Here is a 185,245-nt window from a genome sequence, read left to right as displayed (position 1 = left end):
CGTACACGCTCATTCTGATTAACGTCGTGGTGTACGGCCTGCAGCTGATCATTCCGTTCCGCTGGGTACACAATCTCGGCATGATGTCTGGTCCCCGTGTCCACCACGGCGAGTACTACCGCCTCATCACGCACGGGTTTGTGCACTCGCAAACTGACCCGATGCACCTGGTGTGGAACATGATTTACCTCTTCATCTTCGGTGTGTCCCTCGAGCGCATGATGGGGCGGTGGAAATTCCTCTTTGTATATATGGCGGCTACCGTAGGTGCCGGCTGCAGTGTGTACCTCTTCACCTACTACCGTGGTGCCGTGGGCGCATCAGGCGGTGTGTACGGCCTCTACGGCGCGTTCTTCGTCCTTCTGCTTCTTCGGAAGCAGAAGGATACTGCACGCCTCTTTATTCTGCTCATGGGTATTGACGTTGTGCAGAGCCTCTTCCACCCGAATATTTCTCACGCGGGACACTTTGGCGGCTTTGTCGGTGGCGCGCTCGCGACCCTACTGATTATCCCGTTCGTGAAGAAGCCGGATCCTTCGGAACCGCCGCAACAGGGTCTGCAGCGGTGGTTCAAGGGCCGCTTTTGAGCCTGAAAATCCGCGGAAAACCGCCGCGGAGGCTGGTTATCCACAGGGGTTTTCCACACTGTGCATAACTACATTCGTGTAATTCCAAGAGTGTGAGTACATGTTTAAAACCTGTGGATACAGGCTAAAACAACCGAATTACACGGGGTGAATTACACGGGTGTAAGAGTTTTCCCCAGATTTCTCCACAGATGTGGAAAACCTTAAGTACCAGGCTGTGTGTAATTACAAAAAATTTCGGCGCAAAGCGCCGGATAGAACAAAAAGTGCCCGGAAGGATAAACCTTCCGGGCACTTTTGCGTATCGCGCCCCTTACGGGGCGAAGAAGCAGCGGGTGCGAACCTAGTTCGCCTGGGCCTCCGCCTCCTCAACCTCCTCGGGAGTGAGCTCCACGCCGGTGTACAGGCGGAACTGCTCAGCAGCCTGCAGAGCAATCACCTCACCACCGTGAATAACTTCCTTACCCGCCGCACGAGCCGCACGAACCAGCGGAGTCTCAACAGGCATCGCCACCACGTCAAAGACCACCTGTGCCTCAGCAATAGCCTCCTGCGGGTAGGACAGCTCCTCGCTCTCCTCACCGCCCGCCATGCCAATCGGGGTCACGTTCACCAGAATCGGCGCTCGCAGGTTGCCCACCTCCGGCGCCCAGGCGTACTCGTAACGCTCAGCCAGCGCGCGACCGGTCTCCTCGTTGCGGGCAATAATCATGCCCTGCGAGAAGCCCGCATCAAAGAATGCACCAGCCACAGCCGCAGCCATACCGCCCGAACCGCGCAGCAGGAACGGCAGAGACGGATCCACATTATGCGAACGCAGCAGGGAAGCCACCGCAATCACATCCGTGTTGTACGCCTTCAAGAAGCCGTCAGTGTTCACAATCGTGTTCACCGCACCAATAACCGCAGCTGAGTGGTCCATATCGTCCATCAGCGGGATAACAGCCTGCTTAAACGGCATAGACACCGAGCAGCCACGAATACCCAGAGCACGTACGCCGGCGATAGCACCCTCAATATCGGTGGTGGTCATCGCCTTGTACAGGTAATCCAGACCGTGCTTCTCGTACAGGTAATTGTGGAACTTAATGCCGTGATTCGACGGGCGACCAGACAAGGAAATGCAGACCGTCGTATCGCGATTCAGCGCCGGGCGAGCCATCTTAAGCCTCGCCGCCAGCGTCGAGAGTGTTCTGGATCAGCTTCTTCACCTTGTTGCGGCTCACCAAGTCAGCGACCACAAAGTGAGTGTCGCCGGTATCCACGGTGGGGACGGTCGCGTTGCCGTCGTTGAGGGACTTCACGTGCGCTTCAGCCTGCGGATCCTCCCAAATGTTCACCCAGGTAGCGTGGTCGCCCAGCTCGCCCAACTTAGAATCCAGAGCCTCGCAGTAGGGGCAGCCGGGGCGCCAATAAATGACGACGCCGCCATCCTTCATGACCTCGCGTGCCTTCTGCTGATCGGACTGCTGACGTTCAAACATAGTTCCTCCATAGACGGGGTGCTCCGCGGTCTTCAGGAAGCACTGAAACCTTCCTGAGGGCGCAGCTCAATAAGTTGACATATCAAGCATAGCCTGAGGTTACAGGGGCAGGGGAGAGGTCCTCATAGGGCGAACGCCTGCGCCGCACTCCCACAGCCCGTGCTGCACTCCCGCAGAAGCCTTCACCCTGCGCTCCAGAAGCCTCCGCCCCGCCTCAGAAGCCTTCATCCAGTGCATTAACGGCATACGCCCCACACCAAGGTTGCCGGACCAATGATGCGGGGCGTACACAGTTCGCGAGAAAGCGCGAGTACTTGTGCTGAGTAAGAGTAAAAGAAGAGTGAAAACAGGCTACCAGGCGGTAACCGAAGCTGAGCAATATGCCGAGTGAGTCGGTGAGTGAAAGAACCCAGGCGGGGCAGAACGCCCCATTATTTGAGAGAGATGTTGAGTGAAAGCCGTTGAGTGAAAGCCTGTAATGCAAAACCCAGGGAAAGGCGCCCTACCCCACGAGGAAGCGAGGCAGGACGCCAATCCAAAGGAGGCTGTCGCCTTACTTGCCGAACTTCTCGGTCAGCTTGGAGACGTTCTCGGTCACGACCTCTTCAACCTTGGCAACGTGCTCGTCGGTGACGATCTCCTTGCCAGCCTTTTCGTTGATGACTTCCTGAGCCTTGTCGAGGCCCTGCTCAACGGTACCCTTGATATCGAAGCCCACGGGGGCCTCCTTTCTGCGCTTTCGCGCTCTAAAGCCTCACTCTTGGTGAGGTACCTGCCCGGGGCGGGCAGAAAACTGGAGTGTGATGCTTTGGCGGACGAAACCTGCAAGCTGGGCTTGTATGTGACGGTCGAACCCAGTGTAGATGCTATCCATATGCCGGACTATGCGCATCGAAACTTTACAGCTCACGGATTGCGTCCGTCGATAAGTGTACATACCCGCGAAGGCAAGAAAAACCACCCTCAGAAAACGTGGCGCCACTTTTGGCCAACGACCAAAAAATTATGGCTTATCAGCGCGTTATTACGGGGGATAGCCGGAGGAAAATTGCAGAAACTCGCAGGAAACTTCCAGCTATGAATATTGTTCAAAACCCCAAAAAACGCCCCTATGACACCCCGCCGATTTATGACAGACCTCAGCGCCCAACCCTACAACACCGGAATATCCGTAGGAGCAGCGCCCGCAGCCCAATCATGAGACGCCGCAAAACCAGCAACCATCGGCAAAAAACGAGGCGCCGCATAGCCGCGCACAGCATACGCAGTCGCCACCGCATCCGCGGCAGCCTCCAGCTGAGAGGTCGGAATCAGCGCCATCACCGCGCCACCAAAACCACCACCCACAATACGGGCACCCAACGCGCCCCGATCCAGGCACACCTGCACCGCATCATCAATCTCAGGGCGAGAAACACGCAACTCATCACGCATCGATACAAACGACTCCGTGAAAATGCGGCCCGCCTCCTCAAACGCCGCAAAGCCCAGCTCATCAGCATGTTGCAGCAAATAGCTCGCACGACCCACCAGAGTCATATCGTGGAACGCATGACGCACCCAACCACGCGGGAACGAACACGGACGACCCGCATCCTCCAGAGCATCCAAGGCACGATTCACCGAAGAATCCACCAAGTCAGCACGCCACGCCTTTGCCGCACGCGCATCCATACCCGCACACGACAAATCCTCCGGTAGGGCATCACGCAAAAAACGCAGACCCAAAGCGTCAGCGCACGTCTCAGACGCCGCACGACGAGCCGCAAAACCGCCATCCGTCAGCTCATGCGGAGTGTTCGTATCGATCACCAAAAAACTCAGGCCATGCTGGGCAATATCCACCGCAACCGGCTCAATCGAAAAATCACGGAAATCAATCACCAGAGCCTGCTCCGGATACGAACGCAACGACGCCGTCTGATCCAGGCCACCCGTATGCGCGCCAGCCACCTTATTCTCAGCCGTAATACACACCTGAGCCAGACGCGCACGCAAAGCATCACTATCAGCCGGGGTAGCATCCGCCTGCGGGCACTCCTCACGCACCGGACACGAGAGCTCCAACAACGCCAACGCCGTCGAACACTCCAAAGCCGCCGAAGACGACAAACCGCCACCCACCGGAACACGAGAATTAATCAGCAGGTCAGCACCAAACTCATCGGGCAGCATAATATCCCTGCCGCCCTCCTGATTCATCGCCCACGCAACACCCGCCACATAGGTGAACCAGCCCTTTAAATGACCCGGCTGGATATCGCGAATCACGACCGTGCGCTCGTCGCCGGGCATCTGCAAAGAAGCCGCGCGCAACACACCATCACGACGCAACGCACCCGCCACATAGGTGCGGTACGGCAGCGGCATCGGCAGGCACGAGCCACCCAAAAAATCAATGTACTCGCCCAAAAGATTCAGACGCCCAGGCGCAGACCACACACCATCCGGCTCATAACCATACGCAGTAATAAACTCCTCACGCACACGCGCAATCTCCGCGCTATGGTCCGGAAGAGCCGCCCACTGGGCGGTAGCGGTCATCGACATGGAACACCTCTGATCAAGCCCCGAAAGGGGCGCTAGGACGTAAACGACACCCCACCTGCACCCGACACCCAACGGGCATCAGCGCAAGCACGTGTCACCTCTAGACTAAAGCAGAAAACCAGCGAACATCGACTCAGCCGCCAAACCGCACCGGTATCAGCGTGCGGCAGGGCAGCCAAAAGCCAACGCACGCAAAAGCCCCGCACCCTACAAGGGGGCACGGGGCACCATACATAACTAATAAACCAACAGAAGGGCTAAGCGATTACGCATCCTGCGTGTAGGGCTCCTGCACCACCATCATCGTGTCAATGGCAGAAAGCAAATCCTGGCGGTAACGGTTAAACGCATTCTCAATCAGAGGAACATCGCCACTCGCCACAGCCTCCTGCGGAGAAATCAGCGGCAGAGTCTGATACTCCTCCACCAGGCTCAACGCAATATGGGTCAACAAACGAGCACGACGCAGCGCCTCCGCATGACCCAAACCAAGAGCCTGGAACTCATGAGCCATAGCCACCACAGGCTTCAACTCACGAGGATGCAGAGCCAAGCTCAAACGCACCACCTCAGGGCACTCACGAATCGGGTACAGCAGAGAGAACAGAAGATCACCGCGGCGAATCATCGAAGCACGAATAGCCTCCGGATTCGGCTCAGCCTCCTCAGACATCGACTTCGGGGCACGAGCCAGAATGTAATCCGCCAGCAGAATGAGAAGCTGCTGCTTATTCTTCACGTGGTAGTACAGAGCGCCGGGAGCCACGTGAAGCTCCTGAGCAAGTCGGCGCATGGAAAGGTCCGCCAAACCGTAGGTCGCCAAGACCTCGTAGGCGGTATCTAGAATCTTTTCACGGGAAAGTACCACCCTTTCATTTTAGGGTGTTCAACTCTATATCTTGAGCAAGATGCACCCCGCGGCAAACAAAAACCCCACAAATACGCGGTACAAGCCCAAAAATGAATGTCGATTCTCACTCATCCGGAGCGAACGTTTCGCGTTTCACGAGAACTTTTGCCACCAAAACCGCTCCAGCACACACAGAATAGGTAGCCGCCCACGCTCTTGGCATAAAAACACGTCTTAAACCGCCCAAAACCGCCAAGACAGGTAAACCTCGCGGGCGCACGCCCCAAAATCAGGTGTTTAATATTCGGTATGAGCAATGCATTTTCTGAACTAATCGAGCGCGCCACCGCAGGCGAAGGCCTCAACCGCGAAGAAATCCACACCCTCCTCGTGGATGGTGAAGGCCAGGACTTCGCCCTCATCGAGGCAGCCTCCGTCGTGCGCCGCAACGAATTCCGCAACATGATTGCGATCCACACCGAAGATGAAGCACTCGCCGACGCCCTGGGCACCCGCTCCATCGCCGTGGACTCCTACGAAGTACTGGATATCTCCCGCGATATCGACTCCGAAGAACTCGCGGCAACCATCGAACGTATTGCTGAATCCGCCGCAATCGGCGTGACCGTACTGCTGCCCGAAAATGCAGTACCCATGATGCTCATGCGCGTGCTGTCCATCCTGCGTCTGGCAGCACCCGCCAAGGTCATCCACCTGCCCGAAGGCTACGAACAGTCCCTGCGCTCGCTGACCTCCCTCGCAATGCACGTGGTCAGCGCCATCACCATTACCGATGATATTGAGCAGTGGCCCATGGTCAACGAGGTACTCAAAGCACTGCGTCACGGCGGCATCGTCATCTCCGGCACCGGTGGACGCGACGCCCTCGCAGGCTACCTGCGTTACCTCTCCGACCTCGGCGTGGACCTCATGGGTCACCGCGACGCACGCGGCTCCGCCTGCGGTTCGGTTGACGGTGGCGGTTGTGGCTGTGGCTCGGGTGGCTGCGGTAGCCACGAGGAGCCGGCACCTTCCGCCGGTGGTTGCGGTTGCGGCTCGGGCGGATGCGGTTCCTCCGCTGAAGCTCCGGCTGAGGCTCACGGTCACTCCCACGGTGGTGGCGGTTGCTGCGGCGGCCACGACGAACCAAAGGAAGAAAAGGGTGGCTGCTGTGGTGGCCACGACGAGCCTGAACCGGTCGTGGAGGAAGCTCCCGCTGGCGGTTGTGGCTGCGGTGCTGGTGGATGCGGCTCTAAGTAATCTGCTAGAGGTAGCTACCCCAATCGATATATTCCAAATATAGAATTTTCCCCTGAATAACCTGCTGAAAAGCAGAGATATTCAGGGGAAAACTCTATATTCCGTAAAGAGCATTAGGCTTAGAGGTAAACAACACCACAATAAACGCTGCAGAACCCCCATATCCGAAAAGCGGAATGAGCCCCTCCGGTAGAGTAGAAAGACGTAGCCGACTAACCCTAGCCGCGCGAAAGGAACAACACCGGACCAATGCTTTACCTCTCCGTTATTGTCATCATCCTGATTGCGACCGTGTTTATGGTCAGCGTCGGTGATCGACTCAACCTCCCCTGGCCGGTCATGATGACCCTGCTCGGCACCGCCGCGCTCTTCATCCCCAACCGACCGGATCTTACTATCGACAGCGACATCATCCTGCCGATCTTCCTTCCGCCGCTACTGTGGGCCATCGGCGTTAAATTCTCCTGGGGCACCCTGCGCCGCCGCTGGAGATCCGTACTGCTCTACTCGGTCCTTCTCACCACCGTCTCCGCCCTGGCAATTGCCAGCGCAGCCATGTGGTGGGTCCCCGGTATGACCATCGCCGTCGCCCTTGCCGTCGGTGCCGCCGTCTCCCCGCCCGACCCCGTCGCCGTGGAAGCAGTCGCTGAGCCCGTCGGCATCCCCCGCCGCCTCATCGGTACTCTGCAGACCGAAGGTAGCTTCAACGACGCTATCGCAATCGTTCTCTTCCACGCCGCAATCCACTCCATGACCAGCGGCCACCACATCGAGCCGCTCTCGGTCGCCAAGGACTTCGTGCTCGGCTCGATCCTCGCGGTCATTATTGGTTATATCTTCGGCTGGCTTGGCGGCTACGTTCGCCAGCGTGCCCACGACGTGGTCACCAGCAACGCCGTGACCCTCATGATCCCCTTCGGCGCCTACCTCGCTGCTGAAAGCGTGCACGCCTCCGGCGTTATTGCCGTGGTCATCGGCGCTATCCAGTTCACCAGCACCAAATACATGGCGGCACTCGAAGCGGAAGAACGCCTCTCCTCCACCTCCTTCTGGCAGATTATTGAGCTGCTCATGACCGGTGTCGCTTTCGGCCTCATCGGCCTGCAGGCAAGTAGTATCATCGCCACCGCCGACCCCTCCCGTATCGCAAGCCTCTTCGCTGACGGTGCCCTGGTCGCACTGGTCGCCATCCTGGTGCGCCTCATCTGGTTCACCATCGTCTGGCTGGCAGGACGCAAGAACCCCATCCACGAGGGTGCACCCGAAAGCTTTGCTGAAGTTATCGTTATGACCTGGTCCGGCATGCGAGGCCTCGTGACCCTGATTCTTGCCCTGTCCATCCCCGTGGTCAACGGCACCGAACAGGTACGCCAGGACGCCATCGTCATGATGCTCTCCGTACTCTTCTTCACCCTCGTGCTGCCCGGCCTGACCCTGCCCCTGCTCGTGAAGGTCCTTGGCGTGCAGGCTAACCATGAAGAAGAAACCGCCGTACCTGAACTGCTCAAGATTGCGCAGGTCGCAGCCCTCGAGGCGCTGCAGGCTGAAGCGAAGGCAACCACCGACCCTGAGACCTATGCCCGCGTGAAGGAAATGTGCTCCGCCATTACCCGCCGCGACGAAATCAGCGAGGCACTGCCCGAAGAATACAAGCAGCACATGGAGAAGCTTAAGGACAAGAGGAACGACTTCGTGCGCCTGCGCGATGCCGCCCTCGTCGCCGCGCAGAACGAGGTTATTTCTGCTCAGGACCGCTACGACTCCCACGACGTGACCCGCGTGGTGCGTAAGCTGGACATCCTGGCGCAGGCAGAAAGCATCCGCTCCTCCGGCATGTTCATTCTTCCTGCCATGACCGCCGGCGCGGTCGCCATGGAACGCTACAACCTCTGGAAGAAGCACCAGGGCACCCTGAGCACCCGCGCAATCCCCGTGGTGGAAAACGCGCCCGCCTCGCCCCTGGTCACTAACGAGGTAACCCCCAAGTCCTAGCCGGTACGCCCGTGCGCGAACACTACGTTTCTGCCCCTGCCTACGCCACCGAGATAAGCCATCTGGTCTTTAGCTCACAGGCGATAGACAGGGGCAGAAGCAGATTAAGCCTCAAGTATCACCTAAAATGAGACAGGAAACGTAGTGAACGTACGTTAGCTCTCTCAAACTCACGAACACATTGAAAGTAGACATGGATTTCAAGACTCTCTCGCCTGCGTACCTGACCTCCCTCGGCGTAATTTTTTGCGGCGCGCTCATGGTCGGATCCTCTAGTCCCTGGCTCATCTGGCTGGGCTGGATCCTTCTCATCCTCGCGCTGGGTCTGAATGTCCTCGCCTTTGTGCTGTCCGTGGGTAAGGCGAAGGGTGACCCGACCCCCGCACTGGTGACCAACCTGGACGGTCTCGAATCCTCCGTTGAGAACCGCATCCGCGAGCGCTCGGAGCACCGCCGTGAAGAGCGTGAAGCTGCTGAGCACGAAGCTGCTGAGCAGTCAGCGGAAGCAACCGCAGAGGCTGAGCATGAAGTGGCTCCCGTTGAAGCCGCTGAGGCTGTTGAGGCGACCGAGCACGCTGAAACTGCAGAGGCTACCGAGGTTCGTGAGGAAGAGCCCACCGAATCCCAGCCGATTGTTGAGCGTGCATCCGGCCGCATGAGCGTTCTGCCCTCGCGCCCCCGTTCGGGTCGCGCCACCAAGCCCCGCTCCAATGCGCGCTAGGTAGGTCGGTAGTGAATACGAAGTTTTTGCTCTCCCCGGCGTACCTCGCCTCTATCGCCCTGATGCTTTCCGGTGCGGTGCTTTCCGGTGGTCGGTTCATGCTGATCGGCTGGATTCTGTGCATTGTGGGTGTCTGCCTGAATGCCATGACCCTGGTGGTGCTGACGAACCGCGAGCAGCTGTACACCATGGAGGCGAAGGCTGCCCGAGGCACCCGCCGCGGCTTTGATGACCGCCCCGCTGTGGTGCAGCGATTGGACGAGGCTCCGGCTACTGACAGCGCAGACGAAGGATCTGCGGAGTCCGTCGAGGAAGCCGCAGAAGAGCCTGCTGAAGCACCCGCACAGAAGACCAACTAGGGTGTAACCCCTAAGACGTAAAAGACCCCCGCAGAGGGTATCTGACGTAAATAAAAGACCGTAACCGCCCCCCGTACAGGGGAGTGGTTACGGTCTTTTGGGTGCCTGAACACTCACCTCGACTAACGCTCGTCGAATACTTTTTGGGAGGGGCGAGCGAGCGCAGCGGGGTCTTTAGCGCTGAGTGCCCAGCTTCTGTGCCGCGAAATCCGCGTACTCTTGCACGTGCGCGCGAGCCTGCTTGGTCAGCGCCTTATTCTCATCCAGGATGCGCGTCGACTGCGCCGCCATCAGCTCCAGGTACTGGCGGTTGCGGGTCTTTTTCCATGCGGTGCGTGCCGCCTCCAGCTCGGCGAAATCGTTGAGAGCCTGACGCTGCATCGTGTACCGCACCCACATGAGCACCAGAATCAGCACCAGCGGAATGAGGCACGCCCAGCTCTGCCACAGCCCGTACAGTGCCGCCGCAATGGCGCCCAAAACAATCAGCACCGGGGAAATCGAGACGATGGGGGAGTCCGGGCGGTTCTTCTGGTTCTTCACGAGTGATTCACGCGCCATAGCGCGGAAGGTGTCAGAGAAGCTGGACGGGTCGTAAGACTGGGCAGGCTCCGGTTGCTGGCTCTTCTGGGACTGGCTCTTGGGAAACTGATCCTTGCCGGGCTGGTTCTTACGGGGCTGAGAAGCGGAAGGGCACATAGAAACCTCACGGGGGTACACGGGGAGTAACGGGAAAGCGGGTGTTTCACGTGAAACGGGGGAGTAGACGGCGAGTACGCGGAAGCGGGTGGCAGGATTAGCGCTCGCCGCACCTAAACGCCACCTCGGCAGCTTCTACAGGGAAGCCTCAATAAACTCGTACGCCTTATCCACACAATCGGTGGTGACAGCCTTAACCTCATCGGGGGAGTAGCAGAACGACGCCGAACGGTCAGCGTAGCGGTGCATGTCGATATCGTTCCACGAATCTCCAATCGTATGCACCTCATAGGAGCTACCCGGATGCTCCGACTGCAGGTACTCCACCAGATGCTGCAGACCGGTGCCCTTTGTGCAGGCGGGCGGCACAATATCCAGGAAATCCTGGTTCTTGTGGCAGTCCACCGAATCACCAAAACGCTCCAGAATCCAGGTGTACGCCGCCTCGCGAACCTGAGCATCCGGAATCCACAGGGGCACACCCACGTACTCGTGGTTCTGCAGGTCGTCAGCCGGCAGGGGAGTGAACTCCGGCAGGATATTCGTCGAGGAGCCCACCCGGTCGCAGAGGCTGTAATCGTTATCCAGAGTCGTCGCGAACAGAGCCACGCCGTCCACGGTGCTGAAATGCTCGTAGCACGCTTGCACAACACTCACCGGAAGAGGCTGATGGTAAATCACCCGGTACTGCCGGTCAGTAATCACCGCACCCGTGTACAGCACGTGGTAATCAAAACGGATGGCGGTCGGGTTCAACGCCAGTTGCGTGGCAAAAATGCTCTTGCCCGTGCACGAGACCGCCAGGTTACCCTCCGCCTGCCAGCGGGCAATCGCCTGCTCAGTGGCAGGCTCCACGGCACGGTTAAACAGGATCGTGCCGTCAAGATCGAAAGCCATCAATTTGGTCATAGAAACTCCTTCGCGGGAGGGCTGCATTGCCGCGAATTGTGCGCCGCAACCCATAAAAAACGGGGGTGCCGCCGGTACTTTTAAGTGTACCGACCGCACCCCCACCACTTGAGATATAGCCCCTGAATCTCACGCCTTCACTGAAGGGTGAAAGGGCTCATTCCTCATATTTTTAGAGAGCCAGGAATCCCAGGTAGGAACCGAGGATGCCCACGCCAAAGAGGGCGAAAATCAACCAGATGGCGTTAATCTTCTTCTTCAGAAGCCACATGCACAGGAAGCACAGACCCAGCGAGGCCAGGCCCGGCAGCAGATCGTTCAGCACGGACTGGACGGTCACATTTACCGTCTCGCCCGCCTGGTTTGTGTAGCTAGTCAGTGGCAACGGAATGTTCACGCTCGTCCAGCGGTACACCAGAGCACCCATCACGAACAGGCCCATCACGGAGGCGCCCTGAGTAATCTTCTGCAGGGTGTTGCCGCCCGCCTCGGTCACAATCTGGGTGCCCTTCTCGTAGCCGTACTTGAAGCCGTACCAGCGGGTTGCCCAACGAATTGCGGTCATGCCGAAGAAGAACAGCAGCGGGCCCAGAATATTGCCGGTCACCGCCAGGGATGCGCCCAGAGCCGCCAGCACGATACGTGCGGTACCCCAGAAAATCGGGTCGCCCACGCCGGCCAGTGGGCCCATCAGGCCCACCTTAACGTTGGTGATGGCGGCTTCGTCAATGTCCTTACCGGCTGCCTTCTCACGCTCCATCGCAGCGGTCACGCCCATAATCGAGGATGCAACCCACGGCTGGGTGTTGAAGAACTCCAGGTGGCGGGTCAGCGCCTCCGCCTGGTCTTCTTTCTTGGTGTAGAAGCGCTTAATAGCCGGAATCATGGAAACCGCGAAACCGATGGACTGCATGCGTTCGAAGTTGAACGAACCGAGCAGGAAGGTGGAGCGGATGTAGGTGTCGACCTTATCGCGCTGGGTGAGCTCGGGAACTTCAACGAGCTCGACGTTCTTGTTTTCAGTCATGGTGATGCTCCTTATTCGAGCTCGTTGTCGAGGTCATTGGCGGCGGCCGGTGCTACGGCGGGTGCCTCACTCTTATGGAAGAGCGGGTTCAGCTGCGTGTACAGCAGGCCCAGGCAGGCGCCGACCAGGCCGATAGCAACCAGGTTGAACTGTGCCGGGGTGGACAGTGCCACGAGGACGTCCTTTGAGCTTCCGCCGGGTAGCGGCACAATCGACTGGGTTGCCGGGATAGCGGCGGCGGCGATGAAGCCGAGGAAGAAGAAGGGCATGAGGGCCTTCGAACGCATCATGTTGATGACCATTGCGAAACCGACCACGGTAATCATGCCACCGGCAATACGCAGACCGATGGTCACCTGTTCCGGAATCATGCCCAGCAGGCGGGTCAGCTCGTCGGAGCTAATCAGCGCCACAATAGCGGTCGGGATAGCCACGCGCAGACCCTGCAGAGCCATACCGCTAATGTGCATCAACTCAATACCGCGGAAGTTCGCGGTCTTCGCGAAATTATCAGCCTGATGCTGGAAGAACACCGTAATGGTACGAACGAAAATGGTCAGAACCTGACCTGCTGCCGCCAGCGGCACAGCAATAGCAATACCGGTGGTGATGTCCTGGTGACCCTGAATCACAACAACAGCGGAGATGGTGGACGCCAGAGCTGAGTCGGGAGCCATCGCCGCACCGACGTTCATCCAGCCCAGGGCGATGAGCTCCAGTGCGCCACCGAGCATAATGCCGGTAGTCGGGTCACCCAGCGCAAAACCCATCAGGGTGCAAGCGACCAGGGGGCGGTGGAACTGACGCTCGTCCACCACGGATGCGACGCCCGCAATGAACGCCACGAGAACAACGAGAATAAACGTCAGGGCGCTCATGCGTCCAGGCCTTTCTGCTTGAGGATCTTTTCCAAATCAACCGGGGAGTGGTTGGGCAGCTGCTGCACCGTCAGCTTCACACCGCGCTTAATGAGTTCGCGGTAGGCTTCCAGGTGTTCCTCGGAGGCGTACACTGCGTCCGAAAGCTGAACCATGCCGGTCTTGAAGGTGACGCCACCAACGTTCACTTCGTTGATCTTGACGCCTTCGTCGAGCAGTCGCACCACGTCAACGGGGGATTCCACGACGAACATGGTCTTCATGCCGGTGTACTTGGGGTTGTTGTACACGCGGCCAGCCTTAGCGATGTCCAGGACGTTGGTCTTCACGCTGGTCGGCGCGACCTGCAGCAGCAGGGACTTGCGCAGCTGATCGTGTGCCGCATTATCGGATGCCGCGATGAAGGTCTGCGGTGCGATATGCGGAACCCAGGTGCCTGCCACCTGACCGTGAATCAGACGGGAGTCGATGCGGGTGAAGATAGCGTCCATGGTGCCGCCGGGAACCTGCTGAGCAGCCGGAACCTCGACCGCCTTGGTCTCTGCGGGCTTCGCCTCGGCGGGCTTGGCGGCCGCGGGCTGGTTCGCCTCCTGGAAGGAGCGAATACCCTTAGTGCCAGCCTTGTGCGCCTTAGCGACCAGGGACTTGAGGGTTGCGTTCTTACGGCCTGCGCCGGAGATGACCTCAATAAGCATCGGTACGTTGACACCGGAGACGACGTCGACGCCCTCGCGGGTGGCTGCGAACTGCGCACCGGCGTTGTAGGGGCTACCGCCGAAGAGATCGACCAGCAGCAGGGTTTCTTCTGCTTCAGACGCCTCAACGATGCGGGTGTACTCTTCGACGAGATCTTCGGGGCCCTGACCCGGCAGGAACGTGACCGGGTGGACGTTTTCGAAGTTACCGAGGATCATGCCGGCGGTCTTCAGCAGAGCCGGAGCCGACTCGCCGTGTGCCGCCACAATGATAGTGACCATAGTGGTCCTCTCGTGTTCGTGACATGGTGTGTAGTGGCCCCGTGAGGAGCCTCATAATTCTCAGATAGTAACACGTTGTTTTTGTGTTTTGTGGGTTTTTTCTGAGCATGCACACTTTAGGTTCTTGTGACATTTTTTCAAGTGTTGGAATATGGGTTTTTGATGTCAAAACACGTATTTATTGCCAGGGTGTAAAAAATTTAAACAGAACACCGAAAAATGCTTGTCTGCGCGAAGGGGTTAGCGTTACTCTCGCGAAAATTCGGGAGTATTGGCGTCTTGCTGATGGACTGGCGAGGTGTTTGACGTGGAATATGTGGAGCGCACGAGTGCGAGAAAATGATTTACAAAGAAAATACCGAGCAAAAAATGAGTGTGCGAATCAAAAGATGTGGGATTAATAAAAAACCCACATTTTCCTGCGGTCTGTCCACAGAATGGTATTTCTGGAATACGCCGCTATAAACCGTCATTTCAAAATTTAAATCGACGCGCTAACGCGCGAAGGAAAACCCGGGAAAACGACAATTTAGTGACAGGTTGTATATATAAATAGCAACCCACCTTTAACGGCCACGTTCCGCCCGGCGCGCCCCCAAACCTGGATACAGAAAAGCGGCGGATACAGAAAAGCGGCCGGAGTACCCTCCAACCGCTTTCGCCCCTGCATTTTTTGGAAGCACCAACGCTAGGCGTTAATGCCCCACATATCCCGCGCCAGGCGCGCAATATGAATCGTCAAATACGTCAACTCATCACGAGTCAGGGTCTGCTTCAACTGCATCTGCAGCACCAACAAAACCTTCTGTGCACACGCGTAGGCGCGCGGTGCATCCGCACGAAGAGCAGCCAACAAACTCGGCTGCGACACCTCATCAACATCCTCCGCACGATTTGCGGAGGCGCGGCTCGCCCGCACAAACAGGTACCGCAGGTGCGTCACAAAACGTGCCGCACTCATCGAATCCGGGTCGATCTTCCGCTCGTAGCTTGCCTCAATAATTTCAAAAACCTGCGCGAAAACCTCGGTCATGCGGAATGCCTGAGACATATCCGCCGTCGCAAATTGCGCGTTGACCAGGTGCAACGCCAGGGGGATAGCCTCGTTCGGGTCCAGTTCAACCTGCAGGCGCTCGCGAACCATTTCCAAAACCGTGCGGCCGTACTCCACCTCGCGCGGGTAGAGGACAGTCACCTCCGGGGCGAGCGGATACTGCACCCGCACCCCGTCACGCGCACGAACCACCGCATAGTGCAGGTGATCAGCCAGCGGAAGAATAAACGAGTTCGACAGCTCCAATGCACCCTCGGCGCGCACCTTCGACTCCAAAAGTGTGGCAATCGACAGAATCTCCGCCGGAATCTCAGACAGAGTCATGCTCAAGCGCTCACCCGACATGCCCTGCTCCGGCACAAACGTCTGCTCCACCGCAGACGGGTCAATCAGCTGACCCTTACGCTTACCAAAAGCAATGCCGCGACCAATCATCACGGACTCCTTGCCGTAATGATCCACCGTGAGGACAACATTATTGTTATAAATACGGCTAATGCGCATGCGTCGTCCTCCTTCACGGGTGTTGGTCGCCGGAACAGAAACGGCAAATTCAAAAGATACGCAAAGGTGATTGAGCGTTACCTAAGCTAGTACAAATTCTACCGAAAGTTTGAAGCTGTCATGAAGGGTTGACGCGCAAATGCGGGGTAAAGCTGTGCCCCAGCTGTGACGCGGGCAAGCATTCCATAAGTTTGCGGCTGAAAACTGGCTCCCGACCCACCGTGAACCCTAAATCGCGATACTCTTAACCACATGAGCAGCAAAGCAACCGAAATCGCAAAGAACCTTCCCGCGCTAGAGCACCCGGACGGTAGTCCCATCCGCGCCCTCGTCGTTGACGATGAGGAGATGCTCAAAGAACTCGTCAGCATGGGTCTGAAAATGATCGGCTGGGATGTGCAGTCCGCAGGTGACGGTCCCTCCGCACTCGCGATTGCCCGCGATTGGCGCCCCGATGTGCTCGTGCTGGATATTATGATGCCCGGCTTCGACGGACTGGAGCTGCTCTCCCGTATCCGTAAGTTCTACCCCGAGGTTCCCTGCCTCTTCCTGACCGCTAAGGACTCGGTGGATAACCGTATTGAGGGCCTTGCCGCAGGTGCGGATGACTACGTGACTAAGCCCTTCTCCATGGAAGAGGTCATGATTCGCCTGCACCGCCTGGTGCAGCGTTCCGGTGTTGCCGCCATTGACGATGCTGAGTTGGTCGTTGGCGACCTGGTGTTGAACCAGGATACCCGTGAGGTCACCCGCGGTGGCGAGCAGATTAACCTCACCGCGACTCAGTTCGACCTGCTGCGCTACCTCATGGAGAACGCGAAGCGCGTGGTCTCCAAGAGTCAGATTCTTGATAATGTCTGGAACTACGATTTCGGTGGTCAGGCAAATATTGTGGAGCTGTACATCTCCTATCTGCGTAAGAAGATTGACGTGGGTCGCGAACCGATGATTCACACCGTGCGCGGTGCCGGTTACGTGCTGCGTCCCGCTGTCTAAGTTTATTCTCTGCTCTTCATATGGCGCGGTATAACACCCGGTTATACCGCGCCATATCAGTTATATTCCGTATTTCGAATATAGAAAGAAAGGATGCTCGTGGGCTCCTACTCACCCGGTGACCCCGCCTCCCTGGATAACGAAGCAACCCGCCCCCTGCGCGCGGGTACCCCCGCACGAGACGGCGCCACGCGCTCGCCGGGGAACTTCTTCGTGCGCCTACGCGCCGCCTGGAAGAGCATGAGGAATCCCGAAGCATCCCCGGAAGAACTCGGGTACGTACCCCACCTTCGTTCACGTCTTATCGCAATCCTCGTGGCAGCCCTCGGCATCGCCTGCCTCATTATTGGCCTGTCCACCTACGTGACCCTGCAGAACTCCCTCTACCAGCAGGCACAAAGCGACCTCAAAGAAACCAGCCACCGTGTAGTGCAGCCAACTTCTCGAGACGGCAAGCGAGAAGAAGTGGACTGCAGCGACCTGCAGAAGAGTAGCTCCCTTTTCGCACCCGGTCAGGCGTCCGGAACCATCATTACCTGTGTCGAGTCCGAAGGTGCTGTGGAAGTCGCCAGCAAGCTCGGTAAGGACGGCACCGTACAAACCCTCTCCGCCAACGACCAGGTAACCCTCGGAACCATGGCGCTGAACGCCACCAAAGAAGAAGTCCGAGAGGTCAAACTGGAATCCGGCCTGTACCTCATCAAAATCACCCCGAAGGCTAATAGCAGCGCTGACGCCCAGGTGGTTGGTATTCCGCTCGCCAATGTACAGCAGACCCTCACCATCTTCGTGATTGTGGTAGCCCTCGGTTCCATTGCCGTGATGGTCGGCGCCGGCGTGGCGGGCTCCTACATTATTCGTGGCACCATGAAGCCCCTGGAGCGAGTCTCCGCGGTGGCAACCGATGTGGCGCACCTGGATCTGGAAGAACACACCATCTCCTCGGCGGTGCGCGTGGAACCGAGAGACTCCGACCCGCGTACCGAAGTGGGTGCGGTGGGCTACGCCCTCAACCAGCTGCTCGATAACGTAAATTCCGCCCTTGAAGTGCGCGAACGCACCGAGCACCAGATTCGCGCCTTCATTGCGGACGCATCCCACGAGCTGCGCACGCCCCTTGCCGCCATTAAGGGCTACTCCGATATGCTCCGCTGGACCGAACCACTCAGTGAGTCCGGCCAGTCCTCCCTGGCGCGCATCGACTCGCAGACTGAGCGTATGTCCCGCCTCGTGGAAGACCTGCTGACCCTCGCCCGCCTCGATGAAGGCCGCGAACCCAAGCTAGAGCAGGTTGACCTGACCGAGCTGGTACTCGAATGCACCTCGGATATGCAGGCGGCAGCCCGCACCCACGAGTGGCACCTGAACCTGCCCGATGAGCCCGTCGAAGTGGTGGCGGATCGCTCCCAGATTCAGCGCGTGATTCTGAACCTGCTCTCGAACGCCCGCAAGCATACCGATGAGGGTACGCGCGTGACCGCGGGTCTGTCGGTGGATGCGGCACGTCGCGAGACCGTAGTTACCGTGACCGATAACGGTCCGGGTATTGCGCCCGAGTTCCTGCCGAAGATTTTTGACCGCTTCACTCGTGCCGATAAGGCGCGCTCCGGCTCGGATGGAACCACCGGCCTGGGCTTGGCGATTGTGCAGGCAATCGTGCAGGCGCACGGCGGTTCGATTCAGGTGCAGAGCCAGCCGGGCCATACGGTCTTTACAGTGCGTCTGCCGCTGGATGCGCGTCTTCAGTCGGTTGCCTAGTCCGGTGTCTAATTAGCCGTCTGGCCTGCTAGCTGGTCTGTGTGTCCACTCTGTGAATGGCTGCTTGAGGGGGAGCGGGGTGTGTTGTGTGTGCACTCTGCTCCCCTTTTGTTGTGCTTTTGCGGTTTTATATTGGTTTGACATGCCAAAACGCTAAATTGCTTGTTGAGTAAACATTAAATCTGCACTTCAAGTTTATTACCTGGAGTGCAAATATGTGGTCAATCTAACCCCAAAATAGTTACCCTCGGTGAAACAATGCGCGTATTGTAAAAAACATGGCTAATCTTGTTGAATCCCCCGCAAACATCACGGACAAGCGTTCCGCCCGCAAGGCAGAGAACCGCATCGCAATCGTTGAGGCAGCAGAATCCCTCATCCTCGAGGGCGGCTACGGCGCCCTCAACGCAGAAGCACTCGCAGAACGCGCCGGCGTCTCCCGCCGCACCATCTTCAACCACTTCGCCTCCGTAGACGACGTGCTGGTCACCCGCATGAACCAGTACTTCAACCGCATCTTCGAAGAATGCGACTTCAGCATCTCCGGCGAAAACGCAAGCATGGAAGCCGAAATGCTCTCCATCGCCCGCAACGTCTTCATGAGCAACACCCTCGAAGAGTACATCGCACCCTTCGCACACCTGCTCTACGCCCTCGAAATGGACAGCCCCGCAAAGTTCGAGGAATACTCGCATGTCATCCTCGAGCGCACCTACGACATCTTCCTCGAGCGGTACCTCGCGGCATACCCCGACCTGCCCTACCTGCGCGTGGCAGTCTTCGCCTCTAACCTCGCCGAAACCATCGGTGAAGGCGTCTACTACTACCTCACCCGCGCCGAAGAAATGACGGTCAAGGTTGCAGCAGAAGCCCCCGAGGGCACCCACCCCGAAGCACTCGCCATCGAAGCGATGCGCCAGTGCGTCCTCGAAGCACTCGACTACCTGGGTCGTCTGGTCCAGGGCGAATTCGCAAGCTAAGCCCCATAGCGTCAACGCTCAAACACTCTCGCTTCGGGCACCTCATCTGCAGGTGCCCGGGGCGGGGTGTTTTTTGTCTAAAAACAGGACACAGCGTTCGCCGTATAGGGCCAAACCACACGCCGCATTCACACGCACCCAACACCCCAAACTCTTCACTCGCTCAACTTCAAAGGACTGAATCATGGCTACATGGCTCTACCGCATCGGTGAAGCCGCCGCCCGCCGCGCATGGGCTGTCATCCTCACCTGGGTACTCATCGTCGCCGGTGTAGCGGGTGCCTACACCGCGTTCCACGGCAAGCTCAGCAACACCTTCACCATGCCCGGAACGCAGACCCAGCAGCTCTCCGACGAGCTCGCCCAACGCTTCCCCAGTGCCAACCGCGGCTCCGGCCAGATTATTCTCACGACCGGTGACGGCACCGCCCTCACCGAAGAGCAGAAGCAGGCATTCTCCGCCGCACTGAGCGCACTGCCCAGCGAGGTGCCCTCCGTGGATGCGGTCACCGACCCGTTCACCACCACCTCCAAGCTTGCAGAAGCGAAAACCCAGCTCGACGAGGCGCACGCCAAGATTGACGCCGCCCCCTCCCAGATCGAGGACGGCAAAAAGCAGCTGAATGCCGCCACCTCGCAGCTTGAGGGCGGCATGAAGCAGATTGCCGACAACGAGAAGAAGCTCGACGACTCGCAGGAGCAGATTACCGCAGGTCGAAAGCAGCTGGACGACGCGCAGAAGCAGTTGGACGATGCGCAGGCACAGCTGAAGGACGGCTACGCCCAGGCGGAGGCGGCAGGCTCACCCGCCGCCATGATGGAGCAGCTCAACACCCAGCAGGCGCAGCTGACCGAGCAGCAGAACGCGCTCAATCAGCAGCGCGACACTCTCGCCGAGAGTCAGAAGCAGGTTGACGCGGGTCGCGCAGAAATCGCCTCCAAGAAGGACGAGCTGGCTGAGGGCAAGAAGAAGCTGAACGAGCAGCGCAACCAGCTTCAGAAGACCGAGAGTGACCTGCCTGCACAGCGTGAGCAGCTGGAGCGTCAGCAGAAGCTCTACGACTTCACCTCCGGCTACCGTATGGTCTCTGAGGATCAGTCCACGGCGATTGCGACTGTCTCGTTTAAGAAGAAGATTTACGAGGTGCCGTCCGCCGAATTGCAGAAGGTCATGTCCGACATTGAGTCGGCGAACCTGCACGGGGCGACCGTCCAGTTCGACGCGAACCTGAGTGAATCCGCGCTTGGCGGCGGCTCGCACACCGGTGAGGTTGCGGGTATGGTCATCGCCTTCATCGTGCTGATGGTTATGCTCGGCACCCTCGTGGCTGCCGGCCTGCCGATTCTGATGTCTCTGGTGGGAGTAGTGGTGGGTGTGCTCGGCACGCTCTCCCTGTCCTCCGTTGTTCAGATGAGCTCCACTGCCTACACCCTGGGTCTGATGCTTGGTCTGGCGGTCGGTATCGATTATTCGCTGTTCATTCTGAACCGTTATCGCACGAACCTGCTGGATGGCATGCCGAAGGTCCAGGCGATTGCCCTGGCGAACGGCACGAGCGGTAACGCCGTGATTTTTGCGGCGAGCACCGTGATTATTGCGCTCGTGGCGCTGAATGTGACCGGTATTCCCTTCCTGGGCGTGATGGGTAATGCCGCCGCGTTCTGCGTGGTTGTTGCCGCCCTGATCGCGGTGACGCTCACCCCGGCGGTGCTGTCCCTGGCAGGTACCAAAATCATGTCGAAGAAGCTGTGGGCTTCCATCGATACCCCGCAGAAGATTGCGGAGCGCCGCGCGCAGGATGCCGCCCGCACCGAGAAGCCGAACGGTTGGTTGCGCCTCGTGCTGGCGCGTCCGCTACTGACCCTGGTGGCCGGTACGCTGGCGCTGCTGGCGGTTGCCGCCCCTATGTCTCAGATGCGCCTGGGTCTGCCGGACGCCTCAAATTACCCCTCCGATAGCGCCGCGTACAAGTCGTACGCGCTGGTCAAGGACAAGTTCGGTGAGGGCATGAGCGCCCCGCTGGTTGCGGTCGCGCACACGCCCGCGAATATAAGTGAGGAGCAGGCTCAGCAGGCGCAGATTGATATCGCCTCTGCGGTCAAGGAACGCGGCGGCGCGAACGTGCAGGCTGTGGTTCCCGGCGGTATGACCGATGATCGTACCCTCATGATTTTCCAGGTGATTCCTGCCCACAGTGCAAGCTCCGTGGAGACTGAAGAGCTCGTCCACGAGCTGCGAGCCGTGACCGTTCCGGTTCAGGGCTCTGAGGTGTCTCTCGGCATTGCGGGTCAGACCAGCGGCAATATTGACGTCTCCGAGGTGCTCGCGCAGAAGCTACCCCTGTACCTGAGCGTGGTGATGGGCCTGTCCTTCCTGGTACTGATCCTGGTGTTCCGTTCGATTATGGTTCCGCTGGTTGCCTCGGTGGGCTTCCTCTTCTCGGTGCTGGCGAGCTTCGGCGCCGTGGTGTCGATTTACCAGTTGGGCTTCATGAGCTCCCTCTTCGGCGTGGACCACCCGGGTCCGGTGTTGTCCTTCCTGCCGACCCTGCTCATTGGTATTCTTTTCGGTCTTGCGATGGATTACCAGATGTTCTTGGTGACCGGCATGCGTGAAGCGTACGTGCACGGCAAGGATGCGGCGACTGCCATTGTGAGCGGTTACAACCATGCGGTGCGTGTGGTGGTGGCTGCCGCGATCATTATGATTTCGGTGTTTGGTGGCTTCATCTTTGCTGATTCGACGATGATCCGCCCGATGGGCTTTGGTTTGGCGTTCGGTGTGCTTGTGGATGCGTTCATTGTGCGTATGACGCTGACCCCGGCGATTATGGCTCTGCTGGGCGATAAGGCGTGGTGGATGCCGAAGTGGCTGGATCGCCTCACTCCGAATATGGATGTTGAGGGTGCTGCACTGAGTGAGAATATTCAGCACGAGCGTGAGTCTGCTGCCGCCGAATCGGGTAGCAAGCTCGGGTCAGAGTAAAGTATTAGTGTGCGTTTGTGCGCTGTAGCGCACTCTGAAGACTAATACGAGATGAAAGGGTAGGTGCACGGCGATGAGGAACCGCGCGAGTATCCGACAGTGGATAGGAGGCGTCCTGAGCCGTGTGCCTGCCCCTTTTCTTGTCTTTTTGGGAGGCGGTACGGGTGCGCTGTGCCGCGTGCACACTCCCGGCGGCGTGCTGGTGGCGAACCTGCTGGGTTCGTTCACGCTGGGCCTGCTGACGATGGTGTGGAACGCCTACGCGCGCCGTGACGGTGAGGAGCGGATTCATTCGTTCCGTCTGCTTTTTGGTGCCGGCATGATGGGCGGCTATACGACGTATTCGTCGATTGCGGCGGTTTTGGCGCAGACGATTTTTCTGCCGTACACGGTGCATGCTCAATATATGGTGCTGGCTGTGGCGGTGCTGCTGGTGGGTGGTTTGGTTGCCGCCGCGGCGGGCATGCTGACGGGTCGTTTTGTGGCGTCCCGCTTGGTGCCCGCCCGTGATGTTGAGGAGGGCCGCTAATGTTTTTCGCTTTGATGGTTTTCCTGTGCGGCGGTTTGGGTGCGATGACCCGCTTCTTCCTGGATAAGGCGATGTCGCCTCGCCTGCGTACGGAGTCGTCGATTATTAGCCCGGTGTTCGTGATTAACCTGGTGGGCTCGTTCCTGTACGGCCTGCTGATTATGCCGGTGTCCAATCCTCGCGCGCTGGGCGTTCACTATAACGCCACGGATCAGGTGGCGTTCTGGTGCACGGTGATTACGACCGGTCTGCTGGGTGGTTTTACGACCTTCTCGACCGCCATGGTGGAGGCGCTGACCGCCCGCTCTGAGGGCAAGATGGTGAAGTTCCTGATGCTGTGGCTGGTGCAGGTTGTGGGTGCGATGGTGGCAGCGATTGCGGGTGCGCTCTTGTTTGTGCTGCTGTTTGGTCGGTATATTGCGCCGGTGTTCCCGCCAGATGTTCTGTACTGACGGCGCCGGCTGTGGTGGTTCTCATGGTGTGTTTGGGTGCATGTACAGCTTTTTCACAGTTTCGCCTAGGGTGAGCCATAGAGCGGTCTTTTACACTGGTGGTGAACGATATGCGGCGGGTATGAACGGTAACCCGCTATATACCACCAAGAATATATGTTAGAACAGGCATATATGCAGGTGGAGTTCATATAACTCACTCTCACGACCTAAGGAACACACGGCATGCAGGAACTGCTCAGTAAACACATGATTGGCACCTTCGCCATCGAGATTGCGGCGCTTACTGTCGCACTCTCTATCATCGGGTTCATTGGTATGCGCCTGCGCGCCAAGAAGACCGGTCGAGCGCACAGCATCCGCCAGTACTTGTTGACTGCGTCCTTTGCACTGTTCCTTGCTTCTATTCTTTCTCTGACGCTGACCCCGATTGGCTCTTCCAATAGCGTCACGAACCCCGAGCTGTACTACCCGCGTTTCTACGTGGGCTGGAGCTGGCAGCAGGCATGGGATTTGACTGCCGGTATGGGTCTGCGCCGCTTCGCAACGACCGTGTATGCGCAGCTTTTCTTCAATGTCGCCATGTTCATCCCCTTGGGCTTCTTTACTGCGGGCTGCCTGCGCTGGGGTCTGCGCGCCACGGCGCTGAGTGGCTTCGCGCTGTCGAGCTTCATTGAGTTGAGCCAGCTGACCGGCAACTGGGGTCTGGCGGGCTTCACCTACCGCACCTTTGATGTGGATGACATTGTGAATAATACTGCTGGCGCGGTCCTGGGTGCGGTCTGCATCTGGGTGGTGCGCGCGATTCAGAAGCGCCGCGCGGCTAAGCATGACCGGGCGCTGGCAATGGCTACCGCCGCTGCATAGGAGCTTCTGAAAGTCCCCATGTCCCTGCCGTGAGGTAGACGCAGTGAACCCCTCATTTTCATAACCTGACTCATGTTGTGCAGGTTATGAAAATGAGGGGTTCGCTGTTTTTAGATGAAACCTCGCCGGATAAATCTATTCAGATAAACCCGGCTCGATGAAACCCTAGACAGGGAAGCTCTCGGGCGGGAAGATTACTCGTCCTCGGTCAGCCGGTTCACGACGCGGGTGCTGCGGTTGCCCTTCACCTCTTCGGGGAGCAGAATCGGCATGGAACCGGTCGGCGTGTAGGTTGCCGCACGTGCCGCCGCGGTAGCGTGGGTGTCCTCAAACTCGGGGATAACCTCGGAGCTGGGGGCACGGTACAGGTGGCTATTAGCCCACCACGCGAAGAGCAGAACCGCAATCGCCAGAGCGCTGGAAACGAACAGAAACGGGCTGACCTGACCCTCGTAGTAGAGCTTGAAGAACGCGCCACCCATGAAACCGCCGGCAATCGGGCCGCAGATCGGAACCCACGCGTAGAACCAGCGCGAGGAGCCCTTATCGTGGATGGGCAGCAGGGCGTGCATGAGGCGCGGACCGAAGTCACGGGCGGGGTTCAGAGCGTAGCCGGTCTGACCACCCAGACCGATCACGAGCACTGTGACCATGAAGCCGAAGGCGAGGGGCTTGAGCACATCGTTGAGGTTGAGAGAGAGTTCCACACCGCCGCTGATGGACGGCTTGAAGTTTACGCCGGTGTACAGTGCCGAGAAGACCAGCATGAACGTGCCGATCATTTCGGAGAGGGCGTTGGTGAAATAGTTGTGAATAGCGGGGACGGTGCCGAAAACGCCGAGCTTAATCTTCTTGTCGGCGGTTGCTTTCCAGTGCGGCAGGTAGTTGAGGTAGACCAGTCCGGCGCCGACCATTGCGCCGAGTACCTGGGCGATGATGTAGCCGGGGACCTTCTCCCAGGAGAACTCGCCGAACGCTGCCAGGCCGATAGACACAGCGGGGTTGAGGTGGCCGCCGGAGTAGGCGTGGGAGGCGTAGACGCCGAAGGTGACGGCGAAACCCCAGCCGAAGGCGATGGTGAAGAAGTTGTCGCCGTGGCCTTTGGATCGGCGAAGTTCGACGTTGGCGATGACGCCGCAGCCGATGGTGCACATGATGAGCGTGCCGAGGAATTCGGCGAGGTAGGGGCTGATGGTGTACACGGGGTGTCCTTCAGGTAGTGAACTGCGGGTGGTAAACCGGGATTCGGTCGGGTGCGCAGTGCCGAGCGTGAGGGAGGTGTGGTTTTGTGTGGGGTTATGCCGCCCGAGTGGCGTGTTTAAACCTTTGGCATCTATGGAACCCTGAATGCCCTAGAAGGGCAATACTTTTGTGTTATTTCACCCTTAGACATAAGCGGTTTTTCGGGTTTTTCGTTTAAAAATAAATGTGGCGAATGAGGGGAAAATCGGTCATAGTCCACAACTTGGACTCATTCCATAAACTCGCGGTTGAACCCATGGAGAAACTCACGAATAAACCCGCGATCAAACCAACACTCACCCCCGCCATCAGCACCCGCCCACACCACTTGCCATCAGCATAAAAATGCCCGGGCACCTCACGGGGTACCCGGGCAGTTTCTGTAATTTTTATGCGGCTCTAACTGCGGCTCTTGCGAACCGCGGTGGACTGGCTGTTACGCCGCTACACGGTTGCTATGTGGCCGCTACTTGGCGCTCGCCCAGTCGAGAATCGCCTCGAAGAAGCGCTCGCATTCACTCAGCTGCTCCAGCTCAATCCACTCGTTCGGGGAGTGCGCCTGGGCAATATCGCCAGGACCGCAAATGATGCTCTGCACGCCGGCGCGCTGGAACTGGCCCGCCTCGGTGCCGTAGGTGACCTTCTGCGGTGCGTCATTGGTGCCCAGCCACTCGTGGGCGAGGTGCACGATGGGTGCGTCGTCCTCGGTACCCAGGCCCGGCACGGCTGCGAGCAGTTCGTGCTTCACACCCACGCGGGAGGTGAGGCTACCGGGCTCTGCACCGGTCAGCTTTTCGGCGCGTGCGGCGCGCGCCTGCAGGTCGGGCAGTATGACCTCCGAAAGTTCGCGGTCAATGCGCTCCACGAAGGATTCGGTGGTCACCTGCGGCAGAGTGCGCACATCGTACTCCACCACAGCCTGCTCGGCGACGATGTTGTACTGCAGGCCGCCGGTTGCCAGGTTCACGCTACCGGTGGAGTGGGGAATGATGAACGACTCGTCGAACGGGCCTTCTTCTTCCCACTGGTCCGCCATGTCGGTGAAGAAGGTGATGAACTCGCCTGCTGCGGCAACCGCGTTCACGCCATGGGTGGCGAGGGAGCCGTGCTTGGGCACGCCGGTGAAGGTGACGCGGCCGCGGTGTGCGCCCTTGTGCGCGTCGATAATGCGCATGCTGGAGGGCTCACCAACAATCGCGTAGTCGGGGGCGAGGTCGCGCGCCACGAACTCCTCGATAAGGGAGGGTGCACCAATGCAACCGATTTCCTCATCGTAGGAGAACGCGAAGTGCAGGGGAGTGCGCAGCTTCGCCTCCGCAACGCGCGGCAACAGCCAAAGCGCCACGGCGAGGAAGCCCTTCATGTCGCACACGCCGCGACCGTAGGCGCGGGTACCCTCCACACGCAGGGTGAAGGGGTCGGCGTCCCACGCCTGACCGGCGACGGGTACGACGTCCGTGTGGCCGGAGAGAATGAGGCCGCCGCGGGTGGTGCCGTCAGCGGCAGGGACGGTGACCAGCAGGTTGGCGCGGGTGCCGTCCTCGTTGTAGGTGCGCACGCCGCTGTAGCCGTAGCGGGAAAATTCGGCTTCGATGAGCTCAATAAGTTCCAGGTTGGAGGTTCCGGAGATAGTGGGGAACGCGATGAGCTTTTCGAGCCAGGGGAGGGATGCGGGCTGGGTGGTCTGAGCCGTCATGACTGTTCCTTCTGTGCTGTGTTGGGTGCGCTGTGTTGCTGTGCGCTGTCATGTGCTGCGTGCGCTGTTATGTTCAGGGTACGCCGCGGGGCGGTATTCGTCGCCTCATGGTCGTCGAATACCGCCCCGTGACCCCTGCGCGGGGTTAGATGCTGTAGTTGTTCACGTTCGAGTGGTCACCCAGCGCGTGGAAGTTGCGCGAGTGGTAGACCAGCGGGGTGCCTTCGCAGTCGTTGCGGATAAACTCTTCAACCTGTGCGGTGAAGACGAGTGCGGGGCCTGCCTCAACGCGGCTGAGCGGGGTTGCGCGCAGTACGCGGCGTACGCCGTGGACGAGGGGCTCGCCGGTGTGGACGAATTCCCAGGTGCTGGGGTCGTCGAAGCGGGGGTAGTCGTGGGTTGCGAAGTTCTTCGCGAGGGTCACATTCTCAGCGTCGAGCATGTGCACGAGGAAGGAGGACGCAGCCGCGATCTTTGCTGCGGAGCCGCTGTTTGCCTTGAGGGAGAAGGCGATGATGGGCGGTTCTGCGGCGACGGAGGTCAGCGAGGAGGCGGTGAAGCCTGCGGGTTCGCCGTTTTCGTCGGTGGCGGTGATGATGGCGACGCCGGCGGGCTGGTGGCCGAAGGCGAGCTTGAACTGCTCGGAGGTGTCGGCGATGGGTGCCTGTGCTGCAATGGTTTCGGTCATGATCGACCCTTTCTTCTGCGGCTGCGTTTAGGGTTCGTCCAGATGTGTATGCGTTGGGCGACCCTTTGTTAAGGGGAGATATGTTTCAGGGTAAAGCTAAAGGGTGGTGAACACCTTATTTATTGCCCTATGTTTCTTAGGTGACCCTTTCGTGACATTGAGCGTGAAATATTACGTCATAATCTTCGTCTTTTGGGAGCTTCGAAGATGCGCTCTGCCGATTGTCCCGCTTCGGGGTCTGAGTAGCGGGTTGTGGGTGCTGTCCCTCTCTCTTCAGCGGGGTTTCGCCGGGTTAAAGAAGCCTCTGGGGTATCCTTGCTAGGTACTCGAAAGCGCGCCGCGCCCCGTATTTGAGGGGTTTTTCGGTGCGTGAACTGTGGGGAGAAGAGGGTTAATGAGCTGGTTGGCAACTATTCCGCTACTACTTTTTGCGGTTGTGTTGGCTTTTGGGCCCGGCTATGCGATGGGCTGGGCGTTGCGTGTTCCCGCACGTCTGCGCGTTTTTTATGCGCCGCTGCTGACTTTTGCCCTGGTGGCTGTCTCCGCGATTGTGCTGGGTAAGACCGGTATTCCGTGGAGCCTGATTTCTTTTGTGCCGGTCGCTGCCGTGATGGTGGCTGCCGCCGCGGGTGTGATGCACCTGGTGGGTCGCCGCTGGCCCTCCGCCGTACCCGATGCCTCCAGCGAGTCTGCAGAGAACTGGGCGGGTAACACCGTGCCCCTCGCATGGCCCGTTATTGGTGCGGTGCTGGGTGGTTTCTTGACCCTGCACGCAACCCAGCATATGGTCTTTGGGCCCGAGGCGTTCTCGCAGACCCTCGATAACTCATTCCATATGAACGCGATCCGCTGGATTCAGGAGCACGGTGACGCCTCCAGCCTGACTCTGGGCGCAGTTGCCGCCGCGAATCAAGAACCTACTTTTTATCCTGCCGGCTGGCACGATTTCGTGTACCTGATTTACAGCACGACCGGCACGAGCATCGCTACGGCAACTATCGTCATGATTCTGCTGGCGGCAGGCATTATCTGGCCCTGCTCCCTGGTGGCAATGTGCTTGAGCATTCCGCACCTGCGCCCCCTGCAGGCGCTCGCCATCCCGGCTCTGACCTGCGGTTTCTTTGCGTTCCCCGGCCTGCTGCTGTTCTGGGGTGTGCTGTTCCCGAACCTTCTGGGTTACGCCCTGCTGCCTGCGTTCGTGGCGCTACTGCTACACATGATTCAGCTCATGGCGCGCCGCGAGTACTCCTTCGTGCTGTCCCTGTCGCTGACGATTCTGGTGGGCCTGGGCGGTTTGGCTCTGGTGCATCCGAACGCGGTGGTTTCTGCCGCAGTGTTTGCGGTGCCCATGCTCCTGGGTGGTGTGGTGCAGGTGCTGCGTACCCGCGGCGCGTCCACGCGTGAGCGTCTGGTGGGTACCGGCGTGCTGGTGGCGCTCATCGCCGGATGTGTCACTATCTGGTTGTCGTTGCGCCCGAGCGAGGAAGCCAGCGACCTGTGGACCGCCATCATGAGCGAAGGCGAGGCGGTCTACCAGTTCCTGTTCCTGGGCCTGGAGAACGCAAACCCGCTGGGTGGTAATTTTGCTCCCGCATATCTGCTGGGTTTCTTGGCGCTGTGGGGTGTTGGCTACCTGCTGTACAAGCGCCGTAACCTGTGGCTGATTGGTAGCTGGATGCTGGTCGGCTACATGTGGATTATTGCGGCTTCGGTGCCGCGCGGTGACTTCCGCCTGCTGATGGTTGCTCCCTGGTACACCGACCACTTCCGCCTGGCGGCTCTGGTGGTGTTCCCTGCAGTGCTTCTTGCCGGTATTGGCCTGGGTGGCGCCGTGGAGGGCATCTTCGTGCGCATCATGCACGCTATTCCGCGTGAGAAGCACGCGAAGGTCGCCCCGGCAATGATGGGCGCCTCCATGGTGCTGGTGCTTGCGGTTGCGGGCCTGTCCTCCCGTACTCCCGCGATGCATGACGCAACCTTGCAGGTGGCGGAGAGGTACAAGGTGACCCCGACCTCCGACATCCTAAATCAGGATGAGATGAACGTCATTAACGAGATCCCGAAGATTGTGCCCAAGGACGACGTCATTGTGAACAACCCCTGGGACGGTAGCGCCTACATTTATGCGCTGGCTGACCGTCACCTGACCAGCTACCACTTCGAATTCCAGACTTCCCCGAAGTACGCGGCGATCCTGAACGATTTGAAGGATGCCCGCACGAACCCGGAAGTTTGCCGCGAGGTGAACCAGTACAAGGCTCACTGGTATGTTCACCTGGAGAACCAGGGTAATTTCGGCCCTGCTCAGCAGAAGAACTATGACGGCATGGTGGCTGCTATTGATACGGACGTTCTGACCCCGGTCTATTCCTCGGGTCCGATGACTCTGTACCGCATTAGTGCCTGCGATAACTAACGGTGTGCCAGCACACCTGCGAGGGTGTATGCATCTCAGAGAATAAGTGGTGCAGTCTACAATCTGTCGCCGAATCTGAGATGGTGCGGAACCACTGATATGATGAAAGCCGGTATGTCCACTAGGGCATACCGGCTTTCACACGCACGGTAAGACACATTCGTTAGGAGGGGTAGCTGCCCTATGGGTTCTCCCACATCGCCTCTTACCCCCCGCACGTATCCTCGTACGCTGGTGATTATGCCCGCCTGGAACGAGGAAGAGGCACTACCCGCCACCATCGCAGAGCTGCAGGAGACGGTGCCCTACGTGGATCTGGTGGTGGTCAATGACGGTTCCACCGACAACACCTCCGCTGTAGCTCGTGAGGCAGGCGCTTTTGTGATTGACCTGCCCTACAACATGGGCGTGGGTGCCGCTATGCGCACCGGCTACAAGTACGCGCAGCGCATGGGCTACGACTACGCCATGCAGGTGGATTCAGACGGCCAGCACCACCCCGAGAGCATCCCCTCGCTCATTAAGGCGGTGGAGGATTACGACATCGTAATCGGTTCCCGCTTTGCCGATGGTGCGGCGGACTATGAGGTGTCCGGTCCGCGCAAGTGGGCGATGGGCCTGCTGTCGTTCCTGTTTACCCGCGCGGCGGGTACCCCATTCACGGATGTGACGAGTGGTTTTAAGATTGCTAACCGCCGCGGTATCGACTTCTACTGCCGTAACCTGCCCGCCGAATACCTGGGTGACACGATCGACATCACCGCCATGGCCATTAACAATGGCTTGAAGGTGCGTCAGGTGCCGGTGCATATGCGTGAACGTCAGGGAGGTACCCCCTCCTCCGGTCCGCTGAAGTCTGCTGTCTATCTGGTTCGTTCACTGTTTGCCTACGGCATTTCGGTGAGCCGCCGCCCTGAGGAGAAGTAGCCGTGAGCGCCAGTGTTTTCTTCTTGATTCTTGCCATCCTGGTCTGCACTTTTGTGATTATTCAGGTGCGTCACCAGCGCATGAAGGAACGGTACGCCGCCCTGTGGCTGATTATTGGTGCCATCATCATTGTGCTGGGTGCTTTCCCGAATCTTCTCAATGGTGTGGCGGACTTTGTGGGCGTCGCCTTGCCGGTGAACCTGCTGTTCCTCCTGTCGATTCTGCTGCTGATGGGTGTGAGTATTCACCTGACGCTGGAGCTGTCGCGCCTGTCGGAGAAGACCCGCATCCTGGCTGAGGAAGTCGCCATTTTGAAGGCACTTCAGGAGCAGCCGGGAGGCGCCGCCGGTGCGAAGAAGCAAACCCAGCAGGATTCTTAAAGCTTTACTGTCGAGACTTTCCATTTTGTGAGTTGGAGTAATACCTTATGACCGTTGATATTCTGTTCCCCTACTACGGCGACGTCGCCATGATGAAGCAGGCTGTACTGTCTGTGGTCGGTCAGACCAACCCGGACTGGCGCCTGATTGTTGTCGATGACGGCTACCCGGACGACTCGATTCCTGGCTGGTTCGAGTCGCTGAAGGACGAGCGCATCACCTACATGCGTAATGAAACCAACCTGGGTGCGAACGCGAACTACCGCAAGTGCCTGACTTTCGTGGAGAACGAACTGGTCACCGTCATGGGTGCTGACGACGTCATGCTCCCCAACTACGTGCAGTGGCTTGTGGATGCGGCAGCTAAGCACCCTGAGGCGTCCATCTTCCAGCCCGGCGTGGTCGTGATTGATGAGAACAACGGCCTGTCGAACACTCTGGTGGAGCAGACTAAGGCGTTCTACCGTCCCAAGGGTGAGGCTGTTCTGCAGGGTGAGGAGCTGGCTACCTCCCTGCTGCGCGGCGCGTGGTTCTACTTCCCGTCCCTGGGTTGGCGTAAGGACGCTATCGTGGGCACCGGCTTCCGTGAGGGCCTGAACGTTATCCAGGACATGGCGCTGATTCTCGACATTACGATGCGCGGCGGCTCCCTGTACTACGACCCGCAGATTGCGTTCATGTACCGCCGTCACGGTGGTTCTGACTCGTCTTGGCGCGCCCTTGAGGGTACCCGCTTTGAGGAGGAGCGCCGCTACTACAACACCATGGTTGAAGAGATGACTGCCCTGGGTTGGACGAAGGCTGCCCGCGTGGCTCGTATTCGCTTCTCTTCGCGTGCTCACGCGCTGACTCTGCTACCGAAGGCGGCTCTGGCGAAGAAGTGGCAGGGTGTTAAGAACCTTGCCGAGCACGTCGTAAAGTAAAGACTTCAATTCTATAGGTGCGACCAGTAGAGAACGGAGATAGCGTGGAATCATCGGCAGAGTCCCAGCCGAAGAAAATGACTCGTGGTCATTCGATGGCAATTTTGGGATCGTCCGGTTTAGCTGCACTATCTTCTCTAGGAATTACCGTTGTGGTGAAACGGTTTCTGGAGGGCGAAAGCCTGACGGAGTTCCTTCTCTTCTGGTCGCTTCTTTTTGCCCTCTACGGTGTGGTGGTAGGTATCCAGCAGGAAGCTACCCGCGCTGTGGGTACTGCACGCCGCGACGGTAAAACTGGTGCACGTATTGCACCCGTGGGTGCTCTGGTGGGTCTTGTTGTGGGCGGGTTGACCTTAGTGACGAGCCCTCTGTGGGCTCCTGCCCAGATTCCTTTGAGTGGGTTTAGCGGTGTGCTGCTCCTGAGTGCCGGTGTGGCCCTCTACGCCATGCACATGACTCTCTATGGTGCGTCTGCTGGCCAGGAAAGCTGGTACCTCTTCGCGAGTGTGTCGGGGTTCGACGCTATTTGGCGTATCGTAGCTATCTGTGCGGTCGGTCTGGTCTCTGCACATCTCATCGGTCTTGAAGCCGCAGCGGTTTCTCCGGTACTTCTGTGGCTGCTGATGGTGCTTCTGCTTCCAGAAGCTCGGCGAGTTTTTAGCTCTCGTGCGGATGTTTCCTCGGGCCGTCTGCTGTATAACTACACGCTGTCGATGGGGTCGTCGACTGCTAATGCGGTTCTTATGATGGGCTTGCCGCTTCTGCTGAACGTTAGCATCGATTCAAACGACCCGCTACAACAGGTTATTTTGGCGGTTCTGATTCTGGCGATTTCGATTACGCGCTCGCCGATTATGATTCCTTTGCAGGCTTTTCAGGGCGTGGCGGTGTCTGCTTTCTTGAAGCAACAGAATCATCCGTTGCGTGCTTTTGCGAAGCCTGCTGGTGCACTGTTGGGTGTGGGTCTTGTGGGCGCTGCGGCGGCTTACGTGCTGGGGCCGTGGCTGTTTGGTCTGCTTTATCCGCCGAAGCCTTCAGAGGTTGAAGCATACGCTCAGGTGGTGACTTCTCCGGTGCTTGCACTTCTGGTGTTTGCTTCTGCTTTCCTGGCGCTTCTGGTGCTGTCAGGGTCGCTGGTGATTGCATTGAATATGCACCGTTCGTATGTGGCTGGTTGGGTGCTGGCGGCTGCGGTTGCTTGTGTGGTGGCGGTGTCGCCGTTGCCTCTTCTGACTCGCACTCTTCTTGCCCTGTATGCGGGGCCGACGCTTGGCCTGCTAGTACATTTGGGTGCGATGGTGTGGCAGGCGCGTTCTGTGTCGAATAGCGGCAACGCTGAGCTGGAGAATATTTAATAAATAAATGATGAGGGGTTGAGCAAACGAATAGTTATGCCCAACCCCTCATTTTTTATTGCTCATGAACTGACGGGGGCTGGAGGTGTCCACCCGCTATTACTACTTCAAACCCTGGGAACTTAGGTAACCCTATGGAAAACAGGCGGGGTGCTCCCTACACTGGAAGGACACAATGACAAACCGCGCGGGCCACCCACACCGCGGCCCCGCCCCTCCCAACGGGTATAGCACCGAAGGAGCCACCCATGAGCCGACGCACCGACGCGCCCGCCCGATCACCACGACGAGCCGCCCTCGCCAGCTGGATAGGCTCCGCCCTCGAATACTACGACTTCGCCGTCTACGGCACCGCCGCCGCAATCGTGCTCAACCGCATCTTCTTCCCCGAAGACACCGCCGCCATCGGCATCCTCAAGTCCATGGTGGTTGTGGGCGTCGCCTACGTTGTGCGTCCCTTCGGCGCCATGATTGTTGGACCCCTCGGTGACCGCTACGGCCGCCGATTCGTCCTGATGCTCACGCTCTTCCTGATGGGCTTTGCCACCTTCGCAATCGGTTGCCTGCCGACCTACAGCGAGGCGGGTATCCTCGCCCCCACCCTGCTGGTCATCTGCCGCATGATTCAGGGCCTCTCCGCCGCCGGTGAGCAGGCAAGCTCCATCTCTATCTCTCTGGAGCACGCCAACGAGCATCAGCGCGCCTTCACGACCAGCTGGACCCTGCAAGGCACCCAGTTCGGCTCGCTACTGGCAACCGCCGTGTTCATTCCCTTCGCCGCCCTGCCGGATGAGCACCTGCTCAGCTGGGGCTGGCGCGTACCCTTCTGGCTCTCCGCCTTCGTGGTGGTGACCGCCTGGCTGATTCGCCGCACGCTCTCCGAGCCGCCCGCCTACCTGCAGCGCGAAAAGCTCACCGAATCCCCGCTCATGCTGGTCTTCAAGCACCACAAGCGCGCCGTGCTCACCATCGCCGTGTGCGCCATGGTCAACACTGTGAACATGGTCTTCACGACCTTCGCGCTTTCCTTCGCCACCAAGGGTTACGGTCTTGACCGCAGCACGATGCTGTTGGTGCCGGTCGCCTCCAACACCCTCGGCCTGATTGCGATTCCGCTCGCTGCCATGCTTGCCGACCGGATCGGTCGTAAGCCCGTGTTTATTACCGGTGCGGTTGCTTCTTCCCTGGTGATGTTCCCGTACCTCGGCGCGATTACCGAGGGTAACTGGGTGGGTATCTTTGCCTACGGCGTGCTCATGCACGGTGCGCTCTACTCCATGGCGAACGGCGTGTGGCCCGCCTTCTACGCTGAGATGTTCCCGACCAGCGTGCGCGTGACCGGCCTGGCGCTGGGCACCCAGATTGGCTTCGCAATTTCTGGAGGCGTGGCGCCCGCCGTGGCGACGAGCCTCGCCGGTGCCGACCTGCATAATGCGGTGCTGCCCGCCGTGTTCACGGTCGCCATGTGCGCGCTCGTGGCGTTGGGTGCGCTGACGGCTCGTGAAGGGTACAAGAAGTCCCTCGCTGAGCTGGATGCATAACCCGAACAATATATTCTGTATATAGAATAAATACAGGTGGGGTTGGATAGATATCTATCCAACCCCACCTGTATGTTTAACCTTCTAAGCCCCCTGCTGAGCCGCAATCAGCACCTCAAAATGCGCCGCCATACGCTCAGCGTTCGGTTCCAGCCCAGTGAAGAGGCGGAACGCATCCACCGCCTGACCCACCGCCATGTAGCCACCCGTCAGCACCTCGCACCCGGCGGCACGCGCCGCGCGCACCAGCTGTGTCTGTTGCGGCAGATAGATGACATCTGCAACCCACAGGCCCTCACGCAACACCCCGGCGCTCAATGCCGACTCGCTCAACGGCATACCCGGATGCACGTGCATACCCACCGGGGTCGCGTTCACCAAACCCTGAGCTTCCAGTAGAGCTTCAATGAGGCGCTCGTCATCGCTCAGCACCTCGATCCGGGTCTGCGGGAAGAGCCCACCCAGCTGCTCCGCAAGCCCCTGCGCCTTCGCCGCGTCACGCTCAAAGAGACTCAGGTGGCGCACCCCCAGGCGGCACAGGGCGTATGCCGTGGCGCTACCGGCACCGCCAGCGCCCAGCTGCACCACGTGCTCCAGGCGCGCCGGATTCTCCGCCACCTGCGGCAGGCCGCGCTTCAATCCCGCAATGAACCCGGAGTAGTCCGTGTTATCGCCGTAGAAGCTGCCGTCCTCACCAATCACCACGCAATTGACCGCACCCAGGGCGCGTGCCGCATCCGAAAGCTCGTGCAGGTGCTCCATGACCGACTGCTTGCACGGGTGCGTGATATTGAAAGCGTTAAAGCCGAGCAGTGCCGCAGCATCCAGAAGCGCCGGTGCGGAGGCGCCATCCAGGTTCAGGGCGTCCAGGTCGACAGGGCGGTACAGGTAGCGCACCCCGTGCGCGTCCGCCTCCGCCTCATGCATGGGAGGGGTCAGGGAGGAGGTGATGCCGTCACCAATGAGACCCACCAGGAAAGATTCAGTACGCAAACTCATAGTTTCACTGTACGTGTCCATCCCTCAAGATGCACCTACTTTCTTGAACCCGTACCAAATGCGTGCTGGATTTGGGAAGAAGATAAAAATAATTTCTACGCTCACAAGAGCGATATGTCTGACAGAAACACCTCGAAGGTATAAGCTTGGTATAAGTGCTCGCGCGCCACGGCGCGCACATGAGACCACACAGACACCGTCACAGTGAAGTGATACCGATATTCGGAGGATAGATTGTCAATGACTGACAAGGCTATGGCACACTTCGCTGGCGCCGATGCATGGGTCGAGCAGTATTTCCTGAACAGCCCCGAAGATGAGCGTGAAGAGTTCACCCCGGCAGAGTTAGAGGATTTGGCTCGCACCCACCGTGCGCTGGCTCAAATCCGCCTGCCCAAGACCCCTGTCGTTGCCGCACGCAACGACGAGTACAACACCACCCTGTACGTCGCGACCGACGACATGCCGCACATCGTCAGCTCCCTGACCGCATGCCTTGCCGCGCACTTTGGTGGTTTCGTCACCATTCTTCACCCCACCTTCCTCGCTGAACGCGGCCCGGACGGTACCCTCCTGAGCCTGCGCGGCACCGGCATGCGCGGCAACCTCGCCAGTGGCGATACCGCCACTCTTGGCGTGCCCTCCCTCAAGCTCAGCGAGAACGCCCCGGCGGGTACCACTGTCGCTATTGAAGCCTGGATTGCGGTTCGCCTGACCCGCTACCTCACTGAGGAAGAGCAGCGCCGCTGCGAGAAGGAAGTTGAGCGCGTCCTCGCTGATGTTCGCGCCTGCCACACCGACCTGGATGCCATGGTCGCCCGCGTTTTCGACCTGGCGCAGTCCATGTACGACCTGCGCGGCGCAACCCTGGGTCACGGCGAGGAATCCTACGCCGCTAACCCGCGCGGTGTGGAGCCTGCCTCCCGTGTGGAGGTGGCACAGGACTTCCTGCGCTGGCTGACCCGCGGCAACTTCGTGTTTATGGGCGTTAAGGAGCGCGTGCTGGACGGCACCTCCGGCGCTATTTCTCTGGTGGACCGCCCCGGTTCGGCGCTCGGTATTCTGCGCACCACGGAGGGTAAGAGCCGCATCCCCCTTTCGGGCGAGACCCTGGAGCGTGCCCTGTTCCCGCGCCCCCTGTACATCACGAAGGCGAATTCCCGCTCCACCGTAGCACGGAACGACTACCTGGACTACATTGGTGTGCGCCGCTTCGACCTGAACGGCCGCGTGATTGGTGAGTACGTCATTCTGGGTCTGTTCACCCGTCAGTCGTACGCACTGCCCGCTATTGAGACTCCGCTGGTGCGTGAGCGTATCGCGATGGTGCGCCGCCGCCTCGGCTACCACCCCGGTTCTTACTCTGACAAGGCGCTTCTGGGTGCCTTGGAAGATTACCCGCGCCTGGAGCTGTTGCACGCTTCCGCTAATGACCTGACCGATACGTTCGGCGGCATCATGGGCCTGGAGGAGCGCCGCAAGACCCGCCTGTTCCTGCGCGCCGACCAGTTCAACCGGTTTATTTCCGCCGTGGTGTACCTGCCTCGGGATCGTTACAACACGAACGTGTGCTCCCGTATTCAGCGGGTGTTCCAACAGGAATTTGATTTTAGTGCCATCGACCATGAGGTGTACCTGTCCTCCTCATCGCTGGCGCGTCTATTTTTCCGCATTCGGCTCACCAACCCCAATGATGTGCCGAAGACGGATCATCAAGCTCTCGAAAAGCGACTGCAAGAAGCCGCCCGCTCCTGGGTGGAAGCAACCGCAGCTGCTATTGAGGCATGGAAACCCGGAGCGGCAGGCCGCCGACTCGCATCAGCCTGGGCAGATGCGACTAGTGCAGCCTACCGAGCCGATTACACAGTAGAACAAGCAATCGAGGATATCGTGATTCTTGAATCTCTCTCGGGCCAGAAGCCCGCCGCAATCAAGGTTGAAGCCGGCGAAGCCAACACCACCCGACTGAAGACCTACCTGTCCGCACCTCACACCCTCACCGAGCTGCTGCCGGTTATGCAGAATATGGGTCTGGTCGTTGTTGATCAGAAGCCTTACGAGTTCAAGCCTGAGGATGGCGAAGACTACGGCTACCTCTACGACTTTGGGGTTCAGTTCCCCGAGGGCGTGGATGCAAACGCTGTGGCTTCCCTTTACGAGGATGCCCTGAACGCCTACCTGCTCGGTGAGCGCGAGTCCGATACCCTGGACCGCCTGATCCTGGCTGAGGGCCTGACCTGGCAGGAAGTACGTCTGTTCCGTGCCCTGAACCACTACCTGATTCAGCTGGGCCTGGGCTACACCCCGTCCTTCATGTCGAACACCCTGCTCGCAAACCCGGCCATCACCAAGCACCTGGTCGAGTTCTTCGAGGTCAGCTTCGACCCGAACAACGGTCTCAACGATGAGCAGCGCAACGCACGCCGCGAAGAGATTGAGGTGGCCCTGGCTGAGGAACTGAACAAGATTCCCACCCTGGATGCCGACCGCTACCTGCGCTCCCTCGGCAAGGTTGTTCGCGCAATCCTGCGCACCAACGCATACCTGGCTGACCGTCCCGCATTCGCTATCAAGGTTGCACCGCAGCAGATTGATTTCGCACCCCTGCCCCGCCCCAAGTTCGAGATTTTCGTATACTCCCCGCGCGTCGAGGGTGTTCACCTGCGCTTCGGCGACGTCGCACGAGGCGGCCTGCGCTGGTCCGACCGCCGTGACGACTTCCGCACCGAGGTCCTGGGCCTGGTCAAGGCGCAGATGGTGAAGAACGCTGTCATCATCCCCACCGGCGCAAAGGGCGGCTTCTACCCCAAGCACCTGCCCGACCCCGCAGTGGATCGCGACGCATGGATCACCGAGGGCCGCGAGTCCTACAAGGTCTTCATCGGCTCCCTGCTCGACGTCACCGACAACCTTGAGGTTGGCACCGATGGCTCCGAGACCGTCGTTCGCCCCGAGGGCGTCATCGCACGCGACGAGAACGACTACTACCTGGTGGTCGCAGCGGACAAGGGCACCGCAGCATTCTCCGACACCGCAAACGCTATCAGCCTGGAGCGCGGCTTCTGGCTGGGCGACGCCTTCGCATCCGGCGGCTCCGTCGGTTACGACCACAAGGCAATGGGCATTACCGCACGCGGTGCCTGGGAGTCCGTCAAGCGTCACTTCGCCGAGCTCGGCCATGACGCTCAGACCGAAGAGTTCACCGCCGTCGGTATCGGCGACATGTCCGGTGACGTGTTCGGTAACGGTCTGCTCCGCTCCAAGGCAACCCGCCTGGTCGCAGCGTTCGACCACCGTGACATCTTCCTGGACCCGAACCCGGACGCAGCCGTCTCCTTCGAGGAGCGTCAGCGCCTGTACAACCTGCCCCGTTCCTCCTGGCAGGACTACAACCGCGAGCTGATTTCCGCTGGTGGTGGCGTGTACTCCCGCGGCCTGAAGTCCATCGAGATCACCCCCGAGGTGCGCGAGGTTCTGGACCTGGACGAGTCCGTCACCGAGCTCGCACCGACCGAGCTGATTTCCGCCATCCTCAAGGCACCGGTCGACTTGATTTACAACGGTGGTATCGGTACCTACGTGAAGGCCTCCACCGAGACCAACGCACAGGTCGGCGACAAGGCTAACGACGCCCTGCGCGTCAACGGCAAGGATCTGCGCGCCAAGATCGTGGGCGAGGGTGGTAACCTCGGCTTCACCCAGCTGGGCCGCATCGAGGCCGCACGTAACGGCGTCATCCTCAACACCGACGCTATCGACAACTCTGCAGGTGTGGAGACCAGTGACCGCGAGGTTAACATCAAGATTCTGGTGGACCGCCTCGTTGCTCGCGGCGAGCTCTCCAGCGAGGAGCGCGCCTCCTTCATCGAGTCTCTGCAGGATGAGGTTGGCGGCAAGGTTCTCGAGACCAACGTCAACCAGAACGTGCTGCTGCAGGGCGAGTTCCACGGTTCCTTCCTGGGCACCAACCTGTACAAGCGCCTCATGCACGACCTGGAGGAGCACGCCGGCCTGAACCGCGCCGTCGAGTTCCTGCCCACCGACGAGGAGCTGGACGAGCGCCTGGAGACCACCGGTGACCGCCTGACCCGTCCCGAGCTGGCTGTCCTGGCTGCGTACGTGAAGATTTACCTCACCCACGCCCTGGAGCAGACCGACTTTGCCGACGACCCCTACCTGGAAGGCGTGCTGCGCAGCTACTTCCCGGCAGCACTCGTCGAGCGCTTCGGCCAGCACCTGGACTCGCACCCGCTGCGTAAGGAAATCATCTGCACCCGCGTGGCAAACGAGCTGGTCAACATTGGTGGCATCACCTTCGCGTACCGCATCATGGAGGAGTTCAACGTCGGTATCGACTCCGTCGCCCGCGCCTTCATCGTGGCCCGCGAGCTCTTCGAGCTCGGCACCGCCGCTAAGCTGCACAGCGAGCTGTCCCCGAAGACCCCGCTGGACGCATGGTTCACCGTGCTGCGCGACAACCAGCGCGTGCTGGACCGCGCCGTCCGCTGGTTTATCACCGAGCGCGGTGTGGTGGCCGGTACCACCATCTCCGAGCTGCTCGAGAACTTCGGTTCCGTTGTCGAGATGCGTCGCAACCTGCCCGAGTACCTCTCCGGCACCTCTCGCGCTCGCGTCCGTGCAAAGCGTGACGCAGGCGAGGCATGGGGCCTGCCCGAGGAGCTCATCGTCATCTGGATTCGCGGTTTCGAGGGCTACGCCCTGCTGGACGTGATTCGTTCGGCTGCCGATCACGATTTCGAGGCAGCCTCGCTGGCACCGGTCTATTTCGCCACCTACGACCGCTTCAAGGTGGACGAGCTGCTCGGCCTCATCACCGAGCTGCCCCGTAGCGACCGCTGGGAGATTCTGGCACGCCAGGCAATGCGCGGTGCCCTCTACGAGACCGCCGCAGAGCTGGCACTGTCCGTGGCTGAGGGTGCGAAGGGCGACTTCTCAACCGTGGATGGTGCACAGCAGGCACTGGCAACCTGGATTGAGGAGCACCCGACCCGCGTGGGTAACATCGACCGCATCCTCGACGAGATTGCTGAGGCAGCTCCGGATGCAACCGGTCACCCGCGACTGGCTGTGGTCTCCGTGGCCCTGCGCACCCTCGCTAGCGCATCCTAAACGGCGAGGCGGTAGCCGCGCCGTACCGTCGCACAGCGGTGAATGCGGTACGGTAACCGTACATTGAGCATCCCGGCTTCCTCCTGCTGGAGGGGCCGGGATGCCTTGCATATGCACCTAACGGCATATAAACATGAGAGCAAAATGTGTTCCAAATCGCCTAAAATTCAAGTTAGGGTTGAATAAAAGTTCAACATTTTGCTTGACGCGTACAGTATATTGATGACGGCGGCATCGTTGCGTGCGCAAGCCCCGCGCTAAATTAGGCGTAGGGGAGGGGCTCCACACGCGATGTCTTGGATGCTTGCCCGGCCAAATAACCCCCTCGGGTGGATGAGGCTGATCCGGCATGCATTGACGGTACGAATCCGATGGCCCACCTGGCCGCCGCGAGGGGTGCCATCTCTGTACGACATAACGCACGACACCATCACTCACTCAACGTTAATCTCCGGCCCGTTTGCGGGCCGGGCCCGCATACTCTCTATTTCGACTGAAAGTCTTCAACGTTGTCCACCAACCACGGTAGCGAGGAACAGCGCGCTAGCGCGTGGCGCCTCCTCATTAACTTTCTGCTATACGTTTCCCCGGTCGCGCTGCTGACCACTGTCTTCCCCATCGTCACGCCCACCATCAACAGGTACAACTTGGGTGGCGTGCCCCTGATTCAGGTGATTCTGGCTGCATCCATCACCGTGCCCTGGCTTAGCCAGGCCGCCTGCCTGCCGCTCTATCGAGCCATTCAGATGGAGCATAAGAAGATTGCGGATGCCCGCGAAACCCTGCGCATCCAGGCTGAGACGCTCGAGAATCAGCTCAAGCGTGCCGAGGCGAAGGCTACCCGCGAGCGTCTGAACGAACCCCAGTTCCAGGACATTACCGACCTGGCCGCGTTCAGCCGCAACTGGATTTACCTCTTCTTCGTGACCATGCCGCTGGTGTTGCTTTTCGCAATTCCGGTTGCCCTCGTACTGAAGTGGAACGCGACTGCCATCGGTGCCTTCTTCGTACTCGGCGTGCTCAACATTGCCTTCGCGCAGCTGCTGGTCATCCCCAACCTCGCGAAGAATCGAGTCATCTGGTTTATCGCCTGGCTCGGCTACACCCTGGCCCTGTACTTCTTCCCCATCATCTGGTTCCTGCCGCCGCTCGTTGGCTCGCTCATCCTGTTGATTGGCCTGGGTAAGAACTTTGTGCACCTCTTCCATTTTGCGCATATTCCGCTCAAGGACGTCGCAAAGGATGCTCTGCGTGGCTTCCTGACCGGCTCCATCATCTGGGCTGATAAGTACATGCTCTTCCTGGCCACCTCCGGTGAGATTAACGTCGTGGCCATTTACATGAGCCTGATTCCCGCCGTGATCGCTTACAACTACTTCTTCGTGGTAGAGGCTGATCGCGTCAACGACGCAATTCAGTACCTGTGGACCGTGTTCGAGCGCCTGCCCTACAACCGCGTTCGCGAAGAGGCGCATAAGGCCACCCGTGCCTCCGACCGTTCGATTCGCAACTCGCTACTCGTCTACATCGGTAGCGGCATCATTACCGGCATCCTGATGTTCATCTTCATGCCGGATTCCTTCCCGCTGGCGCTGATGGGTCTGGTCGTCGCGTTCCTCTTCGTGGCCGTCGCCCTGCTCATCTACCAGATTGAGTACATGACCATGTTCAAGACCGTGCAGGTGCTCTCCGCGGCGCACCTCATTCTGCTCATGATCTGCTTCGCAATCCTGCCGAACGAGACCGGATACCTGCCCATCATCGTGGGCGAGGCAGTCCTTGCGTACGCCTGCTACCGGGTGTACCGTCAGGCTTGGCAATCACCCGAATACTCTCTCTTCTGGCGCCGCGCACTCGCCTGGTAACGCCTGCCCGCACGCCGGGTCCGCAGACATCGTTCTGCGGGCCCGGCCAAGAACACACCACGTAGCACGGCCCGTGAAAGACACAACCAATGACTGAACAGATGTACCGAAACCACTATGCTCCCCTGCAGCTTCCGGAGCCCGGAGAGCACTACACCGATCCCGAGTACCCGGATGTCGATGTCGCCATCATCATGGAGTCCACCTACCCCTACCTCAAGGGTGGTGTCTCCGCGGTGGTGCACGATATCGTCTCTGAGAACCCCGACCTCTCCTTCGGCATTATCCACATCGCGTGGGATAAGAACTCGCCGCACGAGGATCTCTACGGCATGCCCAAGAACGTCAAGTGGGTTAAGGTGATCTACCTGAGCCTCGACGTCAACCGTGCTGCCTTCGCCGCCGAGTGCGATCCCGACAGCCTGCACATGAAGATGCCGCAGCGTCGAGAGCTGGCTGATCGACTCATCCGGGGCTTCAACGCGCTCATCGCCGGCGACGTCAACCCCCTCTGGAAGCTCTACGACGAGGGCATCAACCCCGCCACCCGCACCTACAACCTCTTTGGGCTCTTCGGTACCCGCGAGTTCATGCAGGTTATCGCCAACCTCGGGTTCTTCAGCGAGGTTCCCTTCGGCGAGCTCTTCTGGAAGGTGCGCGACTTCGTTTCCATCCTCTTCGCGCTGCTGCACGAGCGGATGCCCCATGCCCGCGTGTACCACGCCCACACCACCGGCTACGCGGCTCTCATCGCCGCCGCTGCGGCCCGTGACCACGGCACCAGCTTCCTGCTGACCGAGCACAACCTGTACATTCGCGACACCATCAACACCAAGCTCGAGCGCAACATGGCGAAGCCGATTACCACCGACTACGCTTTCCTCGCTGAGGAGCGTGAGCACCCGGGCCTGGGCCCCATCACCCTTGACGAGCGAGCCTGGTCCGTCTGGTTCCTGGAGATGGGTCGCTTCTGCTACCCGAGCGCCGATATGGCCACCTACCTGTACCCCAAGGCACTGGAGGAGGCGCGCGGCATCGGTGCGCCCATCGACCAGATGAACGAGGGCGAAAAGGACCGCGCCATCATCCTGCCCAACGGCATGCTCATCGAGTCCGTTGCCGAGGCCTACTACGCCCGCCAGGCGGCCCGTGCACGCATCCTCGCCGAGGGGCGCGGCCACGTGTGGCGCTTCGTGTTTATCGCCCGCGTGGTGCCCATTAAGGGCCTGACCGACCTGATTCGCTCCCTCGCGGTGCTGCGCGACCAGGGCCTCGTGAACTTCCACCTGGATGTGCTCGGCCCCAAGGACCACCTGCCCGAGTACTACGAGCTGTGCCTGCGCACCATCGAAGAGCTCAACATGGGCGAGTACATCACCTTCCACGGCACCGTGAACGTGCGTGCGATGCTCGACCGCTTCGACCTGCTGCTCATGCCCAGCTACAATGAGGGTCAGCCGATTGTGGCGCTTGAGGCGATGGCTGCGTCCATCCCGCTGGTCAGCACCGACGTGGGCGGTATGTCCCAGCTCATCGACGATGTGCTGGTCGCCCCCGACGGCCACGAAATCGGTAACTGCGGTATCTTGACCATCCCCGGCGATATTCACGGCTTCGCGGCGGCGCTGCGCACCCTCATGGAGGAGCCCAGCATCTACGAACGCTACTGCGTGAACGCCTACGACCGTATCGTCAGCTTCTTCCAGCTGCGACTGGTCATGGACCGCTACAACACGATCTACCGCGAGCTGGGCAAGCTGCCCCCTCGCGCCCCCGAATTCGACCCGGAGTACGATGGCGAATAAACTCACCCGCTTGGGCGGACCCGGCAAATTTGGTGCCTGGGTCCGCTACGGCGGTAAGCCCATTACCCAGCAGCAGCTCGATTTTGCGGTCAAGAACTACTCTGTCGCAATCCTGCAGCCCTGGGAACTGGACGCGGCACGCTACCTGAAGAAGCGTGCACCTCAAATGGTGGTGCTGGCGTACAAGTGCCTGTCCTCCACCCGCTCTTATGAGCCCGGCCCGATCTATTCTTCGGGTGTCTCTTACCCGCTGGCGCAATCGATGGCGAACTCCGGTAAGGATTTCTTCGCCCACCGCCTCAACGGTGACCGTATCGAATGGAAGGGCTACCCCAAGCACTTCCAGATGCAGGTGTGGAACGCCGACTACCGTTGGCAGTGGGTGGACGCTGTGGTGCGCGAAATGCGCGACTCACCCTTCGACGGGGTCATGGCGGATAACGATATCGAGAACGACTACTACGACCTGAACCTGCCCATCCAGGGTGTGGAGTCCATGACGAAGATCCGTGAGCACCTGGATTTTCTGGTCGCGTACGCCGGTATTGAGCTGAATAAAATCGGCAAGATTCTGGTGCCCAATATTGCTGAGTCTCGTCTGCGTTACGGCAAGTGGGAGCGTCACAGCGCCTACGGTGGCGGCTTTGAGGAGGTGTGGCTCGGCTGGGGTCCGAACGACTACCTGTCTTCGCCGTATGCCGTGATGCAGGGTCGTGAGATTGCGAACGGCTCGGCGGGCGACGTGAACCTGGGTGCTACTTTTGCGGGTCTGGGTGGCCGTAGCGCCGCCTCGCAGAAGAAGGTGACGATTCTGCGTACCCCGCTCAGCAACCGCAAGGCTGCTATTACCGGTACGGATGAGAACTTCCTGTACGGCTTGGCGGGCTTCTGGGTGTTTGGTGGAGGCGCCTTCACCGGCATCAGCGCAACCCACCACGACGCCTACGACGAGATCCCGCACGCCCCGGAGCTTTCCTATGACCTGGGGGATCCGGTCGGCGGCATTATTGCTCAGAAGACCGCTCAGACTCGTGCCTTTACGCGCGGCTGGGCTGCCCTGAACACCGGCTCGAAGGATGTGATCGTGAAGGTCCCGTCCGGCTTGGTGGATGCGGCAAACCGCCCGGTGCCCTCGAGCTTCACGCTACGGGCGCATCAGGGTGTGGTGTACCGCCGTAAGGCGTAATTTGTCGCTCGCGTAGCTCTTCTGAGCTTCTGCGTGGCACCTCTTATTTGCGCATATAACCTCATAAACAAACCCACCGGCAATATAGCCAAATGGCTATATGTACCGGTGGGTTTGTTATATGTGTGCTAGATGAGCTGGGGTAGCTTACTTAGCGGGGTAGGAGGGCACGTCGTAGCCGCCCATGCGCTCCAGAACGCGAATCACCTGGCAGGAGTAACCAAACTCGTTGTCGTACCAGACGTAGACAATTGCGGAGTCATCGGTCACCACGGTAGCCAGCGAGTCCACAACACCTGCGGTGCGGGAACCCACGAAGTCGGTGGAAACAGCCTCGGGGGAATCCGAGTAGCCCACCTGGCGGCGCAGCTCGCCGTCGATGGACTCGCGGCGGAACAGCTCGTTCAGTTCCTCAGCGGAACCTGCGGGCTTGGTCAGCTTCACGTTCAGGATTGCCATGGAGACGTCCGGGGTGGGAACGCGGATAGCGTTACCGGTCAGTTTGCCTTCCAGCTGCGGCAGAGCCTTAGAAACAGCCTTTGCTGCACCGGTCTCGGTGATGACCATGTTCAGCACAGCGGAGCGACCGCGGCGGTCACCCTTGTGGAAGTTGTCGATCAGGTTCTGATCGTTGGTGAATGCGTGAACGGTCTCAACGTGGCCGCGCTCAACACCGTATGCGTCATCCAGAACCTTCAGTGCCGGAGTAATCGCGTTGGTGGTGCAGGACGCTGCGGAAACAATCTTGTCCTCATCGGTGATGACGTTGTCGTTCACGCCGAACACGATGTTCTTCATGTCGCCCTTACCGGGAGCGGTCAGCAGAACACGAGAAATGCCGGGGCAGTTCAGGTGCTGCTCAAGGCCCGGAACGTCGCGCCAGCGGCCGGTGTTGTCCACCAGCAGAGCGTCATTGATGCCGTACTCGGTGTAGTCGACAGTGGTCGGGTCAGAGGAGTAAATGAAGCGAACCGGAACACCGTTAGCGATGATGGTGCTGTTCTCCTCGTCCACCTCAATAACGCCCTTGAACGGGCCGTGAACAGAGTCGCGCTCCAGCAGGGATGCGCGCTTGACCAGGTCCTTATCGCCGTTCTTACGCACCACAACAGCGCGCAGGTTCAGGCCAGAACCCAGCGGCGAGGAGGAGCGCTCCAGCAGAATACGAGCCAGCAGGCGACCAATACGACCAAAGCCGTACAGCACAACGTCCTGCTCCTTCGGCTGGTCACCCTGGTGGTTCACGGAGGAACCCAGCTGCTCGGGCAGCCACATGGACAGCTCGGGGGAGCCCGCCTCGTGGTGTGCCTTGTGCAGAGCAGCAATGTTAATCGAGCACGCGCCCAGGTTCAGCTCAACCAGGGCGCGAACCAGCTCGAGGGAGTGCGCGGGGTTCAGGGGTGCACCGTCGATGTGGGATACGAAATCGTGCAGCTTCAGCAGCTCAATGACAGACTTGTTGACCAGGCTGCGGCCGTGAATGCTCAGCACCACGCCGTTCTCGCGGTGCAGCTTACCGATGAGGGGGATCAGCTCCTCTGCGGTAGCTTCACGGTTAACCCAGGTAGCGGTTGCAGTCGTCACGTATGACCTTCTTCCTAACTTCGTCGTTGGAGGGTAGGCGCGACGATGCTGTCGCGTCAATACCGTGCCGGGCGTTAAGACCCGGCGTCGGTTTAAGTCTAACCCGTGCGGACCCCTTCAGAGCCTCAAAATTAGCGATATTGAGGCTAAAAGTCAGAAGAGACAGAAGGCAGTTTGTGAACCCACACGGCAAGCCAACATAAGCCCTCAAAAGGGAAAGCAAAACCACTTTAAATACCCACAAAAACACACTCCACGGCCCGGAAAACATGAGTAGAATTGAAACCATGTTGACTGTAATCGGTGAAGCACTCGTAGACGTCGTCCACCAGCACGACGGAGAAACCCGCGCCTACCCCGGCGGGTCGCCCATGAACGTAGCCGTCGGCGCACGCCGCCTCGGCCACCCCACCAACTTCGTCGGCCACTACGGCCCCGACGCCTACGGCAAGAGCATTGACGCGCACCTGGAAGCATCCCAGGTGGCCCTGCCCTTCGAGCACAGTGCTGAACGTACCTCCGTCGCCCAGGCAACCATCGGTGCCGATGGCGCGGCAGAGTACGAATTCGACATCACATGGTCCCTCGAATCCGTCGCCGAGAAGCTCACCGAACTGGCACGCACCTCCGACGCAGTGCACACCGGCTCCATCGCCGCCATGCTCGAACCCGGCGCGCACGTGGTCGCCGCAGCCTTCGAAGCAGCCCGCGACAGCGCCCTGCTCAGCTACGACCCGAACTGCCGCCCCACCCTCATCCACAACGTTGACGAGGGCCGCGCTTGGGCTGAAAAGTTCGTGTCCCTCTCCACCGTCGTGAAGGCATCTGACGAGGACCTGCAGTGGCTCTACCCCGACCGCTCCCTCGACGACACCGCACGCGCTTGGCTTGACCTCGGCGCTGAGCTGATGGTCATCACTCGCGGCGAGGACGGCCCCATCGCCTTCACCAAGAAGTACCCCGAGGGCATCAGCCAGCCCGCACACCGTGTTGAGGTTGCGGACACCGTCGGCGCCGGTGACTCCCTCATGGCGGCGCTCATCGCGGGCCTGCTCGACCGCGGTATCGCCGGTGCTGAGGCGCGCGCCAAGGTCGCCGCACTGACCGCCGAAGACATCGCCGACCTGCTGCGTTTCTCCGCAACCGCAGCCGGCATCACCGTCTCCCGCGCGGGCGCTAACCCGCCCACCCGCGAAGAACTGACCGCCGTACTCAACGGCTAAATAATCTACGCCTCGCCGGCGGATAGCTCACTCTGTCCGCCGGCGTCGCCATATCCACCCGCACCCCAACGCTGAGGAGCACCATGACCAACATCGGCACCGCACCCCTGCCCCGCGAACCCTACGCGGGCCTGCCCGAACTGCCCGAATTCACCCTGACCTCCACCGACATTCAGGACGGCGGCACCGCCCCCGAATGGATGCGCTCCGCCCTCTTCGGCGTGGCGGGCGGTCAGGACCGCTCCCCGCAGCTGTCCTGGAGCGGATTCCCCGAGGGTACCAAGTCCTTCGTGCTGACCTGCTTCGACCCGGATGCGCCGGTCCCCAGCGGTTTCTGGCACTGGACTGTCTCCAATATTCCCGCCAACGTGACCAGCATTGACACTGGCGCGGATGCACCCGCCGGCGCCCTGACGCACCGCAACGACGCCGGTGTGGCGGGCTTCCTGGGTGCTGCCCCTCCGGCTGGTCACGGCCCGCACCGCTACATCTTCTGCGTCACCGCCGTGGATGTGGAGAAGCTCGACATTGACGAGAACGCCAGCCCCGCCGTCGTGAACTTTAACCTGCTCGGCCACGGCCTGGGTCGCGCGTTCCTGACCGTCACCTACGCGGAACCGGCGGCATAGCGGCATAGCGGCACGCCGGCACAGTCTCACCAGCCCCGCCCACCAACCAGCCCTGCACCCTAACCAGCACCGATACACCCCACCACTGAAGGCATATCTGCATGATTAAACTCATCGCCAGCGACCTGGACGGCACCCTCATCGGGCACGACTTCCGGTTCCGTCCGCGTACCTTGCGCGCCCTTGAGGCCGCCCGCGCCGCCGGGATTGACATCGTCTTCGTCACCGGCCGCCCGAGCCGCTGGCTCACGCCCCTGCGCGAGCAGACCGACTTCGACTCCTACGCCATCTGCTCTAACGGTGCCGTGGTGTACCACCTGGGCGCGAACGAGGTGGAAGAAGTTAACGGCGCTGATCCCGTGGTGATTGCCCGTACTCACGAGCTGCTGGAGCCCATGTTCCCCGACGCCACCTACACCCTCGAAACCGTGGATACCGTCTACATTCAGGGCCCGCACGAGGGCGGTGAGGTGCTTGAGGGCGCCCGCGTGGTGGAGGCGAAAATCGCCGAGGCGCTCGAACGTATTGGTTCAACCCCGGTCATTAAGTACCTGATTCGTGTGCCCGGCATGGACCCGGATATTCTGCAGGCACGCGTGCATCAGGCGGTGGGTTCGCTGGTGTCGGTGACCCGCGGCGTGGTCGGTGAGCCGCTCGTCGAGATGGGCTCTAAGACCGTGAATAAGGGGCGGATTCTGGAGAAGTTCGCGGCACGCCACGGCATTGAGGCGCACGAGGTGATGGCGTTTGGTGACATGCCGAATGACGCGGAGATGCTTTGCTGGGCGGGGGAGGGCTTCGCCATGGCGTCGGGTCAGCCGGCGCTCATTGCGAAGGTGGGGCGTACTTGTCCGCCCTTCCATGAGGACGGTGTGGCGCAGACGATTGAGGCGATGCTCGCCGAACGGTCCTAGCCGCCTAGCACTAGCTATCCAGCACGAGCCATCCAGCGCTAGCGGCTAGGTGAGCCTCTGCAGACATAACGTAGACATAACTTAGACATAAACTTTTATGTCTACACATAAAAAATTTGAGTCTAGACATAAAAATTTATGTCTAGACTCAAATTTTTGTGTCTGATTTGTGTCTAGACTAAAATTTTTTGTATGAACAACGTGGAATGGACCCCCGAATGGCTTACTGAAACCATCAAACTACTGCGTACTCACGGTAGCGATACGCAGTTTATTGAGGTTAAAAAAGCCCACGGAGGCTACCCGAAAAGCCTAGACGCAACCCTGAGTAGCTTCTCCAACAGTTCCACGGGCGGCATCATTATCTGCGGCCTCGATGAGAATAATGACTTTGCACCTGTAGGCGTATACAACCCGGCGGCCTTAGAGCAGTCCCTGGGCAACAAGCTCCGTAATGGCCTCAAGCCGCCGAACACCATGGAATCCGGCACTATCCTTTACGAAGGCGCCAAAATCTTTGTTGCCACAATCCCTCCTCTACCTCTCCATGAACGCCCCGCCTACATTCGGGGTAAAGCGTACGTGCGTTCCGGTGACGGTGACCACGAAATGAGCCGCCACGAAACTGACCTGATGATGGCTCAGCGGACACGCACCGGATTCGATGAGGAACCGGTGGCATATACCTCTGTTGCCAATCTCGATAAAGACCTCAAGAAGGCATACCTGAAGGAAGTACGATTTCGCTCACGGCGTCTGGCCAATTGTACGGATGAAGAGGTGCTCCGACGTAAGGGAATTATTGCCCTCGGAACCGACAACCTTTCCCTTGCGGGCTTGTATGCTTTGGGTTATTACCCCCAAGAGTTCAGGGCCTCGCTCAAAGTTACCGGAGTCGTCCCCGACCCAAGCGATAAAGCCCGCAACCTCGACAAATTCGAGGCGGACGGCCCCATCCCCGCCATGCTCGAAGAGACTCTGGCATGGGTCAAGCGGAACCTGGCTCACCCGGTTGTCGAGCTACCCAATGGACACCTCGTCAACGGGCAGGAAGTACCCGATATTGCCCTTCGTGAGATCCTGTCGAATGCACTCGTACACCGCAGCCTCAACCCCAAAGCAGATACCGAAGAGGTGCGTGTCAGGATTTACCCCGACCGAATCTTAGTAGAAAACCCCGGCGGTCTATACGGAATCACCATTCAACGCTTGCAAGAGTATGGGGAACGTTCCCGCGTGAATGACCGCCTGTATGACGTCTGCACGCACGTAACAACCCCAGACGCCGGATACCGAGTCATCGAGGGCGAGGGTAGCGGCATCTACATGGCACAGGAGGCGGTGCGTCGGGCAGGGCTGAAACCCATCCAATTCATTGATAAGGTTATTCAGTTTATCGTAATCATCAGCAGGGAGCCTCTGGCTGGTGCTCGTACCGCCGACATCGGTTCACCGCAGCAGAAGTCGGACGTAGACCCGCGTCAATCGTCACCTACGATTCCCAGTAGCCGTCAGGAGGCGGTGCTCCTCGCTCTGCGCTCGCTACGCCGCCCCGCAGGTATCGATGACATCATGGACGCTCTTCCCGGGCCTTTTGCTGAGCTGCAGAAATCGCAGGTTCGGTACGTTCTGACAAAGCTTCTTCAAGAAGGAGTTATTACCCGTGATGGCGGTCGAGGCATCCGCAACACCTCGTACCAGCTGGTATAAGGAACATAGCTACGGCATCTGGAACTTGAGCCGCAATAGAACAAAAACGGCCCGGATGGAAACCAATCCATCCGGGCCGCTTTTCTGCAGCCTACGCATCAGGAGCATTACTCCAACGGGCGGTGAAGAACTTAGTGTCCCTCAGTGCTCTTCTCAGGGTCGAAGGGCTCTAGCGGGTCGCCAGCAGCCTTCGTGTACTTCGCAATGAAAGTCATCAGGTGGAAGATAATCAGGGTCGCAGCGGTACCCAGAGCAATACCGGCGAAGGTCATCCCATCGAAGGTCCAGGTGTAGTCCGCAATACCCACAATCAGCGCCACAGCGGCGGTGGTCAGGTTAATCTGGTTCGAGAAGTTCACGCGGTTCTCGCTCCAAATACGAACACCGAGCATACCGATCATGCCGTACAGCACGGTTGCGGCACCGCCCAGAACACCCGCAGGAACAGACGCAATAGCCGCGCCGAAGCCCGGGAAGAGCGACAGAACAATCGCGAAGATAGCAGCCACCCAGTACGCCGCGGTGGAGTACACCTTGGTTGCAGCCATAACACCGATGTTCTCAGCGTAGGTGGTGGTACCCGAACCGCCACCCATGCCTGCGATGGTGGTTGCCAGGCCGTCCGCCATGAGGGCGCGGCCGGAGTAGTCGTCCAGGTTTTCGCCGCTCATCTGAGCCACCGACTTCACGTGACCGATGTTCTCAGCCACGAGCACCAGAATCACGGGGATGAACAGGCCTGCGAGCTCCCAGTGGAACTCGGGGGTCTGGAACTGCGGTAGGCCAATGAAGCCCTGAGCCTGAACGGTCTTCTCGATCTCTTCGAATTTCACCTCGCCGCGAATCACGGCGGTAATGTAGCCGATACCCACACCCAGCAGGATGGACAGGCGACCAATAATGCCCTTGAAGAGCACCGAAATCAGGATGATGGAGCACAGGGTCACCAGTGCGGTCACCGGTGCCACCATGAAGTTGTCCTTAGCGCTCTTTGCCAGGTTGAAACCAATCAGCGCCACAATCGAACCGGTGACGACCGGGGGCATGAGCTTGGTGAGCCAGCCGGTGCCAGCGAACTGAACAATCAGACCGACCAGGAACAGTGCGATACCCGCCATGACGATACCGCCGAGGGCACCAGCGGGGCCGTGTGAGTTCATGGCAGCCGCCAGGGGCGCAATGAACGCGAAGGAGGAGCCCAGGTAGGAGGGGACGCGTCCGCGGGTAATCAGCAGGAACAGAACCGTGCCGAGACCCGAGAAGAACAGGGTGGTTGCCGGGGGGAAGCCGGTAATAATCGGCACGAGGAAGGTCGCGCCGAACATTGCGACCACGTGCTGCGCGCCGATGCCGATGGTAATCGGCCATGCGAGGCGCTCGTTCGGGGCAACAAAGGAACCGGGCTTGATACTGCGGCCGTCGCCGTGGATCGACCAGTCAAAGCCGAGAAGCTTAGAGATGCTCAAAGGGAGCTCCTGAGGTGAATGTGGTGGTGTATAAAATTCCACATAATTCTACGCGTATGCGGGTGTGGGTCACAGCTAAACGGCTATAAATATGAGCAGGGATACGTTGAGCAGGGCATATATTCTCTTATGATGAGCCCCAAACCCCTAATATATAGCCCAGAATGCATCAATACCCCGTATATGCAGTTCAAGGCATATACGGGGTATTGATGCAAAGAGCGAATAAAAACCTCGCTACACACAGCTCAACGGCTTAGAGAGCGTCACGCAGGTTCTCCAGGTGATCGTAACGCGCCAGCTCATAACGCAGGTGACCCTCAGTCGGGGACTGAACCGGCAGGAACGACGCCTCACGCAGGCGACGAGCAGTCGGGGAATCGGCCACGTAACCGGCGCCTCCAACAACCTGCAGCTCAAAGTGAGTAGCAGGAGTGCTAGGAGGGTCGTGAATTGTGCTGGGGTCAGGCCGGTGGTACGGCGAGAAGGCAACGGTTCCTACCTGTGCGTGTATGGTTGGTGGTTGGTTTTTGTATTTCACCATCATACGTGGACAAGAGGTGAGGGGCCGTTGTTTTTCGGTGTGGTGAAGAGTGGTTAGGCGGTTGGGGGGGTATACCCCTAATGAATAACCCTCCTTAATCCTCCTTTGACCTATTGGCGTTACGTATAGTCTCGTGCGTTCGTGAGCTATCTGAGTTTTTATTGAAGAGAGCCCAGATAAGAGAAATGAGGCCGATTACTGCGAATACGAAACCGACTTTCGCGGGGTCTACTACACCCCATGAAATATTCTGCATGGTTAGCCAGGCTACTCCGCCTACGAGAATTGAGATGATGCTCCAGAAAATTTCTTTCGATTTTTCGGTTTTCATGATGCCTACCTTCCATATGAAAAAGCTTTCATTCTTAAATATATATAGGGGTAAAAGTATGCGAGTTTCAAATTAAATAGGCGGGGAGAATCAGCTAGAAGAATTTACTGCCTTCGGCACTGGCGTAGCAGGCGGGAGGCAAGCGCATCCAGAATAATGTCGAGCAGTCCGATCACCAGGGTCGCTGTGAGCATTTCAGCGGGCGTTGAGAATCTCGTAGCCCAGGCCGGAGGAAATACCGAGCATTTCCACCCGGACAATAATAACCCAGCCGATACCCAGCGCTAGACTCGCCGGGTTCAAGGGTCAGGTTTACCCCGTGCCGAACCCGGGATGCTCCTACTGGATATGTCTTCACAGCATTGCGAATAGGTAAAGCAAAGAATTCATGATGTATACACGTGTGTAAAAAATGGATAAATAGGCTCTTGGTGTGAATAAACGGATTTTCACCGCTTTATTCACACCAAGAGCCTATTTAGCAAAGGGGAGCCGCTACAGCGCTGCCTGCAAATCCTCTAAGTGGTCGTACTTTGAGAGCTCGTAACGCAGGTGACCCTCGGTCGGGGACTGAACCGGCAGGAACGACGCCTCACGCAGGCGACGAGCAGTCGGGGAATCGGCCACGTAACCGGCGCCTCCAACAACCTGCAGCTCAAAGTGAGTAGCAATGGTTGCAAAATGAGACACACCCAGACGCAGGCTCAGCAGGTCACGACGCTCAGCACGCTCCGGCTCAGAAGCCAGGCGAACCAGTTCCTCACGCAGGCTCTGGTACTCCGCCAGAATCAGCGGGAACTCAGGGCGGAACACGCCCTGCGAGACGTCCAGGTGCTTAGCAGCCTCCTGCAGAGCACCAGCGGCAAGACCCAGGCAGAACGACGACTGAACCAGCAGGAACGGTGCGGTCACATCGTGCAGGAACGCCTCAATGTTGTCGCTGAGAACATCCTCGCTCGGAACGAACACGTCCTTGAACTTCAGGGTGCCAGACTCGGTGCCGTTCAGCGCCAGCAGGTTGCGGTGGTAGTCAACGCTCAGACCCTCGACGTCCTGGCGGACGGTCACGATGTAGCGGTTCGGGTGGCTTTCCGGGGCGTTCTGCACAGCCACCGGAAGCACAATCACGCCGCCCGGGTACAGGTTCGACGCCCACGACACGGAACCGTTCAGCTTCAGACCGCCCTCAACGAGGGTACCCTCCACCTTGATCGGTGCCAGACCCGAAGCCTCCTTGTACGCCGCCGCCATGGCGGTGGTGCCGCTGACGGTTGCATCCGCCAGACCGGCGGGCAGCTCGCGGCCCACAGCGTCAAAGAACGCAATGGTCGAGCGGTGAGCCCACAGGGAGAACGCCGTGGAGGCGTCCTCGGTAGCAAGGTCGAAAGCCACCGAAACCTGGGGGACCAGGGAGCCGCCGTCGCGGCCCAGGGTAATCAGACCGTCCTTAGCGATTTCGCGCAGGTTTTCGAAGGGGGAACGCTCGCCGCGGTCAACAGCATCTGCGTGGGTTCGGGCGAGTGCGAGCACCTGCTCGCGCTGGGGGTAATCGTAGAGGGGTTCGAGAGTGAACTCGGACATGGGGTTTCTCCTAAGCGGGGAGCATCGCGTCTATGCGTGCAGCTTGAACAGTCGGTCAATGGGGGTGCTGACGGCCTTACGGGCGCGAACAACAGCTTCTTCGTCGGGTGCGTCGTAGAAGCAGAGGCACTTTGCGGTGTCTTCGCGAACGTAGGTGCGCAGGAAGGAAACCTCGGGTACTTCAGCGTACTTGGGGGCGTTTGCCTTCTTGCGGGTCAGGTACTGTTCCATAGTAATCTCTGCGGGGATGTCCCACTCAACCAGGTAGTCTGCGTCCTTCTTGAGCTTCTTGATGTCTTCGAGCTCTGCGCCGACCAGGCGGACTGCGTCGGGGCCTGCGACGGATGCGCGCTCACCGATTGCTGCGGCGAGGTCGGGGCCGAATGCGGTGTTCTCGGATTCGACGATGACGAAGACGATCTTGTGGTCTGCGGAGACCTGGGTTTCGATGAGCTCGGCGCCGTTGGTCAGGGACGAGTTGACGGTCTCGATGAGTGCGGTTGCTTCGTCCTTGGACGGCTGTGCGGGGGTCAGTTCTACCAGGTAAAGTGCCATGATTTTCTCCTCGGCTAAGGGTTGAAGGGTCGTGCCGGAAGGGGTTTTCCGACTCGTTCTGGATTCACCTTAGACCTGTGCTTGAGGGCTGTCTAGTAGATTTCTGTTCGTGGCTTAATGCGTCCTTTTGTGACCCTGTTTTCCGTCACGCGCGTTCACGCGGAGACATAAATCGTCACAGTTCCGCGCGCGGCAACCCGCCTACGGCCGCAGAATTTTCGCGCGGGTTATCGAACCCGATGGCGCATCTATCCGCGTCGTCCTGCTCGTGTCGCAAAGTCGTCGAGGGCGCGGTTGAGAGCGGGGACAGTCCACACTTTTTGCCCCTGAATTTTGACGCGCTCTCCACGCAGAATCTGCAACTCCACCATGCGGTTGAGGAGGCGATACACACTAGCTCGGGACCCCTGCGTGTGCTCCTCCACCATGTGCGCGGTGAAGGCGGGCTCAGTGCAGCATAGGTCGGTGAGGGAACGCAGGAGAGGGGTTTTACGCTGGGCAATGGACAGCACCTCATCGCGCAGGGTTTCAATGTCTTGCGCCAGGAGTTCTGCGTTGGTGATTGCCTTCTGCGCGGCGTCGATGAAGAGCTCGATGATGGGCTCAGCATCGCCTGCACGGTAGTCGGTGAGCGCCTGAATGTACCCGTCAGTATCGTGCAGCAGCCCGGAGGAGATGGGCAGAATCACGTGGCGAGTGACGCCGCAGGCGAGCAGGAGCGCGGAGATGAGGGCTCGTCCGGTTCTGCCGTTGCCGTCGGTGAAAGGGTGGATCGTTTCAAATTGGGCGTGCGCGATAGCCGCCTGTGCGAGGGGGTCAATATCGCGGCGGTTCATGAAGGCTACAAGGTCTTCGAGGGCGGCAGGAACCCGCTCGTGATGCGGTGCCACATAGTCGGCGGCGACGGGTGAATCACCCTTAATCCACACCCACTGGGTGCGGAGTACGCCGGAGTCCTGCTGCAGGCCGCGGGTCAGTTCGCGGTGCATCGCGAGGATATTATCGACGCTAATGTTCTCTGCGGTGTTCAAGGCTGCACGCATGGCGTGAACATTGCGCGCCACCAGCTCGGCGTTAACGCCGACCTTCGACCCGCTTGCACCCAGGACAGCTAGCGAGAGCCTGCGTGCGCTAACGGTAAGGTTTTCAATCTGTGAGCTGGAGGCGGATTCGCCGCGCAGAAGAACTGCCGAGAAGGGGATGCCGCCGATGTGGTGGAGTCGCTCATCGAAGCGGGTCATTGCGGTGGCGTTCTCTTGGAGGCGCACTCGCAGTGCGGGGCTGAGTTCGACGTTGAGTGCGGCAATGGAGGCGGGTACGGCGCTGGAGAAGGGGCCGGAGTTGCGGCGCGTTGCGCGTCGGGAGGCGAGGGCGTCGCGGTGAACCCAGGGGGTTTGCGGCTCCCATGTGAGGGCGGGCCAGGTGATGGCTGAGGGCATGGTTCCTCCTCCCTCCTCCTCTTCATCGGTGTCGTCTTGCTGGTCGTATGGGGGGTCTTAATAAGACAATACACTTCGATTTTCTTATTAAGGCGCTTAATAAGAAAATCCGCGCGGATTGTCTCATTAAGGAAAAGGCCCCGAACGCCCCTAAAGCCGCCCCTCCTGAACCTCCTCAACTTGCTGGCACTTCCGGATACCAGGGCGTGCAGCAAAGGCCCCGAACCCTTGGTAATTCAAGGATTCGGGGCCCCTAGCCTAATATACGCTCGCCTATACACGCTCACGCCGCCTGAAAACAGCGAGTCAGCAGTGCAGACAAGCAACTTTGCGGTTACTTCACGCCGCGCATCATCTTCTGAACCGGCTTGTGCACCAGGAACAGCAGAATACCGGTCGCGATGGTGATAATACCCATCCAGGTGAAGTAGGGAACCTCAGTCTCCATGCTGTAGAACGGAGCCAGCCAACCGGACAGCACGGTGCCCATTGCCACGGAGGTGAAGTACAGCGCCATCATGTTCACGCGGTGCGCCTTCGGTGCGAGCTTGGTCGCCAGCGAAATACCCACCGGCGAAATAATCAGCTCAGCGATGGTGCAGACGAACAGAATCAGCACGATCCAGCCGACGTTCACGCTCTGAACGCCTGCTTGAGCGAGGAAGATCCAGAACGCCAGGCCGATGATAATCAGCGCTGCGGAGAACTTCAGGGTGGTGACCGGCTGGCGGTCACCCCACTTGGTCCACAGGGCGGAGAACATCATGCCGAAGACGATGATGAAGATCGGGTTGATGGAGTTGACCAGGTTCGGGCTCAGCTCCATGCCCAGGATGTTCCAGTTGAGGCGCTCATCCGAGTACACCGCCATGACGGTGAACTGCTGCTGGTACAGTGCCCAGAACACGGCGTTTGCAATCCACAGGGGGATGAACGCGGTGACGCGGGAACGCTCATCGGAGGTTACGTCCTTGGCGCTCAGCAGCTGAGCGAACAGGGCGATAGCGCCGATGAAGATGAAGCCCATGACCCAGTTCTTGAGGTTGTCTGCGGTCATCAGACCGGTCGCCAGCAGGATGCCGAGAACGACGACGATACCGACCAGTGCCAGGAAGAAGTTACGCTTCTGGGCGCCGGTGAAGGGGGTACCCACGTGGTGCACAGAGGCGGGCAGGTTCTTGCGGGTCAGCGAGTACTGAATCAGGCCGGCAGCCATACCGATTGCGGCAAGGCCGAAGCCGAGGTGGAAGCCGCCGGTCTGCCAGCCCCAACCGGTCAGGATCGGGCCGAGCAGTGCACCGGTGTTCACACCGATGTAGAAGATGGTGAAGCCTGCGTCGCGGCGGGAGTCGTTGTCACTGTAGAGCGAACCGACCAGCACGGATGCGTTACTCTTCAGACCGCCGGAGCCGATAGCGACCAGCAGCAGACCAATCACCACGCCGGGGACGCCGGGGATGAGGGAGAGGGAGACGTGACCCGCCATGATGCCTATGGCGGAGTAGAATAGGGTACGCTCGGGGCCGAGGATGCGGTCACCGAGGATACCGCCGAGGATTGCCATGAGGTACACGACTGCACCGTACGCGCCGATAACGCCGGTGGCGAGGTCCTTGTCGAGGCCCAGGCCGCCCTTGTCGGCGGTGTAGTACAGGTAGTAGATCATGATGCCCTGCATGCCGTAGAAGGAGAAGCGCTCCCACATTTCTACGGTGAACAGGTTCGCGAGCATGCTCGGGTGGCCGAAGAAGGTCTTGGTGTCCTTGGGTTCGGCACCTGTGATGGTGTTGGACATGGTGGTAATTCTTTTCTGTGCAAGCCCGGGGTTCTGTGTGACCCGGGCAATATGTGTATAAGTGTATACCCTTGCCCATGCATATGTATACATGGCACGCACCTATATTTCACAGAATAAACTCTTATTCAGTGCATGAAAAACCATTTCGATTTTTTCGTATGCACTGCTTCCGAATCTCGCAAACCCCCAAATACCGGGCTAGATGCGCCACGCACCCCCAAAGCGCTAGAGTGGAACCATAACTATGCCCACCCGGCACCCCGCCGTGCCGACCGGCTCATTTTTAACCATTTCAAAGGAGAACCCCATGACCGCTGTACCCCAGGTTGACCCCCGCGACGTTCCCGCAGGCGCAACTATCATCGACGTGCGTGAAGACTACGAGTGGGAGGGCGGCCACGCCACCGGCGCCAAGCACATCACCCTCGGCACCATCGCTGAGCGTCTGGAAGAACTGCCCGCACCCGGCGAAGACTTCTACGTCATCTGCCACGGTGGCGGCCGTTCGAACCGCGCGGCAACCTTCCTGCGCGAACACGGCTACGCCGCACACAACATTGCGGGCGGCACCAGCGCATGGTTCGCTGCCGGCCTGCCGATGACCAGCGAAAACGGCGAAGCACCCGCAGTTGTTCACTAAACCGCCAGTTCGCCTGCACGCCATACAATGGAGTCCGTGACTGAAACTTCCGCGGACCGTATTTTTTCTACCTCGAACGCTCCCGCTTCTGCGTCCCCTCATGCCCTGCCGAGTATTCTGCAGGGCATCCAGTGGGATGCGCAGACGCGGGAGCTTGTCGTGCGCCCGCTTCCTTTCGCGGTGAACTGCGAGGAGGCGTACCCGCTGCTGACCGGTGGTGCCGAGTATTCCTTCTGGCTGGATTCGGCGCGTGAGGAGTCGCCCATGTCGGTCGCCTCGTATGTGGGTGTGGTTCCGGCGCAGCTGTCGCCTTTGCGCGTGGATTCGGCGCGTGCGGCGGCTGAGTCTGGCGGGGAAGACCCCTTCGCCCAGCTGGAGGCGGCGCTCGCCTGCGCACCGCGCGTGCACCCGGATACCGCGGCGGCAACCGGTCTGCCTGTGGGTTTGCGTGGCGGTTACGTGGGCTATTTCGGCTATGAGGCGCGTGCCGCCATGGGCATGGAGCACGGCCACCCGGTGCCGGGCTACCTGCCGGCGCATGAGGCGCCGACCCCGGATTCTCTGTGGTTGCCGGCGGTCCGCTACCTGGTGCATGAGCATACCCGCCCGGGTGCTGCGGCGCGTAGCTGGCTGGTGGGGGATGAGCCGTGGTGTGAGGCGGCGGAGCGGCTGCTGAGCACGGTGCTGGCTCCGGCGCTGAGCGCTGCGGGGGAGTGCGCCTCCGAAAATACCCCCGTAAATGCCCCTGAGCTTACCGAGCCTCTGCTCTTTCCTGCACCCGCCGCGGAAGCCTACATGGACGCTGTTCGCGCTAGTCAGCACGAAATCTACGAGGGTAACAGCTACGAGGTGTGCCTGACCGCGCAGACGGTCGCGCGCATCCAGAATCCGAGCCCGGAGCTTTTCTTTGAGCTGTACCGCCGCCAGCGCGCCCACAATGCGGCACCCTATGCGGCGTATCTGCGGTGCGGCGATTTTTCGGTGCTCTCTTCCTCGCCGGAGCGTTTTTTGAGTGTGGATGAGCAGCGTAATGCCCAGACAAAGCCGATTAAGGGCACGGTACCGCGTGGCGCCACCCCGGAAGAAGATGAGGCTGCCGCAGCCTGGTTGCGTACCGATGAGAAGACCCGCGCCGAGAACCTCATGATCGTGGATCTGTTGCGTAATGACCTGTCCACGGTGTCTGACCCGGCGTCCGTGCGCGTGCCGGTGCTCATGGGTGTGGAGAGCTACTCGACGGTGCATCAGCTGGTGTCTACGGTCAGTTCGCGTCTGCGTGAGGGCGTGAGCGCGGTGGCTGCCGCGCGGGCGTGCTTCCCGGGTGGTTCGATGACGGGTGCGCCGAAGCCTTCGACCATGCAGATTATTGAGGGCCTGGAGGGTCGCGCTCGCGGCGTGTATTCGGGTGCTTTGGGTTTTGTGTCGGCGGATGGTTCGGCGAACCTGTCGATTGTGATTCGCACGCTCGTGGCGCACGATGAGGGCACGGTGACTCTTGCCGCCGGTGGCGCTATCGTGGCTGATTCCGACCCGACCGCCGAGTATGAGGAGATGCTGACGAAGTTGCGTGCTGCGTTGCCGCCGTCGGTGGGTCGCGTGGTGGAATAGCCTAGGGCTGGAATAGTGCAGGGAATAGCCTGCGCCGCCTGTACGTGAGCCGCTACACTTGAACTATGACTAAGCTTTCTGAAAATCTCCCCATTGAAGAAGCCCGTGAACGCCTGCGCCAGCTGATTTCTGAGCTGGCTGTGGTGCGCGGGCACGTGGTCCTCGCCTCCGGCAAGGAAGCCGACTACTACGTTGACCTGCGCCGCATCACCCTGCACCACGAGGCTTCTCGCCTGGTTGGTCAGGTCATGCTGGACCTGCTGGATAAGAACGGCATCGAGTTTGAGGCTGCTGGCGGCCTGACCATGGGCGCTGACCCGGTGGGTACCGCGATTATGCGTGCCGCTGGTGATCAGGACCGTGCGATTGACGCGTTTGTGGTGCGTAAGGCTCAGAAGTCTTACGGCATGGGCCGTCAGGTGGAGGGCCCGAGCGTTGAGGGTCGCCGCGTGGTTGCTGTTGAGGACACTTCCACTACCGGTGGTTCTGCGCTGACTGCTGTTGAGGCGCTGCGTAAGGCTGGCGCTGAGGTTGTGGCGGTTGCTGTGATTGTTGACCGTGCGACCGGCGCTAAGGAGCATGTGGAAGAGGTTGCGGGCGTTCCGTGCCTGTACGCGTACTCGAAGGATGAGCTGGGCCTGGACTAGTCTCTACTAGCTTGGACTAGGACCTCGTGAATTTTTAAGACGTTCCGCTGCGGCGGGTGAACCCGTGCCGCTGGCTACTGTGTGTGGCTGGTGGTGCGGGTTTTTGTCTGTAAGATGGCTCTGTGGGCGCCGGAGTGGCGCTGGTTGTTGGCGTGAAGGTGGTTGTGATGGTTGAGAATCGTGAGGCGGCTGAGGCTGTACCTGCTGAGGCTGTACCTGCTGAGGCTGTGCCTGCTGAGGCGGCTGTAGCTGAGGCTGTTGAGGGTACTGAGCAGGGTACTGCCCGTTTTGAGGTGGGTGTGGGCCCGTGGGAGGGTCCGTGGCCTGAGGGCGACCATTGGGATGAGGAGCTGCTGCGTGAGGGCGACCGCCGTAACGTGGTGGATAAGTACCGTTACTGGTCGATGGACGCGATTATTGCTGACCTGGATACGCGCCGCCATGATTTTCATGTGGCGATTGAGAATTGGCAGCATGATTTGAATATTGGCACGGTGGTGCGTACTGCGAATGCGATGTTGGCGAAGGAGGTCCATATTATTGGGCGTCGCCGTTGGAATCGTCGTGGTGCGATGGTGACGGATCGTTATCAGCATGTGCGTCATCATCCGACGATTGAGGATTTTGTGGCGTGGGCGCAGGCTGAGGGTCTGGAAATTATTGGTATTGATATTTTTCCGGATTCGGTGCCCCTGGAGACGTATGATCTGCCGAAGAGGTGTGTGCTGGTTTTTGGTCAGGAGGGCCCGGGTTTGTCGGAGGAGTTGCATGCGGCGGCTAGGGATACTCTGTCGATTGAGCAGTTTGGGTCAACGCGTTCGATGAATGCGGCGACGGCTGCGGGTATTGCGATGCATGCGTGGGTTCGCCGCCATGTGTTTGGCCAGATTCCGTCGTAGCCTGGCGGCTGTTTGGTGTTTAAAGGTTCCGATGCGTTGTGTGCGCGTCGGAACCTTTTTTGTTGGGGGTTTTTATTGGGGGTTTGGGTGATTTTTTTGTTAGAGTGGGGTGTTGAGTTTTTCACATGAATGTGGGTACCCACGGGGTTTGATGCGTTGTTTGTGGTGGGGGTTGTGTGATGTTATCTGGATTTTTTGTCTTGTAAATGTAGTAAATAATATTTAAATATATCTAAATCGGGTAAATCACATATTATCACATAAGTGATTTAGGTCACTAAATAAATAGTCTAGGTGTGCTAGTGTTAATTCAAGTCACAGGGAATATGAGAATCGCACTCTCAAATTCGGTTTGGGACATGCGATGGATTTCCTGACTTCGGCTCGCTAATGATTGCGGGTTGTGGATATGAATGACCACGGCGTCATTCTTTTGAAAGGAGATTCTGATGAGGATCTTTAATAAGTCTCTTGCTGTTGCGGCCTGTGTGGCTGCGGTGACTTTCGGTGCGGTAGCACCTCCGGCACATGCGGGTGTTACTTTCTATTCGGATGCCAATTTCCTTGGGTCCCGTATGTACACCTGGGATAACCCTCATCTGGGTTGGATGAATGACCGTGCATCTTCATTGCATTCTGATGGGTGCCGGTGGCGCTATTACGAAGACAGCCACTATAGGGGTCGCAGGTTTGATTCTTCTTCCGACCTCAACTATCTGCGGGGTCTAAGCCATGAGGGTCTCCATTGGGGCGAGACTTGGGATGACCGGATTAGCTCAGTTAGGTATGTGTATTGCTAGGTGAATGGTGGTAGAGGGACAGGATGCTTTCCTGCTTTAAGTTTTTCTTCCACTCTGAAAGGAGGGTGTGCTCTTGCATAAAAGTAGTGCATTCACAATCACTGCCCTAGCAGGCGCGCTTTTGCTGTCTTCATGCGCTCAGGGAGGTGCCTCAAATTCTGAGTATAAAGCCAAGCTCGATTACGCGAATAATTTGATTACTCTTCCCCTGGATGAGTATGACTATGACGATGCGTCAAGGGCTGTAATTAATGAGGCGGTCGCCCGTATCATGCAAGTATGTTATGTAGCTAAGGGATACTCTGATGCTGTCCCTGTGTTCTCTGATGATCAGCACAGTAATATATATGGTGCCTGGAATGTTGAATATGCCAAGAAGTATGGATATTTCAATGAAGAAAAGTCTCGAGAGCGCACGCAGGCGGCAGAGAAAATACCGGCAGAGATTAGGAAGGAATGTCGCAAGGAAAGTGCCAATCAGTTGAAAGAAATTGAATACGAGAATGACAATGACTCTTTCGCTTACCGGCTTAGACAGGAAGCCTATGCGAGTGCGAAAAGTGATCCGGAATGGAATAAAGTTCGCTCTGAATGGTGGAGCTGCCTAGAGAGCAATGGGTTAACACCACGCAAGGATGACCAGGCGTGGGGTAGTCAAGAGACGTCCAATATTGACGTAAGTTCTAAGAGTGAGGAGGAAAAAACTCAAGAAGTGATTCGCCTCGCAACTATCGAAGCGGAATGTAATCAGAAGGTTGGTATGGCTCAGCGTCTGGGTGATATTGAGGCATCCTACCAGGGGCCTCTCATTGAGAAGAACCAGGCGAAGCTTAACCAGTTGAAAGAAGAGAAAGAAAAGCATGTGGCGAGGGCGCGTGAAATTATCGCCACTAGTCAATAACACATTCTGTTTGAACTGAATAGTACAACTAATAATTGTGATGGAGGAGCCCAGTGTTTGTGGGCTCCTCCTGACTTTCCTGGTTGAAAGGAATCGGTAACAATGAAGGAATTTGCTGCTCTGTTCGCCTGCTTTGCTCTTAAAGAGTGCTACGCGAAAAAAGGATGCGATTTTGAAATCCTAGAAAATGGCTGGGTTTCTGGTGATGCCTCCGGTATGGCTCCTGGAATGTGAAGCATGTGTGCGCGTCGGAACCTTTTTTATTGGGGTTTTTATTGGGGTATTGGGTGATTCTTTGTTTGGGTGGGGTGTTGAGTTTTTCACATGAATGTGGGTACCCACGGGGTTTGATGCGTTGTTTGTGGTGGGGGTTGTGTGATGTTATCTGGATTTTTTGTCTTGTAAATGTAGTAAATAATATTTAAATATATCTAAAGCGGGTAAATCCCATATTATCATATAAGTGATTTAAATCACTAAATAAATTGCCTAGGTGTGTTAGTATTAATTCAAGTCACAGGGAATACGAGAGTCGCACTCTCAATTTCGGTTTGGGGCATGCGATGGATTTCCTGACTTCGGCTCGCCAATGGTTGCGGGTTGTGGATATGAATGACCGCGGCGTCATTCTTTTGAAAGGAGATTCTGATGAGGATCTTTAATAAGTCTCTTGCTGTTGCGGCCTGTGTGGCTGCGGTGACTTTCGGTGCGGTAGCACCTCCGGCACATGCGGGTGTTACTTTCTATTCGGATGCCAATTTCCTTGGGCCCCGTATGGAAACTGAGGGGACGACCCATTTGGATTGGATGAGTGACCGTGCATCTTCATTGCATTCTGGTGGGTGTCGGTGGCACTATTACGAAGACATTAATCACAGGGGTCGAAATTTTGAATCTTCTTCCGACCTCAACTATCTTCGCGGTCTAAGCCATGCGGGTCTCCATTGGGGCGAGACTTGGGATGATCGTATTAGTTCTGTTTACAAGGTAAACTGCCGCTGGTAATTGTGATGGAGGAGCCCAATGTTTGTGGGCTCCTCCTGACTTTCTTGATTGAAAGGAGTTGGTAACAATGAAGAAATCTTCTGCCCTACTCGCCTGCTTTGCTTTAGCTTTAAGTTCCTGTGCCGCTGCGCCTAAGGATACTAGCCTCAAAGCCCAGCTGGATTTTGAAAATAACTATATTACTCTTCCCCTCGACGAATACGATATGAGTGACCAGGCCGAAGATATAACATATAGGGCGTATTTGTTGATTCTTAAAGAGTGCTATGCGAAAAAAGGATACGATTTTGAAATTCTAGAAAACGGCTTGGTTTCTGGCAACGCCTCCCAGTACGGCTCCTGGAACGTGAAGCATGCGGCGAATCATTTTACGTCCATCCAAGTCAGAGATGAGCAGGAAAGGATTTATAAGAGCATCCCTGAAGACGTCAGGGCCAGCTGCCGCGAAGAGCATCGGGAAGAACTGGATATGCTCTATTTTGATGAGGATGATGAGAAAAAGTACCGCCCCGTCGAGCGTATCCGTAGTGAAGCGTACATGCGTGCGCAGGCTGACCCTGAATGGAAGAAAGCCCGCTCAGATTGGTGGGACTGTCAGCGTCAGGAAGGGTTGACGCCTCGCACCGGGGACGGTGAATGGACGAGCAAAGAAACGGCCAGTCTGAATGCTGATGATCCCAAAGTGTTGGAGGAGGTTATCCGCCTGGCAACCATTGAAGCTCAATGTAGCGAGAAGGTGAGGTTGGCCCAGCGTCTGGGTGATCTTGAGGCGTCTTATCAGGGGCCTTTGATTGAGAAGAATCAGGCGCTGCTGAATGAATTGAAGGCTGAACGTGATGCGAAGATAGCGAAGGCGCGCGAAATTATTGCCACCCACCAGTAGATATCAGCAACAAGCAGATAGCATCCCTTGGGATAATTGGGGTAACTCCGTTTGAATGCTACAACGAGGTATGGAGGAGGAAAGCCTATGCGTAAGGCTCTCTCTGCGGTAACAGTATTCTGCCTGCTGGGGGCGTGCGTATCCTGCTCCAACAGTGCCGAGCGGGACACCTCACGAAAAGCTGTTCTCGATTATTCAAAGAACTACATACACCTTCCACTGGACGAGTATGCCTTCGATGAACTAACAATCCGTACGGTGAGCACGGCGTGGCACACGCTCATGTCCGAATGCTACGCGCACCACGGGCAGTCCTACGCTGTGCCCTCAATAGACACCCCGCAACCCGGGGGGCTATACGGCAACTGGAACGTCGAGTACGCCAAAAAGTACGGGTACTCCCAGAAGGAATCCCGAGGCCCAGACGATTCAGCATCAGACGACATCAACGCCCGGTGCCAAGAAGAGGTGAAAACCGCATTCTCTGACGTCGAACTGGACGAAAAAGAATACCGGTTTGTAGGAGAGCTAAACTCACAGGCATACACCTACGCCTCCCAAACCGATGAGTGGAAAAATATTCGCTCAGAATGGTGGACCTGCCTGCGTGAACGCAGACTAACCCCCAGGGAAGGAGAGAGCGACTGGATGTCCGAAGAAAGCGCACATCTCATGACCTCCTCCCAAGGCAACGAAGAAGCTAAGCCGGAGGAAATCCGCCTCGCAACCATCGAAGCGGAATGTAACCAGAAGGTGGGTATGGCTCAGCGTCTGGGTGATATTGAAGCGTCCTATCAGGGGCCTTTGATTGAGAAGAACCAGGCGAAGCTCAACCAGCTGAAAGAGGAGAAAGAAAAGCGTGTAGCGAAGGCGCGTGAAATCATCGCCACCCACCAGTAGCCACACCCGCTGAAGGGTAGAACGGGTGAACCAGCCGCAGAATGCTCACAAGTTGCCCATAAGAAAATCCGCGCACAAGAATCCGTGCATACGAAAATTTCATAAGAAGGAGCCGGGGAGTGTCACCACTCCCCGGCCCTCACTTTATTCACTCTCAACCTCGCAGCCTCCGCTGGCGCACCTTACAGGCCCACCAGCTCAAGGCTACTCAGCGTCAGGTTACTTAGCCCTTTAGCCCACCGGAACGTTAACGTTCACCAGCGAGTACAGATCCTTCGGATCATCCGGGCTAGCAACCAGGTCAATGAACTGCTGCAGGTCGGTGTCCTGCGTAGCCGCACGGGCATAACGCAGACCCGAGAAGTCAGCAATCGCGAAGCCCACCGAATCAAACAGGGTAATCTGCTCATCCGACACGCGGCCCGGCTCCTCACCGGTCAGAACCTTCCAGAACTCCACCACCGGGAAGTCCGGGTCCTTCTGCTGAATCTCGCCCTCAATGCGGGTCTGCGGCGGGAACTCAACAAACACAGTGGAGCGGTCCAGAATTTCGCTTTCCAGCTCAGTCTTGCCGGGGCAGTCGCCACCAATAGCGTTCAGGTGCACGCCGGGCTTTACCTGGCGGTCCAGCAGAACCTTCGCCTGCTGCTTATCGGCGGTGCAGGTGGTAATAATGTCGGCACCCTCAACAGCCTCATCCACGTCCTTAGCCAGGTGGATGCGGAAGCCCAGCGGCTCCAGGTTACGGCGGAACTTCTCCATCGCGTGCGGGTCAACGTCGTAGACGGACAGGTCCTCAATGCCGAGCACAGCGCGCATACCCAGCGCCTGGAACTCAGACTGCGAGCCGGTACCAATCATTGCCATCTTCTTCGAATCCTTGCGTGCCAGGTGCTTAGCAACCATGGCGGACACGCCAGCGGTACGCAGCGCGGTCAGCAGGGTCATCTCAGCCAGGAACACCGGGTAGCCGTTGTCCACGTCAGCGAGCAGACCGAACGCGGTCACAGTCTGGAAACCGCGTGCCGGGTTCGACGGGTGGCCGTTCACGTACTTGAAGGAGTAGGTGATGTTGTCGGAGGTGGGCATCAGCTCAATCACACCGAAGGGGGTGTGGGAGGCGACGCGCGGGATCTTGTCGAAGCTCTGCCACTTCTTGAAGTCTTCTTCGAGGAAGTCGACCATGCCGGCAATGATGTTGCCTACGCCGTCCTTCTGAATCCACTTCGCCATCGAGGCGACGTCAACAAATTCCACCGCGTGTGCGCTAGGACGTTCAGTCATGATTTTCTCCTTTGAATATCTGCACAAAACTTCTTTGTGCATCTGGTGGTCACTGCGGATATCTATTATCTCAAAATATATTGCAGGACACACCGTATTAGAAATGCTGTAGATATGTACTTTGCTTTATGTATTACACGGATGTAATACGGAACGAACACGAAAAGACGTACAGGGAGGGGGTTCTAGAACTCCTGGAACCTACGGGCTAGGGTCTAAAACCCCCTCATCGCCTTCACCGGGATTTCACTGGGATATCACGGGATCGGAGGCTGCCGTCGGGTTAGTTGCCCATCGGCTTGTCCTCGTCCTCAGCGTCCAGTTCACCCAGGTCAATGTGGGTGCGAGGCTCCGAAACGAGTTTCTTCACCACGGGGCGGGCAGCAATCACAGGCACGGAACCGGTGTAGCCTTCACGGACGCGAGCAATCTCGTTGACGCGGTCACGAACCGTGTACCAGCCGATAATCAGCAGCGGGATAACCAGCAGTAGCGATGCCAGGGTGTAGGTGCCGACCGGGTAATCCAGTGCCATCAGCACCAGCACAACAGCGAGGAAGACCATCACAGCCCAGTCGCTGAAGCGACCGCCGGGTGCGCGGTAGTTGGGGCGCTTGTACTTGCCCTCGCCGACCAGCTTCAGGTACTTCTGGTGCGACATTGCGATAGCCGCCCAGCTAGCCATGGTGCCCACGGATGCGATGTTCAGCACGACCTCGAACGCCTGCTCGGGAACGAAGAAGTTCAGCACAACGCCGAAGAGGCCAATCACACCGGTCAGCAGAATACCTGCCACCGGAACGCCGGAGCGGGACACCTTGGTGGTGAACTTCGGTGCCGAACCTGCAACACCCATCGAGTGGAGGATACGGCCGGTGGAGTACAGGCCAGCGTTCAGCGAGGAAGCAGCCGCGGTAATAACGACCAGCTGCATAATCGGTGCGGTACCGTCAATGCCGATAGCGTCGAAGAAGGTCACGAACGGCGACTCTGCGTCCTTGTATGCGGTGTAGGGCATGAGCAGGCAGAGCAGAACCACGGAACCAACGTAGAAGATCGCAATACGCCAAATCACGGTGTTGATAGCGCGGGGGATAACCTTCTCAACGTTCTTGGTTTCACCACTGGTGGTGCCGACCAGCTCAATACCGGCGTAGGCGAACACAACGCCCTGAACCACGATAAGAGCGGGAAGAATACCGTTGGGGAAGAAGCCGTCATTGGCTGCAATAAGGCTCAGGCCGGGGGTGACGCCGTTGATGGGTTCACCGAAGACCAGGTACCAGATACCTACCGCCATGAAGGACAGCAGGGCAAGAATCTTAATGAGCGCGAACCAGAATTCCAGCTCACCGAAGAGCTTCACGGAGATGAGGTTCAGAGCCACAGTGACGATAACGACGATGAATGCGCTGAGCCACTGGGGAATATCTGCGAAGAACTGGTTGTATCGACCGAACCAGCTGATGTAGATAGCGATAGCGGTGGCGTCTGCAACGGCGGTCATTGCCCAGTTCAGCCAGTACAGCCATCCGGATACGAATGCGGCCTTTTCGCCGTAGAATTCGCGGGTGTAAGAGACGAAGGAGCCCGAGGAAGGGCGGTGAAGGATCAGCTCGCCGAGGGCTCGAAGAATCAGGTAGCCGAAGAAGCCGATGACGGCGTAGATAACGGCGAGCATGGGGCCTGCGTCCTGCAGGCGGCTACCGGTGCCCAGGAACAGGCCGGTACCAATTGCGGAACCGATGGCGATCATCTGGAGCTGACGTGCGCCAAGCCCCTTGTGGAAGCCTTCCTGTTCGTGTGCGAACGGGTCATCTGTGGGGGGCTTAGTGTACTGATCCGCTGCAGAAGTCTGCGGGTTCTTGTTCGGTGAGGTGCTCACGCTATACCTCCTTGGATAGTTACGTCTGAAGCACGTGTTACACGAAATGTGGTTGGGAACACGTCTGCGGGTTGTAATGACTATAGCACGGTAATTTAGGTAGTATAACTCGCATCACGTAACAATTTATATACATATAATGCATATCTTATAAATATATTTGGTTCATGTTGTATTGTGTGGTTTTCATTGTTTTGTGAAATAGATTAATTGAACCCTGAGTCCAAAAAATCAATTATCCCACCACCGCACAGCACAAGAGCACCCACAACGGGGTGCTCTCACAACCTATTCAAAACGGGGACTTAGCCCTCCATCAGGCGGTCAATCTTCGCCCGCAACGCGCGCTCACGACGATTCAACCACCACCAGCTCGGCCAACGCATCAACGACTTACGGCCCACCTGCACGACCGAGGGTAGCTTCGCCTCCGCAAGCGCCACATCAATCTCGTGGTCACTCGCGCCCTCATCACGCATTTTCTCCATCAACTCAAGGGATTTCGCCATATCGCCATGCCCCAAAACATGCCGACTCTTACGCTCCAGAACCTCATCCAACTGGGCGCGCACCGGGGCAATAGCCGCCGCATTCGGATGCTCACGCTCAGCACGACGCTGCGCCTGGCGGGCACGCTTCTCACGTTTCGCGTCGAGCTGTTTCGGATTATTTTTAGCGCTCGCCTTGCTCATGGGAGGTTCCTTTCGTCGCGTCTGGGTGATGTGTACGCTGGCCTGCACACACAGAAGACATCAAGTCATTAACACCTCTACTTTACCGCGGTAATTCGCGGAAATTTCGCTGCAGTAAACCCAAAAAAACCCACAAAAAATTAACGATAAATAAGTCGTATCTTGGTAAAATAGTGCGAGTAGGAGGCGTCTCGCGCGCCAACAAAATATGGTGAACCGGCCCAGCATCGGTAACCGGTCGCATCTATCCAAGGAGTCAGCATATGGCTATTGCAACCCCCGAAGTTTACGCAGAAATGCTGCAGACCGCGAAGGAAAAGGGCTTCGCGTACCCCGCAGTGAACGTGACCTCCTCCCAGACCCTGAACGCTGCAATCCGCGGCTTCGCAGAGGCTGGCTCGGACGGCATCATCCAGGCATCCACCGGTGGTGCAGCATACTGGTCCGGCGCTTCCAAGAAGGACATGGTCGTTGGCTCCCTGGCCTTCGCAGCATACGCACGCGAAGTTGCTAAGCAGTACGACGTGAACATTGCACTGCACACCGACCACTGCCCCAAGGACAAGCTGGAAGGCTTCGTCCTGCCCCTGCTGGCAGAGTCCGAGAAGGCTGTTGCTCGCGGTGAAGACCCCATCTTCAACTCCCACATGTGGGACGGCTCCGCAATCGACCTGGACGAGAACCTGAAGATCGCTGCTGAGCTGATCGAGCGTACCTCCAAGGCAAAGCTCGTTCTCGAGGTTGAGATTGGTGCCGTTGGTGGCGAGGAAGACGGCGTTGAAGGCGCTATCGACGACTCCCTGTACACCACCGTTGCAGACGCAATCAAGACCGTTGAGGCAATCGGCCTGGGCGAGAAGGGCACCTACATGGCTGCTCTGACCTTCGGTAACGTTCACGGCGTGTACAAGCCCGGTAATGTTCACCTGCGCCCCGAGCTGCTCAAGGAAATCCAGACCGAGGTCGGCGCTAAGTACGGCAAGGGCGACAAGCCCTTCTACCTGGTCTTCCACGGTGGCTCCGGCTCCACCGAGCAGGAGATTGCAGACGCAGTGTCCTACGGTGTTATCAAGATGAACATCGACACCGACACCCAGTACGCATTCACCCGCCCCGTTGCTGGCCACATGTTCAGCAACTACGACGGTGTGCTGAAGGTTGACGGCGAGGTCGGCAACAAGAAGACCTACGACCCCCGCGTTTGGGGTGCAGCTGCAGAGGCAGGCATGGCCGCACGCGTGGTCGAGGCTTGCCAGCAGCTCGGTTCCGTCGGTACCTCCATCAAGTAAGGTGCTGTTCGCCCGCCGCAGCTCCCGTAGGTGCTGCCGGGTGTGAACCTAAGCTTCGTTAAGCGAAAGCGGTGCCCGCTTCCTCATCACGAGGAGACGGGCACCGCTCTTTGCTATGTAGTTTAGAACCGGGTGAGCCAGGCGCTCGTTGCCGGCAGGGGTGGGTTTACTTGCCGCCGCAGCCGCAACCACCGCATCCGCAGCCGCCGGACTTCACAGCCACCGAACCGGAGGTGGGGATACCGTCGCCGGTGTCGCCACCCATGAGGTTCACGCGGTTACCAATCTCGGGGCCGCCGACCGGCTGAGGTGCCTTACCCGCCAGGGTCGCCGCGAAACCGGCGGGCTCCGCCAGAGGGCTCAGGTTCGGGATCATCGACGCCGCCGGGGAGCCGGAGGGGCCGCACGCAGCCGCTGCCGCGTTCGCCTTCGGCTGGGCGACCAGGTGGGCACGGGAGAAGCGCTTAATCTGCTCGGCGGTCGGGTACGCGAAGGACACCTTCACCTCACCGTTGACGAGCATGAGCGGCAGAACCTCAATGCCGTTCATCTCAATCTGCTCGGCGACCGGTGCGCACTCTTCAAATGCGGAAGGGTAGGAGTCGGTGGAGTACACCTCAATGTCCACGCCCGAATCCAGCGCCTCCTGCGCGGCACCCAGGAAGATGGAACGCTCCATATCCTGCGGATCCTCCGGGTTCTCGCCGGGGCCCGGAATAAATACTTCAAGAACGGTTTCAGCCGCTTCAGTCATCAGTTTCAGCCTTTTCTCTCTTATGGGCACCGGCTCGGGGGAGGGGTGCCAGTCCTTCACTAAGTGTACTCGCGACCTCAAGAGTGCAGAAGTGTGAGTTGAAGTTCCAGATTTGCGGAATATTTGCAGAATTCGAGTCGAATGACCCTCAGCTCGTGAGCTACGGGTTCAGGTGTTGTATTCTGAGTGCATATGCACCGGAGTGTGCGAACCCTGCAATTCAGGCAGACGCCGCCCGGTGTGAAACCAAGAAGGCAACGACGCCCGCATCCGACGCGGACGCATCAGCGCTACAAATACACGCTATTCATAGCGCCACACGACCAGAAGGAGCATATATGTTCGGTTTCGGCAAGAAGAAGAAGGAAGCTGCCGCACAGGAAGCATCGTCCGCAGACGTCTACGTCGCACCTGTTACCGGCGAGTACCTGCCGCTGAGCGAAGTCTCCGACCCCGTTTTCTCTCAGGGCGTTATGGGCGACGGCTACGCAGTGAACCCCACCGCAGGCACCATCGTCGCACCCGTTGCAGGCACCATCGCACTGATTCAGGACACCCTGCACGCATTCATGCTCCGCACCGAAAACGGCGGCGAGGTACTGGTTCACATCGGTATCGACACCGTTGAGCTCGGTGGCGAAGGCTTCACCAAGATTGCTAACGTAGGTGACAAGGTTGAGGCTGGCGCACCCATCATCGAGGTGGACTGGGCAGCTATCGAGGGCCGCATCCCCTCCAAGGAAACCATGGTGATGATCACCAACACCGCAAAGTTCAACATCTCCAAGGACTCTGAGGCACGCCGCCCCGTCGCAGCCGGTGACCGCGTCGCTCAGGCATCCAAGAAGTAAGCTGAACCAGCGAAAATAGCTCAGCTTCAACAGCGGTGAAAAACCTGCGAAAAATGTTTTAACGCAAAAGGTCGCGTCCTGTAGGCTCAATCGGGCTGTAGGCGCGGCCTTTTTCGTTACACGAGAAATTTTTTAACGCCGCATGAAATGCCGCTATTAAAAGCGGCGGAAAAGGAGGAACACATTCACCCGCATTACACCGCGGGTAAGAATGAGGCGCACATAATACCCTATTTTCCTGTAAACGCAGTGAATCACCGATAAAAAATCGTTATCCTACTTAGAGTTGTAGTTTGAGTTGAGAGAATCCGGACCCTCAGCTATAAACCAAAACTTCAATGACCAACCACACACATTACGCTCAACTCATAAACGAAAAAAGGACCACTACGGTGACTGCATTCCCGAAGACCTCTAAGAATCTGAGCCGCCGCGGCTTCATTGGCGCCTCCACTCTGGCGCCCGCCGCCCTCATGCTCCAGGCAGGCGAAGCCCACGCCGCAGCCAACACCCGCGCACAGCTCGCGGCAGTACACAGCGGCTCCCCCGCACATCAGCTGCTCTACAAGACCGATGAATTCTTCATCGCCCACCGCGGTGCCGGCAACATCAGCCCCGAGCACACCGCCTACGCCTACGCAGAGTCCGTACGCCGCGGCGCCCTCGCCGTCGAAATTTCCGTACGCACCACCAGCGACGGCCAGTTCGTCTGCATGCACGACACCAACATCAAGCGCACCACCGGCGCATCCATGGACGTGCGCGGCCACACCCTCGCCGAACTGCGCCAGCACAAGGTCAACATGCGCCAAAACTTGGGCGAGAAGACCGACCTGTACAACATCCCCACCCTCGAAGAAGCCATCGCAGCGGTTGACGCCGTACCCGCAGGCGGTGAATACGCCTCCGTCGGCGGCAAGAAGGTCGTACTGTTCCTCGAAGCGAAGGACGGCCCCGCACAGGCAGGCCTCGTCAAGTTCATCACCGAACGCGGCCTGCAGCGCCGCACCGTCATCAAGATGTACCGCGACGGCAGCGGCGGCTTCAAACCCACCTCCCGCTACCTGAAGCTTGCCAACTCCGCAGGCTGCGCTACCTGGTGCTACTTCGACGGTGGCGACCCCATCGACAAGATTTCCGCAATGGCACGCCACGAAAACGTGGACGCCATCGGCGTACCCTACTACGAGAAGCCGACCGGCGCTTCCCAGGGCTCCATGAGCGAGGAGAACGTACGCGCCCTCACCGGCCTCGGCAAGGCAGTCATCGTCTGGGAAATCCACCGCCGCTCCGCCTACGAAAAGTACAAGGCACTGGGCGTTAAGGGCTTCATGTGCCCCGACCCCTACTGGGTAATCGGTGACCCCTTCGACGCCAGCGTGAAGATTAAGACCGGCCAGCGTCCCCACGGCATGCTGCCCGCCGACCCCTCCGTCGCAGCGGACATGCCCGACCTGACCGGCGCAGCCATCGTGCACAACCAGCGCTACGACGAATCCGTGCTGCTCGGCCCTCTGGCGAACTACACCACTCGCGACAAGTACACTCTCGACTTCTCCATGAAGTGGACCAGTGCAGTGCCGAAGCAGGATGGTCACTACGGCTACATTGCGTTCGGTCGCGAACACGACGGCGCCTTCGGCATCGGCAAGAAGTTCGCTGCAAAGCAGGAAGACGGCACCTACGTGCTCGCCATCCGCCCCAACTACCGCGGCGGCTCCGTAGCGCAGATTCTCTGCTTCGAACCCAACCAGGCAAGCCCGCGCGTGCTGCACACCATGAAGCTACGCCAGAAGGTCACCACCGGCCAGGCACTGAACTGCAAGATCGTGCTGAACAAGAACAGCTTCTACTACACGGTCAACGGCCAGTACTCCAGCCCCATCAACCACAGCGCCTACCGCGGCCCGTACGTACACTTCGGCCGCTTCCACGGCACCAACGATGGCGGTCCTCTGGAGCTGACTCGAATCGAGGCACGCCAGTCCTGGATCTGAGAGAACCGGTGGGCCTAGTCCACCTGGGTGCCCGCCTCACCGCCGCTCAGCGGTGAGGGCGCGGGTATCGGGCAGAGCGGATGCAACACCGAGCATCCCTTCCGGGCAATGCCTTCCATAATCCTCAGCTAGGACTCTCGCGCGCTGAGCGAGAATCTATCCGAAGGGGGTCGTATCCAACGCGGATGCGGCCCCCTTTGGCGTGCCTGCGGCCTTTCCAGGGTGTGGAGAAGCGCGGGCGAGGGCGTGCAGGCGCGCGGGGCAGGTTCGAGGGGTAGGGGAGCGTGCAGGACTAGAATTAAAAGCGTCAGAGTCGACCGCACCGGCCGCCCCAACCCGAAAGGCACGCCATGACCACCTCACCCGAAAGCTCCGCCGAGAATCCCGCCGCACAGCCCGCCGCGAAATCCGCCCAGCTGCGAGGCCGCACCGAACCGCACATGCAAAGCATCAACATGCCGCAGCGCGAACCCATCGACCCCTACGAACGGCCCTCCTACCCCTTCTTCTACGTGCCCACCGACCTGCTCATCGGCGGTAGCTGGGTCACCGGCGACAACGGCTCCTTCCCCGTACACAACCCCTCCTGCGGCCAAATCCTCGCGCACGTCGCCGACGCCAGCGTCGAACAGGGCATCGAAGCACTCGACGCCGCCTGCGACGCCCGCACCTCATGGGCGGCAACCAGCGTCCGCGAACGCGCCGACATCCTCAACCGCGCCTACACGCTCATGACGCAGCGCACCGAAGTCATCGCCCGGCTCATGACCCTCGAAATGGGCAAGCCCCTCGACCAGTCCCGCGGCGAAGTCGCCTACGCGGCAAACTACCTGCGCTGGTACGCCGAAGAAGCTGCCCGCAACTTCGGCCGCACCGGCCTCGCCCCCGAATCCGGCCTGCAGATCACCACCGTACGCCGCCCCGTGGGCCCCTGCCTGCTGATTACCCCCTGGAACTTCCCGCTCGCCATGGCGGCACGCAAGGTTGCCCCGGCGCTCGCGGCGGGCTGCACCGCAGTGCTCAAGCCCGCCTCTCTGACTCCGCTCAGCTCCCTGTACTTCGCGTCCCTGATGCGTGAGGCGGGCCTGCCGGACGGCGTGCTGAACGTGGTGACCACCTCCCGCACCAGCGAGGTTGTCTCGGCGCTGATGGCTGATGAGCGCCTACGGAAGGTCTCGTTCACCGGCTCCACCGCCGTGGGCCGCACCCTGCTTGAGCAGGCCTCGCAGAACGTTCTGCGCACCTCCATGGAGTTGGGCGGCAACGCACCGTTCATCGTCTTTGAGGACGCGGACATTCCCGCCGCCGTGGAGGGCGCCTACGCGGCGAAGATGAGGAACATGGGCGAGGCGTGCACTGCAGCCAACCGATTCATTGTGCACGAGGACATTGCTGAAGAGTTCACCCGCGCCTTCGTGGAGCGCATGGAGGCGACCGTCGTGGGTGACGGAACCGCCGACGGAACCGACTGTGGACCGCTAATTCAACCTTCAGCGGTTGAATCCATGCTTTTTATGGTTGAAGACGCCCTGGGCAAGGGCGCGCTCCTTGCCTGCGGCGGGTACGTTCCCGAGCTTGAGGAGAACGTTCCGAGCGATACCGGCGGCATGCCCAAGAACCTGAACAAGGGAAACTTCGTGACCCCCACCGTACTGACTGGCGTGACCGATTCGATGCGCGTGTGGCGTGAAGAAATCTTCGGCCCCGTCGCCCCGATTGCCACGTTCAGCGGCTACGGTGAGGAGGGCGAACGCACCGCCCTGAAGCTCGCCAACGACACCGAGTACGGCCTGGCGGCATACGTGTACACGAGCAACCACCCGCGCTTTACGCGCATGGCGGCTGGTCTGGAGTTTGGCCTGATCGGTTACAACTCCGGCGTTATCTCGAACGCTGCGGCACCCTTTGGCGGCGTGAAGCAGTCCGGTATGGGTCGCGAGGGCGGCCCCGAGGGTCTGGAGGAATACACCGAGCTGCAGTACATCGGCGCGCCGAACCCGTTCGCCGGATAAGCCTGTTTGCCGGGTACGGCGGGATGCCGACTGCGACGAACCCTGGACACGGCGAACTTTGGATACAGCGAAGCCCCGGCGGGTACACGAGAAAGGTGCCCGCAGGGGCTTTACGCTGTCTACATCATGCGCGGGTGCTAGAACTGGCTCTGCCTAGAGCTGGGGCAGGAGTTATAGCTGGCACGGGGCTTGTATCTGGTGCAGGGGGTTATAGCTGGCGCAGCGCGAGCAGCTCGCGGCTGAAAGCATCCGCGGGACCCTTGCCGCACGAGTTGGGGCGCGGCTCAAGGGCGACCCGCTCGAAGAAGGTGACCCAGGTGCGTCCGTCGGTGTGGGAGGTGAGTGCCGCCTCCAGAGTGGGGTGTTCGGAGAAATCTTTAGGCGAGAACGCCGCAAAAAATTCAGGGGAGAACTCATTGCTTGTCTCGACGTTCATATCGATGCCCGCCTCGCGGAGCGCAATGAGCGCCTCTGTTGCCGATGTTTCACGTGAAACCAAACCTCCAGAGGTTACTTCTTCACCCTTTTTCTCCAGTTCGAGGCGTACGGCAACCTCCGCCGCCTGCTCCACCGGAGTATCCGTGCTGCGGCCTCGCAGACCGTGCAGTGATGGAATGGAACGACCCGCCAGCGACAGGTACGCAGCCAGCGCCGAAGGCTCCGAGAGGCGACCGTAGGTGTAGCCGGTGGGCAGCATAATGCCGACCGGGGCAAAGCGGTGGCCGCCCGTATGCGAGCACTCCCAGACCGCATTACCCGGCAGGATATCCGCCAGGTGCGCCGCAATGGGGCGACCGCGCAGGGCACAGCAGCGGTCACGCTTGGAGTGGGTGCATACGAGAATGGCGGGGGAATCCATGAGCTCCGCGCCGGTCGCCTGAATCAACTCCTGGGGGTTGCCCAGGGGTAGTTCGAGGAGCTGTTCGGGGGTGCTCACGCTGAACGAGTAGAGCTTCTCCTCACCCGGGGTGCAGAGCGCGTAGAGTACCCGGTGGGTCGGGTCGCCGGATGCATCCGGCGCGCCGTGCAGTACACGCCCTGCCCTGCCCACCTGGCGGATCAGCAGGAACTTCAAACCCGCCTGCGAGACTGCCTCGCCCAACGCCTCCGAAAGTTCCTCACCGAGGGCGGAGCCGTCCAGCACGTCGCGACCCCACTGGCCCACGTGCTCGAGCGCCAGCCAGGCGGTGGCGCGTCCGGCGGTGCCGCCGAGCGCCTCGTCGTCGTAGAGGGAGCAGGAGTCTGCCGGGATGCTCGTGGCGTGGGTGCGGGAGGAGAGCTCGTCCGCGTGCGCGGCACGCAGATTCTTCAGCTCTGCGGGGTTGTCGGCGCGCGGCTCAGGGGTTGCGGGGGTGCAGGATTCAGTCATAGTTCCTCGATTCTACGCCTGCAGGATGTGAATGACTTATGTTGCCCCTGCGCGGTCTAAATGCTGAAAAACAACCGTCTAAGGGTGATTTTTGGGGACTATCGGTCGGTCAACTACTCAGGAAGAAGCGCTAAAGCGACGCGGTAGAGGTGGTCCTTTTCCTTGGGGTTACCGAAGAAGGAGCGGAGCATGTAGCCCTGGAAAATCATCATGAAGGCGTCCGCAGTATCGCGGGCGTAGTCGGTGATGAGCGCCTCCTGCTCGGGGGTGCGCTGCGCCGGGTCGGGGTTGATTTCGTGCAGAACGCGTAGCTGTTCGGCCGCCCAGGGGGTGAGGGTCTTTACGATGATGCCCTGCAATAGGGGCATGATGTTCGCGGTTGCCCTGGCGATTTCGGGCGCGTGGAGCGATTCAAGGCGGATGCGCAGCATGGCGGAGAAGTTCTCGTTAACCATCTGGTTGGTGTAGATGATTTCGAGAATGTCCTGGGGTCCGGCGCCTTCGGGGAGTGTTTCGTAGAGCTTTTTGATGTTTTCGAGGCGTTCGTTGATGGCGGTGGTGAGGATGTCTTCTTTGCCGGAGAAGTGCGAGTAGATGGATCCGGAGGACAGCCCGGAGGCTTTGATGATGTCGCTCATGGAGGTGTTGGTGTAGCCCTTTTCGAGGAAGCAGCTAACGGCGGCTTCGATGATTTGGGCTCGGCGTGCGGCTTTGGTGGCGTCTGTTAGTCGGGGCATGGTTCCAGTTTAGGGAGTGGGCACAAAACTTACAAACACAATGGAAGTTCTTTTTGTGACTTTACAAACAAAATAGCTATTTTGTTTGCACTCGGTAAAAATCGAGAGTAGAGTTCTGACTCGTAAACGAAATAAGCATTTTGTTTGGAGATTGTCATGAACAACGAAACCGCCACCGCAGTCACCGCAGAAGCAGTGACCGCCGCAGCCACCCAAGCTGCCGCATCCCAGAAGATCGCGGCAAAGAGCATTGCAGAAACAAGCACGCAAGAAACCACCGACCGTTCCTCCTGGCTCAAGGTCATCACCACCTCCGTACTATCATCCTTGGTGGTAGCACTCATCGTCCTAGCTTTCACCTGGCCCACCAAGACCATGGAAGCAAAGAACCTGCCCGTCTCTATCGCAGGCCCCGAGGTGACCGTCAGTCAGTTTGAACAGTCCCTCAAAGACCAAGGTATTGAAACCTTCGACTTGAAGCAGGCATCCTCCCGCAAAGAGGCTGAACAGCAAATCAAGCAGCGCGAAACCTACGGCGCAATCATCTTCACCGAAGGCGCCGCCCCCGAAGTGCTGACCGCACCAGCCGCAAACGCCGCAGCAACCCAGATGCTCAACGGTGTTGCCACCCAGCTGAACGCGCAGATTCAGCAGAAGGCACTCGCCGCTAAGACGGAAGCCCTCACCCAGGCGGTGCAGACGGGCGGTGAACAGGGTGCGCAGGCCGCCGCCCAGCTGGAGCAGATGAAGGTGCAGGCCGAGCAGGCATCCGCAATGGCGGTGAAGACCACCGTCGTGGTACCCCTGAGTGAGAATGACTCCTCCGGTTCCGGTATCGCTATCTCCGCATTTCCGCTGGTCATTGGCGGTATTCTCGGCGGTTCCTTCTCCGTACTGCGCGTGAACGGCACCTGGCGCCGCTTCGCCACCGCAACCCTGTACTCCGTCATCGGTGGTGCACTGACCGCCCTGATTCTGAACGTCTGGTTCGGCATCATCCCCGGCGACTTCGCAACCCTGTGGGCTGCGTTCGGCGCTACCTACCTGGCGACCGCCTTCTTCATTGTGGGTGTGGGTGCACTGTCTTCGCCGCTGATTGGTCTCGCAGTAGGCGCGGTCATCACCATGTTCATTGGTAACCCGATTTCGGGCGCAAGTATGCCGAGCGTGTTCCTGCCCGGTGTGTGGGGGCAGATTGGTCAGATGTTGGTGCCGGGTGCCTCCTCGACTCTGCTGCGTTCGATTGCGTACTTCCCGGAGGTTGCAACGAGTGACCAGTGGCTGGTGCTTGGTTCCTGGATTGCGTTCGGTCTGCTGACCGGCGTGATTGGCTGGGCTCTCAAGGAGCGCCGCACCGCAACGGTGGAGGCATAACCACCGCGGGTTGGATAACCGGCGCAACGTAGCCGGCACAATATAGCCGGTACAGCTTAAGAAGGGTGTGTGCCGTGTTCACTGAACACGACACACACCCTTTCGGCATACCGACTATTACCGACTGCTATTCGCTGTTACTGGTTGTCGAGCACGTACTGCTTGAACTGCTCGTCCCGGCGTTTGAATTCTTTGAGCTCATTCTCCAGGGCTGCCTGGTTCTTGGCGACGAGCGGCTTCTGGTACTGCGCTTGCAGGTCGTAGAGCTTCTGCGAACGGCCTATATCCCGGTCGCACTGCGCCTCGATGGTGGCGATTCGAATTTCTTCCTCGGAGGCGACGGCGCTCTGAGGAATATTCTTTTCTTCCTCGACGGTCACCTCACTATCGGGGGTGAGGCCCTTATCCTTGACGCATCGCTTCCACTCGTCGTCAAGAGATTTTTTGAGTTGCCTATCGCCTGCGGCATTTCGGGCGTCGGTCTCCAAACGCGTAAACGTGCTGCTTCCGAAGGGTATCTCTCCAATTTGCTTCATCTCATCGACGGCGCGCTGATAGCATTCGGTGCGGACATCCTTCCCAGGGTCGGATGAGGCGGCAGGGGAGGAGAGGTCCAGCGTATTTGAGTCTTCGCGCTCGTGGAGGCCGTATTTTTGGGCGTGCTCAACGTTCCAGATCCCGTAGGTTCTGCCGAGGTTCCTGCCGGATCCTTCGGTGGGGACGAACATCTCGTAGTGTTGCCCGTGTTCGGCAAAGCACTTTTTGCGGGCGAGCTCAAGGGCTTTGGTGAAGTATTCGCCCTTGCCGGCGGTGTTGTATGCGTCCAGAGGCAGGATCACCCGGTCATTTTCTGTGTCGAAGATTGCTCGGGCGCTTTCATCCTTCTCCAACGTGGGACCGAAGGAGCAAGAAGACAGCACAGTGCTGATGAGGGCAGCCGCCAGGAGCTTTTTCAAAGCTGACATGGTGTATATCCAATCTGTTACGGGGAGCCCGTGGCGTCGCGGCCACAACCCCCTGTAGACCACGCGAACTAGGTGGCCCTGAGAACACTTCTTGAGAAGGTGACTTAACAATACCCCTAGTGGATGCGGGTTTGCGCTCAATAGGGAGGTGCGTGCAGTAGAAAATTTTCTGCCGCTTGGCGGGTTCGGTGCCGGTTGCGGATTTGCCCGGTGAGATTACGGTGAGATTGCGCAGGATAGGTGGGCGCACCTGATTTGGTGCCCCGCCCGCCTCGCGCCACAATGAACACATGACCGCAGAAGACACCACCACACTAACCAGCGCCAGGCTCGACCTCTGGCTCTGGTCAGTGCGCATCTTTAAAACCCGCTCCCTCGCCGCCGACGAATGCAAAGGCGGCCACGTGCGCGTCAACGACGCCCCCGCCAAACCCTCCCAAAAACTCAAAAAAGGAGACGTGGTGCGCGTGCGCTACCCCGGCTGGGAACGCGTCTTCAAAGTTGAAAAACTCCTCGTCAAACGGGTAGGCGCACCCATCGCCGTCACCTGCTACGAAGACCTCTCGGGCCCGCGCCCCGCCTACCTTTCCATGCCTCCGGTCGCTAAACGCGAACGAGGCAGCGGCCGCCCCACCAAGAAGGAACGCCGTGCCCTCGACGAACTGCGCGGCCGAGGCGCCTAAAGCGCATCTCGCAGAGTGCACCCCACCCCGCGCGCAGGCACCCGCGGCGGCGGCGGGGAGTAGCCTAGAAGGATGAGCACACAGAAGCACCCTATTGCTGAACCCGGTAGCACTGCACCCGGCGCGCCCGCGAAGAATACCGCGACGGTAGCGAGCCCCGCCGCGAATACCGCCGCGGGCCCCAGTGCCAACGCCGCTGCGAACACCGCCGAGCCTTCGCTGAACCGGCGCATCCTCGTCCTCGCCGTACCCGCCTTCGGCGCGCTCATCGCCGAACCCATCTTTGTGCTCACCGACTCCGCCCTCATCGGCCAACTCGGCAAGGCAGAACTCGCCGGCATGAGCATCGCCGCCACGCTCGTCACCACGGTCGTGGGCCTCATGAACTTCCTCGCTTACTCCGTCACGCCCGCCGTGGCGCGCGCCTTCGGCGAGAAGAACCTGCGCCGCGCCTGGCAGATTGGCGTGGACGGCGTGTGGGTCGCCTTCGGCCTCGGCATGCTCCTCATGATCGCCGGATACGCCTTCGCAGACCCGCTACTGCGCGGCCTAGGCGCGACCGACGAAACCATGAGATACGCCCTCGACTACCTGCACCACTCGCTCTGGGGCATCCCGCCGATGATGATTATCCTCGCGCAGGTCGGCACGCTCCGCGGGCTGCAAGACACCGTCACCCCGCTCAAAGTCGCCACGGTCGGCACGCTCGTGAACATTGCGCTGAACTGGCTGCTCATCTACCCGGTCGGCTGGGGCGTCGCCGGTTCGGCGACCGGCACCTCCCTCACCCAGTGGGGCATGGCTGCCGCGCTCGGTGTGGTCATGATGCGCGGCACCCGCGAACACGCCGTCCCCTGGGCACCCGACGTCGCCGGCATGCGTTCGGTGCTCTCGCTCGGCTCCTGGCTCATGCTGCGCACCCTGTCCATGCGCATCGCCTCCCTGCTGACCGTGTTCGTCGTGGCACGATTCGGCACCGAACACACCGCCGCATACCAGCTCGGCATGGGCGTATTTAACCTCTTCCTCTACGCCCTGGACTCCCTCGCCATCGCCGCCCAGGCGCTACTCGGCAAGGAACTCGGCGAACGCGACCTCAACGTAGAATCCGAGCGTGCGAAGGTGCGCCAGCTGAAAAACCGGCTGCTCCGCATGAGCCTCATCTACGGCGTTATCACCGGCCTGATCTGCCCGCTCATCGGCTTCTTCGGCTCCTGGATTTTCACGCAGGACGCGCAGGTGGCGTTCCTCTTCACCATCGCCACCGTCATCATTGCGCTCGGCCAGCCCATCGCCGCGTACGTGTTCACCCTGGATGGCATCCTCATGGGCGCGCAGGACGTGAAATACCTGGCAATTGGCTGCTTCATCATGCTCGTGATGTACGTGCCCGTCATGCTCGGCCTGCACTGGGCGGTCGGCGCCGGCACCATGGATGCGCTCGCCGGGTATTGCGGCTTGTGGGCGGCGTATATTCTGTACTTCCAGGGAATCCGCGCGGTCATTTTTGGTCGCCGCGCCTCCTCGGATGTGTGGATGAAAGCCGGTGCCTAAACCCTTCGAACCTAGCTGCTTCGCGCATACGTGCTCTGGGCGTAATGGCTCACAATTAGACCGCCCGCACCCTCCGCGGGTGTAGCATGACAGGGTAATGAAACCCTCATGCAAAGGATGAAACCGTGACCGTAACCCGCGAAGAAGCCCTCGAAATTTTCGCCCGCCGCCGCGCAACCCGCGCCTACGACCCCGACCGCCGCATCAGCGACGAAGACTTCGCCGCAATCCTCGAATTTGCGCGCCTGTCGCCCAGCTCTGTCGGCACCGAGCCGTGGAAGTTCCTGGTCATCCAGGACCCCGAACTGCGCGAAAAGCTCAAGCCGATCGCCTGGGGCATGGCGGGCGCCCTCGACGACGCAAGCCACCTGGTCGTACTGCTGGCGAAGAAGGGCCTGCGCTACGACACCCCGTGGATGCGCCGCACCCTCGAAAGCCGCAATCTCACCGAGGAGCAGATGGAGGCCGCACTCGAACGCTACGGTAACTTCCAGAAGAACGACATGAAGGTCCTGGAAAGCGACCGCGCGCTCTTCGACTGGGCATCCAAGCAGACCTACATCGCCCTGGGCAACATGATGACCGGCGCCGCAATGCTCGGCATCGACTCCTGCCCCATTGAGGGTATGAACTACGAGGCAGTGAACGAGCTGCTCACTTCTGCCGGCCTGTTCGACCCGGAGGAGTACGGCGTGTCCGTTGCTGTGACCTTCGGTTACCGTGCCCGCGAGATTGCCCCGAAGAGCCGCCGCTCCATCGAGGACCTGGTGACCTGGGCATAAGGTTCTACCCGGTTCTCGGCGAGGTTTTGCCGGGCTGCTGAGCTCGTGCTGTTGAGCTCGGGCTTTCGGGCGAGGCGTTTGAGCCAGGCTTTTGAGCTCGTTGTTCAAGCTAGGCGTTCAAGCCGCCGCCCGTGAAAACTGAATATAAAGAAATGCACCGCCTTTACACGGGCGGTGCATTTCTTTATATCTTTTACCGTGCGAAAAGCACGGCGAGATATGCTTTTGAATTTTTCGTTTGAAATCGCGCGGTTTGAAATCGCACGCGGCAATTCATTCTGTACAACGGCAGGGCGCTACTTCCTAAACGCCGTCAGACGCATAGAATTCAGCACCACAAACACCGAACTAAACGCCATAGCCGCACCCGCAATCATCGGGTTCAGCAGGCCCGCCACGGCGACCGGAATAGCCACCGTATTGTAGGCGAACGCCCAGAATAGGTTCGACTTAATGGTGCGCAGCGTAGCGCGGGAGAGGCGCAGCGCCGTCACCACCGAGGCAATATCCGAGCGGGTCAGCACAATATCGGCAGCCTCCGCGGCAACGTCCGTGCCCGAGCCCATCGCAATGCCCAGCTCGGCAAGAGCCAGCGCCGGGGCGTCATTCACGCCGTCGCCGACCATTGCCACGCGGTGACCGGCTTCCTGCAGCTGGCGCACCACCTGCGACTTGCCCTCGGGGGTCACGCCGGCGTACACGTTCTCAGCCGAAATGCCGACCTGCGAGGCGACCGCCTGCGCAACCTGCGGGGCGTCGCCGGTGAGCAGGATGGGCTCCAGACCGAGCTCGCGCAGCTGCGCCATGGTCTCGGCGGCCTCCGGCTTGGGGGTGTCGGCCACCGAAATCATGCCGACCGGCTGCGGGGCGGGAGCGTTTTCTGCGGCCTCGTTATTCGGGGCCTCGCCGCGGGCGACAACCACCGTCGTCAGACCCGCCCGGCGAGCCTGATCCAGCAGGGCCAACTGGGCCTCGCTCAGCTGCGCGCCGGCTGCCTGCAGGTACTCGGGAGTACCCACCACAACCAGCTGGGAGGCGCCACTCTCAGCACCTTCACCCGCGCCGCTCAGCACGCCGCGCACGCCTCCGGGAATACCCTCGAAGTCACTCACGCTCGGTGCCGAAGCACCCTCAGCAAGTACGCCCTGTTCGCGGGCAAAACCGGCAATTGCGCGGGCAATCGGGTGCTCGCTCAGCGCCTCCACGGCGGCTGCATCACGCAGAACAGACAGGGAACGCTCGTTCTTGGAACCGGCGGAATCCGGCGAAATACCGGCCAGGTCACCCGCCGACTCATAGTCGTCAAAAGTGCCGTAGAACGCCACAGACATCTCACCAGTCGTCACGGTACCGGTCTTATCCAGAACCACACGATCAACCGTGCTCGTCGCCTCCAGCACCTGCGCATTACGAATCAAAATGCCCAACTGCCAGCCGCGACCCGTACCCGCCAGCAGAGCCGTCGGAGTCGCCAAGCCCAGGGCGCACGGGCACGCCACCACCAGCACCGACACCGCCGCGTTGAACGCCGCCGCACCGTCACCGGAAATCAGCCACCAGCCGATCAGAGTCAGCGCCGAAATCGTCAAAATCACCGGCACAAACACCGCAGAAACACGGTCCGCCAGGCGAGCAATAGGAGCCTTCGTCTCCTGGGCGCTGGCCACCAGCTCACCCATCTTCGCCAGGGTCGTCTCGGCGCCCACGCGGGTGGCGCGCACCGTCAACGAACCCGAAGTGTTCACCGTGGCACCCGTGACCGTATCGCCCGGATGCACCTCCACCGGCACAGACTCGCCAGTCAACAGGGACGCATCCACCGCCGACGAACCCTCAACCACCACACCATCCGTGGCAATCTTCTCGCCCGGGCGCACCAAGAACAGGTCATCGGGCATGAGATCCTCCACCGGAACCTGCACCTGCTTGGTCACGCCCTGCTTATCGGTGCGCAGCAGAGTCGCCTCCTTCGCACCCATGCTCAGCAGGGTGCGCAGCGCCTCCGAGGAGCGGTGACGGGTGCGGTGCTCAATTGCGCGGCCAATCAGTAAGAACAGCGTCACCATGGACGCCGAATCAAAATACAGCGGCGCATGGTTGCCGGTAAACATCGACCAGAAACTACCGCCCGCATGATGTACATGCGCCGTCAACGCCGGGTTCATGAGCAGCTGCGCCAGCGAATAGAAATACGCCAACACCACGCCGAGAGACACCAGCGTATCCATCGTGGACGAGCCGTGACGGGCATTGATGAGCGCGGCGCGGTGGAACGGCGCGGCGCACCAGAACGCGACCGGCGCGGTCAGAATCGCCACGACCCAGCCCCAGTTCGGGAACTGGAACGCCGGGAACATGGAAATCAGGAAGATGGGCACACCCAAAATCGCCGCATAAATAATGCGGTCAGTGAAGCCGCCGTTCATGCTCGGGGTGCTGTGCTGGTTGCCGCCGCCGGATGCGCTCGCGTTCGTTCCAGCGCCCGCGCGTGGCCCGTTCTTGAGGTGCGCCGTGTAGCCGGCATTGTTGATGGTCTCAACGATCTGCTCGTCGCTCACACCCTCGGGTACGATGACGCGCGCCGACTCCAGTGGCAGGTTCACCGCCGGGTCAACGCCGGGGATTTTGCGGAGCTTACGCTCCACGCGACCCACGCAGGATGCGCAGGTCATACCCTGAATATCCACGTGGATGATTCGGGTTGACTCCGTTGATTTTACGGTCGTTCCGGCGGAATTAAAAAGAGAGCGCTCATTCTGTAACGAGGGCTCACGGGTGGTTAGTGAAGGCTGTGTAGAAGACACAATACTTCCTCAAAACTCAAAAACGGGAGGGTAGAAAAAGGTACACACCAAGCCGGGGGAGGGGCCTCGAAGGACCCCGCCCCGGGCGGTGTTTGGTGCAGTATCAGGGGTGCAGCGTCGAGAGCGCGCGAGGGTGAAGCCACGGGTAAAACCGCGAGGCGGTAAACGCGGCGGCGAGCGTAGGGTTGCGGCTGTGAAAGCGGCGGCTTAGTGGTCGCCGGGCAGCCCATCCGGCCTGCTCGTATGCGGGCGAATACCGGTCACCTTCGCGCCACGATCAGACACACCGTAGGCACGTTTCACGGCAGCCCGCGGGAACGGCGAAGCGTTCGCCTTCTCACGCGCCTTCACGCCCTGCTCGTGCTCGGCGGAACGCTTATTCGCGCTCGTGCCGCTACGTCGCGCCGCACCGGGCGCATCCTCACGCGCCGTGTATTCGGGGCTCTGCTTCACCCACGAATCGACCAGCGCCGCATCCAGATTCATCTGCCTGGCCACGCGGGTGATCGCGTCGCGCAGGTGCATGTTTTCGGCGCCGACAAGGGTGCGGACCGCGCCAACAACCATCGCAATGTACTGCGGAGGGTAAGCCATGATGACTCCTAATCGAGCCGGCTGCCGCGCTAGACGGCGGGGGTGAAGCCAGCCTCTACGATAGCGTCTGCAACAGCCTGGGTGTTGAGGGTGCCCTCGTGCTCAATGGTCACGGTGGAGACGCCGTCCTTGACGACGTCCACGGTCACGCCGGTCACGCCGGGAACTTCGCTGACCTCTTCGCTGACGCTCATAGCGCAGTGGTTGCAGGTCAGGCCGGTTGCCTTAACGGTGGTGGTGCTCATGATGATTTCCTTTCGGTAATGGGTTGAAAACTTGGGGCCGCCCGGTGTTTAGGGGCAGCGTGTTTAGCTGCGCATGAGGCGGGAGATTGCGGCGGTTGCCTCTTTGACCTTGGCCTCTGCGATGGTCGGGTCGCCGGTGCGTTCGGATTCGATGGCGGCGCCGGTCACGCAGTGGCCGATGTGCTCTTCAAGCAGGTTCAGGGAGACGGCGTGGAGCGCCTTGGAGACCGCAGCAACCTGGGTGAGGATGTCGATGCAGTATTTATCTTCGTCGACCATGCGGGCGATGCCGCGGACCTGCCCTTCGATGCGGCGCAGGCGCTTGAGGTGCGCCTCTTTGTTGGAGGTGTAGCCGTGCTGGGTTTCGGGTGCCTCGCCGCCGCAGCATGCGCCGGTGTGCGCCTCGGTGGGCTCCTCAGTGGGGGCGCCGGATGCGGTGCTGACCTGGTTGGATGTGCTGTGGCAGCACTGGTTGCTAGTGGTTTCCATGACTCCAGTATATACCCTAGGGGGGTATCTCGCAAGGGGGTGTTACGGGTTGTGACGCGGTGAGGGTGCGGGGGCTCGTCGATAGGGGGATTCTTCGATAGGTTACGGCCCTTTCGATAGGTTAGTGTCTTCACTGCGGGTTAAAGACCCACGGCGAAGACACTAACCTATCGAAAGTTCTCCCGACCCTCCCCTATGAACGGCGAAAAGCCACATGTGTTTCGAGAAGCCACCAAAGAAGTGGCTTTTCGAAACACATGTGGCTTCTCAGCGTAAGACCCACGGCAGGAGAACGACCTTACATGTCGGGCCAATCGCGGTGTAGCGAATACTCCGTGTCCCCGTCACCGTTATCGTTCAGGTGCCAACGCTGACCGGTACGAATATCGGCCTTGCGCAGGCGCGGGTTCGGATTATCCTTCTTGCCCATCGTGGGGGCTGCCCCGCACCAAGCGGCTGACGCCGCGGTGCTCTGCGCTCGGGACCGCGCGGGCCGATTTCAGAGACTGCCGCCTTGTTGCCCCTGATCTGTAGAAGAGTCATTTTTCTGTTAAACAAAAAAGGCCTGCCGTATGGCAGGTTATTGCGTTGGTGTAGAAAGCTAGGCGTGGAAGTTACCCGAACGCTGGTAGGCGTAGCTAGTATCCGTCTGCCGCGGACGCTCACGAGGGTAGGTGGTGACCGGTTTGCCCGCAGTGTAGTTGGTATCTGTATCGCCGTTGCCGTACTCGATGACATAGGAGGAGGGCATGAGCTCAATTTCGACGTGTCCGGCGAGCATGTCTGCTTCAAGGCGGTAGGGTCCGCCGTCATCGACATAGAAGTTGACCTGATCACCCTTGTAGACGTTGGGGTCGCCTTCTGCCCTGCCAGTGCCTGCGGGGTTGTTATAGGACTGATGCAGGGTCGGCTTACCTGGTTCTAGCGACTCTGCAGCGTGGAGGATTTCCTCCATGACTTCTTCGTAGGTCGGGCCGGTGGGACCCGGGCTGTCGGCACTGGTGAAGGTGCGGGTATCGTCAGGAATGCAACTAGCAGAGGAAGGGCTTCGAGGACTTCCGCGGTCTATAGGAATGCCAGATTCAAGTGACATATTTGTGAACTTGAATGTTCCTCTTCTTCCATCTACAGTTTCGCATGACATAATATTGTGATTTTCATTGGCGTAGGTAACTTTTATGCCGTTTCCTTGATTTACTGTGGTATAGGTATATTGTGATTGACCTGATTGGTTGGTATTCTCGTTTCCAGAATTAACATTTTCAGTATTATTTCCAGATGTTTCACTACTTTTATCTCTGATTTTCTGCCTAGAAGTTTTATTTTGACATATTGCGGCTTTATTTCCTGATGAGCATTCTACAGTGTTTGAATCTGCAAATGCGTAAGTCGACGTTGAAGATAGAATCTGAAGACCTGCGATAGAGACTGCGAGGTATTTTCGAAATTGAGACATTACTAGTCATCAACTCCTTCGTAGCCCATAATTTCCCACTTTTTTCCGTTATGCTTCAATTCGTATTTGAAAGTGTCATTGGTCTTATCGTCGTTATTCCATCCACGCCAGCTACCATCATATTCAACATACATCTCGCGATTCCACTCTCGGTATGCCTTCCAGAAATAAGTCTCTCCATCTTCGGACCACGGCGCACCATCAGCACGCAGGTTTTCTATTCCGTCAATTACCCAACCTCCGCGTCGGTAGAGATTTTCAATATCATCGTATTCTTTTAGTTCAATTTCAAAAGTCGGTGAAATGAACTGACGAGCCATTGAATAGTCACCAGTCTGCACGCCATAATTACCCCATTTAATCCACGCATCCATTGTTTTGCGAAGACCCTCCAAAGATTTTTCGCGATATCCGTCTTCAGGAGCGTTAGGCTTCGGCACATTCTGTGCCGGACCGTACTTATCCGCCGGGCGGTACTCGCCGTCGGGTGCCTTTGATCCGCCCGAGTAGCCGCGGACAGTAGACGGGGTCGCGCTAGCCGAAGGCGACTCAGGTGCTGCCGTAGACGCCGAAGCGGTCTCGCTCGGCGCGGCGGAGGCGGTGGCTGCCGCCTCGTTATTTGCCTGCTGGCCGCACGCCGCAAGCAGGGCACCCAGGCCCACAAGTGCGCCGCTGCCCAACAGGGTACGGCGATTAAAGATGGTCGAATCCATAGAAGATACGCTCCTATCATCGGTGACGGTGTGATATATGTGCATGTCAGGCCATTATTGGTAGGTCAAGCTGACCACCGGAAGGAAAACAGCCCCGTAGCGCACCCAACAAACGCATCAATGCGTCATGGAACACTACAGTTACCACCCTACCGTATGTTTACGGTCGTTTGCATTCTTTTGAGGGTGGTGGCGGTGGTTGGTCATTATTTAGGCTTCTCAATGTTTTATGCATCAAATATCTCTGCTCCCGCGGAGGTGCAGCCCCTGCAAAATTTGTGCCATGGTTTAGCGTCTTCGACCATGGCTTTTAACTACGACCAAAGACACTAACCTATGGCACAAATCCGTAACCCATGACCGAATCTCCGGCTGCGCCAGGTAGGTGAGAGCTGGTTATGGGTTATGCCTTAGCCTTTTCGTCGATAGGTTAGTGTCTTCACTGCGGGTTAAAGACCCACGGAGAAGACACTAACCTATCGAAAACCTCGGTCTAAAAAGCAGGCGGCCCTGAATATTCAAACATTCGGGGCCGCCTGCTGCGGTTATTCAGCGCCTACGAGGCAATCTTCGCGATCTGGAACATGGACGCCGGCATCGGCCGGTCCAACGACCAGCGAATATGCATCGGCTTGGAGCCCTCGTGAGAAATGTATTTCACGGTGCCCAGGCACATGTAGGGTTCGGGGCCGAGCCTATTCTCCCTGTGCTGGCGGGCGAAGAGCACGATGCGTCGGCCTCGCTCCTCGTGGTGTTGGAAGAGCTGACCCGTCGGACTTTCGGGGGTTGTCGCGCTCTGTGAATCCCATGCGAACTCGTCAGTGCTGATGGCGTAGTCCTTGTACATGGTGGCCGGGGAGAAGTGCTTCTCAGATTTCTCCAGCGTCACCAGTAGCGCGGTGGTGTTCGTCGGGTCGAAGGGTACAACACCGTTGACCACGCCGCCGGGTACTTTGAAGTTCTCCTCCTGGCCGCCCAGTCCGGCGAATAGTTCCTCGCGGGAGTAGAGGGCGTGAGTGCGCAGGGGGACGCCTTCACCCTCAAAGAGCGGCAGGGTGGAGGTGGTATCCGTACCGGCGTTGAAGTTCCAGACGCTCTCCATCTCCTGCAGCATACCGCGGTTCTTGCGCAGAGTTGCCAGGCCCTCGTCGAGGCTGAACTTCTTGGTAGAACCGTCCCACTTGGCCTTCGGCCAGATGGAGAACAGGAGCATCCATGCGTGGCGGCGCTGTTCTTCGGTCATGTCCTGTTCCAGGATGTCGGTGTTCAGTAGCTCCAGGTATGCGTTAATGCGGAACGTGTCGTGCACGTGTGTGAGTGCCTTGACGCGCTTATTCGTCTCGACAGCCACATTGTCCTGGAAGGGAACTACCAGGTCGGGGTACAGTTCACTCGCGGCCTGGAGGCTGGTCCAGGTTGTTGCGACGGGCTTAGTGATACCGGGCAGGGGCACCTTGCTACTACGGCCGTAAATCTGCGGCAGTCCCAACCCGTAGCGGTTGATGAAGTCAATGACGGTGGGGCGAACATCGGGTTCCGTGGAGTTTCGGCGCATATCTTCCAGGTAGCTCTTTGCGGTGTCGATGAGGGCGTTCTGGTTCATGCGTAGGGACTCGCGAATCTTCTGGATGACCTGCTTCTGAGTCAGCTCGTCCAGATGAAAGTGACAGCCAGCCGGCAGTTCAGGGCTCTCAATGTCCCGCTCGGTCAAGGTACCATGCCGTGCAAAGGCGCGGTACTTGTGGTGAACCATGAAGTTCTTGTTCTGGTGTCCCACAAAGTCGAGGACCGTCAGAACAGACTTCAACGGTGCACGGCGCAGACCGCGGCCCAGTTGTTGCAGGAAGAGGGTGAGCGACTGGGTGGGGCGCAGCATCAGGAGGGTGTCGACGCTCGGAATATCGACGCCCTCGTTGAATAGGTCCACGGTGAAGATCGTGGTCAGCTCATGCGCTTCGTCTGCAAGGTTCTTCATCACCTTGGCGCGCTCCTCGGCGGAATCTGTACCGACCAAGACGCCAGCGGGAATACCCACCTCGTTGAACTTCTGCGCCATGTATTTGGCGTGCTTCACATTCACGCAGAACCCGAGCGCCTTCATGCGCAGGGGGTTGTCAACCTTCTCGCGTAGCTCTTCCACGATGATGCGCAGGCGGCGTTCGGCCTCGTCCTTGGTGTACAGGTTCTCAAGGGCCTTTTCATCGTATCGGCCACCCCGAACATTAATACGGCGCAGGTCGGTGCCGTCGGCAATACCGAAGTACTGGAAGGGTACGAGGAGGTGGTCTTCGAGTGCGTCCCACAGGCGGATGGAGGTTGCCACGTAGCCGCCAAAGTACTTGTCGGCGATGTTCACCCCGTCTTCTCGTTCGGGGGTTGCGGTCAGGCCGATAAATTCGCGGGGCTCAAAATAGTTGAAAACTTTGTCCCAGCTGGCGGCCTTAATGTGGTGACATTCGTCCATGATGATGACGTCGAAATAGTCCGGTGCATAATTTTTGAGGGCGGCACCTGACAACGTCTGAATGGTCGCAAAAACAGCCTCATTGTATTCAGGCTTTTTGCCGCCGGTCAGGAGCTCACCGAAATTACCTTTTAGCATGACGTCGCCGAAAGTGCGGCGCGCCTGGTCAAGGATTTCTTTGCGGTGCGCAATAAAAAGCAGCTTCAGCTTTTTGCCGGACTGCTCGCAGAGGCGCCTGTAATCGAGAGCCGAGAACACGGTTTTGCCGGTGCCGGTTGCGGCCACGGCGAGGTTGCGGTGACGACCCTTAGAACGAGCGTTCTGCATTTCTTCAAGCATGCGCACCTGATGCGGGAACGGATGCACATCCAGCAGGGACGAGTCGATATCGTACTCTAGGCCCTTGCTTTTACGGCCGGTAATATCGGCCTTGGCTAGGGCAGTGTCGAGCTCCTGCTTCTCCTGGTCAGAGGCGGTGTAAGAGGTGAAATCACCGCTCTTCCAGTAGCTTTCAAACAGGCCTTCAAACTGGCGGATCAGGCCGGGTGTAATCGGGTTAGAGATGCGAACATTCCACTCCAGGCCGTCGGTGAGTGCGGCACTGGACAGGTTCGAGCTGCCCACATAGCCGGTGGACATGCCGGTATTGCGGTGGAACAGCCAGGCCTTCGCGTGCAGGCGGGTGCTGTCACCCTGGTAGCTGATTTTCACCTCGGCACCGTACTCTTCAACGAGGCGGTCGATAGCCTTGCGGTCGGTCGCGCCCATATAGGTGGTGGTAATAATGCGGAAAGGAATACCGCGATTTTTAATAGCTTTAAGCTGCTCACTCAAACTATTAACGCCGGACATTTTAAGAAATGAGCAGAGCAAATCTACGCGGTCTGCACTTTCTAATTCTTTCTGAATTTCAGTATTGAGATTCAGGTCTTTAGAAGTATTCGTCATTAGAGCAACATCGCTCAGAGGAATATCGGGGCGCGTAGTTTTTGCGTCAGTGAGGGCGAGCTCGCGCATCTGAATTACGTTGCTGTCGTCATCGGTCAGCAACGAATCGTTCTGCTCTTCGGCATCCTGCGGTAGGAGCTCCATCATGCGGTTGATGAGTTCCACCTGGTCTGCGGGGGTTTTGAGGCTTTCGAGGGCGAGGGCCAGCTGGGTGGCGAAGAACTGGGCGAGCAGTTCGGGGATGTTGTAGTCGTCCTTTTTGAGGATTTCTTCCTGCCATTGTGCGCCTTCGGGGATGGCGCGGCTCATGAGCGATGCGCTCTTGAGGTGTTCGTAGAGCCCCAGGGGGAGAGTTTCGTCAGTCGTGGTCATAGCAGCAGCCTAGCAGCCCGGGCGGTTTGCTGCTGCTTGGGTGGTCATCGGCTCACGGGGTAGGGGTGGTGGAATCCTGTAATTACAAAAATTCTGCCCTGCATCTTCCTCGAAAAGCCACATGTGTTTCGAGAAGCCACGTAATATGTTGCTTTTCGAAACACATGTGGCTTCTCGGCGATTAAACTCGGCGCACCAAACACCCGCCCCGCACGCAGAACGCACCAGTCAAAACGCTATTGATTCGCATCACACACCGGCGTTCTTAGGTATCCTTGGGGTAACACCCAGACAGAAGCCCGCCCTCCACCTCGAAAGGGGCCGCATGAAAACCTTCTGGACTAACCTACCCCTCACCATCCGCGCGGCAGTCATCTTCTGCTACGCCTACGCCGCGGTGCGCATCCTCAACCTCTTCTATGAGGCAGGCACCGCACCGTTGACCCCGCGCACGCTCCTTGACGGTGCCCTCACCGTCGCGCTCGTCGTCGGCGCTCTCGCCCTGTACCTGGGTAACGCCCTGGGTGCCGCTCTACGCGCCCGGCGAGAAGGCTACGAGCCCCGCCCGGTCGGCATCATCGTCGCCTACGCGCTTTTCGTGGCGGTGTGCACCTACCTTATCTGCCGCCTCATCGCCTACACCGTGGAGGCGGGGCTCACCTGGCTCTTCCCGCCCGCCCTCGGCCCGGTTCTGACCGCCGTGGGCATGGCTGGTCTTGGCGTGATTAACTATGTGCGCCTCGACCGAGCATATCCCGACCGCCGCAAAGACTAACCGGGGGAGCGGCCCCCAAAAAAATCCCTGTAATTACAAAAAATCTCCCGCACCGGGTGGAGCACACCTCCAAGGCATGCCCCGCCCAGTGCGGGAGATTTCTATATCAACGGAACGCCGCAGCCTTCACGCTACAGCGCCGCGTGCACCTTACAGGCTCTGTGCCTGAATTGCGGTGATCGCAACGGTGTTGATGATGTCCTCAACGGTGGTACCGCGCGACAGGTCGTTCACGGGCTTACGCAGACCCTGCAGAACCGGGCCCACAGCGGCAGCACCCGAAGACTGCTGAACAGCCTTGTAGGTGTTGTTACCGGTGTTCAGGTCGGGGAAGACGAACACGGTAGCCTGACCAGCGACCTCGCTGCCGGGCAGCTTGGTCGACGCAATGGACATGTTCGATGCAGCGTCGTACTGAATCGGGCCCTCGACCGCGAAGTCGGGGTTCGATGCGCGCACGAGCTCGGTTGCCTCACGCACAACGTCCACGTCTGCGCCAGCGCCGGAGGTGCCGGTCGAGTAGGACAGCATAGCAACCTTGGGGGTCACGCCGAACTGGCGTGCAGTCTCTGCGGATGCCTTCGCGATGTCGGCGAGCTGCTCTGCGTTGGGGTTCGGGTTCACTGCGCAGTCGCCGTAGACCAGAACGCGGTCTTCCATCAGCATCAGGAAGACGGAGGAGACGATCTTGGTGCCGGGTCGGGTCTTGATGAACTCGAGCGAGGGGCGGATGGTGTTCGCGGTGGTGTTCACAGCACCGGAAACCATGCCGTCGGCGATGCCCTTGTAAACGAGCATGGTGCCGAAGTACGAGGGGTCGGTCATGCGCTCGCGGGCAGCCTCAATGGTGACGCCCTTGTGTGCACGCAGCTCAGCGTAGGTTGCTGCGAAGTCTTCGGTGTACTCGTTGTTTTCGATGTCGATGATACGAACGGTGCTGGGCAGTTCGATACCTTCGGCCTGGCAGATCTCTGCGATCTTGGCGGGGTTGCCGAGCAGGATCAGGTCGCAGAAGTCGCGGCGTGCAATGATTTCGGATGCACGCAGGATTCGCACGTCGTAACCCTCGGGCAGGACCACGGAGCGGCGGTTTGCGCGTGCGGTCTCGATGAGGTTGTGCAGGAAGCGCAGCGGGGTCATGGATGCGGGGCGCTCAATTTCGAGGCGTGCGAGCAGTTCGTCCTTGTTAACGTGCTCGTCCCAGCCGCCCATTGCTGCTGCGAGCTTGCGCTGGTGACCGCTTTCGAGGGTGCCGCGGACGCGGGAGACTGCGCGTGCAGACTTGAAGGTGTCCTTGGTGGTGGACAGCACGGGGAACGGTGCGTTGTCGATGAGGGAGCCGACTGCGGTGTTCTTGCCGGGCAGTGCGTCCAGGCCGCCGGTGAGCAGCACGCCGGAGGGCGCGGGGAAGGTCGGTGCCAGTGCGGATGCGAGGGTTGCTGCAACGATGTCTGCACGGTCGCCGGGGACGATGACGAAGTCGCCGTCAACGAACTGGTTGAGGAAGTTGGAGACGTTCATTGCTGCGACCTTGATGCCGTGGATGTCGCGGCCGAGGTCTTCCGCCTTGATGCCTTCGGTGTCGAGCTTGAGGGCTTCGGCAACTTCACCGACGGTGGGTGCGTTCAGTTCGGGGATTTCGGGCAGCACGTAGACGGGCAGGTTTGCGTCGCCGCGCTTGACGGAGTTTTCGATCTCGTCGCGCAGTTCGGGTTCTGCGCGGCCGACGATGATTGCGAGCAGGTCTGCCTTGGAGGCGAGCAGTTCGGTGCGTGCCACGTCGACTGCGGTGACTGCTTCTTCGACGGTTGCTTCCTGCGCGCCGACGATTGCGACGACGGGCAGGCCGAGGTCACGGGCGATCTGGACGTTCAGGTCGAATTCGACTGAGAGCGCGTTGGCGGGCAGGTAGACGCCGTCGACGATTACGACGTCGCTGTTTGCTGCGACCTTTTCGTAGGCGGAGACTGCGCGTGCGGAGATTTCTTCGGTGTCGCCTTCTGCGATGAGTGCGAGTGCGTCGGTCATGGAGACTGCGCCGCCGACCTGCTCTTCGGTCAGGCCGAAGTGTTCACGGATGAGGCGTGCCATGGGGTCGTCGGAGATGGTTGCGCCGTCGAAGACGGGGCGGAAGAAGCCGACGCGGTCTGCGCGCTTGATGAGGGAGTCTGCTAGACCCAGGGCTACGAGGGACTTGCCCGAGTTCTGGGACATAGCGGAGAGGTAAAGACCGGTGGTCATTGTTTTACTGTCCTTCTATGCGATGTTCGGCGCTGGGTCCCGCGGTTGCGCAGGGGTGTATATGCTCCTGTGCGCGGGTGCGTCGAGCTTATATGTCATCTTCTATCTTAAGGCGTTGTGGGGGTGGTGCCTAACAGGGTGTGCGGTGCGCTGCGTCATGTGGGCGGGCTGTTTCCCTGCTATGGTGTGCCGTTTAGGGGTTGGGGATGCGCGCGTACCGTACGCTGTGGCCGGGCGCCCAGATGCCGCGTGCCTCAAATTCGATGCTGTTGCGCTGGTAGCCGAGCCGCTCGTAGAAGGAGAGCGCTCGTTCGTTTTCTGCCATGACCCACAGGTAGGAGTTTTCGTCCGGGTAGATGACGGACTCGTAGAGTGCCTGACCGAGGCCGGTGCCGTGCATATGGTTGAGGGTGTACAGGTGCGCGAGTTTACGGGTGCCTGCAGGCAGTTCGGGGAGGGACTCGGCGCGTTCGAGTTCCCAGGAGGAGGGCTCACACAGGGAGAGCGCCAGGCCGACCGGCTTATCCCAGTCGATGCGTACGCCGATGGAGCAGGAGAGCCCGCCGTCGGGGGTCCAGCCGGGCACCTCATAGGCGAAGAAGCCGCGCACGGTGGGGGAGGAGAGGTGGCGGTGGAAGTCTTCGAGGTATTCGTTGCGTTCGGCGCGGTGGCGGGCGGTGAAGCTTTCCCCGAGCGCGTCGAAGTAGATCGGGTCGTAGGTTTGCTCCATGCAGTCCAGCTGCAGGTTGACGTATTTTTCGGCGTCGGTCGGTTCAATTGGTGCGAGCGCATAGCGGCCCTGACATACAAATCCCATGGGTTCTAGTCTACTCAGCCGGCCCCTGTGGAGGCGGTTCCTTGCGGGTGCGTACGCTAGGGGCGTGCGGGCTGTCGGCTAGGCTAGTGGGTATGGCGAAAAAGAGCAGGGCACCCAAGAAGACCCAAAAGGCGCAGAAGACCCAGAAGCAGCGAAGAACCGCATCGACGATACCGAGAACACCCCCGTGCAGGGTGCCGCCGCTGGCGTGTACCCAATCTCTACGGGTGAGGCGGAGCTGGTCCCTGACGGCTACCACGCTGACGGCTGGCTACTGCTCATTAATGGTGTGCAGTCTTCCCACGTGATCGTGGGTGAGCCCCGCCAGCTGGATTTTGAGTACATGCGCTGGATTGCGGCGGTCGTCTCCTCGCACGTGGAGGAGCACCTGGACGCCGCGAAGCTGCGCATCACCCACCTGGGCGGCGGCGCGTGCTCCATGGCGCGCTATTTTGCCGACCTGTACCCGACCAGCCGCAACACGGTCGTTGAGCTGGATGCCAAGCTCGCCGAGTATGTGCGCGCCTGGTTCGACATTCCCAAGGCGCCGCGCGTGAAGATTCGCGTGGGCGAGGCGGGTGCCGTCACCGCGACCTTCGCGTCCGCATCCCGCGACGTGCTGATTCGTGACGTATTCGCCGGGGACACCACGCCCGAGGCGCTCACCACCGTCGAGTTCACCCGCACCGTCGCCGAGTCGCTGGCACCCGGTGGCCTGTACATCCTGAACTGCGGTGACGGGCCGGCGCTGACCGGTGCCCGCGCGGAGGCGTCCGCCCTGCTTGAGGTGTTCGAATACGTGTGCATTGTGGCGGATTCGGCAATGTTGAAGGGCCGCCGCCGCGGCAACGTCATTATTGCTGGCTCGCACGCGCCCCTGCCCGAGGCTGGTTCCGTGCAGGCTGCCGCTATCGCCCGTGAGCTTATGGGTGGAGGCGTGCCCGCGCAGTACTGGGACACCGCGCGGGTACGCCAGTTCGTGAGGTAGCGGTTTCAGCTGTTGCCTGGGTTTTCGGTGGTGGCTTAGGTCTTTCAGTAATGACCTAAGTTTTTCGACCATAGGTTAGTGACTTCGGTAGGGGTTTTTAACTACCGCCAAAGACCGTAACCTATCACCGAATTCGGCGCCCCCTCCACGGCAGACGCTACTATAGTGGCATGCGATACACCTACCTTGGCCCCTCCGGCACCTTCACCGAATCCGCCCTGCTGAGCGTCCCCGGCGCATCCGACGCCGAACGCATCCCCGCCACCAGCGTGCCCGACGCGCTCGCACGCCTGAACGCGGGCGAGGTGGACGCCGCCATGGTGCCCATTGAAAACTCCGTGGAGGGCGGCGTGAGCGCCACCCTGGACGCTATCGCAGCCAGCGAGGGTGTACGCATTATCCGCGAGGTGCTCGTACCGATCCGCTTCGTGCTGGTCGCCGCGAAGCCCATCAGCATCGAAGACGTCAAGACCATCTCCACCCACTCGCACGCCTGGGCGCAGGTGCGCGGCTGGGCGCAGGAGAACGTACCCACCGCCGCCTACCTGCCCGGCTCCTCCACCGCCGCGGCGGCTGTCGGCCTGCTCGAAGAGGGCTGCACCTACGATGCGGCAATCTGCTCCCCGGCGCTGCTGAACTACCACCCGGAACTGCACGTCATCCAGGACAACATCGGCGACAACAAGAACGCCGTGACCCGCTTCGTGCTGCTCTCCCGCACCGCCGACATCCCCGAACCGACCGGCTCCGACAAGACCACCCTGACCGTGCCGCTGCCCACCAACCGTGCCGGCGCCCTGCTCGAACTGCTCGAACAGTTCTCCGTGCGCGGCGTGAACCTCTCCCGCATTGAATCGCGCCCCACCGGCGAAGGCATGGGCTCCTACTCGTTCAGCATCGACGCCGACGGCCACATCTACGAGGCACGCATGCGTGACGCCCTGCGCGGCTTGCACCGCGTCTCCCCGACGCTGAAATTCCTCGGCTCCTACCCGCGCGCCGACCACGAAAACACCGAAGTCGACGCCATCCACTCCGACGGCTCCTTCGACGCCGCACACGAATGGGTCGAGTCGCTCTTCCCGAACGGCCGCCCCGCACAGCTGCAGCGCCACTAGCGCCACTAGCTGGCCGCCGCTAGATACCCCGCACCTACCCGCGCCCCACCAGCGCAAACCCCGCCCACAACCCACCGCAAGATTAGGTAGGATAAAACAGTGATTGATATTAACCTCCTCCGCGAAAACCCCAACGTCTTCCGCGCCTCCCAGCGAGCACGCGGCAAGGACGAAACCCACGTCGACCGCATCCTCGAAGCCGACACCGCACGCCGCGCACTCATCGGCGAATACGAGACCCTGCGCGCCGAACAGAACGCCTTCGGCAAGACCGTCGCAAAGGCACCCAAGGAAGAAAAGCCCGCCCTCGTCGCACAGGCCAAGGAACTCGCAGCCCGCGTCAACGAAGCAAAGGCAGCCTCCGAAGCGAAAACCGCCGAATACGAGGAACTGATCAGCAGCATCGAAAACCTCATCATCGACGGCGTACCCGTCGGCGGCGAAGACGACTACGTAGTCGTCAAGGAAGTCGGCACCCCCCGCGACTTCACCACCGAAGGCTTCGAACCGCGCGACCACCTCGAAATCGGTGAACTCGTCGACGGCATCGACATGGCACGCGGCGCGAAGGTCTCCGGCGCACGCTTCTACTTCCTCAAGGGCCAGGTAGCACGCCTCGAGCAGGCACTCATGTGGATGGCGCTCGACCTCGCAACCGAGCACGGCTTCACCATGATGACCACCCCCACCCTGGTACGCCCCGAAATCATGAACGGCACCGGCTTCAACGTCAAGCACGACGACGAAATCTACCGCCTCGAACGCGACGACCTGTACCTGGTCGGCACCTCCGAGGTGGCGCTCGCCGGCTACCACACCGACGAAATTCTCGACTTCGAGAAGGGTGCGAAGAAGTACCTGGGCTGGTCCTCCTGCTACCGCCGCGAGGCAGGCTCCGCAGGTAAGGACACCCGCGGCATCATTCGCGTGCACCAGTTCAACAAGGCTGAGATGTTTGTCTACTGCCCCGTCGAGCAGGCAGAAGAGATGCACGAGAAGCTGCTGTCCCTCGAAGAGGAAATGCTGCAGCGCTGCGGCCTCGCATACCGCGTGATTGACACCGCCGCAGGTGATCTCGGTACCTCCGCAGCCCGCAAGTTCGACTGCGAGGCGTGGGTCCCCACCCAGGGCACCTACCGTGAGCTGACCTCCACCTCGAACTGCACCACCTACCAGGCGCGCCGCCTGAACATCCGCGAGCGCACCCCGGACACCGTGGACGAGGCAGGCAACGTGCGTAAGGGCCGCACCCGCTCCGTAGCGACCCTGAACGGTACCCTGGCGACGACTCGCTGGGTGGTTGCCATCCTGGAGACTCACCAGCAGGCAGACGGCTCCGTGCGTATTCCGGAGGCACTGCGCCCGTACATGGGTGGCGCCGAGGTTATCCCCGCAGTAGCTGCTGAGTAAGGGATTGTCCGCCCGCTAAGGCGTATCAAAACCAGCTGAAAAACCCGCTCACCGCGTAAACGGTGGGCGGGTTTTTGCGTATCCCGGTAGTCTAAGAACTATGCCTCTTTACCGTAAACTCCTTGGTGTTTCTGCGGCGGCGGCTCTGACCGCCTCCGTCACTCGTGCCCGCCGTGAAGCGCGCCGACGCGCTATCGAACTGGGTGCGCCCTTCGGCGTGTTGCCGACCCTGCCCACCGGTGAGGCGCAGCGCGTGGGCGTGGTGTACAACCCGAGCAAGCCCGGTGCTGCGGCGGCTATTGAGATTCTGGAACGTACCCTCGCGGCGAACGGCCACCCGCAGGCGCTGGTGCGCACCACCCGCGTGGACGAGCCCGGTTCCGGGGCTGCCCGCGAGCTGATTGCTGAGGGTGTTGATCTGCTCATTGCTGCCGGTGGTGACGGTACGGTGCGTGCTGTGGCGGCGGCGCTGGCGCATTATGAGGGTCCCAAGCCGCGCCTGGGTATTCTGCCGATGGGTACCGGTAACCTGCTGGCGCGTAACCTGTACATTCCGGTGAGTGACGTGGCGGCGTGCATTGATATTGCGCTCAACGGTGCAGGTCAGAGCGTTGATGCGATTGAGATGACGACGACGAGCACCACCGGCGAAGAAACCGAACACACGTTCTTTGTAATGAGTGGTGCCGGCTTTGACGCGCTCGTCATGAATGATACGAACGAGGAGATTAAGGCGAAGTTCGGCTGGGTGGCGTACGTGCAGTCCGGCATGAAGCATATGCTGGGCAGGTCGCACCCGGTGCGCATTAGCGTGGACGGTGGGGAGCCTCGTACTTTGCCGATGCGTTCGGTGCTGATCGCGAATTGTGGCCGCCTGCAGGGTGGTATTCGCCTGGCGGATATGACGGATGTGAATGACGGCAACCTTGAGGTGATTGTGGCGTCGCCGCGTGACCTGGTGGAGTGGGGCCTGCTGATGGCGAAGGTTACGCGCCGCACGATTTTGGGTTCGCCGCGCATTGAGTTGCCGGTGATTCGCCACCTGGTGGGGTCTGAGGTGGTGTTGGAGTTCCCGGATGGTGCGCAACCGGTTGAGGTGGATGGTGACCCGGCACCGTCGGCGTACCGCATTAGCGCGCGCGTGCTGCCTGCCGCCGTGGAGGTGGCGGTTCACCCCGAGGTGCTTTAGTGGGCGTGGCGATGGTGCTGGGGGAGAGGCTGGCACTACCCCCGAATCACCTATATGTGACCTGGATTATGAAAGAAATCGCCATTTTTTTCACTATTTCCTGAAAATCAGGGGGATAGTGAAAAAATCGGCGATTTTTTACACTATTTTTCTTGCTGCCCACCCCGGTGTAGTCCTCGTTTCTAGACGCTACGCCCCAACAAAAATCCCACGGATCGGTTCTGAGACTGTGGGGGAATTTATTTTCAGAATATTCTTGGGTACCCCAAAATACCCCCTTATCTTGTCAGGGGTATCCCCTATGGTCGTTATAAGAGATTTCCAAACAGGTTATCTCTATAGCTCGTAGAAGAGGAGGAAAGACCATGGCCAAGAAAACCAGCACCGACGATGGTGCCCTGTATCGTGCCTACAAATTCCGCCTCGACCCCAATCAGGCACAAAAAGCTAAGCTGATGCAGTGTGTAGGTGCAGCGCGCTATACGTACAACCTGTTCACCGACCATAACCGTAAGGTTTCTCGCGCCTGCGCAGAATACGTGGATACCCGCATTTCTGAAGGTGCTACCGAGGTTATTGCTAAGGCTGAGCTTGATGACATAAAAGAAGAGAACCCTGCTTATAAGTACATCGGTCATTTTGAATACGGAAAGCGATACCTAACCCCTGAGAGACAGCGTCATGAAGCTATCGCCCAGGCTATTGCTGACGGTGCTGACCCCGCCGTGGTCTGGCCTGAAACTGAACGGTCTTCTGAGCCTTGGATGCACACCATCGACCGACGTGTTCTAGTCTCCGGGATAAAGAATGCCCATGCGGCGTGGGGCAACTATTTTGAATCCCTCAAAGGCCTGCGTGCTGGCCCCCGAATGGGTGTCCCACGTTTCAAACGTAAGGGCATCAGCCACGACTCTTTTACCGTCGACCGCGACCCACGTAATGACGAGCTTGGAGGCTACGGCACCCCCTACAAGAAGGGCACACCTGAATATGCACGCCGCACGGCACAGCTGAAGCGCCGCGGTATCAAGACCATCCCGACCATTGAGGACTACCGCCATGTGCGTCTGGCATCCTTGGGCGTTATTCGTACTCATAACAGCACGAAGCCGCTGGTGAAGGCTGTGCGAGCTGGTGCTGATGTTAAATCATTCACCGTCTCCCGTGCTGCTGACCGGTGGTATGTTTCTATCCTTGTTAAGCTGTCCCGTACCCCGGTGACTCCTACCCGGGCCCAGCGTGCCGCTGGTGCCGTCGGTGTAGACCTGGGCGTACGATACCTCGCCGCGCTCTCTGACGAGCAGGCCCCGCAGCGTTTCGCACAGTACCCCTCCCTGGAGTTCACCGGTGATGGGTCTCCCACCCTGGCTAACCCCCGCTGGGCACGTGCCGCTGAGAAGCGCCTAGTGCGCCTGCAGCGCGCCCTCGCACGTGCTCAGAAGGGCTCTAATCGCCGTGCCCGCATTGTGCAGAAGATTGCACGGCACCACCACCTGGTAGCCTTGCGCCGTGAATCGGGCTTGCATCAGGTTTCTAAGCGCCTGGCCACCGGGTACACCCTCATCGGGCTTGAAGACTTGGCTGTGGCGGGTATGACCGCCTCAGCTGCCGGTACCATCGAGGCACCGGGCAAGAATGTGCGCCAGAAGGCCGGGCTTAATCGGTCCATTCTGGATGCCGCTTTTAGTACGCTGCGCCGTCAGCTGGAGTATAAGGCCAGCTGGTACGGCTCGCAGGTACAGATTATTGACCGTTTCTTTGCATCCTCTCAGACGTGTAGCGCTTGCGGAGCACGAGTGAAAACCAAGCTCGGACTCCACGTGCGTGTCTTTGAGTGCGCAGCCTGTGGTGTGCGGATTGATCGTGACGTGAATGCGGCACGTAATATTCGTGCGGAGGCTGTGCGGATGTGTGAGGCGCAACTCGCCCCCGGCACGGGGGAGAGTCTAAACGGACGCGGAGTTGCTGACTCTAATGTTGCCGGTTCGGTGGTGTTGGGGGATGCGGCGTTGGATGCGTCAAGGCCAGCCGCCACGGGCGGCGGGTCACCGTAGACGAGTAATCGTCTACTCATCCCCTTATATACGTGTGGAAACTGAATAATTTTTTTGGTCTTTGGCTGGGTATTGCGACTTGTGGCTGAGTGTGTTCCCCGTATGCGCGGGGATGAGCCCCCTGTAGGGTCTAGAATCGCCTCGAAATCGCCGTGTTCCCCGTATGCGCGGGGATGAGCCCCCCACGCTAAAAATGCTGGTGGTCATCACCCGGTGTTCCCCGTATGCGCGGGGATGAGCCCTGAATCAGTCCCGTACGCAGTGCGTAGGCGTTGTTTTCCCCGTATGCGCGGGGGTGAGCCTAAAGGCACCCTGTAATCCCCCTCAAAACTCACGCGTTCCCTGTATGCGCGGGGATGAACCGGTCCGTAGCTTCGGCCAGAATCCACCAGCATAGTGTTCCCCGTATGCGCGGGGATGAGCCCCCAAACCGAAAGGAACCCGCAAATGCTGGCATGCGTTCCCCGTATACGCGGGGATGAGCCCGCGCGGCGCTGGAGGCTCACACAGCTCATTCTGTTTTCCCCGTATGCGCGGGGATGAGCCCACTCTCAAGCAGAGCCAGGTCAGCAGACCGCAGTTTTCCCCGTATGCGCGGGGATGAGCCCCCTCGCCTCCTGCCCCCTGTAAAAACCCCCGTTAAAAACACGGTCGGGGCCGTCTCGCACGCAGGCTCGAAAAGTGCGAGAATGGAACGAAAAGAAAACTACGAAAGAGATACTTTCATGCTTATTCTCGTTGTGAACGCCGGTTCTTCCTCCCTGAAGTACCAGGTGCGTGACACCTCCCTGCCCGAGGCAGAGCAGATGCTGACCTCCGGCCTCGTCGAAAACATCGGCACCGACGTGCCCAACCACGAAGTCGCATTCGACATCATGTCCGAGAAGCTTGAGCCCGTCCTGGCAGGCCGTGAGCTGCAGGCAGTCGGCCACCGCGTGGTGCAGGGTGCAGAGAAGTTCACCCACCCCGCCCTGCTCACCGAGGAAGTTGTCCAGCAGATCGACGACCTCTCCCCGCTGGCACCGCTGCACAACCCCGCACACGCTCAGGGCATGCGCGCAGCAATGCACAAGTGGCCCTCCCTGCCGCAGGTTGCTATCTTCGACACCGCGTTCCACTCCACCATGCCCGAAGAAGCATGGCGCTACGCGATCCCCTACGACCTGGCTGACAAGTACAGCATCCGCCGCTACGGCTTCCACGGCACCAGCCACGAGTACGTCTCCCACGTTGCAGCTGACATGCTCGGCATTGCACGCGACGAGTTCAACGGCGTTGTCGCACACCTCGGTAACGGCGCGTCCGTGACCGCTGTGAAGGGCGGCAAGTCCGTGGACACCTCCATGGGCTACACCCCGCTGGCTGGCCTGATCATGGGTACCCGCTCCGGCGACATTGACCCCTCGGCACTGACCACCATCCTGTCCCGTGAAGGCATTGACGGTGAACGCCTGGACACCATCCTGAACAAGGAGTCCGGTCTGCTCGCACTGGCTGGCTCCAACGACATGCGTAAGGTCGTTGAGGCTGCACAGTCCGGCGACGAGCGTGCACAGCTCGCACTGGACATGACCTCCTACCGCCTGATGAAGTACATTGGCGGCTACAACCTGGTTGTTGGCGGCGCGCAGGCGCTGATCTTCACCGCTGGTATCGGTGAGAACTCCGGCGACTTCCGCAAGCTGGTCCTGGACCGCCTCGGTGCTCTCGGCATCAAGTACAACGAGGAGGAGAACGCTAAGCGTTCCCCCGAGCCGCGCGTGATTTCCACCGAGGATTCCGCTATCAAGGTGCTGGTCATCCCCACCAACGAGGAGAAGGCTATCGCTGAGGCTACCGAGGAACTCGTCAAGAGCCTCTAAGCCCCACGCACCCCGCCGTGTAGGCGGCTCAGCGTAAAGTAATCCGCCGTGGTACCCATTCCGTATGGGTGTCGCGGCGGATTTCTTATGCCCGCAAGGCGGTGCGCCCCGGGGTCTCTGCGCTGTGTGCCCCGGCGCTGTGTATTCCGATGCCGTGGCGTACCGTAGCGTCGCGAATGGGCATTCTATGAGAAAAAGCGCATTCACATTCACTAGTAAGTGCCCAAAAACGATAGAGTGGAATCAGATAACACTCGATACGAAGCGGACGAGACATGACTCAACCCCCTGAAAACCACCAGCAGCCCGGCGGACAGTTCAACGCCCAGCCCGGCCAGCAGGCATTCCACGCCCCCGGTGAGCCCCTCCCGCAGGACCTCTCCGCCGGCTGGCTCCCCGAAGACGAGCGCCAGAAGCCGGTCAGCCCCCTGCCCCAGCCGAAGCTCTTCGCCTACCAGTCGATGCTGCCGCCGAAGGTGCTGCACGCGCTGCGTCACCCCTCCGAAATTCCGTGGCTGGTCGCCGCCTACGCGGTCACCGCGGTCGGCTACATTGTGCTGTTCATGGCGCTGGCTGACCTGTTCAGCTCGATGATGCGTTACGTCTTCAGCTCAACCGGTGAAGGCTCGGTTCGAGTACCTTCCGGCAGCACCTCCGCGAGCCTGGAAGACCTGATTTTCCAGACGGTTGGCCTGCTCATCCTGGGCCCGATTGCCATCTTTATCGTTCGTGCAATCTACTACGCGCAGCAGCGTGTTCGCGGTGTGCGCATCACCCCGACCCAGTTCCCTGAGGCGTACCAGATGCTCGCCGAAGCAGCGGAGGCGGCGGGCCTGCGCCGCGTGCCGGACGCGTACGTCATCCTCGGTAACGGCGTGATGAACGCTTTCGCGGCAGGTCACGGCTTCCGCCGCTACATCTGCCTGTACTCTGACCTGTTCGAGATCGGTGGTAAGTCCCGTGACCCGGAGGCGCTGCGCTTCATCATTGGCCACGAGGTGGGCCACATCGCCGCAGGTCACGTCGGTTATTTCCGTCTGATTTTCACCACGCTGTTCAACCAGATTCCGGTGCTGTCGAGTGCGCTGTCCCGCTCGCAGGAGTACACCGCCGACAACTTCGGCTACCGCTTCTGCCCCGAGGGCGCTGAGGGTGCTGTCAAGGTGCTTGCGGCGGGTAAGTACCTGAACAAGCAGGTCAACTTCGATGAGCTTGCCGACCGTGCGGTGACCGACCGCGGCCTTGCCGTCTGGTACGTGAACCTGCTGGCAAGCCACCCCATTCTCACCTGGCGTGCGCACGCGCTGCGTGACCGCACCCAGCCCGGCCGCCTGTTCTGGCGTCCGACGGAGAACCCGGTCAAGGAGACCGCACCGCGCGTTCCGGTTCTGATTCCGGCGTCTGAGCCGGTACACATGTGGCCTGACCCGATTCAGTCCACCGAGTTCATGCGTGAGCACCAGGACGCGTGGGCTGACCACACCCTGGAGACCGTGGACGTGTACCCCAAGCCCGAGAACGCCCCCGAGTTCGACGCGAACTCGACCCTGTTTGCTGGCTGGCTCACCGAGCAGGCTCGTGCCTTCCACGGCCAGCGTTGGGATGCGTACGCAGCCGCCGGTGGCATGCCGGCACCGGGTGCTCCCGGTGGCCCGCAGGCGCCCGCACCGGGTCAGCCGTCTTACGGTCAGCAGCCCGGCTTCGGTCAGCCTGCCGCTGGCCAGAACGGTGCAGGCCAGAATGGTGCAGGCCAGCCCGCACCTGAGCAGCCCTCTGCCGGTCAGCCTAATGGCCAGCCCGAGCAGTATGGTTACGGCCAGTACGGCAACAACTCCTCTGAGGGCGGCTCGTACGGTTACGGCTTCGACGGCGACAAGAAGTAGCCGCTGAGCCTCCTCTGACCGCCTCATCTGAGCCGCACAGCTCAATAACCTTTCACGAACCCGTCGGGGTGCTAAGGCACTCCGGCGGGTTCGGCTGTTAACCGCCTCCTGCGCACTCCTGAGCATCCCGTGTGACCCCCAGGTGAGAAGATGCGCCCGCCCCAGCATCCGCCGCGGGGTGCGGTCATAGAATGGAAACCATGCTTTCATCACTTCGCTCCATCAAACTCGACCCGCTACTGACCATGCTCATTACCGCGGTCATCCTCGCCATTATCGTGCCTGCGCGCGGCGACTTCGCCGAATGGTTCAGTACCGGAACGAAGTTCGCGGTCGCCCTGCTGTTCTACCTGTACGGCGCCCGCCTCTCCACCGCGGAGGCTATTCGCGGCCTGACCCACTGGCGTCTGCACCTGATGATTTTGAGCTGCACGTTCGTGCTGTTCCCCCTGGTCGGTTTGGCGCTCTCCCCGCTGCGTTTTGTGCTCGGTGATGGGCTGTACATGGGCATTCTGTTCTTGACCTTTGTGCCCTCGACCGTGCAGGCTTCTATCGCGTTTACCTCGATTGCGGGCGGTAACGTGGCGGCGGCGATTGTGAGTGCTTCGCTCTCTTCGATTGTGGGCGTGGTGGCGACCCCGCTGCTCGCCATGCTGCTGATGAACACGGGGCATATTGAGTTCTCTGGAACGGTCTTCCTGGACATCGCCATTCAGCTGTTCCTGCCGTTCGTGCTCGGTCAGTTGACGCGCCGCTGGGTGGGGGAGTTCGCCAAGAAGCCGACGACCAAGTGGCTGGATAAGTTCTCGGTCATGATGATTGTGTATTCGGCGTTTTCCGCCTCGGTGGTGCAGGGTGTGTGGACGCGTGTGGCGTGGTGGCAGATCGTGCTGCTGGTCGTGCTCATGGCGATTATTGTGGTGTTCATGCTGTGGCTGACTGACCAGCTGGCTAAGCGTCTGGGTTTCAACCGTGCCGACCGTATTACGATTCAGTTCTGCGGTTCGAAGAAGTCGCTGGCGGCTGGTCTGCCGATGGCGATCATTATTTTTGGTGCGGGCTCGCTGGGTCTGATGATGCTGCCGATCATGATTTTCCATCAGGTTCAGTTGATGATTTGTACCTGGCTTGCGGGCCGCTATGCGCGCCTGGATGTGGTGGGTGCCGCCTCCGCGAAGGAAGTTCAGTAGGGGCTTGAACCCTATCTGCTGGGGTGCTCGCCAGGGTGCCTAGTGGGCTCTCTGGCGGGTGCTCTGCGGTTCTCTGGTGGGCCTCGCCGGGTGCTATTGGGGACCTTTGAGCCTGTGAGATAAGCCTCTGATGAGGAGTTTTAATGGGTTCTTTGAGTCTGGATGACCTGCCTGCGAAGTGATATAGCGCGCATTCATCGAAAAACTCTCTGACTAGTGCATTTGTGTGCAAAATGTGGTATTTGTACTGGTCAGTTGGTTTTCTGTGGGTTATGTGCACTCTATTGCATCAAAGTGACCGGCGAGACAATCAACACTATCGGGTGTTGAGCGGTGAAAAAGCCCCAATTTTGCCCTAGAATATTTTGTCGATGGGTTAGACAGATTTGCATCCTGTATGCAAGAATTTATGACTCATGTGGGAATGGTTGAGATTCACTCCCTCACACCGCCCACGAGCGTTGATGCAGCGGATTCACTCCCCGCCCGCATCCCACACCGGAAGAGACTCACTCCCTCAACCGGAAGGAAGCTCAAAACCACTTATTCACTCAAACACAACTGGATACACTCAGCTTAATGACGCGCGTAGAAGACACTATCTATGCGCTAATCGCTGTTCTGTATCCGCCAAGAAAGAGGACACTCCATGGCTACCATCATGAGCGTGAACGTATGCGATTCCAAGTACAACGCTGATCCGACCGGCGTACGAGACTCCACTAGCGCTATCCAGAAGGCTATCGACGATGTTGCTGCCCAGGGCGGCGGCTCCGTGGAGATTCCCGGCGGCATGTACCGCGTCTCCTACCCCTTCCTTGAGATGAAGCACCGCGTCGAGATTTTCGGCCACGGTCAGGCAACCCGAATCGTCGCTTTCACCGACAAGGGTATCCCCTCCACCAAGAACGGTAGCTACGAATGCACCGGCGTTTTCCACACCGGTAGCTACACCACCCCCATGAGCGGTGGCACCAACCAGAACAAGCCCATGCGTATGGGCGTGCGTGACCTGTTCATCCGCACTAACAAGTACAACCTGCCGCTGGATTCTAAGAGCAACCAGATTTTCCTGGAGAAGCACACCCAGCCCGTCGACAACGTTGCAGGTGTCATCTTCCACACCCGCATTGCGGACGCTAATCCCGGTGAGCCGGACGCAGTGCCCACCCTGTCCAACATCGAGATTTGGGACACCGCCATCGGCGTTGCAATCCTGGGCCTGGACGACCAGGGCATGAAGATTGACAAGCTGCGCATCCGCCAGACCCTGCGCCAGGGCCTGCTGGTCGGTAAGCCCGTCGGCCACCCGCTGCGTGCCCGTGAGGGTGACACCCCCGGTGCGGCAGATAACAAGTTCTCCATGATTGACGTCTCTGACGCAAACATGAGCTTCGGCACCTACGCGGGTATTGAGATTTACACTTCTCAGTCCAAGTTCGAGGCGTCCACCAGCTGGTTCAACAAGCGCAACCAGGGTAAGAACGCCCTGTACGAGGTGAAGACCCGCCACGTGGGTGCAGGCTGGTTCATTCAGGGCACCCGCAACATGTTCATTGGCTGCACCGCCCAGGAGAACGCCGGTCACGGCTGGCTCGTGGAGTGGGGTAACAACCAGTTCATTGGTTGCCTGGGCGAGTCCTCCAGCTTCCAGGACGCTGTTACCGGCGCTGCTCGAGGTGACGAGGCGGCGAACTGGTACATTGGTCGTAACGCACGCGGTAGCCGCTTCGTGGCTCCTCGTTCGCACAACCCTTACAGCTGGGCGAAGGCTTCCCTGTACGGTTTCTACATTGAGAACAACATTCGCGATATGCACATTACGACTGCGTCCGCGAAGGATGACCGTATTGGTGAGAACAACATGATTGGCCGCCGTGTTCACGTGACCGGTGCTATGGGCGATAACGTGCTCATTGAGGTGGATCATATTCGCCACGCGACTTTCGCGCCGAAGCAGCTGGAGAAGCGCGGCAACGGCGTGTTCATGGGCTAACCCTCACGGGCTAGGCTCTGCGAGCTGAGGCTCGTGATTACAAAATCTTAAAACGCATACGCCTGAGGGGCGGGGATTACTCCCCGCCCCTCGGCGTTTAACCCGCCCATAAAATGGCAGAAAAACAGCCGAAAAACCGTAGAAAAACGGGGTAGGGGAGCAGGCATCACAGTGCCCGGTCATCGCCTCCACACGCCCAATGCGGTACCCTTGAGCAGAAGGCAGGTCTGCCGGTGCACAGACCCGCACACGTCAAAACACCCGCAGAAATGCGCCCAACACACCGCACCACACAAACTCAACACTGCACCCGCGCAGCACCGTATTCACCGCATACTGCCGTATTCACTCAATTCACTCACCACGCCGCCTTCAGCACCGAACGCGGTACCCATCGAAAGAATTGAGCCCCTCATGCCCGATACGCCCATGAGCATCAACGCCATCAACTACGGCGCAGACCCCACCGGTGCCAAAGACTCCACCGCAGCCATCCAGCGAGCCGTCGACGACGTCGCCGCACGCGGCGGCGGATCCGTAGAACTACCCCGCGGCATCTACCGCGTCTCCTACCCCTTCATCGACATCAAGCACCGCGTCGAAATCTTCGGCTACGGCTCCTCAACCGTCGTCATCGCGCACTCCGACCGTGCCATCCCCACCACCGCCAACGGCCACACCGAATACACCGGCGTGTTCCACGTCGGCAGCTACACCACCCCCGTCTACGGCAACTACAACGCCAACAAGCCCATGCGCATGGGCGTACGCAACCTGCACATCCGCACCAACGCCGCAAACACCCCCATCAGCAGCTACCCGCTGGACGCGCACACCACCCCGCTGAACAACGTCGCCGGCGTCATCTTCCACACCCACCTGACCGGCGACCTGCTCAACGAACCGGACATCGTGCCCGTTATCGCCGGCGTGGAAGTCTGGGACACCGCCATCGGCGTTGCCGTGCTCGGCCTGGACGACCAGGGCATGAAAATTGACGACGTGACCATCCGCCGCACCCTCAACCAGGGCCTGCTGCTCGGCAAGCCCGCCGGCCACCCCCGCCGCCCCAACGAAGGCCAGAACTCTGGCGCGGCAGACAACAAGCTGCGCGGCGTAGACGTTGCCGAGGCGAATCTCAGCGGTGGCTCCTACGCCGGTATCGAGGTGTACGCGGCGCAGGCTAAGTTCGAGAACTGCTCCAGCAACAGCAACCACCGCACCAGCAACAAGAACGCCCTCTACGAGCCCGCCACCCGCCACGCCGGCGCAGGCTGGATCGTGCAGGGTGAACGCAACATGTTCATCGGCTGCACCGCCCGCTCCAACGCGGGTCACGGCTGGCTTGTTGAATGGGCGCACAACGTCTTCATCGGATGCGAAGCGGAAGGCTCCAGCTGGGCTGGCACCGTCAGCGGTGCCGCCGGTGCCGACGAGGCCGCCAACTGGTACATCAGCCGTAACGCGCGCGGTACCCGCATGGTCGCGCCCGTCTCCTACAACCCGCCGGAGAAGCCCGCCTCCCTGTACGGCTTCTACATTGAAAACAAGATTTACGACCTGCGCATCACCGAAGGTACCGCCAAGGATGATCGCATCGGTGAGGGCAATATGCTCGGCCGCCGCGTGTACATCACCGGCGAGATTGGCGCGAACGTGGTCATTGAGGTTGAGGAGCTGCGCCACTCCACCTCGCCCGCCGGTCAGCTCACCAAGGAAGCCTACAACGTGATGCGCGGTTAGTAGAGACTGACGGCAACTGACGGCAACTGACGGCAGCTAGTAGACACGCCCGAACCGGTCCAGGACTTTCCTGTGAATCGTGAGGGAGGCGCGTGTGCCCTAGTGGGCGCGTTATACCGCCACATGTCGGCTAAGAATCAGGGCAGCTGCGAATGGAATACATACCATTTGCAGCTGCTTTGTCGTTTAGAACAATGTTTAATTTTTAGTTGATAAAAGTCTCAATTAAATATTGAATAAAATATTAATATGTACTTTAAACTTTCTATGGCGGTGTAAAACAGTCCATTCACTGTGCACCACCATAGCCGTGCGACAGTATACGGAACACGCACATCATTGGTACACACCAAAACCGCGTATCGCCGCACGTCAGCCCCTATTCATTGCCGCTTCTCACTATTCCTCAACGCACTCCTTCCCCCTTTTCTTATTCGCTCCATTTGGCGACCCCGCAGTCGACCCAAAAATCGGTTCCTTCCGGCCGGTTCCCAACCACAATTACATAAGGAAAAATCCATGCTTCCGGTTATCTCCCGAGTCCTCACACCCACCACTCGCGCACGCCGCACTTTCGCACTCACTCTCGCACTCGCCCTCGGTGCCGTACCCGCAGGCACCTCCGCCATCGCCTCCCACCAGGCTGTAGCTCACGCCGCCGAACCTGCCGCAGCCAACGGCCTCATCAAACTTCACCAGCCCAAGAACGACCCCAGCTACGCCGAATGCGTCGCCAACTTCCTCGGCACCATGAGCGCCACCCCCGGCGTGTGGGCGGTCTGCCACGGCTACCTCGACAGCGAAGAATACACCGTCACTCGCCGCCACAGCACCGCAACCGTCACCCGCGGCCAGCTGGTGCGCATGCTCTACCGCATGGCGGGATCGCCGACCGTCAAGAACCTGCCCAAGACCTCCCCCTACAAGGATGTGGCAACCACTAACCCGGACTACCCCGCCTACATCTGGGCGGCGGATGCGGGCATCACCTCCGGCTGGGATGACGGGCTCTTCCACCCGGACGACTACGCCACCCGCCACACCCTCGCCGCGTTCCTCTACCGTGCCGCAGGTAGCCCCGATGGTGCCGCACGCCTGCGCCAGATTCGCCGTCCGCTACGTGCCGAAGTCAAGAAGACTGAGCAGTTCAAGGCTGAAAACCGCTGGGCAGCCCGCACGCTCGGCGCCTACCCCGAAGTGGACCGCGACAGTGACGGCGTGGCAGACGTGGTGAACCCTGCCAGCCCCCTGTACTTCTCCGATGCCCTGTACATGCTCAAGGCGTACGGCGATAAGGGCCTGAAGGTTGTGGGCACTCCCGCCGTTGACTAGGAGTAATATCGACCAGCTTTAGTGCTAACTAGAAGTAGTGCTGGCTAGCGCATATATTCACCGCCCGCCGGTGCAACCCAATGGGTTGCGCAGGCGGGCGGTGCTCTGTTCCGGGTGCTGTGCTGTTCTGGCAGGTTGCGAGCGCCCGTGCCGCCGCGCAATCGCTTCCGTGCAATGAAAGGTGCATGCTCTGCACCCGCTAAGCTAGAAGGCATGAAGATTGCCACCTGGAACATCAACTCAATCCGCGCCCGTGAGAACCGCGTCGAAGACTGGCTCGACGAACACGACGTTGACGTGCTCGCCCTGCAAGAAACCAAAACCAAGGACGAAACCTTCCCCTTCGACCTCTTCGAATTCATGGGCTACGAGGTTGCGCACTTCGGCCTGAATCAGTGGAATGGCGTGGCAATCGCCTCCCGAGTTGGCCTCGAAGACGTGCAGCGCGGCTTCGATAACCAGCCGCACTTCGGCAAGCCCGGCGAACCCGAGGTGCTGGAGGCGCGCGCTATCGGTGCGACCTGCGGCGGCGTGCGCGTCTGGAGCCTCTACGTGCCCAACGGCCGCGGCCTGACCGACCCGCATATGGACTACAAGCTCCGCTGGATGGAGGCGCTGCGCCAGAACGTGCACAACGAACTGGCGGCTAACCCGCAGTCGCAGCTTGCCCTGGTCGGTGACTGGAACGTCGCCCCCGAAGATGCCGACGTGTGGGATATCGACTACTTCCTGCGCAACGAAATGACCCACGTTTCCGAACCCGAACGCCGCGCTTTCGCCGCCCTACTCGAAGAGGGCATGGTGGACGTAGTGCGCCCGCACACCCCGGGCGAGTACACCTACTGGGACTACCAGGCGGGCCGCTTCACCAAGGATGAGGGTATGCGCATTGACTTTCAGCTGTTCTCGCCCGCGCTCGCCGCACGCGTGGAACGTACCTGGATCGATAAGGTGGAACGTGCCGGTGAAGGCGCAAGCGACCACACGCCGGTCGTGGTTGAGATTGCCGACTAATCCGAGCGCATAGCTTGCCGTAGAACCGCGTGCAGTAAGGAGGCGGGGGAGGGATCCCTCGCCTCCTTGCTGTATCTGCCGGTGCTTCTGTGTGCCTGTCTCTGGGCGGCTGTTCCTATGCCTGCCCCTGGGTTTCTGCCAATATTTCGGGGTTTTCTGTGTGGCTTAGTTGAAAAGTTCGGCTAGCCGAACTATTATTAAATTCCGCCCGGGACGACAGGCAAAAGCGCATTATGATGCCTGCGCAGACACAACCGTGTCCCTAGCGTCCCGGCGCGGCAAACTCCACACATCAACCACATACTCAAACCCGTGACTTCCAATGAAGGATGCCTCATGAACGCTTTCACCCCCGCAGGCAGCAACGCACGCCGCCTCGTCCAGGCGCTCTGCGCCGCCCTCGCACTCACCCTGCTACTCGTGCTCACCGGCTGCGGTAGCACCTCCAGCACCACCGAAGGCGCTAAGAGCAGCAGCGGTAAGAAGACCGTGCTCACCACCTTCACCGTGCTCGCAGACATCGCCCGCAACGTGGCAGGCGACGACCTGAACGTCGAATCCCTCACCAAGCCCGGCGCAGAGATTCACGAGTACGAGCCCACCCCCTCCGACCTGAAGAAGGCACACGCCGCCGACCTGGTGCTCGACAACGGCCTGAACCTCGAATCCTGGTTCGCGAAGTTCGTTGAAGAATCCCACGCTAAGCACGTGACCGTCTCCGAGGGGGTCACGCCCATCTCCATTACCGAGGACGCCTACGCGGGCAAGCCCAACCCCCACGCCTGGATGAGCCCCAGCAACGTGCAAAAGTACGTGGACGTGATGATTCGCGAATTTAGCGCCCTCGACCCGGCCCACGCCGCCGACTACAAGACCCGCGGCGAAGCCTACAAGAAGCAGCTACAGGGCGTGCGTGACGAGCTCGTCAAGGAAATCTCCACCCTGCCCGAGAACCAGCGCGCACTGGTCACCTGTGAAGGTGCCTTCTCCTACCTGGCGGCAGACGCGGGCCTGAAGGAAAAGTACATTTGGGCGGTCAACTCCGAACAGCAGGCGACCCCCTCGCAGATTTCCTCCGCGATCGATTACGTGCGCGAGAACCAGGTTCCCGCCGTGTTCTGCGAATCCACCGTCTCTGACAACCCGATGCGCCAGGTCGCAGACGCCACCGGCGCACGATTCGGCGGCGTGCTCTACGTGGACTCGCTCTCCGAGGCGAACGGCCCCGTGCCCACCTACCTGGACATGATCCGCTACGACGCACGTACCATCGTTGCGGGCCTCAAGGGCAACTCCTAAACCCGGCATAAACCCCGAATAAACCCGGCATAAACCCGGGCCAACCCCGGCATCGAAAACCCTGGGTAAACCCCAAACCCCCGATAGGATAGGAGGGGCGTCGCCTTCTTGGCTCCGCTCCTCCCACGCCGTTAACACTCGCTCACACAGCACCCACTCAGCAACACGCAAGCAAGTACACCCGCCCCACGCATACGGTGACCACCAGAAAGAACACAAGGAATGAGCACTCTTCTCAGCTGCGAAAATGTGCACGTGAACTACGGGCCAGTCCGCGCCCTCACTGGCGCATCCTTCACCCTGGACACCGGGCGTATCTGCGGCCTGATCGGCATGAACGGCTCCGGCAAATCCACCCTTTTCAAAGCCATCATGGGGGTCGTACCCATGCACGCCGGCAGCATCACCCTCGACGGGCAGCCCGTCGGCGGTAACCGTGGCAGCCGCGGCAAGAACGCGCACCATCACCGCGCCGGGCTCGTCAGCTACGTGCCGCAGAGCGAAGAAATCGACTGGACCTTCCCCATCTCCGTGCGCGAGGTGGTCAGCATGGGACGCTACCGCAACCTCGGCATCACCCGCCGCCTGCGTGCCGCAGACCGTGCCGCCGTGGATGAGGCGCTCGCCCGCGTGGAACTGACCGACCTTGCCGACCGTCAGATTGGGGCGCTTTCGGGCGGTCAGCGTAAGCGCGCCTTCGTGGCACGCGCTATCGCTCAGGGCGCCCAGCTGCTGCTGCTGGATGAGCCTTTCGCCGGCGTGGACAAGCGTAGCGAAGCGATGCTCATTCAGGTCATCGAACAGCTGCGTGACGAGGGCGCGACCGTGCTGGTTTCCACGCACGACTTGGCGAGCCTGCGCCAGTTCGCCGACGAGGCGCTACTGCTACGCGGCGATATTCTGATGCACGACACCCCCGAGAAGGTGCTCGCCCCCGAGAACCTGGTGCGTGCCTTCGGCATGGAAGTGGACGCCGGCGCGTCGGTCGCTACCGGTGCCGCTGCCTCCAGCGTTGCTACCTCTGGCACTACTACGAACAGCTCTGCGGAAGGGAAGAACTAAATGGACATCCTCAACTTTCTGGTGGAGCCGCTGACCCTGCCCTTCATGCTCCGCGCATTCGTGGTCACCGTCATTGCCGCCGCCGTCTGCGCCCTGCTCTCCTGCTGGCTCGTGCTGCTCGGCTGGTCGCTCATGGGCGACGCGATCTCGCACGCGGTGCTGCCCGGCGTGGTGCTCGCCTACATTTTCGGTGCACCCTTCGCGGTGGGTGCGGTCATTGCCGCGCTCGTGGCGGTGGCGCTCATCGGCGGGGTGCGGCGCAGCGGCCGCGTGCGTGAGGACGCCGCGATCGGCATCGTGTTCACGACCATGTTCGCGTTCGGTCTGGTGCTGATTTCGGTCACGCCGTCGAATACCGACCTGAACCATATCCTCTTCGGTAACGTGCTGGGTGTGTCCTGGTCGGACGTCTGGCAGGTCGCCATCCTCGCGGTGGTGGTTGCCGCCGTGCTGCTGGTCAAGCGCCGCGACTTCGTGCTGTACGCCTTCGACCCGGGCTTTGCGCAGGCGGTGGGGTTGCGTCCGCGTCTGCTCGGCGCGCTGCTGCTCATTATGCTGGCGCTGACTTCCGTGGTGGCGCTGCAGATCGTGGGTGTGGTGCTGGTCGTGGCGATGCTCGTCATCCCCGGCTCCACCGCGCGCCTGATAACTGACCGGTTCGTGCCGATGCTCGCGGTGAGCGTGGGAGTCTCCCTGGTGGGCACGCTGACCGGCTTGTACGCCAGCTACTACGCGGACGTATCCCCCGGTGGTGCCGTGGTCGTCACGCAGGGCATACTGTTCGCCCTGGCGTACGTGTTCGCCCCGCGCTACGGTCTGCTGGGCAGGATGCGCGCCCGCCGACTCAGCACTGATGCAACGAAAACTGAGCCGGTAGCTTCCTAAGAAAGCTCACCCTGTGAAAGCTCCCTTTGGGAAAGCTTACTGAGTACACTCACCACAGACAGCAATAGGCGGAAAGTCCCACCGTGGGGCTTTCCGCCTATTGCTATCTTCTGAAGGTTGGGGGCGCGTACCCGCCCGGATTTCCGGGCTAGAAGCCCGCCGCTACCGCCCTGTATCTACCGCACCGTGCGGGATACGAACAGGGAGGCGGTCGCCTCCGCACCCAACGGAATAATGGTGCCGCCGGGCTTCACCGCACCGGCCGCGTCCGTCTCGTGCAGGTTGCCGGAACCGGCACCGACCACGCTCACGTTTACCGCTTCCGAGAAGGGCGCGCCCTCCTCAATGTGCAGGCGCACGCCGGGCACAAAACCGTGGCCCTGCAGATAGCGCAGCAGGCGCGGGTCGTCATCGTTAATGCGTTCGAGCACGACTGTTTCGCCGGGTTCGCACTGGCTCAGCGGCACGGTCTGCGGAAAACTAATGTGCCCCGAAGAGTCCGGAATCGGGTCGCCGTGCGGGTCGCGGGTCGGGTGCCCCAGCAGGGTGTCGATGCGGTCCACCATGAAGTCGGATACCGCGTGCTCCAGGACCTCCGCCTCGTCGTGCACACGGTCCCAGGTGTAGCCGAGGGTTTCCACGAGGAACGTCTCAATGAGGCGGTGGCGGCGGATCATCGCCAGCGCGTAGGAGCGGCCGGTTTCAGTAAGCTCAATAGCGCCGTAGGGCTGATGCTCGATCAGGTCGGCGGCGGCGAGGCGCTTGAGGCCGTCAGATACCGAAGAAATGCGCAGGCCCATGCGTTCTGCCAGGGCGGATGCGGTGGCAGGGGTTTTGGTCCATTCTTCGAGGCTCCAGATTTCCTTGAGATAGTTCTGGGTGCTGACGGAAAGTTCTGAAAGAGGCATAAAGATAAGTCTACCTTTTCTCTGGTTTTGCCCGTCGAGCTACAGGGTATTCAGCGCGGGCTTAAAGAGCGTCCCGCCCGGACGGTTCACCCCTGGCAGGGGGTGACCATCACGGGCGGGATCAGGTGTTCGGTTCCGCGCTGGCAGCTACGAAAGGCTGGCAGCTACGAGAGGCTGGCAGGCGCGAAAGAGTGAGGGATGTGCGGCGGTTAGGTGGCGCGGCGGCGCGAACGGTCAATACGGGTCAGCAGCTCGATGAGCGCACCGCGTGCCGCCTGCTCCTCGTGCCAGAGGGAGCGGACGAGGGTGCGGCTGACCGCCTGGGTGGTGATGCCGAGTGCGGTTGCGGCGGCCTTCTGCTGGCCGCGCACGCCGGGTACGAGCAGGTTTACTACGCGCCATTCGGCGTCGGTGCGGTCGGCGCATACGCGGTAGAGCAGGCGTGCGGAGCCTGCGGCGAGGTCGGCGAGGTGGCGGTTGTCGGCGCTGATGCTGATGCAGCGTACGGGTGCGCCTCCCTGTGCTTCTTCGACGGCGAGGCGTGAGAATTCGAGGGCGTCGCCGGTGCAGTCGGTGGTGCTGACGGCGCCGAGTGCGCCTGCGAATCGGGGGATGTTGAGCTCGCCGATTCCGATGCCGACCCAGAAGCCGTTATCGCGCGCGGCAATGAGCGCCGCGTGGAGTGCGTCGCTGGCGCGGTCGAAGGCGCCCTGAATTTCGTCAGGGTATGTCTGGGCGAAGGCAACACGCGGGTTGAGCTTTGCGAGTTCGTCCGACAGTGCAGTGAGTGAGTGCTGTGCGGAACGTTGAATAAAGGTTAGAACGAACACCTTCCTATTATGCCGTAAAACCTTCAACAAGCGGCGTAAGGTTCGCCGTAATACCGGCAACATTTAAACCCCTAAAAATGCGCATTGATAAGGGGAATTATCGTGAGCATGCACTGTGTGCAGAAATCCTCGAAAGGACGTAGAACACCCCCGAAAGGAAAATAATTTTCATGCAAGTGCACGTTGAATTATTCGCTTTCGGGGGCGTTGAGTGGAGTTGATAGACGGGGCTATCGCGGAACTACTGTGCGTTCGTTACCTGCGAGATATGGGGCAGCTGACGCAGCGGCTTCTGGAATACCATCACCACCAGCGACAGGAAAATGAACACCGCGTAGAACAGTGCCGTGTACGTAATACCCCAATCAACAATGAGGAAGCCTGCCAGCAGAACAGCCAGCGGGGTCAGCGCCATGTTCGGGATGCCCTGCACCGAGTGCACGCGACCGATCATGTGCTCCGGGGTGGATGCGTTAATGTACGCAATGATGCTCGAATTGAAGGAGGGGAGCACAATACCCGCCAGCACAATCAGCAGGCACACCGCCCACAGCATCGAATGAACCACCGGCAGCAGCAGGTAGCAGGCCGACATGATGGCCAGGGAGGTGATACCGAGCGGGCCGAGCGCAAACTTCTCGGTCAGCGGGCCGACCAGGAACGAGCCAAGCAGCACACCCACACCGAAGGCGCTCGCGAAGATGCCGATGAAGAGCGGGTGTGCGCCCTCCAGGGTGTAGTAGTAGATGAAGGTGAGCGGAATGCCGACCGTTCCAAAGTTCGCAAGTGTTGAAACGAATGCAATGGACACCAGCACCTTGTTCTTCAGGATGTACTCGAAACCGGCTTTTGAGTCCTGCCAGAAGCTGGTTTTCTCGCCTTCCTCCTCTTCTGCGGGGTGCCGACTAGCGCCGTAACTCTTGGGTGCGACGATGAATGCCAGCAGGTTGACGACCGCGTGAACTGCGGTCATGAGTACAGTCGAGAAGCCGATAATGATGCCTGCGACCGGGCCGCCCAGCAGGTTAGCGGTGGACTCGCGCGTCTCACCCATACCGGAGGCGTACCCCAGATGTTCCTTGGGGACTACGCGGGTGATGATGGACTGTTCACTCGGGTAGTCGAAGGTGGAAATGATGGCGGCGAGAGAAATCGTGATCACCAAAACGTAAATGTTGGTGACGTTGAAAACGAGGTAGAGAAGAATCGCTATCCAGGACAGTGACTGACCGATACAGGACAGCGCCAGGCACTTTGAGGGGCCGATTCTGTCGACCCATGTTCCAGATACTGCTCCGGCGCAGGTGGCGAGAACACCTGCGACGAAGAGGGTGATACTCGCAGCTTCGGGGGAACCGGTCAGCGCCAGGATAATGATGGGCGTGGTGATATAGCTCATCGAGTCTGAGAGCTGGTTGGCTCCAATGGCGAAGAGAGTATTTCGAAAATCTCTATTCTTGAGTAGTTCGGTGTTGACACTCATGGGGGACCTCCACTATGGGGTTTATGGTGTCGCGCGGCGTGCAATCCGTCGTGCGTAGTTCATTGTGCGCAATTCGTAGCGCGCAATCGTATGAGTGAATACCCCGACAGTCGGCTGTGCCTGTCTGTATTTGCCTGTATTCGTCTGTTTTCGCTTGTTTTTGCCTGAGTCCGCCGGTCATCACGGGCCCGCCGGTCATCACGGGGTGGTTGAGGATGCACGGGGCGGCTCATCGGGAGCCACCCCCCGCACAAGAAGTGTGTCGCGCGATACTTTAGATTCTATAAGAGACGTTAATCATATACATGAACGCTGATTGAAAAACTTTCCTCATTTTGAGTATTGACATTAGGGTTAGTTTGACTATAATTCATTCTTGGTGCTTCCGCCCAACCGAACCCTGAAATAACCCGATTGAACCCGATTCCGGGCACGCCAAAGACGCCCGCAACGCAGCGGGCAGGGGAGTGTAGAAGAGCGCAGAATAAGGGCTGCACTAGGTGCTACTCCACCAGGCCCGCGAAGCCCGACAGAGCCAGCACCTCCTCAACATCCTGCGGCACCGAACGCGCCACCCACGGCGAATGCACCAACACCGCCTGCCACTGACCGCGCGACACCGCCACATTCAAACGATTCGGCGACAGCACAAACCCGGCACCGCGCCCAGAATCAACCCGCGACGATGCCAACGACACCAGCACCACCGCAGCCTCCTGACCCTGGAACTTATCCACCGTGCCCACACGCACGCCAGCACCCGAAGAATCCGCCAAACCAGCAGCAATCAGCGCCTCACGCACACAATCAACCTGCGCGTTATACGCCGCCACCACAATGCAATCCTCCGCCGTCAACGGGCGCGGCTCAGCATCAGCCGCCGGAACCCACTCACGACCCAACAACTCGCGCACGCAATCCACCACCGCCTGCGCCTCCTGCACAGAACGCACCGAACAACCCGCATGCTCCACCGGATACGACACCACACCCGGCGCAACACCCTGCAGGGCGCGACCAGCCGTAGCCGCCGCGCTCGCCAACGCGCCATCATAGGACAGCCACGAAACCCGCTCGCACAACGCCGAATCCATACGCCACGACTCGCCCAAGAAATAGCCAAAACGAGAATCCAGCGCCGCCGCCCCGTCAGACAACCAGCCCAACGCCGAAACATCCACCGGGTACGGGTGCACACCCGTCGAGACCTGCGGCAACTGCTGCGGATCGCCCAACAGCAGCACCGAACGAGCCGCACGAGCCGCCGCCACCGTATTCGTCAGCGAGAACTGGCCCGCCTCATCAACCACCAGAACATCCAGCGACCCGGCAGGCACACGACGCTCACTCACGTAATCCCACACCGTACCGCCAAACAGCAGGCCGCCCGCACCAGAAATCAGCTCCACCAGCTCAGAATCAGACACCTCAGACCACGGGGCGTCCGGAGTCACCGACTTACCGCGCAGACGCACCGCACGCGAAACATCAAAACCATCACGGGCACAGCACGCCACCATGAGGTTCTCAATCACCGCGTGCGACTGAGCCACCACGCCCACCTTCGCACCCTCAGCCACCAGACGCGCAATCACGTGCGAGGCGAGGAAGGTCTTACCCGCACCCGGAGGGCCCTGAACCGCCACATAGGAATGGTCGAGAGCGCGAACCGCCGCGTGCACGGCATCCGCTGTGGGCAGGTCAGAGGCAGAAAAATCAACCTCAAGAGGTAGATTTTCTGCATTTTTGGTGTTTGAGGCGCCCTTCTTCAGGCGCGGTGCGCGGCGGAACAGCAAATCCGTGGAGGCGCTCTTTACCCCCGTCAGCGAAGCCGCCGCATCGAGCACGCTCGGCAGAGCGCGGGACGAGGAGGGGGCACCGGAAGCGTCATCGGCGGACTCATCAACCATGAGGGCGCCGTTGAAAAGCAGTCCGTGCACATCAGACTGCAGAGCCGCCTCAATCGTCGCCGTAGACACCGGATCGCCAGGACCAATACCCGAAGGCAGGGCGCGGTGCGGCTCATCCTTCACGCGGATGCGCTCCTGCAGAAGCACCTCCAGGAACTCGCTGGTCGACTCAGCCGGCTCTTCGGAGCCTTCGGGCTCGGCACCGAAACCGCCCTGCGCCACCGCCAGCACACGCATGCCAAAGAAACCCGTCGCCGCCAACTCGGCGGGCATACGCTCACCCGGATTCGACGCGCGGAAATAATTCAGCTGCGACTCCATGCGGTCCAGCGCAATCTGCGGGCTCAACCCCGCCTCATACGCACAGAACACCGCGTGATCAGAGGGTGCAATCACCAGGCTCGGATCAGCCTCAATCCGCGCACGCAACAGGCGCACCTGCGCGCCGCGCACACGATACCAGCCGGGAGCGTCCGGCACCTCGGCGGGCTCCTTCATGGCGGCGGCGAGCGCCTCCAGGTCGGCGGGGGTGTTCAGAAGGGCATGCGCATGCTCCACCGAAAGCACCTGCACCCGGTCAAGGTACGCGTAATCGCGGCTCGCCACCCACGCCGTCGGGTCGTCCTCTAGGCGGCGAATATGCTCACGCCAGAACGGGGCACGCTCGCGGCGGTGATAATTCGTCATGGACAGCAGCATCGCCGCCTCCAACTCACCGGCACCCCAGCCGTGCTCCGCCGCGTGCTCCTCCAGGGAGGCGAGCTGGGCATCCAGCAGGCACTGCAGGCGGTACTGTTCGCTGTCGTTCTCCACCGCGGCGGGCACCCTGTACATGACCGGGTACTCCTCAGTTTCGGGATTCTCGGCGGTATCTTCGGCAGTGTCTTCGGTGACGAGCTCCGGGGCGTCGGTCGCGAGGGCAAGAGATGCCGCCGCGTTCAGGCACGCCGGGCACTCGTCGCAGGTCAGAAAATACGGGATGCGCTCGGCAAGTTCCGCCGGTTCTACGCCCTCGTTCAGCGCCTCGGTGAGCAGCAGGAGGCGCTGCTCCTGCAGGCGAATCAGCGGCAGAATACGTGCCGAATCAACCCGGTGAGGTTGAGGAACGGGGGAGTGGTGCTCAGCGTACTCAGTGGGTTCCGATTCGGACCCCGCGCTGTACTCATCCACGCCGTGCTCCAGATGAAGGTCGAGGCGCGCGGCATTCTTGGTGTTCTCGGCGCTCTCGGTTGCACTAGCGGTCAGCAGGTGCGCCGCCAGGGCACCGCGCAATAGTGCCCGATGCGCCGCCTCACCCAGGTGTGGGGTGCAGACGATTCGCGCGGTATTGCTCTCGGCGGTGCTGTTCGCGGGTGCGCCGTTCGTGACTGCGTACTCTAGACGGTCAAGCTCCACCGTGTAGGTCAGTCCCGCCGCGGAGGTTGCCACCAGGGGCACCGGGCGCACCTTACTACCTGCCCGCTCACCATCAACTACTCCGCCCTCGGTCAGTACTCGCAGGCACTCGCGGTACGCCTCGCGGGCGCGCTCAAGCTCAGCCGGGCAGCCAGTCTGCTTCTGTGCGCGTTCCTGAAGCTCGGTGTAGAGCCGCATCTCGCAGGCGGAGGTGGCGGTCAGATCAGCGAGGGTGAAGGTAAGGTCCATGGTGACTTTTCTGCTGGAGGAGAGGGAAACAAGGCGGGCGTGAAGCCCCGCCGCAGGGAGTGGGTACGAGCTTCGCTTGGGGGGTAAGAGCACTCCGCACCAGCCCTCGTCCTGCAAGGTTGATTTTCAGGTTTCACGTGAAACACTACAGAAAATCAACCTACACAGGATGATTTATAGGGCTTTCGGGGCTTTTCGAGCGTGCCCGCTAAGAGGCTACACCCGCCGCAGTCGCGGTAGAAGTTGTCGCCGGAGCACCCGCCGCAGTAGTAGAAACTGCCGCCTCCGAAGCAGGTGCCGAAGCCCCCGCAGAGGCGCTCGGCGCGGTCGAACGGTTCGCAATCGCCGCCGCGGCAGCGTCCACGCGTTCCTTCGCGGCGGGTAGCGCATCCGAGCCGCCCAGGTCGTTCAGAATGATTGCGAAAATCAGGCGGGTGCCGTCGGGTCGGGTCGCCACACCGCACAGCGAAGATACCGTGTACAGGGTGCCGGTCTTCGCCTGCACAAAGGTGCGCGCGTGCACGGCGTTTGCCGCACCAAAACGACCGGTCAGGGTGCCGCTCACGCCCGCGACCGGGAACGTGCTCATCAGCTGCTCCGCATGCTCGTCAGCATTCAGCAGAGCCACAACCTGCACGAGGGTTCGGGCGGTCACGCGGTCCGTTAAGGACATGCCGCACACGTCTGCCTGCACCAGGTTTTCAATGTTCACGCCGGCATCCACGAGTGCCTGGCGCACGGTCTGCTGTGCCGCTTCGCCGCTGCCTTCTTTACCTGCGGCAATGGCGGCGCAACGGCCGAGCACCTCGGCGAGGGCGTTGTCGGATTCGAGCATCATGTGTTGTGCCTGCTCCAGCAGGGTTGCCGATTCGACCGCGGCGATTTCAACTGCTTCCGCGGGGGCGGTGCGGCGCTCCGCGAGGGTGAAGCTCATGCCGGATTCCTTGCCGGCGGTGTTGAGCGCATCCACGAACGCCTGCTGGGCGGCAACCGCCGCATCATCCGGGCGCACCGGGTTGCTTGCGGTGGACTTGCCTGGCACCGTGTGCGATTCGAGCGCAATCGGGTGAATGGGCGTGATCTGGCCGGACGCCACGTCGGCGGCATCCCAGCCGGGGTTCACGCCGGGGCCGCTGAAGAAGGTGCCGTCAAGGTAGACGGGTAGCGCCGCGGTCGGCTTCTCGCCCTCGTTCAGCGCCTTCACGGTCAGCTCGGCGAGGGTGGTTAGGCCTGCGCGTCCGACAATCTGCTTCGGGTCAGAGGCGCCCGCGCCGAGCAGGGTGTCGCCGCCTGCCATGAGGTACAGTCCGGCGGAGTCGCGGGTGACGCGTGTGCGCAGGCGCGCCTGCAGGTTCGCGTAGTGGTTGAGTGCGAACAGGGTCAGCACCTTAAAAGTGGAGGCGGGTACGCGTGCGGTGTCGGCGTTGGCGGCGTAGAGGTCGGCGGGTGCGGTGGCCGCCTTGATGCTGGGCAGGTTCCCGTCCATGCCGGTGACGAGCAGGCTGTACTGCGGGTAGGTGTCGTCAGCGAAGAGCGCGGTAAGGGCGGCACGTAGTTGCTCCTGTTCCGCTTCGGTCAGTGCGGGTGCGAGGGTCGGGGTGGCGCTCGGGGTTGCGGAGGCGGTCGCCTCGGCGGTGCCGGTGGGGCTGCCGGTTGCGCTGCCGGTGGGGCTTGCGGAACCTTCGGGGCGTTTCTGTTCGGTTGCGGCGGATCCGCAGGCGGTGAGGAGGAACATGCCACCGAGGGTGAGGGCGGCGCGGCGGGTGAGGGTGGTGGTCTGGGTGTTGTGCTTGTTGGAAGGCATCTTTTGAGCATAGCGGGCGGATGGGGTGCCTATCGAATTTACGCGCCGGTGCTGGGATGCTCATGCCGTGCTCCTGCTGCCCCTTATAACCCCTATCTGACCTGTCCGGCATGGTGGCGGGGTGCGGCGGCGGGGTGTGCTGGCGGGCGCGGGACTAGGCGGAATGTTAACTGTGGTGTGAGCGTGGTAAATTACGCTGGTTTTGGCGCCAAATACGCGGTTTCGGTGTGCGTGAACGGGTTACAATGGGTGAGTTCAACACCTAACTTTCGCACCTTGCGCGCCGAAGTCGCCGCGAAAGTGACTCTAACTCACGAGAAAGAAGGTTCCGATGGAACTCGACGTCACTATTGAAATTCCCCGCGGCTCCCGCGTGAAGTACGAAGTGGACCACGAGACCGGCCGCCTGCGCCTGGACCGTGTGCTGTTCACCTCCATGCAGTACCCCACCGCTTACGGCTACTTCGAGAACACCCTCGGTGAGGACGGCGACCCGCTGGACGCAATGCTGATCCTGGACGTTGACGTTGTTCCCGGCGTGCTGGTTGAGTCCCGCCCGGTCGCAGTGTTCAACATGACCGACGAGGCTGGCGGCGACGCTAAGGTTCTGTGCGTTCCCACCGACAAGCGCTACGACCACATCAAGTCCCTGGCTGATGTTCCGGAGCAGCTGAAGGCTGAGATTCAGCACTTCTTCGAGCGTTACAAGGACCTGGAGCCCGGCAAGTGGGTTAAGGGCGAGGGCTGGGAAGACCTGGCTGCTGCTGAGAAGATGGTCCAGGAGGCTATCGACCGTTTCGCAGCTGAGGGTCACTAAGCTGCCGCACCGTTAGGTGCACCCGGTTTTTATCAGGGGGGCGTGTTCCCCGTGTCTGGTTTGTGCGAGTTTTCGTGCGTGCTGGAGGCGGTGGGCACGCCCCCTTTTTTGTTGTGTCTTTCGCCGCATCTGCCTGCACGCCGGGCGTAATTTATTGCGCACAGTGCAGATTCTGAGTATGGTCAAAGAAATTCACTCTTCTTCCGTTCTCACACCTTTCACCGAGGATAGAAAATGAAGAAAACCCTTTCAATCCGGGGCGCTGCGGCACTGTTGGCACTGGCTATGGGCTTCATGGGTCAGGGCGTGGCCCAGGCTGCGCATATTGATCCGAAACCTGCACAGCCTACTGAAGAACCCAAGGCTAATGTCAACTGTTTCGAAATGTACGGCGAATACGGCAGGAACGCTATGAACAGTTGGCAATGGGCAGAGTGCACCGGCCTGATTACGAAGGATCAGGTTGCTGAGCTGTATAACATCGATGAGTGGTCCCTGCCGAATGAGGTCATGACCATTTCGCGAGGCCGCTTGCTGGAGTACCTGTACCAGCTGGCTGGCTCACCCGAGGTGAAGAACCTGCCGGAGAAGTCCCCGTACACCGACCTGACCCCGGATGATGCGCGATATAAGGTTGCTATCTGGGCGACCCGTGTGGGTTTGACCACCGGTTGGTCTGATGGTTCCTTCCACTACGACACTCCGGCGAGCCGTGGCGCCTACTTTACTTTCCTCTACCGTGCTGCGGGTAGCCCCAAGGTAACTCTGGAGCCCCTGGGTAAGGCGAATGCTGCACGATATAAGAAGCGTTTTGCCCCCATTAAGCGAGGTAGTGAGTTGCACCGAGCAATGAGCTGGGCGTACCAGCATGCAATGGCGAAGCGGGAGGATTATGACCTGCCTATGAACTTCAACTACCCCAGCGCCGATTACGTGACATGGGACGCCTACAGGGTGCCGGATTTCTACTTCGCTTCGCACCGCACTATTTTTATTCCTCTTATGATTCTGGACAGTCATGAGGAGCTGGCACCGATTGTGGCTCGTCTGCAGTCGCTGTCCTAGTGGCAGGTGAGCGGAGGGCTTGCTGGGGGCGTGTTTCCCGTGTCTGGTTCGTGCGATTTTTCGTGCGTACTGGAGGCGGTGGGCACGCCCCCTTTTGCTGTGCTCCTTGATTGTGTTCGGAGGTTCCTTGGAAGGACATGTGTAACCGAACTATTCTTCGGAAAACAGCCTCGGAGGGCTTCTTGGGGTGCTAATATGGGCATATTACGAAGAATAGTTCGTATAATCTGAGGTTCTGTAGCGGTGAGGAGGGGACATCCATGGCATTCGACGCAACGGGGTTCGCACAGGAATTTGGTGCGCAGGTTCGCGCCGTCCGCAAGTACGAAAAAATCACCCAAATGGAGTTGGCGTGGATGGTCGGGCTCAGCGATAAAACAATCCGCGATATTGAGCGTGGGTTGCCCGGCCCGTCAATTGGTGCGGTCCTCAAAGTCGCCCAAGAGCTCGGTATCGAGCTGGCTATCACCAACCCCCTCACCTAACCCCTCCCGCACACCTATATAAAGGAACCACCATGCAGAATGGACGCGCAGGACGCCTGCACCCCGCCGTCGGCACTGCCCGCCGCCACCTCGCCGCCGCCCTCGAAAAGCTCCTCGGCGCCGGAAGTATCAAAGCCACCGGACGCTCCCGCACCGCCTCCACTGCGGACGCCGCCGATCTACCCCTGCTCCTGGTCGCCTGCAGCGGCGGCCCCGACTCCCTCGCCCTGGCGGCAATTGCCGCGCACTTCGCCCGCCGCGGCGACGTGCGCGTAGGCGCCATCATCGTCGACCACGGCCTGCAAGAAGACTCCGCCGCAGTCGCCGCGCAGACCGCGCAGACCCTCACCGACCTGGGGCTTCACCCCGTCATCACCGAAAAAGTGCAGGTTCCCGTCGGGAACATGGGCCCCGAAATGGCGGCGCGCACCGCCCGCTACACCGCCTTCACGAAAGCCGTCGAAGCCACCGGCGCCCGCGCCGTACTACTCGGCCACACCCTCGACGACCAGGCAGAAACCGTGCTACTCGGCCTAAGCCGCGGCTCCGGCACACGCTCCCTTGCCGGTATGCCGCCCGTACGCGTCGAAAGGGGCGTCACCTACCTGCGTCCCTTCCTCGGTCTGCGCCGCACCGACATGCTCGACATCTGCGATGCCGAAACCCTCACCCCCTGGATCGACCCGACCAACACCGACGAAACCCTCATGCGTGCCCGTATCCGCCACAGTGTGCTGCCCTACCTGGAGGAGCACCTCGGCGGGGACGTCGCCCGCTCCCTGGCGCGCACCGCCGCGGTGGCCGGCCCCGATGCCGAATACCTCGACGAGCAGGCACAGGTAGTCTACGAGCAGGCGCTCCTACCCGCCGGAACCACCGTGCGTGGCATCGAACGTGAGGACGCCGTGCTACTGGACCGTGCGCAGGTGGCGGCGCTACACCCGGCGCTTCGATTGCGTGTGCTTGCGACCGCCTGCAAGACCGCCGGGGGAGAGAACCCCGGCTTCGAGCGACTGCAGGCGCTGGACTCTTTCACCGCCGAATACGCGGTAGCTGGGCCCGTTCAGATGCCCGGTCACGTGAGTGCGTACCGCCGCCGCAAAATTGTGCATCCGGCAACCGGTGAACGCCTGGACGTGCTCGTATTAGTGCCAACTCGACCCTAACTAGGTGCCCAGCTAGGTGCCCGCGGAGCCCCCTCAGCACACACTATCTGCGTGGTGAGGTGCGCCGCGGCGCCGTTTTAAGCCATACTTAAGGCGAACACCATCCACATTGTCCGCTGTGGGAAGGCATGAAACCCCCGCACCCGGGGCCCCCGGCGGAGGCGCAGAGCGTCTAAAAGAATACGAAGGAATACATCGTGCAGGCTATCGACGTGCAGGACGATATCAAGAACGTTCTCTTCAGCAAGGAAGAGATTAACGCGAAGGTCGCCGAACTGGCGGCGCGCATCGACGAGGACTACGCCGGTAAGGACGTGCTGTTGGTGGGTGTTCTCAAGGGCGCCATCATGATTATGGCTGACCTTTCCCGCGCTCTCAAGGGCCACTACACCATGGACTGGATGGCTGTTTCCTCGTACGGTTCCGGCACCAAGTCCTCCGGCGTTGTGCGTATCCTCAAGGACCTGGACACCGACCTGGTGGGCCGCAACGTCCTAATCGTTGAAGACATCATTGACTCCGGCCTGACCCTCGCATGGCTGCAGCAGAACCTGATTTCTCGCGGCGCAGCTTCCGTTGAGATTTGCACCCTGCTGCGCAAGCCCAAGGTCGTCAAGGCTGACGTTGAGGTCAAGTACGTCGGCTGGGACATCGAGCCCGAGTTCGTTGTTGGTTACGGCCTGGACTTCGCTGAGAAGTACCGCAACCTGGACTGCGTCGCAACCCTGCACCCGCACGTTTACTCCTAAGCCTTCACCTCAGCAACCCTGCTGTAGGTGGTTACGCCCCGCCTCCTCACGCTTGTGGGGGAGCGGGGCGTTGCTGTACCCGCCGGTGGATGTACGTGGAGGCGGATGTACCCGCCGCGGAAGATGCACTTTCACCCCCGCCGAGTGCTACAACCCTTTAGCCCGCAGGTGAAATAGAGAAGCCCGGTACCTAGCCGCCCGCCGGGGTAGGGTACATTTAAGGTTGCATCGTTGGGTGTTCCGGCTGGCATGCCGCAACCCCCGACGGGTTACAGCCGCAACGTAAGGACAAAGCATTGGCGCAAACCCCCAATACTCCGCAGAAAGGCTCGGAGGGCTTCCTGAAGAAGCTGATTAACGGCCCCTGGTTCTGGCCGGGTGCAGCTCTCGTAATCATGCTGGCTTTCCTCATGGCCTCCTTCTTCACTCAGCCCTCGCGTCAGGTGGACACCAACGTGGGTCTTCAGCTACTCAACGACCACCAGGTCAAGAGCGCAAAGATCTACGACGGCGACCAGCGCGTCGAGCTGCAGCTTAAGGACGACTACAAGAAGGGCAACGACAACTACGGTAAGTCGGTGCGCTTCTACTACGTGCAGCCCCGCGGCGACGAAGTTGCTAAGGCAATGGAATCCGCCGAGCTGGAAAGCTACACGGACCAGCCGGTTGAGCACAGCTTCCTGGGCTCCCTGGTGTCCCTGCTCCTGCCGATTCTGATCTTTGGTGCGCTCTTCTGGTTCCTGATGGGACGAGTCGGAGGCGGCTCCTCCGTCATGAGCTTCTCCAAGTCCCGTGCGAAGAAATTCACCAAGGACAAGCCAGAAGTCCGCTTCAGCGACGTTGCCGGCGTGGACGAGGCGCTCGCCGAACTGGAAGAAGTCCGCGAGTTCCTGGCTGAACCCGAAAAGTTCACCCGCCTGGGTGCAAAGATCCCCAAGGGCGTGCTACTGTACGGCCCTCCCGGCACCGGTAAAACCCTGCTCGCCAAGGCTGTGGCGGGCGAGGCTGGCGTGCCGTTCTACTCGATTTCTGGCTCTGACTTCGTTGAAATGTTCGTGGGTGTGGGTGCGTCCCGCGTGCGCGACCTGTTCAAGGAAGCGAAGAGCGACCCCGCCGCCATCGTCTTCGTCGACGAGATTGACGCTGTTGGCCGCCGCCGCGGCGTCGGCATGGGCGGCGGTAATGACGAGCGTGAGCAGACCCTGAACCAGCTGCTGGTTGAGATGGACGGCTTCGACGGCAACTCGAACGTCATCGTCATTGCGGCAACGAACCGACCCGACGTTCTGGACCCGGCGCTGCTGCGTCCCGGTCGTTTTGACCGTCAGATTGGTGTGGACGCCCCCGACATGCAGGGCCGCGAACACATCCTGCGCGTTCACGCCGCAGGCAAGCCGATTGCTAACACCGTTGACCTTGCTCAGGTTGCTAAGCGCACCCCCGGCTTCACCGGTGCTGACCTGGCGAACGTCATGAACGAGGCGGCTCTGCTGACCGCCCGCGATAACGGCAACGTGATTGACGACCGCGCTATCGACGAGGCAATCGACCGCGTCATGGCTGGTCCGCAGCGTTCCTCGCGCATCATGAACGAGCACGAGCGTAAGGTCACCGCATACCACGAGGGCGGTCACGCCCTGGTCGCGGCGGCACTGCGTAACTCCGCGCCGGTCACCAAGATTACGATTCTTCCGCGTGGTCGCGCCCTGGGTTACACCATGGTCATGCCGCAGGACGATAAGTACTCCACGACCCGCCATGAACTGCTTGACCAGATGGCGTACGCGATGGGTGGCCGTGCGGCTGAGGAAATCGTCTTCCACGACCCGTCCACCGGTGCGTCTAACGACATTCAGAAGGCAACCGACACCGCCCGCAAGATGGTTACCGACTACGGCATGAGCGCTGTGATTGGTTCCGTGAAGCTCGGCGGCGAAGACACCGAACCGTTCCTCGGTGGCGGCGGCGCTTCGGCACGCAACTACTCCGACGCGACCGCGGCAAAGGTTGACGCTGAGATCCGCGCCCTGCTGGAGCAGGCACACGATGAGGCGTTCCAGATTCTGCTGGAAAACCGCGATATTCTGGACCGCCTGGCGTTCGCCCTGCTGGAGAAGGAAACCCTGCTCGAGAACGAGATTGCCGAAATCTTCAAGGATGTTCGCAAGCGCCCCGAGCGTGAGCACTGGTACTCCAAGCCGACCCGCGAGCGTACCGACATCCCGCCGGTGAAGGCACCGAGCGAGCTGGCTCAGGAGGCGCAGAAGGCTGAGGAAGCACCTGCCGAGGCGCCGACTGTTCCGGTAGCACCTACGCAGCCGTTGCCGCCTCAGGCGCCCCTCAGCGACCCGGACGCCGACCCGACCGTCGCAATGCCCACCCAGCAGTACCCGAACTACCCCGCCCCTCCGGCGCAGCGCCCGGAGAACGGCACCCCGAACCAGAATGGAGCAGAGAATGAGCGAGGCTAAGAACGCCGTCGACCAGCCGCGTATTGAGGCTGCCGTCCGTGAGATTCTGCTCGCGATCGGTGAGGACCCGGACCGTGACGGTCTGCAGCAGACCCCGGCTCGCGTGGCGCGCGCCTACGCGGAGTTCTTCTCAGGCCTGCACCAGGACGCCGGCGAGATTCTGGGTACGACCTTCGACATCGCCCACTCTGAGATGGTGCTCGTGAAGGACATCCCGTTCTACTCGACCTGTGAGCACCACCTGGTGCCGTTCCACGGCGTGGCGCATGTGGGTTACATCCCCGGCCCGGACGGTAAGGTGACCGGTCTGAGCAAGCTCGCCCGCGTGGTGGATATGTACGCTCGCCGCCCGCAGGTGCAGGAGCGTCTGACCACGCAGGTGGTGGAGGCTCTGGAGGAGCACCTGAACCCGCGCGGCGCGATTGTGGTGATTGAGGCTGAGCACATGTGCATGTCGATGCGCGGTGTGCGTAAGCCGGGCGCGAAGACCGTGACTAGCGCGGTGCGCGGTGCGCTGATGAACGGCGCAACCCGTGCGGAGGCGATGAGCCTGATCTTCTCGCAGCGCTAAGCGCACCCTAGACACGCTGAAAGGGGCGGAGGTGAAAACCTCCGCCCCTTTTCGCATCGCCAAAGTGCTCCGAGAGTGTGTTCTGAGCCGGTACCTTCCGCGGCCGTGGCGGCGCCGATAATGCCGCACCGCAGAAGCTAGAAGAGCCCCGCCGCTAACGCTGCAAGCTACCCTTCGCCTCGCTCGGATTATCCCAACCCAGGGCAAGAGTCACGATCAAGCCCACGGCAATGAAACCGCAACCGGTCGCGGTGCCGAAAGCAATCCAACGCACGGCAGGAGCACCTTCAGCGAGCACAATAGTCACCAGCGCGGCAAGAGCCACCAGGGACAGGATCCAAGCGCCGGTCTTCATATTCACGATGAGTCACTTCCTAGAGTATGTATGTGTATGAGGTGCCCAACCCACACCGCTGTGACGCAGGCAGAGCATACCCTCCCAGGATACCCCTAAATCGGTATGCCATATGCAAATATGGCGCGCTGTGTCATCCGGCAGATTCGGTACGATTAAAACCATGACCGAATCCACCCGTGTAGCACCCCTGCCCTGCGATGCGCTCGCCGCCGAACGCACCCTCGTGATGGGCATCCTCAACGTCACCCCCGACTCCTTCAGCGACGGCGGCAAGCACTACGCCGCGACCGACGCTATCGCCCGCGCCGCCCGCATGATTGCCGAGGGCGCCTCCATTATCGATATCGGTGGCGAATCCACCCGCCCCGGTGCCGTGCGTATCAGCGTGGAGGAGGAGCAGCGCCGCATCCTGCCCGTCATCGAGGCAGTCGCGCAGATGGGCACCACCATCAGCGTTGACACCATGAACCCGCAGACCGCCCGCGCCGCCATTGCCGCCGGTGCGCACATCATCAACGATGTGTCGGGTCTGAACGTGAGCGATGAAATGATTGAGACCGCCGCGGAGCTGCAGGTGCCGTACATCCTCATGCACGCGCGCGGCACCTCCCAGACCATGGACAGCCTGGCGGAGTACCCGTGCGGCGTGGTCACCGAGGTCGTGGAGGAGCTGACCGATCTGCGTGAGCGTTTCCTTGCCGCCGGTGTGCTGCCGCAGAACCTGATTCTTGACCCGGGTCTGGGCTTTGCGAAGGGCGGCATGCAGGACTGGGAGCTGCTCGCCGCCCTTGACGAGCTACAGGGCTTGGGCCACCGCCTGCTCATTGCTGGTTCCCGCAAGCGTTTTATCGCGAACGCCCTCACGGCGGCGGATATGGCGCTGGCTGAGCGCCTGAACGCGAGCGGCTTCACCGCAACCGATGCGGGCGAGGCGGAACGCGAACTGTGGCAGTCGCTGTCGGAGCCGCGCCCGGCTGAGCACCGTGCGGCAGCCTCCGCGGCGGTGACCGCCCTGGTGGCGGCGCGCGGCGTGTGGGCGGTGCGCGTGCACGACGTGCCCGCCAGCGTGGATGCGGTGACGGTCGCCTCCGCGCTGCGTTCTGTCAGCTAAACCTCGCTTGCCGACTACTCGAATACTTTTAGGAGACCCCAATGACCCAGGCAGATTACGCCCGCCACGACCGCATCACCCTCACCGGCATTACCGCCAAGGGCTACCACGGCGTGCTCGACTTTGAGAAGCGCGACGGCCAGCCCTTCGTCGTGGACGCGACCCTGTACAGCGATTTTTCCGCCGCAGCCGCCACGGATGACCTGACGAAGACCACGAACTACGCGCTCGTGGTTGACCTGATTCACCGCCACGTGACGAACGGTTCGCTGGACCTGATTGAGACCCTCGCGGTGAACATTGCCGAGGGTATTCTCGCGATGTTTGAGCTTGTGGAGGCGGCGGAGATTACCGTATCGAAGCCGCAGGCGCCGATTGAGTTGCCGTTCGGTAACGTTGCGGTGAGCGTGTTCCGTGAGCGTGCCGCGGAGCGTGTCGTAGAGGGCGGCCGCTAGTGGCTGGCACCCAGACAACCGATACGCAGAAGCCCAACACCCTGAAACACCGCGCGGTGTTGGCGTTGGGCTCGAACTTGGGCGAAAGCGAAGACACCCTGGAACGTGCCGTCGCCGACCTGGTGGCGGGCGGCGTGCAGCTGGTGCGCGCCTCCGGGCTGTACCGTACCGCCCCGGTGGGTGGCCCGGCGGGTCAGCCGGATTTCGTGAACGCGGTCATTGAGGTGGCCACTGACCTGGGCGCCTACGAGCTGCTGAAGCTGTGTAATGCGGTGGAGGCGGCGCATCACCGTGAGCGCCTGGTGCGTTGGGGCCCGCGCACCCTCGATATTGACGTGATTGACTATGACGGCGTGATCTCTGAGGATCCGGTGCTGACTTTGCCGCATCCGCGGGCGCAGGAGCGTGCTTTCGTGCTGGTGCCGTGGGCGCAGATGGACCCGCAGGCGTACCTGACGGTGACCCGGCGTGCGGAGCCTTCGGGGGAGCGGCCGGATGAGGTTCCCACACCGCTGAGTCGCGAGGTCGTGAACGTTGCGGAGCTGTCCCGCACGCTGCTTGGGGCGGATGAAGACGCTATTAGCTATATGCGTGAGATGCAGGTACCTGATCAGCCTTAAATGTGGCACTCTGGAAGGTAGAGGAACCTACCGAAAGGAAACACCATGAAGCCCCTGAGTTATCGGGCGATTATTGTGGCGGCTGTGTGCGGTGCCGCTGCCGCTCTTATGGTGAATTCCGTGATGATTGGCGCCGGTTTTGGTGAGCTGAATTTTTCGTGGATGCTCGGCGCGGTGTGCCTGCTGGTTGCGGCGGGTGCCGTGTGGCTGGGTGTGCAGGTGGCTCGTTATCGTCGTATTCAGACGCGTGAGAAGGTGCCGCATATGGGCCCGATTCTTGCTGCGCGTGCGGTGGCGTATGCGCAGGGTTCCATCATGACCGGTGCCCTGTTGACGGGCTGGTGCGCTGCGATTCTTGGTTACCATGTGGCGATGGTGTCTGTGCGCGGTTTTTCGGTGGTCTTTTGGGAGGTTCTTGTTAATTGTGTGGGCAGTGTTGCCCTGCTGATTGCTGGCCTGTGGGCTCAGCATTGTTGTCGTATTCCGCCGGAGGATGATGAGGATGCGGCCTCCTCTTCCGGTGCTGTAAAGCCGCGAGAGGGAGGAACCTATGTCGGCTCCTAACCAGAATAGTTATTCGCCGAATGGTCGGTACGGGCAGGATGTCCAGCAGGGTCAGTATGGTCAGCCTGTTCAGCAGAACCAGTACGGGCAGTACCAGCAGGCGGCTTACGGTCAGCCTGGTGCCCCGTATGGACAGCAGACCCAGAATAACCAGCAGACGCAGTATGGACAGCAGGTTCCGCCCGCTGCCGCGTACCCGAACGCGCCTCAGCAGGTTCCCGCGCAGCCGGCACCTTCTCAGCCGGTAAGCTCCCAGCCGGTAGCCTCTCAGCCCGTGCCGGAGCCGCAGTGGGTGCCCGCCGCCTCCGGCTACCTGACGGTTCGTTTTGTTCACACTATTTCTGCCTTGGCGCTCCCGATCCTTGCGGGTGTTGCCATGTATTGTGCGGGCACGTTCTTCGGCGGCCCGGAGGCGCTACGCATCGTCGGCCTGGTGGTGGTCGCGGTGTTTGGTCTGTGGGGTCTGTGGTGGATTCTGACCACTCCGCGCCGTACTCGCGCGCTCGGCTACGCGCTGGAGTCGAATCACCTGATGGCTCGCCGCGGTATCGTGTTCCGTTCCATGAGTTCCATGCCGTACGGTCGCATCCAGTATGTTGATGTGGATTCGGGTCCGCTGGAGCGCATGTGCGGTGTTGCCCGCCTGACGGTGCGCACCGCGGGCACGACCACCGGCACGATGGTGCTGTTCGGTATTCCGCTGAACGTGGCGGAGGAGCTGCGTGCAGATCTGGTGCGCCGCGCCGATGAGCGAATGGCGGCACTCTAATGAGTACCCCGGTTCCGCCCAACCCCGCGCCGCAGGCACCGCAGCCTCCTGCCCCTCAGGCGCCGCAGGAGCAGAAGTGGTGGCGCGCCGATATCCGCACGTTCATCATGAACCTCTGGTTCATTATTCTGCTGGCGTTCGGCTTCTTTCAGAGCATTATCCTGAATATTCTGACCACCCCGCCGAATGAGTGGGGTGCGCGCCTGACGCAGGCATTCGACGAGAACAGTAGTTACCTCAGCGCGACGTACTCGCAGCTCATCGGCTTCGCCGTGCTCGTACTGATTCTGGTCGGTGGCTCGATTGACTGGTGGTTTACCCGCTACAGCCTGGATGATTTAGCGATTCACCGCCGCAGCGGTTTTCTGTTCAAGAAGAACCGCACGATCCGTCTGGAGAGCGTGCAGAGCGTGGACATTTCGCGTCCTCTGGTGGCGCGCCTGCTGGGTCTGTCGGAGCTTCGTTTTGAGGTGGCTGACGGCTCTTCGGAGGCGCTGCACATCAAGTACGTTTCTGCCCGCAAGGCGGAGGTTCTGCGCCGCACCGCGATGGCGAGTATTAACCTGCTGCGTTCGGAGGCGGCTGGCCGCCCGGTCGACGTGCTGCCCGAGAGCATGCAGATTTCGGCTGAGCGCATGCCGGATGCGGATCAGCTGCACCAGCCGTTCGAGGCATCTTACGAGGCGTCCTATGGTGCGCCCGCACAGGACGGCGCCCAGCTCGCTAATCAGCAGGCAACGCCCCAGCAGGGCGCCCAGCAGCCCGCCCCCGAGCAGTCTGTACCCCAGCATCCCGGTACTCAGCAGCCCGGCGCATCCCGTCGCGGCGCTCGTATGCCGATGCCGGTCGCGGCTGACCCCTCGCAGCCGCCGATTTTCCGCATCTCGAATGTGCGTCTGATTGCCTCCATCATGCTGGAGCACCTGGTGTGGCTGGTGCCCGCCGTGGGCGTCATGATCGGTGCCGCCGTCTTCACCGCGATCTTGGCTGGTGAGAGTCCGTTCCTGATTTTCATGGCGTTGCTACCCGGCACCTTCGTACCGCTGCTCGGTTACTTGGGTACGTTGTGGGCACGTTTTGACGGTGCCGCGAACTTCAAAATCACCCCCAGCGGTCAGGGTGGCGTGACCCTGCGCTACGGTTTCACCGGCACGCACACGCAGAACGTGATGGTTGAGCGTATTCAGGCGCTCGCCGTGGAGCAGTCCATTCTGTGGCGTGCGTTCGGCTGGTACCGCATCAAGATGACCATTGCCGGTATTGGTATTGAGCAGAACGACAACCAGAAGCTGGTGACCCGCAATGTTGCTCTGCCGGTCGGCAATAAGCAGGAGACGCTGATGGCGCTGCGTCTGCTCCTACCCGCGCTGGATGAGGCGCAGGCGCAGGTGCTGCTGGATACCGCCGATGGTTCGCTGAAGAGTCAGAAGCCGCAGGTTCCGGCAATGATTGTGACGCCCTCTTCGGCGCGCTGGATGGACCTGCTCACCTGGAAGCGTAACGGCGTGACCACGGTCGGTTACACTGCCGGTTCGGTGCAGGCGACCACTCGCATTGATTCTGATGCGGCGCGTTCGAGCGTTGGTGAGCATACGCGCGGTGACCTGTTGCTGATTCGTGGCGGCTACTTTATCCGTACGCTGTCGATTGTTCCGGTCAGCCGTGTGCTGAGCGTGAGCCGAGGTCAGGGTCCGCTGCAGCGTGCCTTCGGATGCGCGAGTGTGCATTTCGGTACGGTGCCCGGCCCGGTGCGCACGCTCATGATGCACTTGCCGCCGCGTGTCTGCGAGGACCTGGTGTGGTTGATGACGGTTCGGCTGGAGGGTATTGAGCCTTACTACCGCGTACCGGTGATGAGTGGGCGTCCCTAAGCCAGTCCGTCAGTTGAGCTTCCCCGCCGGGTTAGCGGGCAGCAAAACTGCAGATCGCGCCCTGCCGTCAGTGTTCTTCGTGACACCGACGGCAGGGCCTGCGTAAAAGGGAGAATATACTTAAAGCCGTGATACAGCATTCAAAACCTGCGCGTTTGGGCATCGGAATCATTTCAGCCGGGAAGGTTGGCGCCGTCCTCGGCGCGGCCCTGCGCGCCTGCGAGCACACGATTGTGGGCGTTCACGCGGTGTCCGAGGCCTCCCGGGAGCGCGCCGCGATGCTGCTCCCCGATGTGCCACTGCTTCCGGTGGAACAGATTGCCGAACGGAGCGAACTGCTGATTCTGGCCGTCCCCGACGACGAGCTGCCGGGCCTCATCACCTACCTGGCCTCCTCCGGGAGCATCACCGCCGGTCAGCTTTTGGTGCACACCTCCGGCCGTCACGGCACGGAGGTTTTCGCCCCCGCAACGGCCCTAGGCGCCATTGGCCTGGCCATTCACCCGGCCATGACCTTCACGGGCCTGTCCATGGACCTGCAGCGTCTGAACGGCACGAGCTTCGCGGTGACCGGCCCCGCTCCCTTCCTGCCCATCGCGCAGGCCCTGGTGGTTGAGATGGGTGGCGAGCCCGTCCACGTGGCCGAAGCGGACCGAGCCCTGTACCACGCAGCCCTGGCCCACGCCTCGAACCACCTCGTGACGATTCTGGGTCAGTCCCAGCAGATGCTCGCATCCATCGGCATTGAGGACCCGGCCCACTACATGGGTCCGCTGGTCCGCGCGGCCGTGGATAACGCGCTCGCAAGCGGCGAAGGGGCCCTAACCGGTCCCGTTGCGCGCGGCGATGCGGGTACCGTGGCCGCCCACATGAGGGCGCTCGGCGAGTATGCACAGGGAGAAAAAACAGGTGATATTACAGACTCTTACGCCGCTCTGGCGCATGCGACCGCAAAAAGGGCGCATAATAGAGGTTTGTTAAACGATGAACAACTGGAACGGATCGAAAGCCTGGTGGAACCTTCCGCGAACGTGGAGTACACCGGCGACACCGACGATTCTGCCCCCGAAAACAAGGAGTTCTCGTCATGACTGAGACTTCGATGCCCCGCGTCGTGACCACCATTGCGGAGTTCCGCACCGCTATCGCGCAGGCTTTGGCCACCGCGCAGGACGCCCTGGACCGTGCTGCCCGCCTCGAGGCGGAGCAGAACGGCACTGACGTTCAGTACCGTACCGCCACCCTGGGTTACGTGCCCACTATGGGTGCCCTCCACGATGGCCACGCCACACTGCTGCGCCGCGCTTCCGAGCAGAACGACGTTGTTGCCGCCTCTGTGTTTGTGAACCCGCTGCAGTTCGGCCCCGGCGAGGACTACGAGGCGTACCCGCGTACCCTTGAGGCCGACGCCGAGCTGGCTGGTGCCGCCGGCGTGAGCATCATCTTCGCCCCCTCGGTGGAGGAGATGTACCCCGACGGCGACCCGCTGATCCGCATCTCGAGCGGCGAGCTGGGCACCAAGTTCGAGGGCGCAACCCGCCCCGGACACTTCGACGGCGTGCTGACCGTGGTGAATAAGTTCTTCAACATCATTCGCCCCGCCGCCGGCTCGCACCCGGTGAACGCGTACTTCGGCCAGAAGGACGCCCAGCAGTACATCCTGATTCAGCGCATGGTTCACGACTTCAACCACGACGTGACCCTGCGCCCCGTGGCCATTGTGCGCGACGATAACGGCCTGGCCCTCTCCTCGCGCAACGGCTACCTGTCGGATGAGGAGCGCGAATCGGCTCTGGTGCTCTCCCGCACCCTGGCCATGCTGCGCGAGAACTCGCTGAACCGCGGCTTCCACGAGATTGACCTGGAGGGCGCGCGCGAGCGCATCAACTCCACCCCGGGCGTGCGCCTCGATTACCTGGAACTGGTCGACCCGATGACTTTCGGCGAGCCGACCGAGGATTCGGAGCGTGTGCTGGCCCTGGTCGCCGCGTATGTGGGCCCGACCCGCCTGATTGACAACATGGACCTGCGCTAAGCGTTCGCTGAATTTCGTTTAGAGACTTCCCAACACACTACACAGATAGGTATCACCGTGAGCACTGAGCACCACGCCGCACCGGCGATTGCTGATATGTCCGAGCAGATGCAGATTCGCCTGGAGAAGCGCGCGAAGCTGATTGAGTCGGGTCGTGAGGCATACCCGGTGGGCTTGCTGGATTCCGAGGGTAACCGTGTGGAGCCCAACCACATCGAGGATCTGCGCGCCGAGTACGACCCGAAGCTGGAGTCCGGCGAGCTGAAGGCTGGCGACGAGACCGACCGCGTGGTGCACGTGGGCGGCCGCGTGGTGTTCGTTCGTAACACCGGTAAGCTGTGCTTCGCGACCCTGCAGGGTGGTACCGAGGGTAAGCGTATCCAGGCGATGCTGTCGCTGGCTGAGGTTGGCGAGGAGTCCCTGTCTGAGTGGAAGTCCCTGGTTGACCTGGGTGACCACGTGTTCGTGACCGGCCGCGTGATTGTTTCTCGCCGCGGTGAGCTGTCCATTATGGTGACCGACTGGAAGATGGCGTCGAAGGCGCTGCGCCCCATGCCGGTTCTGCACAAGGACCTGAACGAGGAAACCCGTGTTCGCCAGCGTTACCTGGATCTGATGGTTCGCGAGGAGGCTCGCGAGCTGGTGAAGAAGCGAGCCCTGATTACCCGCACCGTCCGCCGCGTGCTGGAAGATCACGGCTACATTGAGGTTGAGACCCCCGTTCTGCAGCTGGTGCACGGTGGCGCGACGGCTCGCCCGTTCCGTACTCACCTGAACGCTTTTGACCAGCCGATGACCATGCGTATTGCGACTGAGCTGCCGCTCAAGCGTGCAGTGGTTGGTGGCATTGACCGCGTGTACGAGATTGGTCGCGTGTTCCGTAACGAGGGCGTGGACTCGACCCACAGCCCCGAGTTCACCACCCTGGAGTGCTACGAGACCTATGCTGATCAGTTCGTGATGGCTGAGCGCATGAAGGAGATTATCCAGAGCTGCGCGAAGGCTGTCGGCACTGAGCGTATTGAGACTGAGAACGGCACCATTGACCTGTTTGGTGAGTGGAAGTGGGTTGGCGTGTACCCGGGCCTGTCCGAGGCTGTGGGCGTTGAGATCACCCCCGAGACTGACGCTTCCGTTCTGCGCGAAATTGCTGAGAAGCACGAGGTGGACATCGACCCGAAGTGGGACGCTGAGAAGCTGGTGACCGAGCTCTTCGGTGAGATCGTTGAGCCGACCCTGGTGAACCCGACCTTCGTGTACGATTACCCGCCGAGCGCTCAGCCGCTGGCTCGTCCGCACCGTTCCGGTGAGCCCCTGATTGAGGCGTGGGACCTGATTATTGGCGGTATGGAGCGCGGTACCGCGTTCTCCGAGCTGATTGACCCGGTCATTCAGCGTGAGCGCCTGACCGCCCAGTCGCTGCTGGCTGCTGCCGGTGACGATGAGGCGATGGAGCTGGATGAGGACTTCCTGCGCGCCCTGGAGCACGGTGCACCCCCGATGGGTGGCCTGGGTCTGGGCATTGACCGTCTGATTATGTTGCTGGCGGGCGATCAGGATCCGGAGCGTCCGGGTACTGTGGTGCGTCAGCCCGGTATTCGTGAGACTATTCTCTTCCCCCTGATGAAGCCGGAGGCCTAAGCTTCCCCTTCACCTGTGAGGGTGTTAATGCGGCGGGTGCCGCGGATACGGTTGTATCTGCGGTACCCGCCGTTTTCTGTGTACTCTTTTGCACGGTGTATAGCTTCTGGGGTGGGGTTTCTGTTTATTTACACAGGTCAGGGGCGTTTTTACTCTATTCTGGTGCTGATTTATGCTGCTCTATTCACTCTGGCGGGGGTTTCTGCTCTTATGCATGAACGCGTTACATAGAAAATAATGAGGGGTTGAGAGGTGGCAGAATTTCGCTTTTGAATAGGGCTGAAATGTATGGTGTGAATGGTCTAATGTGCAGGCTCGTGCGGGCGCTATATTGCGCTCAGATTGTCGGGGACGCCGGGGCGCATTATTAGGTGTCTTTGTCTCTGGGGGCTGTGTCTGCTGTCTGGAAGAATCCAAAGTATTTGCACTCTAAACTTCACTTTAATGTTCTTGTAGCGAGTGCAGATTTAGCGGGGATGCACAGAAGCGATATATCGCTGCGGGTGATTGGTGCATTGTTTCAATGCTCAGAATATTTTCGGAATCTTTAATATATTTCTGTTACTATATGAAAGAAAATTAGTACATAAATATATCCGGCACACTATTTTCTCAATCCCGATAGAGGCTTTTGAGTTTACTCCACAGGATATATGCAACAGATGAGGAGGTGCCTCAATGGCACAGAAGGTTCGCATCATCCTTGAAGACGATCTCGATGGCGGCCCCGCAGACGAAACTATCCGTTTTGGTCTGGACGGCGCTCACTACGAAATCGATCTGTCCTCCGCAAACGCAGCTCGCCTGCGTGACGCTATCCGCCCCTTCGTAGCGAAGTCCCGCCGCGTGCAGGGCAGCGCTACCCAGCGCACCCGTGCCCCCCGCGGCACCGCTGCTCCGGTTAAGCGCAACCCCGAGACCGCAGCAATTCGCGAGTGGGCTAAGGCTAACGGCCACAAGGTTTCTGACCGTGGCCGCATCCACCAGGACGTTCAGGACGCATACTACGAAGCAATGAAGGCTCAGGGCTAAAGGCTCTCAGTGTTCATGCTGTCGGAGGGTTTAGTGCTTTAGGGTTCTAATCCTCCGGGCACTAAAGGCGGATGGTGTTATCACCGTCCGCCTTTAGTTTTGCCCCGGTATTTCTTGATATGCGTTACATATCTGCTGGGGTGGGGGTGTTTTTATATCACCCACCCCAATTAACTATTTACATGTAAAATATATTGATCCTTTGCTGATGCCCGCTTCTGAATTATTAGGAGGAAGATGCGGGGAATCGGATGCACAATCTGGTGTCGAGTGCGGGTTCCCCATTTAGGTTTCATGCATTGGCAGGAACGCTAAAGGTAATGGTGCATTAATCTCTTCAAAGCGGGGGATATGCGCTGTGATATTCATGCGGTCGTTGAGTCGAGTATTCCATCGAAGGGGCTGGAATGTACTGACTGGAATTTTTGAATAATTAGGGGCCCTGCACCTTCTGTGGGGCTTTCGGAACTTACGGATTATCTCCTGATGGGGTGCCGAAATGATGCGGGAATTATCCGGAAAATAAGCGCCGTGTTATCCGGCAAATATTTTTGCGAATTATTGAAATTTCTCACTTAAACATATAAATTTTTAAAAATTTCTGCAATATATTCATGCACGTGCAGGAAACAAGCGGTTTAGGCGTTGGTCTATGTGGGTTCTTGTGGGTTCGCTTCTTCCGCAATCCCTCGTATCGGCACCGTAGCCCCGCAGAACCCACCTGTAACACCTCCCGGCGGTACATCCGACGGCAATATGCGCACACTCTGCACAGGAAACCCCGGCAAAAGTAGCTAGCCCCGGGAAAAGCAGCTAGGACCGGCAAAAGTAGCTAGCCCCGGCAAAAACAGCTGGCCTCGGGAGAAGCAGTCAGCACCGACAAAAACAGATAGCACCGACCGGGCGGCGCTCATCCGCCTTCAGGTAGGGTTGCCTGCGTGAGCTAGACCCCTCAAAACTGCCCCCGAGCCCCGCCAGAAGCCCCGAAACCGCGCCTAAACCGCCCCGAACAGCTCATCTGTTCTCTTGATGGCGAACAGACGCCCATCAGCCCGCCCTTTCAGCCGCGCTCAACGTACTCTTGTATCAATAGGAAAATGCAAGGAGTGCGTAAATGTTTGAACGCTTTACCGATCGAGCTCGGCGTGTTGTGGTGCTTGCCCAGGAAGAGGCACGCATGCTCAACCACAACTACATCGGTACCGAACACCTGCTGCTCGGTCTGATTCACGAGGGCGAAGGCATCGGTGCTCGCGCCCTGGAATCATTGGGCGTTACCCTGAACGCAGTACGTGAACAGGTTCAGGACATCGTCGGCCCCGGCCCCCAGGCGCCTAACGGCCACATCCCCTTCACCCCGCGCGCGAAGAAGGTTCTCGAACTGTCCATGCGCGAGGCTATTCAGCTGAACCACGGCTACATCGGCACCGAACACATCCTGCTGGGCATGGTTCGTGCAAACGAGGGCGTGGCAAACCAGGTGCTGGTCAAGCTGGGCGCTGAGCCCGCTGCCGTGCGCCAGGCCGTGATGGACTTGATTTCCGGCTACCCCGGCAACAACTCCGGTGAAAAGGAAACCGCCGGCGTGGGTGCAGGCAACTCTCGCGAAGGCACTCCCGCGGGTTCGACCATCCTGGATCAGTTCGGCCGCAACCTCACCGCAGCAGCGCGTGAGGGCGAGCTGGACCCGGTCATCGGCCGCCACAAGGAGATGGAACGCGTCATGCAGGTCCTCTCCCGCCGTACTAAGAACAACCCCGTGCTGATTGGTGAGCCCGGTGTCGGTAAGACCGCCGTCGTGGAGGGCCTGGCACAGGCTATCGTGCACGGTGACGTCCCCGAAACCCTCAAGGACAAGCACCTGTACACCCTGGACCTGGGCTCCCTGGTCGCAGGTTCGCGCTACCGCGGTGACTTCGAAGAGCGCCTGAAGAAGGTTCTGAAGGAGATTCGCTCCCGCGGCGACATCATCCTGTTCATTGACGAGATCCACACCCTCGTTGGTGCAGGTGCCGCAGAGGGCGCAATTGACGCTGCCTCCATCCTCAAGCCCATGCTGGCTCGAGGCGAACTGCAGACCATCGGTGCAACCACCCTGGACGAGTACCGCAAGCACATTGAGAAGGACGCCGCCCTGGAGCGCCGCTTCCAGCCGATTCAGGTTGATGAGCCCTCTCAGGAGCTCGCCGTGCAGATCCTCAAGGGCGTGCGCGATAAGTACGAGGCACACCACCGCGTCACCATTACCGACGAGGCTATCGAGACTGCCGTGAACCTTGCGGCACGCTACATCTCTGACCGCTTCCTGCCGGATAAGGCTGTCGACCTGATTGACGAGGCGGGCGCACGCCTGCGCATCAAGCGCATGACCGCACCCCCGGAAATCAAGCTGCTCGACGAGAAGGCCGCCAAGCTGCGCCAGCAGAAGGAAGACGCCATCAACTCCCAGGATTACGAGAAGGCCGCAGGCCTGCGTGATCAGGAGCAGAAGGTCCTGGCTGAGAAGGAAGAAGCCGAGAAGGCATGGCGCGAAGGCGGCGACGCATTCGGCACCGTGACCCCCGAGGTTATTTCTGAGGTTCTGGCCGCTTCCACCGGTGTTCCCGTCTACAAGATCACCGAGGAAGAGTCCAGCCGCCTGCTGACCATGGAGCAGGAGCTCCACAAGCGCGTTATCGGTCAGGAGCACGCTATTGCGGCACTGTCCCGCGCTATCCGCCGTACCCGCGCAGGTCTGAAGGACCCGCGCCGTCCCGGTGGTTCGTTCATCTTCGCCGGTCCGACCGGTGTGGGTAAGACCGAGCTTGCCAAGGCTCTTGCCGAGTTCCTGTTTGGCGATGAGGATTCGCTCATCACCCTGGATATGTCCGAGTACCAGGAGAAGCACACCGTCTCCCGTCTGTTCGGTGCGCCTCCCGGCTACGTTGGCTACGATGAGGGCGGCCAGCTGACCGAGAAGGTCCGCCGCAAGCCGTTCTCCGTGGTCCTGTTCGACGAGGTTGAGAAGGCCCACGCCGACCTGTTCAACTCGCTGCTGCAGATTCTGGAAGACGGTCGCCTGACCGACTCGCAGGGTCGCGTGGTGGACTTCAAGAACACCGTCATCATCATGACCACCAACCTGGGCTCGCGCGACGTGAACCGCCGCATCCCGGTTGGTTTCCAGGCGATGGACGACACCGCAGCCGACTACGAGCGCATGCAGGCACGCGTGATGGAGAACCTCAAGGAGCACTTCCGCCCCGAGTTCCTCAACCGCGTGGATGACATTATCGTCTTCCCGCAGCTCTCCGAGTCTGAGATTCTGCAGATTGTGGACCTGTTCGTGGGTCGCCTGGCTAAGCGCCTGGCGGAGCAGGATATGTCCATTGAGCTGACCAACGCTGCGAAGGTCCTCATGGCGGCTAAGGGTTACGACCCGTCCATGGGTGCTCGTCCGCTGCGCCGTGAGATGCAGCGCAACATTGAGGACGCCCTGTCTGAGAAGATCCTCTTCGGCGACATCAAGCCCGGTGAGAAGATCACCGTGGACGTTGAGGGCGAGGGCGACTCCGCGAAGTTCGTCTTCTCTTCTCAGCCGATGAAGGAGCTGGCTCTGGACTCGGTGCAGGAGCTGAACGAGGATGCCGCAGAGGCTCCCGCAGCTGAGGCACCTGCTGCTGAAGGTCAGGGCAACGACTAAGCTCTGGAATAAGTCCTAGGTAGCTAGGCTTAGCGCACTAAACGCCTGAGGGGCGGTACCGGAATTATTCGGTACCGCCCCTCAGGCATTTCTATTATAAGCCCCAGGAGCCTCTAGGAGCCTGTCTGCGGCGGGTACTAGAGCGAGACGAGCACAGTACCGCCCTGCGTGACTTCGCGGGCGAGAGAGTCCGCCAGAAGCCCCGCGTAGCAGCGCTGCAGCTGCTCGGCGGCGGGGGAGAGCGCATACAGCGCCTTGAGCGGGCGATGCACCGCGGCGGGTGCATCCGCCGGGAAGGCCAAGTCAGGCGAAGCCGTATCGCCAGCCGAAGCTACACCCGCGCTCAAAATCAGCTCACGATTCACCGGCTCATGCGCCGCACGCAGCACCGCCATGACTGCGCCGCGCACCTGGCGGTCCGTGCCGTGCCAGCTCTGACCCTTGGGGGTGTAGTCCGCCTCCGGCTTGCCTGCCGCAACCCAGGCGCACAGATCCTCCACCGGGCACAGCTGACAGGTCGGGGACTTTGCCGTGCAGACCAGCGCGCCGAGCTCCATGGTTGCCGCATTCCACAGGCAGGAGGTGGGGGTGTCGGCGGGCATGAGCGCCTCCGCCAGGCGAGTCTCAGCAGCCGTCAACGAACGCGAGGGCAACGCCTTGCCGGAGACAGCGCGCGCATGCACGCGGCGGATATTCGTATCAATCACCGTCGCGCGTAGACCGAATGCGAACACGCTAATCGCCGCCGCCGTGTAGGAGCCCACGCCCGGCAGCGCCAGTAGCGCATCGTAGTCGGCGGGAACCTCGCCGCCGTGCTGCTCCACAATCGCTACAGCGGCACCGTGCAGACGCTGCGCGCGGCGCGGGTAACCCAGGCGGCCCCAGGCGCGCACCGCCTCCGAGGTGGGCTCGGCGGCAAGGTCAGCGGGGGCGGGCCAGCGGCGCATCCACTCCTCCCACACGGGCAGCACGCGCTTGACGGGGGTCTGCTGTAGCATGAACTCGCTGACCATCACACCCCAGGGGGTGCACTCGTCGCGGCGCCACGGAAGGTCGCGTGCCTGGTCGAGGAACCACCGGTTGATTCGGTGGTGGAGCGCCTCGGTATTCGTGCCTTCGGGCAGGGTAGGTTCCGGGCGTGTGCGTGCGGTGCGTTTGGGCTCTGAGGTCATCCGAAAAGCCTACGCCACAGGGCATATATTCCCAAAACCGCATGAATAGAGTTCACTGTGAATCTCAGGGTTAAACCCGGTATCCTTGAGGTATGTCTGAAAATGGTCCCGTTCTGCCTCCCGAAGTCTACCGCCGCCGTCGTATCGTGGCGGTTATTGCTCTGCTCGCTGTCATTCTGCTGTTGGTCGCTGGCGTGACCTCCATGGTCGGCATGATTAACGGCAAGAAGGACGCCACTGTAGCCTCCACTGCGACGGCTTCCGGTGCGCCCTTCCAGAGCTTCAGTGCTCGCCCCTCCGAAACTGCTTCGGCCACCCCGTCCGCTAGCGCGACTGCCTCTGCAACCGCGTCGGCTACTGCTTCGGCAACCCCCTCGGTGACCGCTTCTGCGGCACCCATTGCAAGCGTGACCACCGCAGCGGCAACCCCTGCGGCAACCACCCCTGCGGCGACCCCGACTACCCCCGTGCCGGCACCCTCGGTGACCACTGCGGTTGCTGTTGCGGCGTGCACCGCGAACGACCTGAAGGTGACCGTCACCCCCGCGAAGCGTACCTTCGCGGCCGGTGAGCAGGTGTCCTTCCACGTGACCTACACGAACTCCTCGAAGACCCCCTGCGCTGTGGGTGGCGAGGGTGCGAACACCGGCGTGGACCTGAACATCACCTCCGGTGCGGCTCAGGTGTACACCCGTAGCCTGTGCGCGGCGACCGCCGTTCAGAAGTCTGAGGTAGCCGCAGGTGCTGAGGGTGCAGCCGACCTGGCGTGGGATCGTAAGATCAACGTCCTGGGTTGCTCCTCCGCTTCGACCGCTCAGAAGGGCTCTTACTGGGCGACTGCCACGGTGAATGGTGTGACTTCGGCTCAGGTGAACTTTGTGATTCAGTAGTTCACTTCTATAGTTTTCGCCCGTGAATGGGCACGCAAAAGCCCCCGTGCTGGATATTCTCCGGCACGGGGGCTTTTTTGTATAGGTCTATTGCGTGGCACTATTTGGAGGCGCGCGGCTTGGCGAAGCGGCGCTCACCCAGGTACCCGAGCAGGCTACCGAATGCGGTCCACTGTAGTGCCGCCAAAAGCAGGGTGGACAGGTCGGTCACCTCAAAGGAATTGGGGATGACCTTGAACCACAGCAGCGGCAGGTAAATCAGGAACAGAATGGGGGACGCCCACACGAAGAACGGGACGGGGCGCTTAGCCGACGGATACTTAGCTCGTGAGTACGACATTGTGACCTCCAAGGGGTGTCATGATGCTTGAGGCACCAGGGTGCGGAGGGAACTCCGCTGTCACTACATCATAATGCAAAAGGTTCTTGTGAGGCAGGAAAAGGCCGCCGTGCCAGATAGTCTCCGGCGCGGGGGCTTCTCGTATGAGCTTTTGTTAGAGGTACTTCTCCAGGCTGCTCTCCGCCATGCGGGAGAGCTGCTCGCGCACCGTGCGGGCACGAGCCTCACCCACACCGTCCACGGCGCGCAAATCCTCAAGGGACGCCGCCATCAGAGCCTGCAGGCTGCCGAAGCGCTCCACCAGACGCTCAGAAATAGCGTTCGGGATGCTCGGAATACCGGCGAGCAGACGGAAACCGCGAGGCTGCAGGGGGAACTCCAGGTCGGGGTTCTCGCCAAAGCCGACAGTGCGGGCAATCGTGCGCAGATCCACGATAGCCATATCGTCCAGGTTCTGAAGCGCCTCAACGCCGGCGGCGATCAGCTCGTCATTCGTCTCGGGCAGATAGTCGCGCAGAATCAGATCGCTGGCGGTCATCTCGGGGGCGCGCAGCTCCTCCAGCTGCAGGGCAATCAGGCGGCCGTGCACGCCGAGCTCCAGCACGTAGTGGCTGACCTCGCGGATAATGCGGTTCACCATCTCCATACGCTGAAGGGTCATCGCCACATCCGCCAGGGACACGTTGGACTCAATCTCCAGGGCCGAGAGTGAGGAAAGCACCGAACGCAGGCGCTTCTTATAGCTTTCAAGGGTCTGAATCGCCTGGTTCGCGCGGGCCATGAGGTACTGGCTGTCCTCGACCGTGTAGCGGGTGCCGTCAACGTACACCGAAATCATAGACATCGACGCGCTCACCGAAATCACCGGGAAACCGGTCTGAATCGCGGTGCGTTCGGCGGTGCGGTGGCGGGTACCGGACTCGTTCGTGTCAATGGAGGCGTCCGGCATGAGCTGCACGCCGGCGTGCAACAGGCGGGTGGCGTCACGGTCGCAGATGATAGCGCCGTCCATCTTCGCCAGCTCGCGCAGGCGCGTTGCCGAGAACTCGGTGTCGATGTTGAAACCGCCCGAAGACAGGGAGGATACGGTGCGGTCGGATCCGAGTACGATGAGCGCGCCCGTACGGCCACGCATGATGCGTTCCAGGCCCTCGCGGAGCTCGGTGCCGGGGGCGATTCGGGCGATAGTTTTAAGCAATAGGTCACTATAATTCATCTGCACGAAAACCATTGTACCCGTAAGGGTGGTTATTGAGCCAGGTCAGGGGCGGAACGGCGGGCTAAAGTGCCTCAAAAACGAACGGATATTCTCGATATTTATACGGGAGTGCACCGGGCTAAACTATCTGCGTTTAAGAGTAAAAATGCGTTCTGTGGTACCCCATTTCGCCGTGACCAAACACCGCGCGCCATATCGCCCCAGACCCTAAAATAGACCCATGACCGCGCGCACGAAAAACACCAAAACCGCACCCGCCTACCGCTGCACCGAATGCGGCTGGACCACCGCCAAATGGGTAGGCCGCTGCGGGGAATGCCAAACCTGGGGCACCGTCGAAGAAGCCGCCGGGGGAACCCGCGCGCGCACCCGCGCCGCATCCAGCGTGCAGAAACCCGCCCAGCCCATCGCCGAGGTCGACTCGCGCGTCGCCGCCTACATGAGCACCGGAAACCCCGAATTTGATCGCGTGCTCGGTGGTGGACTCGTACCCGGCGCGGTCATCCTCATGGCGGGCGAACCCGGCGTGGGCAAATCCACCCTGCTGCTGGATGTCGCCGCCACCTTCGCGCGCGGCACCGCCGGGATTGCGGGACAGCAGGGGGCGCAGAATATCGCACCCCAGCCGCCGCGCCCGGTCCTGTACATCACCGGCGAGGAATCCGCCGCGCAGGTCAAGCTCCGCGCCGACCGCATCGGCGCCATCGCGGAAACCCTCTACCTGACCAGCGAAACCGACCTCGGCACCGCCCTAGCGCATATTGAGCAGATCAACCCCTCCCTGCTGGTCATCGACTCGGTGCAGACCCTCGCCTCCGCGGAAGTTGAGGGTAGCGCCGGCGGTGTGACCCAGGTGCGTGAGGTTGCCGCCTCCGTGATTGCCGCGGCTAAGGAACGCAATATGTGCACCCTGCTCGTGGGTCACGTGACTAAGGAAGGCACCATCGCGGGCCCGCGCCTGCTTGAGCACCTGGTGGACGTGGTCTGCCAGTTCGAGGGCGATAAGCACTCGAATATCCGCATGCTACGCGCGATTAAGAACCGCTTCGGACCCACCGACGAGGTGGGCTGCTTCGACATGCACGAGGACGGCATCGCACCGGTGCTGGACCCCTCCGGCATGTTCGTCTCCAGTACCCCGCACCCGGTGGCGGGCACCTGCGTGACCGTCACGATGGAGGGCCGCCGACCCCTGCTCGCGGAGGTACAGGCGCTACTGGATCAGGCGGTGGCACCCGCCCCGCGCCGTACCGTTTCGGGCCTGGATTCGGCGCGTATTCAGATGCTGCTGGCGGTGCTGCAGCGCCGCGCCGGGCTGAACGTGGGCAAGCTCGACTGCTATGTATCCACGGTGGGCGGCGCAAAAATTGCCGAGCCCGCCGCCGACCTGGCGTGCGTCATGGCGCTTGCCTCGGCGGCGCAAAATAAGCCGCTACCGCGCAAACTCGCAGTCTTCGGCGAGGTGGGCCTGGCGGGTGAAGTGCGCGCCGTGCCGGGCATCCGCCAGCGCATTGCGGAGGTGGGCCGCCTGGGCTTCACGCACGTGCTGGTGCCCGCCTCCCCGACCGGCGTGGGGGACGTGCCCGAGGGCGTGACCGTGCGTGAGGTAACCACCCTGGGCGAGGCGCTCGCGCTGCTCTTCCCACAGAAGTAGCCGCCCGCGCATCAACAGCATAGAGATAGCGGAGGAGGGGGCTCCCGGCTGGCGTGAATACCGGCCGGGAGCCCCCTCCGTTGCGTCTTGATGGGTTGCCGCTGACCCCGCTAGAAACCCTCCAGAAACCCGCTAGGAGGAGCGGCTCTCCTCCTCGTTCTCGTGCAACATGATGTTGATCGAGCGGGTGTTGAGCTTGTTCGTGTGGTGGGTGTTCACCGCGCTATCGGTCACGTCATCAACCACCGTGGAGTCGTCCATGTCAGCGTCAACAATCGGGATTGCCGAGGTGCGTGGTGCATGCTTCGTGACCGCCTCGCCCAGGGGCACCAGAACCGCCACGGCGTCCTTGTGGGACATGCCGGTCGCCTCCAAAAAGTCGACCACAATCAGGCGGAGCATCAGCACCAGCGACTCGCCCTCAAAGGTCGCCACACCCATGGTGCGCGGCTCGAGGGTGCCGGCAAGCTTGATCATGCGTTCGCGTGCCTCCATCATGTAGTGCTCGCGTTCGCCTTCCGTCGGTGCAGACATGCCCAGGCCGAGGCTCTGCGCTGCCAACGACAGCTCGGTCAGCGCGTCACTGAGTGAAAGCTGCGCGGCAGTTCGTAGCTGCACGTGGTGAATCGTGGACGCCATGCGGCGGTTGAGCACGCGGTCGTTACGAATCGCCAAATCCACCGCGGCGAGGGTCTTCGCCATGCGCGCCAGCTCGCCCTTGCTCTTGCGGCTATTCCAGGACAGCTCGCTCATGCCCTGCGCGGTAATCAGGTCACCGCGGCATGCATCGTAGAGCGGCTGCAGGGCGCGCGCATCGAGCAGGCTCTGGTACGCCTTGTTGTAATCGTAGTAGCGGATTGCCTCGGAGGAGAGCTGGAAAACCTTCGCGAACGCATCCATGAGAGCCTGCGCGCGGGCACGCGGGTTCTTACGCGGGTCGCGCGGCATCAGATACATCGCGAGGAACGCGAACGCGCCACCGACGATACCGTCAAAACTGCGGGTGAACGCATCGTCAGGTACGGGCAGCAGCAACGTGAAACAGGCCTGGAAGCTGAGCTGAATCGTAAAAATAATGCCCTTATCAATAAATCGGGCAATAATCACGGTCAAGAAAAGCACCACTGCCGCCTGCCAGGTACCGTGACCGAGCAGGATCAGCAGAAGGTCGCCAATGAGAATGCCGAGGGTCACGCCGAAGGAGACCTCAAGGATTCGGCGGGAATGCTTAGCACCGCTTACATAGCCGAGGGATACGAGGGCAGCCACCGGCGCGAAAATGGGCTCGTGGTGGCCCAGGACGCGCTCAGCGAAAAGCCAAGCGCCCATAGACGCCGCAACAATCTGCACAGACTGAAAGAAGTCTGCTCGGACTCGGTGAATACCCTCATGAATGAACTGTCGGGTGTTCTGTTCAGTAGTGCGTAGAATGTCTGCGAATCGTGCCATGGGCACCATCATACCGGCGCACATGCGGTGCACAAGGGGGTAGGGGAGTGTTGGGTTGAAGTGTGAGAGACCCCGCGCCCCGAACCCCGCTTAGCGCCTCGGCTTGGGCGGTTTTGCGTGCCGAAACCTCAGCTTGCGTGCCGAAACCTCAGTGCAAGGGGCTTAGCCGCGAATCTAGCCGCGGAGGCGGCGCGCCACCCTCGCCAGCAGACCCGGCTGGGCGGGATGCGCCTCGGCGGGTGCTTCAGAATAAGCCTCAACGGTGACGGGGCGCGTCTGTTCTGCACCGTGCGCCCCGTGAATACCGTGCGCGCTGTACCCGCCACCGATTGTGCGGGCGCGCTCGAGCTGCCGGCGGTGCTCGGCATCCCAGGAATGCGCCCGGTCAGACATCGCCCACTCGAACCCCGCGGTGAGGGAGGTTTCGGTGAAGAGCTCGCGGGCGGCACGGACGGTCGCACCCAGCGGCTCGGGGAGCGCCGGAACCTGCTCCACGGCGGGGAAGGGCGCGGGTGCCTCTACTTCGTCCAGCTTTTCTGCGCCAGATGCAAGAATCTGCGCCAGCAGGTAGGCACGTTCGGCTCGCAGAACCTCCAGCAGCTCGGTGCGGCGCGCATCCGATGTCACCGCCGCGTGTCGCAGGGCGGCGGCAACCATCAGCTCGGGAACACCACCGGCGAGCATGCCCAACGGCAGGGTGAACTCGCCCAGCCCGTACAGGCTCAGGGCGCCGCCCACGCGCATCTGCGTGAAGGCATCCGGCACGAGGGCAAGCACGGGAATACCCGCCGCGGCGGAGAACACCGCCGGGTGGTAGCGGCTGGTCAGAGTAAACGCCGCCGCACGGTGCACGGCGATGCTCTGGTCGGCGTGCAGAATCGGTAGCAGGGTCGCCGGGGTGGATGGGCTGAGCCGCTCGGCGATGCGCTGGTGCGCCTGAATATCGCCGCTTGTCGGGTCCTGCGGGTCACCGTAGTGGCTCAGGAAAACGGGTGCGTAGCCGTGTTCGCGCCACATGCCGTCGAGTAGGCGCGCAATCTGCTGCGCCTGCTGGTTGGTGCATTCGTTGACGGTTACGCAGACGTAGTGCTCCGGCAGCTCATCAAGCGCCTGACCTGCAGAAATACCCTCCGCATAGTGCAGGGTACGCGCTGGGGAAGCCACCGGGTAGTCGGTGGCGTCGTCCACGCTCAGGCGCGCGTCAATACCCCGCTCACGGCACCAAGCGAGGGAAGAACGTTCACGCACCGTCACCGAGCGGGCGGTGCGCAGCATGCGCTCTAGAACCTGCGCGTCCTCGGGGCTGAGGACCGGGCCCAGGGACTGACCGGTCACGTACACGGGCACGCCCGCATGCTCGGCGGCACGCACCGCGGCGGCACGTTCGTAGAGCAGCCAACCGTAACGGGAGTTGAGGTTACCGCCGCCGGAGACCACGATCGCATCCATTGCGGCGATGGAGTCCGCGAACTCCACCATGCGCTCAACGGTCTGCTCCAGCGGATGCAACACCTCGGGCAGCGCCTGCACCTGCGGTAACGCCACCAGCTCGGTAACGGAGGGGCGCTCTCGGTCGGCGTGCAGCTCCGTCAGGACGCACTCGAACGCCGCGAGGGTCAGCTCGCGTTCAGCCGGCGCCCAGGGGAAGAGGAAAAACGGCAGGTACTCGTAGGGCGCGCCCGCCTCATGCTGTGCCGCCTCATGATTCACCGCTGCGCCAATATAGCGCGCCGAATGGCCCACATCGCGGGTCATGAGGGTGACCGCCGCGCCGCCTTCGGAAAGCGCCTGAGCGCTCGCAATGGTCATGGCTTCGTCGCCCACGTGGTAGGTGTGCTGGCCGATATCGCCAATGACGAGCACGCGCGGTGCTTCAGTAACGGGCAGTGCTGTAGAAGAATAATTGTTCTCTGTCATGGCTATGCGCCCTTCTGATCTGCCGACTCAGCCTCAGCACCGCGACGAACTAGGGAACGCTTCGCCAAGGAACGCAGCGCGCGGCCCGGGGTGCGCAGGTGCTTCAGAACCCGCAGACGCTCCTCAATAGCCTGCTGGCGGTTCTCAATGGCCTGCTGACGGGCCTCAATACGTGCCAGGCGGCTCTCAATAGAGCGCAGAATATCTAGGGATTCGCGGGTCAGATCGTGCCCGTCAATCACGCGACGCTCCAGGTCAGCCGCCAAATGCGCCTGATACAGGTACGCACCCGGTCGGGCACCCGCCTGCAAATCCTCACGGATAGCGCGGGCACGCACCATCGAATCGAAGCGGGCGTGATCAGCCTGGCGCTTCACGCTATTCGCCTCGGAGCCCTCCGCGTCGGGGCGTAGCGACCAGTACGCCAGCGGCTCATCCACCAGCAGAATATCCGCAACGGAGGCGGCACGCATGTTGAACTCCCAGTCGCCGACCACCGGCAGGGACTCATCGTAGAAACCGACCAGCTCGTGTAGGCTGCGGCGGTAGAGAATACCGATCGGCACGGCACGGTTCGTGCGGAAGAGGAACTGCAAACCCATGCCGGGCAGGCCGTCGTGGAAAATACGCTCCTCGTACACCTCGAACTCGCCGTCGGCGTTCTCACGTTCGTACCGCTCCACAACGCGGGTGGTGCACATGAGCGCGCCGCTCTCTTCCAGCGCCGCGACGGTGCGCTCCAGGAACTCGGGTGCCCACAGGTCGTCGTCATCGTGAATCGCCACGTATTCGGAGGTGGTCGCCGCCAAACCGGCGTTGGATGCCGCCTCCATGTTGCCGCCGGCGGTGGTCAGCAGCTGCACGCGGCTGGAATCGTGCGCGTTAGAACCCAGCAAACCCAGTGGAGAAGCCTCAATGACGGCGCGGGTTGCCTGCTCGTCGCCTCCGTCGTTAATCACGCAGACCGTGTAGTCGGTGAAGGTCTGCTGCGCGATATTCTCCAGCGCGCGGCTCAAGAAGCGGGGGCGGCCCTTCGTGCGGACCAGAATAGCTACGGTAGGGGAAGACATAACCACAATCAGTCGAGGGTGAGTGGGCGCGTGCCAGCCCAAGAACTCAACCATTATGAGGGTGCGCACCGTTCAGACTCAACCCGCCGCCCGGCTATCCCGCGGCAGTGAGCATGCACCGCCCCTAAAATCTAGTGGATGGACTGTAGAGCCACCATCGCCAGCACTCCGAACACAAAGCACGCCGGAATGGTTACCAGCCACACCAGAAGAATCTGCAGAACAATCCTGGACTTCAACGCATTAAAACGCTGGTTCACGCCCGCGCCGAGCGCCGAGGCGGTCGCCAGGTGCGAGGAGGAGAACGGCACCTGCAGCAGGAAGTAGCCGAGTACCTGAACCACGGCGGTCGTACCCTGGGCAACCGCGCCGCGGAACGGGTCCAGACGCACCATCTTGTAGGCGAAGGTGTAGCCGATGCGGCGGCCACCGGTCAGCGTGCCCGCACCCAGGCTGAGGGAAATGATGAGGGCGCCCAGCAGCATCCCGCCCCTGGTGAGGGACTGGAGTAGCGCCGGGTCCATGATGCGTTCGCTCAGCAGCGCCCACAGCAGCAAGTACAGGTAGCCGGTCTGCAGGCCGTGCAACAGCGAAATTGCGGAGGCAGACACCGCCAGCACCTCGCGGGCGTGCTGATTCACCAGGCGCGGATTATGCCCCACCACGAGCCGGTAGAACGGCACCACCATCAGCCAGGACAGCAGAAAAATGAGCGGCGGCAGGTAGAAGAGCGGCAGCAGGGTCGCCCCAAAAATATGCGGCAGGAAGGCGAGCGAACCGAAGCCTTCAGCGGCGCTGTCGATCCTTGTTTGGGTCCACCAGCTCACGCCGGCAAGGGCACCCACCAGCGCGTGGGTCGAGGAAGACGGAATCCTCGAAACCCAGGTGAGCACACCCCAAATAGCGCAGACCAGTAGTGCCGCAACAATGCCGTTCAGACCGGTGATACCCTCCGGGGCACTCACCCACGAGGCAGAATACTCACCGAGCAGCAGGAACGCACCGACCACACCGAGCACGTTGAAGAGCGCGGCAAGGTAGAGGGCGGAGCGCTCGCCGAGGGCGCGGGTACGCACCGGAACAGCGACGGCGTTTGAGGCGTCGTGCACACCGGTAACGTAGACCGCGGCAATGAAGGCGCAGCAGGCTAGAAGACCCAGGAACATTAGGATTCCTGAACGATAATGCGGCCGATTTCGGCAGACACATCACGCATAGCGTTGGAGGCGGCGGTCAGCTGTGCCAGGAAGGTGGCGTAGCGGCGGTACCGTTCGGGGGTGTAGCGTTCGGCAATGTATGCGTCGTACTCTTCGGCGGTGCGTAGCGCCTGGCGGGAGATGCGCAGCATGTCCATCCAGTAGTTGTCGAGGCCGCGAATATCGGCAAGCTTGGGGATGACGGCGGCGGTCAGCACCGCCTGACGCTGAATAATGTCCAGAATCGAGGTGATGTGCGTGGCGAAGCCGTCAATGCTGTGCAGGGACAGCACGTGCGCGGCGCTGGTGAGCTTCTCAACGGCGTTGGTGAGCTTGCGTGCCAGCGTGTACAGGTCTTCACGCGGAATCGGTGGGGAGAAGGAGCTGCGCACCTCGGTGAGGGTGCGGAACAGCAGGTTCGTGGAGTCCGCCTCGTGGGTGAGCATGCGTTCGAAGAGTTCGGGGTACTCCGCGACGGGGGAGCCGACCATTTCAGAGAGCAATGCCGCCGCCTCACCGACCTGCGCTGAAATTTCAGCGAGGGAGGCGAGGGATTCGTTGGCGTGGGGGAAAAGTCGGTGCAGCATAGTTCCCAGTCTAACCAGTATTGGGGGCTGCGGGTGCGCATAGCCCGCGCGCATCTCACGAGCGCTCGAGCTTCAGACACAACTGCGTCGGGCTGACGGCGGCTTCTAGACGGGGTTTTAAGCAAAAAACGGTGGGGGTCGATTTCTCGACCCCCACCGGAACGTTTAGGGATGTCGGGTTGGGAGCGCCTCTCGGCGGAAGGCCGCTCGAAGCGGCTAAAGATTTGGAGCCCGGGGCTACCTATTAGCAACCCGACATCTTGTAATTATTATCCACCCGCACCCGGCGCAGAGTCAATTAGAAACAGGCTTTTCAGGCCTTTGCGGCCCAATGTGGAACCTGTGCCAATTCGCGGCACGAACCCGCATTTTTAGGCGCCCAAACGTTGCATAAGACTAGAATGCTTCGAGGTTGGTCTGCGATTTTTCCTGCGCAGAATCAGCCCCGGAACCCCCGTTAGCCTGCTGACCAGCCTCAACGGCGCGCAGCTGGGCGGCGACCGCCTCCAAATCGTGCGCGATCTGCTCCATCTGCTGAGCCTGACGCGGCAGACGAGCACGACGCTCCACCGCCTCACGCTTCACCTCGTGGCTGCCCGGAACCGCACCATCCTGCCCGGCAGAGCGCGCATAATCGGTGCGAATACCCAACGCCACCACGTGCGCAAACGCGGCGCAACGTTCCATCGCAATGTCCATATCGCCGGTGTACAGGCCCGCCAGAATCTCATCAATCGTGCGGACCACCTCATCGGCACTCGGCGGGTCGGGAACACCCGCCACCACGTGCGAACGGTAATCCTCCGCCATGCCCAGCTCAAAAGCGCGGCTCACCCCGCGCGGCGAACGATGCACCACGTCCCGCAGCCAGTACATGCGCCACAGCGCACCCGGCAGGGAGTGGGCGCTCGCGTGCGACCAGAGTTCGGCGAGCGTCTCAATACCGTAGTCGTCGGTGAAGCTGACGAGCCGTTCGGTCATCTGCTCGTCGGTGCCGCGTCCGCGCATCAGCAGGATTCGTGCGGAGGCGTGCGCCGCCTCTTCGCGTGCGGCGGGGTCCATGCCGCCTTCGTGGCGTTCAAATTTCTCGGCGGAGTAGAGGACGGGGCGGTGGTGGGTGCGGTGTCGGGTGCGCCCGGAGGCGCCGGTTGATGATGCGGGTGTAGACATAGGATTTCCCAGTGTACCGTTCATTAGCTGGGGGCCGGTAGTGTATAGTATTTCTATCTGCACACTTTCAGTTTTGTGTGGATAGGAGCGCCTTTAGCTCAGTCGGTAGAGCTACGGACTTTTAATCCGCAGGTCGTGGGTTCGAGCCCCACAGGGCGCACTAGCCGACCCGTCGCCTCCCGCTTTGCGGGGGTCGGCGGGTTTTTGCGTCTTCACCCTCGTGTGCGGGGTTTTACCCCGTGTTGATTCCGTGTGGTGGGGCGTGTCCTGCCGGGTTGGCCTGGCAGTTTTTGATTCGTGTACGTTGACCCGAAAAGATGAGGAAACCCGTGAGCGTCACCATTAAGAACCCCGAAGAAATCACGATTCTTGCCACTGGCGGCACGATCGATAAGTTCTATTCGGTGGCGGGCACCATGGATATTGGTGAGCCTGCCGCTAAGGACCTGCTGGACCGCGTGATTACCGATATCCGTTTTGGTATTCGCCCGCTGATTGGCAAGGACAGCCTGGACATGACCGATGAGGATCGTGCCGAGCTGACCGAGGCGCTGAACGCGGTCACTAACGACCAAGTGCTCATCACTCACGGTACCGACACCATGCCGGAGACTGCCCGCTACCTGGTGGAGCACGCCGACCTGGGCGATAAGGTTGTGGTGCTGACCGGTGCGATGCAGCCCGCCGTGATGGCTCGTTCGGATGCCGGTTTCAACCTGGGTGCCGCTATTGCCGCTCTGAACCTGCTGGAGCCGGGCGTGTACATCAGCATGAGCGGTCGTATTTTCCCTGCTGAGAGCGTGCGTAAGGATCGTTCTCGCGGCATTTTTGAGGGCTAAGATGGCTGATTCTTCTGCTCGTATGCTGCGGGGTGAACCGGTTTCTGCCGCTGAGCTTGCGCCGGTGGAGGGCTCCTCGGATCTTGTGCCGCAGGAGCATATGTCGCAGGCGCAGCTTATGCAGCTGCAGGCTATGGATGAGCTGGAGCAGCAGGCTGATGAGTTCTGGAATGTCACCAGTGATTACCCGCTGCCGGCTAAGAACCTGTACCTGGTGCGTGTGCTGCTGCTGGTCGTACCCTCGCTGATTGTTGTTTATTACTTCATCCGCGTCACGCTTTTTCCGATTGGTGCGGTGCCGCTGGTCTACCTGGTGATGCACATGTGGGTTGCCATGATTTACCGGGCGAACCGTTCGGTGAAGTTGGTGTTGCTGGCGAATGTGGCATCCGGGGTCGCGGCGGCGATTATGACGGCGTTCTTTGCCTATGCGCTTGTGACGGTGCAGGGCCCGCAGACGCTGCTGGATCGTGTGGGCGTGGTCTATACGGTGAGCCTGCTGACGGTCATGGCGTCCTTCGCGTTGGAGCTTCTGTTCTCGCTGTTCTATAGTTTGGCGGTTCGTAGGAGCTTGCGTTTGACGCGGCAGAAGCAACAATCGGAGCAACAGGGCGCAGAAGAGCAGAAGGCAGAAGAGCAGAAGGCTGAGGAACCGAATCCGGCAGAGCCGAATACCGAGGCGCCGAACGCTGAGGAGTTGAACACTGAGGCTTCGCGTACTGCGGAGCAGAGCTAACGAGCACCGACGGGCGAGGGAATCCCAGCGCATCCGCGCCTCTGCTGGGTGATGCCTGAGGGGTGTTGATGGGGTGATAAGTGGCGGTGTGACACGCTCTCAACGATGCCCAGCCACTGCTCAGATTCCCTTAAAGTACGCGTGATACGGTAGAGACAGAAACACGACCCGCACCTGCCAGGAGGCCACTCATGGGCGCTACACACCTGAACACAGATGCCGCTTCATCCGCAGAACACCCGGATGAAGATATCAGTATGCAGACCCGCTTTCAGGCGCCTATCCGTCACGTGACTCCTGCTACGCCGGAGGTGTCCGTTCCGCTGAACGTGCCGCCGGTGGTGACTGGCTCGCATCCGGTTATTTCGGCGACTTCTACCGTCATCATTCAGGATGGTACGAACCCGCCGATTGTGGTGCGTACGCACCCGACGGGCCCTCTGCCGCCGTTCCCGGGGCAGGGTCAGGTTCCCGCTTTTCTGCGCACCTACACCGCTGACGAGGTGAAGGAGCGCAAGCAGAAGCTCAAGAAGAACCTGCTAGTCCGCGCCGTTATTTTGAGTATTTTGACCCTGGTCGAAGGGCTCATTATCTCCCAGTACACGCAGCCGTTGGCGATTTGCTTTGGTTTTGTGGCGGCGCTTTACCTGGTGGTTCAGATGTGGCCGCTGATGCGCCCTCCGAATGATTCGACGGACGCCTCCGTGTATAGCGTTTGGGCTATCTGCTCCCTGATCGGGTATGTTGCCGTGGGGCTGGTGCTTTCACCGATTACGTTCCTGCTGCTGATGCTCGACTGGGCTGGAGTTTCGATGGGGCTTGACCCCCTGCTGATACTTGTTGTCTTGGGCTTGGTCTGGTTGAGCGAGGTCGGTTTATCGTTGCTGACCATTTACCGCTTCAACAACTTGCGAATTGCGATGGCGAACCGGGCAGATTCTCCGTTGCTACCTGACAGTATTTCTGCGACGGTTGACCCGTCCACTTCTGCCTAAAGTTTTGAGGCGGCGCGGTAGACGAACGCCGCGCCGCCGCCCACACTCACATCACACACTCGCTCATACGTTTTCCGCACACTATCAGCCGATATCCGAAAGATTCAGCTATGTCCGCCGTCGAGTCCTCTCCGCCATCCGCTCCGAACACCACGCATCCTACGAAGCCCGCCACCCCCACTCTCGTGTCTGTGGCGGGTTGGGTTCTGCTTGTTATTGCTGTGGGCTGGCTGGCGCTGATTGCGTACACCGGCGTCTCCTATGCGACTACCCATTTGTCACATTTTTCGACCTGGCGCGCCCAGTCGCTGGTGGATGCGCAGGCGTACTATCCGGTGCTTTTCCTGATGGTCAGCGCGTTCGGTAACGTGACCCTGCACGGTTTCTGCACGGTGGCTTATCTGCGTGGTTACCGGTGGGCGGCGTTGGTGCTGTCGGTGGCGTTGGCGTTGGGCGTTTTGGCTTCTTTGCTGATTATGCTGACTGTGGCGGCTCTTCTGGGCACGTTGAATGGTGCGCCGAGCCAGGATGTTGAGCTACTGCTCAGTAGCGCTTCGCCGCTGTACACGCCGGTGTATATTGCGGGTCCGTACATGCTGGTGTGCGTGGTGGCGTTGGCGTTGGTGTGGTCGCGTCAGTCGCGTTCTTATATGGAGGCGCGCCGTGATTGGCGTGTGCGCCGCAGCGAGGATTACCTGATTTAGCATCATAGGTCTGGCCACGGATCCTGCAGGTCCTGTGGGGCCCGGGTCTGCGGTTTACCGATAACTTTTTTTACCCAACCACTATTCACACAACCACAGTTAGGATGACTCGTGCACCCTACTTCCGAACCTGCGCACGAATCCTCATCGCAGACTAGCCCCGGCGCCCCCAAGCGCACATATGATGAGCGGGCGGCGTTTGAAGAGGCGAAAAGAAACCTTGGCATAGTTGGCGAGAGGGAGCAGGAATTTAACCGGGGACTGGCGATTCTTGGTAAAGCCTATTCCATCGCTATGACGCTCATCCTGGTGTATTTCCTCCTGGATGCGTACCAGATTCTTGTTACTGCGGGTCGTAGTGTGAACATCGGCTCGTTCCTGAGTTATGCCCTGCCGAAGGTTCTGCCTGAGGCCATCGTGGTGGTGCCGTTCCTCTGGATCGTTCTGGATTGGGTCAAGGATGGGTACATTAATCCGCGCCGTCTGATGATGCTGTACCTTCTGCTGTGCTCCTTGAGCGGTGTGCTTTCTTTCGCCGGTGTTTTTGGTCTGGCTCAGGTGCTTTTCCCTGCGTTCACTGCTTTGGATCCGGCGTCGCATCCTGCCGCCGCTTCGTCTATCGTGACGCAGGCTCTGGTGGCGGTCATTACGGCGGGTAGCGCCGTCCTCATGTTCCTGCTGACTCGCCCTGCCGTGGGGGCGGTTCCGAGCCGTGCGGTAATTCGGAAACAGATGTGGGCTATCGAGGAAAACACCTCGGGTGCCGAGGATGACGAAGAGCTGACTCGCGAGGATGTTCTTCGTCAGCTCGAGAAGGAAGAGGGCCCTGTTAAGGACTCTACCGAGCATCTGTTGCGTGAGCTTTCTGCCGATTATGCGCTCTCGAATGATCCGGTGGAGAAGAACCGCCTGCTGGATGAGATACAGCAGGTTCAGCGCGCCCAGAAGGCGGGTGTAAAGCCTAATGTTGGTGGCGCCTCCACTGGTGAGGCGGGTAAGCCCCACGAGCAAGCACACGGGGGCGAGAAGGCTACTGCTGGCTCTACCGCGCCTGCCGCGCCTGCCGCGCCTAAGGTGGTGCTCCCGCCGCGCCCGAAGGCGCTGCGCGGCGTCATGCGATGCTTTGTCGCCATTATGGCGGTGGAAGCAACCCATAAAATCTTCCTACATATGATTGACGGGCGTTCAGCCGATGGCGTCGAATTATGGGTGGGTTTCATTATCCCCGGTGTAGTGCTCCTCCTCGTTGAGCACGCCATACCGATGTTTGTTCTCTGGCGATTATGGAGAGGTCGATTCTGGGCGTATGTCGTCATCTTTATTAGCTTCGCTTATATAGCTATCAGGGGCTTGATAGATTTTGTGAACACCTTCCTGACGACTGGTTATCTTTCCCGGTTGCTGAATGGTACGCAGACGTGGAGTTCTCAGTACTACGCGGCAGCTGTGCTGTCTAGGAATGTTGCCGACACCTTGATTACGCTCCTCTCCACCCTGATTGTTGTGTTGCTCTTGAGCCGTTCCACCAGGGTTTATATGGCTACCGCGAGGTTGGCGCGGTTGAAGGCGCGCGAACAGGTGAACGCCGGTGAGACTCGGGTCGTTAGGCATCAGGACGCAGAAATGCGTGCTCACATGGAAGAAGAGCAGACGCGTTGGGAAGAAACGGAAGCTAACCGACGGGCTGAAGAAGCGGTCGCGCAGCAGTACAAGACGACCCGCCGCACGGATGCACGGAGGAACTCCCGCAGCGAACAGCGCGGCTACAAGGATACTTCCGTGTACACCGAAGAAGGCTACCGCCTCAACTAGGGCAAGATGCCCCTCCTCATGGGGAAACTCTCTTCTGCACCCGCCCTGCGCTATAGCGTGCGGGGCGGGGCGCGAAGAGTAGAAAGGAACAATGATGTCAGAACGCACCCCAAAGCAACCGTTGAACGATCCGGAGTACACGGTTCCCGAGTACAGCGTGCTGTTGCCCTCCGACGAGGCTGAAAATAGCACGGTGGAGAGTAGTGCGGCAGAGGACAACGCGCCCGGCGACAGCGCCCCCGAGCACGCCAGCACCCCCGAGCAAGCCACTACCGGCTATCGGGAGGCGACCGCCGACTACACCGCGACTGTCTCCGCCGAGCAGGTAATTCCGAAGCGCCCGCAGGCTATGCGCAGCGTCATATGGTGTGCAACCGCCATGATTGCGTTGGGGACCCTGAGTAATTTTCTGTCGGTTATGCTCCCATGGCAGTCGTATATCGATTTTGAGATGGTGGTGAGAACTCTCTTCTCCATGCTGGCGTTTACCCTCTTCGCCTCCATCATCCCGATCTTTATCCTCTGGAAAGTCTGGGATGGCCGTGAGTGGGCGCGCATTCTTGCCATCATCTACTGCGCTCTCGCGGCTGCTAGCGGTGTGCTTATTCTTGCGGATAATTTCTCGGAGTTAAGCTCTAGAGCGGCTGCGGCGTCCAGCCTGGTGCGTATCGCGAGCGGCGTTCTTACTCTCGTTCTTTACCTCCTGATGATTGTGCTGCTGACTCGTGCTCCTATTAGGACGTACACCCAAATCGTTAGCGGGGCACGTGCGCTAGAACACCAGCAGATGATGTCTGAGACGAGACAGGCTGCCGGTCAGGTCCCGGCAGAACTTCGAGAGATTTTCGCTGACGATGAGGATGACGAACGCACCTCATCAGGGGGAAATACCCCTCGACCCCCGCACCGTAGCGCGGGATGGGGCACGTAGAAAGGAACATCAACGTCAGGAGTTCCGGGGCTAGCCCTCGGAATGGTGCACGTGGTTACTCGGATACCTCTGAATACGCTGAGAAAGGGTACTGCTTTCCTAGGGTGCGGCGCGCCTCTTTATATCCTTAAGGTAAGACTCTTTAACGCCCGCTCCGTGCACTGTAGCGCGGGGTGGGTGCCAGGGGAGAAAGGAACGACGATGTCAGAACGTACCCCGAAGCAGCCCTTGAATAATCCGGAGTACACGGTTCCCGAGTACAGTGTTTTGCTACCGTCCAATGAGCCTGAAAGTAGCACGGTAGAGGGTGACGGCACATCCAACAACACCGCCACCAACAACGCCGCCCCCACCGGTGCGGTAGACAATAACGCGGCAGAGGATAACGCACCCAGCAACGGCGCTCCCGAGCATGCCACTACCGGCTACCGGGACGCGACCGCCGGTTACGTTGCCGCCTCCGAACATGCGGGGCGGGTACGCCCGAAGGCTCTGCACAGTGCTAAGTGGTGCACCGCCGCGATTATTATTCTGTCGCTTTTCAGTACTATCCAATTCTTCCTGCTCTACGGTAAACCAATCGCCGGTGTGGTGACGCTACCTGAGCTTATCGTGCGTATGCTGGGGTACCCTCTCATCTTTGTTCTTATCCAGATTTTCCTCTTCTGGATGACCTGGAAAGGACACAGATGGGCGCACATACTTACCCTCATGTACAGCGCCTACGAGGTCTTGAGCCGCATGTTTGTGTATGTGGAAGATTTCCTCATAGACTCCAGCTATCTCGCCTTGTTGATGGACGAGTTGCAGTCCCGCGACTCTGCAGATTTTGCGGTCACTCTTCTCATAGATACTGCGATTGGTGTCTTCATTACTGTCCTCTACATCCGGAATATTGTGTTGCTGACCCGTCCATCTGTGTGGGCGTACACGGCTACCGGCAGAACGTCGCATAGTCAGGTGGTTGATCAGAATCCACAGGCACCTAACACGAACTTCAATGAAGGCGGGAACCGCCTCAACTAGGATGTTTGCCTCAAACGGCGCCACTATCACCAAAAGGCTCAGAGCGTGAAAAGGGTGGGGATACCAAACGGTATCCCCACCCTTTCTCATCCCCGGCTCAGCAGCCGAGAAGGACTCACGTATTACTCAGCAGATTCCTGCTTCGCCTTCGAACGGCCACGCAGGTACTCGATAATAACCGGCACCACAGAAACCGCCACAATAATCACAGCAATGTACTCAATGTTGTTGTGCACGAACGGAATACCGCCCAGCAGCACACCCGCCAGACCAATCGAACCAATCCACGCAACCGCGCCAACAACATTCCACAGGTGGAACTTCTTACGGTCGTACGAAGAAATACCAGCCGCAAGAGACACAAAAGTACGAACAATCGGCACGAAACGACCCAGAACCAGAGCCAAGCTACCGCGCTTCTGGAAGAATTCCTCAGTAGTGTGCAGGTTCTTAGTGCTCAGAATCTTCGCGTCATCCTTGAAGATCTTACGGCCGTAACGGGCACCAATCTGGTAGCCAACCTCAGCGCCAGCAATAGCAACCAGCACCAGGACCGGGAAAGCAACCCACAGGGACAGGCCCATCTGCTCATGAAGCATACCCAGAGCAAAAATCAGGGAGTCACCCGGAAGAACCGGGAAAAGAACACCGGACTCAATAAATACGATAATTGCCGAAACAACCAGAACCCAGGGGCCGGTATCGAGCAGGAACTGCTCAAGGTCGAGGCCCAAGAGCGCAACCGGAAGATGCGCCAAAGCGATGGCAAGAAAAGTCATGAAAAATCCTGAACTGTGAGTGGACCGCACGCACGGATCGGCGGCGGAATAACACCAGCATAGAAAGTGTACCTATGGTGAACATTGTGCAAAACTATGCGGAGGCTGTGTATTACTGGCACAATTCTACCGGCATTTACGCCGGACGCACGGGTGAGCGAGGCGTAAATCTCCCCACCATCGCGGCTAAACAGCCGGAGGTGACGCGGCGCTCGCACGCTTCCTCAAGAAATGACTATCCGCAGAGCCGGGCGATACCGGGGTGTGACATGATGGAAAGAGAGCACGGCGCGTCGCGGCGTAGCGATTGCCCCAACCACCCACCGTTGGAGAGAACCATGAACCCCCAGCAGCCAGCTTCCAGCCCCGCCGATCTCCTGCATGCTGAAGCCCGCGACGTGTTGCGCTGCCTCACCGGCGTCGCTAATGCCGAGTTCCACGACGGCCAGTATGAGGCGATTCGCGCCCTCGTAGCCGACCGCGCCCGCACCCTCGTCGTGCAGCGTACCGGCTGGGGCAAGTCCGCGGTCTACTTCATTTCTTCTCTGCTGTTGCGTGCCCGCGGTATGGGCCCGGCTCTTATTGTCTCCCCGCTGCTTTCCCTCATGCGTGATCAGGTCGAGGCGGCATCCCGCGCGGGAGTGCGCGCCGCCATGGTGAACTCCGCGAACGTCACCGAATGGGATGAAATCCGCACCCGCCTCGAAGCTAACGAGCTCGACGTACTCCTAGTGGGCCCCGAACGCCTCAATAACGCGGCGTTCCGCGAGCAGTGGCTACCGTACCTGCTGTCGCGCCTGGGCCTGCTCGTCATTGATGAGGCGCACTGTATTTCTGACTGGGGCCATGACTTCCGCCCCGATTACCGCCGTATTGGTTCGCTCATTAAGTCTCTGCCGGTGGGTGTGCCGGTGTTGGCGACTACCGCAACCGCGAATGACCGTGTTAGCCGCGATATCGCCGAACAGCTCAGCACTGATACCACCGCACCTGTACATGTGTTGCGCGGTCCGCTGTCCCGCGAGTCCTTGCGCCTGGGTGTTCTGACCCTGCCTGATGAGGCGCAACGCATCGGTTGGCTGCTCACGCACCTGAACAGCCTGCCCGGTTCGGGCATTATCTACATGTTGACTGTCTCCGCGGCAGAAGATACCGCAAACGCTCTGCGTGCCAGCGGCTACGAGGTGCTTGCCTACACCGGCAAAACTGACCCGGATGAGCGGCTGGTTGCAGAGCAGGCGCTCAAGGAAAACCGGGTGAAGGCTCTTGTGGCGACGAGCGCCCTCGGTATGGGTTTTGATAAGCCTGATTTGGGTTTTGTCGTGCACCTGGGCGCGCCGTCGTCTGCGGTGAGCTACTACCAGCAGATTGGCCGCGCCGGACGAGGTGCCGTCAACGCTGATGTTCTGCTCCTGCCCGGTCGTGAAGACCGCGCCATTTGGGAGTATTTTGCGACCGCCTCCATGCCCAATGAGGAGCAGGCGCTGGCGGTGCTGGATGCCCTCGCCCACTCCCCGGAGGGGTTGAGCGTTACCGCGTTGGAGGCGCGCGTTCAGTTGCGCCGCTCCACCCTGGAGCTTCTGCTGAAGGTGCTAGATGTTGAGGGTGCCGCCGTGAAGGAAGGCAACTATTGGCGTCGAACCTCTTCGCCGTGGCAGTACGATAGTGCCCGTTACGCGGCGGTGGCGCAGGCGCGTGTGGTGGAGCAGAATGCCATGCTCGAGTATGAACGTACTAGTCAGTGCCGTATGCTTTTCCTGGCTCAGCAGCTTGATGATGCTTCCGCGACTGCTTGCGGCCGTTGCGATGTGTGCGCGGGCCCCTGGTACCCGGTTGAAGTTCCCGCTGAGGCGCAGCAGGCGGCGCAGAGCAGCTTTAATACGGTGGGCGTGCCCCTGCAACCGCGCCGTATGTGGCCGAGCGGGCTGGACCAGCTGATGGGTGCGGATGCGCCGCGCGGTCGTTTGTCTAAGGATGAGCAGGCTGAATCCGGTTACGCTTTGGCGCGTCTGAGCGACATGGGGTACGGTACTCGTCTGCGTGAGCTTCTGGCGACGAATGAACTGGGTGAGCCAGTTGATTCTGAGGTTCCTGCCGAGCTGGGTCGCGCCTGCGTGAAGGTGCTTGCCGCTTGGGAGTGGGCTGAGGCGGGTCGTCCGGTGGCGGTGTTGACTCTGCCTTCGCCGGTGCGTCCCCGTTTGGCTCAGTCCCTGGGTAGGGGATTGGCATCGGTGGGTCGTCTGGTGGATTTGGGTCAGGTGTCTCTGGTGGGGGAGCCGCGTTTCTTTGGCGGTAATAGCGCGTTCCGTTGTGCGGATGTGCTGCGCTCGTACCGGGTGCCTGCAGAGGTTCTGGACTATGTGCGTGAGCATCGGTGCCCTGTTCTGCTGGTTTCTGATGTGGTGGATTCGCGGTGGGCGTTTACGGTTGTGGCGCGTGAGCTGCGGCTGGCAGGTGCTTCTGCGGTGTATCCTTTCTCTTTGGCTGCCACCCACTAGTTGCGCCCATTAGTGTTTATTTATTCCCCTGACGAGGTTGTATGTCATATTCGGAATATTCAAAATTGACGGTCACAGACGGTTCTTCCGCTGTGCTCAGCGATATTCCCGCTCGCCCCGAACACGGCGAGTGGATGGTCCGCGCCCTCGCCGAGGGTGCCGCCGCGGGTGAGCGTGGCGAGATCCCTATCGGTGCTGTGGTGGTGGATGAGCAGGGCGTCATTATTGGTTCGGCGGGCAATACCCGCGAGCGGGAGCATGACCCCAGTGCCCATGCGGAGGTGAATGCGATTCGTCAGGCGGCGGCGCATCGTGGTCAGTGGCGCCTGGACGGGTGCACGCTCGTGGTGACGGTTGAGCCGTGCCTGATGTGCGCCGGCACGATCCTGGCGTCGCGCGTTTCGACGGTGGTTTTTGGAGCCTGGGAGGAGAAGACGGGGGCTGCTGGCAGTCGTTACGATGTGCTGCGTGACGGCAGGGTTGCTCCGGCTCCCGAGGTGTATGCGGGTGTGTGTGCTGATGAGTGTGCGCAGCTGATGGTGGACTTCTTTAAGGAACGCCGCCCCTGATCGCCCCTAGGCCTCACCCCTAAAAGATGGTTCGTAAAACGCGAAAAGCCGTGCAGAGATTACGTGGCTTTTCGCGTTATTTGTACGAAAAACCCGATTTATTTGAAAAATACTTCAAAAATTTCAAAAATGACCCCTGAATTTCAAGAAAAGCCCACCACATCACACATAACCGGGTCTACCATATATAGGCATTGGAGCCTCCGCCTGCCCGCGCTTGACGTTTAATACCCCGCGCGGTGCCCGCGGATGACTCCCAGAAACTCACCCGAACCATCCATTCTCTGAGGGGATCTAACCGTGTTAAGCGTTGACAATATTTGGGCGAAAGGGCGCCACACTCCGCTTTTTGACCGCACCACCTTCTCAGTGGGTGAGGGTGAAGTCATTATTGTTCAGGCGGATAGCCAGTTGGAGCGTACCTCTCTCGCGTTGGCGCTGACTGGTCGCCTTCCCCTGTCCGGCGGCACGATTAGCTGGAGCGAAGGCGATGATGAGCCTCGCCCTATTTCGATGAAGCGTCTGCGTGCTCTCAGCAGCGTGGTGGACTCTCCTGATGTGACCGCTCCTGAGCAGCATATGCGCGTGCACGATTACGTGTCGGAGATGCTCTCCTATAACCTGCCGATTTTTGGTCGTTCCCGCGCGAGCCGCTGGCTGGCCGAGCGCGGTCTTGAGGACCTGGACGGCTTGTGGATGGACGAGATTAGCGGCGAGATGAACATTGAGCTGATGGCTGCTTTGGCGCAGCATAGCCCCTCTGACTTGCTGGTTTTTGATACTCCTTCCCGCCACCTGAACCATACGTACATGTGGCTTCCGTACCTGGAGGAGCTTGCCGCCGATGAGGACCACCCGCGCACGGTGGTGGCGATTGTGCCTCATATTTCTGAGTCTTGGCATGGTGCGCGTGCTGTGGTCGGTCGTGCCCCTGAGGAACAAGCCTCTGAGGAAAACGTGTCGGCTCCTGTTGAGGGCGAGATTGAACCCTCCAATGATTCCCCCGAACATGGCGAAAACGCTGAGAAGGAGTAAGAATGACTGTTCTGCGTGTTGCACTCGTTGAGCTGAAGCGCCTGACCAGCGGTGTTCTGCCGGTTCTGGTGCTGCTTGCGATGTCCTGCATTCCTCTGCTGTACGGCGCCCTGTACCTGTACGGTAACTGGGATGCTTACGGCCATGTGAATGGCATTGTGGGTGCCCTGGTGGTTGAGGATGAGGGCGCGGAGGATTCTGAAGGTAAGCAGGTGAACACCGGTGCTGATGTGCGCCAGTCCCTGCTGGATGCTGGCACGTTTGATTGGCGTCAGGTGCAGACTCGCACTGAGGCTGTTGAGGGCGTGGAGAACGGCACCTATGACTTTGCGATGGTGATTCCGAAGGACTTCTCCCGTAATTTGCAGAGTGCCGGTTCGTTCAAGCCTGATGCTGACGGTAAGACGGGCACTATTGATGCGCGTTCGGCGGGCATTGAGGTCATTACGAATGATGCCAATAACTATGTGCTGACGAATATTGTCACGAAGGCGGGCACTGCGGTGCGTGATTCGGTGGCGGAGAAGGTCGGTAATTCTACGGCGAATTCGCTGTTGGCTAGCTTCACGACGATTCATTCGAAGATGGGTGAGGCTGCTGATGGTGCGTCGAAGGTGAATAACGGCACGGTGAAGCTGGCGGACGCTATCACTCAGCTGAAGGACGGCACTGCCACGGTGAATGATGGTGCCGTGAAGCTGAAGGATGGTACTTCTTCTCTGGCTGATGGTCAGTCCCAGTTGTTGGATGGTCAGAAGCAGTTGGCGGAGGGCGCCGCGAAGCTTGCTGATGGCGTTTCGACTTTGGATTCTGGTGCCGAGAAGCTGGATTCTGGTGCTGCGAAGCTTGCCGATGGTGCTTCGAGTTTGAAGGATGGTTCGTCGACTTTGGCTTCGGCTGCGGCGTCTGCTTCTGATGGTGCGTCGAAGCTGAAGGATGGTTCGGCGACTCTGGCTGAGGGTACTGCGAGCTTGAAGAGTGGTTCGGCTTCGGTGGCGAAGGGTGCTAATGATTTGGCGTCTGGTATCCATCAGTTGCGTGAAGGTATGGATCAGGCGGGTATTCGTGAGTTGCCGGCCGAGTTGAACGCGATGTGCATGCGCCTGCATGAGACGGATACGTCTGCCGGTAGTGGCGATTTTGGTCGTGATCTGTCGAATACCGTGGTGTCTGCGACTGCGCAGAAGGTGCGTGCTCAGGTGACTCCTCTGGTTGAGGCGGGTACGTTGACTCAGGAGCAGGCTGATCAGCTGGTGGCTGCTGTTGATTCTGAGGAGACGAAGAATGAGGTTGCTGAGCTGAATCAGAAGGCTCTGCAGTCGCACCTGGCTACTCGTGATGCTGCCGCTGCTGATGCCCTGTCGAAGCTGAGCGCATTGAAGTCGAGCCATTGTATTTCTGATGGTTCGTCGTCGACTGCGGTGAAGATTCAGACTTTGGTTGCTGGCGTGGATTCGCTGGATTCCGGTGCGTCTTCGCTTGCCAAGGGCGCTTCGTCGGTAGCTGATGGCGCCGCTCGTGTGGATGCTGGCGCGTCCTCGTTGGCGTCAGGTTCGGCGAGCCTGGCTGATGGTAATTCTAAGATTGCTTCGGGTGCTTCGAGCCTTGCGAGTGGTTCTGCGACTTTGTCTGGTGGTGCTTCTGAGCTGAAGGAGGGTACTGATTCTTTGAAGAGCGGTACTGCCGAGCTGAAGGATGGTAGCGGTACTTTGGCGCAGAAGGAGCAGTCTGCGGTTGAGGGTCAGCAGAAGTTGGCTGATGGCGCGAATGAGCTGAAGGATGGTGCGTCGCAGCTTTCTGACGGTACGGCGAAGCTGTCTGATGGTTCTGCTCAGCTGAATGATGGTGCTTCCGAGTTGAAGGATGGTACTTCGTCGCTGGAGAGCGGCCTGGCTTCTGGTGTTAAGCAGGTTCCGAGTCTTGCGCCGACTGATCAGGCGAAGGTTGCGGATACGATGTCGAACCCGGTGACTTTGTCGCATGATTCCTTGGCGTCGGCTCGTAACTATGGTGAGGGCATGGGTCCGTTCTTCATGTGCTTGGCGTTGTGGATTGGCGGCTTGATGCTGGTTCAGACGCTGCGCGTGATGAATAACCGTGCGTTGGCGTCGCATGCTCCGTCGATTCGTGTGATGCTCGGTAGCTGGATGCCGTTCGGCCTGGTGGGTATTGCTCAGGCGACTCTGATGTTTGCCGCGATTAAGTTTGGTTTGGGCTTTGAGATGGCTCATCCGTGGCTGGTGTGGCTGTTCCTCTGCTATGTGGCTTTGGTCTTTACCGGTTTCATTCATGGTTTGACGGTGATTTTGGGTGCGCCGGGCAAGCTTGTTGCTTTGGTCATTCTGATTCTGCAGTTGATTACTGCGGGCGGCACGATGCCGTATGAGACTTTGCCTGAGTCGATTCGTTGGATGCATGATTTCTTCCCGATGGGTTATGCGGTGGCGGGTACGCGTCGTTTGGCGTATGGCATTAATGAGTCGAGCCTGTGGGGCATCATGCTGGTTTTGACTCTGTGGGGTCTGGCTGGTCTGGTGTTGGGCTATATTGGCACGCGTCGTGATCGTACGTGGTCCCTGAAGAAGCTTGCGCCGGAGATTACTGTGTAACGAACCCTGTTTGGTCGCACCGGGGGAAAACTGTCTAATAAAATAGAGATATATCTGCAAAAAGGGAGGGAGGACTGCTGATGTTGCAGCGCCCAGTCGCTGAAGCTTCAAGTCGTCGTCCCGGCCGTACAGGTAGAACTCAGTTGAAGTTGTTCAACGCTGCTATGGAAATCATGACCGAAAAGGGGCTTGAGTACGCCACTGTTGAAGAGGTGGCTGCCCGGGCGGGTGTTTCTAAGGGAACCGTGTATTACAACTTCGGTTCTAAGAAGACCATGGTGGATCAGCTGGTTCAGTACGGCACGCAGTTGCTGCTGAGCGATGCGCGTCGCGCGGCGTCGGTTCATTCTGATCCGCGTGAGGCGTTGCGGAGTGCTGTTCGCGCCGCGTTCCAGTATCTTGAGGACCGTCCGGGTTTTACTCGGATGTGGCTTGCGGAGACGTGGAAGGGCGCGGATGGTTGGACTGAGGCGATGAGCGATAACCGTCTGAATCTTCTGGATTTTTTGGAGGAGATGACGGAGGCTGTGGCTCGCCGCTATACGGTTGATACCGCTCAGAATCCGCGTGCGATTGCGATCTCTATGTTCGGAGCGATTTATATGCTTGCTATGGATCGTGAAGTGCATCAGGCGGAGCGCAATGCTGAGGATGCAACGCGTGCTGTCATGCTGGTTGTAGATGGGTATATCCGTCATTAGGCGGACCTGTTGGGTCTGTAGACCTAGCCGGGACTTCGGTGTCGGGTGTCGAAAAGGGCACGGTGAAAAGGGGCCGTGAAGAGGGCGACACCCGGCTGCCGCACGTGGTTTTTCTTGCTCTCCTGTTGGGGGTGTGCTATAGTTTTCCACTGTTGGTGGTGTGTCCGAGCGGCCGAAGGTGCATCACTCGAAATGATGTTTGGTGTAAAAGCCAACGGGGGTTCAAATCCCTCCACCACCGCACCAACGAAAACCCGTCGAGATTCGTCTCGGCGGGTTTTCGCATGCCTGGATTGTTCTGGGGTGGTGTTGGCGGGTGCGTTGGTGGGTGTTTGTGCGGGGGTACTTCGCCTCGTTTTATAGGTTGTGTGCCACTTCCGGGGCTTTGCCGGTGCTTGCTGATTCGGGGGTGGGTAAAATCGTATTATGCGTATTAAGATTCTTGACCACCCGCTGGTCTCTCACAAGATTAGTGTTCTGCGTGATAAGAACACCCCGTCCCCGATTTTCCGTCAGCTGGTTGATGAGCTGGTGACCCTTCTTGCCTATGAGGCGACTCGCGAGATTCGTGTGGAAGAGGTTGAGGTTGTGACTCCGGTGGCGACTACTACCGGTGTCCGTATTGCTGATCCTAAGCCGCTGGTTGTTCCGATTCTGCGTGCTGGTCTGGGCATGCTTGAGGGTATGACTCGCATGGTGCCGACCGCTGAGGTGGGCTTCCTGGGTATGGCTCGTAATGAGGAGACCCTGGATATTGTGACGTATGCTGAGCGTCTGCCGGAGGATCTGACTGGTCGTCAGGTGTACCTGCTGGATCCGATGCTGGCTACCGGTGGCACCCTGATTGAGGCCATTAAGTTCCTGCGTGAGCGTGGTGCTGAGTCTGTGACTTGCGTGTGCCTGATTGCTGCTCCTGAGGGCATTGCTGCTCTGGAGAAGGGCATTGAGGGTATGGAGAATGTTGACCTGTTCCTGGCTGCTCGTGATGAGCGTCTGAACGAGAAGGCGTACATTATTCCGGGTCTGGGCGATGCTGGTGACCGCCTGTACGGTCTGGCTGAGTAGTTTTTCAGCGTTATTCACGTGATGTGAGTGGGGCGCCTCTGCATATGTTTAAGCATGTGCGGGGGCGCTTTGTTGTGTCTGCTGGAGGCTGTGTGCAGGTCATATGGTGTGGTGTTGGGGGATGTGTGTCTAACGGTCTGCTGTCTTGGGTGTTTATGGTGTTGTTGGGCGCTTGTGTGGGTTTATGAAACACCCTTGATAATATGTGATGAGGAACACTATAGTGCTTTGAGGGACTCAAAATATATTGAGCATATTCACAGCTTCACATGAAAATACAGGGTGAAACCAGTAAATAAAAGAAGCTATGAATATTTATAAGAGAAAAAATACTGAAAGCTTCAGGTAGTCCCTGAAACCCCAAAACGCGAGAGGGGGTATTGTACTCCTCTCGCCCATAAAGATGAATCCACTATGCCGAATCCGCTTGATTTATCCGTCAAATAGGAGAAATATTAAGTAAGAGGATTGAAGCTCGAACAGGTATTGGGGACTGTTTGACTCGGCGTCACTTCCGGCGCACCCCACACTACGTACGACAGGGATCCCGTACACAGACTTTGAGAGAAGGTTGAACCATGTCAGGCGCTGTACCTGGATATGTCCACATCTCCCAGCGCGGCCGCGCCGCTAAGCGCCAGGTCGTGCAGCCTCAGCGTCCCGTTGCGCAGGCCGCAACGTTGCGTCCGATGACTTTCTCAGCCGGTGACCCTGCCCATAAACAGGCTCAGGAAAATGAGGCACGCGGCTTTGTGCTCTATGTGGGTTTGAATGAGGAACTTGCTGCAGCGAACGGTACCTCCCTGGTGCGTATCGTTCAGGATCTGCGCACTTATGCACACCACCTGGCTCCCGAGTCGGAGTCGTACGCCGCTGTGGCGTTGGCTCCAGTGAATGCTGAGGGTAGCGACCTTGAGGTGGTACGTAATGCGCTCGGCGATCCGACCGCAATGTATATGCACCCGGAGGCGCATGTCGCCCGCGAAGCAGAGACCACGAATAGCCACTCTTCGGGTGTGCTGATTGATTTGGCACGCCGCGAGGTGTTCCTGGATGGTGAGCCGCTCATGCTGACCTTCAAGGAATTCGAGCTGCTGGCACACCTGGTGGAGAACTCTTCCCGCACCGTGGGTCGTGAGGAGCTGCTGAAGGCGCTGTGGAGCTCCGGTGACGAGCATCCGCATGAGCGTACGATTGACGTGCATATTCGTCGTCTGCGTTCGAAGCTGGGTCGCCTGTCGGGTACCGTGCGTACGGTGCGCGGTCAGGGTTACCGCTTCTTTGAGCACCCCGAGGTTGTTGTCTGGGCTGCTCCGGAATACTCGATTTAGCGTGTACAGAATTTAGCTTCTGTAGAGTGCACCCCGGTGTGCTGGCGTGATGCCGGTGCACCGGGGTTTACTTGTGCCCGCCTGGGGGTGTTAGTGTGCGTGCTGTGGCGGTGTGCGGCATGTTCCGGCGCCCTCTAGATAGAATGGGTGTATGGCTGAAAATTCTTCCAACACTGCATCTGGCTCGCACCGCAGCGGGGTCAAGCGTCTGATTATTATGCGCCATGCGGAGGCTGATTGGGGTCTGAATGATTTTGATCGTCCGCTGACGAAGCGCGGCCATGAGCAGGCTGCCGCTGCTGGCGCCTGGCTGGCGGCTCGCGGTTATATTCCGGAGCAGATTATGTCGTCGTCGGCTTTGCGTACTCGTCAGACGACGACTTGGGTTTCGGATGGTTTGGGTGCGAAGGCGCCTACTGCTCATCTGGATGAGGGGCTGTACGAGGTGTCTGCGTCCCGCATTATTGCGCGCATTAACAGCGTTTCGGAGAATGTTCATTCTCTGATGGTGGTTTCGCATCTGCCCGGTGTGCAGGACGCCGCGCAGCGCCTGATGAGCCCTGATTCTGACCCGAACGCGTCCATGGATGTGTACTACGGTTTCCCGCCCTCTTCCATTGCGGTGTTTGAGGTGCCGGGGGAGTGGGCTCTGCTTGATGGGGCGGATGCGCGCCTCGTGGATTTCAAGAGCTTCTAGTCCTGAAACTTCTAGCCCAAGAGCTTCTAGGCTTCGTGCCTGAATGAGATGGGTAAAGCAAAAGCCCCGTACCAACCGGTACGGGGCTTTTTGTGGCGGAGACGGGGGGATTTGAACCCCCGGTCGAGTTTAACCCCGACCCTTCATTAGCAGTGAAGTCCATTCGGCCGCTCTGGCACGTCTCCACGGTGCGCTCGTGAGCGCATCCCTATAAGAATATAGGCTGTTTTGCGCTTGGTCAATTCGGCCCGTGCTTTGGAGGATATCTCTGAGTATGTGTTGCTTTATAGGGCGGATTATGGATTGTGCGCTTTGAGGCTCATATACATTTTCGATAGACTGCTACTGTCCAACCGATAAATAGAGGGCGTCTCTGGCGTGTGATTTTTCCATGCAACGTTGCCAGAGGTGTCTTATTTACTCAACGAAATGAGAGATCATGTCTGAAAACCCCAACAACCCCCAGCCCCAGTTCAACCAGGACCCCCAGTTTAGCCAGCAGGCACCTCAGTTCAATCAGCAGGCTCCTTACGGTGTGCCCGTTCAGACCCCTGAGCAGCAGGCTCAGGCGAAGAAGGCAAAGACCCTGTCGATTGTCTCTCTGGTGAGCGGTATTGTGAGCTTCTTTGTCCTCGGTTTCATCCTTGGTGCTGTAGCTATTGCGACCGGCCGCCTGGCTATGAATAACCCCGAGCTGAAGAACCGCGGTATGGCTATTGCCGGTACTGTTCTGGGTGTCGTCAGTATTATTTTGCTGGTCGCTCTGAAGATTTTTGTAAAGCAGTAAGATTGAAGCTACCTGCAGTAGCCTCATGATTTGAGAAAGCCCGCGAGCGCCCCGTGCGCACGCGGGCTTTTGCGTGCCTAATTAGTTTTCTAATTAGTGCATATATGGTGCGTATAGCTCCAGAATGACGAATCCGTTTGTGCCCACCTCAGCGATAGGTTAGGGTGAGTAAGGTTCAATACACACCATTCACACGAAAGAGGGACCACATGTCTCAGAACCCGCAGGACTCTAACTCCTACGACTACAACCCGGAATACGGCAACCTGAACGAGCAGAACGCTCAGAACGGTCAGCAGCAGTACCAGCAGCCTGGTCAGTACGGTCAGCCCATGATGGTGCCCGTCGGCATTGTTCAGAAGACCCCCGAGCAGCTTGCTGGCGAGAAGGCTGGTCAGACCTCCATGGTGCTCGGCATTATTGGTCTGATCTGCAACTTCTTTGTTAGCTGGTGGCTGTTCGGTCTGCCCTCGCTGATCATGGGTGTTATCGGCATTATGAAGGCTAATGAGGCTGAGCGTTTTGGCACTGCAGCTTCGGGTGGTCGCATCATGGGCTGGATTAACGCAGCTTTTGGTGGCCTATTCTTGGTTGTAATCGGTGGTTTCCTGCTGCTGGGTCTTATCGGCGCGGCAGGTGCTGCTTCTTCCTCTTCCAACCACTTTACTGAGCTGGTCAGCACCCTGGCACTCTTCTAAAAGGTCTCGCCCTCCTAGAGGGTACATAAAAGCCCCGTTTCTCGTATTGAGGAGCGGGGCTTTCGCGTACCAGCTGGCACTCTACTGCCCTCTTAAAATGTATTGCGCGGGTTTGTGCGACAGATGTAGTTGTACCCGTTTCGGTGATAGGTTAGGGTGAATACTGTTTAACACACACCAGCCGTACGAAAGTGAGATGCCATGTCTCAGAATCCTCGGGGTTCAGACCCCTACGACTACAACCCGGACTACAACCGTCTGAACGAGCAGTACAACCAGAACGGCCAGTACGGGCAGAACACTCAGTACGGTCAGTATGGCCAATACGGTCAGGGTTCTTACGGCCAGTACGGGCAGAGCTCCTACGATCAGTATTCTTATGACCAGTACGGTCAGAATTCGTACGGTCAAGACTCGTATGGTCAGAATCAGTACGACCCGTACGGTCAGCAGTACCAGCAGCCCGGCCAGTACGGTCAGCCCATGATGGTTCCTATTGGCATTGTTCAGAAGACCCCCGAGCAGCTTGCCGGTGAGAAGGCTGCTCAGACTTCCACGGTGCTGGGTATTATCAGCTTGGCGTGTATAGTGACTCTCAGCTGGTGGCTGTTTGGTCTGCCTTCCCTGATTCTGGGTGTTATCGGTATTTTCAAGGCGAACGAGGCAGAGCGTTATGGCGCGGCTGCTTCGGCTGGGCGTATCTTGAACTGGATTAGCGTAGTCATTGGTGGCATGTTCCTGGTGCTTTTTGGCGGCGGTATGCTGCTGGCGATTATGCTGGCTCTTTCTGATTCTGCCGCAAATTCTAGGCTCGTGGAGACTGCGCAGATGCTGGTACTTTTCTAAACACTTTCACCCTCATTGGAGGGTACGCAAAAGCCCCGTTCCTCACGTTTGAACTGCGCCCCGAAACTTGGACGCTATAAAT

The 185,245-nt window shown here is 59.9% G+C and carries 151 protein-coding genes, 3 tRNA genes, 1 pseudogene and 1 CRISPR repeat array; of the genes and pseudogenes, 99 read left to right on the top strand and 56 right to left on the bottom strand.

Annotated features, from left to right (window positions below; genetic code table 11):
* Positions 1 to 587: rhomboid family intramembrane serine protease (locus HMPREF2942_RS07520; RefSeq protein WP_070688769.1), on the top strand; the 587-nt coding region annotated here is incomplete at its 5' end.
* Positions 588 to 930: 343 nt separating this feature from the next.
* Here the strand turns inward: HMPREF2942_RS07520 and HMPREF2942_RS07515 are convergent.
* From HMPREF2942_RS07515 to HMPREF2942_RS07495, 5 genes are all read right to left on the bottom strand, one after another.
* Positions 931 to 1,749, bottom strand: coding sequence for a shikimate 5-dehydrogenase (locus tag HMPREF2942_RS07515; RefSeq protein WP_005504124.1), 819 nt, complete (start codon positions 1,747 to 1,749; stop codon positions 931 to 933).
* Position 1,750: 1 nt separating this feature from the next.
* Positions 1,751 to 2,071: a glutaredoxin domain-containing protein gene (locus HMPREF2942_RS07510; protein WP_012902647.1), complete on the bottom strand. Its 321-nt coding sequence runs from the start codon at positions 2,069 to 2,071 to the stop codon at positions 1,751 to 1,753.
* Between the two features lie 553 nt (positions 2,072 to 2,624).
* On the bottom strand, positions 2,625 to 2,789 hold the full coding sequence (locus tag HMPREF2942_RS07505; RefSeq protein WP_005508004.1) for a hypothetical protein: 165 nt from the start codon (positions 2,787 to 2,789) through the stop codon (positions 2,625 to 2,627).
* Positions 2,790 to 3,223: 434 nt separating this feature from the next.
* Positions 3,224 to 4,621, bottom strand: coding sequence for a galactokinase (locus HMPREF2942_RS07500; protein ID WP_005504129.1), 1,398 nt, complete (start codon positions 4,619 to 4,621; stop codon positions 3,224 to 3,226).
* A 265-nt stretch (positions 4,622 to 4,886) separates the two neighbouring features.
* A complete protein-coding gene (locus tag HMPREF2942_RS07495; protein WP_049338650.1) occupies positions 4,887 to 5,489 on the bottom strand; it encodes a TetR/AcrR family transcriptional regulator in 603 nt (200 codons plus the stop codon).
* A 291-nt stretch (positions 5,490 to 5,780) separates the two neighbouring features.
* Here HMPREF2942_RS07495 and HMPREF2942_RS07490 point away from each other — a divergent pair, with 291 nt between their 5' ends.
* The 4 genes from HMPREF2942_RS07490 to HMPREF2942_RS07475 all read left to right on the top strand — a co-directional run bounded on the left by HMPREF2942_RS07490 (position 5,781) and on the right by HMPREF2942_RS07475 (position 9,803).
* The gene (locus HMPREF2942_RS07490; RefSeq protein WP_070688768.1) at positions 5,781 to 6,731 is read left to right on the top strand and encodes a biotin synthase; all 951 of its coding nucleotides are present in this window, start codon (positions 5,781 to 5,783) and stop codon (positions 6,729 to 6,731) included.
* A 249-nt stretch (positions 6,732 to 6,980) separates the two neighbouring features.
* Positions 6,981 to 8,723 (top strand): cation:proton antiporter, encoded by a 1,743-nt coding sequence (locus HMPREF2942_RS07485; RefSeq protein ID WP_070630110.1) that lies wholly within the window; start codon positions 6,981 to 6,983, stop codon positions 8,721 to 8,723.
* Positions 8,724 to 8,916: 193 nt separating this feature from the next.
* A complete protein-coding gene (locus HMPREF2942_RS07480) occupies positions 8,917 to 9,444 on the top strand; it encodes a hypothetical protein (RefSeq protein WP_070688767.1) in 528 nt (175 codons plus the stop codon).
* Between the two features lie 11 nt (positions 9,445 to 9,455).
* A complete protein-coding gene (locus HMPREF2942_RS07475; RefSeq protein WP_049360190.1) occupies positions 9,456 to 9,803 on the top strand; it encodes a hypothetical protein in 348 nt (115 codons plus the stop codon).
* Between the two features lie 174 nt (positions 9,804 to 9,977).
* Here the strand turns inward: HMPREF2942_RS07475 and HMPREF2942_RS07470 are convergent, their stop codons facing one another.
* From HMPREF2942_RS07470 to HMPREF2942_RS07445, 6 genes are all read right to left on the bottom strand, one after another.
* Positions 9,978 to 10,502 carry a hypothetical protein gene (locus HMPREF2942_RS07470; RefSeq protein WP_172855766.1) on the bottom strand — a complete coding sequence of 175 codons (525 nt, stop codon included), beginning with the start codon at positions 10,500 to 10,502 and terminating at the stop codon, positions 9,978 to 9,980.
* Positions 10,503 to 10,637: 135 nt separating this feature from the next.
* The gene (locus HMPREF2942_RS07465; RefSeq protein WP_049352261.1) at positions 10,638 to 11,411 is read right to left on the bottom strand and encodes an HAD-IIB family hydrolase; all 774 of its coding nucleotides are present in this window, start codon (positions 11,409 to 11,411) and stop codon (positions 10,638 to 10,640) included.
* A gap of 172 nt (positions 11,412 to 11,583) precedes the next feature.
* Complete coding sequence (locus tag HMPREF2942_RS07460; RefSeq protein WP_012902656.1) at positions 11,584 to 12,438, bottom strand: PTS system mannose/fructose/sorbose family transporter subunit IID; 855 nt, start codon at positions 12,436 to 12,438, stop codon at positions 11,584 to 11,586.
* Between the two features lie 11 nt (positions 12,439 to 12,449).
* A complete protein-coding gene (locus tag HMPREF2942_RS07455; RefSeq protein ID WP_012902657.1) occupies positions 12,450 to 13,316 on the bottom strand; it encodes a PTS mannose/fructose/sorbose transporter subunit IIC in 867 nt (288 codons plus the stop codon).
* Positions 13,313 to 14,293 (bottom strand): mannose/fructose/sorbose PTS transporter subunit IIA, encoded by a 981-nt coding sequence (locus tag HMPREF2942_RS07450; RefSeq protein WP_049326832.1) that lies wholly within the window; start codon positions 14,291 to 14,293, stop codon positions 13,313 to 13,315. The genes HMPREF2942_RS07455 and HMPREF2942_RS07450 overlap by 4 nt, the downstream gene beginning before the upstream one ends.
* A 688-nt stretch (positions 14,294 to 14,981) precedes the next feature.
* Positions 14,982 to 15,851, bottom strand: coding sequence for a PRD domain-containing protein (locus HMPREF2942_RS07445; protein WP_070688766.1), 870 nt, complete (start codon positions 15,849 to 15,851; stop codon positions 14,982 to 14,984).
* Positions 15,852 to 16,103: 252 nt separating this feature from the next.
* Between HMPREF2942_RS07445 and HMPREF2942_RS07440 the strand changes: the two genes are divergently transcribed.
* The 7 genes from HMPREF2942_RS07440 to HMPREF2942_RS07410 all read left to right on the top strand — a co-directional run bounded on the left by HMPREF2942_RS07440 (position 16,104) and on the right by HMPREF2942_RS07410 (position 24,419).
* Positions 16,104 to 16,847 (top strand): response regulator transcription factor, encoded by a 744-nt coding sequence (locus tag HMPREF2942_RS07440; protein WP_049345979.1) that lies wholly within the window; start codon positions 16,104 to 16,106, stop codon positions 16,845 to 16,847.
* A gap of 93 nt (positions 16,848 to 16,940) precedes the next feature.
* Positions 16,941 to 18,605 carry a sensor histidine kinase gene (locus tag HMPREF2942_RS07435; protein ID WP_246824396.1) on the top strand — a complete coding sequence of 555 codons (1,665 nt, stop codon included), beginning with the start codon at positions 16,941 to 16,943 and terminating at the stop codon, positions 18,603 to 18,605.
* A 278-nt stretch (positions 18,606 to 18,883) separates the two neighbouring features.
* Entirely contained in the window at positions 18,884 to 19,585 is a 702-nt protein-coding gene (locus HMPREF2942_RS07430) for a TetR/AcrR family transcriptional regulator (RefSeq protein ID WP_070688765.1), read from the top strand.
* Positions 19,586 to 19,769: 184 nt separating this feature from the next.
* Positions 19,770 to 22,571 carry an MMPL family transporter gene (locus tag HMPREF2942_RS07425; RefSeq protein ID WP_070688764.1) on the top strand — a complete coding sequence of 934 codons (2,802 nt, stop codon included), beginning with the start codon at positions 19,770 to 19,772 and terminating at the stop codon, positions 22,569 to 22,571.
* 124 nt (positions 22,572 to 22,695) lie between these two features.
* Entirely contained in the window at positions 22,696 to 23,100 is a 405-nt protein-coding gene (locus HMPREF2942_RS07420) for a fluoride efflux transporter FluC (protein WP_246822854.1), read from the top strand.
* On the top strand, positions 23,100 to 23,552 hold the full coding sequence (locus HMPREF2942_RS07415; protein ID WP_012902665.1) for a fluoride efflux transporter FluC: 453 nt from the start codon (positions 23,100 to 23,102) through the stop codon (positions 23,550 to 23,552). Before HMPREF2942_RS07420 ends, HMPREF2942_RS07415 begins: the two co-directional genes overlap by 1 nt.
* Positions 23,553 to 23,777: 225 nt before the next feature.
* Positions 23,778 to 24,419, top strand: coding sequence for a VanZ family protein (locus HMPREF2942_RS07410; protein ID WP_005507984.1), 642 nt, complete (start codon positions 23,778 to 23,780; stop codon positions 24,417 to 24,419).
* A 194-nt stretch (positions 24,420 to 24,613) separates the two neighbouring features.
* Here the strand turns inward: HMPREF2942_RS07410 and HMPREF2942_RS07405 are convergent, their stop codons facing one another.
* The 3 genes from HMPREF2942_RS07405 to HMPREF2942_RS07395 form a co-directional block, all read right to left on the bottom strand.
* Positions 24,614 to 25,621, bottom strand: a complete 1,008-nt coding sequence (locus tag HMPREF2942_RS07405; protein WP_070688763.1) for an MIP/aquaporin family protein — start codon at positions 25,619 to 25,621, stop codon at positions 24,614 to 24,616.
* Between the two features lie 506 nt (positions 25,622 to 26,127).
* Positions 26,128 to 27,357 carry an acetylornithine deacetylase gene (gene argE, locus HMPREF2942_RS07400; RefSeq protein WP_070615762.1) on the bottom strand — a complete coding sequence of 410 codons (1,230 nt, stop codon included), beginning with the start codon at positions 27,355 to 27,357 and terminating at the stop codon, positions 26,128 to 26,130.
* Between the two features lie 145 nt (positions 27,358 to 27,502).
* Positions 27,503 to 28,045, bottom strand: a complete 543-nt coding sequence (locus HMPREF2942_RS07395) for a flavin reductase family protein (protein ID WP_049338626.1) — start codon at positions 28,043 to 28,045, stop codon at positions 27,503 to 27,505.
* A gap of 394 nt (positions 28,046 to 28,439) precedes the next feature.
* Between HMPREF2942_RS07395 and HMPREF2942_RS07390 the strand changes: the two genes are divergently transcribed.
* The 6 genes from HMPREF2942_RS07390 to HMPREF2942_RS07365 all read left to right on the top strand — a co-directional run bounded on the left by HMPREF2942_RS07390 (position 28,440) and on the right by HMPREF2942_RS07365 (position 35,587).
* Complete coding sequence (locus HMPREF2942_RS07390; protein ID WP_070688762.1) at positions 28,440 to 30,461, top strand: DUF6541 family protein; 2,022 nt, start codon at positions 28,440 to 28,442, stop codon at positions 30,459 to 30,461.
* A gap of 183 nt (positions 30,462 to 30,644) precedes the next feature.
* Entirely contained in the window at positions 30,645 to 31,388 is a 744-nt protein-coding gene (locus HMPREF2942_RS07385) for a glycosyltransferase family 2 protein (protein ID WP_005504187.1), read from the top strand.
* A gap of 2 nt (positions 31,389 to 31,390) precedes the next feature.
* Positions 31,391 to 31,768 (top strand): DUF2304 domain-containing protein, encoded by a 378-nt coding sequence (locus tag HMPREF2942_RS07380; protein ID WP_070688761.1) that lies wholly within the window; start codon positions 31,391 to 31,393, stop codon positions 31,766 to 31,768.
* Between the two features lie 47 nt (positions 31,769 to 31,815).
* Positions 31,816 to 32,691 carry a glycosyltransferase family 2 protein gene (locus HMPREF2942_RS07375; RefSeq protein WP_049352287.1) on the top strand — a complete coding sequence of 292 codons (876 nt, stop codon included), beginning with the start codon at positions 31,816 to 31,818 and terminating at the stop codon, positions 32,689 to 32,691.
* A gap of 152 nt (positions 32,692 to 32,843) precedes the next feature.
* Entirely contained in the window at positions 32,844 to 34,046 is a 1,203-nt protein-coding gene (locus HMPREF2942_RS07370) for a hypothetical protein (RefSeq protein WP_246824394.1), read from the top strand.
* Between the two features lie 248 nt (positions 34,047 to 34,294).
* Positions 34,295 to 35,587 carry an MFS transporter gene (locus HMPREF2942_RS07365; RefSeq protein ID WP_070688759.1) on the top strand — a complete coding sequence of 431 codons (1,293 nt, stop codon included), beginning with the start codon at positions 34,295 to 34,297 and terminating at the stop codon, positions 35,585 to 35,587.
* An 84-nt stretch (positions 35,588 to 35,671) separates the two neighbouring features.
* Here HMPREF2942_RS07365 and HMPREF2942_RS07360 read toward each other — a convergent pair whose 3' ends face one another.
* On the bottom strand, positions 35,672 to 36,586 hold the full coding sequence (locus tag HMPREF2942_RS07360; protein ID WP_070688772.1) for a shikimate dehydrogenase: 915 nt from the start codon (positions 36,584 to 36,586) through the stop codon (positions 35,672 to 35,674).
* Between the two features lie 240 nt (positions 36,587 to 36,826).
* Between HMPREF2942_RS07360 and HMPREF2942_RS07355 the strand changes: the two genes are divergently transcribed.
* The 4 genes from HMPREF2942_RS07355 (at position 36,827) to HMPREF2942_RS07340 (ending at position 46,572) form a co-directional block, all read left to right on the top strand.
* A complete protein-coding gene (locus HMPREF2942_RS07355; RefSeq protein WP_070688758.1) occupies positions 36,827 to 41,716 on the top strand; it encodes an NAD-glutamate dehydrogenase in 4,890 nt (1,629 codons plus the stop codon).
* A gap of 509 nt (positions 41,717 to 42,225) precedes the next feature.
* Positions 42,226 to 43,581 carry a hypothetical protein gene (locus HMPREF2942_RS07350; protein ID WP_070688757.1) on the top strand — a complete coding sequence of 452 codons (1,356 nt, stop codon included), beginning with the start codon at positions 42,226 to 42,228 and terminating at the stop codon, positions 43,579 to 43,581.
* 89 nt (positions 43,582 to 43,670) lie between these two features.
* Entirely contained in the window at positions 43,671 to 45,386 is a 1,716-nt protein-coding gene (gene pelF, locus HMPREF2942_RS07345; RefSeq protein WP_070688756.1) for a GT4 family glycosyltransferase PelF, read from the top strand.
* The gene (locus HMPREF2942_RS07340) at positions 45,376 to 46,572 is read left to right on the top strand and encodes a putative glycoside hydrolase family 15 protein (protein ID WP_070688755.1); all 1,197 of its coding nucleotides are present in this window, start codon (positions 45,376 to 45,378) and stop codon (positions 46,570 to 46,572) included. The genes pelF and HMPREF2942_RS07340 overlap by 11 nt, the downstream gene beginning before the upstream one ends.
* Before the next feature lie 147 nt (positions 46,573 to 46,719).
* Here HMPREF2942_RS07340 and HMPREF2942_RS07335 read toward each other — a convergent pair whose 3' ends face one another.
* A complete protein-coding gene (locus tag HMPREF2942_RS07335; protein WP_070688754.1) occupies positions 46,720 to 48,156 on the bottom strand; it encodes a glyceraldehyde-3-phosphate dehydrogenase in 1,437 nt (478 codons plus the stop codon).
* Between the two features lie 287 nt (positions 48,157 to 48,443).
* Between HMPREF2942_RS07335 and HMPREF2942_RS07330 the strand changes: the two genes are divergently transcribed.
* The 4 genes from HMPREF2942_RS07330 (at position 48,444) to HMPREF2942_RS07315 (ending at position 52,632) form a co-directional block, all read left to right on the top strand.
* The gene (locus tag HMPREF2942_RS07330; protein ID WP_070688753.1) at positions 48,444 to 49,379 is read left to right on the top strand and encodes a carbohydrate kinase family protein; all 936 of its coding nucleotides are present in this window, start codon (positions 48,444 to 48,446) and stop codon (positions 49,377 to 49,379) included.
* A gap of 83 nt (positions 49,380 to 49,462) precedes the next feature.
* Positions 49,463 to 50,008 (top strand): YbhB/YbcL family Raf kinase inhibitor-like protein, encoded by a 546-nt coding sequence (locus tag HMPREF2942_RS07325; protein ID WP_070688752.1) that lies wholly within the window; start codon positions 49,463 to 49,465, stop codon positions 50,006 to 50,008.
* A 101-nt stretch (positions 50,009 to 50,109) separates the two neighbouring features.
* Complete coding sequence (locus tag HMPREF2942_RS07320; protein WP_070688751.1) at positions 50,110 to 50,922, top strand: HAD-IIB family hydrolase; 813 nt, start codon at positions 50,110 to 50,112, stop codon at positions 50,920 to 50,922.
* Positions 50,923 to 51,114: 192 nt separating this feature from the next.
* Positions 51,115 to 52,632 carry an ATP-binding protein gene (locus HMPREF2942_RS07315; protein ID WP_049357498.1) on the top strand — a complete coding sequence of 506 codons (1,518 nt, stop codon included), beginning with the start codon at positions 51,115 to 51,117 and terminating at the stop codon, positions 52,630 to 52,632.
* 131 nt (positions 52,633 to 52,763) lie between these two features.
* Here HMPREF2942_RS07315 and HMPREF2942_RS07310 read toward each other — a convergent pair whose 3' ends face one another.
* From HMPREF2942_RS07310 to HMPREF2942_RS07285, 6 genes and pseudogenes are all read right to left on the bottom strand, one after another.
* Entirely contained in the window at positions 52,764 to 54,098 is a 1,335-nt protein-coding gene (locus HMPREF2942_RS07310; RefSeq protein WP_070688750.1) for a uracil-xanthine permease family protein, read from the bottom strand.
* Between the two features lie 256 nt (positions 54,099 to 54,354).
* Positions 54,355 to 54,537, bottom strand: a pseudogene (locus HMPREF2942_RS09595) (acyl-CoA dehydrogenase); the annotation flags it as partial.
* 931 nt (positions 54,538 to 55,468) lie between these two features.
* Positions 55,469 to 56,554 (bottom strand): acyl-CoA dehydrogenase family protein, encoded by a 1,086-nt coding sequence (locus HMPREF2942_RS07300; RefSeq protein ID WP_070688749.1) that lies wholly within the window; start codon positions 56,552 to 56,554, stop codon positions 55,469 to 55,471.
* Positions 56,555 to 56,584: 30 nt separating this feature from the next.
* Positions 56,585 to 57,109, bottom strand: a complete 525-nt coding sequence (locus HMPREF2942_RS07295; RefSeq protein WP_012902691.1) for a DUF4242 domain-containing protein — start codon at positions 57,107 to 57,109, stop codon at positions 56,585 to 56,587.
* 248 nt (positions 57,110 to 57,357) lie between these two features.
* Positions 57,358 to 58,548: a Fic family protein gene (locus tag HMPREF2942_RS07290; protein ID WP_012902692.1), complete on the bottom strand. Its 1,191-nt coding sequence runs from the start codon at positions 58,546 to 58,548 to the stop codon at positions 57,358 to 57,360.
* 334 nt (positions 58,549 to 58,882) lie between these two features.
* On the bottom strand, positions 58,883 to 60,343 hold the full coding sequence (locus tag HMPREF2942_RS07285) for a peptide MFS transporter (protein WP_049338608.1): 1,461 nt from the start codon (positions 60,341 to 60,343) through the stop codon (positions 58,883 to 58,885).
* A 310-nt stretch (positions 60,344 to 60,653) separates the two neighbouring features.
* Between HMPREF2942_RS07285 and HMPREF2942_RS07280 the strand changes: the two genes are divergently transcribed.
* From HMPREF2942_RS07280 to HMPREF2942_RS07250, 9 genes are all read left to right on the top strand, one after another.
* Entirely contained in the window at positions 60,654 to 60,986 is a 333-nt protein-coding gene (locus HMPREF2942_RS07280; RefSeq protein WP_005504230.1) for a rhodanese-like domain-containing protein, read from the top strand.
* 27 nt (positions 60,987 to 61,013) lie between these two features.
* Complete coding sequence (locus HMPREF2942_RS07275; RefSeq protein ID WP_049340128.1) at positions 61,014 to 62,594, top strand: anthranilate synthase component I family protein; 1,581 nt, start codon at positions 61,014 to 61,016, stop codon at positions 62,592 to 62,594.
* A gap of 65 nt (positions 62,595 to 62,659) precedes the next feature.
* Positions 62,660 to 63,241, top strand: a complete 582-nt coding sequence (gene pyrE / locus HMPREF2942_RS07270; protein WP_005507935.1) for an orotate phosphoribosyltransferase — start codon at positions 62,660 to 62,662, stop codon at positions 63,239 to 63,241.
* Between the two features lie 122 nt (positions 63,242 to 63,363).
* On the top strand, positions 63,364 to 64,140 hold the full coding sequence (locus tag HMPREF2942_RS07265; RefSeq protein ID WP_239662183.1) for a TrmH family RNA methyltransferase: 777 nt from the start codon (positions 63,364 to 63,366) through the stop codon (positions 64,138 to 64,140).
* 867 nt (positions 64,141 to 65,007) lie between these two features.
* The gene (locus HMPREF2942_RS07260) at positions 65,008 to 65,841 is read left to right on the top strand and encodes a hypothetical protein (RefSeq protein ID WP_049338606.1); all 834 of its coding nucleotides are present in this window, start codon (positions 65,008 to 65,010) and stop codon (positions 65,839 to 65,841) included.
* Between the two features lie 102 nt (positions 65,842 to 65,943).
* Complete coding sequence (locus tag HMPREF2942_RS09590; RefSeq protein ID WP_256370613.1) at positions 65,944 to 66,075, top strand: hypothetical protein; 132 nt, start codon at positions 65,944 to 65,946, stop codon at positions 66,073 to 66,075.
* A 414-nt stretch (positions 66,076 to 66,489) separates the two neighbouring features.
* Entirely contained in the window at positions 66,490 to 66,846 is a 357-nt protein-coding gene (locus HMPREF2942_RS09635; protein ID WP_141747363.1) for a peptidase inhibitor family I36 protein, read from the top strand.
* Positions 66,847 to 66,913: 67 nt separating this feature from the next.
* Positions 66,914 to 67,729 carry a hypothetical protein gene (locus HMPREF2942_RS07255; protein ID WP_049342002.1) on the top strand — a complete coding sequence of 272 codons (816 nt, stop codon included), beginning with the start codon at positions 66,914 to 66,916 and terminating at the stop codon, positions 67,727 to 67,729.
* An 87-nt stretch (positions 67,730 to 67,816) separates the two neighbouring features.
* Complete coding sequence (locus tag HMPREF2942_RS07250; RefSeq protein ID WP_049338604.1) at positions 67,817 to 68,629, top strand: hypothetical protein; 813 nt, start codon at positions 67,817 to 67,819, stop codon at positions 68,627 to 68,629.
* A 231-nt stretch (positions 68,630 to 68,860) separates the two neighbouring features.
* Here HMPREF2942_RS07250 and HMPREF2942_RS07245 read toward each other — a convergent pair whose 3' ends face one another.
* The 3 genes from HMPREF2942_RS07245 to HMPREF2942_RS07235 all read right to left on the bottom strand — a co-directional run bounded on the left by HMPREF2942_RS07245 (position 68,861) and on the right by HMPREF2942_RS07235 (position 72,490).
* A complete protein-coding gene (locus tag HMPREF2942_RS07245) occupies positions 68,861 to 69,913 on the bottom strand; it encodes an ornithine cyclodeaminase (protein WP_005504242.1) in 1,053 nt (350 codons plus the stop codon).
* Between the two features lie 283 nt (positions 69,914 to 70,196).
* The gene (locus tag HMPREF2942_RS07240; protein WP_049342001.1) at positions 70,197 to 71,798 is read right to left on the bottom strand and encodes an amino acid permease; all 1,602 of its coding nucleotides are present in this window, start codon (positions 71,796 to 71,798) and stop codon (positions 70,197 to 70,199) included.
* A gap of 305 nt (positions 71,799 to 72,103) precedes the next feature.
* A complete protein-coding gene (locus tag HMPREF2942_RS07235; protein ID WP_049342000.1) occupies positions 72,104 to 72,490 on the bottom strand; it encodes a hypothetical protein in 387 nt (128 codons plus the stop codon).
* A gap of 263 nt (positions 72,491 to 72,753) precedes the next feature.
* On the opposite strand from HMPREF2942_RS07235, the gene fbaA reads away from it, so the two are divergent.
* Positions 72,754 to 73,779, top strand: coding sequence for a class II fructose-bisphosphate aldolase (gene fbaA / locus HMPREF2942_RS07230; RefSeq protein WP_012902702.1), 1,026 nt, complete (start codon positions 72,754 to 72,756; stop codon positions 73,777 to 73,779).
* 166 nt (positions 73,780 to 73,945) lie between these two features.
* Here fbaA and HMPREF2942_RS07225 read toward each other — a convergent pair whose 3' ends face one another.
* Positions 73,946 to 74,533, bottom strand: a complete 588-nt coding sequence (locus HMPREF2942_RS07225) for an arsenic metallochaperone ArsD family protein (RefSeq protein ID WP_070688748.1) — start codon at positions 74,531 to 74,533, stop codon at positions 73,946 to 73,948.
* Positions 74,534 to 74,871: 338 nt separating this feature from the next.
* Here HMPREF2942_RS07225 and HMPREF2942_RS07220 point away from each other — a divergent pair, with 338 nt between their 5' ends.
* The 3 genes from HMPREF2942_RS07220 to HMPREF2942_RS07210 all read left to right on the top strand — a co-directional run bounded on the left by HMPREF2942_RS07220 (position 74,872) and on the right by HMPREF2942_RS07210 (position 79,393).
* A complete protein-coding gene (locus HMPREF2942_RS07220) occupies positions 74,872 to 75,384 on the top strand; it encodes a PTS sugar transporter subunit IIA (RefSeq protein ID WP_049357482.1) in 513 nt (170 codons plus the stop codon).
* A 392-nt stretch (positions 75,385 to 75,776) separates the two neighbouring features.
* Positions 75,777 to 77,381: a glycerophosphodiester phosphodiesterase gene (locus HMPREF2942_RS07215; RefSeq protein WP_070688747.1), complete on the top strand. Its 1,605-nt coding sequence runs from the start codon at positions 75,777 to 75,779 to the stop codon at positions 77,379 to 77,381.
* A gap of 350 nt (positions 77,382 to 77,731) precedes the next feature.
* Positions 77,732 to 79,393 carry an NAD-dependent succinate-semialdehyde dehydrogenase gene (locus HMPREF2942_RS07210; RefSeq protein ID WP_070688746.1) on the top strand — a complete coding sequence of 554 codons (1,662 nt, stop codon included), beginning with the start codon at positions 77,732 to 77,734 and terminating at the stop codon, positions 79,391 to 79,393.
* Positions 79,394 to 79,601: 208 nt separating this feature from the next.
* Here the strand turns inward: HMPREF2942_RS07210 and HMPREF2942_RS07205 are convergent, their stop codons facing one another.
* Together HMPREF2942_RS07205 and HMPREF2942_RS07200 are read right to left on the bottom strand one after the other, a co-directional pair.
* The gene (locus HMPREF2942_RS07205) at positions 79,602 to 80,762 is read right to left on the bottom strand and encodes a sucrase ferredoxin (protein ID WP_070688745.1); all 1,161 of its coding nucleotides are present in this window, start codon (positions 80,760 to 80,762) and stop codon (positions 79,602 to 79,604) included.
* A gap of 113 nt (positions 80,763 to 80,875) precedes the next feature.
* Positions 80,876 to 81,499 (bottom strand): TetR/AcrR family transcriptional regulator, encoded by a 624-nt coding sequence (locus HMPREF2942_RS07200; protein WP_049338599.1) that lies wholly within the window; start codon positions 81,497 to 81,499, stop codon positions 80,876 to 80,878.
* A 156-nt stretch (positions 81,500 to 81,655) separates the two neighbouring features.
* Between HMPREF2942_RS07200 and HMPREF2942_RS07195 the strand changes: the two genes are divergently transcribed.
* Complete coding sequence (locus tag HMPREF2942_RS07195; protein WP_233992306.1) at positions 81,656 to 82,873, top strand: ABC transporter permease; 1,218 nt, start codon at positions 81,656 to 81,658, stop codon at positions 82,871 to 82,873.
* Between the two features lie 137 nt (positions 82,874 to 83,010).
* Here HMPREF2942_RS07195 and HMPREF2942_RS07190 read toward each other — a convergent pair whose 3' ends face one another.
* A complete protein-coding gene (locus HMPREF2942_RS07190) occupies positions 83,011 to 83,838 on the bottom strand; it encodes a UDP pyrophosphate synthase (protein WP_070633604.1) in 828 nt (275 codons plus the stop codon).
* Between the two features lie 290 nt (positions 83,839 to 84,128).
* On the opposite strand from HMPREF2942_RS07190, the gene HMPREF2942_RS09275 reads away from it, so the two are divergent.
* The 3 genes from HMPREF2942_RS09275 (at position 84,129) to HMPREF2942_RS07175 (ending at position 86,857) form a co-directional block, all read left to right on the top strand.
* The gene (locus tag HMPREF2942_RS09275) at positions 84,129 to 84,521 is read left to right on the top strand and encodes an RNA-binding S4 domain-containing protein (protein WP_070633606.1); all 393 of its coding nucleotides are present in this window, start codon (positions 84,129 to 84,131) and stop codon (positions 84,519 to 84,521) included.
* A 72-nt stretch (positions 84,522 to 84,593) separates the two neighbouring features.
* A complete protein-coding gene (locus HMPREF2942_RS07180) occupies positions 84,594 to 86,075 on the top strand; it encodes an MATE family efflux transporter (protein ID WP_083313472.1) in 1,482 nt (493 codons plus the stop codon).
* 125 nt (positions 86,076 to 86,200) lie between these two features.
* A complete protein-coding gene (locus tag HMPREF2942_RS07175; RefSeq protein WP_049332370.1) occupies positions 86,201 to 86,857 on the top strand; it encodes an NAD(P)H-dependent oxidoreductase in 657 nt (218 codons plus the stop codon).
* Between the two features lie 296 nt (positions 86,858 to 87,153).
* Here HMPREF2942_RS07175 and HMPREF2942_RS07170 read toward each other — a convergent pair whose 3' ends face one another.
* From HMPREF2942_RS07170 to HMPREF2942_RS07140, 8 genes are all read right to left on the bottom strand, one after another.
* Complete coding sequence (locus HMPREF2942_RS07170) at positions 87,154 to 89,664, bottom strand: heavy metal translocating P-type ATPase (RefSeq protein WP_070688744.1); 2,511 nt, start codon at positions 89,662 to 89,664, stop codon at positions 87,154 to 87,156.
* 204 nt (positions 89,665 to 89,868) lie between these two features.
* Positions 89,869 to 90,255 carry a hypothetical protein gene (locus tag HMPREF2942_RS07165; protein ID WP_005507683.1) on the bottom strand — a complete coding sequence of 129 codons (387 nt, stop codon included), beginning with the start codon at positions 90,253 to 90,255 and terminating at the stop codon, positions 89,869 to 89,871.
* A gap of 29 nt (positions 90,256 to 90,284) precedes the next feature.
* Positions 90,285 to 90,500: a heavy-metal-associated domain-containing protein gene (locus HMPREF2942_RS07160; protein ID WP_044150011.1), complete on the bottom strand. Its 216-nt coding sequence runs from the start codon at positions 90,498 to 90,500 to the stop codon at positions 90,285 to 90,287.
* Between the two features lie 63 nt (positions 90,501 to 90,563).
* Positions 90,564 to 90,989, bottom strand: a complete 426-nt coding sequence (locus HMPREF2942_RS07155) for a metal-sensitive transcriptional regulator (protein WP_070688743.1) — start codon at positions 90,987 to 90,989, stop codon at positions 90,564 to 90,566.
* Between the two features lie 298 nt (positions 90,990 to 91,287).
* Positions 91,288 to 91,419, bottom strand: a complete 132-nt coding sequence (locus HMPREF2942_RS09585) for a hypothetical protein (protein WP_256370754.1) — start codon at positions 91,417 to 91,419, stop codon at positions 91,288 to 91,290.
* A 171-nt stretch (positions 91,420 to 91,590) separates the two neighbouring features.
* On the bottom strand, positions 91,591 to 92,082 hold the full coding sequence (locus HMPREF2942_RS09545) for a hypothetical protein (RefSeq protein ID WP_246824391.1): 492 nt from the start codon (positions 92,080 to 92,082) through the stop codon (positions 91,591 to 91,593).
* 365 nt (positions 92,083 to 92,447) lie between these two features.
* Entirely contained in the window at positions 92,448 to 93,158 is a 711-nt protein-coding gene (locus tag HMPREF2942_RS07145; RefSeq protein ID WP_070688742.1) for a DUF6318 family protein, read from the bottom strand.
* Between the two features lie 556 nt (positions 93,159 to 93,714).
* Positions 93,715 to 96,942 carry a DUF3427 domain-containing protein gene (locus tag HMPREF2942_RS07140; protein WP_070688741.1) on the bottom strand — a complete coding sequence of 1,076 codons (3,228 nt, stop codon included), beginning with the start codon at positions 96,940 to 96,942 and terminating at the stop codon, positions 93,715 to 93,717.
* 325 nt (positions 96,943 to 97,267) lie between these two features.
* On the opposite strand from HMPREF2942_RS07140, the gene HMPREF2942_RS07135 reads away from it, so the two are divergent.
* Positions 97,268 to 97,717 carry a hypothetical protein gene (locus tag HMPREF2942_RS07135; RefSeq protein ID WP_070665611.1) on the top strand — a complete coding sequence of 150 codons (450 nt, stop codon included), beginning with the start codon at positions 97,268 to 97,270 and terminating at the stop codon, positions 97,715 to 97,717.
* Positions 97,718 to 97,867: 150 nt separating this feature from the next.
* Here HMPREF2942_RS07135 and pta read toward each other — a convergent pair whose 3' ends face one another.
* Both pta and HMPREF2942_RS07125 read right to left on the bottom strand, forming a co-directional pair.
* Positions 97,868 to 99,958 (bottom strand): phosphate acetyltransferase, encoded by a 2,091-nt coding sequence (gene pta / locus HMPREF2942_RS07130; RefSeq protein WP_070688740.1) that lies wholly within the window; start codon positions 99,956 to 99,958, stop codon positions 97,868 to 97,870.
* Between the two features lie 193 nt (positions 99,959 to 100,151).
* Complete coding sequence (locus tag HMPREF2942_RS07125) at positions 100,152 to 100,775, bottom strand: GNAT family N-acetyltransferase (protein ID WP_070688739.1); 624 nt, start codon at positions 100,773 to 100,775, stop codon at positions 100,152 to 100,154.
* Positions 100,776 to 100,962: 187 nt separating this feature from the next.
* On the opposite strand from HMPREF2942_RS07125, the gene HMPREF2942_RS07120 reads away from it, so the two are divergent.
* The 15 genes from HMPREF2942_RS07120 to HMPREF2942_RS07050 all read left to right on the top strand — a co-directional run bounded on the left by HMPREF2942_RS07120 (position 100,963) and on the right by HMPREF2942_RS07050 (position 121,800).
* Positions 100,963 to 101,763, top strand: a complete 801-nt coding sequence (locus HMPREF2942_RS07120; RefSeq protein WP_246824389.1) for a spermidine synthase — start codon at positions 100,963 to 100,965, stop codon at positions 101,761 to 101,763.
* Between the two features lie 170 nt (positions 101,764 to 101,933).
* The gene (pheA, locus tag HMPREF2942_RS07115; RefSeq protein ID WP_070688738.1) at positions 101,934 to 102,881 is read left to right on the top strand and encodes a prephenate dehydratase; all 948 of its coding nucleotides are present in this window, start codon (positions 101,934 to 101,936) and stop codon (positions 102,879 to 102,881) included.
* 99 nt (positions 102,882 to 102,980) lie between these two features.
* Positions 102,981 to 104,291: a serine--tRNA ligase gene (gene serS, locus HMPREF2942_RS07110; RefSeq protein ID WP_070688737.1), complete on the top strand. Its 1,311-nt coding sequence runs from the start codon at positions 102,981 to 102,983 to the stop codon at positions 104,289 to 104,291.
* A gap of 100 nt (positions 104,292 to 104,391) precedes the next feature.
* A complete protein-coding gene (locus HMPREF2942_RS07105; RefSeq protein WP_070688736.1) occupies positions 104,392 to 105,480 on the top strand; it encodes a diacylglycerol/lipid kinase family protein in 1,089 nt (362 codons plus the stop codon).
* A 365-nt stretch (positions 105,481 to 105,845) separates the two neighbouring features.
* The gene (locus HMPREF2942_RS07100) at positions 105,846 to 107,534 is read left to right on the top strand and encodes an RNA-guided endonuclease InsQ/TnpB family protein (RefSeq protein ID WP_070688735.1); all 1,689 of its coding nucleotides are present in this window, start codon (positions 105,846 to 105,848) and stop codon (positions 107,532 to 107,534) included.
* 94 nt (positions 107,535 to 107,628) lie between these two features.
* A CRISPR array of direct repeats spans positions 107,629 to 108,142; the repeat unit is 26 nt; unit sequence TTCCCCGTATGCGCGGGGATGAGCCC.
* A 117-nt stretch (positions 108,143 to 108,259) separates the two neighbouring features.
* Positions 108,260 to 109,396 (top strand): acetate/propionate family kinase, encoded by a 1,137-nt coding sequence (locus HMPREF2942_RS07095; protein ID WP_070688734.1) that lies wholly within the window; start codon positions 108,260 to 108,262, stop codon positions 109,394 to 109,396.
* A gap of 275 nt (positions 109,397 to 109,671) precedes the next feature.
* The gene (locus HMPREF2942_RS07090; protein WP_070688733.1) at positions 109,672 to 111,279 is read left to right on the top strand and encodes a M48 family metallopeptidase; all 1,608 of its coding nucleotides are present in this window, start codon (positions 109,672 to 109,674) and stop codon (positions 111,277 to 111,279) included.
* Positions 111,280 to 111,470: 191 nt separating this feature from the next.
* The gene (locus HMPREF2942_RS07085) at positions 111,471 to 112,469 is read left to right on the top strand and encodes a bile acid:sodium symporter family protein (RefSeq protein WP_371260003.1); all 999 of its coding nucleotides are present in this window, start codon (positions 111,471 to 111,473) and stop codon (positions 112,467 to 112,469) included.
* 649 nt (positions 112,470 to 113,118) lie between these two features.
* Positions 113,119 to 114,465, top strand: a complete 1,347-nt coding sequence (locus HMPREF2942_RS07080; RefSeq protein ID WP_049357441.1) for a glycosyl hydrolase family 28-related protein — start codon at positions 113,119 to 113,121, stop codon at positions 114,463 to 114,465.
* Positions 114,466 to 114,879: 414 nt separating this feature from the next.
* The gene (locus tag HMPREF2942_RS07075) at positions 114,880 to 116,208 is read left to right on the top strand and encodes a glycosyl hydrolase family 28-related protein (protein WP_070688732.1); all 1,329 of its coding nucleotides are present in this window, start codon (positions 114,880 to 114,882) and stop codon (positions 116,206 to 116,208) included.
* Positions 116,209 to 116,727: 519 nt separating this feature from the next.
* Positions 116,728 to 117,540 (top strand): S-layer homology domain-containing protein, encoded by an 813-nt coding sequence (locus HMPREF2942_RS07070; RefSeq protein ID WP_070688731.1) that lies wholly within the window; start codon positions 116,728 to 116,730, stop codon positions 117,538 to 117,540.
* Positions 117,541 to 117,753: 213 nt separating this feature from the next.
* Positions 117,754 to 118,554 (top strand): exodeoxyribonuclease III, encoded by an 801-nt coding sequence (locus HMPREF2942_RS07065; RefSeq protein WP_070688730.1) that lies wholly within the window; start codon positions 117,754 to 117,756, stop codon positions 118,552 to 118,554.
* 336 nt (positions 118,555 to 118,890) lie between these two features.
* Positions 118,891 to 119,853 (top strand): metal ABC transporter substrate-binding protein, encoded by a 963-nt coding sequence (locus tag HMPREF2942_RS07060; protein WP_005507646.1) that lies wholly within the window; start codon positions 118,891 to 118,893, stop codon positions 119,851 to 119,853.
* Between the two features lie 222 nt (positions 119,854 to 120,075).
* On the top strand, positions 120,076 to 120,915 hold the full coding sequence (locus tag HMPREF2942_RS07055) for a metal ABC transporter ATP-binding protein (RefSeq protein WP_070688729.1): 840 nt from the start codon (positions 120,076 to 120,078) through the stop codon (positions 120,913 to 120,915).
* Positions 120,916 to 121,800 (top strand): metal ABC transporter permease, encoded by an 885-nt coding sequence (locus HMPREF2942_RS07050; RefSeq protein WP_070688728.1) that lies wholly within the window; start codon positions 120,916 to 120,918, stop codon positions 121,798 to 121,800.
* A gap of 176 nt (positions 121,801 to 121,976) precedes the next feature.
* Here the strand turns inward: HMPREF2942_RS07050 and HMPREF2942_RS07045 are convergent, their stop codons facing one another.
* From HMPREF2942_RS07045 to dacB, 5 genes are all read right to left on the bottom strand, one after another.
* On the bottom strand, positions 121,977 to 122,708 hold the full coding sequence (locus HMPREF2942_RS07045) for a metal-dependent transcriptional regulator (RefSeq protein ID WP_005504316.1): 732 nt from the start codon (positions 122,706 to 122,708) through the stop codon (positions 121,977 to 121,979).
* Between the two features lie 209 nt (positions 122,709 to 122,917).
* Positions 122,918 to 123,538, bottom strand: coding sequence for a recombinase RecJ (locus HMPREF2942_RS07040; RefSeq protein ID WP_246824388.1), 621 nt, complete (start codon positions 123,536 to 123,538; stop codon positions 122,918 to 122,920).
* 241 nt (positions 123,539 to 123,779) lie between these two features.
* On the bottom strand, positions 123,780 to 125,021 hold the full coding sequence (locus HMPREF2942_RS07035) for an MFS transporter (RefSeq protein WP_070665589.1): 1,242 nt from the start codon (positions 125,019 to 125,021) through the stop codon (positions 123,780 to 123,782).
* Positions 125,022 to 125,524: 503 nt separating this feature from the next.
* The gene (locus tag HMPREF2942_RS07030) at positions 125,525 to 128,575 is read right to left on the bottom strand and encodes a DEAD/DEAH box helicase (protein ID WP_070688726.1); all 3,051 of its coding nucleotides are present in this window, start codon (positions 128,573 to 128,575) and stop codon (positions 125,525 to 125,527) included.
* 208 nt (positions 128,576 to 128,783) lie between these two features.
* Positions 128,784 to 130,379 carry a D-alanyl-D-alanine carboxypeptidase/D-alanyl-D-alanine endopeptidase gene (dacB, locus tag HMPREF2942_RS07025; RefSeq protein ID WP_070688725.1) on the bottom strand — a complete coding sequence of 532 codons (1,596 nt, stop codon included), beginning with the start codon at positions 130,377 to 130,379 and terminating at the stop codon, positions 128,784 to 128,786.
* 331 nt (positions 130,380 to 130,710) lie between these two features.
* On the opposite strand from dacB, the gene ppa reads away from it, so the two are divergent.
* From ppa to folE, 7 genes are all read left to right on the top strand, one after another.
* Positions 130,711 to 131,196 (top strand): inorganic diphosphatase, encoded by a 486-nt coding sequence (ppa, locus tag HMPREF2942_RS07020; RefSeq protein ID WP_005504328.1) that lies wholly within the window; start codon positions 130,711 to 130,713, stop codon positions 131,194 to 131,196.
* Positions 131,197 to 131,430: 234 nt separating this feature from the next.
* Complete coding sequence (locus HMPREF2942_RS07015) at positions 131,431 to 132,261, top strand: S-layer homology domain-containing protein (protein WP_070688724.1); 831 nt, start codon at positions 131,431 to 131,433, stop codon at positions 132,259 to 132,261.
* Between the two features lie 260 nt (positions 132,262 to 132,521).
* The gene (locus HMPREF2942_RS07010; protein WP_005504337.1) at positions 132,522 to 132,746 is read left to right on the top strand and encodes a helix-turn-helix domain-containing protein; all 225 of its coding nucleotides are present in this window, start codon (positions 132,522 to 132,524) and stop codon (positions 132,744 to 132,746) included.
* Between the two features lie 32 nt (positions 132,747 to 132,778).
* Positions 132,779 to 133,912 carry a tRNA lysidine(34) synthetase TilS gene (gene tilS, locus HMPREF2942_RS07005; RefSeq protein ID WP_070634653.1) on the top strand — a complete coding sequence of 378 codons (1,134 nt, stop codon included), beginning with the start codon at positions 132,779 to 132,781 and terminating at the stop codon, positions 133,910 to 133,912.
* A gap of 197 nt (positions 133,913 to 134,109) precedes the next feature.
* Complete coding sequence (gene hpt / locus HMPREF2942_RS07000; protein WP_005504342.1) at positions 134,110 to 134,661, top strand: hypoxanthine phosphoribosyltransferase; 552 nt, start codon at positions 134,110 to 134,112, stop codon at positions 134,659 to 134,661.
* Between the two features lie 296 nt (positions 134,662 to 134,957).
* Positions 134,958 to 137,132 carry an ATP-dependent zinc metalloprotease FtsH gene (gene ftsH, locus HMPREF2942_RS06995; RefSeq protein ID WP_070688723.1) on the top strand — a complete coding sequence of 725 codons (2,175 nt, stop codon included), beginning with the start codon at positions 134,958 to 134,960 and terminating at the stop codon, positions 137,130 to 137,132.
* Positions 137,119 to 137,703: a GTP cyclohydrolase I FolE gene (gene folE, locus HMPREF2942_RS06990; protein WP_005504347.1), complete on the top strand. Its 585-nt coding sequence runs from the start codon at positions 137,119 to 137,121 to the stop codon at positions 137,701 to 137,703. The genes ftsH and folE overlap by 14 nt, the downstream gene beginning before the upstream one ends.
* Positions 137,704 to 137,857: 154 nt before the next feature.
* Here the strand turns inward: folE and HMPREF2942_RS06985 are convergent, their stop codons facing one another.
* Positions 137,858 to 138,064: a hypothetical protein gene (locus HMPREF2942_RS06985; protein ID WP_070688722.1), complete on the bottom strand. Its 207-nt coding sequence runs from the start codon at positions 138,062 to 138,064 to the stop codon at positions 137,858 to 137,860.
* 157 nt (positions 138,065 to 138,221) lie between these two features.
* Here HMPREF2942_RS06985 and folP point away from each other — a divergent pair, with 157 nt between their 5' ends.
* From folP to HMPREF2942_RS06930, 11 genes are all read left to right on the top strand, one after another.
* Positions 138,222 to 139,172 carry a dihydropteroate synthase gene (gene folP / locus HMPREF2942_RS06980; RefSeq protein ID WP_049347524.1) on the top strand — a complete coding sequence of 317 codons (951 nt, stop codon included), beginning with the start codon at positions 138,222 to 138,224 and terminating at the stop codon, positions 139,170 to 139,172.
* A gap of 41 nt (positions 139,173 to 139,213) precedes the next feature.
* Positions 139,214 to 139,627 carry a dihydroneopterin aldolase gene (folB, locus tag HMPREF2942_RS06975; RefSeq protein ID WP_049340452.1) on the top strand — a complete coding sequence of 138 codons (414 nt, stop codon included), beginning with the start codon at positions 139,214 to 139,216 and terminating at the stop codon, positions 139,625 to 139,627.
* On the top strand, positions 139,627 to 140,247 hold the full coding sequence (gene folK, locus HMPREF2942_RS06970; protein ID WP_049340449.1) for a 2-amino-4-hydroxy-6-hydroxymethyldihydropteridine diphosphokinase: 621 nt from the start codon (positions 139,627 to 139,629) through the stop codon (positions 140,245 to 140,247). Before folB ends, folK begins: the two co-directional genes overlap by 1 nt.
* Before the next feature lie 45 nt (positions 140,248 to 140,292).
* Entirely contained in the window at positions 140,293 to 140,811 is a 519-nt protein-coding gene (locus HMPREF2942_RS06965; protein WP_005507616.1) for a DUF3180 domain-containing protein, read from the top strand.
* Positions 140,798 to 141,580 (top strand): PH domain-containing protein, encoded by a 783-nt coding sequence (locus tag HMPREF2942_RS06960; protein WP_049347528.1) that lies wholly within the window; start codon positions 140,798 to 140,800, stop codon positions 141,578 to 141,580. The genes HMPREF2942_RS06965 and HMPREF2942_RS06960 overlap by 14 nt, the downstream gene beginning before the upstream one ends.
* Positions 141,580 to 143,451 (top strand): PH domain-containing protein, encoded by a 1,872-nt coding sequence (locus HMPREF2942_RS06955; RefSeq protein ID WP_070688721.1) that lies wholly within the window; start codon positions 141,580 to 141,582, stop codon positions 143,449 to 143,451. The genes HMPREF2942_RS06960 and HMPREF2942_RS06955 overlap by 1 nt, the downstream gene beginning before the upstream one ends.
* 128 nt (positions 143,452 to 143,579) lie before the next feature.
* Complete coding sequence (locus HMPREF2942_RS06950; RefSeq protein WP_070688720.1) at positions 143,580 to 144,542, top strand: Rossmann-like and DUF2520 domain-containing protein; 963 nt, start codon at positions 143,580 to 143,582, stop codon at positions 144,540 to 144,542.
* Positions 144,539 to 145,486, top strand: coding sequence for a pantoate--beta-alanine ligase (gene panC / locus HMPREF2942_RS06945; RefSeq protein ID WP_049345429.1), 948 nt, complete (start codon positions 144,539 to 144,541; stop codon positions 145,484 to 145,486). Before HMPREF2942_RS06950 ends, panC begins: the two co-directional genes overlap by 4 nt.
* A 108-nt stretch (positions 145,487 to 145,594) precedes the next feature.
* Positions 145,595 to 147,127: a lysine--tRNA ligase gene (gene lysS, locus HMPREF2942_RS06940; RefSeq protein ID WP_246824397.1), complete on the top strand. Its 1,533-nt coding sequence runs from the start codon at positions 145,595 to 145,597 to the stop codon at positions 147,125 to 147,127.
* 678 nt (positions 147,128 to 147,805) lie between these two features.
* Positions 147,806 to 148,159, top strand: coding sequence for a histone-like nucleoid-structuring protein Lsr2 (locus HMPREF2942_RS06935; protein ID WP_070688719.1), 354 nt, complete (start codon positions 147,806 to 147,808; stop codon positions 148,157 to 148,159).
* A 1,114-nt stretch (positions 148,160 to 149,273) separates the two neighbouring features.
* On the top strand, positions 149,274 to 151,841 hold the full coding sequence (locus HMPREF2942_RS06930; protein ID WP_070641867.1) for an ATP-dependent Clp protease ATP-binding subunit: 2,568 nt from the start codon (positions 149,274 to 149,276) through the stop codon (positions 151,839 to 151,841).
* A 137-nt stretch (positions 151,842 to 151,978) separates the two neighbouring features.
* On the opposite strand, the gene HMPREF2942_RS06925 is transcribed toward HMPREF2942_RS06930, so the two are convergent.
* Positions 151,979 to 153,013, bottom strand: a complete 1,035-nt coding sequence (locus HMPREF2942_RS06925) for an HhH-GPD family protein (RefSeq protein WP_070641864.1) — start codon at positions 153,011 to 153,013, stop codon at positions 151,979 to 151,981.
* Positions 153,014 to 153,105: 92 nt separating this feature from the next.
* Between HMPREF2942_RS06925 and HMPREF2942_RS06920 the strand changes: the two genes are divergently transcribed.
* A complete protein-coding gene (locus HMPREF2942_RS06920) occupies positions 153,106 to 153,903 on the top strand; it encodes a hypothetical protein (protein ID WP_070641862.1) in 798 nt (265 codons plus the stop codon).
* Positions 153,904 to 154,003: 100 nt separating this feature from the next.
* On the opposite strand, the gene HMPREF2942_RS06915 is transcribed toward HMPREF2942_RS06920, so the two are convergent.
* The gene (locus HMPREF2942_RS06915; protein WP_005507607.1) at positions 154,004 to 154,243 is read right to left on the bottom strand and encodes a hypothetical protein; all 240 of its coding nucleotides are present in this window, start codon (positions 154,241 to 154,243) and stop codon (positions 154,004 to 154,006) included.
* A gap of 154 nt (positions 154,244 to 154,397) precedes the next feature.
* Positions 154,398 to 155,474: a DNA integrity scanning diadenylate cyclase DisA gene (gene disA / locus HMPREF2942_RS06910; RefSeq protein WP_070688718.1), complete on the bottom strand. Its 1,077-nt coding sequence runs from the start codon at positions 155,472 to 155,474 to the stop codon at positions 154,398 to 154,400.
* Between the two features lie 208 nt (positions 155,475 to 155,682).
* Between disA and radA the strand changes: the two genes are divergently transcribed.
* Entirely contained in the window at positions 155,683 to 157,116 is a 1,434-nt protein-coding gene (gene radA, locus HMPREF2942_RS06905) for a DNA repair protein RadA (protein ID WP_070688717.1), read from the top strand.
* Positions 157,117 to 157,248: 132 nt separating this feature from the next.
* Here radA and HMPREF2942_RS06900 read toward each other — a convergent pair whose 3' ends face one another.
* The 6 genes from HMPREF2942_RS06900 to HMPREF2942_RS06875 all read right to left on the bottom strand — a co-directional run bounded on the left by HMPREF2942_RS06900 (position 157,249) and on the right by HMPREF2942_RS06875 (position 164,505).
* Positions 157,249 to 158,577: an FUSC family protein gene (locus HMPREF2942_RS06900; RefSeq protein ID WP_070634642.1), complete on the bottom strand. Its 1,329-nt coding sequence runs from the start codon at positions 158,575 to 158,577 to the stop codon at positions 157,249 to 157,251.
* A 162-nt stretch (positions 158,578 to 158,739) separates the two neighbouring features.
* Positions 158,740 to 160,482: a polysaccharide pyruvyl transferase family protein gene (locus HMPREF2942_RS06895; protein WP_070688716.1), complete on the bottom strand. Its 1,743-nt coding sequence runs from the start codon at positions 160,480 to 160,482 to the stop codon at positions 158,740 to 158,742.
* A 2-nt stretch (positions 160,483 to 160,484) separates the two neighbouring features.
* Positions 160,485 to 161,552 carry a glycosyltransferase family 2 protein gene (locus HMPREF2942_RS06890; protein ID WP_070604984.1) on the bottom strand — a complete coding sequence of 356 codons (1,068 nt, stop codon included), beginning with the start codon at positions 161,550 to 161,552 and terminating at the stop codon, positions 160,485 to 160,487.
* Between the two features lie 131 nt (positions 161,553 to 161,683).
* Positions 161,684 to 162,718, bottom strand: a complete 1,035-nt coding sequence (locus tag HMPREF2942_RS06885; RefSeq protein ID WP_070688715.1) for an inorganic phosphate transporter — start codon at positions 162,716 to 162,718, stop codon at positions 161,684 to 161,686.
* Positions 162,718 to 163,335, bottom strand: a complete 618-nt coding sequence (locus HMPREF2942_RS06880) for a hypothetical protein (protein WP_005504391.1) — start codon at positions 163,333 to 163,335, stop codon at positions 162,718 to 162,720. Before HMPREF2942_RS06880 ends, HMPREF2942_RS06885 begins: the two co-directional genes overlap by 1 nt.
* A gap of 396 nt (positions 163,336 to 163,731) precedes the next feature.
* Positions 163,732 to 164,505, bottom strand: coding sequence for a histone acetyltransferase (locus tag HMPREF2942_RS06875; protein ID WP_083313471.1), 774 nt, complete (start codon positions 164,503 to 164,505; stop codon positions 163,732 to 163,734).
* An 87-nt stretch (positions 164,506 to 164,592) separates the two neighbouring features.
* On the opposite strand from HMPREF2942_RS06875, the gene HMPREF2942_RS06870 reads away from it, so the two are divergent.
* The 8 genes from HMPREF2942_RS06870 (at position 164,593) to HMPREF2942_RS06835 (ending at position 171,548) form a co-directional block, all read left to right on the top strand.
* Positions 164,593 to 164,665, top strand: a tRNA-Lys gene (locus HMPREF2942_RS06870).
* A 169-nt stretch (positions 164,666 to 164,834) separates the two neighbouring features.
* On the top strand, positions 164,835 to 165,344 hold the full coding sequence (locus HMPREF2942_RS06865; protein WP_083313470.1) for an asparaginase domain-containing protein: 510 nt from the start codon (positions 164,835 to 164,837) through the stop codon (positions 165,342 to 165,344).
* Between the two features lies 1 nt (position 165,345).
* Entirely contained in the window at positions 165,346 to 166,080 is a 735-nt protein-coding gene (locus HMPREF2942_RS06860; protein WP_070688712.1) for an amino acid transporter, read from the top strand.
* A gap of 257 nt (positions 166,081 to 166,337) precedes the next feature.
* Complete coding sequence (locus HMPREF2942_RS06855; protein WP_246823611.1) at positions 166,338 to 167,075, top strand: organic solvent tolerance protein OstA; 738 nt, start codon at positions 166,338 to 166,340, stop codon at positions 167,073 to 167,075.
* Between the two features lie 110 nt (positions 167,076 to 167,185).
* Positions 167,186 to 167,779: a flagellar type III secretion system protein FlhB gene (locus tag HMPREF2942_RS06850; protein WP_005504401.1), complete on the top strand. Its 594-nt coding sequence runs from the start codon at positions 167,186 to 167,188 to the stop codon at positions 167,777 to 167,779.
* Between the two features lie 294 nt (positions 167,780 to 168,073).
* Positions 168,074 to 169,591, top strand: a complete 1,518-nt coding sequence (locus tag HMPREF2942_RS06845) for an ABC transporter permease (protein ID WP_246824386.1) — start codon at positions 168,074 to 168,076, stop codon at positions 169,589 to 169,591.
* A gap of 91 nt (positions 169,592 to 169,682) precedes the next feature.
* Positions 169,683 to 170,522: a multidrug ABC transporter permease gene (locus HMPREF2942_RS06840; RefSeq protein ID WP_246824384.1), complete on the top strand. Its 840-nt coding sequence runs from the start codon at positions 169,683 to 169,685 to the stop codon at positions 170,520 to 170,522.
* Positions 170,523 to 170,723: 201 nt separating this feature from the next.
* The gene (locus HMPREF2942_RS06835) at positions 170,724 to 171,548 is read left to right on the top strand and encodes a hypothetical protein (protein WP_044150056.1); all 825 of its coding nucleotides are present in this window, start codon (positions 170,724 to 170,726) and stop codon (positions 171,546 to 171,548) included.
* A 122-nt stretch (positions 171,549 to 171,670) separates the two neighbouring features.
* Here the strand turns inward: HMPREF2942_RS06835 and HMPREF2942_RS06830 are convergent, their stop codons facing one another.
* Positions 171,671 to 172,327: a DedA family protein gene (locus HMPREF2942_RS06830; RefSeq protein ID WP_049352327.1), complete on the bottom strand. Its 657-nt coding sequence runs from the start codon at positions 172,325 to 172,327 to the stop codon at positions 171,671 to 171,673.
* A 338-nt stretch (positions 172,328 to 172,665) separates the two neighbouring features.
* Between HMPREF2942_RS06830 and HMPREF2942_RS06825 the strand changes: the two genes are divergently transcribed.
* The 9 genes from HMPREF2942_RS06825 (at position 172,666) to HMPREF2942_RS06785 (ending at position 182,832) form a co-directional block, all read left to right on the top strand.
* The gene (locus tag HMPREF2942_RS06825) at positions 172,666 to 174,825 is read left to right on the top strand and encodes a RecQ family ATP-dependent DNA helicase (RefSeq protein ID WP_070688708.1); all 2,160 of its coding nucleotides are present in this window, start codon (positions 172,666 to 172,668) and stop codon (positions 174,823 to 174,825) included.
* 41 nt (positions 174,826 to 174,866) lie between these two features.
* Positions 174,867 to 175,394, top strand: coding sequence for a nucleoside deaminase (locus tag HMPREF2942_RS06820; RefSeq protein WP_049352318.1), 528 nt, complete (start codon positions 174,867 to 174,869; stop codon positions 175,392 to 175,394).
* A 300-nt stretch (positions 175,395 to 175,694) separates the two neighbouring features.
* The gene (locus tag HMPREF2942_RS06815) at positions 175,695 to 176,429 is read left to right on the top strand and encodes an ABC transporter ATP-binding protein (protein ID WP_049352314.1); all 735 of its coding nucleotides are present in this window, start codon (positions 175,695 to 175,697) and stop codon (positions 176,427 to 176,429) included.
* Between the two features lie 2 nt (positions 176,430 to 176,431).
* On the top strand, positions 176,432 to 179,038 hold the full coding sequence (locus HMPREF2942_RS06810) for a YhgE/Pip domain-containing protein (protein ID WP_070688707.1): 2,607 nt from the start codon (positions 176,432 to 176,434) through the stop codon (positions 179,036 to 179,038).
* 80 nt (positions 179,039 to 179,118) lie between these two features.
* Positions 179,119 to 179,739: a TetR/AcrR family transcriptional regulator gene (locus HMPREF2942_RS06805; protein ID WP_070688706.1), complete on the top strand. Its 621-nt coding sequence runs from the start codon at positions 179,119 to 179,121 to the stop codon at positions 179,737 to 179,739.
* A gap of 154 nt (positions 179,740 to 179,893) precedes the next feature.
* A tRNA-Ser gene (locus HMPREF2942_RS06800) sits at positions 179,894 to 179,980 on the top strand.
* Between the two features lie 185 nt (positions 179,981 to 180,165).
* Positions 180,166 to 180,804, top strand: coding sequence for a uracil phosphoribosyltransferase (upp, locus tag HMPREF2942_RS06795; protein ID WP_005504417.1), 639 nt, complete (start codon positions 180,166 to 180,168; stop codon positions 180,802 to 180,804).
* Between the two features lie 578 nt (positions 180,805 to 181,382).
* Complete coding sequence (locus HMPREF2942_RS06790) at positions 181,383 to 182,135, top strand: winged helix-turn-helix domain-containing protein (RefSeq protein WP_005504418.1); 753 nt, start codon at positions 181,383 to 181,385, stop codon at positions 182,133 to 182,135.
* A 151-nt stretch (positions 182,136 to 182,286) separates the two neighbouring features.
* Positions 182,287 to 182,832: a SixA phosphatase family protein gene (locus HMPREF2942_RS06785; RefSeq protein ID WP_005504419.1), complete on the top strand. Its 546-nt coding sequence runs from the start codon at positions 182,287 to 182,289 to the stop codon at positions 182,830 to 182,832.
* A gap of 93 nt (positions 182,833 to 182,925) precedes the next feature.
* Here HMPREF2942_RS06785 and HMPREF2942_RS06780 read toward each other — a convergent pair.
* Positions 182,926 to 183,017 (bottom strand) — tRNA-Ser (locus tag HMPREF2942_RS06780).
* A gap of 254 nt (positions 183,018 to 183,271) precedes the next feature.
* On the opposite strand from HMPREF2942_RS06780, the gene HMPREF2942_RS06775 reads away from it, so the two are divergent.
* The 3 genes from HMPREF2942_RS06775 to HMPREF2942_RS06765 all read left to right on the top strand — a co-directional run bounded on the left by HMPREF2942_RS06775 (position 183,272) and on the right by HMPREF2942_RS06765 (position 185,163).
* Complete coding sequence (locus tag HMPREF2942_RS06775; protein ID WP_049340397.1) at positions 183,272 to 183,619, top strand: DUF4190 domain-containing protein; 348 nt, start codon at positions 183,272 to 183,274, stop codon at positions 183,617 to 183,619.
* 209 nt (positions 183,620 to 183,828) lie between these two features.
* On the top strand, positions 183,829 to 184,317 hold the full coding sequence (locus tag HMPREF2942_RS06770; RefSeq protein WP_005504421.1) for a hypothetical protein: 489 nt from the start codon (positions 183,829 to 183,831) through the stop codon (positions 184,315 to 184,317).
* Between the two features lie 201 nt (positions 184,318 to 184,518).
* Positions 184,519 to 185,163: a hypothetical protein gene (locus HMPREF2942_RS06765; RefSeq protein ID WP_005504422.1), complete on the top strand. Its 645-nt coding sequence runs from the start codon at positions 184,519 to 184,521 to the stop codon at positions 185,161 to 185,163.
* The last annotated feature ends 82 nt before the right edge of the window (positions 185,164 to 185,245 follow it).

Origin of the sequence: Rothia sp. HMSC071C12, from assembly GCF_001813895.1 — a bacterium.
In the GTDB taxonomy this organism is placed as follows: domain Bacteria; phylum Actinomycetota; class Actinomycetes; order Actinomycetales; family Micrococcaceae; genus Rothia; species Rothia mucilaginosa.
Note: the sequence above shows the minus strand (reverse complement) of the source record. Positions and strands in the feature narration are given on the sequence as shown.

Coding starts and splice junctions, on each gene's coding strand:
- HMPREF2942_RS07515 (WP_005504124.1), bottom strand. CDS start 1,749: ATGGCTCGCCCGGCGCTGAATCGCGATACGACGGTCTGCATTTCCTTG.
- HMPREF2942_RS07510 (WP_012902647.1), bottom strand. CDS start 2,071: ATGTTTGAACGTCAGCAGTCCGATCAGCAGAAGGCACGCGAGGTCATG.
- HMPREF2942_RS07500 (WP_005504129.1), bottom strand. CDS start 4,621: ATGTCGATGACCGCTACCGCCCAGTGGGCGGCTCTTCCGGACCATAGC.
- HMPREF2942_RS07490 (WP_070688768.1), top strand. CDS start 5,781: ATGAGCAATGCATTTTCTGAACTAATCGAGCGCGCCACCGCAGGCGAA.
- HMPREF2942_RS07485 (WP_070630110.1), top strand. CDS start 6,981: ATGCTTTACCTCTCCGTTATTGTCATCATCCTGATTGCGACCGTGTTT.
- HMPREF2942_RS07480 (WP_070688767.1), top strand. CDS start 8,917: ATGGATTTCAAGACTCTCTCGCCTGCGTACCTGACCTCCCTCGGCGTA.
- HMPREF2942_RS07470 (WP_172855766.1), bottom strand. CDS start 10,502: ATGTGCCCTTCCGCTTCTCAGCCCCGTAAGAACCAGCCCGGCAAGGAT.
- HMPREF2942_RS07465 (WP_049352261.1), bottom strand. CDS start 11,411: ATGACCAAATTGATGGCTTTCGATCTTGACGGCACGATCCTGTTTAAC.
- HMPREF2942_RS07460 (WP_012902656.1), bottom strand. CDS start 12,438: ATGACTGAAAACAAGAACGTCGAGCTCGTTGAAGTTCCCGAGCTCACC.
- HMPREF2942_RS07455 (WP_012902657.1), bottom strand. CDS start 13,316: ATGAGCGCCCTGACGTTTATTCTCGTTGTTCTCGTGGCGTTCATTGCG.
- HMPREF2942_RS07450 (WP_049326832.1), bottom strand. CDS start 14,293: ATGGTCACTATCATTGTGGCGGCACACGGCGAGTCGGCTCCGGCTCTG.
- HMPREF2942_RS07445 (WP_070688766.1), bottom strand. CDS start 15,851: ATGCGCATTAGCCGTATTTATAACAATAATGTTGTCCTCACGGTGGAT.
- HMPREF2942_RS07440 (WP_049345979.1), top strand. CDS start 16,104: ATGAGCAGCAAAGCAACCGAAATCGCAAAGAACCTTCCCGCGCTAGAG.
- HMPREF2942_RS07435 (WP_246824396.1), top strand. CDS start 16,941: ATGCTCGTGGGCTCCTACTCACCCGGTGACCCCGCCTCCCTGGATAAC.
- HMPREF2942_RS07430 (WP_070688765.1), top strand. CDS start 18,884: ATGGCTAATCTTGTTGAATCCCCCGCAAACATCACGGACAAGCGTTCC.
- HMPREF2942_RS07425 (WP_070688764.1), top strand. CDS start 19,770: ATGGCTACATGGCTCTACCGCATCGGTGAAGCCGCCGCCCGCCGCGCA.
- HMPREF2942_RS07415 (WP_012902665.1), top strand. CDS start 23,100: ATGTTTTTCGCTTTGATGGTTTTCCTGTGCGGCGGTTTGGGTGCGATG.
- HMPREF2942_RS07410 (WP_005507984.1), top strand. CDS start 23,778: ATGCAGGAACTGCTCAGTAAACACATGATTGGCACCTTCGCCATCGAG.
- argE (WP_070615762.1), bottom strand. CDS start 27,357: ATGACGGCTCAGACCACCCAGCCCGCATCCCTCCCCTGGCTCGAAAAG.
- HMPREF2942_RS07395 (WP_049338626.1), bottom strand. CDS start 28,045: ATGACCGAAACCATTGCAGCACAGGCACCCATCGCCGACACCTCCGAG.
- HMPREF2942_RS07390 (WP_070688762.1), top strand. CDS start 28,440: ATGAGCTGGTTGGCAACTATTCCGCTACTACTTTTTGCGGTTGTGTTG.
- HMPREF2942_RS07385 (WP_005504187.1), top strand. CDS start 30,645: ATGGGTTCTCCCACATCGCCTCTTACCCCCCGCACGTATCCTCGTACG.
- HMPREF2942_RS07375 (WP_049352287.1), top strand. CDS start 31,816: ATGACCGTTGATATTCTGTTCCCCTACTACGGCGACGTCGCCATGATG.
- HMPREF2942_RS07365 (WP_070688759.1), top strand. CDS start 34,295: ATGAGCCGACGCACCGACGCGCCCGCCCGATCACCACGACGAGCCGCC.
- HMPREF2942_RS07360 (WP_070688772.1), bottom strand. CDS start 36,586: ATGAGTTTGCGTACTGAATCTTTCCTGGTGGGTCTCATTGGTGACGGC.
- HMPREF2942_RS07355 (WP_070688758.1), top strand. CDS start 36,827: ATGACTGACAAGGCTATGGCACACTTCGCTGGCGCCGATGCATGGGTC.
- pelF (WP_070688756.1), top strand. CDS start 43,671: ATGACTGAACAGATGTACCGAAACCACTATGCTCCCCTGCAGCTTCCG.
- HMPREF2942_RS07340 (WP_070688755.1), top strand. CDS start 45,376: ATGGCGAATAAACTCACCCGCTTGGGCGGACCCGGCAAATTTGGTGCC.
- HMPREF2942_RS07330 (WP_070688753.1), top strand. CDS start 48,444: ATGTTGACTGTAATCGGTGAAGCACTCGTAGACGTCGTCCACCAGCAC.
- HMPREF2942_RS07325 (WP_070688752.1), top strand. CDS start 49,463: ATGACCAACATCGGCACCGCACCCCTGCCCCGCGAACCCTACGCGGGC.
- HMPREF2942_RS07320 (WP_070688751.1), top strand. CDS start 50,110: ATGATTAAACTCATCGCCAGCGACCTGGACGGCACCCTCATCGGGCAC.
- HMPREF2942_RS07315 (WP_049357498.1), top strand. CDS start 51,115: ATGAACAACGTGGAATGGACCCCCGAATGGCTTACTGAAACCATCAAA.
- HMPREF2942_RS07300 (WP_070688749.1), bottom strand. CDS start 56,554: ATGTCCGAGTTCACTCTCGAACCCCTCTACGATTACCCCCAGCGCGAG.
- HMPREF2942_RS07295 (WP_012902691.1), bottom strand. CDS start 57,109: ATGGCACTTTACCTGGTAGAACTGACCCCCGCACAGCCGTCCAAGGAC.
- HMPREF2942_RS07290 (WP_012902692.1), bottom strand. CDS start 58,548: ATGCCCTCAGCCATCACCTGGCCCGCCCTCACATGGGAGCCGCAAACC.
- HMPREF2942_RS07285 (WP_049338608.1), bottom strand. CDS start 60,343: ATGTCCAACACCATCACAGGTGCCGAACCCAAGGACACCAAGACCTTC.
- HMPREF2942_RS07280 (WP_005504230.1), top strand. CDS start 60,654: ATGACCGCTGTACCCCAGGTTGACCCCCGCGACGTTCCCGCAGGCGCA.
- HMPREF2942_RS07275 (WP_049340128.1), top strand. CDS start 61,014: ATGGAGTCCGTGACTGAAACTTCCGCGGACCGTATTTTTTCTACCTCG.
- pyrE (WP_005507935.1), top strand. CDS start 62,660: ATGACTAAGCTTTCTGAAAATCTCCCCATTGAAGAAGCCCGTGAACGC.
- HMPREF2942_RS09590 (WP_256370613.1), top strand. CDS start 65,944: ATGAAGGAATTTGCTGCTCTGTTCGCCTGCTTTGCTCTTAAAGAGTGC.
- HMPREF2942_RS09635 (WP_141747363.1), top strand. CDS start 66,490: ATGAGGATCTTTAATAAGTCTCTTGCTGTTGCGGCCTGTGTGGCTGCG.
- HMPREF2942_RS07255 (WP_049342002.1), top strand. CDS start 66,914: ATGAAGAAATCTTCTGCCCTACTCGCCTGCTTTGCTTTAGCTTTAAGT.
- HMPREF2942_RS07250 (WP_049338604.1), top strand. CDS start 67,817: ATGCGTAAGGCTCTCTCTGCGGTAACAGTATTCTGCCTGCTGGGGGCG.
- HMPREF2942_RS07245 (WP_005504242.1), bottom strand. CDS start 69,913: ATGACTGAACGTCCTAGCGCACACGCGGTGGAATTTGTTGACGTCGCC.
- HMPREF2942_RS07235 (WP_049342000.1), bottom strand. CDS start 72,490: ATGAGCAAGGCGAGCGCTAAAAATAATCCGAAACAGCTCGACGCGAAA.
- fbaA (WP_012902702.1), top strand. CDS start 72,754: ATGGCTATTGCAACCCCCGAAGTTTACGCAGAAATGCTGCAGACCGCG.
- HMPREF2942_RS07225 (WP_070688748.1), bottom strand. CDS start 74,533: ATGACTGAAGCGGCTGAAACCGTTCTTGAAGTATTTATTCCGGGCCCC.
- HMPREF2942_RS07220 (WP_049357482.1), top strand. CDS start 74,872: ATGTTCGGTTTCGGCAAGAAGAAGAAGGAAGCTGCCGCACAGGAAGCA.
- HMPREF2942_RS07210 (WP_070688746.1), top strand. CDS start 77,732: ATGACCACCTCACCCGAAAGCTCCGCCGAGAATCCCGCCGCACAGCCC.
- HMPREF2942_RS07205 (WP_070688745.1), bottom strand. CDS start 80,762: ATGACTGAATCCTGCACCCCCGCAACCCCTGAGCCGCGCGCCGACAAC.
- HMPREF2942_RS07200 (WP_049338599.1), bottom strand. CDS start 81,499: ATGCCCCGACTAACAGACGCCACCAAAGCCGCACGCCGAGCCCAAATC.
- HMPREF2942_RS07195 (WP_233992306.1), top strand. CDS start 81,656: ATGAACAACGAAACCGCCACCGCAGTCACCGCAGAAGCAGTGACCGCC.
- HMPREF2942_RS07190 (WP_070633604.1), bottom strand. CDS start 83,838: ATGTCAGCTTTGAAAAAGCTCCTGGCGGCTGCCCTCATCAGCACTGTG.
- HMPREF2942_RS09275 (WP_070633606.1), top strand. CDS start 84,129: ATGACCGCAGAAGACACCACCACACTAACCAGCGCCAGGCTCGACCTC.
- HMPREF2942_RS07180 (WP_083313472.1), top strand. CDS start 84,594: ATGAGCACACAGAAGCACCCTATTGCTGAACCCGGTAGCACTGCACCC.
- HMPREF2942_RS07165 (WP_005507683.1), bottom strand. CDS start 90,255: ATGGCTTACCCTCCGCAGTACATTGCGATGGTTGTTGGCGCGGTCCGC.
- HMPREF2942_RS07160 (WP_044150011.1), bottom strand. CDS start 90,500: ATGAGCACCACCACCGTTAAGGCAACCGGCCTGACCTGCAACCACTGC.
- HMPREF2942_RS07155 (WP_070688743.1), bottom strand. CDS start 90,989: ATGGAAACCACTAGCAACCAGTGCTGCCACAGCACATCCAACCAGGTC.
- HMPREF2942_RS09585 (WP_256370754.1), bottom strand. CDS start 91,419: ATGGGCAAGAAGGATAATCCGAACCCGCGCCTGCGCAAGGCCGATATT.
- HMPREF2942_RS09545 (WP_246824391.1), bottom strand. CDS start 92,082: ATGTCACTTGAATCTGGCATTCCTATAGACCGCGGAAGTCCTCGAAGC.
- HMPREF2942_RS07145 (WP_070688742.1), bottom strand. CDS start 93,158: ATGGATTCGACCATCTTTAATCGCCGTACCCTGTTGGGCAGCGGCGCA.
- HMPREF2942_RS07140 (WP_070688741.1), bottom strand. CDS start 96,942: ATGACCACGACTGACGAAACTCTCCCCCTGGGGCTCTACGAACACCTC.
- HMPREF2942_RS07135 (WP_070665611.1), top strand. CDS start 97,268: ATGAAAACCTTCTGGACTAACCTACCCCTCACCATCCGCGCGGCAGTC.
- pta (WP_070688740.1), bottom strand. CDS start 99,958: ATGACCACCGGTCTTTACCTCTCCGCTATGTCCCAGAACTCGGGCAAG.
- HMPREF2942_RS07125 (WP_070688739.1), bottom strand. CDS start 100,775: ATGGGATTTGTATGTCAGGGCCGCTATGCGCTCGCACCAATTGAACCG.
- pheA (WP_070688738.1), top strand. CDS start 101,934: ATGCGATACACCTACCTTGGCCCCTCCGGCACCTTCACCGAATCCGCC.
- HMPREF2942_RS07105 (WP_070688736.1), top strand. CDS start 104,392: ATGCCTCTTTACCGTAAACTCCTTGGTGTTTCTGCGGCGGCGGCTCTG.
- HMPREF2942_RS07100 (WP_070688735.1), top strand. CDS start 105,846: ATGGCCAAGAAAACCAGCACCGACGATGGTGCCCTGTATCGTGCCTAC.
- HMPREF2942_RS07095 (WP_070688734.1), top strand. CDS start 108,260: ATGCTTATTCTCGTTGTGAACGCCGGTTCTTCCTCCCTGAAGTACCAG.
- HMPREF2942_RS07090 (WP_070688733.1), top strand. CDS start 109,672: ATGACTCAACCCCCTGAAAACCACCAGCAGCCCGGCGGACAGTTCAAC.
- HMPREF2942_RS07085 (WP_371260003.1), top strand. CDS start 111,471: ATGGAAACCATGCTTTCATCACTTCGCTCCATCAAACTCGACCCGCTA.
- HMPREF2942_RS07080 (WP_049357441.1), top strand. CDS start 113,119: ATGGCTACCATCATGAGCGTGAACGTATGCGATTCCAAGTACAACGCT.
- HMPREF2942_RS07075 (WP_070688732.1), top strand. CDS start 114,880: ATGCCCGATACGCCCATGAGCATCAACGCCATCAACTACGGCGCAGAC.
- HMPREF2942_RS07070 (WP_070688731.1), top strand. CDS start 116,728: ATGCTTCCGGTTATCTCCCGAGTCCTCACACCCACCACTCGCGCACGC.
- HMPREF2942_RS07065 (WP_070688730.1), top strand. CDS start 117,754: ATGAAGATTGCCACCTGGAACATCAACTCAATCCGCGCCCGTGAGAAC.
- HMPREF2942_RS07060 (WP_005507646.1), top strand. CDS start 118,891: ATGAACGCTTTCACCCCCGCAGGCAGCAACGCACGCCGCCTCGTCCAG.
- HMPREF2942_RS07055 (WP_070688729.1), top strand. CDS start 120,076: ATGAGCACTCTTCTCAGCTGCGAAAATGTGCACGTGAACTACGGGCCA.
- HMPREF2942_RS07050 (WP_070688728.1), top strand. CDS start 120,916: ATGGACATCCTCAACTTTCTGGTGGAGCCGCTGACCCTGCCCTTCATG.
- HMPREF2942_RS07045 (WP_005504316.1), bottom strand. CDS start 122,708: ATGCCTCTTTCAGAACTTTCCGTCAGCACCCAGAACTATCTCAAGGAA.
- HMPREF2942_RS07035 (WP_070665589.1), bottom strand. CDS start 125,021: ATGAGTGTCAACACCGAACTACTCAAGAATAGAGATTTTCGAAATACT.
- HMPREF2942_RS07030 (WP_070688726.1), bottom strand. CDS start 128,575: ATGGACCTTACCTTCACCCTCGCTGATCTGACCGCCACCTCCGCCTGC.
- dacB (WP_070688725.1), bottom strand. CDS start 130,379: ATGCCTTCCAACAAGCACAACACCCAGACCACCACCCTCACCCGCCGC.
- ppa (WP_005504328.1), top strand. CDS start 130,711: ATGGAACTCGACGTCACTATTGAAATTCCCCGCGGCTCCCGCGTGAAG.
- HMPREF2942_RS07015 (WP_070688724.1), top strand. CDS start 131,431: ATGAAGAAAACCCTTTCAATCCGGGGCGCTGCGGCACTGTTGGCACTG.
- HMPREF2942_RS07010 (WP_005504337.1), top strand. CDS start 132,522: ATGGCATTCGACGCAACGGGGTTCGCACAGGAATTTGGTGCGCAGGTT.
- tilS (WP_070634653.1), top strand. CDS start 132,779: ATGCAGAATGGACGCGCAGGACGCCTGCACCCCGCCGTCGGCACTGCC.
- folE (WP_005504347.1), top strand. CDS start 137,119: ATGAGCGAGGCTAAGAACGCCGTCGACCAGCCGCGTATTGAGGCTGCC.
- folP (WP_049347524.1), top strand. CDS start 138,222: ATGACCGAATCCACCCGTGTAGCACCCCTGCCCTGCGATGCGCTCGCC.
- folB (WP_049340452.1), top strand. CDS start 139,214: ATGACCCAGGCAGATTACGCCCGCCACGACCGCATCACCCTCACCGGC.
- HMPREF2942_RS06965 (WP_005507616.1), top strand. CDS start 140,293: ATGAAGCCCCTGAGTTATCGGGCGATTATTGTGGCGGCTGTGTGCGGT.
- HMPREF2942_RS06960 (WP_049347528.1), top strand. CDS start 140,798: ATGTCGGCTCCTAACCAGAATAGTTATTCGCCGAATGGTCGGTACGGG.
- HMPREF2942_RS06955 (WP_070688721.1), top strand. CDS start 141,580: ATGAGTACCCCGGTTCCGCCCAACCCCGCGCCGCAGGCACCGCAGCCT.
- panC (WP_049345429.1), top strand. CDS start 144,539: ATGACTGAGACTTCGATGCCCCGCGTCGTGACCACCATTGCGGAGTTC.
- lysS (WP_246824397.1), top strand. CDS start 145,595: ATGCAGATTCGCCTGGAGAAGCGCGCGAAGCTGATTGAGTCGGGTCGT.
- HMPREF2942_RS06935 (WP_070688719.1), top strand. CDS start 147,806: ATGGCACAGAAGGTTCGCATCATCCTTGAAGACGATCTCGATGGCGGC.
- HMPREF2942_RS06930 (WP_070641867.1), top strand. CDS start 149,274: ATGTTTGAACGCTTTACCGATCGAGCTCGGCGTGTTGTGGTGCTTGCC.
- HMPREF2942_RS06925 (WP_070641864.1), bottom strand. CDS start 153,013: ATGACCTCAGAGCCCAAACGCACCGCACGCACACGCCCGGAACCTACC.
- HMPREF2942_RS06920 (WP_070641862.1), top strand. CDS start 153,106: ATGTCTGAAAATGGTCCCGTTCTGCCTCCCGAAGTCTACCGCCGCCGT.
- HMPREF2942_RS06915 (WP_005507607.1), bottom strand. CDS start 154,243: ATGTCGTACTCACGAGCTAAGTATCCGTCGGCTAAGCGCCCCGTCCCG.
- disA (WP_070688718.1), bottom strand. CDS start 155,474: ATGGTTTTCGTGCAGATGAATTATAGTGACCTATTGCTTAAAACTATC.
- radA (WP_070688717.1), top strand. CDS start 155,683: ATGACCGCGCGCACGAAAAACACCAAAACCGCACCCGCCTACCGCTGC.
- HMPREF2942_RS06900 (WP_070634642.1), bottom strand. CDS start 158,577: ATGATGGTGCCCATGGCACGATTCGCAGACATTCTACGCACTACTGAA.
- HMPREF2942_RS06895 (WP_070688716.1), bottom strand. CDS start 160,482: ATGACAGAGAACAATTATTCTTCTACAGCACTGCCCGTTACTGAAGCA.
- HMPREF2942_RS06890 (WP_070604984.1), bottom strand. CDS start 161,552: ATGTCTTCCCCTACCGTAGCTATTCTGGTCCGCACGAAGGGCCGCCCC.
- HMPREF2942_RS06885 (WP_070688715.1), bottom strand. CDS start 162,718: ATGTTCCTGGGTCTTCTAGCCTGCTGCGCCTTCATTGCCGCGGTCTAC.
- HMPREF2942_RS06880 (WP_005504391.1), bottom strand. CDS start 163,335: ATGCTGCACCGACTTTTCCCCCACGCCAACGAATCCCTCGCCTCCCTC.
- HMPREF2942_RS06875 (WP_083313471.1), bottom strand. CDS start 164,505: ATGTCTACACCCGCATCATCAACCGGCGCCTCCGGGCGCACCCGACAC.
- HMPREF2942_RS06860 (WP_070688712.1), top strand. CDS start 165,346: ATGGCTGATTCTTCTGCTCGTATGCTGCGGGGTGAACCGGTTTCTGCC.
- HMPREF2942_RS06855 (WP_246823611.1), top strand. CDS start 166,338: ATGCAGACCCGCTTTCAGGCGCCTATCCGTCACGTGACTCCTGCTACG.
- HMPREF2942_RS06850 (WP_005504401.1), top strand. CDS start 167,186: ATGTCCGCCGTCGAGTCCTCTCCGCCATCCGCTCCGAACACCACGCAT.
- HMPREF2942_RS06845 (WP_246824386.1), top strand. CDS start 168,074: ATGACGCTCATCCTGGTGTATTTCCTCCTGGATGCGTACCAGATTCTT.
- HMPREF2942_RS06840 (WP_246824384.1), top strand. CDS start 169,683: ATGATGTCAGAACGCACCCCAAAGCAACCGTTGAACGATCCGGAGTAC.
- HMPREF2942_RS06835 (WP_044150056.1), top strand. CDS start 170,724: ATGTCAGAACGTACCCCGAAGCAGCCCTTGAATAATCCGGAGTACACG.
- HMPREF2942_RS06830 (WP_049352327.1), bottom strand. CDS start 172,327: ATGACTTTTCTTGCCATCGCTTTGGCGCATCTTCCGGTTGCGCTCTTG.
- HMPREF2942_RS06825 (WP_070688708.1), top strand. CDS start 172,666: ATGAACCCCCAGCAGCCAGCTTCCAGCCCCGCCGATCTCCTGCATGCT.
- HMPREF2942_RS06820 (WP_049352318.1), top strand. CDS start 174,867: ATGTCATATTCGGAATATTCAAAATTGACGGTCACAGACGGTTCTTCC.
- HMPREF2942_RS06810 (WP_070688707.1), top strand. CDS start 176,432: ATGACTGTTCTGCGTGTTGCACTCGTTGAGCTGAAGCGCCTGACCAGC.
- HMPREF2942_RS06805 (WP_070688706.1), top strand. CDS start 179,119: ATGTTGCAGCGCCCAGTCGCTGAAGCTTCAAGTCGTCGTCCCGGCCGT.
- upp (WP_005504417.1), top strand. CDS start 180,166: ATGCGTATTAAGATTCTTGACCACCCGCTGGTCTCTCACAAGATTAGT.
- HMPREF2942_RS06790 (WP_005504418.1), top strand. CDS start 181,383: ATGTCAGGCGCTGTACCTGGATATGTCCACATCTCCCAGCGCGGCCGC.
- HMPREF2942_RS06785 (WP_005504419.1), top strand. CDS start 182,287: ATGGCTGAAAATTCTTCCAACACTGCATCTGGCTCGCACCGCAGCGGG.
- HMPREF2942_RS06775 (WP_049340397.1), top strand. CDS start 183,272: ATGTCTGAAAACCCCAACAACCCCCAGCCCCAGTTCAACCAGGACCCC.
- HMPREF2942_RS06770 (WP_005504421.1), top strand. CDS start 183,829: ATGTCTCAGAACCCGCAGGACTCTAACTCCTACGACTACAACCCGGAA.
- HMPREF2942_RS06765 (WP_005504422.1), top strand. CDS start 184,519: ATGTCTCAGAATCCTCGGGGTTCAGACCCCTACGACTACAACCCGGAC.